197 protein-coding genes and 10 pseudogenes (2 of these 207 running past the window's edge) are annotated in these 227355 nt (G+C 74.4%); 98 read left to right on the plus strand and 109 right to left on the minus strand.

Annotation, left to right across the window (positions count from 1 at the left end; genetic code table 11):
- A protein-coding gene (locus J7W19_RS29465; protein WP_004937941.1) for an NUDIX domain-containing protein crosses the window boundary here: on the plus strand, nt 1-308 show its 3' portion. Its footprint begins 142 nt before the window's first position; the window shows 308 of its 450 coding nt (coding positions 143-450); its start codon lies off the left edge, out of view; its stop codon occupies nt 306-308.
- Between the two features lie 25 nt (nt 309-333).
- On the opposite strand, the gene J7W19_RS29470 is transcribed toward J7W19_RS29465, so the two are convergent.
- Nucleotides 334-1980 (minus strand): acyl-CoA dehydrogenase family protein, encoded by a 1647-nt coding sequence (locus tag J7W19_RS29470; protein WP_004937937.1) that lies wholly within the window; start codon nt 1978-1980, stop codon nt 334-336.
- 261 nt (nt 1981-2241) lie between these two features.
- On the opposite strand from J7W19_RS29470, the gene J7W19_RS29475 reads away from it, so the two are divergent.
- The 3 genes from J7W19_RS29475 to J7W19_RS29485 are packed head-to-tail and all read left to right on the plus strand — an operon-like array spanning nt 2242 to nt 4936.
- Nucleotides 2242-2937, plus strand: coding sequence for a response regulator transcription factor (locus tag J7W19_RS29475; protein WP_004937934.1), 696 nt, complete (start codon nt 2242-2244; stop codon nt 2935-2937).
- Nucleotides 2934-4439, plus strand: coding sequence for an ATP-binding protein (locus tag J7W19_RS29480; RefSeq protein WP_004937929.1), 1506 nt, complete (start codon nt 2934-2936; stop codon nt 4437-4439). Before J7W19_RS29475 ends, J7W19_RS29480 begins: the two co-directional genes overlap by 4 nt.
- On the plus strand, nt 4436-4936 hold the full coding sequence (locus tag J7W19_RS29485; protein ID WP_158688703.1) for a hypothetical protein: 501 nt from the start codon (nt 4436-4438) through the stop codon (nt 4934-4936). Before J7W19_RS29480 ends, J7W19_RS29485 begins: the two co-directional genes overlap by 4 nt.
- Nucleotides 4937-4962: 26 nt before the next feature.
- Here the strand turns inward: J7W19_RS29485 and J7W19_RS29490 are convergent, their stop codons facing one another.
- The 5 genes from J7W19_RS29490 to J7W19_RS29510 form a co-directional block, all read right to left on the minus strand.
- Nucleotides 4963-5220 carry a hypothetical protein gene (locus tag J7W19_RS29490; RefSeq protein ID WP_004937925.1) on the minus strand — a complete coding sequence of 86 codons (258 nt, stop codon included), beginning with the start codon at nt 5218-5220 and terminating at the stop codon, nt 4963-4965.
- A 182-nt stretch (nt 5221-5402) separates the two neighbouring features.
- Complete coding sequence (locus J7W19_RS29495) at nt 5403-7670, minus strand: heavy metal translocating P-type ATPase (RefSeq protein WP_004937924.1); 2268 nt, start codon at nt 7668-7670, stop codon at nt 5403-5405.
- A 66-nt stretch (nt 7671-7736) separates the two neighbouring features.
- Entirely contained in the window at nt 7737-7976 is a 240-nt protein-coding gene (locus tag J7W19_RS29500; RefSeq protein WP_004937919.1) for a cation transporter, read from the minus strand.
- Nucleotides 7977-8272: 296 nt separating this feature from the next.
- Nucleotides 8273-8953, minus strand: a complete 681-nt coding sequence (locus J7W19_RS29505) for an ABC transporter ATP-binding protein (protein ID WP_004937915.1) — start codon at nt 8951-8953, stop codon at nt 8273-8275.
- Nucleotides 8950-10038, minus strand: a complete 1089-nt coding sequence (locus J7W19_RS29510) for an ABC transporter permease (RefSeq protein WP_004937914.1) — start codon at nt 10036-10038, stop codon at nt 8950-8952. Before J7W19_RS29510 ends, J7W19_RS29505 begins: the two co-directional genes overlap by 4 nt.
- A 182-nt stretch (nt 10039-10220) precedes the next feature.
- Between J7W19_RS29510 and J7W19_RS29515 the strand changes: the two genes are divergently transcribed.
- Nucleotides 10221-11528: a sensor histidine kinase gene (locus J7W19_RS29515; RefSeq protein WP_004937911.1), complete on the plus strand. Its 1308-nt coding sequence runs from the start codon at nt 10221-10223 to the stop codon at nt 11526-11528.
- A complete protein-coding gene (locus J7W19_RS29520) occupies nt 11525-12181 on the plus strand; it encodes a response regulator (protein WP_004937909.1) in 657 nt (218 codons plus the stop codon). Before J7W19_RS29515 ends, J7W19_RS29520 begins: the two co-directional genes overlap by 4 nt.
- A 55-nt stretch (nt 12182-12236) precedes the next feature.
- Here the strand turns inward: J7W19_RS29520 and J7W19_RS29525 are convergent, their stop codons facing one another.
- The 4 genes from J7W19_RS29525 to J7W19_RS29540 all read right to left on the minus strand — a co-directional run bounded on the left by J7W19_RS29525 (nt 12237) and on the right by J7W19_RS29540 (nt 17364).
- Complete coding sequence (locus J7W19_RS29525; RefSeq protein WP_004937906.1) at nt 12237-12761, minus strand: nucleoside/nucleotide kinase family protein; 525 nt, start codon at nt 12759-12761, stop codon at nt 12237-12239.
- A gap of 61 nt (nt 12762-12822) precedes the next feature.
- Nucleotides 12823-13701: an SCO6745 family protein gene (locus J7W19_RS29530; RefSeq protein WP_004937902.1), complete on the minus strand. Its 879-nt coding sequence runs from the start codon at nt 13699-13701 to the stop codon at nt 12823-12825.
- A gap of 100 nt (nt 13702-13801) precedes the next feature.
- Nucleotides 13802-14665 (minus strand): ABC transporter permease, encoded by an 864-nt coding sequence (locus tag J7W19_RS29535; RefSeq protein ID WP_004937899.1) that lies wholly within the window; start codon nt 14663-14665, stop codon nt 13802-13804.
- Nucleotides 14662-17364: an alpha/beta fold hydrolase gene (locus J7W19_RS29540; protein WP_040887427.1), complete on the minus strand. Its 2703-nt coding sequence runs from the start codon at nt 17362-17364 to the stop codon at nt 14662-14664. Before J7W19_RS29540 ends, J7W19_RS29535 begins: the two co-directional genes overlap by 4 nt.
- Nucleotides 17365-17625: 261 nt before the next feature.
- On the opposite strand from J7W19_RS29540, the pseudogene thrS reads away from it, so the two are divergent.
- Nucleotides 17626-18861, plus strand: a pseudogene (gene thrS, locus J7W19_RS29545) (threonine--tRNA ligase); the annotation flags it as partial.
- Between the two features lie 3 nt (nt 18862-18864).
- Here thrS and J7W19_RS29550 read toward each other — a convergent pair.
- Nucleotides 18865-19251, minus strand: a complete 387-nt coding sequence (locus tag J7W19_RS29550; RefSeq protein WP_004937893.1) for a hypothetical protein — start codon at nt 19249-19251, stop codon at nt 18865-18867.
- Nucleotides 19252-19428: 177 nt separating this feature from the next.
- Here J7W19_RS29550 and J7W19_RS29555 point away from each other — a divergent pair, with 177 nt between their 5' ends.
- The 3 genes from J7W19_RS29555 (at nt 19429) to J7W19_RS29565 (ending at nt 22404) form a co-directional block, all read left to right on the plus strand.
- Nucleotides 19429-20001 (plus strand): hypothetical protein, encoded by a 573-nt coding sequence (locus J7W19_RS29555; RefSeq protein WP_004937890.1) that lies wholly within the window; start codon nt 19429-19431, stop codon nt 19999-20001.
- Nucleotides 20002-20165: 164 nt separating this feature from the next.
- Nucleotides 20166-21596, plus strand: coding sequence for a class-II fumarase/aspartase family protein (locus J7W19_RS29560; protein WP_004937887.1), 1431 nt, complete (start codon nt 20166-20168; stop codon nt 21594-21596).
- A gap of 16 nt (nt 21597-21612) precedes the next feature.
- Entirely contained in the window at nt 21613-22404 is a 792-nt protein-coding gene (locus tag J7W19_RS29565) for a methyltransferase domain-containing protein (protein ID WP_004937883.1), read from the plus strand.
- Between the two features lie 3 nt (nt 22405-22407).
- Here J7W19_RS29565 and serC read toward each other — a convergent pair whose 3' ends face one another.
- From serC to J7W19_RS29585, 4 genes are read right to left on the minus strand one after another with little or no spacing between them, the layout of a single operon-like run.
- A complete protein-coding gene (gene serC / locus J7W19_RS29570) occupies nt 22408-23520 on the minus strand; it encodes a 3-phosphoserine/phosphohydroxythreonine transaminase (protein WP_004937881.1) in 1113 nt (370 codons plus the stop codon).
- Between the two features lie 4 nt (nt 23521-23524).
- A complete protein-coding gene (locus J7W19_RS29575; protein WP_004937879.1) occupies nt 23525-24907 on the minus strand; it encodes a glutamate-cysteine ligase family protein in 1383 nt (460 codons plus the stop codon).
- Nucleotides 24904-25659 carry an O-methyltransferase gene (locus J7W19_RS29580; RefSeq protein ID WP_004937876.1) on the minus strand — a complete coding sequence of 252 codons (756 nt, stop codon included), beginning with the start codon at nt 25657-25659 and terminating at the stop codon, nt 24904-24906. The genes J7W19_RS29575 and J7W19_RS29580 overlap by 4 nt, the downstream gene beginning before the upstream one ends.
- A complete protein-coding gene (locus J7W19_RS29585; RefSeq protein WP_040887425.1) occupies nt 25656-26840 on the minus strand; it encodes an amidohydrolase family protein in 1185 nt (394 codons plus the stop codon). The genes J7W19_RS29580 and J7W19_RS29585 overlap by 4 nt, the downstream gene beginning before the upstream one ends.
- A gap of 209 nt (nt 26841-27049) precedes the next feature.
- Here J7W19_RS29585 and J7W19_RS29590 point away from each other — a divergent pair, with 209 nt between their 5' ends.
- From J7W19_RS29590 to J7W19_RS29600, 3 genes are all read left to right on the plus strand, one after another.
- Nucleotides 27050-27643 (plus strand): MPN domain-containing protein, encoded by a 594-nt coding sequence (locus J7W19_RS29590; protein ID WP_004937872.1) that lies wholly within the window; start codon nt 27050-27052, stop codon nt 27641-27643.
- Nucleotides 27644-27761: 118 nt separating this feature from the next.
- Nucleotides 27762-28508 carry an AzlC family ABC transporter permease gene (locus tag J7W19_RS29595; protein ID WP_004937868.1) on the plus strand — a complete coding sequence of 249 codons (747 nt, stop codon included), beginning with the start codon at nt 27762-27764 and terminating at the stop codon, nt 28506-28508.
- The gene (locus tag J7W19_RS29600) at nt 28505-28819 is read left to right on the plus strand and encodes an AzlD domain-containing protein (RefSeq protein ID WP_004937865.1); all 315 of its coding nucleotides are present in this window, start codon (nt 28505-28507) and stop codon (nt 28817-28819) included. The genes J7W19_RS29595 and J7W19_RS29600 overlap by 4 nt, the downstream gene beginning before the upstream one ends.
- Before the next feature lie 164 nt (nt 28820-28983).
- On the opposite strand, the gene J7W19_RS29605 is transcribed toward J7W19_RS29600, so the two are convergent.
- The 3 genes from J7W19_RS29605 to J7W19_RS33560 are packed head-to-tail and all read right to left on the minus strand — an operon-like array spanning nt 28984 to nt 29566.
- The gene (locus tag J7W19_RS29605) at nt 28984-29220 is read right to left on the minus strand and encodes a DUF7848 domain-containing protein (protein WP_004937863.1); all 237 of its coding nucleotides are present in this window, start codon (nt 29218-29220) and stop codon (nt 28984-28986) included.
- Nucleotides 29217-29435: a hypothetical protein gene (locus tag J7W19_RS29610; RefSeq protein ID WP_004937857.1), complete on the minus strand. Its 219-nt coding sequence runs from the start codon at nt 29433-29435 to the stop codon at nt 29217-29219. Before J7W19_RS29610 ends, J7W19_RS29605 begins: the two co-directional genes overlap by 4 nt.
- The gene (locus tag J7W19_RS33560; RefSeq protein ID WP_267939169.1) at nt 29432-29566 is read right to left on the minus strand and encodes a hypothetical protein; all 135 of its coding nucleotides are present in this window, start codon (nt 29564-29566) and stop codon (nt 29432-29434) included. Before J7W19_RS33560 ends, J7W19_RS29610 begins: the two co-directional genes overlap by 4 nt.
- A gap of 408 nt (nt 29567-29974) precedes the next feature.
- Here J7W19_RS33560 and J7W19_RS29615 point away from each other — a divergent pair, with 408 nt between their 5' ends.
- Nucleotides 29975-30817: a helix-turn-helix domain-containing protein gene (locus J7W19_RS29615; protein WP_040887451.1), complete on the plus strand. Its 843-nt coding sequence runs from the start codon at nt 29975-29977 to the stop codon at nt 30815-30817.
- Nucleotides 30814-31050, plus strand: a complete 237-nt coding sequence (locus J7W19_RS33565; protein WP_004937847.1) for a DUF397 domain-containing protein — start codon at nt 30814-30816, stop codon at nt 31048-31050. Before J7W19_RS29615 ends, J7W19_RS33565 begins: the two co-directional genes overlap by 4 nt.
- Nucleotides 31051-31067: 17 nt before the next feature.
- Here J7W19_RS33565 and J7W19_RS29625 read toward each other — a convergent pair.
- From J7W19_RS29625 to J7W19_RS29660, 8 genes and pseudogenes are all read right to left on the minus strand, one after another.
- Nucleotides 31068-32095 (minus strand): annotated as a pseudogene (locus tag J7W19_RS29625) (helix-turn-helix domain-containing protein).
- Between the two features lie 159 nt (nt 32096-32254).
- Nucleotides 32255-32494 (minus strand): DUF397 domain-containing protein, encoded by a 240-nt coding sequence (locus tag J7W19_RS29630; protein WP_325176102.1) that lies wholly within the window; start codon nt 32492-32494, stop codon nt 32255-32257.
- Between the two features lie 99 nt (nt 32495-32593).
- A complete protein-coding gene (locus J7W19_RS29635) occupies nt 32594-35641 on the minus strand; it encodes an alpha-mannosidase (RefSeq protein ID WP_210455404.1) in 3048 nt (1015 codons plus the stop codon).
- Nucleotides 35642-35719: 78 nt separating this feature from the next.
- A complete protein-coding gene (locus J7W19_RS29640) occupies nt 35720-38023 on the minus strand; it encodes an endo-beta-N-acetylglucosaminidase (protein WP_004953678.1) in 2304 nt (767 codons plus the stop codon).
- A 115-nt stretch (nt 38024-38138) separates the two neighbouring features.
- The gene (locus J7W19_RS29645; protein ID WP_004953680.1) at nt 38139-39413 is read right to left on the minus strand and encodes a glycoside hydrolase 5 family protein; all 1275 of its coding nucleotides are present in this window, start codon (nt 39411-39413) and stop codon (nt 38139-38141) included.
- Nucleotides 39414-39445: 32 nt separating this feature from the next.
- On the minus strand, nt 39446-40276 hold the full coding sequence (locus J7W19_RS29650) for a carbohydrate ABC transporter permease (RefSeq protein ID WP_004953683.1): 831 nt from the start codon (nt 40274-40276) through the stop codon (nt 39446-39448).
- Nucleotides 40273-41256, minus strand: a complete 984-nt coding sequence (locus J7W19_RS29655; RefSeq protein WP_004953685.1) for a carbohydrate ABC transporter permease — start codon at nt 41254-41256, stop codon at nt 40273-40275. Before J7W19_RS29655 ends, J7W19_RS29650 begins: the two co-directional genes overlap by 4 nt.
- A gap of 7 nt (nt 41257-41263) precedes the next feature.
- Entirely contained in the window at nt 41264-42574 is a 1311-nt protein-coding gene (locus J7W19_RS29660) for an ABC transporter substrate-binding protein (RefSeq protein WP_004953686.1), read from the minus strand.
- A gap of 153 nt (nt 42575-42727) precedes the next feature.
- Here J7W19_RS29660 and J7W19_RS29665 point away from each other — a divergent pair, with 153 nt between their 5' ends.
- The 8 genes from J7W19_RS29665 (at nt 42728) to J7W19_RS29700 (ending at nt 51247) form a co-directional block, all read left to right on the plus strand.
- Nucleotides 42728-43780 carry a LacI family DNA-binding transcriptional regulator gene (locus J7W19_RS29665; RefSeq protein ID WP_004953690.1) on the plus strand — a complete coding sequence of 351 codons (1053 nt, stop codon included), beginning with the start codon at nt 42728-42730 and terminating at the stop codon, nt 43778-43780.
- Nucleotides 43781-43877: 97 nt separating this feature from the next.
- On the plus strand, nt 43878-45482 hold the full coding sequence (locus J7W19_RS29670; RefSeq protein ID WP_040892366.1) for an ABC transporter substrate-binding protein: 1605 nt from the start codon (nt 43878-43880) through the stop codon (nt 45480-45482).
- 41 nt (nt 45483-45523) lie between these two features.
- On the plus strand, nt 45524-46489 hold the full coding sequence (locus J7W19_RS29675) for an ABC transporter permease (protein WP_040892368.1): 966 nt from the start codon (nt 45524-45526) through the stop codon (nt 46487-46489).
- On the plus strand, nt 46482-47327 hold the full coding sequence (locus J7W19_RS29680; protein ID WP_004953699.1) for an ABC transporter permease: 846 nt from the start codon (nt 46482-46484) through the stop codon (nt 47325-47327). The genes J7W19_RS29675 and J7W19_RS29680 overlap by 8 nt, the downstream gene beginning before the upstream one ends.
- A 410-nt stretch (nt 47328-47737) precedes the next feature.
- The gene (locus J7W19_RS29685; protein WP_210455406.1) at nt 47738-48745 is read left to right on the plus strand and encodes an ABC transporter ATP-binding protein; all 1008 of its coding nucleotides are present in this window, start codon (nt 47738-47740) and stop codon (nt 48743-48745) included.
- On the plus strand, nt 48738-49505 hold the full coding sequence (locus tag J7W19_RS29690) for an ABC transporter ATP-binding protein (protein ID WP_210455408.1): 768 nt from the start codon (nt 48738-48740) through the stop codon (nt 49503-49505). The genes J7W19_RS29685 and J7W19_RS29690 overlap by 8 nt, the downstream gene beginning before the upstream one ends.
- A complete protein-coding gene (locus tag J7W19_RS29695) occupies nt 49502-49921 on the plus strand; it encodes a hypothetical protein (RefSeq protein ID WP_004953706.1) in 420 nt (139 codons plus the stop codon). The genes J7W19_RS29690 and J7W19_RS29695 overlap by 4 nt, the downstream gene beginning before the upstream one ends.
- A 234-nt stretch (nt 49922-50155) precedes the next feature.
- Complete coding sequence (locus J7W19_RS29700; RefSeq protein ID WP_040892933.1) at nt 50156-51247, plus strand: IS110 family RNA-guided transposase; 1092 nt, start codon at nt 50156-50158, stop codon at nt 51245-51247.
- A gap of 36 nt (nt 51248-51283) precedes the next feature.
- Here J7W19_RS29700 and lysX read toward each other — a convergent pair whose 3' ends face one another.
- Nucleotides 51284-54649: a bifunctional lysylphosphatidylglycerol synthetase/lysine--tRNA ligase LysX gene (gene lysX / locus J7W19_RS29705; protein WP_078587730.1), complete on the minus strand. Its 3366-nt coding sequence runs from the start codon at nt 54647-54649 to the stop codon at nt 51284-51286.
- A gap of 210 nt (nt 54650-54859) precedes the next feature.
- On the opposite strand from lysX, the gene J7W19_RS29710 reads away from it, so the two are divergent.
- A complete protein-coding gene (locus tag J7W19_RS29710; protein ID WP_004940230.1) occupies nt 54860-55054 on the plus strand; it encodes a hypothetical protein in 195 nt (64 codons plus the stop codon).
- Nucleotides 55055-55140: 86 nt separating this feature from the next.
- Here the strand turns inward: J7W19_RS29710 and J7W19_RS29715 are convergent, their stop codons facing one another.
- Nucleotides 55141-56391: a phosphodiester glycosidase family protein gene (locus J7W19_RS29715; protein WP_233478194.1), complete on the minus strand. Its 1251-nt coding sequence runs from the start codon at nt 56389-56391 to the stop codon at nt 55141-55143.
- 229 nt (nt 56392-56620) lie between these two features.
- Here J7W19_RS29715 and J7W19_RS29720 point away from each other — a divergent pair, with 229 nt between their 5' ends.
- A complete protein-coding gene (locus tag J7W19_RS29720; protein ID WP_004940226.1) occupies nt 56621-57505 on the plus strand; it encodes a phosphatidylinositol-specific phospholipase C/glycerophosphodiester phosphodiesterase family protein in 885 nt (294 codons plus the stop codon).
- Here the strand turns inward: J7W19_RS29720 and J7W19_RS29725 are convergent.
- A complete protein-coding gene (locus J7W19_RS29725) occupies nt 57453-57947 on the minus strand; it encodes a hypothetical protein (RefSeq protein WP_152263671.1) in 495 nt (164 codons plus the stop codon). The two genes, J7W19_RS29720 and J7W19_RS29725, sit on opposite strands and share 53 nt — an antisense overlap.
- 154 nt (nt 57948-58101) lie before the next feature.
- Here J7W19_RS29725 and J7W19_RS29730 point away from each other — a divergent pair, with 154 nt between their 5' ends.
- Nucleotides 58102-58533: a hypothetical protein gene (locus J7W19_RS29730; protein ID WP_086025215.1), complete on the plus strand. Its 432-nt coding sequence runs from the start codon at nt 58102-58104 to the stop codon at nt 58531-58533.
- A gap of 123 nt (nt 58534-58656) precedes the next feature.
- Here J7W19_RS29730 and J7W19_RS29735 read toward each other — a convergent pair whose 3' ends face one another.
- On the minus strand, nt 58657-61467 hold the full coding sequence (locus J7W19_RS29735) for a DEAD/DEAH box helicase (RefSeq protein ID WP_004940221.1): 2811 nt from the start codon (nt 61465-61467) through the stop codon (nt 58657-58659).
- Nucleotides 61468-61745: 278 nt separating this feature from the next.
- On the opposite strand from J7W19_RS29735, the gene J7W19_RS29740 reads away from it, so the two are divergent.
- Nucleotides 61746-61928 carry a hypothetical protein gene (locus J7W19_RS29740; RefSeq protein WP_004940220.1) on the plus strand — a complete coding sequence of 61 codons (183 nt, stop codon included), beginning with the start codon at nt 61746-61748 and terminating at the stop codon, nt 61926-61928.
- A gap of 340 nt (nt 61929-62268) precedes the next feature.
- Here J7W19_RS29740 and J7W19_RS29745 read toward each other — a convergent pair whose 3' ends face one another.
- The gene (locus tag J7W19_RS29745; protein ID WP_004940218.1) at nt 62269-62961 is read right to left on the minus strand and encodes a hypothetical protein; all 693 of its coding nucleotides are present in this window, start codon (nt 62959-62961) and stop codon (nt 62269-62271) included.
- A gap of 134 nt (nt 62962-63095) precedes the next feature.
- Here J7W19_RS29745 and J7W19_RS29750 point away from each other — a divergent pair, with 134 nt between their 5' ends.
- From J7W19_RS29750 to J7W19_RS29760, 3 genes are all read left to right on the plus strand, one after another.
- Entirely contained in the window at nt 63096-63530 is a 435-nt protein-coding gene (locus J7W19_RS29750; RefSeq protein ID WP_004940216.1) for an Hsp20/alpha crystallin family protein, read from the plus strand.
- A 90-nt stretch (nt 63531-63620) separates the two neighbouring features.
- Nucleotides 63621-64010 carry a DUF2267 domain-containing protein gene (locus J7W19_RS29755; RefSeq protein WP_040888080.1) on the plus strand — a complete coding sequence of 130 codons (390 nt, stop codon included), beginning with the start codon at nt 63621-63623 and terminating at the stop codon, nt 64008-64010.
- A gap of 94 nt (nt 64011-64104) precedes the next feature.
- A complete protein-coding gene (locus J7W19_RS29760) occupies nt 64105-64500 on the plus strand; it encodes a DUF2267 domain-containing protein (RefSeq protein ID WP_004940212.1) in 396 nt (131 codons plus the stop codon).
- 144 nt (nt 64501-64644) lie between these two features.
- On the opposite strand, the gene J7W19_RS29765 is transcribed toward J7W19_RS29760, so the two are convergent.
- The 4 genes from J7W19_RS29765 to J7W19_RS29780 form a co-directional block, all read right to left on the minus strand.
- Nucleotides 64645-65673 (minus strand): TolB family protein, encoded by a 1029-nt coding sequence (locus J7W19_RS29765; RefSeq protein WP_004940210.1) that lies wholly within the window; start codon nt 65671-65673, stop codon nt 64645-64647.
- Complete coding sequence (locus J7W19_RS29770) at nt 65670-66980, minus strand: MFS transporter (protein WP_004940208.1); 1311 nt, start codon at nt 66978-66980, stop codon at nt 65670-65672. Before J7W19_RS29770 ends, J7W19_RS29765 begins: the two co-directional genes overlap by 4 nt.
- Nucleotides 66981-66982: 2 nt before the next feature.
- The gene (locus J7W19_RS29775; protein ID WP_004940207.1) at nt 66983-67864 is read right to left on the minus strand and encodes an alkaline phosphatase family protein; all 882 of its coding nucleotides are present in this window, start codon (nt 67862-67864) and stop codon (nt 66983-66985) included.
- 308 nt (nt 67865-68172) lie between these two features.
- Entirely contained in the window at nt 68173-68466 is a 294-nt protein-coding gene (locus J7W19_RS29780) for a hypothetical protein (protein ID WP_040888077.1), read from the minus strand.
- A gap of 251 nt (nt 68467-68717) precedes the next feature.
- Between J7W19_RS29780 and J7W19_RS29785 the strand changes: the two genes are divergently transcribed.
- From J7W19_RS29785 to J7W19_RS29795, 3 genes are all read left to right on the plus strand, one after another.
- Complete coding sequence (locus J7W19_RS29785) at nt 68718-69530, plus strand: alpha/beta fold hydrolase (RefSeq protein ID WP_051072480.1); 813 nt, start codon at nt 68718-68720, stop codon at nt 69528-69530.
- A 130-nt stretch (nt 69531-69660) separates the two neighbouring features.
- Nucleotides 69661-70122, plus strand: a complete 462-nt coding sequence (locus tag J7W19_RS29790; RefSeq protein ID WP_004940201.1) for a roadblock/LC7 domain-containing protein — start codon at nt 69661-69663, stop codon at nt 70120-70122.
- 144 nt (nt 70123-70266) lie between these two features.
- A complete protein-coding gene (locus J7W19_RS29795) occupies nt 70267-71577 on the plus strand; it encodes a DUF6397 family protein (protein ID WP_004940199.1) in 1311 nt (436 codons plus the stop codon).
- Here the strand turns inward: J7W19_RS29795 and J7W19_RS29800 are convergent.
- Both J7W19_RS29800 and J7W19_RS29805 read right to left on the minus strand, forming a co-directional pair.
- Nucleotides 71561-72274, minus strand: a complete 714-nt coding sequence (locus J7W19_RS29800; protein WP_004940197.1) for an NADPH-dependent F420 reductase — start codon at nt 72272-72274, stop codon at nt 71561-71563. The two genes, J7W19_RS29795 and J7W19_RS29800, sit on opposite strands and share 17 nt — an antisense overlap.
- Nucleotides 72275-72469: 195 nt before the next feature.
- The gene (locus J7W19_RS29805) at nt 72470-74983 is read right to left on the minus strand and encodes a DEAD/DEAH box helicase (RefSeq protein ID WP_004940196.1); all 2514 of its coding nucleotides are present in this window, start codon (nt 74981-74983) and stop codon (nt 72470-72472) included.
- A 133-nt stretch (nt 74984-75116) separates the two neighbouring features.
- On the opposite strand from J7W19_RS29805, the gene J7W19_RS29810 reads away from it, so the two are divergent.
- The 3 genes and pseudogenes from J7W19_RS29810 to J7W19_RS33260 all read left to right on the plus strand — a co-directional run.
- Nucleotides 75117-75902, plus strand: coding sequence for a metal-dependent hydrolase (locus J7W19_RS29810; protein WP_004940193.1), 786 nt, complete (start codon nt 75117-75119; stop codon nt 75900-75902).
- A gap of 117 nt (nt 75903-76019) precedes the next feature.
- Nucleotides 76020-77327, plus strand: coding sequence for a hypothetical protein (locus J7W19_RS29815; RefSeq protein ID WP_004940190.1), 1308 nt, complete (start codon nt 76020-76022; stop codon nt 77325-77327).
- 162 nt (nt 77328-77489) lie between these two features.
- Nucleotides 77490-78476: pseudogene (locus J7W19_RS33260) on the plus strand (FAD-dependent monooxygenase); the annotation flags it as partial.
- Nucleotides 78477-79093: 617 nt separating this feature from the next.
- Here J7W19_RS33260 and J7W19_RS29825 read toward each other — a convergent pair.
- Together J7W19_RS29825 and J7W19_RS29830 are read right to left on the minus strand one after the other, a co-directional pair.
- A complete protein-coding gene (locus J7W19_RS29825) occupies nt 79094-80872 on the minus strand; it encodes an ABC transporter ATP-binding protein (RefSeq protein WP_004940185.1) in 1779 nt (592 codons plus the stop codon).
- Nucleotides 80869-82704: an ABC transporter transmembrane domain-containing protein gene (locus tag J7W19_RS29830; RefSeq protein ID WP_040888020.1), complete on the minus strand. Its 1836-nt coding sequence runs from the start codon at nt 82702-82704 to the stop codon at nt 80869-80871. The genes J7W19_RS29825 and J7W19_RS29830 overlap by 4 nt, the downstream gene beginning before the upstream one ends.
- Before the next feature lie 171 nt (nt 82705-82875).
- On the opposite strand from J7W19_RS29830, the gene J7W19_RS29835 reads away from it, so the two are divergent.
- Complete coding sequence (locus tag J7W19_RS29835; protein WP_040888017.1) at nt 82876-84501, plus strand: peptide-N4-asparagine amidase; 1626 nt, start codon at nt 82876-82878, stop codon at nt 84499-84501.
- A gap of 13 nt (nt 84502-84514) precedes the next feature.
- On the opposite strand, the gene J7W19_RS29840 is transcribed toward J7W19_RS29835, so the two are convergent.
- A complete protein-coding gene (locus tag J7W19_RS29840) occupies nt 84515-84958 on the minus strand; it encodes a MarR family transcriptional regulator (protein ID WP_004940180.1) in 444 nt (147 codons plus the stop codon).
- Between the two features lie 126 nt (nt 84959-85084).
- Between J7W19_RS29840 and J7W19_RS29845 the strand changes: the two genes are divergently transcribed.
- Entirely contained in the window at nt 85085-86890 is a 1806-nt protein-coding gene (locus tag J7W19_RS29845; protein ID WP_004940178.1) for an ABC transporter ATP-binding protein, read from the plus strand.
- Between the two features lie 103 nt (nt 86891-86993).
- Here J7W19_RS29845 and J7W19_RS29850 read toward each other — a convergent pair whose 3' ends face one another.
- The 6 genes and pseudogenes from J7W19_RS29850 to J7W19_RS29875 all read right to left on the minus strand — a co-directional run bounded on the left by J7W19_RS29850 (nt 86994) and on the right by J7W19_RS29875 (nt 93451).
- Nucleotides 86994-88205, minus strand: a complete 1212-nt coding sequence (locus J7W19_RS29850; protein WP_004940175.1) for an SGNH/GDSL hydrolase family protein — start codon at nt 88203-88205, stop codon at nt 86994-86996.
- A gap of 114 nt (nt 88206-88319) precedes the next feature.
- A complete protein-coding gene (locus tag J7W19_RS29855; RefSeq protein WP_004940172.1) occupies nt 88320-89006 on the minus strand; it encodes a LutC/YkgG family protein in 687 nt (228 codons plus the stop codon).
- Nucleotides 89003-90493, minus strand: a complete 1491-nt coding sequence (locus J7W19_RS29860; protein ID WP_004940171.1) for a lactate utilization protein B — start codon at nt 90491-90493, stop codon at nt 89003-89005. The genes J7W19_RS29855 and J7W19_RS29860 overlap by 4 nt, the downstream gene beginning before the upstream one ends.
- Nucleotides 90494-90672: 179 nt before the next feature.
- A pseudogene (locus J7W19_RS29865) lies at nt 90673-91407 on the minus strand ((Fe-S)-binding protein); the annotation flags it as partial.
- Between the two features lie 191 nt (nt 91408-91598).
- Nucleotides 91599-92816, minus strand: a complete 1218-nt coding sequence (locus tag J7W19_RS29870) for an NAD(P)-binding domain-containing protein (protein WP_040888013.1) — start codon at nt 92814-92816, stop codon at nt 91599-91601.
- Nucleotides 92817-92860: 44 nt separating this feature from the next.
- A complete protein-coding gene (locus J7W19_RS29875) occupies nt 92861-93451 on the minus strand; it encodes a TetR/AcrR family transcriptional regulator (RefSeq protein ID WP_106429519.1) in 591 nt (196 codons plus the stop codon).
- Nucleotides 93452-93499: 48 nt separating this feature from the next.
- Here J7W19_RS29875 and J7W19_RS29880 point away from each other — a divergent pair, with 48 nt between their 5' ends.
- On the plus strand, nt 93500-94051 hold the full coding sequence (locus tag J7W19_RS29880; RefSeq protein ID WP_004940163.1) for a GNAT family N-acetyltransferase: 552 nt from the start codon (nt 93500-93502) through the stop codon (nt 94049-94051).
- 77 nt (nt 94052-94128) lie between these two features.
- Complete coding sequence (locus tag J7W19_RS29885) at nt 94129-94551, plus strand: YjbQ family protein (RefSeq protein WP_004940161.1); 423 nt, start codon at nt 94129-94131, stop codon at nt 94549-94551.
- A gap of 106 nt (nt 94552-94657) precedes the next feature.
- Here J7W19_RS29885 and J7W19_RS29890 read toward each other — a convergent pair whose 3' ends face one another.
- The 3 genes from J7W19_RS29890 to J7W19_RS29900 all read right to left on the minus strand — a co-directional run bounded on the left by J7W19_RS29890 (nt 94658) and on the right by J7W19_RS29900 (nt 98407).
- On the minus strand, nt 94658-95584 hold the full coding sequence (locus J7W19_RS29890; RefSeq protein WP_004940158.1) for a D-alanyl-D-alanine carboxypeptidase family protein: 927 nt from the start codon (nt 95582-95584) through the stop codon (nt 94658-94660).
- A gap of 188 nt (nt 95585-95772) precedes the next feature.
- Nucleotides 95773-96306 carry an Lrp/AsnC family transcriptional regulator gene (locus J7W19_RS29895; RefSeq protein ID WP_004940157.1) on the minus strand — a complete coding sequence of 178 codons (534 nt, stop codon included), beginning with the start codon at nt 96304-96306 and terminating at the stop codon, nt 95773-95775.
- A 598-nt stretch (nt 96307-96904) separates the two neighbouring features.
- Nucleotides 96905-98407: an FUSC family protein gene (locus tag J7W19_RS29900; protein ID WP_040888062.1), complete on the minus strand. Its 1503-nt coding sequence runs from the start codon at nt 98405-98407 to the stop codon at nt 96905-96907.
- Between the two features lie 333 nt (nt 98408-98740).
- Between J7W19_RS29900 and J7W19_RS29905 the strand changes: the two genes are divergently transcribed.
- Nucleotides 98741-99793 carry a lactonase family protein gene (locus J7W19_RS29905; RefSeq protein ID WP_004940154.1) on the plus strand — a complete coding sequence of 351 codons (1053 nt, stop codon included), beginning with the start codon at nt 98741-98743 and terminating at the stop codon, nt 99791-99793.
- A gap of 140 nt (nt 99794-99933) precedes the next feature.
- On the opposite strand, the gene J7W19_RS29910 is transcribed toward J7W19_RS29905, so the two are convergent.
- The 3 genes and pseudogenes from J7W19_RS29910 to J7W19_RS29920 form a co-directional block, all read right to left on the minus strand.
- Nucleotides 99934-100860 (minus strand): sirohydrochlorin chelatase, encoded by a 927-nt coding sequence (locus J7W19_RS29910; protein WP_078587721.1) that lies wholly within the window; start codon nt 100858-100860, stop codon nt 99934-99936.
- Nucleotides 100861-101773: 913 nt separating this feature from the next.
- Nucleotides 101774-102571: pseudogene (locus J7W19_RS29915) on the minus strand (BadF/BadG/BcrA/BcrD ATPase family protein); the annotation flags it as partial.
- 76 nt (nt 102572-102647) lie between these two features.
- Nucleotides 102648-103117, minus strand: a pseudogene (locus J7W19_RS29920) (uracil-DNA glycosylase); the annotation flags it as partial.
- Between the two features lie 144 nt (nt 103118-103261).
- On the opposite strand from J7W19_RS29920, the gene J7W19_RS29925 reads away from it, so the two are divergent.
- Nucleotides 103262-103939 carry a uracil-DNA glycosylase gene (locus J7W19_RS29925; protein ID WP_004940149.1) on the plus strand — a complete coding sequence of 226 codons (678 nt, stop codon included), beginning with the start codon at nt 103262-103264 and terminating at the stop codon, nt 103937-103939.
- 75 nt (nt 103940-104014) lie between these two features.
- Nucleotides 104015-104329, plus strand: a pseudogene (locus J7W19_RS33265) (hypothetical protein); the annotation flags it as partial.
- Here the strand turns inward: J7W19_RS33265 and J7W19_RS29930 are convergent.
- The 8 genes from J7W19_RS29930 to J7W19_RS29965 form a co-directional block, all read right to left on the minus strand.
- A complete protein-coding gene (locus J7W19_RS29930; RefSeq protein WP_004940146.1) occupies nt 104256-105452 on the minus strand; it encodes an acyltransferase family protein in 1197 nt (398 codons plus the stop codon). The pseudogene J7W19_RS33265 and the gene J7W19_RS29930 sit on opposite strands and share 74 nt — an antisense overlap.
- A gap of 151 nt (nt 105453-105603) precedes the next feature.
- Nucleotides 105604-106503 carry a hypothetical protein gene (locus J7W19_RS29935; RefSeq protein ID WP_004940144.1) on the minus strand — a complete coding sequence of 300 codons (900 nt, stop codon included), beginning with the start codon at nt 106501-106503 and terminating at the stop codon, nt 105604-105606.
- Nucleotides 106500-106838, minus strand: a complete 339-nt coding sequence (locus tag J7W19_RS29940; RefSeq protein ID WP_040888005.1) for a PadR family transcriptional regulator — start codon at nt 106836-106838, stop codon at nt 106500-106502. The genes J7W19_RS29935 and J7W19_RS29940 overlap by 4 nt, the downstream gene beginning before the upstream one ends.
- Before the next feature lie 115 nt (nt 106839-106953).
- Nucleotides 106954-107142 carry a hypothetical protein gene (locus tag J7W19_RS29945; RefSeq protein ID WP_004940141.1) on the minus strand — a complete coding sequence of 63 codons (189 nt, stop codon included), beginning with the start codon at nt 107140-107142 and terminating at the stop codon, nt 106954-106956.
- A 128-nt stretch (nt 107143-107270) separates the two neighbouring features.
- On the minus strand, nt 107271-108128 hold the full coding sequence (locus J7W19_RS29950) for an alpha/beta fold hydrolase (protein WP_004940139.1): 858 nt from the start codon (nt 108126-108128) through the stop codon (nt 107271-107273).
- 30 nt (nt 108129-108158) lie between these two features.
- Nucleotides 108159-109550: an FAD-dependent oxidoreductase gene (locus J7W19_RS29955; protein ID WP_004940136.1), complete on the minus strand. Its 1392-nt coding sequence runs from the start codon at nt 109548-109550 to the stop codon at nt 108159-108161.
- A gap of 115 nt (nt 109551-109665) precedes the next feature.
- On the minus strand, nt 109666-110283 hold the full coding sequence (locus tag J7W19_RS29960) for a TetR/AcrR family transcriptional regulator (RefSeq protein WP_004940134.1): 618 nt from the start codon (nt 110281-110283) through the stop codon (nt 109666-109668).
- A 645-nt stretch (nt 110284-110928) separates the two neighbouring features.
- Entirely contained in the window at nt 110929-116004 is a 5076-nt protein-coding gene (locus J7W19_RS29965) for a cation-translocating P-type ATPase (protein ID WP_210455410.1), read from the minus strand.
- Nucleotides 116005-116073: 69 nt separating this feature from the next.
- On the opposite strand from J7W19_RS29965, the gene J7W19_RS29970 reads away from it, so the two are divergent.
- Nucleotides 116074-116526, plus strand: a complete 453-nt coding sequence (locus J7W19_RS29970; RefSeq protein ID WP_004940129.1) for a hypothetical protein — start codon at nt 116074-116076, stop codon at nt 116524-116526.
- 68 nt (nt 116527-116594) lie between these two features.
- The gene (locus J7W19_RS29975; protein WP_004940128.1) at nt 116595-116738 is read left to right on the plus strand and encodes a hypothetical protein; all 144 of its coding nucleotides are present in this window, start codon (nt 116595-116597) and stop codon (nt 116736-116738) included.
- 26 nt (nt 116739-116764) lie between these two features.
- On the opposite strand, the gene J7W19_RS29980 is transcribed toward J7W19_RS29975, so the two are convergent.
- From J7W19_RS29980 to pabB, 3 genes are all read right to left on the minus strand, one after another.
- Nucleotides 116765-117487, minus strand: a complete 723-nt coding sequence (locus J7W19_RS29980) for a TVP38/TMEM64 family protein (protein ID WP_233478195.1) — start codon at nt 117485-117487, stop codon at nt 116765-116767.
- A gap of 334 nt (nt 117488-117821) precedes the next feature.
- Complete coding sequence (locus J7W19_RS29985) at nt 117822-119024, minus strand: 4-hydroxybenzoate 3-monooxygenase (protein WP_004940125.1); 1203 nt, start codon at nt 119022-119024, stop codon at nt 117822-117824.
- A gap of 31 nt (nt 119025-119055) precedes the next feature.
- The gene (gene pabB, locus J7W19_RS29990) at nt 119056-121179 is read right to left on the minus strand and encodes an aminodeoxychorismate synthase component I (protein WP_004940123.1); all 2124 of its coding nucleotides are present in this window, start codon (nt 121177-121179) and stop codon (nt 119056-119058) included.
- Nucleotides 121180-121813: 634 nt separating this feature from the next.
- On the opposite strand from pabB, the gene J7W19_RS29995 reads away from it, so the two are divergent.
- From J7W19_RS29995 to J7W19_RS30015, 6 genes and pseudogenes are all read left to right on the plus strand, one after another.
- Nucleotides 121814-122896, plus strand: coding sequence for an LLM class flavin-dependent oxidoreductase (locus tag J7W19_RS29995; RefSeq protein WP_004940120.1), 1083 nt, complete (start codon nt 121814-121816; stop codon nt 122894-122896).
- A complete protein-coding gene (locus J7W19_RS30000) occupies nt 122896-123687 on the plus strand; it encodes a methyltransferase domain-containing protein (RefSeq protein WP_004940118.1) in 792 nt (263 codons plus the stop codon). Before J7W19_RS29995 ends, J7W19_RS30000 begins: the two co-directional genes overlap by 1 nt.
- Nucleotides 123684-125186, plus strand: a complete 1503-nt coding sequence (locus J7W19_RS30005) for an MFS transporter (protein WP_004940116.1) — start codon at nt 123684-123686, stop codon at nt 125184-125186. Before J7W19_RS30000 ends, J7W19_RS30005 begins: the two co-directional genes overlap by 4 nt.
- A gap of 466 nt (nt 125187-125652) precedes the next feature.
- A pseudogene (locus J7W19_RS30010) lies at nt 125653-126672 on the plus strand (GTP-binding protein); the annotation flags it as partial.
- A gap of 138 nt (nt 126673-126810) precedes the next feature.
- Nucleotides 126811-126999: pseudogene (locus tag J7W19_RS33710) on the plus strand (EF-Tu C-terminal domain-related protein); the annotation flags it as partial.
- The gene (locus J7W19_RS30015) at nt 126992-127837 is read left to right on the plus strand and encodes a spermidine synthase (RefSeq protein WP_004940111.1); all 846 of its coding nucleotides are present in this window, start codon (nt 126992-126994) and stop codon (nt 127835-127837) included. The pseudogene J7W19_RS33710 and the gene J7W19_RS30015, both read left to right, overlap by 8 nt.
- A 24-nt stretch (nt 127838-127861) precedes the next feature.
- Here the strand turns inward: J7W19_RS30015 and J7W19_RS30020 are convergent, their stop codons facing one another.
- Complete coding sequence (locus J7W19_RS30020; RefSeq protein ID WP_040887997.1) at nt 127862-128971, minus strand: hypothetical protein; 1110 nt, start codon at nt 128969-128971, stop codon at nt 127862-127864.
- 83 nt (nt 128972-129054) lie between these two features.
- Here J7W19_RS30020 and J7W19_RS30025 point away from each other — a divergent pair, with 83 nt between their 5' ends.
- The 4 genes from J7W19_RS30025 (at nt 129055) to J7W19_RS30040 (ending at nt 131738) form a co-directional block, all read left to right on the plus strand.
- Nucleotides 129055-129513: a DUF4442 domain-containing protein gene (locus J7W19_RS30025; protein ID WP_004940107.1), complete on the plus strand. Its 459-nt coding sequence runs from the start codon at nt 129055-129057 to the stop codon at nt 129511-129513.
- A gap of 114 nt (nt 129514-129627) precedes the next feature.
- Nucleotides 129628-130290, plus strand: a complete 663-nt coding sequence (locus tag J7W19_RS30030) for a DedA family protein (protein ID WP_004940105.1) — start codon at nt 129628-129630, stop codon at nt 130288-130290.
- Between the two features lie 129 nt (nt 130291-130419).
- Nucleotides 130420-130953 (plus strand): gamma carbonic anhydrase family protein, encoded by a 534-nt coding sequence (locus J7W19_RS30035; RefSeq protein WP_004940103.1) that lies wholly within the window; start codon nt 130420-130422, stop codon nt 130951-130953.
- A gap of 83 nt (nt 130954-131036) precedes the next feature.
- On the plus strand, nt 131037-131738 hold the full coding sequence (locus J7W19_RS30040) for an acyltransferase (protein WP_004940101.1): 702 nt from the start codon (nt 131037-131039) through the stop codon (nt 131736-131738).
- A 368-nt stretch (nt 131739-132106) separates the two neighbouring features.
- On the opposite strand, the gene J7W19_RS30045 is transcribed toward J7W19_RS30040, so the two are convergent.
- Complete coding sequence (locus J7W19_RS30045; RefSeq protein WP_004940099.1) at nt 132107-132967, minus strand: EamA family transporter; 861 nt, start codon at nt 132965-132967, stop codon at nt 132107-132109.
- A 95-nt stretch (nt 132968-133062) separates the two neighbouring features.
- On the opposite strand from J7W19_RS30045, the gene J7W19_RS30050 reads away from it, so the two are divergent.
- Both J7W19_RS30050 and J7W19_RS30055 read left to right on the plus strand, forming a co-directional pair.
- Nucleotides 133063-133683 carry a helix-turn-helix domain-containing protein gene (locus J7W19_RS30050; protein ID WP_004940097.1) on the plus strand — a complete coding sequence of 207 codons (621 nt, stop codon included), beginning with the start codon at nt 133063-133065 and terminating at the stop codon, nt 133681-133683.
- A gap of 31 nt (nt 133684-133714) precedes the next feature.
- Entirely contained in the window at nt 133715-134263 is a 549-nt protein-coding gene (locus J7W19_RS30055; protein ID WP_004940096.1) for a YbaK/EbsC family protein, read from the plus strand.
- A 15-nt stretch (nt 134264-134278) separates the two neighbouring features.
- Here J7W19_RS30055 and J7W19_RS30060 read toward each other — a convergent pair whose 3' ends face one another.
- The 7 genes from J7W19_RS30060 to J7W19_RS30090 all read right to left on the minus strand — a co-directional run bounded on the left by J7W19_RS30060 (nt 134279) and on the right by J7W19_RS30090 (nt 141790).
- Nucleotides 134279-134791, minus strand: a complete 513-nt coding sequence (locus tag J7W19_RS30060) for a GNAT family N-acetyltransferase (RefSeq protein WP_040887994.1) — start codon at nt 134789-134791, stop codon at nt 134279-134281.
- Between the two features lie 9 nt (nt 134792-134800).
- On the minus strand, nt 134801-135226 hold the full coding sequence (locus J7W19_RS30065; protein WP_004940092.1) for a CoA-binding protein: 426 nt from the start codon (nt 135224-135226) through the stop codon (nt 134801-134803).
- A 64-nt stretch (nt 135227-135290) separates the two neighbouring features.
- On the minus strand, nt 135291-135485 hold the full coding sequence (locus J7W19_RS30070; RefSeq protein WP_004940090.1) for a hypothetical protein: 195 nt from the start codon (nt 135483-135485) through the stop codon (nt 135291-135293).
- Between the two features lie 35 nt (nt 135486-135520).
- Entirely contained in the window at nt 135521-135907 is a 387-nt protein-coding gene (locus tag J7W19_RS30075) for a hypothetical protein (RefSeq protein ID WP_040887991.1), read from the minus strand.
- Between the two features lie 64 nt (nt 135908-135971).
- On the minus strand, nt 135972-140702 hold the full coding sequence (locus tag J7W19_RS33570; protein WP_004940088.1) for a putative T7SS-secreted protein: 4731 nt from the start codon (nt 140700-140702) through the stop codon (nt 135972-135974).
- 3 nt (nt 140703-140705) lie between these two features.
- Nucleotides 140706-141350: a hypothetical protein gene (locus tag J7W19_RS30085; protein ID WP_004940086.1), complete on the minus strand. Its 645-nt coding sequence runs from the start codon at nt 141348-141350 to the stop codon at nt 140706-140708.
- A complete protein-coding gene (locus J7W19_RS30090; protein WP_004940083.1) occupies nt 141350-141790 on the minus strand; it encodes a hypothetical protein in 441 nt (146 codons plus the stop codon). The genes J7W19_RS30085 and J7W19_RS30090 overlap by 1 nt, the downstream gene beginning before the upstream one ends.
- Nucleotides 141791-142057: 267 nt before the next feature.
- On the opposite strand from J7W19_RS30090, the gene J7W19_RS30095 reads away from it, so the two are divergent.
- Nucleotides 142058-142684, plus strand: coding sequence for a YigZ family protein (locus tag J7W19_RS30095; protein WP_004940082.1), 627 nt, complete (start codon nt 142058-142060; stop codon nt 142682-142684).
- A gap of 94 nt (nt 142685-142778) precedes the next feature.
- On the opposite strand, the gene J7W19_RS30100 is transcribed toward J7W19_RS30095, so the two are convergent.
- Nucleotides 142779-143273: a Pycsar system effector family protein gene (locus tag J7W19_RS30100; protein ID WP_004940079.1), complete on the minus strand. Its 495-nt coding sequence runs from the start codon at nt 143271-143273 to the stop codon at nt 142779-142781.
- Between the two features lie 325 nt (nt 143274-143598).
- Between J7W19_RS30100 and J7W19_RS30105 the strand changes: the two genes are divergently transcribed.
- The gene (locus J7W19_RS30105; RefSeq protein WP_004940078.1) at nt 143599-144756 is read left to right on the plus strand and encodes an exonuclease SbcCD subunit D; all 1158 of its coding nucleotides are present in this window, start codon (nt 143599-143601) and stop codon (nt 144754-144756) included.
- A 70-nt stretch (nt 144757-144826) separates the two neighbouring features.
- Nucleotides 144827-147907 (plus strand): AAA family ATPase, encoded by a 3081-nt coding sequence (locus J7W19_RS30110; protein ID WP_004940075.1) that lies wholly within the window; start codon nt 144827-144829, stop codon nt 147905-147907.
- On the opposite strand, the gene J7W19_RS30115 is transcribed toward J7W19_RS30110, so the two are convergent.
- From J7W19_RS30115 to J7W19_RS30125, 3 genes are all read right to left on the minus strand, one after another.
- Entirely contained in the window at nt 147846-148343 is a 498-nt protein-coding gene (locus tag J7W19_RS30115) for an Lrp/AsnC family transcriptional regulator (RefSeq protein ID WP_004940072.1), read from the minus strand. The two genes, J7W19_RS30110 and J7W19_RS30115, sit on opposite strands and share 62 nt — an antisense overlap.
- Before the next feature lie 155 nt (nt 148344-148498).
- Nucleotides 148499-148795 carry a hypothetical protein gene (locus tag J7W19_RS30120; RefSeq protein ID WP_004940069.1) on the minus strand — a complete coding sequence of 99 codons (297 nt, stop codon included), beginning with the start codon at nt 148793-148795 and terminating at the stop codon, nt 148499-148501.
- A gap of 155 nt (nt 148796-148950) precedes the next feature.
- The gene (locus J7W19_RS30125) at nt 148951-149199 is read right to left on the minus strand and encodes a hypothetical protein (protein ID WP_004940068.1); all 249 of its coding nucleotides are present in this window, start codon (nt 149197-149199) and stop codon (nt 148951-148953) included.
- Nucleotides 149200-150118: 919 nt separating this feature from the next.
- Between J7W19_RS30125 and J7W19_RS30130 the strand changes: the two genes are divergently transcribed.
- Nucleotides 150119-150568 (plus strand): rhodanese-like domain-containing protein, encoded by a 450-nt coding sequence (locus tag J7W19_RS30130; protein WP_004940065.1) that lies wholly within the window; start codon nt 150119-150121, stop codon nt 150566-150568.
- Nucleotides 150569-150570: 2 nt separating this feature from the next.
- Here J7W19_RS30130 and J7W19_RS30135 read toward each other — a convergent pair whose 3' ends face one another.
- The 3 genes from J7W19_RS30135 to J7W19_RS30145 all read right to left on the minus strand — a co-directional run bounded on the left by J7W19_RS30135 (nt 150571) and on the right by J7W19_RS30145 (nt 154791).
- A complete protein-coding gene (locus J7W19_RS30135) occupies nt 150571-151437 on the minus strand; it encodes an ATP-grasp domain-containing protein (RefSeq protein ID WP_004940064.1) in 867 nt (288 codons plus the stop codon).
- Nucleotides 151438-151479: 42 nt separating this feature from the next.
- Nucleotides 151480-153168, minus strand: a complete 1689-nt coding sequence (locus J7W19_RS30140) for a DUF885 domain-containing protein (protein WP_004940062.1) — start codon at nt 153166-153168, stop codon at nt 151480-151482.
- Between the two features lie 270 nt (nt 153169-153438).
- Complete coding sequence (locus tag J7W19_RS30145; protein WP_051072477.1) at nt 153439-154791, minus strand: GNAT family N-acetyltransferase; 1353 nt, start codon at nt 154789-154791, stop codon at nt 153439-153441.
- Nucleotides 154792-154986: 195 nt separating this feature from the next.
- On the opposite strand from J7W19_RS30145, the gene J7W19_RS30150 reads away from it, so the two are divergent.
- Nucleotides 154987-155607, plus strand: a complete 621-nt coding sequence (locus J7W19_RS30150) for a flavin reductase family protein (RefSeq protein ID WP_004940058.1) — start codon at nt 154987-154989, stop codon at nt 155605-155607.
- Between the two features lie 146 nt (nt 155608-155753).
- On the opposite strand, the gene J7W19_RS30155 is transcribed toward J7W19_RS30150, so the two are convergent.
- Nucleotides 155754-157130, minus strand: a complete 1377-nt coding sequence (locus J7W19_RS30155) for a dihydrolipoyl dehydrogenase family protein (RefSeq protein WP_004940056.1) — start codon at nt 157128-157130, stop codon at nt 155754-155756.
- Between the two features lie 363 nt (nt 157131-157493).
- Between J7W19_RS30155 and J7W19_RS30160 the strand changes: the two genes are divergently transcribed.
- Complete coding sequence (locus tag J7W19_RS30160; protein WP_004940053.1) at nt 157494-158030, plus strand: hypothetical protein; 537 nt, start codon at nt 157494-157496, stop codon at nt 158028-158030.
- A 21-nt stretch (nt 158031-158051) separates the two neighbouring features.
- Here J7W19_RS30160 and J7W19_RS30165 read toward each other — a convergent pair whose 3' ends face one another.
- Nucleotides 158052-158702 carry a response regulator transcription factor gene (locus J7W19_RS30165; RefSeq protein ID WP_004940052.1) on the minus strand — a complete coding sequence of 217 codons (651 nt, stop codon included), beginning with the start codon at nt 158700-158702 and terminating at the stop codon, nt 158052-158054.
- Nucleotides 158703-158711: 9 nt separating this feature from the next.
- On the minus strand, nt 158712-159887 hold the full coding sequence (locus tag J7W19_RS30170) for a sensor histidine kinase (RefSeq protein WP_004940050.1): 1176 nt from the start codon (nt 159885-159887) through the stop codon (nt 158712-158714).
- Nucleotides 159888-159995: 108 nt separating this feature from the next.
- On the opposite strand from J7W19_RS30170, the gene J7W19_RS30175 reads away from it, so the two are divergent.
- Both J7W19_RS30175 and J7W19_RS30180 read left to right on the plus strand, forming a co-directional pair.
- Nucleotides 159996-160949 carry an ATP-binding cassette domain-containing protein gene (locus J7W19_RS30175; protein ID WP_004940049.1) on the plus strand — a complete coding sequence of 318 codons (954 nt, stop codon included), beginning with the start codon at nt 159996-159998 and terminating at the stop codon, nt 160947-160949.
- Nucleotides 160946-161707 carry an ABC transporter permease gene (locus J7W19_RS30180; RefSeq protein ID WP_004940047.1) on the plus strand — a complete coding sequence of 254 codons (762 nt, stop codon included), beginning with the start codon at nt 160946-160948 and terminating at the stop codon, nt 161705-161707. Before J7W19_RS30175 ends, J7W19_RS30180 begins: the two co-directional genes overlap by 4 nt.
- A gap of 137 nt (nt 161708-161844) precedes the next feature.
- Here J7W19_RS30180 and J7W19_RS30185 read toward each other — a convergent pair whose 3' ends face one another.
- Nucleotides 161845-163257 (minus strand): hypothetical protein, encoded by a 1413-nt coding sequence (locus tag J7W19_RS30185; RefSeq protein WP_004940046.1) that lies wholly within the window; start codon nt 163255-163257, stop codon nt 161845-161847.
- 99 nt (nt 163258-163356) lie between these two features.
- The gene (locus J7W19_RS30190) at nt 163357-164196 is read right to left on the minus strand and encodes an alpha/beta fold hydrolase (RefSeq protein ID WP_152263727.1); all 840 of its coding nucleotides are present in this window, start codon (nt 164194-164196) and stop codon (nt 163357-163359) included.
- A 390-nt stretch (nt 164197-164586) separates the two neighbouring features.
- On the opposite strand from J7W19_RS30190, the gene J7W19_RS30195 reads away from it, so the two are divergent.
- Nucleotides 164587-165330, plus strand: a complete 744-nt coding sequence (locus J7W19_RS30195; RefSeq protein WP_004946417.1) for a GntR family transcriptional regulator — start codon at nt 164587-164589, stop codon at nt 165328-165330.
- A gap of 319 nt (nt 165331-165649) precedes the next feature.
- Here J7W19_RS30195 and J7W19_RS30200 read toward each other — a convergent pair whose 3' ends face one another.
- Nucleotides 165650-166813, minus strand: coding sequence for an ROK family protein (locus tag J7W19_RS30200; protein WP_004946408.1), 1164 nt, complete (start codon nt 166811-166813; stop codon nt 165650-165652).
- A 286-nt stretch (nt 166814-167099) separates the two neighbouring features.
- On the opposite strand from J7W19_RS30200, the gene J7W19_RS30205 reads away from it, so the two are divergent.
- On the plus strand, nt 167100-167639 hold the full coding sequence (locus J7W19_RS30205; RefSeq protein ID WP_004946406.1) for an EF-hand domain-containing protein: 540 nt from the start codon (nt 167100-167102) through the stop codon (nt 167637-167639).
- 8 nt (nt 167640-167647) lie between these two features.
- Here J7W19_RS30205 and mug read toward each other — a convergent pair whose 3' ends face one another.
- The 6 genes from mug to J7W19_RS30235 all read right to left on the minus strand — a co-directional run bounded on the left by mug (nt 167648) and on the right by J7W19_RS30235 (nt 174472).
- Complete coding sequence (gene mug, locus J7W19_RS30210) at nt 167648-168202, minus strand: G/U mismatch-specific DNA glycosylase (protein WP_004946404.1); 555 nt, start codon at nt 168200-168202, stop codon at nt 167648-167650.
- 3 nt (nt 168203-168205) lie between these two features.
- On the minus strand, nt 168206-169660 hold the full coding sequence (purB, locus tag J7W19_RS30215; protein ID WP_040890244.1) for an adenylosuccinate lyase: 1455 nt from the start codon (nt 169658-169660) through the stop codon (nt 168206-168208).
- Nucleotides 169661-169719: 59 nt separating this feature from the next.
- Nucleotides 169720-170649: an SGNH/GDSL hydrolase family protein gene (locus J7W19_RS30220; protein WP_004946401.1), complete on the minus strand. Its 930-nt coding sequence runs from the start codon at nt 170647-170649 to the stop codon at nt 169720-169722.
- A gap of 78 nt (nt 170650-170727) precedes the next feature.
- Nucleotides 170728-171741, minus strand: a complete 1014-nt coding sequence (locus J7W19_RS30225; protein WP_004946398.1) for a hemolysin family protein — start codon at nt 171739-171741, stop codon at nt 170728-170730.
- The gene (locus J7W19_RS30230) at nt 171738-173102 is read right to left on the minus strand and encodes a hemolysin family protein (protein WP_004946397.1); all 1365 of its coding nucleotides are present in this window, start codon (nt 173100-173102) and stop codon (nt 171738-171740) included. Before J7W19_RS30230 ends, J7W19_RS30225 begins: the two co-directional genes overlap by 4 nt.
- Nucleotides 173103-173305: 203 nt before the next feature.
- Nucleotides 173306-174472 carry an FAD-dependent monooxygenase gene (locus tag J7W19_RS30235; protein WP_004946391.1) on the minus strand — a complete coding sequence of 389 codons (1167 nt, stop codon included), beginning with the start codon at nt 174470-174472 and terminating at the stop codon, nt 173306-173308.
- Nucleotides 174473-174578: 106 nt separating this feature from the next.
- On the opposite strand from J7W19_RS30235, the gene J7W19_RS30240 reads away from it, so the two are divergent.
- Nucleotides 174579-175151, plus strand: a complete 573-nt coding sequence (locus J7W19_RS30240; protein ID WP_004946388.1) for a TetR/AcrR family transcriptional regulator — start codon at nt 174579-174581, stop codon at nt 175149-175151.
- Between the two features lie 8 nt (nt 175152-175159).
- Here the strand turns inward: J7W19_RS30240 and J7W19_RS30245 are convergent, their stop codons facing one another.
- The 4 genes from J7W19_RS30245 to bioB form a co-directional block, all read right to left on the minus strand.
- Nucleotides 175160-175837, minus strand: a complete 678-nt coding sequence (locus J7W19_RS30245) for a class I SAM-dependent methyltransferase (protein WP_004946383.1) — start codon at nt 175835-175837, stop codon at nt 175160-175162.
- 224 nt (nt 175838-176061) lie between these two features.
- Nucleotides 176062-176763: a dethiobiotin synthase gene (bioD, locus tag J7W19_RS30250; RefSeq protein WP_004946381.1), complete on the minus strand. Its 702-nt coding sequence runs from the start codon at nt 176761-176763 to the stop codon at nt 176062-176064.
- The gene (locus J7W19_RS30255) at nt 176760-178112 is read right to left on the minus strand and encodes an adenosylmethionine--8-amino-7-oxononanoate transaminase (protein ID WP_004946377.1); all 1353 of its coding nucleotides are present in this window, start codon (nt 178110-178112) and stop codon (nt 176760-176762) included. The genes bioD and J7W19_RS30255 overlap by 4 nt, the downstream gene beginning before the upstream one ends.
- Complete coding sequence (gene bioB, locus J7W19_RS30260; protein ID WP_004946376.1) at nt 178105-179343, minus strand: biotin synthase BioB; 1239 nt, start codon at nt 179341-179343, stop codon at nt 178105-178107. Before bioB ends, J7W19_RS30255 begins: the two co-directional genes overlap by 8 nt.
- 263 nt (nt 179344-179606) lie before the next feature.
- Here bioB and J7W19_RS30265 point away from each other — a divergent pair, with 263 nt between their 5' ends.
- Nucleotides 179607-180830, plus strand: coding sequence for an 8-amino-7-oxononanoate synthase (locus J7W19_RS30265; protein WP_004946373.1), 1224 nt, complete (start codon nt 179607-179609; stop codon nt 180828-180830).
- On the opposite strand, the gene J7W19_RS30270 is transcribed toward J7W19_RS30265, so the two are convergent.
- Nucleotides 180827-181090 carry a DUF397 domain-containing protein gene (locus J7W19_RS30270; RefSeq protein WP_040890241.1) on the minus strand — a complete coding sequence of 88 codons (264 nt, stop codon included), beginning with the start codon at nt 181088-181090 and terminating at the stop codon, nt 180827-180829. The two genes, J7W19_RS30265 and J7W19_RS30270, sit on opposite strands and share 4 nt — an antisense overlap.
- Nucleotides 181091-181145: 55 nt before the next feature.
- Nucleotides 181146-182039: a helix-turn-helix domain-containing protein gene (locus J7W19_RS30275; RefSeq protein WP_004946365.1), complete on the minus strand. Its 894-nt coding sequence runs from the start codon at nt 182037-182039 to the stop codon at nt 181146-181148.
- A gap of 362 nt (nt 182040-182401) precedes the next feature.
- On the opposite strand from J7W19_RS30275, the gene J7W19_RS30280 reads away from it, so the two are divergent.
- Nucleotides 182402-182830, plus strand: coding sequence for an ATP-binding protein (locus tag J7W19_RS30280; RefSeq protein WP_004946364.1), 429 nt, complete (start codon nt 182402-182404; stop codon nt 182828-182830).
- 114 nt (nt 182831-182944) lie between these two features.
- Here J7W19_RS30280 and J7W19_RS30285 read toward each other — a convergent pair whose 3' ends face one another.
- The 3 genes from J7W19_RS30285 to J7W19_RS30295 all read right to left on the minus strand — a co-directional run bounded on the left by J7W19_RS30285 (nt 182945) and on the right by J7W19_RS30295 (nt 184909).
- The gene (locus J7W19_RS30285; protein WP_040890238.1) at nt 182945-183415 is read right to left on the minus strand and encodes a C40 family peptidase; all 471 of its coding nucleotides are present in this window, start codon (nt 183413-183415) and stop codon (nt 182945-182947) included.
- A 481-nt stretch (nt 183416-183896) separates the two neighbouring features.
- On the minus strand, nt 183897-184241 hold the full coding sequence (locus J7W19_RS30290; protein WP_004946359.1) for a hypothetical protein: 345 nt from the start codon (nt 184239-184241) through the stop codon (nt 183897-183899).
- 14 nt (nt 184242-184255) lie between these two features.
- The gene (locus J7W19_RS30295) at nt 184256-184909 is read right to left on the minus strand and encodes an ATP-dependent Clp protease proteolytic subunit (protein WP_004946358.1); all 654 of its coding nucleotides are present in this window, start codon (nt 184907-184909) and stop codon (nt 184256-184258) included.
- A gap of 115 nt (nt 184910-185024) precedes the next feature.
- On the opposite strand from J7W19_RS30295, the gene J7W19_RS30300 reads away from it, so the two are divergent.
- From J7W19_RS30300 to J7W19_RS30355, 12 genes are all read left to right on the plus strand, one after another.
- Nucleotides 185025-185333 carry a type II toxin-antitoxin system Phd/YefM family antitoxin gene (locus J7W19_RS30300; protein ID WP_004946357.1) on the plus strand — a complete coding sequence of 103 codons (309 nt, stop codon included), beginning with the start codon at nt 185025-185027 and terminating at the stop codon, nt 185331-185333.
- Nucleotides 185334-185773: 440 nt separating this feature from the next.
- Nucleotides 185774-193936 carry a type I polyketide synthase gene (locus tag J7W19_RS30305; protein WP_210455412.1) on the plus strand — a complete coding sequence of 2721 codons (8163 nt, stop codon included), beginning with the start codon at nt 185774-185776 and terminating at the stop codon, nt 193934-193936.
- Between the two features lie 46 nt (nt 193937-193982).
- Nucleotides 193983-195254, plus strand: coding sequence for a hypothetical protein (locus tag J7W19_RS30310; protein WP_004946355.1), 1272 nt, complete (start codon nt 193983-193985; stop codon nt 195252-195254).
- Nucleotides 195251-197167 (plus strand): FAD-dependent oxidoreductase, encoded by a 1917-nt coding sequence (locus J7W19_RS30315; protein WP_106429638.1) that lies wholly within the window; start codon nt 195251-195253, stop codon nt 197165-197167. The genes J7W19_RS30310 and J7W19_RS30315 overlap by 4 nt, the downstream gene beginning before the upstream one ends.
- Before the next feature lie 13 nt (nt 197168-197180).
- Complete coding sequence (locus J7W19_RS30320) at nt 197181-198161, plus strand: NAD(P)-binding domain-containing protein (RefSeq protein WP_004946348.1); 981 nt, start codon at nt 197181-197183, stop codon at nt 198159-198161.
- A 42-nt stretch (nt 198162-198203) separates the two neighbouring features.
- Nucleotides 198204-199601 carry an aminotransferase gene (locus J7W19_RS30325; RefSeq protein WP_004946347.1) on the plus strand — a complete coding sequence of 466 codons (1398 nt, stop codon included), beginning with the start codon at nt 198204-198206 and terminating at the stop codon, nt 199599-199601.
- Between the two features lie 72 nt (nt 199602-199673).
- Nucleotides 199674-201113, plus strand: a complete 1440-nt coding sequence (locus J7W19_RS30330) for a diaminopimelate decarboxylase (RefSeq protein ID WP_004946345.1) — start codon at nt 199674-199676, stop codon at nt 201111-201113.
- Nucleotides 201114-201231: 118 nt separating this feature from the next.
- Nucleotides 201232-202125 carry a methyltransferase domain-containing protein gene (locus J7W19_RS30335; RefSeq protein WP_201768228.1) on the plus strand — a complete coding sequence of 298 codons (894 nt, stop codon included), beginning with the start codon at nt 201232-201234 and terminating at the stop codon, nt 202123-202125.
- Complete coding sequence (locus J7W19_RS30340) at nt 202122-203165, plus strand: TauD/TfdA family dioxygenase (RefSeq protein WP_004946340.1); 1044 nt, start codon at nt 202122-202124, stop codon at nt 203163-203165. Before J7W19_RS30335 ends, J7W19_RS30340 begins: the two co-directional genes overlap by 4 nt.
- Nucleotides 203166-203242: 77 nt before the next feature.
- On the plus strand, nt 203243-204421 hold the full coding sequence (locus J7W19_RS30345) for a phosphoserine transaminase (RefSeq protein WP_004946338.1): 1179 nt from the start codon (nt 203243-203245) through the stop codon (nt 204419-204421).
- On the plus strand, nt 204418-205296 hold the full coding sequence (locus J7W19_RS30350) for an inositol monophosphatase family protein (protein ID WP_004946335.1): 879 nt from the start codon (nt 204418-204420) through the stop codon (nt 205294-205296). The genes J7W19_RS30345 and J7W19_RS30350 overlap by 4 nt, the downstream gene beginning before the upstream one ends.
- The gene (locus tag J7W19_RS30355; RefSeq protein WP_004946333.1) at nt 205266-205754 is read left to right on the plus strand and encodes a YbaK/EbsC family protein; all 489 of its coding nucleotides are present in this window, start codon (nt 205266-205268) and stop codon (nt 205752-205754) included. Before J7W19_RS30350 ends, J7W19_RS30355 begins: the two co-directional genes overlap by 31 nt.
- Nucleotides 205755-205827: 73 nt before the next feature.
- Here J7W19_RS30355 and J7W19_RS30360 read toward each other — a convergent pair whose 3' ends face one another.
- Together J7W19_RS30360 and J7W19_RS30365 are read right to left on the minus strand one after the other, a co-directional pair.
- Nucleotides 205828-206157, minus strand: a complete 330-nt coding sequence (locus tag J7W19_RS30360; RefSeq protein ID WP_004946329.1) for a branched-chain amino acid transporter permease — start codon at nt 206155-206157, stop codon at nt 205828-205830.
- On the minus strand, nt 206150-206947 hold the full coding sequence (locus J7W19_RS30365) for an AzlC family ABC transporter permease (RefSeq protein ID WP_004946327.1): 798 nt from the start codon (nt 206945-206947) through the stop codon (nt 206150-206152). Before J7W19_RS30365 ends, J7W19_RS30360 begins: the two co-directional genes overlap by 8 nt.
- A gap of 62 nt (nt 206948-207009) precedes the next feature.
- Between J7W19_RS30365 and J7W19_RS30370 the strand changes: the two genes are divergently transcribed.
- The 8 genes from J7W19_RS30370 (at nt 207010) to J7W19_RS30405 (ending at nt 214238) form a co-directional block, all read left to right on the plus strand.
- On the plus strand, nt 207010-207468 hold the full coding sequence (locus tag J7W19_RS30370) for an Lrp/AsnC family transcriptional regulator (RefSeq protein WP_078588065.1): 459 nt from the start codon (nt 207010-207012) through the stop codon (nt 207466-207468).
- A gap of 171 nt (nt 207469-207639) precedes the next feature.
- A complete protein-coding gene (locus J7W19_RS30375) occupies nt 207640-207942 on the plus strand; it encodes an urease subunit gamma (RefSeq protein ID WP_004946319.1) in 303 nt (100 codons plus the stop codon).
- 28 nt (nt 207943-207970) lie between these two features.
- Entirely contained in the window at nt 207971-208282 is a 312-nt protein-coding gene (locus tag J7W19_RS30380) for an urease subunit beta (protein ID WP_040890248.1), read from the plus strand.
- Nucleotides 208275-210032 carry an urease subunit alpha gene (locus J7W19_RS30385; protein ID WP_004946315.1) on the plus strand — a complete coding sequence of 586 codons (1758 nt, stop codon included), beginning with the start codon at nt 208275-208277 and terminating at the stop codon, nt 210030-210032. Before J7W19_RS30380 ends, J7W19_RS30385 begins: the two co-directional genes overlap by 8 nt.
- On the plus strand, nt 210032-210736 hold the full coding sequence (locus J7W19_RS30390) for an urease accessory protein UreF (protein WP_106429637.1): 705 nt from the start codon (nt 210032-210034) through the stop codon (nt 210734-210736). Before J7W19_RS30385 ends, J7W19_RS30390 begins: the two co-directional genes overlap by 1 nt.
- Before the next feature lie 259 nt (nt 210737-210995).
- Nucleotides 210996-211688 (plus strand): urease accessory protein UreG, encoded by a 693-nt coding sequence (ureG, locus tag J7W19_RS30395; RefSeq protein ID WP_004948718.1) that lies wholly within the window; start codon nt 210996-210998, stop codon nt 211686-211688.
- Nucleotides 211685-212512, plus strand: coding sequence for an urease accessory protein UreD (locus tag J7W19_RS30400; RefSeq protein ID WP_004948721.1), 828 nt, complete (start codon nt 211685-211687; stop codon nt 212510-212512). Before ureG ends, J7W19_RS30400 begins: the two co-directional genes overlap by 4 nt.
- Nucleotides 212513-212693: 181 nt before the next feature.
- Nucleotides 212694-214238 (plus strand): alpha/beta hydrolase, encoded by a 1545-nt coding sequence (locus J7W19_RS30405; RefSeq protein WP_004948723.1) that lies wholly within the window; start codon nt 212694-212696, stop codon nt 214236-214238.
- Between the two features lie 250 nt (nt 214239-214488).
- On the opposite strand, the gene J7W19_RS30410 is transcribed toward J7W19_RS30405, so the two are convergent.
- Nucleotides 214489-215841 carry a helix-turn-helix domain-containing protein gene (locus tag J7W19_RS30410; protein ID WP_078588124.1) on the minus strand — a complete coding sequence of 451 codons (1353 nt, stop codon included), beginning with the start codon at nt 215839-215841 and terminating at the stop codon, nt 214489-214491.
- Nucleotides 215842-216027: 186 nt separating this feature from the next.
- Between J7W19_RS30410 and J7W19_RS33575 the strand changes: the two genes are divergently transcribed.
- The 6 genes and pseudogenes from J7W19_RS33575 (at nt 216028) to J7W19_RS30435 (ending at nt 220541) form a co-directional block, all read left to right on the plus strand.
- Nucleotides 216028-216162: a hypothetical protein gene (locus tag J7W19_RS33575; protein WP_267939170.1), complete on the plus strand. Its 135-nt coding sequence runs from the start codon at nt 216028-216030 to the stop codon at nt 216160-216162.
- 17 nt (nt 216163-216179) lie between these two features.
- Nucleotides 216180-217355, plus strand: coding sequence for a cupin domain-containing protein (locus J7W19_RS30415; RefSeq protein ID WP_004948728.1), 1176 nt, complete (start codon nt 216180-216182; stop codon nt 217353-217355).
- A 29-nt stretch (nt 217356-217384) separates the two neighbouring features.
- Entirely contained in the window at nt 217385-218245 is an 861-nt protein-coding gene (locus J7W19_RS30420; RefSeq protein ID WP_004948731.1) for an aldo/keto reductase, read from the plus strand.
- The gene (locus tag J7W19_RS30425) at nt 218229-219128 is read left to right on the plus strand and encodes an aminoglycoside phosphotransferase family protein (protein WP_004948732.1); all 900 of its coding nucleotides are present in this window, start codon (nt 218229-218231) and stop codon (nt 219126-219128) included. Before J7W19_RS30420 ends, J7W19_RS30425 begins: the two co-directional genes overlap by 17 nt.
- A 326-nt stretch (nt 219129-219454) precedes the next feature.
- Nucleotides 219455-219586: pseudogene (locus J7W19_RS30430) on the plus strand (alpha/beta hydrolase); the annotation flags it as partial.
- 106 nt (nt 219587-219692) lie between these two features.
- Nucleotides 219693-220541, plus strand: coding sequence for an MOSC domain-containing protein (locus tag J7W19_RS30435; protein WP_004948737.1), 849 nt, complete (start codon nt 219693-219695; stop codon nt 220539-220541).
- Nucleotides 220542-220554: 13 nt separating this feature from the next.
- On the opposite strand, the gene bla is transcribed toward J7W19_RS30435, so the two are convergent.
- The 3 genes from bla to J7W19_RS30450 form a co-directional block, all read right to left on the minus strand.
- Entirely contained in the window at nt 220555-221481 is a 927-nt protein-coding gene (bla, locus tag J7W19_RS30440; RefSeq protein ID WP_063825807.1) for a class A beta-lactamase, read from the minus strand.
- Nucleotides 221482-221500: 19 nt separating this feature from the next.
- Nucleotides 221501-222328: a TIGR02452 family protein gene (locus J7W19_RS30445; RefSeq protein WP_004948742.1), complete on the minus strand. Its 828-nt coding sequence runs from the start codon at nt 222326-222328 to the stop codon at nt 221501-221503.
- A gap of 88 nt (nt 222329-222416) precedes the next feature.
- Nucleotides 222417-222959 carry an NADPH-dependent FMN reductase gene (locus J7W19_RS30450; RefSeq protein WP_004948744.1) on the minus strand — a complete coding sequence of 181 codons (543 nt, stop codon included), beginning with the start codon at nt 222957-222959 and terminating at the stop codon, nt 222417-222419.
- A gap of 238 nt (nt 222960-223197) precedes the next feature.
- On the opposite strand from J7W19_RS30450, the gene J7W19_RS30455 reads away from it, so the two are divergent.
- Nucleotides 223198-224592: an erythromycin esterase family protein gene (locus J7W19_RS30455; protein WP_004948746.1), complete on the plus strand. Its 1395-nt coding sequence runs from the start codon at nt 223198-223200 to the stop codon at nt 224590-224592.
- Between the two features lie 101 nt (nt 224593-224693).
- On the plus strand, nt 224694-225089 hold the full coding sequence (locus J7W19_RS30460) for an SSI family serine proteinase inhibitor (protein ID WP_004948749.1): 396 nt from the start codon (nt 224694-224696) through the stop codon (nt 225087-225089).
- A gap of 54 nt (nt 225090-225143) precedes the next feature.
- On the opposite strand, the gene J7W19_RS30465 is transcribed toward J7W19_RS30460, so the two are convergent.
- From J7W19_RS30465 to J7W19_RS30475, 3 genes are all read right to left on the minus strand, one after another.
- The gene (locus tag J7W19_RS30465) at nt 225144-225302 is read right to left on the minus strand and encodes a hypothetical protein (protein WP_004948753.1); all 159 of its coding nucleotides are present in this window, start codon (nt 225300-225302) and stop codon (nt 225144-225146) included.
- A 140-nt stretch (nt 225303-225442) separates the two neighbouring features.
- Entirely contained in the window at nt 225443-226396 is a 954-nt protein-coding gene (locus J7W19_RS30470; RefSeq protein WP_004948755.1) for a cytochrome c oxidase assembly protein, read from the minus strand.
- A 113-nt stretch (nt 226397-226509) separates the two neighbouring features.
- Nucleotides 226510-227355 carry the 3' portion of a 6-phosphofructokinase gene (locus tag J7W19_RS30475; RefSeq protein WP_004948759.1) on the minus strand. Its footprint extends 180 nt past the window's final position, so only the last 846 of its 1026 coding nucleotides appear in the window; its start codon lies off the right edge, out of view; it ends in the stop codon at nt 226510-226512.

Below are 227355 nucleotides of genomic sequence, written 5' to 3' on the forward strand. Positions count from 1 at the left end.
GCGAAGACGGTGAAAGCCCCGAAGAGTGCGCACGGCGTGAGCTTCGGGAGGAGGCTGGTGTCACCGCCCGGCGGTGGCGCGCCCTCGGCGCGTACGCCATCAGCCTGGAGTCCACCGCCCGCGTCTTCCTTTTCGAAGCCCGCGACCTGTCCCTCGGGCAGCAGCAACTCACCCCGGCCGAGCAGGACTTCAAACTCTCCTGGTGGCCCATGAGTGACGCCATCGCCGCCGCACGGGAAGGCAGGTTCCTGCTCCCGGCCGGGCCGCTCGCCCTGTTCCTGTCCGATCGGCTCGGCTTCGGAACCTGACAGGCGCGCCCGGCGGACCGGGGTCCTACCCCGCGTCCTTCACCACCGCCCGTTCCAGTACCCCGCCCAGGTCCGCGCCCGGGGGGAGGGTGCCGAAGGCGCCGCCCCAGTCGCCGGCCAGGCGGGAGGCGCAGAAGGCGTCGGCCATGGCGGGGGTGGAGTGGCGGACGAGGAGGCTGCCCTGGAGGACGAGGGTGAGGTGTTCCGCGAGGCGGCGGGCGGTGAGTTGGGCGCGGTGGGGGTCGTCGAGGGTGGTGAGCAGGGTGCGCAGGCGGGCGGTGGCGGCGTCGAGGCGGGAGTCCGCGCCGGCGGCGGCGTCGATTTCGGCGAAGTAGGCGTCCAGCGCCTGGGGTTCGCGGGTGAGCGCGCGCAGGACGTCCAGGGCGGCGACGTTGCCGGAGCCCTCCCAGATGGAGAGCAGCGGCGCCTCGCGGTAGAGGCGGGGCATGCCCGACTCCTCGACGTAGCCGTTGCCGCCGAGGCACTCCAGTGCCTCCGCCGCGTGTGCGCTGCCGCGTTTGCACACCCAGTACTTGCCGGCCGCCAGCGCGAGCCGGCGCAGGGCGCGTTCCGCCTCGTCCCCGGCCTCCGACCGGTCCAGGGCCGTCGCCAGGCGCATCGCCAGGGCCGTGGCCGCCTCCGACTCGACGGCGAGGTCCGCCAGGACGTTGCGCATCAGCGGCTGGCCGATCAGCTCGGCGCCGAAGGCCCGGCGGTACGTGGTGTGGTGCAGGGCCTGCCGCAGCCCGGCGCGCATGCCGGCGGCCGAGCCGATGACGCAGTCGAGCCGGGTCATGTTGACCATCTCGACGATCGTGCGGACGCCGCGCCCCGGCTCGCCCACGGGCCAGGCGACGGCCTGCTCGTACTCGATCTCGGAGGAGGCGTTGGAGCGGTTGCCGAGCTTGTCCTTCAGCCGTTGCAGACGCATCGCGTTGCGGGTGCCGTCGGGCAGGACGCGCGGCATGAGGAAGCAGGTCAGGCCCTGCTCGGCCTGGGCCAGGACCAGGAAGACGTCGCTCATCGGGGCGGAGGTGAACCACTTGTGCCCGGTGATCACGTACGTGCCGTCGCCCGCCGGGACGGCCGTGGTGGTGTTGGCCCGGACGTCCGAGCCGCCCTGCTTCTCGGTCATCGACATGCCGGCGATCAGGCCGCGCTTGCCCAGCGGCGGCCGCAGCCCGTAGTCGTACACCGGCGACGCCAGCAGCGGCTCGTACACGGCGGCCAGGTCGGGCTGGGCGCGCAGGGCGGGGACGGCGGCGTTGGTCATGGAGATCGGACAGCCGTGGCCGGGCTCGGCCTGCGCCCAGACGTAGAACTTGGCGGCGCGGATCAGGTGCGCCCCCGGGCGGCCGTCCGCCCAGGGCGCCGCGTGCTGGCCGCTCTCCACGGCCGCCGCCATCAGGTGGTGCCACGCCGGGTGGAACTCCACCTCGTCCACCCGGTGGCCGTACCGGTCGTGGGTGCGCAGCACCGGCGGGTACGCCTCGGCCTGCCGCGCCCACTCCTGCACCTCCTCCGAACCGGCCCGCACCCCCAGAGCGCGGACCTCCTCCTCGCCCCGGCCGCCGCCGTCCCGGCGGAGGGCCTCCAGCAGCGCGGGGTCGTCGGCGGTGGTGAAGCCGGTCAGGGGCGGGGCCTGGTTGAGAACCTCGTGCGTGCTGCTCATGGCGACCTCCGGATCGCTGGTGATCGTGCAGTCGAGGGCTGGAGGGGGCTCGGGTCGCGGGCTTGATCATGGGCTTGATGGCGTACGGACAATCGGCTGGTCATTATCCCGCCCAGGCCCGCACGGCGGGGCTTCTCCGGTGAAAAAGTCGAGGCAGGAGAGGCCACAGGGGCCTCAGGTGAATATGAGCAATCGGTGACAGTTCCCCGGACGGGGTCCCATCCGGCGCGTCGGTGTGATGATCGGATCGATACTGTCCCTATGTCACGCGTGCTTCTGATCGAGGACGACCGAGCGGTACGGGAAGGGGTCACCCTCACCCTGCGCCGTCGCGGCCACGAGGTCGAGGCCGCGGCGACCGGTGAGGCCGGGCTCGCCGCGCTCGGCGCCTTCCGGCCCGACCTGATCCTGCTCGACCTGATGCTCCCCGACGTCAGCGGCTTCGAGGTCTGCCGCCGGATACGCGCCACCCAGCAGCTCCCGATCATCATGCTCACCGCCCGCGGCGACGACATCGACGTCGTCCTCGGCCTGGAGGCGGGCGCCGACGACTACATCGTCAAGCCCGCCCGCGGCGAGGTCCTGGAGGCCCGCATCCGCGCGGTCCTCCGCCGCGCCGCTCCCGCCGACGGCGGTCCCGAGGCCGCCGCCCGGCCCGCCGAGGTCCACGGCGACCTGGTCGTCGACCGCGCCGGCCTGGTCGTCACCAAGCACGGCAAGGACCTCGCGCTCGCCCCCTCCGAGATGAAGCTGCTGCTCCACCTCTCCGCCACCCCCGGCCGCGTCCACAGCCGCCAGCAGCTCCTGGAGCACGTCTGGGAGCACAGCTACCACGGCGACGCCCGGCTGGTGGACGCCTGTGTGATGCGGCTGCGCACCAAGGTCGAGGACTCCACGCGCTCGCCCCGCTACATCCAGACCGTGCGCGGCTTCGGCTACCGGTTCGGCCCGTTGTGAGACGTTTCGGCGCGCGCCGGCCGGACGATCGGCGGCGCCCCGCCGGGGCGCGCAAGCCCGCCCTGCGCACCCTCGCCCGCGGCCTGCGCGCCCGGCTCGTGGTCGCGTTCCTGCTCGTCGCCGCGTTGAGCGCGCTGGCCACCGCGGCGCTCACCTTCCGCGAGGCGCGCACCGCGATCCTCCAGCGCACCCAGGACACCGCCGTCAACGCCCTGCGCGGCCAGGTCAACTCCCAGGCCCCCGACCTGTCGTACCCGCCCGGTACGGCGGGTCTCGCCAAGTTCGCGGCGAACCTCAACCGGGCCGGCGAGGCCGCCCAGCACTGGGTCGTGCACGTCCGCTACGGCGACGGGCCCATGGTCCCGTCCCTCCGCCCCGGCGAGGACGCCGCCATCGGCACCGGCGTGCGCAAGAAGGTCCAGGCCGGGATCGCCGCCGTGCAGCGCGTCGAGACCGAGGGACGCCCCTGGCTCGTCATCGGCCTCCCCGTCACCTTCAGCAACAACACGAAACCGTCCGGCGTGGAGGTCTTCGCCCGGGTTCCGCTGCGGGAGGACGAGGCCAACGTCCAGGCCCTCGTCGACGCCGCCCAGAGCGGCGCGCTGCCCGCCGTCGCCCTCGCCGTGGTGCCCGCGCTCATCGCCGCCGGCGGCGTCCTCCGGCCCGTACGCGAACTGCGCCGCGGCGCCCAGCGGATCACCGAGGGCGCGCTCGACACCCGTCTCAAGGTCACCGGCCGCGACGAACTCGCCGAACTCTCCCGGACGTTCAACGGCATGGCCGCCGCCCTGGAGGAGAACGTCGCCGAACTCCGCCGCATGGAGGCCAACGCGCGCCGCTTCGCCGCCGACGTCTCGCACGAGCTGCGCACGCCGCTGGCCGCCATGACGGCCGTCGTCGACGTGCTCGACGAGGACGCCGCCACCCTCGACCCGGACACCGCCCACGCCGTCCGGCTGATCAGCGAGGAGACCGGCAAGCTCGCCCGCATGGTCGAGGACCTGATGGAGATCTCCCGCTTCGACGCGGGCGCCGCCGCGCTCCACCTCGACGAGGTCGACGTCGCCGAGACCGTCCGCAAGACCCTCCAGGCCCGCAACTGGCAGGACGAGGTCGAGGCCGACCTGCCGGACGGCGTCCGCGCCCGGCTCGACACCCGGCGCATCGACGTCGTGGTGGCCAACCTCGTCGGCAACGCCCTGCGGCACGGCGGCGCCCCCGTCCACGTGGCGGTCCGTGCGGACCGTACGGCGGAACGGCTGCTCATCGAGGTCGCCGACCAGGGCCCGGGCATCGACCCCGAGGTGCTGCCGCACGTCTTCGACCGCTTCTACAAGGCCGACGCCGCCCGGGTCCGCTCCGAGGGCAGCGGCCTCGGCCTCGCCATCACGCTGGAGAACGTCCGGCTGCACCACGGAACCATCCGGGCCGCCAACCGGCCCGGCGGAGGCGCGGTGTTCACCGTCGACCTCCCCCTGCGCACAGGAGGTGACGAGGAGTGAGGGCACGACGCGTGTCGGCCGCGGTGCTCCTGCTGGGCACGCTCGCCGGCTGCGGCATCGAGCCGACGGAGGTCATCGAGTTCGGCCAGCCGGCCACCGGCGTCCGCCAGCCGGGCGCGCCCGGCTGGGAGGCGCGGCTGTACTTCGCCGTGGTGACCGGTGTCATCGGGACCTCGCGCCCGGCGGACGGTCCGGTGACCGCGGAGGACGCGGTACGGCTGATGCTGAAGGGGCCCAACGAGGCGGAGCGCACGCGCGGTCTCTACAGCGACATCGGCATCCGGCCCGAGGCGGGCGTGCGCGTCACGACGGAGTCCGGGCGCGTCGAGATCGTCCTGCCGCTCGACGTCAGCCGCCTCACGCGGACCGCCCGCACCCAGCTGGTGTGCACCGCGGCCCACAACCAGGTGCCCGGCGGGCTGCCGTGGAACCGGGTGCGGGTGGAGCTGTCCGGCGGCGGGAAGCGGCTGGGCCCGCTGGAGTGCGATCGCGCGTAGGACGCGGGACCGGGCTCGGGGCGCGCTCAGGGGTGGGGACGGGCCTGGGACGTCCCGCCGTGGACGACGACGACGGTCCGCGCGGCGTCGCCGTCCGCCGGGCGGTCGCCCTGGGCCCGGCCGGCCGGGCCGGTGCCCGCGCCGGTCTCCGCCGGCAGGCCCGCCGCGGCACTGCGGCCGACCGCCTCGGCGGTGACCGCCGCGGTCAGGGTGCCCGCGAAGCCGAAGACCGTGACGGCGACCAGCGCCGTGATCCTGTTCCTGTACAGCTGGGGCAGCGCCATGGCGTCGCACCCTCCCTGTGCTCGTGCGTGTCCGTACTCGTCCGTTCTCACCAGGGGAGACGCGCCGGGCGGTGCGGGGGATCCCGTTGTTACGGATTCATCACGAGGACGACACCGAGCGGTCGCCGAACGGACGGTGATCGTCCGCCCGGCGACCGCTCGGTGTCGCGCGGGGCGCGGCCTCACTCGGCGGCGCGGAAGGTCCGGAGCCGCAGGCTGTTGCCGACGACGAAGACCGAGGAGAAGGCCATCGCCGCGCCGGCGATCATCGGGTTGAGGAGGCCGGCCGCGGCCAGCGGAAGGGCGGCCACGTTGTAGGCGAAGGCCCAGAACAGGTTGGTCTTGATGGTGCCCAGCGTCTTCCGCGAGAGCCGGATCGCGTCCGCCGCCGCCCGCAGGTCGCCCCGGACGAGGGTGAGGTCGCCGGCCTCGATGGCCGCGTCGGTGCCCGTGCCCATCGCCAGCCCGAGGTCCGCCTGGGCCAGCGCCGCCGCGTCGTTGACGCCGTCGCCGACCATGGCCACCGACCGGCCCTCGGCCTGCAGCCGCTTGACGACGGCCACCTTGTCCTCGGGCAGCACCTCGGCGATCACCTCGTCGATGCCCACCTCGGCGGCCACGGCCTCGGCCACCGCCCGGTTGTCACCGGTCAGCAGGATCGGGGTCAGGCCCAGCTCGCGCAGCCGGCGCACGGCCTCCGGGCTGGTCTCCTTCACCGCGTCGGCGACCTCCAGCACCGCGCGCGGCGCGCCGTCCCAGGCCACCAGGACCGCCGTCCGGCCGGCCGCCTCGGCGGCGTCCCGCGCCGCCGCCAGCTCCTGCGGCAGCGACATGGCCCACTCGGCGAGCAACTTCTCCCGGCCCACGAGCACCGCGTGCCCGTCCACCACGCCCTGCACCCCGAGCCCGGGGACGTTGGCGAAGTCCTCCGGCACCGGCAGCGTGCCGACCCGCTCGGTCGCGCCCGCCGCCACGGCCCGGGCGATCGGGTGCTCGGAGGCGTGCTCCAGCGCCCCGGCCAGCCGCAGCGCCTCGTCCTCCGCCGTGCCCGCCGCCGCGGTGACGGCCAGCAGGGTCATCCGGCCGGTGGTGACGGTGCCCGTCTTGTCCAGCACGATCGTGTCCACGCCACGGGTGGTCTCCAGCACCTCCGGGCCCTTGATCAGGATGCCGAGCTGGGCGCCGCGCCCGGTGCCGACCATCAGCGCGGTCGGGGTCGCGAGCCCGAGGGCGCACGGGCAGGCGATGATCAGGACGGCCACGGCGGCGGTGAACGCGGCGGTCAGCCCGGCGCCGCTCAGCAGCCAGAAGGCCAGCGTGCCCAGGGCGAGCGCGATGACGACGGGGACGAAGACGGCGGAGATCCGGTCGGCGAGCCGCTGCGCCGCGGCCTTGCCGTTCTGGGCGTCCTCCACCAGCCGGGCCATCCGCGCCAGTTGGGTGTCGGCGCCGACCCGGGTGGCCTCGACCACCAGTCGGCCGCCCGCGTTGATCGTGGCGCCGGTGACCGCGTCGCCCACGCCCACCTCGACCGGCACCGACTCACCGGTGAGCATCGAGGCGTCCACGGCCGAACCGCCCTCGACCACCGTGCCGTCCGTCGCGATCTTCTCGCCGGGCCGGACGACGAAGCGGTCGCCCACGGCCAGCTCCTCGGTGCGGATCAGCACCTCCCGGCCGTTCCGGAGGACGGTGACCTCCTTGGCGCCCAGCTCCAGCAGCGCCCGGAGCGCCGCGCCCGCCCGGCGCTTGGACCGGGCCTCGAAGTAGCGGCCGGCCAGGATGAAGGCGGTCACGCCCGCCGCCGCCTCCAGGTAGATGTTCTCGGCGCCGTCGCCCCGCGCGATCGTCAGCTCGAAGGAGTGCGTCATGCCGGGCATGCCCGCGTGCCCGAGGAACAGCGCCCACAGCGACCACAGGAACGCCGCCGACGTGCCGAGCGAGATCAGCGTGTCCATGGTGGCCGCGCCGTGCCGGGCGTTGGTGAACGCGGCCCGGTGGAACGGCCAGGCCGCGTAGGTGACGACCGGCGCGGTCAGGGTGAGGCACAGCCACTGCCAGTACTCGAACTGCAGCGCCGGGACCATCGACAGCACCACCACCGGCACCGCCAGCACCACGGCGGTGATCAGCCGCTCGCGGAGCGGGCGCAACTCGCCGTCGGCCGCCCGGCCGGCCGTGTCCTCGTCGCCCCCGTCGGCGGGGCGGGCCGGCGCGGGCGGCGCCGCCGTGTACCCCGTCGCCTCGACCGTGGCGACCAGGTCGGCCACCGTGACGCCGGCGTCATAGGTGACCTGCGCCTTCTCGGTGGCGTAGTTGACGGTGGCCACCACCCCGTCCATGCGGTTGAGCTTCTTCTCGACGCGGGCCGCGCACGACGCGCACGTCATGCCGCCGATGGCGAGTTCGACGCGGTCCGTACCGGATGTCCCGGTGGTGGTGCTGGGCATCGCTGCTCCTGTGACTGGAGGTGTGGCCGGGGCGGGCCCCGGCGAGGCTGGGGACTCGGGGGACGGTCAGACGCGGCCGGCGAGCTCGTACCCGGCGTCGTCCACGGCCTCGGCCACCGCCGCGTCGTCCGGCTCACCGGCCGTGGTGACGGTGACCCGCCCGGCGGCCACGTCGACCTTCACGGCCCGCACGGCGCCGAGCGCTCCGACCGCCTCGGTGACGGCGGACTCGCAGTGGCCGCAGCTCATGCCCGTGACCGCGTAGGTGGTGGTGACGGTGGGGGCGGTGGCGTTCGGCGTCGACATGGGGTGCCTCCTGGTGCGCGGCTTGGACTCTGTGGGGATCTTATACCCCTGGGGGGTATCCCTCGAACGTCTCTATGTATACCCCCAGGGTGTATGACGGGCAAGGGTTCGGGAGCGCTTTCGTGCTACCCCCGGGGGGTATGTCGGACAAATCCGTGAACGGATCCGTGAAAGACCCCCATCGGTGGCCGCCCAAGGCACGCGTCGCTTCGCCCGCGGCCCGGAAGACGGCGAAGGCTCCGGTGCCGCCCCATGAGCGGGGGCGGCACCGGAGCCGGAACCCGGGCCTCGGGCCCTCAGGGCGCGCCGGGGAAGCGCAGCCGTCCGTCGCGCACCTCCGCGACCCGGTCGGCCGCGGCGAGGTGGGTGCGGTCGTGGGTCACCAGGACGGTGGCGGTCGCGCGCCGACGGGTGAGGGCGGCGAGCAGGTCGATGACGGCGGCGCCGCGCTCGTGGTCGAGGGCGCTGGTGGGCTCGTCGACCAGGAGGACGGTGGGGTCGTTCATCAGGGCGCGGGCGATGTTGACGCGCTGGCGCTGCCCGCCGGAGAGCCGGTTCGGACGGCGGTGCGCGACGTCGGCGAGGCCGACGGCGTCGAGCAGCTCCATGGCCCGGCCGCGCGCCTTGGCGGGGGAGCGGCCGTCGAGATGGGCCATGACCTGGAGCTGTTCGACGGCGGTCAGGGAGGGCAGCAGGTTGGGCTGCTGGAAGGCGATGCCGATCCCGCGGCGGCGCAGCGCGCCGAGCTCGCCGCGGCTCAGGCCGGCGGTGACGGTGCCGTCGACGGTGACGGTGCCCGCGTCGGGGGTGACGAGGGTGGCGGCGACGGCCAGCAGGCTGGACTTCCCGGAGCCCGAGGGGCCCACCACGGCGGTCAGGCTGCCCCGGGGCACGTCGAGCGTCACCGCGTCCAGGGCGGTCAGCCGGCCCTGGCCGTCGGGGTAGGTGAGGGTGACATCGGTCAGCGTGAGGCTCATCGGGCGCTCCCCAGGGCGATCAGCGGGTCGACGGAGGTGAGACGGCGGACGGACAGGGCGGCCCCCAGCGCGCCGAGCGCGACCAGCACCCCGGCCGGCGGCAGCAGCGTGGACGGCGTGAGGACGAACGGCACGTCCGAGCCCGCGACGACGGCGCCGACCGCAGCCGCGATCCCGGTGCCGATCAGGGTGCCGACGGTCAGCAGGGCGAGCGCCTGCCCCAGCGCGTCCCGGAGCAGACCGGCGGTGGAGGCGCCCAGCGCCTTCAGGACGGCGACGTCGCCGCCGCGCTGGATGGTCCACACCGTGAAGAAGGCCCCGACGACCAGGGCGGAGATCGCGAAGAGGAAGCCGCGCATCAGTTGCAGCGAGCCGTTCTCGGAGGTGTACGAGCCGATCGCGGACAGCGAGTCGTCCTTGGAGACCGTCCTGGTGCCCGCGGCCTCGTCGGCGGCGGCGAGGCGGGCGCCGGGGGCGGTGCGCAGGGCGACGACGGTGGCGGTCGCCCCGTCGGCGGTCCCCGAGGGAGGCGCGGCCTTCCGCCAGACGTCGAGGGAGGCCCAGACGACCGGCGTGTGACTGAAGGAGGCGTCACCGCTGACGGCGGCGACCGTGACCGCCTGCCCCGCCAGGCTGACCGTGCCGCCCGCGGCGACGCCCAGGTCGTGCGCGGCGGAAGCGGACAGGACCACGGCGCGCCCGTCGATCCTGCGGCCCTCCGGGGCCAGCGCGGAACCGGGCCGGACGCCGAACACGGACACCGCGGCGCTCCGCTTCCCGGCCCGCGCCTTGGTGGTGGCGATGCCCAGGGGCTCGGCGCTGCGCACCCCCGGCGCCCCGGCCAGCGTCCGCCACTGCCGGGCCGTGACGGTGGAGTCGGAGTACGACGGGCCCGACCCGTCGCCGGGCGCGCCGAAGGCGATCCGGTCGGCGGGCAGCGAGGTGATCGCGGAGGTGTTCTCCCGGCCCAGACCGGCGGTCAGCCCCGACAGCAGCCCGATCAGCAGGGTGATCAGCACGATGACGGTGCCCATCAGGGCGAAGCGCCCTTTGGCGTACTTGAGATCTCTCCACGCGACGAACACGGCTGCGGCCTGCCTTCAGGGGGTACGGAGGGGCTGGGGACGGGGTACGCACCACTGTCGCCGCCGGTCCCGTGCGCGGACATCCGGCGGGGGAACACACTCCGCGGGCCGAAAGACGGCCCCCGTCTTGCACCTTTCGACAGAGGCGGGCCGGGGGCGGGGTTCCTTAGGCTGGGAGGACTGTGAACACCGTCGCCCCCGCTCCCACCCCCGTCACCCGGACCCTGACCTGGTGCCTGCACCTGCTGGTCGTCGGCCTGCTCCTGCTGGCCGGCGGCCGGGCCGTGGCCGACGGCGGGCCGCACGCCGGATGGACCGTCGCCGTCGCGGCGGCCTGCGCCCTCGTGTACGCGGCCGGTCCGGTGCTGTGGGGGACGGCGCTGCGGGGGAACCGCCCCTCGCGACGGGCCGCCGCACTGTGGCCGGCCGCCCTGGGCGCCGTCTGGCTGGTGCTGCTGGCGCTGTCCGCCGACGCGGTGTGGGTGGCGTTCCCGCTCTACTTCCTCCAGCTCCACCTGCTGCCCCGCCGCGCCGCCCTGGCGGCCGTGGCGGCCACCGCGGCGGCGGCCGCCGCCGGTTTCGCGGCGCACCGGGGCTCGTTCGGCGCGGCGATGGCCATCGGGCCCGCCCTCGGCGCCGCGGTGGCCGTGGCGGTGGTGTGGGGCTACCAGGCCCTCTACCGGGAGAGCGAACAGCGCAGGCGCCTGATCGAGGAACTCACCGCCACCCGCGCCGACCTGGACCGGGCCCAGCACACCGCCGGCGTCCTGGCCGAGCGGGAACGCCTGGCCCGCGAGATCCACGACACCCTCGCCCAGGGCTTCTCCAGCATCCAACTGCTGCTGCGCGCCGCCGAACGCGCCCTGCCCGACGCGCCGGAGACCGCCGCCCGCCACGTCGACCAGGCGCGCCAGGCCGCCGTCGACAACCTCGCCGAGGCCCGCCGCCTCGTCGCCGCCCTCGCCCCGCCCGCCCTGGAGGGCACGACGCTGGCCGACGCCCTGGACCGCCTGTGCGCCGCCACCGGCGCCCGGCACCGGCTCGCCGTGCGCTTCCGGCGCACCGGCGGACCCGCCCCGCTGCCCACCGCGTACGAGGTGGCCCTGCTGCGCGTCGCCCAGTCCGCCCTCGCCAACACCGTCCGCCACGCGGGGGCCACGACCGCCGAGGTCACCCTCGACCGCCCGCGCGACCACGTCGTCCTCCGCGTCGCCGACGACGGGCGGGGGTTCGACCCCGGGCTGCTGCCCGCCCCCGATCCGGAGAACGGCGGGTTCGGCCTCGCGGCCATGCGCGCCCGCATCGACGAGCTCGGTGGTGACCTGACCGTCGCGTCCACGCCCGGTCAGGGCACCGTGCTGACCGCCAGGCTCCCCCTCACCCCGCCCACCGGGCACGGAACCGAGCCCGTGGCCGCGGCACGGACCGAACCCGAGACCGAGTACAAGCCCGAACCCGAGACCGTGACCGACCCCGAGGCCCGTCCATGACCGACACCCCCATCCGCCTGCTGCTGGCCGACGACCACCCGGTGGTACGGGCCGGGCTGCGCGCCGTGCTGGAGACCGAGCCCGGCCTCGTCGTCGCGGCCGAGGCGGCCACCGCCGAGGAGGCCGTCGCCCGCGCCGCCCTGGGCGGCATCGACGTCGTCCTGATGGACCTCCGGTTCGGCAAGGGCATGAACGGTGCCGAGGCCACCGCCCGGATCACCGCCCGTCCCGACGCCCCCCGCGTACTGCCCGACGCCCCCCGCGTACTGATCGTCACCACGTACGACTCCGACGCCGACACCCTCCCGGCCATCGAGGCCGGCGCCACCGGCTACCTCCTCAAGGACGCACCGCCGGAGGACCTGGCCGCCGCCGTACGCACCGCCGCCACCGGCCGCGGCACCCTGGCCCCCGCGGTCGCCGACCGCCTGATGAACCGGTTGCGAGCCCCCGGCACGGCCCTGACCCGCCGCGAGACCGAGGTCCTGGCACTGGTCGCGGAGGGCTTCTCCAACCAGGCCGTCGGCGCCCGGCTGCACCTCACCGAAGGGACGGTGAAGTCCCACCTGGCCCGCGTCTACACCAAGCTGGGCGTGGACTCGCGCACGGCGGCGGTCGCGGCGGCGACCGACCTCGGCCTGATCCGCCGCTAGGCGGCGGGCGCCACCGGGCAATTCGGTAGGCACCACCAGAGCACCCCCCGACCCCTCACCACCCCACGACCTTCACCACCTCCCGGGCGATCTCCCGCACCCGCCGCCCGTCCGTGGCCACCCGGACCGTGTCGGCCGGGGCCTCGGCGTCCAAGCGCCGGGCGGCGGCGTGGCCGCGGCGGATGTGGGCGGTGAGCCCGCCGCCGGATTCGCGGCGGGCCAGGCGGGCGGCGGCGGTCTCGTCCGAGGCGGTGAGGAGCACGCGGACGAGGCGGAGCGAACCGCCGCCCAGGGCGCGGCGGAACAGGCCGTCCTCCAGCACGCTCGCCGTGTTGGTGTAGATCAGCCGGCGGTGGCCCAGCGCCGCGAAGTTCGCCCACACCGCCGCCAGGTTGCGCTCGGTGAGGGCCGCGCGGTGCGGGTCGTCCGGCGGGGCCGGGCTCACATGGCCCAGGTAGTCGCCGTCCACGACGCAGTGCGGAACGCCCGCCTCCTCCAGCAGCCCCGAAACCTCCCACCCCACCGTCGACTTGCCGACGCCGGAGCGCCCTCCGATCAGCAGTGCCTCGTAGTCCGTCATGGCGTGATCGTGACGTCGCCGGCCGGCCCGGCGCACATAAATTCTCCGTCGGCGCGCTCGCTCAGCGCGCCGCGGCTTCCGGCACCGGCAGGCCGATCGGGTTCGGGTAGCGCAGCACCTCCGCGCAGGCGCGGGACAGCGGGGTGAGGGCGTCCGTCAACTCCCGGAGTTCCCCGGGGTCCACGGCCTGCCACGGGCGGGCCGCCGCCCGGTCCGTCGCCGCCTCGACGGACGCGTACAGCAGGCGGCCCTCGTCCGTGGCGGTGCCGTCCGGGGCGAGGAGACCGCGGGCGGCCAGGCGGCGGGCGGCGGCGTCCCACTCCTCGTCCGTCCAGCCGCGGTACGGCTGGAGTTCGGAGCGCGGGGTGTCGAGGCCGGCCCGCAGGACCAGGGACTCGCAGCCGTCCAGGCCCGCCGCGACCAGCGCCGCCACATGGCCGTCGCCGCGGTGCTCGCGCAGCAGGGTCGCCGCGTGCCACAACCGGTCGAGGGGATCCACCGGGAAGCCCAGCGCCATGTTGGCGGCGCTGAGCACCCGCCCGCCGCAGTCGAGCGCGCGGACGCGCTCTGCGAGCAGGCCGGCGGCTCTGCCCACCTCCTCGTCCCGGCCGGCGAGCAGCCGGCGCAGCGCGTTCCGGGCGCCCGCGCGCCGCAGTTCGAGGGCGCGGCCGGGGGAGACGATCTCCCAGACGGACGGCAGCGCGCCGGCGACCGTCGCCGGGGCGAAGCCGAAGAAGGAGGCCGCCACCGGCTCGGGGCCCACCGGGCCGAACGGGGCGGCGCGGCCCGCGAAGTAGCCGCGCCGCCAGCCCCGCAGCCCCGCGTCCTCGTAGGCCGCCCGCGCCTCGGGCGTGAAGTAGGTGACGGCGTGCACCGGTTCGGCCAGCCGCCACAGGGCGCGGGCCGTGCTCTCCGGCGCAGTGGCCGCTGCGTCGTTCATGGAAAACCTCCGTACAAGGGGGAGATGTCACGCGGGGCGGGCCGGCCTGGCGGAACGCCCGGCCGGCCCGCCGCCAGGGCCCCCTACCCCGATCGGTCCGTCAGGAGACCACGTCCTTCGCCCGGAAGTGCCGGAACGCCAGCGCGAACAGGACCAGCGCGTACGCCACCGACACCGCCGTCCCCTTGATCATGCCGCCCCACTCGGCGTGCGGCTGGAGGACGTCCGCCCAGGCGTACTGCCAGTGCGCGGGCAGCAGGTCGCGCCAGTGGCCGAGCGCGGTCACCGCGTCCAGGACGTTGCCGAGCACGGTCAGGCCCATCGCCCCGCCGACCGCGCCCAGCGGCGCGTCCGTCACCGTCGACAGCCAGAACGCCAGGGCCGCCGTGACCAGTTGACTGACGAAGACGTACAGGACGACGGCCGCCAGCCGGGCCACGGCCGTGTCCGCCGGGAGCGTCCCGCCGGTGGGGAGCCGCAGCGGCCCCCAGCCGTACGCGGCCGAGCCCGCCGCCAGCGCCACCAGCGGCAGCAGCAGGATCGCCGCCGCGCTGAACCCCAGCGCCACCGCCAGCTTGCTCGCCAGCAGCCGCGTCCGGGGCACGGGCGCCGCCAGCAGATAGCGCAGCGACGACCAGCCCGCCTCCGACGCCACCGTGTCGCCGCAGAACAGCGCCACCGGCACCACCAGCAGGAACCCGGCCGAGACGAACAGCGCCGTGGCCGCGAAGTTCACCCCCGAGGCGGTGGCGGTGTCCATCAGCGTCACCCGCCCGTCCCGGCCGCCCGGCCGTCCGCCGATCGCGAACGCCGCGATCAGGACGAACGGCAGGACCGCCAGCACACCCCCGACCACCAGCGTGCGCCGCCGCCGCGCCTGCCGCGCCGCCTCGACCCGCAGCGGCAGGGTGCGCCCTGCGCGGTACCCGGGCGCGGCCGGGGACGTCCTCGTGCCCGCACTCATGCCTGGCCTCCGATCAGGGTCAGGAACGCGTCCTCCAGCCGCCGGTGCGGGCCCACACCCGTCACCGGAATCTCCAGCCGGACCAGTTCCACCAGCAGTTCAGGGGTGCTCGCGCCGTCGAGCCGGACCAGCAGCCCGCTCTCCGCGCGGACGGCCGACGCCACGCCGGGCAGCGCGCCGACCTTCTCGGTGACGGCCTCGGACACCTCGCCCGCCACCCCGACCAGCAGCGTCTCGCCCGAGCCGGTGATCTCCGCGACCGGGCCCGCCGTCACCAGCCGCCCCCGGTCCATCACCACGAGGTGGGTGCAGCTCTGCTCGACCTCGGCCAGCAGATGGCTGGACACGATCACCGTGCGCCCGGCCGCCGCGTAACGGATCATCACCTCGCGCATCTCGCGGATCTGCGGCGGGTCGAGCCCGTTCGTCGGCTCGTCCAGGATCAGCAGGTCCGGCAGGCCCAGCATGGCCTGGGCGATGGCCAGCCGCTGCCGCATGCCCTGCGAGTACGTGCGGACGGCCCGGTCCAGCGCCGAACCCAGCCCGGCGATCTCCAGGGCCTCGTCGACGTGCGCGTCCTCCGCCGGGCGGCCGGTGGCCCGCCAGTACAGGTCCAGGTTGGCCCGGCCCGACAGGTGCGGCAGGAAGCCCGCGCCCTCCACGAACGCCCCGACCCGCGACAGCACGGGCGCGCCGGGCCGGATCGCGTGCCCGAAGACGCGCACCTCGCCGCCGTCCGGCCGGATCAGGCCCATCAGCATCCGCAGCGTCGTCGTCTTGCCCGCGCCGTTCGGCCCGAGCAGGCCGAGCACCTGGCCGCGTTCCACCCGGAACGACAGGTCGCGGACGGCGTACCGGTCCGCCGACTTGGCGTACCGCTTGCTCAGCCCGTCGATGACCAGCGGGACGTCCGCGAGCGCGGGATCCGGCGCGGGGACGGGACCGCGTCGGCGGCCGGTGAGCAGCAGCGCGAACGCGATGACCAGCCCGCCGGCCGGCAAACCCCACGTCCACCAGGGCAGCGCGGACGAACCGGTGCGCACGCCGGGCGCGGTGGGCACGCTCAGCTCGCGGTCCGCGAGGGAGACGGTGTACGCGGCCGGGGCCGCCGGCGAGGCGTAGCCGAGGTCGGTCGAGGAGAGGACCAGCCGCATCCGGTGGCCGGCCTCGAAGACGTGGTCGACCGCGGGCAGCCGCACCTCCACCGTCCGGCCGCCCTTGGCGTCCGTCACCCGCAGCGGGGTGACCAGCTGGCCGGGCAGTTGCCGCCGCCCGTCCGGGCCCACGTCGTACACCTTCGCGAACAGCACGGCCTCGCCGCTGTCCGAGGCCACCCGCACCCGCGCGGTCGGCGTGCCGGTGACGCGGACGCTCTCGGTGAGCTTCGGGGAGTCGAAACGGGCGTACTGGCCCGGGAAGTCGAGCGACACCCCGACACCCAGGCCGGAGAGGCGGGAGAGGCCCCCGAGCCCCGGCACGGCGGACACCGCGGGCGGCGAACCGCCCGCCGGGTTGCCGAAGCGCTGCTCGCGGCCGGTCAGCGGCACCGGCCGGGTGTCGCCGCGCAGGCCGGGGTAGCGGTCGGCGGTCGCGCCGCGCAGCCGGGCGCTGCCGTCGGTGGTGTCCAGGCCGCCGGTCCTGCTGATCCGGAACGCCGGTCCGGTGCCGGCGCCCTCGTCCTCCTTGAGGTACCGGTCGAACCAGGCGCGGGTACGGTCGGCGACGCGGCCCTCCTCGTCGGAGCCACCGGTGTCGTGGCCGCCCGCGATCCAGTCGACGGCCACGGGCGCGCCGTTGCGGGCCAGCGCCTCGGCGGCCCGGTCCGACTCCGTGAGCGGGAAGAGCGAGTCGCTCTGGCCCTGGATCAGCAGGGCCGGCGTTCTGATCCGCCCGGCCACGGCCGCCGGGCTGCGGCGCTCCAGCAGCGCGCGGGCGCTCGCGTCCGGCCGCCCGGCGACGGCGACCCGCTCGTACATCGCGCACAGCTCCGGCTCGAACCGGCCGCAGCCGCCGCCGGAGCCCTTCGCTCCGGAGGTGGTGGAGGTCGAGCCGGTGGTGAAGAAGACGCCCGTCCACAGCTTCTTGAACACGTCGTTCGGGAAGAGGGCGCTGTTCAGGTCCCAGTACGTGATCTGCGGGGCGATGGCGTCGACGCGCTTGTCGTACCCGGCCGCGAGCAGGGCGACGGCGCCGCCGTACGAGGCGCCCGCGATGCCGACCCTGGGATCGCCCTCGCGGTCGAGCCGCACCTCCGGGCGCTTGGCCAGCCAGTCGATCAGGCGGCTGACGTCGGCGACCTCGCGGTCGGGGTCGTTGAGGCCGATGCGGCCGGTGGAGTCGCCGAAGCCGCGGGCGGACCAGGTGAGGACGGCGTAGCCCCGGCGGGCCAGCTCCTCGGCCTGGCCGCGCACGTCGTCCTTGTCGCCGCCGAAGCCGTGGGCCAGGAGGACGGCGGGTCTGCGGGCGTCGCCGCCCGCGGTGAAGAACGACGTGTCGATGCGGACGGCGGCCTCGGCGCCGCCCGTTGACTCCGGCATCGTCAGGAACCGGTCCTCGCGGTGCACCGGGGAGTCGCCGCCGGTGGCCTCCGCCGCTGTCCAGGTGCCGGCGCCGGCGAGGACGGCCAGCGCGGCCAGGGCGGCGGTCAGACGGCCGCGGCCGCGGCTGGGGAGCCGGGGGCGGGGCAAACGCAGCTTCATGTCGCGAATGGTATGCGGGGCGCTGCGCCTGCCGGGCGGATGGGGGTTTGCCCCGGTCCCTCCTCCAGAGGGACATCCTTAACGGACTGACACACGGCTCGCCCCTCTGTTAGCTTGATCCGCATGCAGCGCGCCCATCACCACCTGACGACGACGCCGGATCCGTCCCGGCGCGCTGACAGCTGACATTGTCCGAAGCCCCGGGGCGAGTGCCCCGGGGCTTCGCACTGCCGCGGTCACTCGCCTCACCACCCCGAGGAGACCGCCGTGCACGACCACCGCCGACTCGGCCGTGAGCTCGACCTGTTCGACACCGATCCGCTGATGGGCGCGGGCCTCCCGTACTGGCTGCCCGACGGGGCCGCCGTGCGGCACGCGCTGGAGGAGTACATCCGGGAGGTCGAACGCCGGGCGGGGTACCGGCACGTGTACTCCCCGGTGCTGGGCAAACGCGAACTCTACGAGATCTCCGGCCACTGGGCGCACTACGACGACGACATGTTCCCCCCGATGGACCTCGGCGGCGAACAGGTCGTGCTGCGGCCCAGCATGTGCCCGCACCACGCGCTCATCTACCGCTCCCGCTCGCACAGTTACCGCGAACTGCCGCTGCGCGTCGCCGAGCTGGGCGGCATGTACCGGTCCGAACTCTCAGGCGTCCTCGGCGGACTCACCCGGGTCCGGGCGATCCAGCTCAACGACGGGCACATCTTCTGCACCCTCGACCAGGTCGCCGACGAGGCCGCCGGAGCCCTGGAACTGATCCGCCGGGCGTACGAGGCGATGGGCGTCGTCCCCGTCCGCTACCGGCTGTCCCTGCCCGGGCCGGGCGGCAAGTACGTGGCCGCGCCCGAGCTGTGGGAGCGGTCCGTCGCCCTGCTCACCGACGTCCTGGACCGGTCCGGGCTGCCGTACGAGGCGGCCGAGGGGGAGGCCGCGTTCTACGGGCCGAAGATCGATGTGCAGATCGCCGACGCGGCGGGCCGGGAGTCGACCCTGTCCACCGTCCAGATCGACTTCCACCAGCCGGAGCGGTTCGACCTGCACTACATCGGCGCGGACGGCGCCCGGCACCGCCCGGTGATGGTCCACCGCGCGGTCATCGGCAGCGTCGAACGGGCGGTGGCCCACCTCATCGAGGCGCACGGCGGCGCCTTCCCCGCCTGGCTCGCCCCCGTGCAGCTGGTCCTCCTCCCCGTCTCCGAGGCGGAGCTGCCCGCCGCCGAGGCGATCGTCCGGCGCTGTCCGGAACTCGGCCTCCGCGCCGAGGCCGTCGCACCCGACCGCGGCACCCTCGGGGCACGTATCCGAGAGGCCCGGCTCGTCCCGTACCAGGCCGTCCTCGGCCCCCGGGAGGCCGCCGCCGGGCAGCTCGCCGTCCGGCTGCGCGACGGCCGCAGGCTCGCGCCGCTGCCCGCCGACGCGTTCCTGTCCCGGGTCCGGGACCTGGTCCGGGCACACCGCACCGACCTGTGGGACGAGCCGGCGGCCGGGTGACGGTCAGAGGGCGTACGGGTACAGGGCCACCCGCGCGGCCGGGCACCGCAGTTCCACCCACTGCCCGTCGGCGCCGTCCGGCAGCGGCCCGGTGACGTCGAGGAGGACGGTCGCCGGGCCCCAGGCGAGCCACGCCGTGCCGTCCCCGTCGGCGTGGAGGCGTCCGCGCAGCACCACCCGGTCGCCCTCCGGCCACAGGCCCGGCGCGGACACGGCGGCCGGGCGGGCGTTCCGGCCCCAGACGACGTCCTCGTCGACCGTCCACTCCACGGTGTGGACGCCGTCGGCCGCGCCGGGCGGGCCGCACCAGCGCACGACGGCCCGCCCCCAGGCCGTGCGGACGCGCGCCCGGGGAGGGCCGTCGCGGAGGAGTCGGACGGCGGCGCGCACGCCCCGATCATGCCGGACGCCGCCGGCACCCGCCGCGCGGGGGAGCCGCGTTCCGCCGCGCGGCGGAGGAGCATCGGCTCCGGGGACGAGGTGCCGCCCGGGCGGGCGGCGGCAGAGTGGTGTCCGGCCGGGGTAGCCCCCCGGCGGACCGCCTCACCACCCGTCAGGAGAACCGACATGCCCCGCGCCCGCCGCCCCTTCACCGCCGTCGCCACCGCCCTCGCGGGCGTCGCTGCGGTGGCCCTCACCACCGGCGCCGCGAGCCCGGCCGCGGCCGACGGCTCCGGGCGGCCCGCCGCCGCCCGGACCGCCGACGAGCCGTCGCTCACCGGCACCGGCAAGCTCGCGCGGAAGCCCGGCGACGACGTCCACTTCACCTTCGACGCGCACGGCTTCCTCGACAAGGCGCACGGCACCTTCCGGGTGAGCCACCGCTACGGCCCGAAGTGGAGCGTCTCCTTCAACGGCCGTATCGACTGCCTGATCACCGGCGGCAAGGCCGCCGTCGCCACGGGCGTCGTCACCGACTCGCACGTCGTCGACGCGCCGGGAATGCCGAAGGTCCGGAACCTCAAGGGCAAGCGGTTCGGCTTCACCGTCCTCGACGAGGGCCGCGAGGACCGGCTCGGCTACAGCTGGGCCCTGGACGGCCTGCCCACCAAGAGCGTGCCCAAGTGCCTGGGCAGCGCGCCCTTCGAGACCGTGGAGAAGGGGGACTACAAGGTCCACCACTGGCTCCCCCGGCGCTGACCCCGGACCGGCGTCCGGGCGCGGTCCCCACCGCGGGGGAGCGGGGACCGCACCCGGGCGCCCCACGCCCTTGTCACCCCGGCACCGAAGTGCTGGCATGGAAGCCGGCCGCGCGCCTCCGCGGCAACCTGCGGGTACCCCCTCACGGACCACGGCGAGGTTCCATGGACACTCCGTCAGCCCCGCCCGCGGCGGCGCACTGCGCCCACGACCGCGGACACGTCGTCGACTCCCTGTTCCACGGCAACGCGTACGGCACCCCGGCCAGCCGCCGGATCTTCTGCGACCGCTGCCGGCTGCAGCGGTGGCTGTACGTGGAGGCGGTGCTGGCCGCCAGTCAGGCCGAGGTGGGGATGCTGCCCGCCGCGACGGCCGAGGAGATCGTCCGGGCCTGCGCGCCGGGCCGGGTCGACCTCGACGCGCTCGCGCCCGAGTTCCGGCGCACCGGGCACTCGCTGGTACCGCTGCTGCGCGGTGTGGAGGCCGTCTGTACCGGGGGCCGGGGCGAGATGGTGCACCTGGGGGCCACCACCCAGGACATCCAGGACACCGCCCAGGCCCTGGAGATGCGCGACGTCCTGGACGAGGCCGACCGTGAACTGGCCGCCATGGTGGCACGGCTCGCCGACCTCGCGGAGGAGCACCGCGACAGCCTGATGACCGGGCGCAGCTACGGGCAGCCCGCCGTCCCCATCACGTTCGGGCTGAAGGCGGCGGGCTGGCTCGACGAACTGCTGCGGCACGCCGGGCGGCTGGCGCGGCTGCGCGAGGAGGCGCTGGTGGCGCAGCTGTTCGGCGGGGCCGGCACCATGGCGGGGTTCGGTCCGTACGGCGGGGCGCTCCTCGGCGTGTTCGCGCGGCGGCTCGGTCTCGGCGTGCCCGCCGTCAGCTGGCACACCGCGCGCGACCGGCCGGCCGAGTTCGGCACCGTCCTGGCCCTGCTCGCGGCCGGTCTGGCCCGGGTCGCCAACGAGGTGCACGAGCTGTCCCGGCCGGAGATCGGGGAGCTCGCCGAGGGCTGGGAGCACGGGCGGGTCGGCAGCAGCACGATGCCGCACAAGCGGAACCCGGAGCGCTCCGCGCAGGTCGTCGTCCTCGCCCGGCTGGCCCGGGCCAACGCGGCGCTCGGCATCGAGGGCATGCTCCAGGAGCACGAGCGCGACGCCCGGGGCCTGCGCGTGGAGTGGGCCGCCCTCGCCGACGTCTCCCACCACACCCTCGCCGCCCTCGCCGCGCTCAACGCCGTCCTCGCCGGCCTGCGGGTGGACCGCGAGCGGATGGCCGGGAACGCCCGGCGGACGGGCGAGCAGCTCTGCAGCGAGACCCTGATGCTCGCCCTCGGCCGCGCGATCGGCAAACAGAGCGCCCACGCCCTCGTCTACGAGGCGAGCCAGCACGCCCAGGACGACGGCGGTTCCCTGCGGGCCGCCCTCGCGAAGCACGACGTCGTCGGCCGGTACGTCGACGCCGCCGCCCTGGAGGAGTACCTCGACCCCGCCCGCTACCTGGGCGCCTCCGGTGAACTCACCGACCGGACCGTCGAACGGGCGCGGCGCTGGCTGACCGCCGCCGCCCCGGCCCCCGCCCACCGCTGACGACCCGGAGGCCCGTATGACCGGCTACCTGCGCTTCGACGGCGAACGCGCCACCGAGGCCGACGCCGAGGCCCACACCCCCGAACTCACCGGCCAGCGCGCCCACCTGCGCTCGCTGCTCGCCCTCCGTCCCGGGGAACGCGTCCTCGACGCCGGCTGCGGGCCCGGCTACCTGCTGGAGGAGATGGCCCGCGAGATCGGCCCGGACGGCGTCCTCCGGGGCGTCGACGTCAGCCCGTCGATGCTGGACCTGGCCCGGCGGCGGTGCGGCGGCGACGGCCGCGTCGGCCTGGAGGAAGGGCGGTGCGAGGAACTGCCGTTCCCGGACGGCTCGTTCGACGCGGTCGTCTCGTCGCAGGTGCTGGAGTACGTGGAGGACGTCGAGGGCGCCCTCGCCGAGTTCGCGCGCGTGCTGCGGCCCGGCGGCCGGGCGGTGGTCCTCGACACCGACTGGGACTCGCTGGTGTGGCACTCCCGCGACCGCGCGCGGATGCGGCACGTGCTGCGGCTGTGGGACGACCACGTGGCCGACCCCCGGCTCCCCGAGCGGCTGGGCCCGCTGCTGGCGGGGGCGGGGCTGCGGGAGGAGCGGCTGACCACCCTGACGTTCGTCAACCGCGACTGCCACCCCGGCGTCTACAGCCACTGGCAGCTGGGCTTCGTCGAGGCGTTCCTCGCCGGGCACCCCGAGGCCGACCCGGGGACCACCCGCGCCTGGGGCGACGAACAGCGCGAACTGGCGCGCACCGGACGGTTCTTCTACAGCCTCGGCCGCTACGCCTTCACCGCCGTCCGGCCCGCCGGCTGACCCTCATCCGCGGGTGCGCTCGTACTCGCGGAGGAAGCCGGCCAGGGCCCGGACGCCGGCCGGGGGCATCCCGTTGTAGACCGAGGCGCGGACGCCGCCGACGCTGCGGTGGCCGGCGAGCCCCCGCAGCCCCTCCGCGTCCGCCCGGCGCAGGAAGTCGGCCGTCGCCCGGGCGTCCGGCAGCCGGAAGGTGATGTTGGTGACGGACCGGTGGGCGGGGTGCGCGGTCGGGCGGTAGAACGCCGACCGGTCCAGCTCCCGGTAGAGCACGTCCGCCTTGTCCCGGTCGGCGCGCTCGACGGCGTCCAGGCCGCCCTGCTCCCCGACCCAGTCCAGGACGAGGGAGAGGACGAACAGGGCGAAGGTGTTGGGTGTGTTGTGCAGCGACCGGCTCTCGGCGTACACCGCGTAGTCCAGCAGGAGCGGCGTCCCGGGCAGGGCGTGGCCGAGCAGGTCGTCGCGGACGACGACCAGGGCCAGGCTCGACGGCCCGAGGTTCTTCTGGAAGCCCGCGTAGACGACGCCGAAGCGGGAGAAGTCCAGCCGCCGGGAGAGGACGTCGGACGTGGCGTCGGCCACCAGCGGGGCCGGGAGGCCGTGCGGGAAGGAGTGCCAGCGCGTCCCGTACACCGTGTTGTTGCTCGTCAGGTGGACGTACGCGGCGTCCGGCGGGCAGTCGTCCGGGTGCACGGCCGGTATCCGGTCGAAGCCGGTGTCCGCGCTGCTCGCGACCACGGCGGCCGTGCCGTAGCGGGCTCCCTCCGCCCGGGCCTGCCGGGCGAAGAAGCCGGTCTCCACGTAGCCGGACGTACGGCTCGGCGAGCGGGAGACGAGGTTGAGGGGCACGGCGGAGCACTGCATGCGCGCCCCGCCGTGCACGAACAGCACGTGGTGGCCGTCGGGCACCCCGCACAGCTCCCGGAACCGGGTGACGGCCGACTCCAGCAGCGCGGTGAACCGGGGGCTCTTGTGGCTGATCTCGACGATCGAGGCGCCGTCGTCCGCGTGCGCCGCGAATTCCTCGCGGACCCGGCGCATCACGGACCGGGGCAGCGTCGCCGGCCCCGCGCAGAAGTTGTACGCGTACCCGCCACCGGTGTCCCCGCCCCCGGCCATCGCGTCACAACCGCAGCCGGTCGACGAGCGCCTCGACGCCGTGCCGCTCCAGGCAGGTGACGGTGTCGGCCGACGGGCTGGTGCGCTCCGCCAACCGGCGTGCCAGCGGCGCCAGTTCGACCGACGGCGCCACCGGGTCGCGCCGCAGCGAGCGCTCCGCCAGGTCGAACGCCGCCGCCCCCCACTCGGGGAGCGGCCGACCGCGCAGCCGGGCCGACCAGCCGTGCGCCAGGACGTCCTCCGTCGCCGACCGGACGTCGTCCAGCGTCCACTCCGCGGTCAGGTCGCGGCAGCCGTCCGGGTCGCCCAGCCAGCCCAGGAACATCGCCAGCCAGGCGAACGTCTCGGCGCGGCCCATCGTCGGCAGGTGCCGGATCTCGACGAAGCAGCCGCGCCCGCCGTCCGCCAGCACCTCCTCGGCCCGCCCGGCCGCCACCGCCGCGACGATGTCCGGCACGTCGAGCGACTCGTCCAGGCGCACCCGGATCCGGACGGCCGGCCAGTAGTGGACCAGTCCGGTGGCGAGGTCCGCGGACGTGCAGCGCAGCGTCCGCTTCACGCCCCGCTGGTCCACGAAGTCCGCCCGGCCCGCCGTGGCGAACTCCGCCGTGGTCAGCCCGGGATCGACCGGGGCGTGGACCGCGCCCTCCCGCTCGACCTGGAAGACCGGCCGCGCCCACGCCTCCCGCACGTAGTCGGACAGGTCGCGGTAGAGGTGGTGGGGGAGGAGCAGGCGGTGGGCGAAGAACGGGTTCGACGCGGCGAGTTCGGTGTAGCCGCGCAGCCGGAGGGAGTGCCACGGCCGGACGGACCCGCCGAAGACCGCGTCGTTGGAGCCCCAGGCGAAGACCAGCGGGGTGAGCTTGATCAGGGTGTCGCAGGCGGTGACGGCCGCGTCGAGAGGGACGTCGACGTTGAACTGGACGGCCGCGAAGCCGGGCCACGCGTCGGCCGCGTAGTGGCCCGGGTACCGCTCGGCCCGCTCCAGCCAGAGCCGGTAGTGGGCCTTGTCGGCGAGCCAGGGGGCGCCCAGGGTCTCCGTCCGCGGCTGGCAGCCGTGGCCCAGCGCCGACAGCCCCTCCGCGGCGAGCGCCGGCAGCAGCACGTCGTCCAGGCAGGCGTGCCACGCCGCCTTGGCCCGGGCGAAGTCCTCCTCCGGCGGCAGGGCCGCCTCGACGGTGCAGAACCCGTAGTCGGTGCCGATGTCGAGCGTCCCGCCGGGGAGCGCCGCCCGGACGCCCAGGGTCTCCCCGCCCGGCCGGTCGGCATACGAGCGGAAGCCGTCCTGCCCGGCGAGGCGGCGGAACACGGCCCGTACCGCCTCCCGCCCGGCCGCGAAGCCGTGCCGGTCGACCACGGGCAGTTCCGACTCGATACCGATCTTCATCTGGGCGGGCCTCCGTCGCGAGGAGTGGCGGGGGTGACGGGGGACACGCTAGGTGCGGCGGGAGTGGAGCGCTCGTCGATGAGCCGGTCTTCACACTTGACGGTGACCTCCAGGCCGGCGCCGACGGACACCACTTGACTCCGGGCGTCGGACAGCCCGGCGAGGTGCCGCCGGTACCCGGCGATCACCGCCGCGTTCTTCTTCGGGGTCAGGATGTTGTCGGCCACGACCAGCCCGCCCGGCGCCACGGCCGGCCAGCACGCCTCGAAGTCGCGCACGTACAGCTCCTTCCAGTGGTCCAGCAGCACCAGATCGAGCGGTGCGGGCAGGGCGGGGACCAGCTCGGGCGCCTCGCACGCCGTCAGCTCGACGACGTCCTCCAGCCCGGCCGCCCGCAGGTTCGCCCGCTGCTCGGCCCGCTTCCCGTCGACCGGCTCGATGGAGTACACCCGGCCGCCGGTCGCCCGGACCGCCTCGGCCAGCCACAGCGTCGAGTAGCCCACCGATCCGCCGACCTCCAGCACGGTCCGCGCCCGGGCGGACCGCACCAGGGTGTTCAGGAACAGGCCCGACTCGGGGCCGACGTCCAGCATGAACTCCGCCGCCCGCCCGCGCAGCGCGCCGACCGCCCGCAGCGCCTCCATCTCCGCCCGCTCCTTGTCCGACCGCTCCTCCAGGGCGCGGAGCACCGAGGCGACGCGCGGGTCGAGGCCGGACGTGACGGCGGCCGTCTCCGCCGGATCGCCGGTCACGGGACGGCCGGGTCTTCGGCGGCGGCACCGTAGAAGCGGCGGGCGTTCTCGTACAGGATCTTGCGCTTCTGCTCCTCGCCGACGTCCTTGCGGTCCGTCAGCCCGGTGACCGCACCCGGGAACGTGGCGTCGAAGTGCGGGAAGTCGCTGGCGAACAGCAGGTTGTCCTCCAGCCCCTGGTCGATCAGCATCGGCAGCAGCGGGTCCTCCGGCTCGATGCCGAGGTAGCACTGGCGCTTGAAGTACGCGCTCGGCGGCTCCGGCAGCGGCGGCCGGTCCTTGGCGAACTGCAGTACGTGGTCGTCCATCCGGTGCAGCCAGAACGGCGCCCAGCCGGCACCGCTCTCCATGAAGGCGAGCCGCAGCCCCGGGAAGCGCTCCAGCACCCCGCCGGTGATCAGCAGCATCACGGCCGTCATGTGCTCGAAGGTGTGGCTGACCAGATGGCCTTGCATCGTGTCATGCGTGCGCTCCGTCCCGATCCGCGGGATCTTCGCGACCCCGAACCCCTCGTGGAACGCCACCGCCGTGCCGTGCCGCTCGCACTCCTCCCACAGCAGGTCGTAGACCTCGTCGTCGACGTTCGTGCCCGCGACCGTGTTGGGGCGCAGGATGACGGCCCGTACGCCCTTGGCGCGCACCCGCCGCAACTCCTCGACGGCGAGCACCACGTCGTGCTGCGGCAGCACGGCCACCGGGACCAGCCGCTCGGGAGCGGCGGCGCAGTAGGAGACCGCGTAGTCGTTGTACGCCGCGGCGAGCGCGGCGGCGAAGGCCGCGCTGCGCAGCGCGGGCAGCAGGCCGAGGACCTTGGACGGGAAGACGAACGCCTTGTCGATGCCCTCGTGGTCCATCGCGGCGATCCGGTCGCGCGGATCGAGCCCCCCGCGTTTGAGCGCGCTCAGCACCTCCACCACGGCCGGCTCCTCCAGCGCCCAGCTGCCCGGCGTGTAGGTGGCCCCCTGGGTGGTGCCGAACCAGGCCGCCTGGGTGGGACGGCCGTGGAAGGTGGGCGACGGTGTCTCGATGATCCGGCCCTCGGCGACGAGCACGTCGTCCTCGTAGCGGGGCATCCACGGCGCGTACTTCTCCGGAAGGCTGTCCCGCCACCAGGCGTCGGAGTCGGGGAGCACGATGTGGCAGTCGGCGTCGAGCACAGGATGATCAGGGCGTGCGGTCATGGCACCACTCCAGGAGGTCTCTGCGCTGATCCCGGGACTCTCTACCCGGTCTACCCGGGTAGACCACCCGGAACGCGGGGATCCGTCCGGGGTTCCGCGACGTTGGCGCGAACACGTGGGGCGGCGGCCACCGCCCCTTCTCCAGCGGAGTCCATCGCCCTACCTTCTCGGTGACACGACTGTGCGAGCCCCCGTCAGGCGGACGCCTCATGACCGTCACCCCGCACGGCAGCAGCCCTTCCCCGTGGTCCCCCTGGGACGTCGCCGCGGCGCGGACCGTCGTCCTGCCGCCCGGACCGCGTGACCGGCTGGTGGAGCACGCCCGGCGCAAGGTGACCGGACGCCACCTCCCCGGCGAGCCCCCGCAGCCGAGGGCGTTCGGCCTGCTCGCCGGCGACTGGCCGGAACCCGGCGTCCTCGCCGTGTCCGCCGTCTACCCGCTGACCCACAGCGTCCGGACCGACCCCGTCTACGCCGACACCGTCGACGAGATCTACCGCGAGCACGCCCGCCCCACCGCGACGCCCCGGGAACAGCGCGGCTGGGTGGCCCGCCCCGGCGATGTCCTGCGGGCCGAGGAGGACGCCGACGCGCACGGGTGGATCCTCTTCGGCAACTACCACACCCACCGGATCGCCTGGCCCGAGGACCCCGTACGCGACTCCTGCACCGCCTTCGACACGGCCCTGGCGCGCGGCAGCGGCATGTGGGTCCTCATCGTCTCCATGGTGGACCCGGACGTGCCCCGGATCCGCGCGTTCTACGAGGGGGACCCGACGCGGGAAGCCGTCCTCACCTGGTGACCCACGGCGCTCCGCCGGGCGTTGGGCCGAACGGGCGGTGTGCCGCGAACGCCGCCCGGCGCGTCGCGCGGCCTGCCTAGGGTGGGAGACGGCCGTCCCCTCCCCGCCTGGAGGCCCAGTGCCCGTCGAGCGGATCATCCCCCTGCGTTCGGCCCGCGATACGCGGGTGTCCGGTGGCGGACCGTTTCTCCAGGGCGCGGCGCACGCGCTCGGGGCCGCCGTCGGCTACCTGCCCGTCGCCGCCGCCTTCGGCGCCATCGCCACCCGCGCGGGCCTGCCGCTCTGGCTGTCGGTCCTGATGTCCGGATGGGTCTACGCGGGCGCGGCGCAGATGGCCGGGCTGCAGGCGCTGACGTTCGGGCAGCATCCGCTGCTCGTGGCGGCGGGCATGCTCGTCGTCAACCTGCGGCACATCCCGATGAGTCTGGCGGCCGGGCCGCTGCTGCGCCGGGCGCGGCCGGTGGGCCGGCTGGCGCTGGCGCACACCCTCACCGACGAGTCGTTCGCGCTGGACCTGGGCCGGCCGGACCGGCCCACCGGCTTCCGCTACGGCGTCCACGCCGCTTGCTGGACGGCGTGGGTCGGCGGGACGGCGGTCGGGGCGGCGCTGGGCCCGGTCGTGCCCCAGGACGCCACCGCCTTCGCGCTGCCCGCGCTGTTCGTCGCCCTGGCGGTGGACGCGCTGCGGGGGGTGGACGGGTGGGGGCGGGTGTGGGTGCCGGTCATGGGGATCGCGGTGGTGCTCGGCTGCCGTCCGGCGGGGGGCTTCGCCGAGCTGGTGGCGATGGTCGTCATGACGGTGCTCTTGGCGGTGGCGGACCGGCTCCGGGTGTCCGTACGGACCGGGGGCGGTGAGGCGGTGTGAGTTCCGCCGCCGCTCTGCTGGCCTCCGCCGTCGCCGGTGGCGGGACGCTTCTCATGCGGCTCGCGGGTGCGACGCACCTCGGCCGCCGTTTCGCGGACACCGCGTGGATGCGGCAGGTGCCGTTGGCCGTGCTGTTGGTGCTGGCGGTGTCCGCCGTGGCGGGGGGTGAGGTGGGGGTGCCGTCGCCCGCCGTTGTCGCGGGTACCGCTGGGGTGGTGGGTGCGGCGGCTTGGCGGGCGCCGTTGTTGGTGAGCGTGGTGGTGGGGTGCGGGGTGTACGCGGGGGTGGGGGCGTGGTGGACGGGGTGGTGAGGCGGGGCTTCACCCCGCGGGGGTTCGCCCCGGACCCTTCCCCGGAGGGGGCACCCCGACTGCGAAAAGGCCCCCGCCTGAGCTTGGCGGGGGCCGGGTGCCGGCCTTGACCGCGGACCGTTCCCACGTGGGTGCGGTCGAGGCCGGGGCTTGCGGGGGCTTGCTCACCTCACGAGGGTTGCCCTCCAAGAGCGGTGGATGATCTCTCGGTAGCCGATGTGGGAGGGGTTGCGCCCGGCGTGCCGAAAGGCCCAGTCTCGTGTCTTTTCGAAGTCCTCGCTGGTTCCGGAGAGGTCTCCACAGGTGGTGCATGCCATTTCGTGGAGGAGAGGCGGAGCCTCTGCCGTTGTGTCCGGGGTGATGGCCCAGTCGGCGTACCGGATCACGGTGTGTGCGCTCACTGGCCCCACCTCGGTCGGTTGTTCGCGGCTTTCACCTTGGCGCTCAGGACTTCTTCGAGGGTTGCCGGGCGCACGGTGTTCGGTTTGGCGTCCCATTCCAATCCGCCGTCGACCGGCCGGAGTTGGAGGAGGTCTCGGTCGTTGGCCATGACTTGGCCGATCTTGTTTCGTTCGGTGTCGGCGACGTACGAGCCGATCGCGGGGGGTTTGGTCATCGGTCCGTCTCCCCGGCCTGGGGCTGCCGGACGATGTTGATTCCGTGGACGGAGGGTACGAGGACGTAACCGTCGCGGGTCGGGGTGGGGACGAGTTGCCCGCAGCCGCAGCGGAGCTGGGGGGTGCGCACGGGGGGCTCTTGGACGGTCGGTGGGGTCAGTGCGGCCGGGGGGCTAACGGGAACCTCCGGGCCGATGTCGAGGAAGACGGCGTCCCTGAGCCATCGGAGCCCTCGGAAGATAGAGTTGAGCATGTCAGCGCTCCTATCCAGCGTTGGCCACGCCCCCGGACCGGTCGCACGGTCGCGGGGGTCCACTGCGTTCCTGTGTCCTACCGACGGGTGTAGCGGCGGGAGGAGTCCAGTAACGAGCTGTGGCTGATGCGTAGTTGAACCACAAGCAGCGTGACCTACGTGACAGCTAGTTGGCAAGCGAGACGGTGAAACTGGCAATTTTGCCAACCCAGCGAGTGATCCCTCTGTGCGAGCATGCTCGGGCAGCACGGCCTGAACAGCGGTAGCGACGGGAGGTGGCGCGGGATGGCAGTACCAACCGTGCGGCGTCGGCGACTTGGCACCGAATTGCGACGCTTGCGTGAAGGGTCCGGCTTGACCCTGGATGAGGTTGAGGCCCGCTCAGGGATCAGCACCTCAAAAGTGTCCAGGATCGAGAGTGCAACGCGGGGCGCCAAGCCAGGCGACGTGGAGCGGCTCCTTGACGTCTACGGGCTCACCGATGACGGCGCTCGGGATCTATTGCTCAAGATGGCGCGGGACGGAGGTCGGCGGGGATGGTGGCAGACGTACGACCTGTCTCCTGCGTACTCAGATCTGATCAGCATGGAGTCGGACGCCTCATCGGTGCGCACCTACGAGCCGTTGGTGATTCCTGGCCTCTTTCAAACCTCCGCATATGCACGTGCGGTGATCACCGCACACAGCATGACAGTCTCAGCCGAAGATGTGGACGCGCTTGTCGAGGTGCGAGTGGCGCGGCAGGCCGTACTGACGAAGCCGGACCCATTGCGGCTTCGAGCGATCATCCACGAGGCGGCATTGCTGGCGAGTGTTCCGGGAACGGGAGTCATGCGGGACCAACTCCAGCGCTTGCTGGATGTCGCCGCATACCCGCATGTAACCATCCAGGTTCTCCCCCTGGATGCGGAGCTACATCCGGGCGGAACCGGCGGGTTCACAGCCCTCGGGTTCAACCAGCCTGGCATGGAGGTGGTCCTGTTGGAGAACCTGGAAAGCAGTCTCTACGTAGAGGAACCCGCGAACGTGGCACGCTACACGGAAGCGTTCGAGCGGCTTACAGCCGCAGCGCTTCCATTCGAGAGATCACTTTCCCTCATCACCCGATTGAAGGAAAAGGAAAAGTGAGCAAGCCTATCTATACACCCCCCAATGCGGACGCTGGATGGTTTAAGTCCAGCTATAGCGCAAGCAACAGTAATTGCGTCGAAATGAGTATGCTCATGCCGAACATAGACATAGCGATACGTGATAGCAAAGAGCCGCGACGCCCCTTCCTGCGTGTCACGGAGAGGGCATGGAGTCGGTTCATATCGGAACTAAAGAGGAACCCTTCGCTATCTAGTGCCGTGACTGCATAGGTTGGCCGGTTTCGTGGTCAGGCTTCGGGTCGTAGTGGCCTGCCACCCCAGCGGATTCCCTTCTCGCTGCGGACGCGTGCGCGTTCGCGTTGTTGGGCGGTCAGGACGTCGGGATGCCGCGCGTTCTGATTGCGCCAGTGGAGGTAGGCGTGCAGGGCCCGGGTCTGGGCGGTGTGGTTGGGGGTGGTGGGAGTTAGCGAGGGTGAACTGCCGCAAGGGTCCGAAGTGGGCTTCGATGGGGTTGGCTCAGGACGCGTAGGTCGGGGCGCCGTCCGGGCGGGCCGCGCGGGCCGACCGCTGGGCAGCCCAGGTATGGCCGGTGCCCTTGTGCCGCCGGACCACGCCCCAGAGCCGGTCGTCACCGACCGAGTGACAGCCGTGGGAATAGGTGACGCCCTGAGTGCGGCGGTAGATGGCGGGCAGCCGGTCCGGGGGCCGGCCGGTGCCCAGTACGAGCCGTCGGTCGGGCGGATGCCGAGTGAGCCGAACTCGTCGAAGGCGAACGTGCGGTCCGGGCGTTCGGTGATGGCGTACTCGATCCGGTCCAGCTTGGCGTCGAAGGATGGTCCGGGGACTCCTCCCAGGTCTTGGTCCGCTGGAAGGAGATCCCGCGGCGGACCGGCAGGCCGCGAAGGGCTTCACGGCCGATCCGGACAGGACGGGCGATGTTGCCGTGCAGGTGCTCGACGAGCTTGCGGAGCGACCAGCGCGTGAACGGTTTGTCCAGCGTGGTTGGGCGGGTGGTGGCCGTCTGGGCGACGAAGTCCTCGTCGTCACGGGTGAGCAGGCGGGGACGGCCTCCTGCCCACCGAGGGTCCAGACAGGCCAGCCCGATCTCGTTGAACCGGTGGATCACGTCGCGCACGGTGTCCTCGTCCGCCTGGACCAGACGCGCGAAGACGGGGACGGTGTTCTCGCCGGCCGAGGCGAGCAGCATCATCGCCCGCCGGAACCGCACCGCGCTGGTGGTGCCTCGCCGGACGATCCGCTGGAGCTTCCGGCCTTCCTGCTCGGTCAGCCTGCGGACCCTGACTGGTGGTGCCATCCCCGCCCCTCGTCGGTCGTTGCTTCCGGCCAGTCAACGAGCAACCCGGCCAACCAATGCGGTCACAGCACGAGTTCCGAAAATGAGAGCACCCTCAGCCGGAATGTCTGGCCGGGGGATGTGCGCTGAAACCCTCAAGGCTATAGCGGGCAGCGGCAGTTACGGGGTATTCGCCCGGATCAAGGAGGCTGTTTTTACCCCCGATATGAACTCATCCCATGCCTCCGTCTGAATGCGCAAACGGATACCGATCGGCTCTTTACTGTCGCGGACGACAGCAATTTCCCGTGCGTCTGCGTTCACCTCAACACATTGACCGTTCCCGCTACTGTGAGAACTCTTGCGCCATGTGATCTCGTGGCGATCCGCTTTACTCACCTCTGATACCTCTTCTCTCACTGCATTCCTTGGGCCAATTCGGAAATCAGGTTCAAATTTCCCTCATTTCTTGCTGGGGCTGCGCGCCCGCACCCCCAGCAGCGGCTTCGGCGCGCGTCCTCAGACGTCGGACGGGCTGTCGCGGCGCGCCCGCAGTGTCACGATCTCGAAGGGCCGGAGTTCCAGGGACACCCCGTGCTCTGTCGACTCCACCTCCCCCAACGGCCGTTCCAGCAGGTCGCAGCGGTGCACGGTCGTCGTCGGGAAGTCGAACGCGACAGCCGTCCGGGCCCGGCCGCCCAGGGACTCGTACAGGCGGACCACGACGTCACCGCTCCCGTCGTCCGACAGCTTCACCGCCGACACCACCACCGCCTCGTCGTCCACGCGCACCAGGGACGGCGTCCCGCGGTCGCCCGGGACGCGGCGTTCCGGGATGCCGACGCGGTGGCCCTCGCACACGGCGTCGTCGATGCGGGCGCCCGGCACCAGGGCGTAGCCGAAGCGGTGCGCGCCCTGGTCGGTCCGGGGGTCGGGGAAGCGGGGGGCGCGGAGGAGGGAGAGGCGGAGGGTGGTGGTCGCGCCCGGGGCGGACGAGTCCGGGGTGCGGGCCGTGCGCGTCACGTCGTAGCCGTACGTCGAGTCGTTCACCAGGGCCACGCCCCAGCCGTGCTCCTCCACGTGGACGAAGCGGTGGGCGCACGCCTCGAACTTGGCCGCCTCCCAGCTCGTGTTGGTGTGCGCGGGCCGGTACAGGTGGCCGAACTGGGTCTCGGCGGCCACCCGGTCGGCGTGCACGTCCAGCGGGAAGGCGGCCTTGAGGAACTTCTCTGTCTCGTGCCAGTCGACCTCCGTCGTGAAGTCGACCCGCCGCAGTCCGTCGGGCAGCGCGATCCGCTGCTCGGCCCGGGACGCGCCGAACGCGCGGACCACCCGGACCGCGCCGTCGTCCGTGAGCTCCATCGACTGCACGTCCGTGAGGTCGGTGACGGTGTTGCGGTAGAACCGGTCGACGTCCCAGGCGTCCCACATGTTCGGGAAGTCCTGGTGCAGTTGGAGGAGGTTGGCCGCCGCGCCCGGGGGGATCGTCTCCCGGCGCGTCTCCTTGTCGATGACGGAGACGACGAGACCGCGCGCGTCGACCTCCACCCTCAGCAGGCCGTTCTCCAGGACGTACCCGCCGCTCTCGCGGGCCGTGGCCGTCGTCGGCGCCGGGCGCGGCAGCTCGTCCGCCGGCCGGGCGGACCGGGCCGCGACGCAGGCGCGTCCGTGCGGCGCGGCGTTGAAGACGACCGTGCCGCCGGCCGAGCCGTCCCCGGCGAGCGCCGCCAGCGCGTCCGCGACCAGCGACTCCAGCTCGGCGGCGACCGCCGCGTAGGTGGCCGCCGCCTCCCGGTGCACCCAGGCGATCGACGTGCCGGGCAGGATGTCGTGGAACTGGTGCAGAAGCACGGTCTTCCACAGCCGGTCCAGCCGCTCGTACGGGTACGGGAAGCCGGTGCGCACCGCCGCCGTCGCCGACCACAGCTCCGCCTCGTACAGCAGCCGTTCCGCCCGGCGGTTGCCCTGTTTGGTGCGGGCCTGGCTGGTGAGGGTGGCGCGGTGCAGCTCCAGGTACAGCTCGCCGGCCCAGACCGGCGCGTCCGCCGCGTACTCGGCGTGTGCCTTCTCGAAGAACGCCGACGGCCGTTCGAACACCACCCGGGCCGACCCCTCCAGGTCCGCGAGCCGCCGGGCCCGCGCCAGCATCTCGCGCGTGGTGCCACCACCCCCGTCGCCCCAGCCGGTCGGGGCGAGGGAGCGGGTGGCGCCGCCCTTCTCCCGGAAGTTGCGCACGGCGTGGGCCAGTTCCTCGCCGGAGAGCTGGGCGTTGTAGGTGTCGATGGGCGGGAAGTGGGTGAAGACGCGGGTGCCGTCCAGGCCCTCCCACCAGAACGTGTGGTGGGGGAATGTGTTCGTTTTACTCCAGGAGATCTTCTGGGTCAGGAACCACTTCGATCCCGACAGCCGCACGAGTTGCGGAAGCGCGGCCGAGTAGCCGAACGAGTCCGGCAGCCACACCTCCTCCGTCTCGATCCCGAACTCCTCCAGGAAGAACCGCTTCCCGTGCGTGAACTGCCGGGCCAGCGCCTCCGACCCGGGCATGTTGGTGTCCGACTCCACCCACATCCCGCCGACCGGCACGAACCGCCCGTCCGCCACCGCCTTCTTCACCCGCGCCCAGACCTCCGGCCGGTGCTCCTTCACCCACGCGAACTGCTGCGCCTGCGACATCGCGTAGACGAAGTCCGGCTCCTCATCCAGCAGGGCCGTCATGTTGGACGTGGTCCGGGCCACCTTGCGGACCGTCTCGCGGAGCGGCCACAGCCACGCCGAGTCGATGTGCGCGTGGCCGACGGCGCTGATCCGGTGCGCCGACGCCTGCGCCGGGGCCGACAAGGCGTCGGCGAGCAGTTCGCGGGCGCGGGCGGCCGTGCCGCCGACGTCCTGGAGGTCCACGGCGTCCAGCGCCCGTTCCACCGCCCGCAGCACCTCCCAGCGGCGCGGCGACTCCTCGGGCAGACCGGTCATCAGCCCGTCCAGCACCTCCAGGTCGTGCACCAGCTCCCACACCACGGCGTCGAACACGGCCAGGTCCATACGGCCCAGCCGGTAGCGGGGGCGGCGGTCGGCCGTCGCGAGGTCACCCAGCTCGGTCGGGCGGAACGGCTCGTAGTCGAGGATCACCGGATTGGCGGCGGCCTCGACGTGCAGCCGCACCTCCTCGCCCCCGGCCACCGGGGCGCCGATCCGCACCCACTGGTTGCGCGGGTTGAGGCCCTTCACGGGCGAGCCGTCCGCCCGGTAGACCAGGCCCTCGCACTGGAATCCGGTCAGGTTGGGGTCGAAGCCGAGGTCCAGCAGGGCCTCGACGGTCCGCCCCGCCCACGCGGCGGGCACCGTGCCCGTCACCGTGAACCAGCTCGTCCCCCAGGCCGGGCCCCAGGCGTCGCCGGGCCCGATCGGCTCGCGTGGCGCCGCCAGGCCCTCCGCGACGGGCACGGGTTCGCCCGGGGCGTGCCACACGCCGACGGTCAGCGGCACCGACTCGGGGTACACGGCCGGACGGATGCGCTCGTCCAGCACCCGCCGCAGGCGGTCTTCGGTGGTCGTGCGGTCGTTGTGCATCAGGTGTCCTTACCGATCGGGGTCACCGGGAGTTCGTTGCCGGGCGTTCCTTACGGGGTGTTCCTTACGGGGCCTTCCCTACCGGGAGTGCGGGTCCGGCCGGCGGAACCGGACGACGGCGGGGGCCGAGGAGGCGTACAGCTCGTCCACCGCGCGCACCTCGACGCGCGTGACCGCGTCGCCGGCCGTACGGCGCAGCTCCGGAACGTAGAAGGCATGCCCACAGGTGCCGCCGAGGAAGCGGACGCCGCCGTCCGGCAGCCGCTGGTGGAGGAGGTAGTGGCGTACGGCCGAGGGCGACGGGTGCCAGGCCAGGCGGAGGGCGGCGGTGCCGTCGGGGCGGACGTCCGCCGCCGTGACCGTCGGGCGACCCGGAGGGGCCGGCGGCTTCGTCACGCCGTCCCGGACGGCCAGCCGGCCCAGCCGCCAGCGCACCGGCCCGCCGTCGGGCGCGCTGAGGCGTACGCCCAGGGTGCGGAGCGTGCCCCGGGCGCGGCCCCGCAGTAGAGCGCCCGCCCGGACGGTCACCGTGCTCCACGCCGGGCCGGCCCGCCCGGCGGCCAGGACGCCGGTGTGCCCGTCCCCCGCGTCCGCGGTGAACTCCACCCGCACCGGCGCGCTCCCCGCGTCCGTGCGGTACGTCAGCTCGACGACCGTGGACGGCGACAGCGGCAGCCGGGCGGCGTACAGCTCCACCGTCGCGGGCTCCGGGAGCGGGCCGGCCACCAGCAGGCTGCCGCCGCCGTGCCAGGCGTCGGCGAAGTCGTAGCCGACGGACGGGGCCGGGTCCGGGCCGGCGGTCACCCGGCGGCGGCCGGGCAGCAGGTCCTGGAGGCCCAGGTGGTGCCAGGGGCCGGACGGGACGGGCCGCCCCCGCTCGTACCAGCCGAGCCCGTGGCCGGTGTTGAACACGGTCGCGAAGGGGAGGGCGGTGAGCGTGGAGCGGTCGGCGACGGACGCGGCGGGGGCGCGCCAGGTGCCTCCCGCGCCGCCCGTGCCGGTCCAGAAGCGGTCGTCGCGGGCGTGGAAGGCGGCGGGGGAGCGGTCGGCCGCCTGCTTCCAGGTCCACTCCGGGTGGTACAGGCCCAGGGAGGTCACGTGCGGGCGGTCGGCCGGGAGGACGGCGTCCCAGTCGACGGGCGTGTCCCAGCCGCGCGCCTCCACGTCGACGCCGGCCCACAGCTCGTACCGGTCCCGGCCCATGGCCTCGGCCCGCTCCCCGGACGACCGCAGGCCGCCGCGCGTCCAGCCGAAGTTGACGAACATCGTGCCGGCCGCGCGGAAGAAGGCGTCATTGTGCTCGTTCAGCTCGTTCTGCCACGCGACGTCCCCGGAGATCGCCAGCGCGTCGTACCAGGTGACGCGGAGTCCGGTGGCCCTGAGGTGCGCCACGAAGTCGCGCATGTCCGCGCCGAGCCGGGCGTCGCCGCCCTCCGTCTCGGCGTTGAGGAACCAGCCGTCGAAGCCGTACGCGCGGGCCACCGCGGCCAGCCGGCCGGCCAGCGGGAAGCCGCCGTCCGGCGCCCGGCGCAGCAGGTCCCGCGTCCACTCCAGCCGGCCGCCGAAGGCCGCCGGGGGCAGGAACACCGTGCCCAGGACGGGGACGCCGTGGCGGTGGGCGGCGTCCACGACGGGCGCGGTGGGCGCGAGGACCAGGCCCTCGCCCGAGGAGCCGCCCCAGAACACCAGCTCGTCGAGGTGGGACCAGTGGGTGAAGGCGTAGTGGTCGGCGGTCGGGCCGCCCTGGGAGGGGTGTCCGGAGGTGGGGGCGAAGGAGACCAGGGCGCTGATCCGGGCCTGCCCGGCCCGGGCGCCGCCGCGCGGTGGGGGAGTGAACCGCGGGGCGAGCGGGACGGACGCGCGGTTGAAGGGGAGATCGGGGTCGTCCTCCGGTCTCCACCGGGCGAGGCTCCGCCAGACGACACCGGGCGGGGGCGTGCCCGGGGGCGGGGTGTCGGGGAACCAGTAGGCGGCGTACGGCCGGAGGTCCGGGGCCGCGTTCCCCGCGGCGCCGCCCGCCGGGGCGTCCGCCCGACCGGCGGCCCGCGCCGCCGACGGCCGGGCGAGCGGCGTGGCGAACGCGGTCGCGAAACCGGCGGCGAGGACGGTACGGCGTGCGAGCCCGGCGGCAGGCGCGCGGCGGGTGGTCCCGGCGGGAACGGACCGGTGGGTGGATCCGGCGGGTACGAGGGTGCGGGCGGGCGTAGGCGGGACGGATCTGTCGGCGGCTCCGGCGGCTCCGGCAGCTCCGGCGGCTCCGGTAGCTCCGGCAGTCCCGGCGACATCGGTGGCCCCGGCGGCCGCGGCGCGACCAGTGGTATTGGCGCGATCGCCCGGCCGGGCGGATCCGGCGGTCCCGGATCCGTGGGTGGGTCCGTGCATGACGCTCCTCCGAGGGGATATGCGGAGGGACAGCCCCGGCCCCGGGGATCGCGCCCTCCTCGTTCGGCTCCGGGGTCCGCGGGCGGACCGGGCCCGCGGCGGTGTCCGGCGGTGGTCAGGGAAGCCGGTCGGCGGCGATCGTCTCCTCGATGCCCCGGGCCGCCAAGTGGCCCGGTTCGGTGATGCGTTGGGCGAGCACCACGGCCGGACGGACCCCGTCCGCGGCGTTCCGCATCCACGCCTCGAAGAAGGCGCCGCCCGGTGCGCACAGCGGTCGCAGCGGCGCGCTCTCCACGTCGCCCGCGTCGAGGATCAGCGCCGTGCGCCGGGGCGCGGGCCCGTCGTACGCGCCCGCCCGGCCCGCCGCGCTCTCCTCGAACTCCCTGTACTCCCGTACCACCCGGGCCAGCGCCTCGCCCGCCGGTTTGAGCCGGCGGTCGTTGGTGAACAGCCCCAGGTCGTACTCCAGCGCCGGGAAGTCGGCCAGGGCCCGGTCCACGTCGTGCGAGCACCACCAGGTGACCCCCCACAGCCCGGGGCAGTCCAGTGCGTTGCGGAGGGTCGTGCGGGTGAACTCGGCCGCCCGCGCGGGCGGTATGTGCGGCGCGGGCGCCCCGACCTCCTGGAGCCACACCGGGCGCGCCGGATCGTCGGCCCACGCCTTGGACAGTTCGATCAGGTACGCGGCGTGCAGCCCGGTCGCCGCGCCGTCCGGGCCGTGCCGCTGGGCGGTGCCGTTGAACACCCACGAGTGCACGGCGGTCATGGCGCCGATCCGGGCCGCGTGCGCGGGTGTGAAGGGGTGCGTGCCGTCGTACCAGGCGGCGTCGTACGCGGCGTGCAGATGCGTCCGGCCGGGCGCGGCCCGTTCGCACGCCTCCGTCATCCGGCGCAGCCAGCGGCCCGCCTCGGCGGTGGTGACCCGGTCCGGGGCGGGGTGCGGGTCGCCGGCGAACTGGTTGGTCTCGTTGCCGACGGTCATGCCGAGGAAGTTGGCCCGCCCGGCGAGCGCCCCCGCCAGCGCCGCGAGGTAGCGGGCCTGGGCGTCCACGACGTCCGGGTCGGTGAACAGGTTGCGGCGGTGCCAGGTGGTCACCCACGAGGGCAGGAAGTCGAAGCTCGACAGGTGCCCCTGCAGCCCGTCCACGGCGACGTCCAGGCCGCGTTCGCCTGCCGCGTCCACCAGCCGGACCAGCTGCTCGACGGCGCGCGGCCGGATCAGCGTCCGGTTGGGCTGGAACAGCGGCCAGAGCGGGAAGACCCGGATGTGGTCCAGGCCGAGGGACGCCACGCCGTCCAGATCGGCGCGGACGTCGTCGAGGTCGAAGTCCAGCCAGTGGTGGAACCAGCCCCGGCTGGGGGTGTAGTTGACGCCGAAACGCACGCTCATGGAGCTCCTCTCCGGAACGGGGTCCAGGACGTTCAGCCCTTGACGGCGCCCTCGCCGGCCCCGCGGAAGAAGTACCGCTGGAGGCAGGCGAACAGCACCACGAGCGGGGCCACCGCGATGACGGTCCCGGCGGCGACGAGCCGCGGGTCCTGCTGGAACGTGCCGTGCAGGAAGTTCAGGCCGACGGTCAGCGTGTAGCGCTCGGAGTCCGACAGGACGATCAGCGGCCAGAGGAAGTCGTCCCAGGCGCCCATGAACGCGAAGATCGCGACGACGGCGAGCGTCCCGCGCACCGACGGCAGCGCGATCCGGGTGAACCGCTGCCAGGTGTTCGCGCCGTCGACGACCGCCGCCTCCTCGATCTCGCGCGGGACACCGGCGAACGCGTTCCGCATGAGCAGCACGTTCAGCGCGCCGACGGCCCCGGGCAGCACCACGGCGGTGAGGGTGTTGTTCAGGTGGAGGTCGCGCATCATGGTGAACTGCGCGATCACCAGCGACTCCGCGGGCACCAGCAGCGCCGCCACGAAGGCCAGCCCCGCGAGCCCGCGGCCCCGGAAGCGCAGCCGGGCCAGCGCGTAGCCCGCCGTCGACGCCCCCGCCAGGTTGGTGAGCACGCTCGCCACCGCCACCGTCAGCGAGTTGAGGGCGTAGTCCCAGACCGGGACGATGTCGGCCACCTCGGCGTAGTTGTGCGCGGTGGGGTGCGCGGGCAGGAAGCGGGGCGGCGAGGTGTAGACGTCCTCGGTCGTGCTCTTGAACGAGGTGGACAGCTGCCAGAGGAACGGGCCGACGGTCAGCGCCAGCACCACGAGCAGCAGCACGTAGCGGAACACCTTCTCCGCCCACGACGTCCTGGTCACCGGTGCCCCTCCCGGTCCGCCGCGTTCCCGCCCCGGCCGGCGCGCAGCACCAGCAGCATCAGCAGCAGCGCGATCACGAAGACGACGAGGGACAGGGCGGAGGCGTAGCCGACGCGCCCGTCGAGACCGGTGCCCGTCCGCTGCACCAGCATGACGAGCGTGGTGTCCTCCCCGGCCGGCCCGCCGGTGGGCCCCGCCAGCAGGAACACCTCTGAGAAGACCTTGCACGCGGAGACCGACGACAGGGCGCCGACCAGCACCATCGTCGAGCGGACGGCCGGCACGGTGACGCTGGCGAAGCGGCGCAGCGGGCCGGCGCCGTCGACCGCCGCGGCCTCGTGCAGCTCGCGCGGGACGTTGGCCAGCGCGGCCAGGTAGATCACCATGTAGTAGCCGAGGCCCTTCCACACCGTCAGCGCCATCGCGCTGAACAGGAGCAGCCAGGAGTCGCCGAGGAACGACACCGGCCCGGCGCCCAGCGCCTTGAGGATGCCGTTGACCAGCCCCCGGTCGTCCAGCATCCAGGACCAGATCAGCGCCACCGCCACCACCGAGGCCACCACCGGGGTGTAGAACGCGGCCCGGAAGAAGCCCATCCCCGGAAGCCTCTTGTGCACCAGCAGCGCCAGCAGCAGCGGCAGCAGCACGGTGAACGGGACGACGAGGACGACGTACAGCGCGCTGTTCCGCAGGGCCACCCAGAACTGCTCGTCACGCAGCATGTCCCGGAAGTTCCGCAGCCCGACCCAGTGCCCGGGGACGAGCGTCCGGGCGTCGGTGAACGCGTCGCGGACGGTCGTCAGGAACGGGAACAGGCTGAACGCGGCGAGGACGGCGAGCCCGGGGAGCAGGAGCAGCCAGGGGGTCACGGGGTGGTGGAGGCGGACGCCTCTGCGGGCCAGGTCTCCGCGGGCGATGTCTCGGCGGCGGGCGATGTCTCCGCGGGCCACGTCTCTGCGGGCCACGTCTCTGCGGGCCATGGCCGGATCACTTCCGCCGCAGCAGCCGGTCGCTCTGCTCCACCGCGTCGTCGAGTGCCTCCTTCGGCGACTTCTTTCCCTGGAGGGCCTTGGCGACCTCGTTCCGCAGAATCGTCTTCATCTCGTCGCTCATCACCACGGGCGTGTAATTCACGGCGCCTTTCAGCGCTTTCGCCGAGGCGACCCGCACCCGGCCCTCGTCCGTCCCGTCGTCCTTCGTCCAGTACGGGTCGTCGAGCGAACCCTTCGTGCTCGGGAAGACGGCGACCCGGTGCGCGAACGCCTCCTGGTTCCTCCGGTCGGTCACGAAATGGGCGAAGGCGATGGCCGCGGCCTTGTGGTTGCTGTTCTTGTTGACCGCGAGGCCCATGACGTACATGTTCGGCTTCCCGGTGTTGTTCGGGGCGTCGGTGATTCCGAGGTTCCGGTACAGACTCGGCGCGTTCTTCCGGAAGTTCGCCAGGTCGTTCGCGCCGCCCGGATTCATGGCGACCTTCTGCTCCAGGAATTTCCGGCCCGCCTGTTCCGGAGTGCTCGTGAGCGCCTGCGGATCCAGGCCGCCGTCGTCGTGCAGCCGCTTGTAGCGGGTCAGTAGCTCGACGCCCTTGGACTCGTTGTAGGTGAACCGGGTGGCGTCGTCGTTCATCAGCCGGACCCCGTACCGGCCGAAGTCCTCGATCGCCGGGGTGCCCGCCAGAGTGGCCGTCCGGCCGCCCGACCGGCGGGACATCTCCGCGGCGGCGGTGAACAGCTCGTCGTAGGTCCGCGGCGGCTTCTCCGGATCCAGACCGGACGCGCGGAACAGGGACTTGTTGTAGAACAGCGGGCCCGTGGTGAGGTACCAGGGGAACGCGTACGCCCCGTCCAGCCCCGGCAGGGTGTTCCCCCGCCACGCCTCCGCCGTGTACTCGTCCCGGAACTTCGCGGCCACCGGCTCCTTGTCGAGGTTCAGCAGCACGCCCGCCTTGGCCAGCGGATAGGAGAGGTCCGGGGAGACGTTGACGACGTCGGGCAGCGTGCCGGCGGCGGCGTCCGCCCCGAGTTTGTCCGCGTAGTGCTCGGCGGGCTGGTCCAGCCATTTCACCGTGACATCGGGATGCCGTTTCTCGAATTCCTTCGCCAGCGACTCGAAGTAGTCCTTGTAACCGGCCCGGAGATTCCAGGTCTGGAACGATATCCGGCCCTCGATCCGCCCGTCCGCCGCCGACCCGCCACCCCCTCCGCCGTCCGAACCGCAGGCGCTCAGCGCCAGCGCGAGGGCGAGCAGCGGAACGGCCGGCCGGACGGTTCTCCGGACGACTCCACGGGACGGGTGCATGGCCGGGCTCCTTCGGTCGGGCCGGAAGGTGGCGGTCCAAAAGGTGCACCCGGCAAGGGAGTCACGTCAATACTTCCGTCAACGACTAATGCGCTTTAGTGTGTTGGGGCCCGGGCCGGTGCCGGGCCCGCTCCGGACGCCCGAGGAGACCCCATGCGCCGCCTGCCGGCCCGCCGCCCGACCATCCGCGACATCGCCCGCCGCGCCGGGGTGTCGGAGAGCGCGGTGTCCTTCGCGCTCAACGGCCGCCCGGGCGTCTCGGAGGGCACCCGCGAGCGGGTCCGGCGCGTCGCCGAGCAGTTGGGCTGGCAGCCCAGCACGGCGGCCCGCGCGCTGTCCGGCGAGGGCTCCGCCACCGTCGGCCTGGTCCTCGCCCGGCCCGCCAGGACCCTCGGCGTCGAGTCGTTCTTCCTCCGGCTCGTCTCCGGCGTCCAGGAGGCCCTCGCCGCGCGCGGCCTCGGCCTGCTCTTCCAGGTGGTCGAGGACGTGGCCGCCGAGTGCGCCGTGCACCGCCGCTGGTGGGCCGAGCACCGCGTCGACGGCCTCCTCGTCGTCGACCCGCGCGCCGACGACCCCCGGCCCGCCCTGCTCGCCGGGCTCGGCCTGCCCACCGTGGTGATCGGCGCGATGGACGACCCCGCCTGGGAACCGGCCCCCGACGGCGCGCTCTCCAACCTCTGGGCCGACGACGCCGAGGCCATGGACTCCGTCGTCGCCCGGCTCGACGCCCTCGGCCACCGCCGCGTCGCCCACGTCGCGGGCCTCGGGGAACTCGCCCACACCCTGCGCCGCGCCGCCGCCCTGCGCCGGGCCGCCGAGCGCCACGGCCTGCACGTCACCTCCGTGACCACGGACTACTCCGACGCCCAGGGCGCCGAGGCCACCCACCGGCTGCTCGCCGCCCCCCGGCCGCCCACCGCCGTCGTCTACGACAACGACGTGATGGCCGTCGCCGGCCTCGCCGCCGCCGCCCGCCGCGGCCTGGCCGTCCCCGCCGACCTCTCCATCGTCGCCTGGGACGACTCCGTCCTCTGCCGCAGCACCCACCCACCCCTCACCGCCCTCGCCCGCGACACCGCCGCCTTCGGCCGCCGCGCCGCCGAGGAACTCGTCGCCCTCCTGGACGGCGCCCCGGCCCGCCGCACCCGCGACGCGACGCCGCTGCTGGTGGAACGGGGGTCGACGGGGCGGGCGGCGGCCACCTGACACACAGCTCCCACCTCGATCATGACCACTCCGCGCCGTGCGATTTAATTGCGAGGTATTCGCAACAGCAACCGAGAAGTGAACTGGGGTGGAGGGCATGACGGCCCGGTCCATACGGGTGACGGCCGCCATGGTCGCGGCGGGCGTGCTGGCCACGGGCGCCGCCGCCTGCGGCAAGCCCGGCGGCGGGAACGGCGGGAACGGTTCCGGCGGGGTCAGGGACTCGCTCGTCGTCGGCATCGCGAACGAGCCGGAGACCCTCAGCCCCCTGCTCGGCTACGGCAAGGACGGCAACTCCAAGATCTTCGACGGCCTGCTGCGCCGCGGCGCGGACATGAAGCTCCGCCCCGCCCTCGCCGCGTCCTTCCCGAAGGTCACCGACGACGGCCGCACCTACACCTTCCCGCTCCGGCACGGGGTGACGTTCAGCGACGGCAAGCCCTTCACCGCCGAGGACGTCGTCTTCACCTACCGGACGATCCTCGACGAGAAGACCAACAACGCCGACAAGGGCGAGCTCGCCGCCGTCGACAAGGTCACCGCCCGCGGCGACGACACCGTCGTCTTCTCCCTGAAGTACCCCTACGCGCCCTTCGCCGAGCGCACCGTCCTGCCGATCGTCCCCGAGCACGCCGCCAAGGGACAGGACGTCAACACCGGCCCGTTCAACACCAAGCCCATCGGCACCGGCCCCTACGTCCTCACCGGCTGGAGCAAGGGCGAGAAGCTGACCTTCAAGGCCAACCCCGACTACTGGGGCGGCGAACCGAAGGTCAAGAAGCTCACTATGGCCATCATCAAGGACGACGACGTCCGGGCCACCCGGCTGCGCAGCGGCGACCTCGACGGCGCCATCCTGCCGCCCAACCTCGTCAAGGGCTTCCAGGGCGACGACTCCAAGACGACGATCACCGCGAAGACCACCGACTTCCGCGGCGTGACCCTGCCCACCGGCAACAAGGTCACCGGCGACACCGCCGTCCGCCGCGCCCTCGACCTCGCCGTCGACCGCGACGCCATGGTCAAGAGCCTGCTGGAGGGCGCGGGCCGGGCCGGCTACGGGCCCGTCCCCACCGACAGCGAGTGGTTCGCCAAGGGCACCGAGCGCCCGCACGACCCCGAGAAGGCGAAGAAGCTGCTGGATGACGCGGGCTGGAAGCCCGGTGCCGACGGCATCCGGGAGAAGGACGGCGAGCGCGCCGAGTTCACCCTCTGGTTCCCCGCCGGTGACAAGCTCCGCCAGGAGCACGCCCTCGCCTTCGCCTCCGACGCCAAGAAGATCGGCATCCGGGCCAAGGTGCAGAGCGGCACCTGGGAGGTCATCGAGCCGCGCCTGAAGGACGACGCGGTCCTCGCCGGCGGCGGCAACCCGGCCGACCCCGACTTCGACCTCTACAACCTGCTGCACTCCTCCCTCGCCCTCGACGGCTTCAACAACATGGCCGCCTACAAGAACCCCGAGGTCGACAAGGCCCTGGAGGAGGGCCGGCGCAGCGGCGACAAGGCCGTCCGCAAGGCCGCGTACGACAAGGTCCAGCACGCCCTCGCCGACGACCCCGGCTACGTCTTCCTCACCCACGTCGACCACCTCTACGTGATGAGGGACAACTGGAAGGACCTCACCACCCAGGTCGAGCCGCACGACCACGGCCTCGGCGCCGGCCCCTGGTGGAACGTCGAGGACTGGCAGCCGAAGCGGTGAGCACCCGCGGTACCCGCGGGACGGCCCTGCCCTGGGGGCCGATGGCCCGCATGGCGGGACGGCGGCTGCTCGCCGCCGTCCCCGTCCTGCTCGTCGTGACCTTCGCCGTCTTCGCCGTCGCCGCCGCCTCCCCGTTCGACCCCGCCCGGGTCTACGCGGGCGGCGGCGCGCCCGGCACCGGCCAGGACGTCCTGGACCAGCTCCGGCACAACCTCGGCGCCGACCGGCCGTTCGCCGCCCGCTGGTGGGACTGGCTGACCGCCGCCCTCACCGGCGACCTCGGCGTCTCCACCACCCTGCGGCAGCCCGTCGCCCAGGCCATCGGCGAACGCATCGGCTGGTCCGTGCTGCTCTGCGGCACCGCCTTCGCCGCCGCCGTCCTCGTCGGCACCGCGCTCGGCGTACTCGCCGCCCGGCGCCGCGGCGGGCTCCTCGACCGGGCCGTCACCTCCCTGGCGTACGTCCTGGAGGCGGCGCCGCCGTTCTGGCTCGGCCTGCTGGCCGTCTGGTTCTTCGCCCTCAAGACCGGCGCGCTGCCCGCCGGCGGCCTCACCGACACCGGCAGCGACACCGTCACCGCCGGACAGGTCGCCTCCCACCTGGTGCTGCCCGCGGCCGTGCTCGCCGTCACCCAGCTGCCGTGGTTCGTGCTGTACGTGCGCCAGGGCGTCGGCGACGCGCTCGACGAGGACCCGGTACGCGGCGCCCGCGCCCGCGGCCTCTCCGAACGCACCGTCCTGCTCGGCCACGCCCTCCGCTCGGGACTGCTGCCGGTCCTCACCCTGATCGGCTCCCGCGTCCCCGAACTGATCACCGGAGCCCTGCTCGTGGAGACCGTCTTCAGCTGGCCGGGCATCGCCTCCGCCACCGTCGACGCCGCGACCGGCGTCGACTTCCCGCTGCTCGCCGCGCTCACCGTGCTGGCCACGGCGGCCGTGCTGGTCGGCAATCTGCTGTCGGACCTGCTGTACGGGCTGGCCGACCCGAGGGTGGGCTTCGATGGCTGAGCTCGCGATATCCGCCCGGCGCCTCCCCAAGGGCGCGGTGAGCGCCGCGCTCGTCGCCGTCACCGTGCTGACCGTCGTCCTGGTGCCGCTGTTCGTCCCCCTGGACGAGCAGGCCGTCGACCTGGCCGCCAAGCTCCAGGCGCCGAGCGCGGCCCACCCCTTCGGCACCGACGAGGTCGGCCGCGACCTGCTGCTGCGCTCCGTCTACGGGCTGCGGGTCTCGCTGCTCGTCGGCGCGGTCGCCGCCCTCGTCGCCACCGTCGTCGGCACGGCGGTGGGCGCCCTGGCCGGGGCGCTCGGCGGCTGGGCCGACCGTGTCGTCATGCGCGTCGTCGACCTCTTCTCGTCCGTGCCGCACCTGCTGCTCGGCATCTTCGTGGTGGCGATGTTCCGCCCCGGCGTCGGCCCGGTCATCGCGTCCATCGCCGTCACCCACTGGCTGTCCACCGCCCGGATCGTCCGCGCCGAGGTGCTGTCGCTGCGCTCCCGCCCGTTTGTCGACGCGGCCGTCTCCGGCGGCTCGTCGCGGCTGCGGATCGCCGTACGGCACCTGCTGCCGGGCGTCCTGCCGCAGGCCGGGCTGGCCGCCGTGCTGATGATCCCGCACGCGATCTGGCACGAGTCGGCCCTGTCGTTCCTGGGCCTGGGCCTGCCCACCCACCAGGCCAGCCTGGGCAACATGGTGCAGGCGGCACGCGGTTCCCTGCTGGCCGGCGACTGGTGGCCGACCCTGTTCCCCGGCCTGTTCATCATCGTCCCCACCCTGGCCGTCGCGGGTCTGGCGGCCGCGTGGCGCGAACGCCTCTCGCCTCGGCGGCGATCGGAGCTGACGCTGTGATGGTCCCCACCCCGCCCCGACCCGATTCTCGCGGGGCGGAGCCCCCGCGCGCCCCCCAGGCGACCGGGGGCTCCGCCCCCCGACCCCCGCAACCGCGCTCCGCGCGGACGTCCTCAAACGCCGGACGGGCTGGATCGGCCGAGCGGCGCAGCCGCGACGAAGCGGGGGCTTGCGGGGGCGCGGCCCTTGCGGAAGACGGGGAGGGGCGGGGCAGGAGCGCGGTTCCGCGGGAGGTCTCCCTCGCGGAGTCGGCCCGGCCGGCGTTGGAGCCCGAGCGGCGCAGCCGCGACGAGGCGGGGGTGCGTGGGGGCGCATCCCCCGCGAGAAACGGGAAGGGGCGGGTCCGGGGCACAGCTCCGCAGGACGCCACCCCCCTCCTGGACGTCCAGAACCTTTCCGTCCGCTTCCGTATGCGCGGCGGCCGCGACATCGCCGCCGTCACCGACGCCACCTTCCGCCTCCACCGAGGCGAATGCCTCGCCCTCATCGGCGAGAGCGGCTGCGGAAAGTCCGTCCTCGCCTCAGCCCTCCTCGGCCTCCTGCCGGGCAACGCCCGCACGGAAGGCCACGCCTGGCTGAGCGGCGACGACGACCGGCTGGACCTCCTGACCGCCGACGAGCGGACGCTCGCCCGCACGGTCAGAGGCCGCCGCATCGGCCTCGTCCCCCAAAGCCCCGCCGCCCACCTCACCCCCGTCCGCACCGTCCGCTCCCAGCTCCGCGAGACGATCCGCGAGCTGACCGGCCGGCGCGACGGCGAGGAAGCCGCCGCCGCGCGCGCCGCGTTCCCCGCCGACCACCTCACCCCCGTCCGCACCGTCCGCTCCCAGCTCCGCGAGACGATCCGCGAGCTGACCGGCCGGCGCGACGGCGAGGAAGCCGCCGCCGCGCGCGCCGCGTTCCCCGCCGACCACCTCGACCGGCACCCGCACCAGCTCTCCGGCGGCCTCGCCCAGCGGGCCGCCACCGCCCTCGCCCTCGTCGGCGACGCCCCGCTGCTGCTCGCCGACGAGCCGACGACGGGACTGGACCGCGCGCTCGTGGACCGTACGGTCGACGAACTGCGCGCCCAGGTCGACCGCGGCCACACTCTCCTCGTGATCACGCACGACCTGGCGGCGGCCGAGCGGATCGCCGACCGCGTCGCCGTGATGTACGCCGGCCGCATCGTCGAACTCGCCGACGCCGAAGCCTTCTTCGGCGCCCCGGGCCCCCGCCACCCCTACGCCCGCGGCCTGCTCGACGCCCTGCCCGAACGCGCCTTCACCCCCATCCCCGGTATGCCCCCGGAACTCGGCGACCTCCCCGCCGGCTGCGCCTTCGCCCCCCGCTGCCCCCGCGCCGCGGACGCCTGCGCCGCTGTCCCGCCGCTCACGGACGGCGTCGCCTGCCACCACCCGAGGAGCGCCCGTGCTTGAGCTGCGCCACGTGACCGCCGGCTACGAACCGCGCCGGCCCGTCGTCCGCGACGCCTCCCTGACCGTGGCCGCGGGCGAGGCCGTCGGACTGCTCGGCCCCAGCGGCTGCGGCAAGTCCACCCTGGCCCGGGTCGCGGCGCTGCTGCACCGCCCCGACGCCGGCACGGTGACCCTGGACGGCGAACCCGCGCGCGGCTGGCGCCACCGCGCCCCCCGCGCGCAACGCACCGCGTTCGGCGTCGTCTTCCAGCAGCCGCGCATGTCCGCCGACCCCCGGCTGCGGCTCCACGACCTGATCGCCGAACCGCTCCGCGCGACCGGCCGCCGCGCCGAGGCCGCCGACCGTGTCCGCGAACTCGCCGCCGCCACCGGCCTCACCCCCGACCTGCTCACCCGCCGCCCGCACGAGGTCAGCGACGGCCAGCTGCAGCGCGCCTGCCTGGCCCGCGCCCTGGCCCTCCGGCCGCGCTGGCTGGTCTGCGACGAGATGACGGCCATGCTCGACGCCTCGACGACGGCCGCCCTGGTCGCCGTCGTCGAGGACTACCGCCGGGAGACCGGCGCCGGCCTGCTGGCGGTGGGCCACGACCCCGCCCTCCTGAACCGCTGGTGCGACCGGACGGTCCACTGGGAGGCCGTGGCGGCCGCCCCGGCCGACACGGCCCCGGCCGACACGGCCCCGGCCGACACGGCCCCGGCCGACACGGCCCCGGCCGACGGCCGCCCCTGCCCACCTCCCGACCACCGAGGACACCGATGAGCGCCCCCGCCAGGAAACGCACCCGCCGCGCCGACGCCGCCGCGCCCGCGGCGGACCGCTGCACGGTCACCGTCTGCCGCGGCTGCTGCTGCGGTACGCCCAAAGTCCCCGGCGTCGACCACGCGGCCCAACTGCGCGCGCTGCGCCAGGCCCTGGACGGTACGGCCGCCGTGCGCGTCACCGACTGCCTGGACGCCTGCGAGCAGGCGAACGTCATCGTCGTGCAGCCGTCCCGGGCCGGCCGGGAGGCCGGTGGACGGCCCGTCTGGCTGGGGTTGTGCAACGACCCCGACGTCCCGGCCGACGTCGCCGCCTGGACGGAGGCGGGCGGTCCGGGGCTCGCCGACCCGCCGGGCGTCCTCGACCTCTACGTCTTCACGCCCTCCCGGCGCGTGCGCGAGAACGTCAAGGACTGACAGTGAGGATGTGACGTGGCTTCTCCGACGGGTCTGACTCACGGACTGACCGACGTCTCGACTGTCTTGTTTGGGATTTGTCGATCCGCTCGGAGGAGCCGCCTCGCACGCGACCGGACGGGCGACCGTGACCTTATAGGAGCTTGGTCAAGAAGCCCCGCCACTGTCTTGTCCGCCCGCCCGGCCGGCGCGTGCCGCCCTACCGGGATCAGCGAGAGGACGGCAGTGACCAGCATGACGGACCAGGCCCTGGAAGTCACAGGCGGCATCGACACCCACGGCGAGACCCACCACGCCGCCGTGGTCGACCGCCTCGGCCGCCACCTGGCCGACCAGGAGTTCGAGGCCACCGGCCCCGGATATCGCAAGCTCCTGGCCTGGCTGCTCGCCCAGGGCACCGTGACGGCCGTCGGCGTGGAAGGCACCGGCGCCTACGGCGCCGAACTCGCCCGCGTTCTGCGCGAAGCGGGACTGAAGGTCGTCGAGGTCGACCGGCCGGACCGCAAAACCCGCAGGCTGAAGGGCAAGTCCGACCCGATCGACGCCTACGCCGCCGCCGTGGCGGTGGCCTCCGGCAGGGCGAGCGGGACCCCCAAGACCCGCACCGGTGTCGTGGAAGCCGTGCGGGCTCTGCGGGTGCCGCGCCGTTCGGCGGTCAAGTCCCGTACCCAGGCAGTCAACCAGGCACGGCAACTGCTGGTCACCGCGCCCGAGAGCCTGCGCGCCCCGCTGCGCGGGCTGACCGCCGCCCGGCTGGCGAAGGCGTGCGCGCGGCTGCGGCCGGGTGACGATCTCGCCGACCCGCTGCACGCGGCCAAGGCGGCCCTGCGCCGGCTGGGCCGGCGGATCCTGGCCCTGACCGAGGAGATCGACGAGCTGGAGGCGGAGCTGAAGACGCTCACCGCCCAGGCCGCCCCCGAGCTCCTGGCCCTGCAAGGAGTCGGCGCGGACGTGGCCGGGCAGCTGCTGGCCACCGCCGGTGACAACCCCGACCGGCTGCACTCCGAAGCAGCCTTCGCCCACCTGTGCGGCGTCGCTCCCATACCGGCCTCCTCGGGCCGCCGGGACCGCCACCGGCTCAACCGCGGCGGAGACCGGGCCGCCAACCACGCCCTGCACACCATCGTGCTCTGCCGCCTGCGCTGGGACGAACGCACCCGCATCTACATGGAACGGCGCACCCAGCAGGGCCTGTCGAAGAAGGACATCATGCGCTGCCTCAAACGCCACGTCGCACGCGAGGTCTACCGCGTCCTCATGCGATCCCTCGACCACCGATCCACCAGCCGACAAACGACTCAAGGCGACCTCACTGAAGCCGCTTGACATCCATAGGAGCATCCCGCCGGCGGGCGGGCGCCCTCACCGGTGCCGCACCAGCGGGAACGGCAGCGTCTCCCGGATCGACAGGCCCGTCAGGAACATCACCAGCCGGTCCACCCCGATCCCCAGCCCGCCCGTCGGCGGCATCGCGTACTCCAGGGCGCGCAGGAAGTCCTCGTCGAGCTCCATCGCCTCCGGGTCGCCGCCCGCCGCCAGCAGCGACTGCGCGGTCAGCCGGTTGCGCTGCTCGACCGGGTCCGTCAACTCCGAGTATGCGGTGCCGAGTTCGGTGCCGAACGCGACCAGGTCCCAGCGCTCGGCGAGCCGCGGGTCCGCGCGGTGCGGGCGGGTGAGGGGCGAGACGTCGGTGGGGAAGTCCTTGTAGAACACCGGCAGCGTCGTCCGCTCCTCGACCAGCCGCTCGTACATCTCCAGGACGACGTCCCCGCGCCCCTGTTCCGGCCGGACCGGCACCCTCGCCGCCGCGCAGTGCCGCCGCAGCTCCGCCTCCGGGGTGTCCGCCGACACCTCCTCGCCGAGCGCCTCCGAGAGCGCGCCGTACACCGTCCGCACCGGCCACACCCCGGAGATGTCGTGCTCGACGGTCTTCCCGGACGCCTCCGTGCGCACGGCCACCGCCGCGCCGTGCGCCGCGACCGCCGCACCCTGGATCAGCTCCCGCGTCAGGTCGAGCATCACGTCGTAGTCGGCGAACGCCTGGTACGCCTCCAGCATGGTGAACTCGGGGTTGTGCTTGTAGGAGACGCCTTCGTTGCGGAAGATGCGGCCCAGCTCGAAGACCTTCTCCAGGCCGCCCACGCACAGCCGCTTCAGGTACAGCTCGGGGGCGATGCGCAGGTACATATCGAGGTCGTAGGCGTTGATGTGGGTGGTGAACGGGCGGGCGTTCGCGCCGCCGTGCACCTGCTGGAGCACGGGCGTCTCCACCTCCAGGTAGCCCCGCTCCAGCAGCCCCGCGCGCAGCGCCTGCACGGCCGCGCTCCGCGCCCGTACCGTCCGCCGGGCGTCCGGCGAGACGGCGAGGTCCACGTAGCGCATCCGCACCCGGGCCTCGGGGTCGCTGAGGCCGCGCCGCTTGTCCGGCAGGGGGCGCAGGCACTTGGCGATCAGCCGGGCCCGGGTGACGAAGAGGGTGAGCTCGCCGCGGTCGGTGGTGCCGATCTCGCCCTCCGCCTCGATGTGGTCGCCGAGGTCGAGCCGGGCGAAGCGGCGCAGCAGCTCGGGACCCGAGCCGTCCCGGGTGATGGTGAGCTGGAGGTCGCCGGACCAGTCGCGCAGCACGGCGAAGGCGATCCCGCCGTGGTGGCGCAGCAGCAGCACCCGGCCCGCCACGGCCGCCCGCTCCCCGGTGCGCGCCCCGGGCGCGAGCCCCGCGTGCGCCGCGCGGACGGCGCCGGCCGTGTGCGTCCGGTGGGCGTCCGGCGGGTACGGGTCGATGCCCTCCCTGCGGAGCCGCTCCAGCTTGCGGCGGCGCACCCGCACCTGCTCGGGCAGCCGCTCCAGCTCGTCCCTGACCAGGTCGCCGCCGGCCTCCGGGCCGAGGCCCAGTTCGGACAGCGGCGGCAGACCGGCCGTCGACGCCGGGCGGGCGATGCCCCGCGCCCGCCCCCGGCCCCACAGCTTGCCCAGGCTGGGCACGGAGACGAAGCCCTCGGCGATGCCCGAGGCCAGCCCGATCCGGGCGAGGGCGCCGGCGTCCGCGTAGCAGAGGAAGCGCGGGTGCCACTCGGGGTTGTACTTCACGTTCGACCGGTAGAGCGCTTCGAGCTGCCACCACTTGGAGAAGAACAGCAGCAGCTTGCGCCACAGCCGCAGCACCGGGCCCGCGCCGATCCGGGCGCCCTCCTCGAACGCCGAGCGGAACACGGCGAAGTTGAGGGAGATCCGCTTGATCCCGAACCGGCCGGCCTGCGCGCACAGCCGCGCCACCATGAACTCCATGACGCCGTTGGGCGCCGCCCGGTCGCGCCGCATCACGTCGAGGGAGACCCCGTCCCGCCCCCAGGGCACGAAGGACAGCAGGGCGATCATCCGTCCCTCGCTGTCGAACGCCTCGACCAGCAGGCAGTCCCCGTCGGCCGGGTCGCCCAGCCGCCCCAGGGCCATCGAGAAGCCGCGCTCGGTCTCGGTGTCCCGCCAGGCGTCGGCGCGCCGGATGACCTCGCGCATCTCCTCGTCGGAGAGTTCGGCGTGCCGCCGGATCCGGACGGACGCGCCGGTGCGCTCCACCCGGTTGACGGCCTGCCGGGTCACCCGCATCTCGCGGCCCTCCAGGTCGAACGAGGCCACCTGGAGGATCGCCTCGTCGCCGAGCTGGAGCGCGCCCAGGCCCGAGCGGGCGTACGCGCGGGCGCCCTCCTCCCCGGCGCCCATCACCGCCGGCTGCCACCCGTACCGCCCGGCCAGCTCCAGCCAGGCGTCGATGGCCGGGGTCCACGCCTCCGGGTCGCCCAGCGGGTCGCCGGAGGCCAGGCAGACGCCCGCCTCCACCCGGTAGGTGACGGCGGCCTTGCCGCTGGGGGAGAAGACGACGGCCTTGTCCCGGCGCGTCGCGAAGTAGCCGAGTGAGTCCCGGCCGCCGTACCGGGCGAGCAGGGCGCGGATGCGCGGCTCCTCGTCGCCGTGCAGCGCGGCCTCCAGCCGCTGCGAACGGAACAGCGTCATCGTCGCGTTGAGCAGCGCCAGCGCGCCGAACAGGCCGAGCAGGAAGTACACCGGGTGCGGCGGGTGCCCGGTGAAGTGCCGGCCGCTGACCAGCCCGCCGCACACCTTGTTGGCCACGAACAGCAGCCGGTTCCCGCCGCCGCGCTCCAGCGTGCCGGGGAACAGCTCCACCAGCCCCCAGCCCACCAGCGTGCCCGCCGCGAGACCGGCCACCAGCACCAGCAGCGCCCGGGCGAACGCGCCCCGGCGCACCTGCGCGTAGAACTCGCGGCGCGCCAGGACCAGCAGGACCATCGCGGCCAGGGACAGGACCAGCGACGGGATCGTGTCCCAGTAGCCGACGGCGAGCAGCAGCGCGTCCGCCAGCACCAGCAGCGTCAGGTAGGCGAGGACGAACCAGAGCGCCGGCCGTTTGCGGGCGGCCGTCGCGGTGGCGAGCAGCAGCAGGAAGACCGCGTACGCCAGGTTGGGCGCCGTGGGCACGGTGAGCGTGTCCAGGGCGTTCGTCAGCGGGTGCGCCGCGCGCCGCAGCGGGGGGATCAGCGAGGTGAGCGCGCAGAACACGCCGAGCAGGCCGAAGAAGAGGGCGAAGCCGCCCGGCACCCGGCGCAGCGGGCGGCCGGGGGCCGGTCCGGCCTCCTCGGTGCCCCGGCCGCCGGTGTCGTGCGTGGTCCCCTGCTCCACCGCGGTGCGCCCGCGCTCCCGGCCTGTGCGGCTCATTCCGTCAGCCTAGGCAGGCCCGGAGCCGCACGCCCGTCGAACACCCCTGGAACGTAGACACGGGACGTCACCCGTCCCGTGGCGTGGCTCGGCCCGCCCACTGACCCGATCGGTAGTTTGTCACCCGAAGGGAGGACATGTGCCATGCCGGGGCACTTGGCGCGATACGCGAGACTTGCGAACGACCGAAGCTCCGCCGAGGAGGCAACCATGGCCGTTTCCATCTCCGTGATCCTGCTTCTCGTGATTCTGGCCGTGGTGTTCCTGCGCAACGGGGGCCTGCGGGCCTCCCACGCGCTGGTCTGCGTCCTGCTGGGGTTCATGCTGGCGAGCACCAGCATCGCCCCGACGATCTCGCACGGCATCACGGCGACCGCCGATCTGGTCGCCAGCGTGCGGCCCTGACCCGGGGCGGGACAGCGTCGCATCGACGCGGCACCGCGGTACCGAGGCGCCGTCCGCTCCGGACGGCGCCTCGCCGCTGCCCGGGTCTACTTGACGAAGACCCCGATCCCGTTGGGCACCGCCCGCTCCGCGCCGCCCGACGGGTGGTTGCGCACCGCCGCGCGCCCCCCGGAGCCCCGGGTGACCAGCGTGCTCGACCCGCCGCCGTCCAGGTTGAACGCGTCGACCGCGCCCAGCTTCCGCATGGCCGCCGCCAGCTCGGCCAGGGTCAGCCCGGCGCGGTACTCGGCCCGGCCGTCCAGCGCCAGCAGGTAGAGGCGCCGGCCGTGGTCGGCCACCCCCGCCGCGGTGCGCACCGCGGCCGTCGCGGCGTCCAGCCCGCCGAGCGCGCGGCCGTCCCGCAGGATCGGGAAGCCGCCCAGCGCGAAGCTCACCGCCCCCTCCCGCGAGCGCAGCCGCTTCGACACCTCCACCCGGTCGCCGACCTCCAGCCGGCTCAGGTCCCGGGCCCCGCCGTCCCGGCCCAGCAGCACCACGGAACCCCGGGGGATCGCCCCCTTGCCGGGCCGGCGCGACACCGCCGCCACCCGGCCGTCGCGGACCGTGACCTCCAGCGTCGTCCGGCTGCACGGCGCGCCGCGGTCGGTGTCTGTACCGCAGGTGGCACGCAGCCGGGACGCCGCACCCCAGTCCGGGGTGTACGCCCCGACACCGCCGACCGGCAGCGCGTACTGGTTGAAGCCGCTCAGCTCCAGCTCGTCGTCCCCGGACCGGACCACCCCCTCGAACCGCAGCCGGTCCAGGCGCGCCACCCGGTCGGTGCCCACCGCGAGGACGTCCTCGGTGGTGACGCCGCGCGGCATCGCCGGGCCGAAGCGCTGGCCGTCCGGGACCGCGGACTTCAGCGCCCGGCCGCCGGCGACGGCGGGACCCACCGGGGCGCCGGTCGCCTCGACCCCCGGATGCTGCTCCTCCGCGATGTTGAAGAAGTCCCCGTTCACCCCGCCGACCGCGCCCCGCCGGTCCGCCAGCCGGGAGACGCTCTCCCGCGCCCCGACCACGCCCGGGTACAGCAGGTCCACGGAGACCCGCTTCTCCCGCAGATCCACGGTCAGCAGATGCCCGTGCGCGGGCCCGTGACCGCCCTTCAGCGAGAACTCCCGGTAGCCCACCCCGGGCGCCACCGCCGCCGGAGCGCCCAGCGACAGGGCGTCCGGCGCACCGCTCCCGGCGTCCGGCCCGGCCCACGCGGTGGCCCCGCAGGACCCCGCGACCAGGGACGCCCACGCCACCAGTCCCGTCAGCACCGCGCGCACGCGGTATCCGCGTCTACTCACCGTCACCCCTGAAGACCCGTCGACTGCACCACACCACAAGGGGCCCTATCCCTGCCCCGGAAGAACGGCGGCGAAAGCACCGGCGTCGAACCCGGCAACTCTCGGCACGTCCCTGCCGAACAGCCCTTCGGGCACCGATACTTCACTGACAGCAACACGCGCAGCACAGGCGTATCGCGCACGCGAAGAGCGTGCGCGTCCCCCGAACACCCGCTCCCCTGGAGGGACCGTGACCCCGTCCGTCTCCGACCGCCCCGGGCCGTCGCGCCACACCCGCCGCGCCGTCGTCGTCACCCTGGGCGCCGCCCTGGCGGGCACCGTCGCCCCGCCCGCCCTCGCCGGCACCGCGCGCGGCCGGCACACCCCGCCGCCCCTGCGCCGCGCGCACGCCCACAACGACTACGAGCACCCGCACCCGCTCACCGACGCCCTCTCCCACGGCTTCGGCAGCGTCGAGGCCGACATCTGGCTCGTCGGCGACCAGCTCCTCGTCGCCCACGACCCCGCCGGTCTCGACCCGCGGCGCACCCTCGCCGCGCTCTACCTCGACCCGCTGCTGCGCCGCGTCCGCGCCAACGGCGGGCATGTGTACCGGGGTTACGGCAGCTCGCTGCAACTGCTGATCGACATCAAGTCCGCGGGCGACGCCACGTACCGCGTCCTGTCGCGGGAACTGCGCCGCTACCGGGAGATCCTCACCGGCTGCGCGGACGGCCGGGTCAGACCGGGCGCGGTGACGGCCGTGGTCTCCGGCGACCGCGCGGCCCGCGGGCCGATGGAGGCGGAACGGGTGCGGTTCGCCTTCTACGACGGGCGGTTGACGGACCTCGGTACCGCGGCACCCGCCTCGTTCCTCCCGCTCGTCAGCGACAACTGGGGGCAGAACTTCCGCTGGCAGGGCGTGGGGCCGATGCCCGCCGGGGAACGCGCGGCGCTGCGGCGGATCGTCCGGCGGGCGCACGCCGAGCACCGGCGGGTGCGGTTCTGGGCGACGCCCGACCTGCCCGGTCCGGCGCGGGAAGCGGTGTGGCGGGAGCTGCTGGCGGCCGGTGTCGACCACCTCAACACGGACGATCTGGCAGGTCTGGAGGCGTTCCTCCGCGCAGCTCGCTGAGCACCCGGCGGAACGCGTCCTCCGGCACCCGGGGCAGCAGCAGGGACACGGCGTGGAGGAGCTTGCCGAGCAGGAAGGTGGTGTCGGGCGTGGACCGGACCAGTTCCCGGACCGCGTCCGGGTCCTCCCGCCACACCGATTCCAGCAGCAACGCGACATCGGGAGCCGCCTCCTCGTCCGTCCGGACCCAGCCGGGCTCGTCCGGCGACCGGCCGGCGAGGTGCCGCAGCACCCGGTCGGCGACGCCGGGCCGGTACACCTTGCGGACCGCCTCGTTGGCGATCCAGACGAGGGCCGCGACGAGGTACCGGGCCTCGTCCGCCGCCATGTCGCCGGGCAGGCCGTCGTCGAAGGCGCGCTGGTTGCCGTGCCGGAAGGCCAGCAGGAGGCAGGCGGCCCGCGCCTTCGCCGCGGTGACATTCTGGTGCATATCGACCGTCATCCGGAAAATCGTACGGTCGCATCGTCGGTACGCCGGGCTCCGCCACGCGGGCCCGCGGCGCCGCGGCTGACGGAATGTCATGCTCCCGCGCGGACCGTGTGACGGTCCTGTCGGCCCCGGGTGGCGGTGGCGCCTGGGGGAGGACGCTGGACGCATGGCCACCCCGCCCCAGCCACCCCGCGACCGCCCGCCTCCCGGTGCGTTCGGCCCCGCGCCCCCGGGCTGGCCGCCACCGCCGTCCGGGGATGGTGAAGGCGGCGGCGGCCGACGCCGACGGTGGCTCGTCGGCGGGGTGCTCGTCGGGCTGCTGGTGGGCGGCGTCGGCCTCGCGGTCGCGCTGGTCTCGAAGGACGACCGCGACCGCCCCGCACCGGACGCCACCCGGACGGCCCGCGCGACTCCCTCCCCGCCCGGCGGCCTGCCGACCGCCCTCCCCAGCGGGCTCCCCACGTCCCTCCCGTCCCACCTGCTGCCGTCGGGCTTTCCCACGGAACTGCCGACCCGGCTCCCACGGTTCCCGACCGCGCTTCCGACGGCCCTGCCGACCGGGCTGCCCGGCGGGGTGTCGGCGGTGGGGACGCGCTGAGCGGGTGGAACGGGAGGGCACGGCCCGGGGGTGACGTGCCGGGATGGGTGGGCAGGCTCGCCGACCGGTCACCTGCGGGGCGGAGGCGTCAGAGGAGGGAGCGTCAAGGAGCCTCAGGGGCCGTCAGGGGCATGGCGACCGGAGGGTCACCAGCTCGGCCAGTTCGGCGTCGGTCAGTTCCGTCAGCGGGGTCGCCGCGTCGTCCCCGGCCGTCAGCACCGCGTCGGCCAGCGCCTGTTTGCGGCGCAGCAGTTCCGCGATCCGGTCCTCGACGGTGCCCTCGGTGACCAGCCGGTGCACGCGTACGGGCCGGGTCTGCCCGATGCGGTGGGCGCGGTCGGTGGCCTGGGCCTCGACGGCGGGGTTCCACCAGCGGTCGAAGTGCACGACGTGCTCGGCGCGGGTGAGGTTCAGGCCCGTGCCGGCGGCTCGCAACGACAGCAGGAGGACCGGCAGTTCACCGCCCTGGAAGCGCCGGACCAGCTCCTCCCGGCCGGCCACGGGAGTGCCGCCGTGCAGGAGGCGCGCGGGCACGCCGCGGTCGGCGAGATGCCGTTCGAGGAGCCGGGCCATCCGTACGTACTGGGTGAAGACGAGCACGCTCGCGTCCTCGGCGAGGGCGGTGTCGAGCAGCCCGTCCAGCAGCTCCAGCTTGCCCGAGCGGCCCGCGAGGCGCGGCGCTGCGTCCGCTGCGTCCTCCTTGAGGTACTGGGCCGGGTGGTTGCAGATCTGCTTCAGGCTCGTCAGGAGTCCGACGACCAGCCCGCGCCGCCGGGGCCCGTCGGCCTCCGTGATCTCGGCGAGCCGTTCGCGCACCACCGCCTCGTAGAGTCCGGCCTGTTCGGCCGTGAGCGCGGCGACGCGGTCGGTCTCCGCCTTGGGCGGGAGCTCGGGCGCGATGCCCGGGTCGGACTTACGGCGGCGCAGCAGGAACGGGCGGACGAGCGCGGCGAGGCGGCGGGCCGCGTCCGGGTCGGTGCCGGACTCGACGGCCCGGGCGTGGCGGCGGCGGAACGCGTCCAGCGGGCCGAGGAGGCCGGGCGTCGTCCAGTCGAGGATGGCCCAGAGCTCGGTGAGGTCGTTCTCCACGGGGGTGCCGGTGAGCGCGACACGGGCCCGCCCGGGGATCGCGCGCAGCCGACGGGCGGTGGCGGAGTGCGGATTCTTGACATGCTGGGCCTCGTCGGCGACCACCAGGCCCCACTCGGTGTCCTTGAGGTCGTCGGCGGCGCGCCGCATCGTGCCATAGGTCGTGAGGACGAACTCGTCGGCCGACAGACCGGTCAGGGAGCGGGACGTGCCGTGGAAGCGGCGGACGGGAACGCCGGGGGCGAAGCGCTCGATCTCCCGCTGCCAGGTGCCCAGGACGGAGGCGGGGCAGACGACGAGCGCCGGGCCCGCCGCGTCCGGCCGGGTGCGGCGGCGCAGGTGCAGGGCGATGAGGGTGACGGTCTTGCCGAGCCCCATGTCGTCGGCCAGGCAGCAGCCGAGCCCGAGCGAGGTCATGCGGTCCAGCCAGGCGAGGCCGTGGAGCTGGTGGTCGCGCAGGGTGGCGGCGAGGCCGGCGGGGTGGGGCACCGGCTCCCGGGCGGCACCGGGGTCGGCGATCAGGTCCCGGAGGCCGGCCAGCCGGCCGGTCGGGCGGGCCGCCACCGTCTCGTCGCGGCCCGTTCCGGTGGCGGCCCGGCCGGTGAGGGCGATGCCCAGGGCCTCGACCGGGGCGACCGGGCGGGGGCGCCGCTCCCGGGCGCGGCGGACGGCGGCCGGGTCGACCAGCACCCACCTGTCCCGCAGCCGTACCACCGGGCGGCGCGCCTCGGCGAGCCGGTCGAGGTCGGCGCGGCTCAGCTCCGTCCCGCCGAGGGCGTGCCCCCAGCGGAACTCCATCAGCGAGGCGGCGGAGAAGGCGGGCGGCCCGGACGGGCGGCGGTCCGGGCGCGCCGGCCCGTCGTCGCCCTCCGGCGGACCGACGACGGCGTGCGCCGTGAGGGTACGGGCCAACTCGCGCGGCCAGTGCACCTCGACGCCGGTCGCGTCCAGGGCCGTGGCGGCGGGGCCGAGCAGCTCGACGGTCTCCGCGTCGGTCAGCTCGAGCGCGTCCGGGGCGGCTGCCGGCAACAGCCGCTCCAGGACGGGCCAGGCGCGGGCGGCGCGGCGCAGGGCGAGCCGGACGCCGGCCCGGACGCCCGGGCCGTGGAGGGACGCGGCCGGAGAGGTGCCTGACCACACCTCTGCGGCGTCGGCGACCAGCGCCGGGTCGGCGAGGTCGTGCACCTGGACGACGGCCCGGAGACGGGGTCCGGTGTCGTGGTCGCCGGTCGCCGTCAGGCCGTGGGCCTCGACGCGGAGGGAGAGCCGGACGGCCGTGGGGGCGGTCTGCGGCGGGGGTTCCGGGGCCGCGGGGCCGGGGGCCGGCCGGTGCCGTGGTGCGGGTACGGCGGCGGGGGAGCGGGGGAGGCCGTCGGCTACGGCGTCGAGGAAGGCGAGGACCAGCCGCTCCGGAGCGGGTGAGGGGTGCGGGCCCGCCGCGGGCGGCATGGTGGCGGCCAGTTCGCCGACGCGTCGGAGGTCCTCGGGGGCGAGGGGCGCGGCGTCGCCCGCCCCCGGGAACAGCCTTCCGCGCGCGGCCAGTTGCAGGGCCAGAACGGCGGCGGTTCCCCAGAAGGCGGCGGTCTCGCCGGCGCCCGACGCGCGGGCGCGGGTGAGGGCGGGCAGGGCGGCGCGTACGGGCAGGACCAGGGCGCTCACCTCCGTCGGGGCCGCGCCGGAACCGACCGTCACCTCCTCCACGGGGCCGCGCGCGTCGGGAGCCGTACCGTCCGGTCGCCAGAAGGCCACGCGGCCCGCGCCGGGCGGCTCGGCCGGCAGGAAGGCGGCGGAGCAGCGGGCGAGCAGGGCGGCCTCGACGGCGGTCGGGGTGGGGGGAAAGGTCACGGGGCGGTGCGTTCCTCGGGGCGGTGTGGTGCGGGGCGGGCGGCGGTGGTGCGGCCGGGGGCCGCCGAGGGTACAGGGCGGGCGGCCGGGACGGTCGGCGAGGGCGCCCGATCACCGCCGCGGGGGCACACTGGAGGCGGGAACCGGGTGCGGACGCCGGGCGTTGTCCGGGCGTGGGGCCCGGTCGGAGCGCGACGCGAGCCGAGCACGGGTCGAGCGCCCGTCGAGCAGGCGTCGGGCACGCGTGGAGCCCGAGTCGAGCGCGAGGAGGCACGGAGATGAGCCGCAGGGCGAAGGTCGCCGCCGGTGGTGTGGCGGTGGGAGCGCTCCTCCTGCTGGTGCTGCCCTTCTGGTTGGCGGTGCTGGTGATGGTGGGCGTGCCCGTCGGCGCGTACCTCCTGCTCGACCCCGCGCAGCGCAGGCGGCTGCGCCGGGTGTCGCGGAAGGAACTGGGGCGTTAGATCCCGGCCGGGTCGCCGGGTCGCCGGGTCGCCGGGTCGCCGGGTCGCCGGGTTGCCGGGTTGCCGGGCTGCTCGTTCGCGGGTTGCCGGTCCGTCGGCCTGCGGGGTCCGTTGGTGTGCCGGTCCGAGGGCCTGCCGGTCCGCAGGTCCGTCGGATGCTCCCCGGTTCGCCGGCTGTCCGGTCTGCTTCGCCGGCTGTCCGGTCTGCCGAGTCTCCCGGGTGCCGGGTGGTGGCGCGCGTGCTGCCCTGCGGGCGCCGGCCGTCGTCGGTGCGCTCCCAGCCCGTTTCAGTGGTCGCGTTCAGCGGTCCCGTTCGGCGGCGGCCCTGCCCAGTGGTCCGTCAGCCCGCCTGCTGCCGGCGCACGTCGCTGTCCTGACGCAGCCGGTCCGTGTGCCGGGTGACCTCGTCCACGCGCGCGGCGAGCTCCGGGTGGTCCGCGCGCAGATGCGGACGGGTGTCGGCCAGAGGGCCGACGAGGTGGGCCGCGTCGTCCTGGGCCAGGGCACGGGACAGATGGCCGATAGGGGCCGCCGCCTCGGCGGGAAGGCCGGGCAGGGACGTGATCTGACCCGCGAGCCGCCGCAGGTCGGCCGCGTTGTCGCGGGCCCAGGCGATGACGCTGCGCTCGGCCGCGCGGCGGTCGCGGGTGGCCTTCACCCGCTCCTCGCCGGTGGCGCCCGTGACGTCGGGGCGGAGCCGCAGGTAACGGCGCTCGGCCGCCTGGCGGCTGGTCACGCCCAGCGGGCGGGCGAGTTCGGCCCAGCTGGCGCCCGCCTCCCGGGCCGCCTCGATGAGGCCGGGTTCCCACTCGGCGAGCTGGTGGCGTACCTCGCGCAGCAGCAGAAGTGTGGCCAGGGCCTGTTCGACACGGGTCGCCCCGGCGCTCGGATCGTCCGCGCCCCCGTCCTCCCGCGCCGCCGTACCGGCGCCGCGCACGGCCCGGTCGATGGTGCTGAGGGCCGCGGCGGCGGCCAGGAGTGAGGCCGGCCCGGGGGCCGGGGACGCTTCGGGGCGGTCGGCTGGTTCGGACACTGGGTCTCCCTCGGTCTCCCTCTCGGATGTCACCCTTTCGACGACATCTGGGTTGTCATCGTTCCGATGACATGCTACAACAGGAACAGGTGAAGCGCATTGGCAAGTGCCCGAACCAGTGGAGGTGTTTCCCGATGTTGATGCGCACCGACCCGTTCCGCGAGCTCGACCGGCTCACCCAGCAGCTCCTGGGGACGACCGGTACGTGGTCGAGGCCGTCCCCGATGCCGATGGACGCCTACCGCGAGGGCGACGAGTACGTCATCGCGCTGGACCTCCCGGGTGTCTCCACGGACGCCATCGACATCGACGTCGAGCGGAACATGCTGACCGTCAAGGCCGAGCGGCGGCCCGCCGTGAAGGCGGACTCCGTGCAGATGGAGCTCTCCGAGCGGCCGCTGGGCGTCTTCTCCCGCCAGGTGATGCTCGCCGACACCCTCGACACCGAGCACATCAAGGCCGACTACGAGGCGGGGGTGCTGACCCTGCGCATCCCGATCGCCGAGCGCGCCAAGCCCCGCAAGATCACCATCTCCGGCGGGGAGCAGCCCAAGCAGATCAGCGGCTGAACCGGAAGCACCGCGTACAGCGCGCGGCGGGCGGGGCCCGACCCGCCCGCCCGCCGGGCGCGCGCACCCGAGGAGGCGGCGGTGACGCACATGAGGAACGACGCGTTCCTGGAGGCGGTCCGGGAACGGGGCGCGTACGCGTCGCGGCAGGAGGCGGACCGGGCGGCCCGGGTCGTCCTCGCGCTGCTCGGCGCGCACCTCGTGGGGGAGGAACGGAACAGGCTGGCCGCGCGGCTGCCCGAGACCTACGCCCTGATCCTCCTCAATCCACTGCCGGCCGCCGAGCCGCTGAGCGCGGAACGGTTCGTCCGCGCGGCGGCGGCCTGGATCGAGGGGGCGACCGAGGAGACGGCCCTGTGGGACACGGGCGCCGTGCTCAGCGTGGTGGCCGAGGCCGTCGACGCCGACCTGATGCGGCGGATCCTGCTACAGCTCCCGCCGGGCTACGACCTCCTCTTCGGCCGCCCCGGGGAGGCGTGACCACCCGGCCGCCCCGCCCGGCGCCGCCCCCGCCCGAGCCCCGACCCCGAACAGGACCGTGAACAGGACCGTGAACTGGAAGGAATCGGAACGCATGACCTGGCACGACCTCGTGCGGCGGATACGCGCCGCGGGCCGGTACACCACCGACGGGGAGGCGGAGGACGTCCTGCGGGCCGTCCTGGCCGTCCTGGGTGGACACGTCACCGGTGAGGAACGCTGTGAACTGACGGCGCTCCTGCCCCCCGAGGCCGGTGCGGTCCTGGCGGGCAGCATCCCGCTCACCCAGCCGCTGACCGCCCCCCAGTTCGTCGAGGCCGTCGCCACCGCCCTGGACACCGCCCCGCCGTCCGCCCGGTGGGCCACCGGCACCGTCCTCACCGAACTCGCCCAGACGGCCGGGGAGGAGCTCACGGGCCGGATCCTCGCCCAGCTGCCCCGGGGCTACGCCCTCCTTTTCGGCCGCGTCGAACTGGCGCCCGCGGCTTGAGCGTTGCCGTCCGGGCGCTGCCGCCTGAGGGCCGCGGCTTGGAGCGCTGCCGCCTGAGCGCTGCGGCCTGGGCGTCGCCGCCCGAGCCCTACCGCCCGGGCGTCGCCGCCTCGGAGCCGCCGGACCGGCGCGCCCTCGTCGGCGTCACCCCCGCCGCACCGGCGTGAACGCCGGAGCCAGGGCCGCCTCCATCAGCGTCCGCGGCCGTCCCGACCCGTCGGCCGGCACCGTCCACAGGTCGGAGCCGTAGTCGCCCGGCAGGGAGTACACGAGGGTGTGCCCGTCCCGCCAGACGGCCTGATCGTCGATGTTCCGCCGCTCCGCCGTCGCGGTCTCCCGCAGGGTGCGCAGATCGAGTACGTACAGCCGCCAGGGTGCGTCCGACGACGCACCCGCGACACGCTTCTTGTAGGCGACGCGGGTGCCGTCGGGGGAGAGCGACGGGCACTCCACGTTGGTGTGCAGCGCGCGCAGGGTGCCGGCGGCGCGGTCGCCCCGGACGAGGTGGGTCCGGCCGCCGGTGGCGACCGTGGCGTAGAAGTGGTCGTCGTCGGCGAAGGTGACGCCCCAGACGTTGAGGTCGGCCGCCCGGTGCTCCTTGCCGTCCAGGAAGAAGCGGTACGTCTCCAGACTGCGGTCCAGCCTTCCCGACCGGAGGTCCAGGATCGACGTGCGGGTGGAGAAGGAGCCGCCGGCGTACGAGTCGCCGCTGACGAAGACCGTCCACGCCACGACCCGCCCGCCGGGCGCCACCCGGGCCCGGCTCGGGATGCCCGCCAGCGCGTACCGCCGGAGCTCCCGCAGGTGCGCGTCCAGGACGACGGCGCGGTAGCCGTCCCGGAGAGCTCCGTGCACCGCCTGGAGGCAGACGCCGGTGCCCGCGTCGGAGTGGAACCGCAGGCACCGCACGCCCGAGGCGGTGCGCGGACCGGACGGGTCCGCCTCCGGCACGGAGGTGAGTTCGTCCCGGTGCGGCCCCCAGGCCATGTTGCGGAAGACCGCGCGGCCCGGTGTCCCGAGCACCACGTCGCCGGAGCGCACCTCCGGGCCGCCGGCCTGGACGCGGTCCTTCTCCGCCGCGCGGTCCGCCGCGTGCAGGGTCGCGCCGAGGGCCACACCGCCCAGGACGAGGACCGCGACGAGCAGTACGACGATCCGGTGCGCGCGCCTCACCGGACCGTCCCCCTCGCCCCGTCGGCGTCGCCCGGCGCGCCGGGCCGCAGCAGGCCCGCGCTCGCCAGCGCCGACACGGCCAGCCCGACGGCCGCCAGGCCCAGCGCCGTACGGTCGCCCCAGGCGGTCCAGGCCGCGCCGAACGCGATCGAGCAGACGAACCGGGCCCCCGCCTGGCCGGTCTGCACCACGGCCAGGCCGCTGCCGCGCACCGCCTCGGGCACGGCGTCGGCCGTCGCCGCGGCGAGGACGCCGTCCGTGGCCGCGTAGAAGGAGCCGTGCAGCAGGAGCACCACTCCGGCGAGCGCGGAGGAGTCCCCGAGCGGCGTGACCAGCAGCACGTACGCCCCCAGCAGTGCCAGATGACCGCACAGGAAGCACAGCCGGCGGCCGAACCGGTCGGCCAGGATGCCGACCGGCACCGCCAGCAGCAGGAAGGACGCCGCCGTGCCCAGCGGCAGCAGCGGGAACCAGGACTCCGACAGGTCCAGTCGGCGTTGCAGCGTCAGATAGAGGAACGAGTCGCTGACCGTTGTCAGCCCCAACAGCGCCGCGCACAGGGCAAGTCGGCGGACCGCGGACCGTTGCAGCAGCGCGCGCACCGGCGCGCGTGGCGCCCTCCGCGCCGCATGGTCGGACGCCCGCTCCGGCGTACCGGAGCGTCCGGGGACGAACAGGAGCAGGACGAGTACCCCGAGCGCCGCCACGCACCCGCTCACGGTGAACACCGCGTCGTAACCACCGGCCGCGACCCGGAGGATGAGGAACGCCGCCACCGGGCCGAGCAGCGCGCCGGCCGTGTCCATCGCCCGGTGCGCCCCGAACGCCCGCCCCCGCTCGGCCGGTTGGCAGGCCAGCGAGATCATGGCGTCGCGCGGCGCCGTGCGCAGCCCCTTGCCCGTGCGGTCGGCGGCCAGGACCGCGCCGATCAGCGGCACGGTGTGGACCGCGAGCAGCAGGGGCTTGCAGAGCGCCGACAGGCCGTAGCCGGCGGCGGCCACGGCCTTGGGCCCCGCGCCGCGGTCGGCGAGCCCGCCGCCGAGGAGCCGGACGAGGGCGCTGACCCCGTTGTAGACGCCGTCCAGGAGACCGAAGCCGAGCGGGGAGAGCCCAAGACCGGCCACGAGGTAGAGCGGCAGGACGGCGGTGACCATCTCCGAGGAGACGTCGGTGATCAGGCTGACGGTCCCCAGGACGAGCACCGTGCCGGGAACGGCCGCGTACCGCCGCCCCGGCCGGCCGGGGCGGTCGGCCGGGACGGCGGACGCGGGGCTCGCCGGGGACGTACGGCTGTCCGCGAGGTACACGGTCAGCTGTTCCAGACGCCGGTGATGTCCTGGCCGCTCGCCGCGTTCCCGGCGTGCGCGGTTCCGTACATGTCCTCGATCGTGCGCAGCACGTCGTAGTGGTTGTACGTGGTCGCGGACGTGGAACCGGCCTTGACCGGCTGGCCGTAGAGGACGGTCGGGATCCGGTTGCCGCTCAGCCGGTTGTCCTCGTCGAAGGTGACCAGCAGCAGGCTGTTGTGGGTCTTCGCCCAGTCCGCGTAGCCCTTGAGGTTCTTCTTCAGCCAGGTGTCACCGGTGGACACCGAGCAGTCGTGCATGTCGCTGCACATGTTCGGGACCACGAAGGACACCGTCGGCAGCTTGGTGTAGTCCGTCGGGAAGGCGTCGAAGGTGTGCGCCGTGCTGGTGGGCACGTTGCCGAAGCCGAACCACGGGTTGTGCTTCTGCCGGTACCGGCCGCTCGAACAGGTGGTGGAGCCCTCGGCGGGCAGGGACTCGTTGTAGCTGGCCCAGGTCCTGCCCTTGTCGGCCAGTTCGGTGGCCAGGTTGGGCGCGTCGCTGAAGCCGATGTCCACGCAGCTGTCGTCGGTGACGCCCTGGGTGTCCCCGGAGAAGAGGGCGTAGTAGTTGGGCTGGCTGGGGTGGGTCTCGGCGTAGGACGCGGTGAGACTGGCGCCGCCCGTGGCCAGGGAGTTGAGGTAGGGGGCGGAGGAGGAGCCGATGACCTGGTCGTACGCGTGGTTCTCGAACACCACGACCACGACGTGGTCCGGCGTCGGGACCGCCGCCGCGGTGGACGCGGAGGAGTTGGCCGACCAGAGGCCGAGGGACCCGGCGGCCAGCCCGAGGGCGGCGGCGAGGGCACCGAGGTGACGTCTGCGGGGGAGCGCGGCGAGGGGCACGGGAGCCTCCGGTGTGGGGGTGTGGGGCGCTGCGGTGACGTGGTGCGGTGGTACGGAAGCGGGGTGCGTCGGCAGCGTAGAGCCGCGCCGTGGCATGAACACGACTTCGCGGTGACGCTCCGGGGAACGGTCGCCGGGGTGGGGGTGGACCGGGTGGGGGTGGACGACGTGCGGGCCGCGCGGTGGCACGGTCCGGCGGGGCTCCGGCGGGGCTGCCGGGCCGAGGCCCGCCTTCGGCTGTCAGGCGCTGTCCGGGCCGACGGGGCGGGTCGCCGATGGATCGCCGGTGGGCCGCCGGGTACCGGGGATCAGGCGGCCGGGAGGCCGAGCAGGCTCCGCGCGACATGCTGCGGCGACGTGCCGCGCTCCCGCGCGAGCGCGACGAGGGCGCGGCAGGCGAGCTCGTTCACCCCGAAGCTGAGCGCCTCCGGGGAGACCCAGCGCGCGGCCTCGGCGCTCCGGTCGGGATCGTTCTCGGCGCAGGCCGCTACGTAGACGGCCGCGGCCTCGAACAGGTTGTGCTGCCGGTCCGGTGGGCGCCGCGCGGGCGCGTTCCCGTCCCGTCCTGCCGGCCGTATGTGCCTGCGAAACCTTTCGAGCACGCGGATCACCTGCCCCCATGAGCGGCTCTTCCTGCGGTTGTGCAAGTGTGCCCGGTTCACGGGGTGTTGAACCCGTGGGCAGGGGAGGAGGGTCCGTCGCGGCGGCGCGCACGCGCGGGCCGGCCGTCGTCCTTCCGTCTCGCTCGCAGGGAATAAGGCGGATGCGAGATATGTCGAATCGATCTATCCTCTCGGTCGTCGCCACCGAACGGTGGCCTCGGGCGACCCAGGGGAAGGGGACAGTGATGGCGATGCGGGAGACGGAGTTCACCGCCGGCGGGGCGCGGATCCGGTGGACGGAGGCGCGGGGCGAGGGTGCGCCGGTGGTCTACGTCCACGGGCTCGGCGCCGCCTCCGCCGTGTACCACGCCCACATCGCCGCGCACCCGGCCCTCGGCGGCCGGCGCTCCCTCTTCGTCGACCTGCCCGGCCACGGGACGAGCGACCGGCCCGCCGACTTCGGCTACACCCTGGAGGAGCACGCCGACGCGCTCGGGGCCGTCCTCGACGCGGCGGGGGCCGGCGGTGCCGAACTCGTCGCGCACAGCATGGGCGGAGCGGTCGCCGTCGTCCTCGCGCACCGCCGGCCCGGCCTCGTCTCCCGACTCGTCCTCGCCGAGGCCAACCTCGACCCGGACCCGCCCGTGACCGCGGGGAGCAGTGGCATAGCGCGCTACACCGAGGAAACGTTTGTGCGGGGCGGCGGTTTCGAGGAGACGCTGGACCGGGTCGGGGGCGCGTGGGCGGCGACGATGCGTCTGGCCGACCCGACGGCGCTGCACCGCAGCGCCACCTGGCTGGTGCGCGGCACACGGCCGACGATGCGGAGGATGCTGATGGGTCTGCGGATCCCACGGACATATCTGCAGGGGGAGTTGAGTGGTGAACTCGCGGGGCGGGAGGGGCTGGAGGCGGCCGGTGTGGTGGTCCGGACCGTTCCGGGGGCCGGTCACGTGATGATGTTCGACAATCCGGACGCCTTCGCGGCGGCGGTCGCCGGGGCTCCGGAGGATGGAGGCGAGGAGGGCGTCCGGATTGCCGATGGCGCCCGCGCGGGCCGCTGACCGCCGCTCCGGCCGCGCGGACGCGGCCTCCGGTCGCCAGGGTCCGCCCGGGATCGCGTGCTTGCCGACCGTCGACGGGTGAGCGAGGCTTGCACGACACTGCCGGGGAAGGCGGAGCGGGAGGCGGCGCATGGGGCTCGGCAAGGGGTTCGAAGCGATACTCGACGACCTGACGCGGCGGACCGAGGGCATACGGCATGCCCTGGTGCTGTCCAACGACGGCCTGGTGACGGGCGCCAGCGAAGGGCTGACCAGGGAGGACGCCGAGCATCTGGCCGCCGTCGCCTCGGGGTTGCACAGCCTGGCCCAGGGCACCGGCCGGCAGTTCCGGGCGGGCCGGGTGCGGCAGACCATGATCGAGTTCGATGGCGGCGTCCTCTTCGTGACGGCCGCCGGGGACGAGAACTGCCTGTGTGTGCTGGGCAGTGCGGCGGCGGACGTCGGGGACATCGCCTACGAGATGACCGTGCTGGCCGAACGGGTGGCGGCGCGGGCCGCGGAGCCGGGTGTGACATCCGAGGGGCCGGGTTCGCAGCACGGTCCGGGCGACCCGTGGCAGGACCCGGGGGAGCGCTGCGACCGGCCAGGGTGACGGGGGTGCGGGCCGGGTGGTACGGCCGGTGTGCCGACCTGGCGTGAGAGCGCGATGCCGTGACGGGAGCGACGCCTGAGGCGTTGTCCGACCCCTCCTCTACAGTTGTCACTGAGAGTAGTCGACGAGTGGCGGGAGAGTGTCATGGCGGATCGGTACGGGGCCGGAAGCGCGACGGAGAGCGGCGTCCCCTTCGGGCGCGCGGCGCGGGAACTGGGCTTGAAGATCGGCGAGTTGGATCTTGCCGTGCAGATGGGCCAGGTGCGGACGGTCACGTCCGGGCCGGAGCGTACGGCGGGGTCGACGGGGCCGATGGGGCTGATGGGGCCGCGGCGGATCCGTGGGGAGGACATCGAGCGGCACCGGTCGGCCGAAGGGTTTCCCGACACCCTGCGGGCGCGGCTGCGGACGGTCGGCATGAAGGAGGGCGCCGAGCTGGCGGGCGTCGCGCCGGCCCGCTTCGTCCGGCTGGCCCGGGGCGGCCTCCTCGTCCCGGTGCGGTTCTGGATCAACCGCTATGGGGCGGTCGTCTGGCAGTACCTCGCGTCGGACGTCGTCGAGTTCGCCGAACGCAGGCCGGACCTGCTGACGGGCAGACTCCCGGCCGACCTCCGCGCGGCATCGGACGACGGCACGGACCGGCGGGGCACGCGCTGGCGCGCTCTGCGCGTGGAACAGCTGGAGACCCAGGCCGGGGACCCCTGGCAGCGGGCGGCGGCCGCCGCGGCCGTCCTCGCTCCGGCCCAACTGGTCCCCGCCGTCCCCGACCCGGCCGAACGCGCCTGGATCGGCGCCCTCCGCCCGGCGCTGACCTCCGCACGACCGTCGGCCCCCGCCGGACGCGCGGCGGTGGAGGGGCTGGTGTTCGCCGACGGGTCCGACGAGGTCGCGCACTACCAGGCGCGCGTGGCGGCGTTGACCGCCGTGGCCCGGGGAAGCGGGACGCCGCCCGGGCCGGAGGGTGCCGGGGCGGGAGGCGCCGAAGGCGGGGTGGTGACGGCAGTAGGTGGCGGGGCCCGTCCGCCGGTGCCGTCATCGGGCCTGCCCCTGAGCACGGAGGAGGCGGACAGGGACACCATCGGTGCCGCTGCGGGAGATCGGCCGCCGACGGCGGGCGAGCCGGGCGCGGTCGCAGGGCAACGGGCGACCGTGTCCTCGGCGGCCGGCGGCGCGGCCTCGGATCCACCCCCGCCCCCGAGCGATCCAGGTGACCTGTCGGCGGAACGCGACGCGCTGGGCGTCGGCGCCCCCGCTCAACCGCCCGCTCCCGGTGGCCTGCGCGCTGTACGGCGGGCTCTCGACCGGCTCCTCGCACGAGGCGGACGGCCGGGCGCGGTGGGCCGCCGGGAGCGTTCCGCCGGGTGGCCGCGCACCGTGCCGGGGCGCCGACGGCACCCCGTGGACGCGGGCACGTGGAGGAAGCTTCCGTCCGACCGGATCAGCGGACGACCTTGATGCCGAAGGGGGCGCCGAAGCCGAGGGCGAAGCCGATGGCGGAATGCATATGGGCGTACATCTCCATGCCGCGGGCGGAGACCAGCGGGCCCAGGTCGAGGATGTCGGTCCAGCCATAGGCCCGCAGCAGGTCGATGACGGCCGCCTTCGCGTCGGCGTGGTCCCCCGCGACGAACATGGTGTGGTCACCCCCGTTGACGGCCCGCGGGTCGACGACGGTGTCCTGCTCCTGCGTGACGAACGCCTTGACGACCTTCGTCCGCGGCAGGGCGCGCTGGATCCGCTCGGCGAGGCTGTCGGTGTCGCACGGGTCGAGTCTCGGCATCGTGCCCCAAGGCGTGGGCCATGGGTGTTCGACGTCGGGGTTGTAGAGGTACGGGACGGCGTAGTCGGCGAGCGTCTTCCCCGCCAGTTGCTTCTCGGCGGCGGACAGGGCGGCGACCGCGTTGCGGCCGTCGATGCCGTTGACGACCAGATCGGGTGCCCGCGCGGCGGCCTCCGCGAAGGTGTGCAGCTCGACGCCCGGGTGGACGGCGAGCCAGGTGCCGAACGGCGGGTTGCCCATCATGTCGGGCTCCGTGCGGGCGAGCGTGGCCTCCGGGTCGCGCGTGCCGACGTGCACGTCGTGCCCGAGCCCGGCGAGCCGGGCGATATGGGCCCGGGCACCGCCACCGGTACCCAGAACAGCGATCTCCACTGGGGAATCCTCCCGTTTTGTTCCTTTGGGTGATTCCCACGGTAGGAAGGAAGTAGGACAGTGGATGTCCTTCGCGGCAAGCGGAGTAAAGATCATCGCGAGCGGCGCGATCGCCCGCCCCCTGCCCGGGCGCGCCACCGACGCCCGGATCCGGCCCCTCTCAGGCCGGCATCCGGGCAGCGGGGGCGGCGGGTGTCAGAGCTGGCCCACGTCCATGACGCGGATCACCGCGCGGCCCTCCTCGTCCGACGCCGCCAGGTCCACCTCGGCCGAGATGCCCCAGTCGTGGTCGCCGTTCGGATCGGCGAAGGTCTGGCGGACGCGCCAGAGGCCGTCCTCCGGCTTCTCCTCGATACGCAGCAGCTTGGGGCCGCGCGCGTCGGGGCCGGTGCCCAGTTCGTCGTACTCGTCCCAGTAGGCGTCCATCGCGGCGCCCCAGCGCTCCTCGTCCCAGCCGGACTCGGCGTCCATCTCGCCGAGTTCGCCGACCCGGTCGAGCGCGGCCAGCTCGACGCGGCGGAACAGGGCGTTGCGGACCAGCACCCGGAAGGCGCGGGCGTTGGCCGTGACCGGCTTGACCTGGTCGGCGCGGTCCTGGGCCTCCTCGGCCGTCTCCTCCTCCGGGTTGGCGAGCTGCTCCCACTCGTCCAGCAGGCTGGAGTCGACCTGCCGCACCATCTCGCCCAGCCAGGCGATCAGGTCCTCGAAGTCGTCCGACTTCAGGTCGTCCGGCACGGTGTGGTCCAGCGCCTTGTACGCGCTCGCCAGGTAGCGCAGCACGATGCCCTCGGTGCGGGCCAGGTCGTAGTAGGAGGTGAACTCCGTGAAGGTCATGGCCCGCTCGTACATGTCGCGGATGACCGACTTGGGCGACAGCGGGTGGTCGCCCACCCACGGGTGGCTCTTGCGGTAGACGTCGTAGGCGTGCGTCAGCAGCTCTTCGAGCGGCTTGGGGTAGCTGACGTCCATCAGCCGCTCCATGCGCTCCTCGTACTCGACGCCCTCGGCCTTCATCTCGGCGACCGCCTCGCCGCGCGCCTTGTTCTGCTGCGCGGCGAGGATCTGCCGCGGGTCGTCCAGCGTCGACTCCACGACCGAGACCATGTCCAGCGCGTAGGACGGCGACTCCGGGTCCAGCAGCTCGAACGAGGCGAGGGCGAAGGTGGACAGCGGCTGGTTGAGGGCGAAGTCCGACTGGAGGTCCACCGTCAGCCGGACGATGCGGCCCTCGGCGTCGGGCTCGTCGAGCCGCTCCACCACACCGCCGTCCAGCAGCGAGCGGTAGATGGCGATGGCCCGGCGGATGTGCCGGAGCTGGTTCTTCCGCGGCTCGTGGTTGTCCTCCAGGAGCCGACGCATCGCCTCGAAGGCGTTGCCCGGCCGGGCGATGACCGCCAGCAGCATCGCGTGCGTGACCCGGAACCGGGAGGTGAGCTGCTCGGGCTCGGAGGCGATCAGCTTCTCGAAGGTGTTCTCGGTCCAGCCGACGAAGCCCTCCGGGGCCTTCTTGCGGACCACCTTGCGGCGCTTCTTCGGGTCGTCACCCGCCTTGGCCAGTGCCTTCTCGTTCTCGATCACATGGTCCGGGGCCTGGGCCACGACGAAGCCCGCCGTGTCGAAGCCGGCCCGCCCGGCGCGGCCCGCGATCTGGTGGAACTCGCGCGCCCGCAGCGTGCGCACCCGCTGTCCGTCGTACTTGGTGAGCGCGGTGAACAGCACCGTGCGGATGGGCACGTTGACGCCCACGCCCAGGGTGTCCGTACCGCAGATCACCTTCAGCAGCCCGGCCTGCGCCAGCCGCTCCACCAGCCGCCGGTACTTCGGCAGCATGCCCGCGTGGTGCACGCCGATGCCGTGCTTGACGAACCGGGACAGGTTCCGGCCGAACTTGGTCGTGAACCGGAAATTGCCGATCAGCTTGGCGATCTCGTCCTTCTCCTCGCGCGAGCACATGTTGATGCTCATCAGCGCCTGCGCCCGTTCGACGGCCGCCGCCTGCGTGAAGTGGACGATGTAGACCGGTGCCTGCCGGGTCTGGAGGAGTTCGGTCAGCGTCTCCGTCAGCGGCGTCGTGCGGTACTCGTACGACAGGGGGACGGGCCGGGTCGCCGAGCGCACCACCGCGGTGGGCCGGCCGGTGCGCCGGGTCAGGTCCTCCTCGAACCGGGAGACGTCACCCAGCGTCGCCGACATCAGGACGAACTGGGCCTGGGGGAGCTCCAGCAGCGGGATCTGCCACGCCCAGCCGCGGTCCGGCTCCGCGTAGAAGTGGAACTCGTCCATCACGACCTGGCCGATGTCGGCGTCCTTGCCGTCCCGCAGGGCGATGGAGGCCAGCACCTCGGCCGTGCAGCAGATCACCGGGGCGTCGGCGTTCACCGAGGCGTCGCCGGTGAGCATGCCGACGTTCTCGGTACCGAAGATCTTGCACAGGTCGAAGAACTTCTCCGACACCAGCGCCTTGATCGGCGCGGTGTAGAAGGTCACCTGGTCGTTGGCGAGCGCCGTGAAGTGCGCTCCGGCCGCCACCAGGCTCTTCCCCGAGCCGGTCGGTGTGGAAAGGATCACGTTCGCCCCGGAGACCACCTCGATCAGCGCCTCTTCCTGGGCGGGGTACAGCGTGATGCCCCGCTCCTCGGCCCAGGTCGAGAAGGCCTCGAAGAGGGCATCGGGGTCGGCATGGCTCGGCATCTGATCGATAAGGGTCACACCCCCATACTGCCTGGCCCCCGCCCGGATCAGGGAACCGGCCGGTCGAACGATGATCATCCGGGCATTACGCTGAGTCGCCGACACGGCGTCAGGAAGGGAAAGGCGCCGGCGGTGAAGGGGCGGAACGACCATGATGGGACCGGCGCACTCGCTCTCCGGGGCCGCGGCCTGGCTGGGGGTGGGAGCCGCCGCCGCGGGCGCCGGGCACCCGATGCCCTGGCCGGTGCTCGCCGTCGGCGCCCTGATCTGTGCCGGAGCCGCCCTCGCCCCGGACCTCGATCACAAGTCGGCCACGATATCCCGTTCCTTCGGCCCGATATCGCGCGCCCTCTGCGGGGTCATCGACGCCCTCTCCCACAGCGTCTACAAAGCCACCCGCGGCAAGGGCGACCCCCGACGCAACGGAGGTCACCGCACCCTCACCCATACCGCGGTCTGGGCGGTGCTCATCGGTGTCGGCACCTCTCTGCTGGCCGTGGAGGGCGGTCGCTGGGCCGTGCTCGGCATCCTCTTCGTCCACCTGGTGCTGGCCGTCGAGGGGCTGCTCTGGCGGATGGCCCGGACCTCCAGCGACGTCCTGGTCTGGCTGCTCGGGGCCACCAGCGCCTGGATCCTCGCCGGAGTGCTCGACCGGCCCGGCAACGGATCCCATTGGCTCTTCACCGACCACCCCTACCTCTGGCTGGGCCTGCCCATCGTGCTGGGCGCCCTCGTGCACGACATCGGGGACGCCCTGACCGTCTCCGGCTGCCCGATCCTCTGGCCGCTGCCCATCGCCCGCAAGCGCTGGTACCCGGTCGGACCGCCGAAGTCGATGCGGTTCCGGGCCGGCAGCCGGGTGGAGGTCAAGGTGCTGATGCCGCTCTTCATGGTGCTCGGCGGAATAGGCGGAGTCAGCGCGCTGAACCTCTTCTGAGGCCCCGGTGGAAGAGGCCCCGGTGGAAGAGGCCCCGGCGGAACGGCCGCCGGGCCGTCGCCCGGCACCGCGCACGGAACTTGACGCCCTGTCGGACGGTCCCCCTACGGTGGCCGCATGCCTGCCGCCGCACCGATCCCCTCCCTGCTGTACTACGCGGACTCCTACGACCTGGTGAAGGAAGTCGCCACCCGGCTGCGCCTGATCACCGGCCCCCGCGACCCGCTCCCCAAGGGGTTGTGGGAGAAGAGCCGCGCGATACGCCGGCACGCCCGGGAGGCGGCCGAGGAGGAGAAGCGGACCGAGCGGCACCGCGCGTCGTTCGAGGGGCTGATGCACGACCCCGCCCAGGAGTGGGCGCGCGCGTCGACGAGCTTCCGCCCCGGTTCCCTCGCGGGGTTCTTCGCCGGGGCCGGAGCCGATCTTCCGCCGTTCCTGGCCGCCTGGCGCGACGGCGAGGCCGCCTGGCCCTTCGCCGGCGCCCCCTTCCCCCGCGACTTCCTCCACTCCACCCACCCGCTGCTGCGGCTGCGCGCCCTCCTGCCCGACTGGCCCGAGCCGGGCTACGGACGCGACCGCGTCCACCTGGACGCCGAGGAACAGGCGGCGGCCGGGCTGCTGCTGGCCCGCGCCGACCGGTACGACCTGCTGGAGCAGGCCGTGGCAGCGGGCGGCCGGGCGCTCCTCGCCCCGGTCCGCCCGGCCTTCGAGGCATCCCTGCGCGAGCGGAGCGTACGGGCGCTGCGCACGGCCCTGGCCGCCGAGCGCCGCCGCGACCGCCTCTTCCGCCGTTTCGCCGCGGAGGACGACCCGGAGCCCGACGAGCGGTGGATCGCGATCGACTGGGACGCCGTCCGGCGGGCGGCGGACGCCGAGGGCCCGCTCCTGCGCGAGCAGGCCCCCGAGATCGCGGCCCACCCCGCCTGCCCGATGGATCTCCGCGTCCTGGTGGCCACGCGAGGAGCGGACCAGTTCGTGTGGTCCCGGCTGCTGTCCGACCGCCCCACGGGCCTGCACCTGCTGCGCACCCTGCCGATGCGGCCGGACCGTTCCCTGGCGGTGCCCTTGTCGTACGCGGGCGAGACCGGCGTCGGCGTCGGCGACCTCCTCGACCTCGCGCACCCCGCCGACCTCCTGCTGCGGGACGCGGCGGGGCTGCCCGGGATCGTACGGTGGCACCCGATGAAGTGCGTGATCACGGAGGACGACGAGCGGGGGCCGCGGCGCCTGGCCCGGGGCATCACGGAGGCGGCCGACCGCCGGCTCGGCGACGATCCCGGCGCCTGGACCATCGGCTGCCGCCTCGTGGCGGGCAGCCGCTTCACCGGCTCCGTGAACGACCTGTTCGCGAGGGCGACCGCGTACCGGCCCCGCCCGAGGACCGGCCGCGACGACGACCGCGTACCGATGACGGGAGGCGCCTGACCCCGGGCGGAGCCCGGCACCGCGAGAGAGCCGGGCACCGGACGGCGCACCGCCGCCGCGCGGACCTTGCGACCGGCCACCAAGGGCGGATCATGGACCTCATGGCGGGTGCGGGCCACGGCCGGCGCCCCGCCGGCCCTACCCGAGCGGAAGGACCGCGGCATGCCCGTACCGGACGACGCCGGGACCGAGACGGACGTGCTGATCGTCGGGGCCGGACCGGTCGGGCTCACCGCCCGCGCCCTCCTGGAACGCTGGGGCGTACGGACGCTGCTCGTCGAGAGGCACCGCGCGCTGTCGCCCTTCCCGCGCTCCCGGCTGGTCAACGTGCGTTCGATAGAGATCTTCCGCGGGCTCGGGACGGCCGCCGGGATCACCGACGTCGCGTTCCCGCCGGAGTACGGCCGGATCCGCTTCCGCGACACCCTGGACGGCCCGGATTTCGCGTCCGCGGCGATGGCCGGGATCGACGCGCGGGTTCCGGAGAGCCCCGTACGAGGGGTGGTCAGCTCGCAGGACCGCCTGGAGCCCCTCCTGCTCGGCGCGGCCGGCTCCCCCGTCCGGTTCGGGACGGAGCTGACCGCCCTGACCGAGGACGACGAGGGCGTCGAGGCGCTCCTCGCCGACCGCGGCGGCGGTGCCGGGACGCGCGTCCGTGCCCGTCACGTCCTCGCCGCCGACGGCGCGCACTCCACCGTCCGGCGCCTGCTGGGCATCGGCACCACGGGCCCGGGAGCCCTGGGGGACATCACCACCGTCGTCTTCGACGCCGACCTCGGCCGCTGGTGCGCCGACCGGCCCGCCGGGGTCTACTTCACCGCGCACGGCTCCTTCCTCCCGCTCTACCCGGAAGGCGGCTGGTCGTGGTTCGCCCCCACCCCCGACGACCCCGAGCACGCCGACTGGGCCGCGATCGTCGCCCGTGCCCTCGGCCCCGGCGTCCAAGCGGGGGTCGAGGTGCTGCGGGTGCAGCAGTGGGTGATGCGGGCGTTCGTCGCCGAGGAGTTCCGGCACGGCCGCGTCCTACTGGCCGGCGACGCCGCGCACGCGATGCCCATCATCGGCGGCCTGGGCATGAACACCGGCGTGGCCGACGCGCACAACCTGTGTTGGAAGCTCGCCGGGGTCATCCAAGGATGGGCCTGCCCCTCCCTGTTGGACACCTACGCGGCCGAACGCCGGCCCGTCGCCCAGCGGACCCTCCGCCAGACGGTCGCCAACACGCGGCTCCTCCAACAGGTGCAGCAGCACCGCCGAGAGCGGATCACAAGCGGCGAAACGACCCCGAAAGAGGCCGAAGTGCCCTGGTCGGAGCAGTACTTCGCACAGCTCGGCCTCGTCCTCGGCGCCGCCTACCGCTCCGCCGCCGTCCTCACCGGCCACGCCACCCATCCGAACCGCCCGATAGCGGCACGGATTACGTTCCCACGGCGGAGCCGGGCCACCGCCTGCCGCACCGCCGGCTCGCCCCCGGACGCTCCACCCTCGACACGCTCGGCGAGTGGTTCACCGTCCTCACCCCGGACCCCGCCCGCTGGGCGCCGCGGACCGCGGCCGCCGCGCCCTGGCCGCTGCGTGTCGAGCCCCTTCCGCACGAGCACCTCGGGCCGTACGGCCTCGGCCCGCACGGCGCCCTGCTCGTCCGGCCCGACGGCCACATCGGCGCCCGATGGAACGACGCGCCGCCCGACGGCGACACCCTCCGCCGCGCCCTCGCCGCGATCACCGGCATGGCACCCGGCTGACGGGCCCGGCACGGGCCGCGCCTACCGCTGCCAGGACCGCCACAGCCGCGCGTACGTCCCGTCCGCCGCCACCAGCTCGTCGTGGCTGCCCAGTTCGCTGATCCGCCCGTCCTCCGCGACCGCGATCACATCGGCGTCGTGGGCCGTGTGCAGCCGGTGGGCGATGGCCACGACCGTCCGGCCGTCCAGCACCCTGGCCAGGGAACTCTCCAGGCGCCGCGCCGCCCGCGGGTCCAGCAGGGACGTCGCCTCGTCCAGCACCAGGGTGTGCGGGTCGGCCAGGACCAGCCGCGCCAGCGCGATCTGCTGGGCCTGGGCCGGGGTGAGGGCGAGGCCGCCGGAGCCCACCTCGGTGTCCAGCCCGTTCTCCAGCGCCCGCGCCCACTCCTCGGCGTCCACCACCTTCAGCGCCGCCCACAGCTCCTCGTCGCCGGCGCCGGACCGGGCCAGCAGCAGGTTGTCGCGCAGCGAGCCGACGAAGACGTGGTGCTCCTGGTTGACCAGCGCCACATGCCGCCGCACCCGCTCCGTCGGCATCCGGGACAGCTCGGCGCCGCCCAGGGTCACGGTGCCGGAGCCGGGCGCGTAGATCCCCGCCAGCAGCCGGCCCAGCGTCGACTTGCCCGCGCCGGACGGGCCGACCAGCGCCACCCGCGTACCGGGCGGCACGTCCAGGGACACGCCGTGCAGCACGTCGTCGCCGGGGGCGTAGCCGAAGCGGACGGCGTCCGCCCGCACGGCCCGGCCCTCGGGCCGGACCGCCTCGTCGCCCTCGGCGGGCTCGATCTCGCGGACGCCCACCAGACGGGCCAGTGACACCTGGGCGGACTGGAGCTCGTCGTACCAGCGCAGCACGATGCCGACCGGCTCGGTCAGCATCTGGGCGAACAGCGCGCCGGTCGTCAACTGCCCGACCGAGATCCACCCTTGGAGGACGAAGACCCCGCCCAGGAGCAGCACCGAGCCGATCACCAGCGTGTGCGTCATGTTGACCACGGGATAGAACACCGTGCGCAGCCAGAGCGTGTAGCGCTCCCAGCGCGTCCACTCCAGGATCCGCCGGTCCGACAGCGCCACCCGGCGCTCGCCCAGCCGGTGCGCCTCGATCGTGCGCCCGGCGTCCACCGTCTCGGCCAGGGACGCGGAGACCGCGGCGTATCCCGCCGCCTCCGAGCGGTAGGCGCGCGGGGCGCGCGGGAAGTACCAGCGGCAGCCGACGATCAGCAGCGGCAGCGCCACCAGTACGGCCAGGGCCAGCGGCGGCGCCGTCACCGTCAGCGCGCCCAGCAGCAGCGCGCCCCACACGACGCCGATGGCCAGCTCGGGGACCGCCTCGCGCATGGCTTCCGCCAGCCGGTCGACGTCGGTGGTGATCCGGGACAGCAGGTCGCCGGTGCCCGCGCGTTCCAGGACGCCCGGCGGCAGCCGTACCGCGCGGACGAGGAAGTCCTCGCGCAGGTCGGCGAGCATCTCCTCGCCGAGCATCGCGCCGCGCACCCGCGTCATGCGGGTGAACAGCGTCTGCACGGCCAGGGCCACCGCGAACAGGGAGATCACCGGTCCCAGATGGACGGCCGCGCCCTCCGAGAGGTCCTCGACCAGGTCGCCGAGCAGGTACGGGCCCACCATCGAGGCCGTCACCGCGACGGCGTTGACCGCCACCAGCAGGACGAGCGCCGACCGGTGCCGCCGCGCCAGCTCCCGTACGCAGCGGCGGACGGTCGCCGGGCCGCCGACCGGCAGGGTGGTGACCGACTCCGGCGCCGCCGGGTCGTAGGAGGGTGGTGCCACACCGATCATGCCGAGTCCTCGATCCGTCCGTTCGCCGAAGCGCTTTCCGCGCGACGCCGCCCCGCCTCGGTGAGCACCGGGTCCGGGGCGCCGGCCCCTTCATCCGCGGCGCGGGTGACCGTGGCCCGGTAAGCCCGGTCGGTGCGCAGGAGTTCGTCGTGCCGTCCCACGGCCACCACCTGTCCGTCCCGCACCATCACCACGCGGTCCGCACGGTCGAGCAGCAGCGGACTGGTGGTGAACACCACCGTCGTGCGCCCCTCGCGCAGGGCGCGCACGCCCTCGCCGACCCGGGCCTCGGTGTGCGCGTCCACGGCAGACGTCGGCTCGTCCAGCACCAGCACCTCCGGGTCCGCGAGCAGCGACCGGGCGAGCGCCAGCCGCTGCCGCTGGCCGCCCGACAACGACCGGCCGCGCTCGGTGATGTAGCCGGCCATGGCGCCGGCCGATCGGTCGGCTGACGAGCGCTCCAAGGAGTCGAGGACGTCGCCGCAGCACGCCGCCGCCAGCGCGGCCTCCGGTGACACCCGCCCCGACGACGGCACGTCCAGCAGCTCCGCCAGGGTGCCGGAGAGCAGTACCGGGTCCTTGTCCTGCACCAGGACCGCCTCCCGGGCGGCGGCCTGCGGCACCTCGTCCAGCGCCACCCCGCCGAGCAGCACCGACGGCGTCCCCGCCGCGGCCTCCGGCGCGTGGCCGCCGAGCCGGTCGGCGAGCAGACCGGCGGCGTCCGGATCCCCGCACACCACCGCCGTCAACTCCCCGGCCCGGGCCCGCAGTCCCGTCACCGGGTCGCGCAGGTCACCGACGGGCACGCGCCCGGCGCCCGCGCCGGCCGGTTCCACCGTGCGCCGCAGCGCCAACAGCCGGGCCGCCCGATCGGCCGACGGCCGCGAGAACGAGTAGGCCATGGCCGCCTCCTCGAACTGCCGCAGCGGGAAGAGGAGGAACGTGACCACCCCGTAGACGGTCACCAACTCGCCGACGCCGACCTGTCCGTCGCGTACCAGCCCCACCCCGATCCACACCACCGCGATCATCAGCAGCCCCGGCAGCAACACCTGTGCCGCCGCGATCAGTGCCCACATCCGCGCGCTGCGCACGGCGGCCCCCCGCACCCCCTGCGACGCCCGGCGGTACCGGGCGAGGAACAGCTCCTCGCCACCGATGCCGCGCAGCACCCGCAGCCCCGCCACGGTGTCCGACGCCAGCTCCGCGGCGTGGCCCGCCAACTCCCGCTGCTCGTCCGCGCGACGCGTCGCCGGCGGCAGCAACGGCAGGACGGCCAGCACCAGCAGGGGCACTCCGACCGCCACCACCGTGCCGAGGACCGGCTGGTAGAACACCAGGCTCGCGCAGACGGCGAGCGTGGTGACCGCCGCGGAGAGGAACCGCGACTGGGTCTCCACGAACCAGCCGATGTGCTCCACGTCCGCCGTCGAGACCGTGACGATCTCCCCGGCGGCGACCCGCCGCGTCAGGGCGGAGCCCAACTCCGCCGCCTTCCGGGCCAGCAACTGCTGCAGCCGGGCGGCGGAGGTGATCCAGTTGGCGACGGACACCCGGTGGAGCATCGTGTCGCCGAGCGCCGTGAGCCCGCCCAGCAGCAGCATCAGGCCGCCCGCCAGCGCCAGCCGGGACCCCGACCGGTCGACCACGGCCTGCACCGCCATGCCCAGCGGCAAGGGGAACAGCGCCACGGCGGCCATGTGCAGCACCCCCCACCCCAGGGCCGCCGACTGCCCGCCCAACTGGCGGCGGCTCAGCCACAGCAGCAGGCGGGGGCCGGACCGGGTGTCCGGCACACCGGGGTCGGCATAGGGGAGATCGCGAATACGCATGACGTCCCAAGGGCGCGAAGGGGGAGGGGAGAAGGGGATCCGGAACAGCGTCGCCTTCCCGGCGCGCCGAGTTCAACCGATTTTCCGGCGCCCCGGCCTCGCCACACCACGCGAGCATCAGGCCAAAGCCCTACTGGTGCGCCGTGCGACGACGCGCTTCACTCCTGCCGCATGAGACAACTGTTGCGCGCACTGTGCGCCGGGGCCGCCGCCCTGGCGTTGGGCGCCGGCCCCGCCCTGGCCGCGGGTTCGCCGGAACCGCCCGCCGAGTTCGGCACCGACTGGCACGACCCGGTCACCGCCGCGCCCCCGGTGTCCGTACCGGACACCACCTCCTGCACCGTCACCCTCGCGGACACCGAATTCCGCGATTACACGCCCTACAAGAGCACCTATACGCCCCCCAAGGGCTGCGGAACCCGCTGGAACAAGGTCGTCCTGCGCCTCGACGGCTCCGTCGCCGGACGCCAGTACGACCGCCTCGGCTATCTGCGCGTCGGCGGCGTCGAGGTGCTGCGCACCTCCACCCCCGAGCCGTCCCCGGACGGCATAGCGTGGAAGGTCGAGAAGGACGTCACGCGGTACGCCGCCACCCTCCGCTCCCCGCAGCCCGTCGAGATGCTGATCGGCAACCTGGTCAACGAGACGTACACCGGCGTCATCAAGGTCAAGGCGACGCTGACCTTCTACACCGCCGAGGGCCGGGCGCGCCCGGCCGCCGTCCCCGACCGGGTGCTGACGCTGGACGGCGCCCACGAGGCGGGCACGGCGTACGAGGGCACGGTGATCACGCCCCGCAACAGCGAACGGATCGTCGCCGAGGTCTACGCGACCGGATCCGGCGGCGGCTGCGAGGAGTTCTGGTACCTCACGGTGCCGGACGCGGCGCCCTATTCCTGCAAGGCCGCCGACGGCCCGTACCGCGAGGTCCGGGTGGCCGTCGACGGCAGGCTCGCGGGGATCGCCGCACCTCACCCGACCATCTGGACCGGCGGCTGGTCCAACCCCTTCCTCTGGTACGTGATCCCGGCCCCGCGCGCCTTCGACGTGCGCCCGCTGGAGTACGACCTCACCCCGTTCGCCGGACTGCTGAACGACGGCCGGCCGCACCGGATCACCGTCTCCGTCGCCGGAGTCCCCGCCGGGCAGAGCGGCTGGAGTACCCCCACCAACATCCTCGTCTGGCAGGACGCCAAGGCGTCCCGCGTCACCGGCGCGCTCACCGGGCACACCGAGAGCACGCCGGAGAACTCCACGGCGTACACGCCCGGCGCGACCCACCGGTTCACCGCGGAGGGCGGCCACTCCCTGACCGTCTCCGGATACCTCGACACCTCGCACGGCAGGGTGGCGACCACCGTGCGCCGCACGGTCGCCGCCTCCTCCGCGCACCACTGGACCGGGGGCGAGGCGACGGACGGGCTGCGCGCCCGGTGGACCGACGACGAGACGGTCACCGTGCGCGGCCGCGGCCCCGCCACGACCACCCGCACCCAGCGCGCGTACACCCTGGACGGCGAGATCACCGGAGCCACCGGACCGCGCCTGCGGACGGTGCTGACGACGGGCGACCGCGCGGAGAGCGTCACCCTGCGCGGCGGGGTACGCACCGGCTGGTCGCGGCTGGACGACACGTACACCGGCGACGCCGCGTACAACCAGAACGTGCCGCGCGACCAGCGGCACGCCACCGGCGTCTCGCGCGAGCGCTACCGCCTGACCGGGCCCGGCCTCTGCCACGACCGGACGATCGCCACCGCCCAGGGCACGCTCACGGAGGACCGGAACCGCTGCTGAACGCGGGCCGGCACTACGGGTGACGGGGGAGCTGCCCCCGCATGAGCTCGCCCAGCAGGCCGCCGAGCAGATCGCGCTGCTCGGCGGTCAGCGGGGAGAGGATCTCCTCCACCGCCGCGCGCCGCGCCTCGCGCATCGCGCGCAGCGTCTCCCGGCCCTGCTCGGTGAGCTCGATCCTTATCACCCTGCGGTTGGACGGGTCGGGGACGCGGCGCACCGCGCCGTTCGCCTCCAGGGCGTCGACGAGGGTGGTGACCGCCCGGGGCACCACCTCCAGCCGCTCGGCCAGGTCGGCCATGCGCGGCGGCTCCTCGCAGTGCGCGACGGACCGCAGCAGACGGGACTGGGCGGGCGTGATGCCGACCGGGTCCAGATAGCGCTTCTGGGCGCGGTTGAGCCTTCGGGTCAGCCGCAGGAGCTGCTCGGCGAGCTGTCCGGACGTGTCGGGGACGGTCATCGGGCCACATTATCAAGAGCAAGTGCATTGTGAGCATAGGTAACAGTGAGCTATGCTCTCTTCGAGGGTGGGCGACCGCCCTCGCGGGACCGCCCTCACCGGATCGCCATGCGTCGAAGGAGCCCTTTGCGTCCCCACGAACCCGAATGGACCCCACCACCCCCCGACCCCGAACGCCCCGCCCAAGTCCGGCGCATCCTGCGCCTGTTCCGCCCCTACCGCGGCCGCCTCGTCTTCGTGGGGCTGCTCGTCGCCGCGTCCTCCCTGGTCACCGTGGCCTCGCCCTTCCTGCTGCGGGAGATCCTGGACGTCGCCATCCCGCGGGGCCGCACCGGACTGCTCACCCTGCTCGCCCTCGGCATGATCGCCGCCGCGGTCGTCACCAGCGTCTTCGGCGTGCTCCAGACCCTGGTCTCCACCACGGTGGGCCAACGGGTCATGCACGACCTGCGGACGGCCGTCTACGCCCGGCTGCAGAGCATGCCCCTCGCCTTCTTCACCCGGACCCGCACCGGAGAGGTGCAGTCCCGGATCGCCAACGACATCGGCGGCATGCAGGCCACGGTGACCTCCACCGCCACCTCACTGGTCTCCAACCTCACCAGCGTGGTCGCCTCGGTCGCCGCCATGCTGGCCCTCGACTGGCGGCTGACCGTCGTCTCGCTGCTCCTGCTGCCCGTGTTCGTCTGGATCAGCCACCGCGTCGGCCGGGAGCGCAAGAGGGTCACCTCGCAGCGGCAGAAGCAGATGGCCGCCATGGCCGCCATGGTCACCGAGTCGCTCTCCGTCAGCGGCATCCTCCTGGGCCGGACCATGGGCCGGGCCGACTCGCTCACCGCCGCCTTCTCCAAGGAGTCCGAGCGACTGGTCGACCTGGAGGTCAAGGCCAACATGGCCGGCCGCTGGCGGATGTCCACCATCGGCATCGTCATGGCCGCCATGCCCGCACTCCTCTACTGGGCGGCCGGCATATCCCTGGAAACCGGCGGCCCCGCCCTGTCGATCGGCACGCTCGTCGCCTTCGTCTCCCTCCAGCAGGGCCTGCTGCGCCCGACCGTCTCCCTGCTGTCCACGGGCGTCCAGGTGCAGACCTCGCTCGCCCTCTTCCAGCGCATCTTCGAGTACCTCGACCTCCCGGTGGAGATCACCGAACCCGAGCACCCGGTACGCCTGGAGAAGATCCGCGGAGAGGTCCGCTTCGAGGACGTCGGCTTCTCCTACGACGGGCCGGACGCCGCGCGCTCCACCCTCACCGGCATCGACCTCGTCGTCCCCGCGGGCGGCAGCCTGGCCGTCGTCGGTCCGACCGGCTCCGGCAAGAGCACCCTCGGCCATCTGGTGCCCCGGCTCTACGACGTCACCGGCGGCCGGGTGCTCATCGACGGGGTGGACGTCCGCGACCTCGACTTCGACACCCTCAGCCGCGCGGTGGGCATCGTCTCCCAGGAGACGTACCTGTTCCACGCCTCCGTCGCCGACAACCTGCGCTTCGCCAAACCGGACGCCGACGACGACGAGATCCGCGCCGCCGCCGAGGCCGCCCAGATCCACGACCACATCGCCTCCCTGCCCGACGGCTACGACACCCTCGTCGGCGAACGCGGACACCGCTTCTCCGGCGGCGAGCAACAGCGGCTGGCCATCGCCCGCACCATCCTGCGCGACCCTCCCGTCCTCATCCTGGACGAGGCCACGTCCGCCCTGGACACCCGCACCGAACAGGCCGTGCAGAAGGCCATCGACGCGCTGTCCGAAGGCCGTACCACCATCACCATCGCGCACCGCCTGTCCACCGTCCGCGACGCGGACCAGATCGTGGTCCTCGACGGCGGACGCATAGCCGAGCGGGGGACGCACCGCCAACTCCTCGCCGCCGACGGCCGGTACGCGGCGCTGATCCGCGGCGACGCCCGGCTCGCGGTGCCGGTCTGAGCGGACCGGGCCGAACGGCCGCAGACGCCGAACGGCCGCGGGCCGCGAGGCCGTTCGACAGGCCCCGCCCGCCGAGGCGGTCCCGAGGACGGCCCCGCCGCCGTCAGAGCGCGGCCAGGTCCACCGCCTCCGCCATCACCCGGTACCCCGCGTCGCCCGGGTGCTTGCGGTCGCCCGAGTCATAGGCGGGTGACAGGACTTCGGGGTCCTCGGCCGAGGCCAGGACGGCATCGAAGTCCGCCACAGCGTCGAACTCGCCCGAGCCGCGCATCCACTCGTTGACCGCCAACCGCTTCGCCTCCGCCCGGGGCGTGTGGTACTCGGAGCCCTTGAAGGGAAGGATGGTCCCACCGATCACTTTCAGGCCGCGCTCGCGAGCCCGTCGGATCAGCTCCCGGTACCCGGCGATCAGTTCCTCGGCCGACACCTCGACCGACGGCTTGTACATCGGCAGATCGACCTCGCTGAAACCGATGTCGTTGAGACCGACGTGCACGATCACCGCGCGGACCCCCGGCTTGTCGAGCACGTCCCGCTCCAGCCGCGCGGAAGGCCGCTCGCCGAACCACGGGGAGTCGTGGAGCAGCAGATTGCCGCCGATCCCCGCGTTGAGGACGGCCCACGACCGGCCCGCCGCCGCCAGCCGCTCGGCGAGGGCGTCCGGGTAGCGCCCGTTCGCCCCCACGGACGACCCGAAGCCGTCCGTGATCGAGTCGCCCAGGGCCACGACCGCCCCCTCCGCGGCGCCCTCCCCGGACAGCTCGACGTCGGACAGCAGGTACCAGGAGTGCGTGACCTCGTCGAAGTCCGCACCGGAAGCGTCCTCCGTCCGGTTGCCCGCAGCGCGGTAGCTGTCGGCCCACGCCTGCGAGTGGAAGGTCACGGGACCCGTCGGACCGTCGAAGTACAGCGTCAGGGCCAGGGAGTCGAACACCGCCACCCGCAGCTCCACGGGATCGCTCACCACCTCGCCGCCCGCCGGTATCCGCACCGACGGCGCGCCGCCGAAGGTGAGCGCCCGCCGCGACTCCGGCCGGACCGCGGCCCCGCCCGCGCTCAGAGCCAGGGCGGCGCCGTCGACGGTCAGTGGCCCGGTGCCGTAGCGGTGGGACAGCCGGATCCGGACCGACGTACCACCGCCCGTCACCCGGACGACCTGGCGCACGGACTGCCGGGTGAACCCCGACTCGGACCAGTTCTCCCCGAAGCCGGCGCTCGGCCGCTGCACCGCGGCCGACCACCCGGCAGCCCACGCCGTCCGCGTCTCCCCGCCGGCGGAAGCCGTTCCCGTGTGCTCCGCTTCCCGAACCGTCATGGCCTTGCTCCTCGTTCGCGTGATCTCCGCTGACGAGGAAGAGCCTGCCGGTCCGGCGGCGGGCCACCCAGACCCCGCCGCTTCGTACGCGGGCCGTGCGTACCACCGCCAGGGTCACCCTCGCGGCGGCTCCCCGGGAATACCGTGGTCCCCTGCGACCAGCACGACGTCCAGCACGCGCGGCCCGTGGACGCCCTCCACCCGGTCCAGCTCGATGTCGCTCGTCGCCGACGGGCCCGAGATCCACGTCAACGGCCGTACCGGGTCGAGACGTTCGAGGGCCTGCGGGACGGAGTCCACGAGCTGGTCCGCCGTCCGCACCACGCACACGTGGTGGTCGGGGACCAGCGTGACGCGCCGCCGCCCCTGCCCTGGGCCCCCGTCGAGAACGACCGTCCCGGTCTCCGCGATCGCCAGCGCGCACCCCGTGACCACGCTGTCCACGGCGTCCAGCGCACGGACCGTCAGCTCGGGGGAGTCGACGACCACCTCCACGTCCGCCCCGGCCAGCCAGTCCTCCGGCAGCCCGGCGGGAACGACCACCCGACGGGCGCCCCGGCGGGCCAGCACCTCCCGGAGCAGGGCCGGCAGCCCGTCCGCGCCGGTGCGGTGCACCGTGGCGCGGTAGTCGGTCAGATGCGCGGCCAGCAGCGCCGCCGCCTCGGCGGGCGTCCGTCGCCCGTGGACGCGCAGGTAGTCGCGGGGGACGGGGTGGTCACGCGGCCGCTCGTACGCCGGGACGTCGGCGAGGGCGCGCCGTACGCGCCCGAGGATCCGCGCCCGGCTCGCGTCGCCGTTCATCGGCCGCCTCCGTTCGGGGACTCCTGTGCTCGCGTCCGCGCCCACCAGTCGCGGAACGACTCCTCGGGAATCTCGGGCAGGTCCCGGCCGTCCGTCCACGCCCGGCCCGGGCCAGGGAGCCGCCGTGGCGCGTACCGGGCCGCCCGGCCCACCAGCCGCCGGCCGCGGCGGAGCAGTTCCGGCCGGTCCAGGGCCCAGGCCGCGCCCGCCACCACCTGCCGTTCCAGGGCTCGCCGCCGGGCCGGACGCACCACGGCCCGCGTGCCCCGGACGGTCGCCTCGCCGCCCTCGGCCACCCGTTCCCGCAGGTGGACCAGGACCTCGGGGATGTCGATGGCCACCGGGCACACCTCGTAGCAGGCCCCGCACAGCGAGGACGCGAAGGGCAGCGACTCCTCCAGCGGGGCGGCGGTGCCGCGCAGTTGCGGGGCGAGGATCGCCCCGATGGGGCCGGAGTAGGGGGAGCCGTACGCGTGCCCGCCGGCCCGTTCGTACACCGGGCAGACGTTGAGACACGCCGAGCAGCGGATGCACCGCAGCGCCTGGCGGCCGACGGTGTCGGCGAGCGTGTCGGTCCGGCCGTTGTCGAGCAGCACCAGGTGGAAGGCGCGCGGTCCGTCGCCGTCCGTGGTGCCCGTCCACATCGAGGTGTAGGGATTCATCCGCTCGGCGGTGGAGGAGCGGGGGAGCAGCTGGAGGTAGATCTCCAGATCCCGCCAGGTGGGCACCACCTTCTCCAGGCCCACGACGGAGATCAGCGTCTCCGGCAGCGTCAGGCACATCCGTCCGTTGCCCTCGGACTCGACGACCACCATCGTCCCGGTCTCCGCGACCATGAAGTTGGCGCCGCTCACGGCCACCTTGGCGCGCAGGAACTTCTCCCGCAGGTGCAGCCGGGCCGCCTCGGCGAGGTCGGCCGGGCGGTCCGTCAGCCCCTCGGGCGCCGGCCGCCCCCAGTCGCCCATCCGCTCGCGGAAGATCTCCCGGATCTCGTCCCGGTTCCGGTGGATGGCCGGGACGAGGAGGTGGGACGGCAGGTCGTCCCCCAACTGCACGATGAGTTCCGCGAGATCGGTCTCGTACGCCCGGATGCCGGCCGTCGCGAGGGCCTCGTTGAGGCCGATCTCCTGCGTGACCATGGATTTGACCTTGACGACCTCCCGTTCGCCGGTGGCCCGTACGAGCTCGGTGACGATCCGGTTGGCCTCCGCCGCGTCGGCCGCCCAGTGCACCGTCCCGCCCGCCGCGGTGACGCGCTCCTCCAGGCGGACGAGGTAGTGGTCGAGGTGGCGGAGGGTGCGGTCCTTGACGGCCGCGGCGGCGGCGCGCAACTGCCGCCAGTCGTCGAGCTCGGCCACGGCCGCCGCCCGCCGGGCCCGGATGGTGCCGGTGGCGTGCTTCAGGTTGGCGCGCAGCCGCGCGTCACGTGTGGAGACGGCGGCGGCGCGGGGGAAGGAGGGCATGCCGAGGGGGACCGGTCGGCTCATGAGGCGGCTCCCTCCGGCCCGATGGCCGTCCCTGGCCCGGTGTCTTCCCCCGGTCCGGTGGCTTTCCCCGGACCGGTGGCTTTCCCCAGCCCGGGCGCGGTCCTCGGCCCGGGGGCGGTCCCCGGCCCGGACGCCGTCCCCGAGCCGGCCACCGCCCCTGGCCCGACCGCCGCCTCCGGCTCCGTCGACGCCAGGATCTCCGCGATGTGCACCGGCCGTACCGCCGCTCCCCGCCGGGTGAGGATGCCGCCGATGTGCGCCAGGCACGAGTTGTCCGCCGCGCAGAGGGCCCGTGCGCCCGTCGCGACGACGGCGCGGGCCTTGTCGGTGCCCATCGCGACCGAGACGGCGGCGTTCTTGACCGCGAACGTCCCACCGAAGCCGCAGCACTCCTCCGCGCCCGCCAACTCCCGCAGTTCCAGCCCCTTCACCCGTTCCAGCAGCCGCCGCGGCCGGTCGCCCAGGCCGAGCGCGCGCAGCCCGTGGCAGGTGGGGTGGTAGGTGACGGTGTGGGGATAGTAGGCGCCGACGTCCGTCACGCCGAGGACGTCCACCAGGTACTCCGTCAGTTCGTAGGTACGGGGCACGACCTCGGTCACCGCCGCCGCCAGCCCGTCGTCGCGGCCCTCGGCCGCCGCCCGGGCCGCGATCCGCGGGTACTGCTCCCGGACCATGGCCGCGCAGGAGGCGGACGGCGTGACGATGTGGTCGTACCCGCGGAAGGCGGCGGCGTAGCGGCGGACCAGCGGTACCGTCGGCCGCCGGTAGCCGGTGTTGTAGAACGGCTGGCCGCAGCAGCTCTGTGCCATCGGGAAGTCGACGCGGACTCCCAGCCGTTCCAGCAGGGTGACCACCGCCCGGCCGGTGTCCGGATACACCATGTCGTTGACGCAGGTCAGGAAGAGGCCGACCACCGGCACCCCCGGGTCTCCGGGAGGCCCCGGCGCACGGCGGGGAGCGTGGGAGCCATGAGAACCACGAGAACCACGGGAGCGTCGCAGCATGAGACGCATGCTACGGACCGGACCGCGAAACGGGCACGGCCCGTGGCCTTGACGGCCTTTACGCTCCGGCGCGCGAGGCGCCGGCAATGGATTCCCCCGCCTCACCCCACCGGGGCGACCACCCGCGCGGACACCGCGTCCGCCCCGGTAAGCAGCTCCCGTATCTCCCGCACCGCGCTCCGGCCCGCCCGGTTGGCACCGATGGTGCTCGCCGACGGTCCGTACCCGACGAGGTGGATCCGCGGATCGCGGACCACCCGCGTGCCGTCGAGGCGGATGCCGCCACCGGGCTCCCGCAGCCGCAGCGGCGCCAGGTGGTCGAGCGCGGCCCGGAACCCGGTGGCCCACAGGATGACGTCGGCGGAAACGGTCCTGCCGTCCGCCCAGGCGACGCCGTCGGGTGTGACGCGGTCGAACATCGGCAGCCGGTCGAGGACGCCCGCCGCCCGCGCCCGTTCCATGGCGGCCGTCATCGGCAGCCCGGTGACCGACACCACGCTGCGCGGCGGCAGCCCCCGGCGGACGCGGTCCTCCACCAGCGCCACGGCGTCCCGGCCGCGCCTCTCGTCGAACGGCCCCTCCCTGAACAGCGGCGGGCGCCGCGTGACCCACGTCGTGGCGGACGCCGCCTCGGCGATCTCCAGCAGGTGCTGGACGGCCGACGTGCCGCCCCCGACGACCACCACCCGCAGGCCCGCGAACGCCTCGGGGCCCGGATAGCGGGCGGTGTGCAACTGGCGGCCCCGGAACAGCTCCTGCCCGGGATAGCGCGGCAGGAACGGCCGGTCCCAGGTGCCGGTGGCGTTGACCAGCGCCCGCGCCGACCACACCCGCTCCGACGTCCCGACACCCTCCGACGTCTCGCCCCCCTCCGACGTCTCGCCCCCCTCCGACGTCCCGACCCCCTCCGACGTCTCGCCCCCCTCGGGCGTCCCGGCCCTCTCCGACGTCTCGACGAGCAACCGCCCCGCACCGTCGTCGCGCACGGCGCGCACGGAGACGGGCCGCCGCACCCGCAGGCCGAACTCCGCCTCGTACGCCGCGAAGTAGCCGCCGATCACCTCGGACGACGGCCGGGCCTCGTCCGCGTCCGTCAGCGGCATCCCGGGCAGCGCGTGCATCCCGTGGACCTTGCCGTACGTCAGCGTCGGCCACCGGTACTGCCAGGCGCCCCCGGGCCGCGGCGCGTGGTCCAGTACGACGAAGTCCCGGTCCGGCTCGTAGCCGGCGCGGCGCAGGTGGTAGGCGGCGGACAGGCCCGCCTGCCCGGCGCCCACGACCACGACGTCCACCGCCCGCACCACCGCTATGTCGTTCATGTTTCTACTAACGGCACGCCCGGTGGATCTCTTCCCCCGGGGCGTCAGCACCGGGAGGCCAGCGCGGCCAGGTAGTCGTCCAGCAGCTCGGTCTGGCGCTCGGGTGGGAACGCCGTCGCATCGAACAGGGCCTGCACCACCAGGCCGAGCGCGAAGCCTTGGGCGCCGGCCGCGATCCGGTCGGGATCCCCGGGAGGCAGCTCGCCCAGTTCCTGGGCCGCGGCGACCAGCTCGCTCAGCCTGGCGCGTCCGCGCGCGTACCGCTCGGCGTGGCCGGCGCTCAGCTCGGGGTCGGCGAGCGCGGTGTCCCACGAGGACACCCAGACGCGGTTGCCGGCCGTGGCGGCCGGGGTGAGCGGCAGGATGTCGAGCAGCGCGGCCCGCACGGCGGGCAGGCCGCGCGGTGCGACGCGCCGCGGCCGGGCGGCGCTCCGCCGGTCGAGCAGGTCGAGGGCGTACGCCAGCAGATCCCGCTTGGCGGGGAAGTAGTGGGTGAGCAGGCCGGTGGTCGCGCCCAGTTCAGCGGCGACCGCGCGCAGGGTCAGCCCGTCGAAGCCGTGCGCGGCCAGCACCCGCCAGACCGCTTCGGAGACCTCGCGGCGCCGGGCTTCATGATCACCCTTGGTTCGTGGCATGCTGCCACCGTACATAGCCATAACGCTTGTTGTGTGAATGGGGTCATCATGTTCTCCCTCCCGCTGCGGAACGACGCCGTCCTGCGCCCGCTGGAGATCTGGCACGCCGAGGAGTTCGCCGCCCACCTGGACCGGGCCCGCGAGCACATCAGGCCGTGGGTCGGGCCGGCGTTCGTCACCGACGACCTCGACGGCGCGCGCGCCACCCTGCGCCGCTACGCCGAGCGCCGGGCCGGGGACCAGGCCGGCCTCTTCGGCATCTGGCGGGACGGCACCCTGGTCGGCGGGGTGATGTTCGTCGACTTCAACACCGCTCTGGGCTCCTGCGAGATCGGCTGCTGGCTGGAGCCGGCGGGTGAGGGGCACGGCCTGATCACGGCGGCCTGCTCCATCCTGCTCGACTGGGCCCTCACCACCCGCGGTCTGCACCGCGCCGAGTGGCGCTGCCGCGCCGACAACGCCCGCAGCTCGGCGGTGGCCGAGCGGCTCGGCATGACCCTGGAGGGCGTCCAGCGCGAGTACTGGCCCTACGGCGGCGCGCGCTACGACAAGCAGTACTGGGCGATCCTCGCGCCCGAATGGCAGGCCCGCCGCGCCTGATCCCGGGGTCCCGGGGCACGGCCTACGACGGCGCCTCGGTTTGCCGATCTCCGGCCGCTGCGGGTAAGGGGTGGTGCATGACCAACACCTTCACCACCCGCACGGTGGACATCACGACCGGCTCGACCGAGACCGTGTACGACCTCACCGACCACTGCGCCCACTTCTTGCGGGAGGTGGCGGCAGGCCGGGACGGACTGCTCAACGTCTTCACGCCGCACGCCACCGCCGGCCTCGCGGTGATCGAGACGGGTGCGGGCAGCGACGACGACCTGCTGGCCGCGCTCCGCGACCTGCTGCCCAAGGACGACCGCTGGCGGCACCGGCACGGCAGCCCGGGCCACGGCCGCGACCACGTGCTGCCCGCCTTCGTCCCGCCGCACGCCACGCTGCCGGTGGTGGGCGGGGAACTGGAGCTGGGGACGTGGCAGAGCGTCGTCCTCGTCGACACGAATGTCGACAACCCGCACCGCAAGGTGCGGCTCTCGTTCCTCGGCTGAGCCGAAAGGACCGGCGAACCGAGCGCCGGGCCCCCGGCCGGGACGGCTCGCGGTGGCGGTCCGTCGTGGACCGCCGTACGCGAACCGGCCGGCCGGGGGCGGTGGCTCAGTCCTGCTGGGCCAGGCTGGGCAGCTGACGCAGCTTCACCTTCGAGGTCGTGTCGAACGACCAGTCCAGCATCTTCACGGCGTCGGGGTAGCGCTTGGTCGGGTCGTTGAGGATCACGCCCACGACCGTCCGCTTGCCGCGCTGCGCGGCGAACACCAGGCACGGACCGGCGGCCGTGCCGGTGCCGGTCTTGATGCCGACGGCGCCCTTGTAGGACCCCAGCAGCTTGTTGGTGTTGTACCAGGTGTACGTGCGGTTGACGTTCGTCGCCTTCTGGCGGGTGCTGGCCGCCTTGACGACCGTGGTGAACGTGCTGTTGCCCATCGCGTGCCGGGCGAGCTTGGCGATGTCGCGCGGGGTGGAGTGGTTCGTCCCCGCCTGCGATATGCCGTCGAAGGAGTCGTACTTGGTGTTCTTCATGCCGAGCGCCGCGGCCTTCTTGTTCATCTGGGCGACGAACGACTTGGTGCGCGCGGCCTCGGTCTTGCCGGTGCCGAAGTTGTCGGCGAGCGCGTACGCCGCGTCGCACCCGGAGGGCAGCATCAGGCCGTAGAGGAGCTGTCGGACCGTCAGCTTGTCACCGACGCGCAGGTCGGCGGTGCTCGCGCCGTTCTTCGCGACGTAGTCGCGGTACGACTTCTTTATGGTGATCTGCTTGTTCAGGTTGACGCCCCGGGTGTCCAGGACCACCGCGGCCGTCATGATCTTGGTGGTGCTGGCCATCTGGCGCGGGGTGTCGGCGTCCTTCGCCCACAGCTGCTTGTTGGGGCCGCTGTCGAGAAGGAACGCGCCCTTGGCGGCGATGCCCGCCGGGCCGGTCGCCGCCTCGGCCGTGGCCGCGGGCACGGCGACCGCGAACGCGGCGGTCGACGCGGTGACCGCGGCTCCCCACCGGCGGGCCCGTCTTCCCCCAGTCTGCTGCATATTACGTCTCATTCCTCACGAGTTGTCCCGGATATCTCATGGCCGGGTGGAACCACCAGATCCTCCCACCCTCCCACGGCCCGTACGAAACCCGGGCGGCATATGCGCGGCGGCCGACGGCGGGGACGGGACGCGGTGCCCGCGGCGGGACATGAGGGACGGTCAGGCGGCCGGAGGCGGTACGACCCTCAGACGCCCGCGTCGGCCGCCGGGGCGGTGGAACGGCCTCGGGAACGGCCCTTGTCCTTCCGCCGGACGTCCTGCTCCACCGCGCGCAGCAGCCCCGTCATCCGGTAGGGGACGCGCTCCCGCAGCGCCATCTCGGTGCGGGTGCGCACCACTCCCGGGAACTGCACCAGCCGCTGGATGACGTCCTCCAGGTGAGCGGCGTCGCGGGCGACGACCCGCGCCATCAGGTCGCCGCCGCCGGTGATGGAGAACGCCTCTATGATCTCCGGCACTTCCGCCAGCGCGTCCGCCACCGGATCCAGGTGGCCCTGGGTGACCTCGATGTGCACGAAGGCCAGGACGGGGTGGCCGAGCGCGGCGGGGGAGAGCCGGGGGCCGGTCCCGGTGATCACACCGTCCCGTTCCAGCCGGTCGAGACGGGCCTGGAGGGTGCCGCGCGCGATGCCCAGCAGGCGCGCGTACTCCCGCGCACTGGTCCGCGGCTGCTCCAGCAGGAGGCGCAGGATCCTGGTGTCCAGGGCGTCTACAGCCATCGGCTGACGCTCCCTCGTTCTCGGGGGCCGGGCCGTCACTGTACCAATGGCCCAGTCCGCGACCGATGGCTGGGCGCGGACCGGTACGCGGAGTGGTCAGTCGGTCCGGTGGGACGTGCTGGGGGCGTCTGCGCGGCGGATTGCACGCGGCGGGAGGCAGCGGGTGGCCAAGCGGTACACGGCGGAAGGTGGCGGGCGGTGCGCGACCGGCATGGGGCACGCGGTCAGGCGGTACGCGGCGGCGGTAGGCGATCGGGTCGCGGCGCGCGTCAGGCGGCGGTGGTACACGGCGGGTGGTACGCGGCCGGGACGCGGCGGCATCCGCGGACGCCGCGTCCGCCAGGGCCGGCGGGTTGCCGGCCGCCGGCCGACCGACGCCCGCGTCATTCGACTGCCGGGCGTCGGCGGATCGCAGGGGCCGGCGGACCGTCGGGCGTCCGGGGTCGCCGGGGCCGGCGGACTGCCCGGTGTCAGGGAGCGTCGGGCGTCCGGGGATCGCCGGGATCGGCGGATCGTCGGGCATCAGGGGGATCGCCGGGGCCGGTGGTCCGCCGGGCGCCGGGCGTCGGCGGACCGCCGAGGCGGCCGGCCGTCGGGCTCAGCCCTCCGGCAGGGGTGAGCGCGGGCTGCTCAGGACCGGGCCGGCGAGGCCGGCGACCGCCCGTTCCAGGTCGTGCAGGTGCGCGAGGGCCCGTTCCGCGCCCGGGTGGTGCTGCGGGGCCGCGAGGCCCAGGCCGGTGGCCGACGCGGGCGCCTCCGCCGCGGGCAGCAGGGCGCGCAGGGCCGTCTCGACGCGCTGGCAGGCGGCGGTCAGCCGGGCGTCGTGCGAGGCGTCCGGGTCGGCGGCCACCTCGGCCAGGCCACGGGCCTGCCGTACGCAGTCGTCCAGGTGCGCCGTCACCTGCCGGGCGCGCTCCTTGCGTGCCCGCAGCGGGCTGAGCGGGTGCAGCAGCGGGGCGAGCGAGACCCGCACCCGGGCGAGGAGGAGTTCCAGCTCGGCGACGTACGGCGCCGGGTCGGCGGACGCCTCCCCGGCCAGCCGCCGCGCCGACTCGGCGGTGCAGTGCCGGACGGCCAGCATCGCGCGGCGTATCCAGGCGTCGGTGGCGGCGTGCGTCGTGACGGGCAGCACCAGCGCGACCGCGAGCGCCGAGGCCGCCGCGCCCACCAGCGTCTGCTCGAAGCGCAGGAGCAGCAGCCCCGGGTGGAGCACGCCCAGCAGCCCGTACAGCAGGGACGCCATGACGGTCACGAAGAACATCATCCAGCTGTAGGAAGGAGCGGCCGTGTAGAAGATGCCGAAGACGCAGAGCGCGACGAGGGCGGCGGTCGGCGCGGGCGCGCCGTGCAGCGGCACCGCGACGACCAGGCCGGCGGCGATGCCCGCCACCGTGCCCACCACCCGCCGGAAGCCCCGGACCAGGGTCTCCCCGCGCGAGGCGGTGTTCACGAAGATCCACCACGCGGTGCCGACGGCCCAGTACCAGCGCTGGTCCGAGACCAGGTGGCCGACGCCCAGGGCCAGGGCGCACGCGAAGGTGTTCTGGAACGCCTGCCGGGTGGTCGGACGCTCCAGGCCGCGGGCCGCGAAGGGCGCGGGGGCGAGGACCTGCGGCAGCCGCCGCTCCCAGCACCAGAGCCCGAAGCGGACCAGGGACGACGCGGCGAGGGCGAGCGCCATGGCCGCGTACAGCTCCGCCAGCCCCTCCGGCACGGCGTGCAGGAACTGCGCCATGAAGAACATCATGAAACCGAAGATGCCCAGGGCCTGGCCCCGGGGGCCCCAGCGCCGCGCGTACACCCCGGCGAAGACGACGCCGAGGAACGCCGCGTCCCGCGCCAGGGGAAGGCCGTGCAGCGCCGTCGCCAGCGCGAGCACCGGGACGCCCACGACGGGCAGCCACGCCGTCGTGACCGCCTGGTCGCGGACCCGGGCGTCGGTGACGGTGAAGAGGGCCAGCAGCGCGGTGAGGCCACCGGCGATCGTGGCGCCGATCGAACCGGTCGCCAGGTGCGAGACCGCCACCGCGAGCCCCACGCCCAGGACCGCCCGGGCCGCGTTCCGCAGCCGGACGCGCCCCGGATCCGGAGCCGCGAACATCTTCTTCAGCTTCACCGACCCTCTTTCCGATCGCGCGCACAAAAGAGGCGCCGCGGGTTCCCGCAGCGCCATTGACTGGTTCATCAAAACATCCGGAGGCCAGATGGCTCAAGAGAAGCCCGAAAAGATGAGCCAACGGCCCGGTTTTACCGCACGGTAACCCATGGTGAGCAGGGCCAACGGATCAGCGTGAGGCCGTCTCGCCCGGGGTGCGCGCCGGGCGTTGTCAGTGGCGGGCTGTAGCGTCTGGACCATCGACGTGATGTCGGCGTGATGGCCGATGTCGGCCTGATGACATATGTCGGATGGGGACGTGATGGGGAGGAGAACGCGATGACGACCAGCGGACGGCGTGAACGGCGCGCCTACATCGGCTCGTTCACCCGGGCGGGAGGCCCGGGGATCACCGTGGCGCACGTGGACGGCGAGACGGGCGCGCTGACCCCCGTCCACTCCACCGCCGTCGCGGCGGACCCCTCGTTCCTGGCCCTCTCGGACGACGGGAACACGCTGTACGCGGTGGGGGAGACGGAGCCGGGCACGGCCACGGCGTTCTCGCTCGCCGACCCGGACCGGCCGGAACCGCTCGGCCCGGCCGTGCCCGTCGAGGGGGACGCGCCCACCCACCTCGCCCTCGCCGGGTCCTGGCTGTTCACCGCCAACTACCGCTCCGGGAGCGTCAGCGCCCTGCCCGTCGCCGGTGACGGCGGCCTCGGCAAGTCCCCGGTGGTGCTGCGCCACCAGGGCGGCGGTCCGGTGAGCACGCGGCAGGCGGGCCCGCACGCCCACGCCGTGGCGCCCGACCCCACGGGCCGCTGGCTGCTCGCCGCGGACCTCGGCACCGATTCCGTGTACGTCTCGGCGCTCGACCCGGAGACGGGCGAACCGACGCCCCACGGCGAGACGCGCCTCCGGCCCGGCAGCGGCCCCCGGATGATCGTCTTCCACCCGGACGGCCAGCGGGCGTACGTCCTCAACGAACTCGACGCCACGGTGACCGTCTGCCGCTGGGACGCCGGCCCGGGCGTGCTGGAGCCGCTGGAGACGGCGACCGTCGTGACCGCCGGAGCGGTCGACCCTACCTACCCCTCGACGCCCGTGCTCTCCCCGGACGGCCGGTTCCTGTGGGCGGCCAACCGTGGCGACGACACCCTCGCCACCCTCGCCCTCGACCCCTCCGGGGACGCGCCCCGGCTGCGCTCCACCGTGAGCTGCGGCGGGCACTGGCCGCGCCACCTCGCCGCGCATCCGGACGGGGGGCTGCTGTACGCGGCGAACGAGCGGTCGGGCGATGTCACGTGGTTCACGGTCGATCCCGATACGGGCATACCCGTCCGGGCCGGGTCGGTCGCGGCCCCGGCCGCCTCGTGCGTGGTCTTCCGCTGAGCCCGGCCGGCGTACTCCGGGGGTCCCGCACGCGCGGGCTGGACCCCCGGGGATGAAACGCGGGAAGGGCCTCATCAAGAGGCCCTTCCCGGCGGTCACGCGGTCGTGCGGTGCTGCGGCGGTACGCCGTGCGGTGGTCCTCAGCGCATCGGCACGGGCTGGGCGGCGATGCCCAGCAGCTCCGTGTACTTGGCGAGGACGAGCTTGCCGATCGCCGGGTAGGCGCCCAGCGGCTCCGCCGCCGCGCAGCCCGCCTCCTTCGCCGCCATGGAGGGCAGCGCCTCGTCGGCCTCCGGGCCGATCAGGCACGGTGCCAGGGCCAGGTTGCGCGAGCCGGAGGAGCGGAGCTCGTCGGCGGCGCGGGCGACGGCGCCCTCCTCGTCCAGGCCGGCGGCCAGCACCGGCACGGCCAGGCGCGCGGACAGCAGCATGCCGGTGATACCGGCCGCCTGCACCGCCTCGGGGCCGCCGACCGTGGCCAGGACGATCCCGTCGGCGGCGGTTGCGACGGTGAACAGCCGGGCGCGGTCGGCACGGGCCAGACCCGCCTCCGAGAGACGCACGTGCAGGGCCTCGGCGAGCAGCGGGTGCGGACCGAGCGTGTCCGTCAGCTCGAAGGCCGAGCCGCTGCTGACGACCGACTGGCGTATGCGGCGCAGCACGGCCGTGTCGGGACCCGCCAGCAGCGGCACCACGACGGCGACGGGGCCCTGGGCCCAGGCGGCGGCCTCCTCGTCCGAGGCGCCCTGTGCTTCGCTCGTGCGAGCGGTGTGCTGGGCGGCGGCGTAGCCGAGGACGGAGTCCAGGGCGGGGTACCCGCCGGCGTCGCCCTCGGCGTCCACGTAGCCGATGCGCGCGTCGAGACCGGGAAGCTCGGAACGGGCGATGCTCAGGGTCTCCTCGGCCAGGCGGCGCGCGGCCGGACCCGGGGCGCCGGGCACCGCGAGCACCAGCGGGGGCGCGGCCGTCGGCGCGGTCACGGGCTCCGGCCTCCGGTGCCGTCCGGACTGGCGGGGTCGTGGCATTCGTACAGGCAGGCCGGACGTGGGCCCTGTGGGGGAGCTCATGGCGCCGCATGTTATCCGGTCGGGAACGGGCCTGTTTGGGTGGGGGGCGTTTGAGCTGGCTCTGTCCTGATTTATTCGGTGGCTGATCGGATCACCCGAAGGTGTGTCCGGGTGACGCGGCGGACGGCGCGCCGGACACGACGTCCAGCAGCGATCCGTCCACGGGCAGCAGCAGACGGTCCGTCACCAGGGCCGCGGCGATACGGGACGCGCCGTCCAGCGGCGACCCGGCCGCGGTCATCTGACGGACTGCCGGAAGTTGCTTTCGCAACTCCTGACGGAGCGGCAGCAGCAGCGGGGGACCGATTCCCGCCAACCCTCCGGTGAGCGCCATGACGGGGGCACGCCGCCATGCCTCGCCCACCCGTTCGCCTTGGCTGCCCGGGCCGTGACAGGTGTCCGCCTCGGCCGTTCTGGCGCCGTCCCGGTTGCCGGGACCGTGGGGGCCGTCCGCCTCCACAGCCCCGCAACCGCCCCGGGCGTTCGCGCGAGAGCCGTCCGCCTCGGCCGTCCCGGCGTCGCCCCGGCTGCCCGGGCCGCGGGAGCCGTCCGCCTCAACGGTCCTGGCGTCGCCCCGACTGCCCGGGCCGCGGAGGCCGTCCGCCTCGACGGTCCCGGTGTCGCCCCAGTTGTCCGTGTTGTGGGGGCCGTCCGCCCCGCCCGTCCCGGCGCCGCCCCTGCGGTCCGGACGGTGGCGGCCGTCCGCCTCCACGGCCCGGGCGTCGCCCCTGCGATCCGAGCCGCGGGGACCGCCCGTCTCGCTCGTCCCGGCCTCGCCCAGGCTGTCCGGCCCGTGAGGACCGCCCCTCTCGCCTGTCCCGGTCTCGTCACGGATGTCCGGGCCATGGGAGGCGTCCGCCTCGCCCCTTTCGGCGCTCTCGACTCTCCCGGCGCTCCCGGAGCCCGTGCGCCCGCCCCCGTCGGCCGGAGGGCAGGCCGCGGCGGCGGCCTCGGCGATGTGCCGGGCGGCCCTCCGCAGGATGTCCGCCGCCACGGGGCACACCGCCGCGCACCGGCCGACCTCCGGGGCGAACGAGGCCAGCACGGCCGCCCGGTCCGGCCGGGGGTACAGCATCCCCGGCAGATCCGGCGCCGGCCCGAACACGGCCTCCAGCCGGCCGAGCAGCGCCGCCGAACCGCCCGCCCGCCCGTCGTACGCCCGCAGCGCCGCCTCCAGCCCGGCCCGGCCGATCCAGGCGCCGCCCCCGCAGTCGCCCAGCAGATGCCCCCAGCCGTCCGCACGCCGCCAGCCGCCGCCCGGAGTCAGTCCGGTGCCGAGCGCGACCAGCCCCGTCCCGGCGGCGACGACCACGCCCGGACGCTGGCCGAGGGCCCCGGCGTACGCCGTCACGGAGTCGGAGGCCAGCGCGAGCCGCCGTATGCCGAGTTCGGCGCGGAGCGCGCCCGGCAGGACGGCCCGCAGGTCGGCACCGAGCGTCACCATGCCCGCCGCGCCCACGCAACAGGCCGCGAAGCGCTCGGCCCCGGCCCGGCACAGCAGCCGCCGGGCGGCCGGAAGGATCCGGTCGAGCAGGACCCGCGCGTCGATCCCCCGATCGCCGACGGGCACCGGTTCCGGGGAGGACCAGGTGAGCACCGGTCCGTCGCCGTACGCGGGGGAGACGGCGATCCGGACGCCCGAGCCCCCGGAGTCGACCGCCAGGACAGGGGCGGGGCTCCGCATCGGGCGCCGACGCGACGTCAGTTCCATGTCAGTTGCCCGGCGCCGCCCGGACGAACGCGTGAACCGTCATGGCCGGCACCCTACTCCGGGGAAGCACCCCCGGTCAGGGTGGCCGCCAGTCCACCGGCGCCGAACCCTGCCCGGCCGGCGGGTCGTTGGCCCTGCTGAAGGGCCGCGAACCGAAGAAGCCCCGGTCCGCGGACATGGGCGACGGATGCGCCGGCTCCACGCACGACACACACCGTCGGGCAGCGGGCGCGGATTGCGCGCGTCCCGCCCCCGGAGGATCGCCACCAGGGGTCGGCCACGCGCGACGAGCGCGCGGCATCGCCTGCTCCGTGACCTTCTCCCAGCCCTCAGCCCCGGTGGGCGGCGGGCTTCCGCGGGGCGGTCGTCAGAGCCTCCTGTCGAGCAGCCGGACGCCCTGCCGCGTCCACGGCGTCAGGTCGCCATTGGACGACCTGAGCAGCCGAGGCCCTGGTGGAACTCGCGGTACATGTTCTCCAGGCGGCCGGGCGGCGGACGCCTGGAGGGCGCGACGGAGAAGCCGAGGCCCACGGCGTGCGGATGCGGTCTCCCGACCGAGGGGCCTGACCTGCTCGAGGCCGGTACGACCGGCCGTCCCGGGGCCGGTGGGCACGCTGTCCGGTCGGTGGGCGTGGTGCGCCGACGGTCGGATTGGTGGGCGCACGGTACATGCCGATAAGGTAACGCGCTGTGGCAGCACGACCGTTGAGTGAACTTGTCGAGTCCGGGTGGGCGCATGCGCTGGAGCCGGTGGCCGGGCGTATCGCCGCGATGGGCGATTTCCTGCGCGCGGAGATCGCGGCAGGGCGCACCTATCTGCCCGCCGGGGCGCATGTTCTGCGCGCCTTCCAGCAGCCCTTTGACGAGGTGCGCGTCCTGATCGTGGGCCAGGACCCCTACCCGACCCCGGGAATGGCCATCGGGCACAGTTTCGCGGTGGCGCCTGAGGTGCGCCGGTTGCCCGGCAGCCTGGAGAACATCTACCGCGAGCTGCAATCCGACCTGGGGCTGCCCCGGCCGTCCAACGGCGATCTGACGCCGTGGACCAGGCAAGGGGTGCTCCTGCTCAACAGGGCGCTCACCACGGCCCCGGGCAAGCCGGCCGCGCACCGCGGCAAGGGGTGGGAGGAGGTGACGGAGCAGGCCATCCGTGCCCTGGTGGCGCGGGGCAAGCCCATGGTGTCGATCTTGTGGGGGCGTGACGCCCGTAACCTGCGGCCGTTCCTCGGAGGCTTCCCGGCGATCGAGTCCGCGCACCCCTCGCCCATGTCGGCGGACCGCGGGTTCTTCGGTTCACGGCCCTTCAGCCGTACCAATGACCTGCTCGTCCGGCAGGGAGCCCAGCCGGTCGACTGGCGACTGCCGTAGTTCGGCTGCCGAGGTCGCCGGGGGCGTGATCCCCACGGGGGCTGCCAGGCGGGCCGGGCTGCCGGCGGGGGCCGCTGGGACCGCCTGGTCAGAATCATCCCCAGCCTGCTCGGCGTGCTGGAGGCCATCGAGGACAGCTCACCACTGGGTGCCTGGGCCCTGGACCGTCTCGGCCACCTCACCACCCTCCTCGAGCTGTCCTCTCTCACCCGCGGCCGCGTCATGCACTACGCCATCCCCGAACAGCTGAAGAAGGACTTCGGTGTCAGCGGCAAGGTGCCCGCCACCCAACGCTGGACTCCCCCCGCACCCACCTTCAGCCTTCTTCCGGAGACGGGCGGGGAGCGATCGGCCGCGCCGGCCGGTTCGGGTGGGTGTGGCGGGGATTGAGGGCGGTGGTGAGGTGCCGGCGCAGGAGGCGGCCGAGGGGGCGGTCGACGAGGCGGTTCAGCGCGGCGGCCAACAGCAGCGAGAGGACGAGCCCGAGGCCGATCGAAGGGAGCAGGCCGAGGCCGGGGACCGTTGAGAGGATGCCGCGGGTGAGGGGTATGCCCAGGCTCTGGTGGACCAGGTAGAAGGGGTAGGTCAGGGCGCCGGCGTAGATCAGGGGGCGCCACCGGAGGTGCCGCAGCGGTCCGGGGCCGGCCAGGGCGAGCAGGGCGAGGAAGCCGGTGAGGGCGGCCGCGCTGACCGTCCAACTGGTGCCGGGGTGTGTGCTGACGCGGTCGTCCAGGACGGTCAGGGTGTAACACCAGGCGAAGCCGGCCAGGAGCCACAGGAGCAGGTTGGGCCCGAAGCGGTGCATCAGGTAGAGCGCGATGCCGGCCACGAAGAGCCCGGCGTACCGGCCGAGCAGGAGTTCGTCGAGGACGGTGGAATGCAGTTCGCGGCCGAAGGACGCCAGGACGAGCCAGAGGAAACCGAAGGCTATGGCGCGCCGGTAGGTCAGGCCGATGAGCAGCAGCGCTCCCATGAGGAGGTAGAAGCGGGCTTCCACCCACAGCGTCCAGGCGACGCCGGCGGTGAGATCCAGGCCGAGCGGGCTGGGGATCATGGTCAGGTTGCCCAGGGTGGTGCGCAGGTCCGTGGGCGCTCCTGACCGCTGTCCGGCGAGCACGGTGACCGTACCGGCGGCGACGATGATCAGGACGACGGCCCAGTACAGCGGGAAGAGCCGGGCGATACGGGAGACGGCGAACTGCGCCGGGGTGCGGCCCCAGCAGCTCATGCAGACGACGAAGCCGCTGATCAGGAAGAACGCCTCGACGCCGAGCCAGCCGTAGCCGCTGATCGCGTGCAGCAGGGGTGCTTCACGCGGGAGGTCGTGGGCCTCGCCCCAGAAGCGGGGTGTCGGGGTGCCGAGGTAGTGGTAGGCGGCCACGGCCGCGGCGGCGAGCAGTCGCAGCCCGTCGACCGCGGCCAGGCGCCCGCCACCGGCCGATGCGGGGGATGTTCGCTGCCCGGCGGCCCGGAACAGGCCGCGGGCAGCTCGGGTGGGTACGGAGAGGGGCATGGAAAGTCCTGTGGCCGGGCGGCCGATCGACGAAGGCCGGCTGTAGGGGAAGAGAGAGGGGGCTTCCTGATGGCCGGGCGACAGCGGAAGGCGGGGCGGCCGGTTCGTCACGGCCCGCCCCATCGCGTCCCGGCGGTTCGGCGCCCTGTGCTCAGGTGGGGGTCACCGTGCCGGAACCCCCGCCACGCCATAGCCGCAGGGCCGGGGCGGCGACGGCGAGGGCACCGAGGAGCGCCAGGATCTCCTCGCTGTCCACCCATCCGGTGAAGTGCATCGTCAAGACGAACGGCGCTGCCGAGCAGGCGAGTTGCGGGGTGGTGCGGATGGCGGCGAAGGCCCGGCGCCCCGCCAGGGACAGGGCCGCGGCCATCGGAACGCCGAACAGCCAGGGGAAACGGCCGACTCCGGGCGGGTTGATGACGGCGACCGCGGCCACGAGGAGAACGGCCCACGCCGTCAGCGCGAGCATGCCCGCCAGGCCGCGCACCCGCCGGGCCGGGCGCAGGTCGGGTGGGCAGGCCAGCGGCAGCGCGGCGACCAGGACCGGCGTGAGCAGGAACCCCGCGAGGTCCCACCGTGTTCCGGGCGGCAGGGGCCAGATCCAGAAGAGGAAGGTCGCAGAGCTGCCCACCGCCCCGGCGACCGCGCACAGCAGCCCGGGGAGGTGCCGTCCCGCGAGCGCGACCACCGCTCCGATCAAGGTCAGCAGGTGACAGCCGTTCGTGAGCGTCGGGAACGTCCCGAAGTCGTCGGCGGTGCCCGCGGTGTGCATGGCGTACCAGTCGGCGGCGGACACGATGAGGTTGAAGGCGGCGTAGGTGGCCGTCGCGGCCAGGGCGAAGGGGGCGGTGACGGCGGCGAGCCGTCCGCCCGGGTGCGCGGAGCCGAGGCCGAGGCGCAGTCGCACGGCGTGCGCGGCGATGTCGGCGGCCTCACGCAGACGGGCCCGTCGGCCCGCTCCCTCGGTCGCTTCCCGGTAGGACTCGGCTATCTCGTCGCCGAAGGCGCGGCGGAAGCCGGCCGGATACAGGCGCAGCAGCACGGGGTTCACGCGGTGGCCGCCTTGCCGGTGACACCCAGGCGCCGAGTGGCCTCGCGCGCGGTGGCCGCGATCCGCTCGGCCTCGGTGGCCAGGGCCGCACGGCCGGGATCGGTCAAGGTGTAGGTGCGCCGCAGCCGGCTGTCGACGACCTCCTCCTTGTGCACCTGGACCAGCCCCTGCTGCAGCAGGCGCTCCAGCGCCCCGTACAGCGTGCCGGTCCGCATCTTCACCCGTCCGCCGGAGATCGACTCCACCTCGCGCGCGATCGCGTAGCCGTGCCGGGGCTCGTCGGCGAGGGCGGTGAGGAGGAGCAGGGTCGGTTCCTGCATCGCACGGTCAGTCATGCCGCCACCATATGTCACTCACCGGCATATGATGAAAACCGTCCGGCTCAAGAAGGACAAGAGGGGCGAAGTCGGCGATCTGGTCGATATCGCGATCCGGACCGGGCCAATGGACTCAGACGACGCAGATGAGCCTGAAGAGGGTGAGGAGGCATGGGTGCCGGCCGGGCCCGGACGAGGTGGCGGCGGGCCGGGCGTGTGCGCGCAGCCCGCCGAGACCGGGCACACCGGCGGCCCGCACGGGTGTGGCGAGCAGGGCGGCGGTCGCGGCGATCCCGAGCAGGACGGCGACGGCGCCGCGCATGAACAGCCCCCTCACAGCGGGCGGTTGCGGATACGCCGAACGTTCCCGGGCCGGTCCTCGCCATGCGCTTCTTCACCCGTACGGGAGGGAGGGGAACGCGCGTCCGGTGGCGCGTTCCCCGGGAGCGGCTAGTCGGCGGGTTTGCGCACCGGCTCGGCCCCGGTCTCCATGAGGAAGTCGACGAGCAGGCGGGCGAGTCGCTCCGGCTGGTCCTCGGGGATCAGGGTGGACGAGTCCTCGATCTCCACCAGCCGCCCCCGCGGGTAGAGTTCCGCCAGCCGAGGGCCGTGTTCGCGGGGCATCAGCCGGTCCTCGGTGGCCCAGACGACCAGCACCGGGCGGTCGAACGCGCGGAGCCGCTCGCTCCAGCGGAGCAGGGTGCCGCGGTCGGGCGCCGACGTGGCGAACTTGGCGAAGTCCCGGCGGATCTCCTTGCTCCGGGACGCGGGCCCGAACCAGTCGGCGACGAGTTCCGGCGGGAGCCCGCGCCGGCTCATCCCGCCGTAGCCCCTGGGGTGGTCGCGGAAGGCCGGGACGCTCATCAGCCGGGTCAGCAGCCGGACGCCCCCGGGCAGGCGGCATACCGTCGACAGCGCCTTGGCCGGTCCCGGCGGGAAGTTGTCGAACGCCTCGCACGCCACCAGCACCAGACGCCCCAGGCGTCCGGCCCGTCCCTCCGTGATCATGAACTGGCCGCCACCCCAGTCGTTGAGCACCAGCGTCACGTCGTCCAGGTCCAGCCGCTCCATGAACTCGTCGAGCAGCCGAGCGATGCCGGTGTGCGAGAGGTCGGCGTTCGGGCGCATCGGTCTGCGGTGGCCCCCGAGGGGCAGGGTGGGAAGGACGCAGCGGTAGCCGTCCAGCAGCGGCACCACCTTGCGCCACTGCCTGCCGTCCATCGGCAGCCCGTGGGTCAGTACCAGTACCGGCCCGTCGCCACCGGTGTCCTCGTACTCGATCGTTCCGGAAGAGAGTTCGATCAGCAACGTCCCACCCCCACACGGTGATTGGCGTCCTCAGTCAAGCACGTGCCGTTCGCGCGCCGACGGGCGGCCGGTGGCTCCTCCGCGCGCCGCCACCAGCAGCCCCTCCCAGTCCGGGATCTTCACCGGGCCCCGGCCCAGGTCCCGGCCGAGCGCGGTCTCCGCCGCCTCGATGCCCAGCCAGCCGGGCCACTCCACCGGTTCGGCACCCGCCGCGCGCAGCGCCGCACGCGGGTCACCGGCCGGCTCCCGGGACGCGAGCAGCGCCGGGGCGTCGGCGAGCAGGGAGGCCACGGTCTCCTTCGCGCAGGGGCGGTTGGTGCCGATCACCCCGGTCGGGCCGCGCTTGATCCACCCCGCCACGTACTCCCCGGGCGACGGGACGCCGTCCCGCAGCACGCGGCCCGCCTCGTGCGGCACGGTGCCGTTCTCGTCGTCGAACGGCAGCCCGCCGACGGGCACCCCCCGGTACCCCACCGACCGCAGCACCAACTGCGCCTCGATGTCCTCGAACTCGCCCGTCCCCGCCACCCCGCCGGAACCGTCGGGAGCGGTCCGCTCGAAGCGCACCGCCCGTACCGCGTCGTCGCCGAGCAGGGCGACGGGCCGCAGGAAGAAGCGCACATGGATGCGGCGGCCGGCCTCCGGGACCGGCCGCCTCGACCACTCCCGCAGCACCTCCACATTGCGCCGGCCCACCGCCGGCAGCCCGGACGGGTCCTCCCACGCCGGGTCCAGCGCCGCCTCGTCGGCCCGCACCAGCGTCCGCACCCCGTTCAGGCCGCCGAGCTCGCGCAGCTCCTTGGTGGTGAACTTGGCCTGCGCCGGGCCGCGTCGGCCCACCATGTGGACGTCCCGCACCCGGCTCGCGGCCAGCGCCGCCAGCGCGGCGTGCGGCACGTCGGTCGTCCGGAACTCGTCCGCGCCCCGCGCCAGCACCCGGGCCACGTCCACGGCCACGTTGCCGACCCCGATGACCACGGCGGACCGGGCGGGCAGCGCGAACCCGTCCGGCGGCGCGTCCGGGTGGGCGCTGTACCAGGAGACGAACTCGGTGGCCGACCAGCTCCCCGGCAGGTCCTCGCCGGGGATCCCCAGCCGGCGGGCGGACGCGGCGCCCACGCAGTACACCACCGCGTGGTAGAGCTCCCGCAGCCGCCGCGGCGGGACCTCGCCCGGCCCCTCGCCGGCCCGGACGTTGCCCAGGAAGGAGATCCGCGGATGCTCCAGGGCCGCGCGGAGGGTGTGCTGGAGCGACTTGATCTTCTCGTGGTCCGGGGCGACCCCGTAGCGCACCAGCCCGTACGGGCAGGGCAGCCGGTCCAGTACGTCGACCGTCACCCCCGGCACGGCCTCCTGCTGCACCAGGGCCTGGGCGGTGAAGACCCCGCTCGGCCCGGAACCGACGACTGCGACGCGAAGCACGGAGGTTCTCTCCTTCCGGCGGCTGCGTCCAGCATCCCACCGGTGCCCGCGCGCGGCAGCCCCTTGAGCGCCGCTCGTGCACCGCAGGGCGCTCCCGGCGCCGGTCGCGCCCCTGTCACACGCCGGGCGGGGGCGGCTGCGCGCCGGGCGGGCGGCCGAGCCGCCAGTCCAGCCCGTACCGCTGGAACAGCTCCGACCTGAGCCGCTCCGCCGGCATCGGCGCCCCCGGCAGCAGGATCGCCACCACCGCGCCCATCATCAGCGCCCGCAGCAGCCGGTAGTCCGTCTCCGGGTCGGCGGACCCGTACCGCTCGACCGTGTCGCGGAGCAGGGCCGCGAGCCGCTGCTGCTCCGGGCACTGGATGAAGCCCTCCGACTGGAGGATGCCCGCCATGTGCGTACGCATCAGCCGCGGCCGGTCCCGGGCCAGGCCCAGCACCGCGTCGATGGCGCGCGCCAGTCGCTCCCGCCCGTCCTGGCTCACCGGCTCGCGCTCCAGCGCCGCCGCGAGCTCCATGTGCATCAGCCGGTGCACCGCCGACTGCAGCAACTGCCGTTTACCGGGGAAGTAATACGAGACGAGCCCCCGCGCGGCGCCGGCCCGGCAGGCGATGTCCGCGAGGGTCGTCGCCTCGTAACCGCGTTCGTCTATCAGCTCGACGGTTGCCTGGAGGAGCCGCTCGCGCGACCTGCGGCGCAACTCCTCATTGACCGACGCACTGCGGGGCGACATGCTGTAACTCCTGCGTTGACTGGCTCCGAGCCAATATACTCAGGAGCATACCGGTCGATTGCCCCGCTGAGCAGGGAGAACCCGGTATGACCGCTGATTCGGGCGACGCGGGGGATCGCCCGAATCAGCGGCTTCCGCGTGCACGGCCGCGCTGCCGCGCGGGGCGCGCGCACGGCGGTGAGCGGCCCGGCAAGGGCGCCGCACCGGCCGGGCCCCCGCCGCCGCCAGGCCGTTTCCCACTCCGGTGCCCGCCACGGGTCGCCGCGGCGAACGGCCGGCCGCGTACCTGGTGGGGCGGCCCGTCCGGCGGCACGCTCCGTTCCAGCGGGTACGAGCCGGAGGCCCCGGAGGGCTGCGACGGCGACTCCGACGACGGATACGAGGACGGGGAAGAGCCGTCCGCCCGCCGGCCGGAAACACCGGCCTGCCCCGGCTGCGGCCGGCCGTGCGAACCCCGCCCGACGGACACCGGGCACTGGATCCTGCTGCTCGAACCGGGGACGGAAACGGTCGCCCAAGTGACCGGGGCACGGCGCCGGTTCGACGCGGACGACGGCAGGGCGGTCGCCCACGGACGCGGCGTGCGGGCACGGCCGGGCGCATGCGGGGTCGCCCCCCCGGCCCGTCCGCGCCGCCCGGGAGTTCTCACCCCACGGGAGACCACCGCGCACCGCGCTCTGGTGCCGCACCGGACGACGGTCGGCCCGGGTGCGGTGGGTGGTCGTCCGTCGGGGGCGGCGGCGGGGTGCCGGTCGCCCGGTCACCGTCCCCGTCCTCGCCGAGCAGTCGTGGCGCGAGTGCGGCGGCGAAGGTCGCGGCGGCCGAGGTGCCGAGGACGGTGCCCCAGGCCACCGGGCCCAGCGGGCAGCAGCCGAAGAAGTGGCTGACGCCCGGGGTCTGCACCACGCCGACCAGGGCCAGCGCGGACAGCCCGGCCGTGGTCAGGACGAGCGGACTGCGCCAGTCCGTCGTCAGGGTCTGGCCGAGCTGGGTCAGGACCAGGGCGGCCAGCCCCATGGTGCTCGCGCGCCCGGCCCGGCCGGTGGCGCGCCCGCACTGCCACGCCGCGGCGGCGCCGAGCGCGGTGGCCGTGCCCCGGACGGCCAGGGCGCGTGCCAGCTCGCGGCCCAGCGGCGCGGGCACCGGGCCCGCGGCCAGGTCGTCGTCCTCCGCCGCGCCGGTGCGGGCGACCGCGATGGCCAGCGCGGGCAGCATGTCGGTGAGCAGGTTGACCAGCAGGAACTGCCGGGTGCCCAGAGGCGCCCGGCCCGAGAGGGCCGTGCCGAGCACGGTGAACGCGACCTCGCCCGCGTTGCCCCCGACCAGCACGGCGACCGCGTCCCGGACGCTCCGCCAGAGCGCCCGCCCCTCCAGCAGGGCGGCCACGATGCGGCGCGGATCGGGTTCGGCGAGGACGAGGTCCGCGGCGGCCCGGGCGGACGTCGACCCGTGCGCGGACAGGCCGATGCCCACGTCCGCGAGCCGGATGGCGGCGGCGTCGTTGATCCCGTCCCCGGCCATGGCGACCACGCGACCGGCCGACCGCAGGGCGTGCACGATGCCGGCCTTCTGCTCGGGAGAGACGCGCGCGAACACGGTGGCCCCGGCGACCCGGGCCGTGCGCGCGGGCTCGGGGAGGGTGTCGAGCTGCGGGCCGGTGACCACCTCCCCGGCGGGCACGCCGAGTTCGCGGGCCACGGCGGCGGCCGTGGCCGGATGGTCACCGGTGATCATGACGACGCGCGTACCGGCCTCCGTCAGCCGCCGGACGGCCTCGGCGGCGCCTGGACGCGGGGTGTCGGCGAGCGCCAGGAAGCCGAGCAGGGTCAGGTCCCGGACGAGCTCCGTGAGTTCGGGCTCCGCGCCGCCGCCATCGGCGCCGCCGGGTTCGGCCGCGTCGCCCGGGCCGGTGGCGGCGGTCCGCGCGTCGTCGCCGTCCGGGTCGGTTCCGGCGCGCCCGGCCCCGCCGCCCGGACCGGCGGCGGCCCGGCTCGCTTGGCCCCTGGCCATGACGGTGGGCCGGGTCTCGGCGCATCGGGGGGTGGCGAGCTGTGCCCCGCCCTCCGCGCCGGCGGTGGCGGCGTGCCGGCTGCCCACGCCCGCCGCGTCGGCGGACCGGCCACCGCCGGGCACAGCCGTGCCCGCGAGCCTCGCACCGTCACCCCGCCCCCGCCCCGCCGACGGACCCCGGCCGTCCCCGGCGCCCGCCGGCCGGGCTTCCGCGACGGCGAGTACCCGGAGCCCGTCCCGGGCGAGCTCCTGCACGGACTCCTGGGCGGCCCGCAGCCGTTCCGCGTCGAGTGGGGCCGTGGTGCCGTCGCCGGTCGTCACCGTCGCGCAGCGGGCGAGCACCGTCTCGGGGGCGCCCTTGACGACGAGGAGCGGCGTGCCGTCGTCGGTGCCGAGGGAGGCGGAGTAGCCGCGGGCGGTCTCGAAGGGGAGCTCGGCGGTCAGGCGCCAGGCGGCGTCGGGGGTGCCGTGCGCGGTGGCGGCGTCCAGGACGGCCCGGTCGGTGGCGTGCGGCGGCGGGCGGTCGGGTACGGGCGGCGGGCAGGCGCGGGCCGCCGTCCGCAGGAGGCGCCGGGCGGCCGGGTTGTCGAGGGGTGGCGGGTCCTGGCCCGGGAGGGCCACGCGGGTGACGGACAGCCGGCCGCGGGTGAGGGTGCCGGTCTTGTCGAAGCACACCGTGTCCACGCGCCCCAGCGCCTCCAGGGCCCGCGCCGAGCGGGTGAGGACGCCGTGCCGCGACAGTCGCCGGGCGGCGGCCGACTGGGCGACGGTCGCGACGAGCGGCAGCCCCTCCGGCACCGCGGCCACCGCGATGGCAACGCCGGAGGCGACCGCCTGCCGCAGCGGCACGCCGCGCACCAGCCCCAGGAGCGTCACCGCGCCGCCGCCGACGCCGACGGCGGGCAGCGCGGCCCGGGTCAGGGCGGCGAGGTGGGCCTCGATGCCGGGGGCGGCGGTGGCCTCCCCGACGAGGTCGGCGGCCCGGCCCGCCTCCGTCTGCGCGCCGGTGGCCGTCACCACCGCGTATCCGGAACCGGCCAGCACCGTGCAGCCCTGGTAGACCATGCAGGACCGGTCGGCGAGGTCGGCGCCGGGGGTGGCCCGGGTGTCCTTGGGGACGGGCGCGGACTCGCCGGTGAGCGGGGACTCGTCGAGTTCCAGCCGGTCGGCGGCGAGCAGCCGGGCGTCGGCGGGTACGACGTCGGTGGGCCCCAGTGCGACGACGTCCCCGGCGCGCAGTTCGTCGGCCGGGACCGTCCGGACGGGCGCCGCGGCCATCGAACGGAGGAGTGCGTCCGGCGCGGCGCCGGACGGCCCGGGGGACCAGGACAGCCGGTGGGCCGTGGGGCGTTCGGCGAGCAGCAGCCCGCTCAGCGCCCGTTCGGCGCGCAGCCGCTGCACCCCGCTGATCAGGGCGTTGCCGGTCATCACCCCGCCGACGAGCGCGGAGTCCACCGTCGAGCCGACGGCGACGGAGGCGGCGGCGCCGAGGGTGAGGACGGGCGTCAGCGGGTCGCGGAGCTCCTCCCGGACCGCGCCCAGCAGCCGGCCGGGCCCCCGGGCGGCCGCGGTGAGCGGCACGGGACGGCGGGCGGGACGCGGCGGGGCGGGCCGGTCGAGACCGTCCGACGCCCGCAGCATGGACAGCGTCTCCCAGGCCCCGAGCGCGTGCCAGGTCCCCCGGACCCGGCCGGGCGGCAGCGGCCGGCCGGCCACCCGGCGGGCGGCCAGCACGCCGCCCGCCATGGCCAGCAGGGCGGCGCCGTGCACCGGCGAGGTGGCGAGCCCGGTCCGTCCGCCCCGCGCCCCGCCGGTGGCGATCAGCGCCCCGAGCAGCGACCCGCCCAGGGACAGCCGGGCGGAGGCGGCGCTGACCTCGCGGGCCGGTTCCAGCGCCGCCAGGGTCCGCCAGACCAGCGCGGTCCCGGGCCCGCAGACGAGGTCGGCGGACCAGCACGGCCCGCCCGGGGCGCCGGCGCGCGGCGGCACGGTGACGGTCACGTCGGCGGCGGCCGCGTCCTCGTCCCGGCAGGCGTCGCCCCGGGCGACGAGCAGCACCACCTCCCCGTCGCGCTGGAGCCGCCGCACCTCCTCGCACAACGGGACCCTGGCGGGGACCGTGCGGTGGGCGCGCGGCAGCAGTTCGGCGGCGCTGACGTGTTCGGTGAGCAGGACCCGGCGGGTGGGGCCGCGGGCGACGGCGAGGAGGGCGTCGGCCAGCGGGTCCAGCGCGCAGCCGACCAGGACCCGGCCCGCCCGCGTCCCGTCCGGGCCCCACAGGTCCAGGGCCAGGCCCCCGGCTGCGTCCGGGCGTCCCGCCGGGGCGTCCCGGGCGCGTACCAGCCGCCAGTCGCCGGCCGCCCAGGGGCCGGGCCCGCACAGCTCGGCCACCGCGAACCGGGCCAGGACGCGGTGGGCGGCGCTCCACAGAGCCGCCTCGTCGAGTTCCCCGGTGGCGACCGCCGACAGCAGGCGGGGCCGTGGGGCGCACAGCACCGGCGCGTCGAACAGGACCGTCGTGACCCGGTCGAGCCGGCGCAGCGCGCCCGGGTCCAGGGGCAGCGCTCCCGCCCGGGCCAGGTCACGGCCCAGCCGGGCGGCGAACGCCTCGCGGCCGGCCTCGGCGGCCTTGGGCGCGGTGGACACGACGGTCCGGGCGGCCCGCTCCGGGTCGCGGGTCCAGGCGAGCAGCCCGCCCGCGCCGAGCAGGGCGGTCAGCGCCGTGCGCCGGCCGCAGGACTCGACCGGGCCCTCCGGCAGCGGCACCGGCCGGCCGGTCCGCTCGGGCGCCCGCCGGGGCAGGTCACCGCCGTCGCCCACCAGTTCGGGCTCCCGCAGTGCCCAGACGTCCTGCCGGGCCCGGATCTCGGCGAGCCGCCAGACCCGGTGCACCAGGTCCAGGCCCAGCGGGCCGACCCCGCGGGTCAGCGCGTGCGCCGCGGCGTTGGAGGCGGCGAGCAGGACGTCGGCGTGCTCGCGGCCGAGCCGGTCCTCCAGGAGGCGGCGCAGCCGTGGCTGGGTCTCGGCCAGCACCACGGGCAGCCGCAGGGCGGGCGGCAGGGCCGGGAGCGGCGACAGCCGGCGGGCGGTCGCGCACACCAGCCCCACGCAGTCGGCGGCGAGCGCCACCTTCGTCAGCGTCGCGGGCACCGTGTCGAACGGAGGACGGGGACGGTCGGCGTCGAACGCCCCGGCGGCGAGGTGCTCCTCCTCCAGCCCCTCCACCAGCTCCAGCACATCCGCCGGGTCGAGGCGGTCCTCGTCGGCGTCGATCACCAGGTGCCCCAGGACGGCGTTGACCTCGGCCCAGTTCACCCCCTCCAGGCGCTGCAGCGCCTCGCACAGGGTGGCGGCGAGCCGGTCGTGCCGCTCCCCGCGGCCCAGGCCCCGTACCTCCAGGTGGATACGGCCGCCGCCGGTCCACATCCGGCGCCGGGTGCGGTCCCGGCCGCCCTCCGCGAGCGCGGCGCCGGCTTCCGTGAGACCGGCGGCCACGGCGGTGGTCAGCGAGGAGAGCGCTTCACCGGCCGTCCGCCGCCCCCAGTCGAGGGCGCCCGCCGCGGTGTCCCATGCCCGTACCGGGCCCGCCCGCAGCGCCGTGCCGACGAGGGCGGGCACCAGCGCGCTCCACGACCCCACCGGTACCTCCTGCACCTCGGAGTGGACTTCCGGGCCGCGCCCGTCGGCCGGGGAGGCGAGAGGCGCGCACACTGAAAATGAACATAATGAGAAAAGTGCATGAATGCCGGTATTTCCGGCAGGGCCATTGGAGGGACGTCCGTGAGCCACCACACCAAGCACGCCCACAAGCACTCCACCCGGCAGCGGCACGCCGCGGAGCACCGCGAGTCCGCCGCCCACGAGCAGCCGCCGGACGACCGCCCCGAAGGCGGCGCGGACGAGCGCAGGCCCACCGCGGGCGTCGTCCACCGGGACGGCGGGCGGACGGTGACCGTCACCATCCCGGTCGACACCATCGCCGGGGTCGCCGTCGAGGCCGTCAAGCTGCCGATCACCGCGGCGCAGCGGATCCTCCCGGCCAAGGGCGGGCTGCCCCTCTACCTCGGCGTGGGCGCCCTGGGCGTGGCGGGCGTCCTGGACTGGCCGGTGGCCGCAGGCATCGGCATCGGCTACGCCGTCCTCCGCAAGGGCGGCGACCTCAGGCCGCCGCCGTCGCACCGGGAGGACACCGCCCACGGCCGCCCGGCGGGCCGGGCCGTGACCGGCGGCTGACCGGCATGCGGTGTGGCGGCCCGGGTACTCGGGTGGTCCACGCACAGCGCCGCGGAAGGGACAGCAGCATGAGCGACACCACACCGTCGCAGGCCGAGGGGGAACGGGACGACGAGCCCCCGGAGCGGGTGCATCCCGACACGCCGCACACCACGCCGTCCCAGGCGGAGGGCGAACGGGATGACGACGACGAGGAACCCCGGAACGGCTGACGGCCGGACGGCCCGAGCCGTCGGGGTCAGGAAGGCCGCTGCCGGCCCGCCGCGAACGCCCGGCCCCGGCGACGCCAGGCCACCAGTACCGCCGCCAGGCCGGTGATCGCGATGAACGCCACGGCGGCGACGAATGCGGGGGACCCGGGCGACGCGGCATGGCTGCCGGCGATCACGTACGCGGTGGTGCTCGGCGCGCTGCCCAGCGCGGTCGCCAGCAGGAACGGCCCCCAGCCGACGCGCGAGACCGCCGCACAGTAGTTCGCGGCGGCGAAGGGCACTCCCGGGAAGAGGCGCACCGCCAGCATCGAGCGGAAGCCGTGGCGGCTGAGCTGCCGGTCGGCCGACCGGAGCCAGCGGGCGCGCAGCAGCGGGCGCAGCGCGCGCTGTCCGAGCAGCCGGGCGAGGCCGAACGAGGCCGCCGAGCCGAGGACCGTCCCCAGCAGCGCCGCCACCGCGCCGGCCTGGGTGCCGAAGAGGGTGCCGGCCGCGACGCTCAGCACCGGCCGGGGGACGAACGCCGCCGTGCACAGCCCGTACGCACCCGCGAAGAGGACGAACGCGAGACCGTACGGCATCCCCGCCGGGAGGCCCTCGCTCAACAGCCGTTCGGGATGGCAGGCCAGGACGGTGGCCACCGCGCCGGCGACGATCAGCACCAGCAGGGTCAGCCGGGACCAGGGGGAGGCGAGGGCGCGCACGAGGCGCCGCTCGGCGGGGCCGGGGGCAGGCGCGGCGGATTCGTGCACCGAAGGAGCGTAACCGACACGGCGGCACGCGCGGTGTGATCGGCGGATGAAGTGAGGGGCGCGTCGGGGCACACAACGACCGACACGGCCGGCGGGGCCGGGCGGGAAGGGGCGGGGGAGACGGAGCGCCGGAGGGCCGCTGGGCAGGCTGTCGCCGGATGCTTCAGGTGCCGGCGGGTCGTGGGGTCGGACGGCCGCGTTGGTGGGACGCGAGGTGATCGCTGGGACGCGAGGTGATCGGGTGTCGGCGAGGATCTCGGGCACTGCGGGCGGGGCGTCGCCGGGCGACTCAGGCGTCAGCGGGCCCCCGGGGCGTCACGCGCCGGAGGCGGTTTCAGGCGCCCCCGCGAGCCGTAACCCGGCCGCGCGCCCGGCCCGTGTAGTGCTCGGCGAAGTCCGTCGCCGCGGCACGGGAGGTGACCAGGTGTCGCAGGCGGGCCCGGCGCAGTCGTGCCTCCATCGCGTCCTCGCCCGGATGCGGGTGGAACAGCCGGGTCAGCCATGCCGAGAACTCCTGGGCCTGCCAGACGTGCGCCAGGCAGGTCCGCGTGTACGCGTCCAGCGGCTCGCGGTCGCCCCGGCCGTACCAGGCGGCCAGCGCCCGGGCGAGTACGACGGCGTCCGCCACCGCCAGGTTGAGGCCCTTGGCGGCGGTCGGCGGGACGATGTGGGCGGCGTCGCCGGCGAGGAACAGCCGACCGTACTGCATCGGTTCGACGACGAAGCCGCGCATGGACGTGATCCCGTGCCGGCTGAGCGGCCCCTCGTGCAGCGGCTCGCCGGCCGGGCACAGCCGGGTGCGCAGCTCGGCCCGGATGCGGTCGTCCGGCCATCGGGCCAGGTCCTCGTCGGGCGCCACCTGGAGGTAGAGCCGGCTGACCGTGGGGGAGCGCATGCTGTGCAGGGCGAAGCCGCGGTCGTGGACGGCGTAGATCAGCTCCTCGCCGGCCGGCGGCGCGGCGGAGAGCACGCCCAGCCACGCGAACGGGTACGTCCGCTCGTACTGGACCGGCCGGCCGGCGGGCAGGCCGCGGCGGGTCACGCCGTGGAAGCCGTCGCAGCCGGCGACGAAGTCGGCGCGGACGACGGTGGGTTCGCCGTCGAGGGTGCACCGCAGGGTGGCGGCGACCCCGGTGAGGTCGCCCAGCGCGATGTCGTCCACGCCGAAGTACGGGGGCTCGCCCGCCTCCGTACGGGCGCGGATGAGGTCCTTCACCACCTCCTGCTGCCCGTACATCGTCACCGTCCGGCCGCACAGCTCCGCGGTGGACAGCCGGTGCCGCTCCGCGTCGAAGCGGAGCTCGAACCCCTCGTGCACCTGGCCCTCGCGGTCCATGCGCCCGCCCACCCCGCTGTCGCGCAGCAGGTCCGCCGTCCCCTGTTCCAGCAGCCCGGCCCGTACCCGGCCCTCGACGTACCGCCGGTCGCGCCGCTCCAGGACGACCGAGCGGACGCCGTCGAGGTGCAGCAGGTGGGCCAGGACGAGGCCGGCCGGGCCCGCGCCGACGATCGCGACCGGGGTGCGCAGCGTGCGCATCGCGTTCCCTTCCTCTGGTCGTGATGGGGTGTCAGCCGGTGACGGCGGGCCGGCGGCCGGGGAACCCGGCGCCCAGCAAGCGCAGCAGCGGGGTGGCCTTGACGGCGGTCTCCTCGAACTCGGCGGCGGGGTCCGAGAGTGCCACGATCGCCCCGCCGACGCCGTACGTCACCCGGCCGGGGGCGGCGACGGCCGTGCGGATGACGATGCTGAGGTCGGCGGCGCCGGACAGGGACAGGTAGCCGATGGCGCCGGAGTACACGCCGCGTGGCCCGCCCTCCAGTTCGTCGATGAGGCGCATGGTGCGGATCTTCGGCGCCCCGGTCATCGAGCCGCCGGGGAACGCGGCCCGGACGCAGTCCACCGCCGAGCGGCCGGGGCGCAGCCGGGCCCGGACGGTGGAGACCAGTTGGTGGACGGTGGCGTAGGTCTCGACGGCGAACAGCTCGGGTACGTGGACCGAGCCGACCTCCGCGCACCGGCCGAGGTCGTTGCGGACCAGGTCGACGATCATCAGGTTCTCCGCCCGGTCCTTCTCGCTGGTGCGCAGGTCCTCGCGGAGCAGCGCGTCCTCGGCGGCGGTGCCGCCGCGCGGCCGGGTGCCCTTGATGGGCTTGGACTCCATCAGTCCGCTCGCGGAGACCCGGAGGAAGCGTTCCGGGGAGGTGCTGAGCACCGAGAGGGAGTCCAGGAGGAGCAGCGCGCCGAAGGGCGCGGGGCTGGTGCGGCGCAGGAAGCGGTAGGCGTCCCAGGGGACGAGGGTGCCGTCGGCGCGCATCATGTTCGTCAGGCAGACCTCGTACGTCTCGCCGCGGCCGATCGCGTCCTGGCAGGTGTCGATGGCGGTGAGGTAGGCGTCGCGGTCGTGCCGCAGCCGTGGTGCGGAGAGGCGGCGCTGCGGCGCGGGGGCCGGGTCGGGGCGGCGGCCGGCGAGGCGGGCCAGTTCGGCCCGGGTGCGGTCCAGCCAGGCGCGGGCCGGGCGTTCGTCGCCGGGTGCGGCGAGGGCGAGGAGGTGGGTGGTCGAGGTGAGGTGGTCGAAGACCACGGCCCGGTCCGCGTAGATCATGACCGCGTCCGGCTCGGTGGAGCGGTGGGCGCGGTCGCCGCCGCACTCGGCCTTGAGCTCGTACCCCAGGTAGCCGACCCAGCCCAGCGTGAACTCGAACGGCAGCTCGGGGACGTCGACTCGGCGGGCGGCCAGGTCGCGGTCGAGCCAGTCGAAGAACGGGCCGCCGACGATCTCCACCCCGTTCGCGGAGGTCACCGTGACCGTGCCGTGCCAGACGTCGGCCGAGACCACGCGGGCCAGCGGCCCCTCGGCGTCGCCCATGGCGGAGAACCGGCCGAGGGAGGTGTCCGTGGCGCTGCTGTCCAGCCAGAACGCGTGCCGGGAGGAGCGGAAGAGGCGGTCGAAGACCACCTCGTCGGGGACGCGGGTCGGTATTCGCTCGGCGAGCACGCGCCAGCGGGGGCCGGGGGCGGCCGTGGCGGGAGTGTTCGCGGAGGCGGACGGTGAAGGCGCGGCCGGGGTGGTGAGCGCGCGCCAGGGCGCCGGGCGTGGGCGGCCCGTGCGCCGGTGCCAGTCCGCCGTCAGATCGCGGAAGTTGCCCAGCAGCCGGTGGCCGTGCTCGGTGCACACCGACTCCGGGTGGAACTGCACGCCCCACAGCGGCCGGTCCCGGTGGCGTACGCCCATCAGCACGCCGTCCGGCGTCGCCGCGAGGGCCTCCAGGTCGGGCGGGAGGTCGGTGACGGCCAGGGAGTGGTAGCGGACGGCGTCGAACGGGGACGGCAGCCCGGCGAACACGTCCGTCCCGGAGTGCAGGACGGGCGAGACCCGGCCGTGGCGGACCTCCGGGGCGCGGCGCACGGTGGCTCCGGCCAGATGGCAGATCCCCTGGTGGCCGAGGCAGACGCCGAGCAGCGGCAGCCGGCCGTGCTCGACGAGCTCGCGGCATATGCCGAAGTCGGCGGGGCGCTCCGGAGTTCCCGGGCCCGGGGAGATCACCACGTTGTCGAAATTCCGCAGTTCCCCGGCCGACGGGCAGGGATCGTCATTGCGGAGCACCACCGGCTCCATGCCGTTCACTTCCGCCAGGTAGTGGAAGAGGTTGTAGGTGAACGAGTCGTAGTTGTCGACGAGTAGCGTACGCACCGTTGTTTCCCCCGTAATTCCGGCGGGCCGCGGCATGCGCCCCCGGTGAAAGCGGCGTGCGCGGCCCGGCGCCTCGCGCTCCACGGATTCCCGCGGTATTTCCCGGCATTCGCGCCGCCCGGTTCCTCGGTGGATTCCCCGGCGGCGAACAGGAACGCGCGGGCCGCTGCCGTGCCGATGATCGCGCGTGGAAAGTGTGCAGGTTCAGCGTTCCGCGGCGCGCGGCGCGAACGGGCCGGGGCGGCGCGGCCGGCCGCCGGCCCGGGCCGCGGCCCGGACATCCCTCATGGCAGTCCCCCCGTGGGCCGCTGCTCGGGGCGGGCTCCGCACCACGCGCCCTCGGATGCTCAGCGGCCTGTCAAATGACAGGATGTGGGCGCCAATGACCCGATGTCAAGGGCGTTCCGGAAGCCTTATCCGTATTTCCTTTCGAAAGCGGCCGGCCGGGAAGCTGATCGATTTCAGGGGCGCGCGACGCCGATGGCGACGGGTGCGCGTCCGGGTAAGGCGTACGCAGTCGAACAGCCTTGACGCCGCGTGGGCGCTGCTGCTCTGCTGAAGACGGCCGGCTCGCGCGGACCGGCTTTTGTGGCACTTTCTGATGCCACATCAGACGAACGGGGGAGCGCCGCCGATGGAGGCCGGAATCAATTTCTTCCCGGATGTACACCACCGCGACAAGGCGGCGGACCGGTATTTCGCCGAGTGCCTCGAGCTGGTGGAGCTCGCGGACGGGCTCGGCTACCACCACATACGCATCGTGGAGCACTACTTCCACCAGTACGGCGGCTACTCCCCGAACCCGATCGTGTTCCTCGCCGCCGCCGCGGCCCGCAGCCGTAACCTGAGGCTGATCACCGGCGCGGTGCTGCCGGCGTTCAACCACCCACTGAAACTCGCCGGGGAGATCGGAATGCTCGACGCCATCTCCGGGGGACGGCTGGAGGTGGGCTTCGCCCGGGCGTTCCTCCCGCACGAGTTCCAGCGGTTCGGGGTGGACATGGACACCAGCCGGGCCCGGTTCGACGAGGGCGTGGACGCGGTGCGGCGGCTGCTGACCGAGGAGGACGCGGCCTTCGACGGCCGCTTCCACTCCTTCCCGTCCACCACCTCCCTCCCCAGGCCGACACAGCGACCGCACCCGCCGCTCTGGGTGGCCGCCCTCTCCAGCGAACAGAGCTTCCGGCGGGCCGGCGAACTCGGCTGCGGCGTCATGGCCAACCCGCTGGCCGCCGACACTCTGCGGACGTACCTGGAGATCTACCGCACGGCCTGGCAGGCGGCCGGACACCCGGGACGCGGGCGGGTGATGCTCGCCTTCCACATGCACTGCGCCCCCGACCGGCGGACCGCCGAGGCCCGCGCCGAGGAGCCGGTCAACGCCTATCTGCGCAGCCTGGCCGCCGCCGCCTCGGACTGGACCAGCGGGGCGTCGAGCGCCGACTACCCCGGCTACCGGCAGATGATCGAGAAGTTGGCGGCCGACGACTTCCACTCCGTACGCGCCCGCTCGGCGGCCCTCGTCGGCACGCCGGACGACGTCGTGGACCGGCTGTGGGAGGTCCACGACCGCTGCGGTGGCTTCGAAGTGGCCAGTCTCCAGGTCAACTTCTCCACCCTGGACCCGGTCCTGGCCGCGGAGTCGGTCGCCCTGTTCGGCGAGCGGGCGCTGCCCCGGCTCCGGGCGGAGCGCGGGCCCGGCCCGCGGGCGGCGTGATGGCGGAGCACCCCGCACCGCGTGCGTCCCTGGACGGACCTGCCCCCGCCTCCCCGGTCACCGACTACCGGAACTCGCTGCGCCGCAGCCGCGAAAGCCGCGACCGCCGTGACCGGCCGGCGGAGTTCCGGCTCGCGGGCCGCGACTGGACGCTGCTCGACGACGTCTTCCCGCCGGTCTACTCACCGTCCACCGGCACGTTCCTCGACCTCCTCACCCGCCTCGGCCCCCGGGGCTTCCCGCGCGGCGGCACGGTGCTGGAGGTCGGCTGCGGCGCCGGCGTGATCGCCGTCAGCGCCGCCCTCGCCGGCTGCGCGCACGTGGTCGCGACGGACGTCAACCCGCACGCCGTACGCAACACCGCGCTCAACGCGGCCCGGCACGGGGTGGCGGCCCGGCTGCGGTGCCGGGAGAGCGACATGTTCGCCGCGCTGGCCCCGGACGAGACCTTCGACCTCGTCTTCTGGCACGCCAACTTCGTCCTCGCCCCCGAAGACCCCGAGGACCTGCCCCCGCTGAGCCTCCACGACCTCGCCTACGTCGATCCTGGCTACCGGGCCCACCGGGCGTTCCTGCGGGAGGCCCCGGACCGGGTGCGCCCCGGCGGCGCCGCGCTCCTGGGGTTCGGCAGCCGGGGCGACGCGGAGGCGCTGCGCCGGCTCGCCGACGCGGCGGGCGTCACGCTGACGGCCGTGGCCGCGCGGGAGGTACGGGAGCGGGACGACGTGGTGGAGTACCGGCTGCTGAGGCTGGACCGGGGCGGCCCGGCGGCGGGAGGAGCGGCCGGGTGAGCGGACCGGAGCGGGAGCCGCGCGCCGGCGGGGGAGCGGTGCTCGCGGTGTGCGTCCTGCTGGTCGGGGAGTTCCTGGCCATCTTCGACGTCTCCGTCGTCAACGTGCTGCTGCCCGTGGTCCAACGGGACCTGGGCGCGGGCGACGCGCAGACGTACCTGGTCGTCGCCTGCTACGGAATGGCCTACGCCAGCCTGCTGGTGACGGGCGGCCGGCTGGGCGACCGGTACGGGATCCGGCCCCTCTTCCTCGCCGGTACGGGCCTGTTCGGCCTGGCCTCCGTGGGCTGCGGACTGGCTCCCTCGATCGAGGTGCTGGTCGCGGCGCGGGCGGCCCAGGGCGTCGGGGCGGCGCTGCTGTTCCCGCAGGTCCTCGCCGGCATCCAGACCGTCCTGCCGCCCGCCCGCCGGGGCGCGGCGGTCGGGGCGTTCGGCGCGGTCCTGGGCGCGGGCTCGACGCTCGGCCAGCTCGGCGGCGGCGTGCTGACCCGGCTCGACCTCGCCGGCAGCGGCTGGCGGTCGGCGTTCCTGGTGAACGTGCCGGTCTGCGCGGCCGTGCTCGTCGCCGGCCGCGCGCTGCTGCCCGGCCACCGGCCGCGGGCCGGCACCGGACGGCCGGACCTGCCGGGGGCCGCGCTGCTGGCCGTCACCGTGGCCGCGGCGGTGCTTCCCTGGTCGCTGCCGGGGAGCGGGCCGGGCCGCAGCGTCCCCGCGCTCCTGGTGGTCGCCGTCGCGGGCACCGCGTTCGTCCGCTGGGAGCGCCGCCTCACCCGGGCCGGCGGCGCTCCGCTGCTGCACACGGCGCTGTTCCGGCGGTGGACGTTCGGCGTGGGGCTGGTGCTGTGCCTGGTGTTCTTCGGTACGCAAGTGCCGTTCTATGTGGTGCTGTCGCAGACGGCCCAGGACGGCGCCGGGCTGAGCCCCCTGGCGTCGGCCGGGCTCTACGCGGGGCTGGGCACGGCGTTCCTCGCGGCCTCGGTCGCCGCGGGGCGGGCGGACCCGCGCCGGGCGGTCCTGCTGACCACCTGCGGCCCGGCCCTGATGGCCGCCGGCTACCTGGGCCTGTCCACCCTGCGGGCCGACCAGCTCCACCCCGCCGACGTACCGGCCACGGTGTTCCTGGTCCTCAACGGCCTCGGCGCGGGCGTCGTGGCGCCCACCCTGATCCGCTTCGTCCTCACCGGCGTCGACGCCCCCCTGTCCGGCGTCGCCTCCGGACTCCTCGCCACCGCACAGCAGATCGCCAACTCCGTGGGCGTGATGATCGCCGGTGCCCTCTTCCGCGCCACCCGCGGTTCCGGCGGCTCCGGCGGCTCCGGCGGCTCCGGTGTTCTGTCCGGCTTCCACGGCGCGCTCTGGTACTTCACGGCCCTGGCGGCCGTGACGGTGGCGCTGGCCGTGGTGGTGGCCCGGGGGCAGGAGGGGGAACGGGCGCGTCGTGAGGCGGTGGAGACGGCGCAGGCGGTGGGGGACGCGCGGGCGGCGGGCCGGGAGCGCTGAACACGGGCGGATGCGGCGCGCCGTGGGTTCGAACGGGCGGCAGGCGGCCCGTACCGCGGCCTCGGGGCCGTGCCCGGGGACGGGCGCGGAACGGCCCGTCGTGAACGCCCCGTCAGGTGTCCGATCGTCGGCGCCCGCCGTGCGCCCCACCCCGGCGAAAACCATTCGACGCCTCCCACGGCGTGAGCGAGCATCAGAAGCATGTTCCGGCCCGCCCCTCGCGTGAAGACGCCCGCTCCCGCGGGCGCGCTCGGGGCCGGCCTGTCCGGTGACCCGGCCCCCGCGTCCATGCCCTCCGGCATGCCCGTGCCTCCCGGCGCGCCCGTCGGCGCGCCCACGCGGACGCGACGCTGACCCTTCCCGGATCGTCCCCGGCGGCCCCGTACGGGGAGGGTCGGCCAGGCCGCGGGGCCCACGACGATCCAGTCCGGCACAGCACCGGAGAACCGGAGTCCGCAGCATGTCCCTGTCCCAGCAGGCGTCCACCCGTACCAAGCCGCACCTCAACATCGGCACCATCGGCCACCTCGGCCACGGCAAGACCACTCTCACCTCGGCCATCACCAAGGTGCTCGCGGCCCGCGGCACCGGGACGTTCGTCCCCGTCACCGGGCTCGACCGCGCGCCCGAGGAACTCGCGCGCGGCGGCACCGTACGCGCCGCGCACCTGGAGTACGAGACCGACGTCCGGCACTACGCCCACACGGACCTGCCCGGGCACGCGGAACGCGTCACCCGGGTGGTCGCCGGGCTGGCCCGGCTGGACGGGGCCGTCCTGGTCGTCTCGGCGGTCGACGGCGTGGAGCCGCAGACCGTCGAACACGTCCTGCTGGCCCGGCGGATGGGCGTCGAGCACCTCGTCGTGGCGCTGAGCAAGACCGACGCCGCGCAGCCGGAGCTGACCGAACTCGTCGAACTCCGGGTCCGCGAGCTGCTCTCCGCGCACGGCTACCCCGGGGAGCTCACTCCGGTCGCCCGGGTCTCCGCCCTGGGCGCCCTGTCCGGCGACCCGCGCGCGACCGCCGGTATCGAGGCGCTGCTCGACGCCGTCGACACCTACCTCCCCGACCCGGCGCGGTGCGACGACGCGCCCTTCCTGCTGCCGGTGGAACGGATGCTGGTGCTGCGCGGGGTCGGCGCCGCCGTCACGGGCACCGTCGAACGCGGCAGCGTACGCCTCCGGGACCTGGTCGAGGTGCCGGAGGCGCTGGACCTCACGGTCGTGACCGGCCTGGAGAGCTTCGGCCGCCCGCTGGAGACCGCCCGGGCCGGCGACCGGGTCGCCCTGCTGCTCCGCGGGGCGCAGGGGCACGAAGTCCGGCGCGGGGACGTGGTGGTCGCGCCGGGTAGCGTCACCGTCCACCGGCGCTTCACGGCGCGCCTGCGGGTGCTCACCCCGGCGGAGGGCGGCCGCCGTACCCCGCTCACCACCGGCTGCCGCGCCACGTTCCACTTCCGCACGGCCGCCCTGACCGGCCGGCTCGACTTCGACACCCGCGGCCTCGAACCGGTCGGCCTCGAACCGGCCGGCATCGAACCGGTCGGCATCGAACCGGTCGGTCTCGAACCGGTCGGCATCGGCTCGCACGGTCTCGACCCACACGGCCTCGCCCCGGACGTCCCCGGCTCACACGGCCTCGCCCGCCCCGGCGAGACGGTGGGCCTCACCGCCGTCCTCGACCGCGGGACCCCGCTCGAACCGGGGCTCGCCTTCGCCCTCCGCGAGGGCGGACGCACCGTCGGCACCGGCACGGTGACCGCCGTGGCGGACCGGCCGGCCCACGGCGCCCGGCAGAATGGGGCACGTGGATGAACGGATACCCGTGACCCGGGACGTGGCCGGTGGCACCGCCAAACTGCTGCCTGACGTCGACCGCGAGCGCGCCTGGCTGCTGACGGTCGACGGCGCGCCCCAGTCGTACGTCGACCTCGGTGACCCCGAGCACCTGGAGTTCGAGTACGCGCGGCGGATCGGGCACGTCCTCGACACCGCGGCCGACCCGGGCCGCCCGCTCGACGTACTGCACCTCGGCGGCGGCGCCCTCACCCTGCCGCGCTACACCGCGGCCACCCGGCCCGGCTCCCGGCAGCGGGTGGTGGAGGCCGACCGCGGGATCGTCGACCTCGTCGCCGAACACCTGCCGCTGCCCGCCGGTTCGGGCGTCACCGTCCGCGCCGAGGACGCCCGGGCCGCCCTGGAGAACGCCCCGGACGCCTCGGCGGACGTGATCGTCGCCGATGTCTTCGGCGGCTCGCGGGTGCCCGCGCACCTCACCTCCGTCGAGTACGCCGGCTCGGCCGCCCGGGTGCTCCGCCCCGGCGGCCGGTACGCGGCCAACCTGGCCGACGGGGCGCCGTTCGACTTCCTGCGCTCGCAGGTCGCGACGTTCGCGGCGGTCTTCCCCCGGCTGTGCCTGATCGCGGAGGCGCCGGTGCTGCGGGGCCGCCGGTTCGGCAACGCGATCCTCGTCGCCTCCACCGCGGAGCTGCCGCTGGACGCCCTGGCCCGGCGCGCCGCCGCCGACGCCTTCCCGGCGCGGGTCACCCACGGGGACGCCCTGGCCCGCTTCGCGGCGGGGGCGGTCCCGGTGGGCGACCGGGAGGCGGTCGGGTCGCCGGAACCGCCGGGCGGGGCGTTCGGGATCGGGTGACGCGGCCGGTTCCCCGGAGGTCGCTCAGGAAGCGGACGGCAGCGGGCGCATCGAACTCATGATCTTCTTGATGACGTCGTCCGGCACCTCGTCCTTGACGCCCTTGGCGGAGTACAGCACCCATGTGACCAGGTCGTTCTCCTTGTTCTTGAACGTCAGGGTGAACGCCTTGCCGTCCGTCGCGCAGGCGTCGGACTTCGCGACCCCCGTCACCGTGGCCGACGAGGTGTAGCCGCTGACGCCGTGGTCACTGGTGAACGGCTTGGCCTTGGCGCCCGCGAAACGGCCGGTCTTCTTCTGGTCGAAGGCGGCCCAGACCCAGCTCAGCGCCTCGGTCTCGGCGGCGTCGGCCTCGCTCTTCGCGCCCTGCGCGCCCTTGGTCCCGGTGCCGCCCAGGCTGTTGTCGGCCTTGCACGCGCCGTCCTTGTAGCTGGCGACGGAACTCATGCTGATGACCGACTTGCCCTTGTCGTCCAGGAAGCCGGACGACATCCCGGGCTCGACCTTCCAGTCCGGCGGGACGTCGAAGACCGCCAGCCGCTTGGTGCTGATGACGGGCTTCCAGCCGTTGATCACCGGCTTGACCCCGTCGTCGTCCCCCCGGCCGCCGCCCGACGGGTCCGGGGTCGACGAGCCGCTGGTGGACGGACTCGGCGACGCCGAGCCGGACGCGGGCGCCGAGGCCGGCGGCTTGGGGTCGTCCTGCGCGGAGGTCTTCTCGCCGTCGTCCTTCAGGACGACGAAGCCGGTGACCACCGCGGCCGCCACCACGGCCAGGGCCGCCGTGACCGCGATGACGGTGGTGCGCCGGCCGCCCCCGCCCGTGCCTCCGCCTCCGCCCGACGGCGGCATCGGGGGACCCGGCGGGGCCTGGGGAGGCTGAGGCGTCTGGAGGGTGGGAGGTACCTGGGGTGCCTGAGGCGTTTGATGTGCCTGAGGCGTCTGCCACTGCGGCCCGCCGGGCTGCCCGGCTCCGGATCCGCCTCCGACCGGCTGGGCGTAGGGGTTCTGCTGGGGGGAGCCCGGCCCCGGCTGCTGGTACGGATTGGGCTGCGGGTACCCCGGCTGCTGGTACGGGTTCGGCTGCTGCGGGTTCTGCTCGCCCCCGTTGGCGGGCTGCTGTCCTGGCCACATGGCCGACAACGATAAGGGGCCCAGGTGACAGGTATCGCCGCCGACCCTTTCCGCCCACCCCTACCGGCTGGTAACTTCGCCGCATGTCTGACACGACCCAGCCCTCGATCGGCGATCTGCTCGCGGCCACCGTTCCGATGGTCCGCACCCTCAACCTCGTCTACGAGGTGACGACCCCCGAGCGGGCGGTGCTGCGCCTGCCGGACCAGCCGGAGTACCGCAACCACGTGGGCGGCCCGCACGCCGGCGCCATGTTCACCCTGGCCGAGTCGGCGAGCGGGGCGATCGTCCTGGCGGCCTTCGGTGACCACCTGTCGCGGATGACGCCGCTGCCCGTCCGGGCCGAGGTCGCCTACAAGAAGATCGCCAGGGGCGAGGTCACCGCCACCGCCGTGCTCGGCCGGCCGGCGGACGAGGTGCTCGCCGAACTCGACGCCGGCGGGCGCCCCGAGTTCCCGGTGCGGATCTCCCTCACCCGTGAGGAGGACGGAGCGGAAACGGGCGAGATGTCCGTTGTGTGGACACTGCGTCCGAACAAATAGCCGTTCCCCTCAACCGCTCGCCCCGGAGTTGAGTCCTTACCTCCAGTAGGCTTCCCGGCGTGCGCCGTCTCGGCGCACGCCGGGAACAGGTCGTCAACCGGGGAGGAACCGGCGTTGCACATCCAGGAGTGGCTCGAATCCGTACCGGCGGTCGCCGTCTACCTGCTGGTGGGCGGGGTCATCGGGCTGGAGAGCCTGGGCATCCCGCTTCCCGGCGAGATCGTCCTCGTGAGCGCCACGCTGATGGCCGCCACCCAGGACCACATCAACCCCTACATCCTCGGGGCCTGCGCCGTCGCGGGCGCCATCATCGGCGACTCGATCGGCTACCTGATCGGCCGCAAGGGCGGCAAGCCGCTGCTCGACTGGCTCGGCCGCAAGTTCCCCAAGCACTTCGGCCCGCACCACGTCGCCACCGCCGAGCGCTCCTTCCAGAAGTGGGGCATGTGGGCCGTCTTCGTCGGCCGCTTCATCGCCCTGCTGCGCATCTTCGCCGGCCCGCTCGCGGGCGTGCTGCACATGCCGTACTGGAAGTTCCTCATCGCCAACGTCCTCGGCGGCATCGTCTGGGCCGGCGGCACCGTCGCCCTCATCTACACGGTGGGCAAGGCGGCCGAGGAGTGGATCGGCAAGTTCTCCTGGGTGGGCCTGCTGGCCGCCGTGCTCTTCGGGGTGGGCTCCTTCGTCGTCATGCGGATCAAGGCGAAGAAGGCCAAGGCCGAGAGCGAGGCCGCACCGGCTACCGAGCAGCCGGAGGCGGTCCCGGCGGGCGACTGACCCGCTCCGCCCCCGTCGCTTCTGTGATCTTCACCCCATCCGGCCCCGACGCCTCCGCGCGTCGGGGCCGTCGGTCTACCGTGCCGGGGACGACGGCGACTCCCTGACGACGGCGAAGAGGAGCGGATCATGGCGACGGAACGGGCGCTGATCACCGGTGTGGGCGGCAAGGAGCCGGTGGTGGACCCGGCGGCGTTCACCGCCCCCACCTCCGTCGTCCTCGGCGACGTCACCCTCGCCCCCGGCTCCGGCGTCTGGTACCACGCCGTCCTGCGCGCCGACTGCGGCCCGATCACGCTGGGCGCCGACAGCAACATCCAGGACAACTGCACCGTCCACGTGGACCCCGGCTTCCCCGTCGCCATCGGCGAGCGCGTGACCGTGGGGCACAACGCCGTCCTGCACGGCTGCACCGTCGAGGACGACGTCCTCATCGGCATGGGCGCCACCGTCCTCAACGGCGCCCACATCGGCGCCGGTTCCCTCGTCGCCGCCCAGGCCCTCGTCCCCCAGGGCATGCGCGTCCCCCCGGGCTCCCTGGTGGCCGGCGTCCCGGCGAAGGTCCGACGCGAACTGACCGCCGAGGAGCGCGAACACGTCCGGATCAACGCCGTCATCTACGTGGAACTGGCGAAGACCCACCGCGAGGCGCTGGGCGGTTGACGGCCCGTCGGCCGGCCGCCGGTGGGGGCAAGATCACAGGGTGGGCCCAGGTCGGCGTGGGGTCGGCTGAGTACGGTGGGCGGGTGCCGACGTATCGAAACACGTTCTCGTCCGGCGCCGCTGCGGCCTTCGGGGCCTGGCGGCGCCGCGCCGTCTCACGGGCGGTCCACCGCGGCTGGCGCTGGGTGCAGGACCGCGGCGCGGTGACGGCCGAGCGCCCGGGGCCGTACCGCTTCGGGAGGATCGGGGCGCACACGCGTCTCGCGTTCCCCTTGGGCACCGTGTTCGGGGAGCGGTGGATCGAGATCGGGGACCACTGCATCATCGGTGAACAGGTCACGCTGACCGTCGGCATGGTGCCCGGCATGGACCTCGGGCCCGACCCGCTGCTGCGGCTGGGCAACGGGGTGGTGCTCGGCCGGGGCAGCCATGTGATCGCCTCGTGCGAGGTGACCATCGGGGACGACGTCTTCTGCGGCCCGTACGTCTATGTGACGAGCGACAATCACTCGTACGAGGACCCCACGCAGCCCATAGGCCGGCAGTGGCCGCGCAGCGCGCCCGTCGAGATCGGCTCCGGCAGCTGGCTGGGCGCGGGGGCGGTGATCCTGCCCGGGGCGCGGCTGGGGCGGAACGTCGTGGTGGCGGCCGGGGCGGTGGTCCGGGGCGAGGTCCCGGACCACGCGGTGGTCGCCGGCGTGCCGGCCAAGGTCGTGCGGCGGTGGGACGAGGAACGGGGCTGGACACCGCCGATGCGGGGGGCGCCGAAGGCGCCGGAGGTTTGAGGGGGGGTGGTGCGGCGTGCGAGAGGTGGGGCGGGCGCCCGGCCGTGGTGGGGCGCCGGGCCACCGACGGGCGGAGCTGTGAGGCGCCGCCGTCCGGGGTGGGGCGTCCGGTGTGGCCCCCGGCCTCCATCGGTGCGTGGGCCTCTCGCCTCCACCGGTGCGGGCCTCCCGCCTCTACCGGTGTGGCCCTTCCGGCCTCCGTCGGCAAGGGGCTCCGGCGTCCTCCGCGTGGTCCGGCGCCGTCGGCCCCCAGTGCCGTCGGCCCCCCCAGCGCTGTCGGCCCCCGCGTTCCCGGCGCCGTCGTCCCCGCGCCCCCGTCGCCGTCGCGTCGCGCCCCCCGCGCCGTCGTCCCCGCGTCTGCGGCGTCGTCAGCCCGTCGCGAGCAATACCGTGCCGATGAGGGCCAGTCCGGCGCCCGACGCCTGCACCGAGCGGAGCCGTTCGTTGAGCACGCCCCGCGCGGTCAGCGCCGTCACCACCGGGTAGAGCGAGGCGAGGACGGCGGCGACGGTGACCGGGCCGCTGTGGGCGGCCAGGTTGTAGGTGCCGTTGGCGGCCACGTCGGCCAGTCCGACGAAGGCCAGCGCGGGCAGGGCGGGCAGGAGGGCGCTCCGGCCGCCCTCCGGAAGCACCGCGCCGCCGCGCCGCGCGGAGACCAGCAGGGCGCCGCCGCCGACGAGCACATTGCACAGCCGCTGCACGAACAGCGCCAGGAACAGGCCGGTCAGGGTGTGGGACGCTTCGGCGATCAGGGCCATCACCGTGCCGAAGCCGAGCGCCGCGACGAGCGTCAGCAGCAGGGTCTGCCGGCGCACCGCGCCGCCGCCCGGTCCGCTCGCGAGGACGACGCCGGCCACGGCGACCACGATGCCCGCCACCTGCAGCACCCCGGGCCGTTCGCCGGCCGCGAGGCCGACGCCGAGCGGGACGAGGACGCTGCCGAGCGCGGCGACCGGGGCGACGACGCCCATCGGGCCCTGGGCCAGCGCCCGGTAGAAGAAGAGCACCGCCACCGGACCGATCACGCCCGCGGCCACCGCGAACCACAGCCGGGGCGTGGCCTCCGACCAGCCGCCGGTGGCCACGACGATCGTGCCCAGCGCGGTCAGGGCCAGTATCTGCGAGACCACGACCACCGTCAGGGCCGGGATGCGACGGGTGAGCAGGCCGCCGCCGAAGTCGGCCAGCCCCCACAGGAGGCTGGTGGCCAGGGCGAAGATCGGTGTCATGGGGTGAACCTCGCAGTGCAGTACAGTGAATGGCGCGAACGGGCACACTGTAGTTCACTCCACTGAACCGCGTCATCGAAGATATTGGATGGAACGTGACGGACCTCGACCAGCTCACGCAGTCGCTCGCCCGGAACCTCAAACACTGGCGCGCCGAGCGGAACTTCACGCTCGACGCCCTCGCCGCCCGCTCCGGTGTGAGCCGCGGCATGATCATCCAGATCGAACAGGCGCGGACCAACCCCAGCGTCGGCACCACCGTCAAGCTCGCCGACGCCCTCGGCATCAGCATCACCACGCTGCTCGACTACGAGCACGGTCCGCGCGTCCGGCTCGTCCCGGAGGGCGAGGCCGTGCAGATGTGGTCCACCGGGGCCGGCAGCCACACCTCCCTGCTGATCGGCGCCGAGAGCCCGGGGCCGCTGGAACTGTGGGACTGGCGGGTCGAGCCCGGCGACGAGAGCGCCTCCGACCCGCACCCCGCAGGCACCGTCGAACTGCTGCGGGTGACCGCCGGGGTGCTCACGCTCGTCGTCGACGGGGAGGAGCACACCGTCCCCGCCGGAACGGCGGCGGCGTTCGAGGCCGACGTCCGGCACACGTACCGCAACGACGGGACGGTGCCCGTCAGGATGACGATGGTGGTGGCGGTGCCGCCGGTGGCCCGGAAGGAAGCGCGCCCGGACTCCGGTCACCGTGCCGGGGGCGGCTGTTAACGTGCCCCGCATGATCGCCCAACGAACCCCCATGGAAGCGTTCGACGACGTCCGCCCCGCGCCGGAACGGATGGACCTGCTGGTGCCGCCCGTCGCCGCCGCCCTCGGCGCCTGGCCCGGCCCCGGCACCGCCGACCAGGTGCTGCACGTGGACACGGCGCCCGAAGTCGCCGATACGGCCGTACTGGTGGAGCACTACGGGCCCTGGCTGCTGGAGCAGTCCGCCAACTGCGTCGTCGTCGCGGCCCGACGCGGCGGGGTGAGCAGCCTGGCCGCCTGCGTCGTCCTCGGCCACACGCGCGTGGACGTCAACGGCACCGTCCGGCGGCACCTCGGGGCGCGCAAGGCGTCCTTCGCCTCCATGGACACCGCTCTGGAGGCCACGGGCATGGAGTACGGCGGCATCACCCCGATCGGACTGCCCGCCGACTGGCCGCTGTTGATCGACGCGGCGGTCGTCGCGAGCCCGTACGTCCTCATCGGCAGCGGCAGCCGGCGCGGCAAGCTCATCGCCCCCGGCGCGGCCCTCGCCGGGCTGCCGGGGGCGACGGTGCTGGAGGGGCTGGCGGTGGCCGGCTGAGCCGCTCGGCGGCCTTCAGCGGCCGGACTGGGGGAGCGGCGAGCGCGAGACGTCGAGGGACAGCGCCATCGAGTGTTCGGCGAACCCCAGGGAGCGGTACAGCCGTTCGGCGTCCGGCGTCGCGTGCAGATCCACGCGCGTGACGCCCTGCGCGGCGAACCAGCCGAGCAGCGCCTCCGTCGTCGCCCGCCCGAAGCCGCGCCCCTGGTACCGGTCGTCCGTGCAGACCGTGAAGACGAAGCCGAACCGCCCGGTGGGATGCCCGGGCGCCGGCAGCCGCTGCTCGACCGTCCCGACGGCGCATGCGGCGAGATGCGGCGCGCCGCTCTCCCCGGCCGGGGCCCCGTCCACGACGAACGCCCCCATCCGCGGCGACGGGACCGACAACTGCTCCCGCACGATCCCCTCGGCGGCGGCCTCCCACGCGCCGGGGGAGTCGTGCCCGTCCATGGCGGCGAACATCCGGCGGCGCAGCCGCACTATCTCGGCCGCGTCCTCGGGGCGGGCCGCACGTGTCGTCTGGATCATGGAAGGACGTTAGCGGAGGCCCCCGCCGGCGGACAGCCGGGGGATCTCGATCGCCGGGCAGCGATCCATGACCATGTCCAGCCCCGCCGCTCGCGTCCGCTCGTACGCCGCCTCGTCGACGACGCCGAGCTGGAACCAGACCGCCTTGGCGCCGACGCTCACTGCCTCGTCCGCGACGGCGCCCGCGAGCTCCGACCGTACGAACACGTCCACGACGTCCACGGGAAACGGCACATCGGCAAGCGTCGCGTACCCCTGCTCCCCGTGCACCTCCTCCGCCTTGGGATGCACGGGCACGACCCGCTTCCCATACCGCCGCAACACCTCGGCCACGCCGTAAGCGGCACGCTGCCTGTTGTTCGAGAGCCCGACCACCGCCCAGGTATCGCCGGTCTCTCGGAGGATCTTCTCGATGATGCCCGGTTCCGCGTACATGCCCGGACAACGGCGGCGGGGGCACGGGCATTCCCGCCGGCTTCGAGGGGATTCGCGTGGCGGTTCAGTCCGAGAGGACGACATCTGGCGAAACGTCGAACCGGTTGAAAATCATCCACGCGCCGCTGTCGCCTCCCGAAGAAAGCCCGGACTCGAAGGCACCCCGATCCAGTCGACCGAAGTCGTACTCGGCGATCTCTGACAGCGCGACGAGGAACCCCTTGAGGTTCTCGCGCTTCAGCCATCCGTCCAGCTCCACGGTTCCCCTCCGGATCCGGCGGTGGGTCCGGCATGTCAGAGAAAGCTCAGCTCGACGTCCTTTGTCACGCAGACCCGCAGGACCGCGATGAGATCGCGAGCTTCGGCGATGTGCTCTCCGAGTTCGGGGTCCTGTGGTTCCTCTTCGAGCCATTCGGACAGTACGGCCTCAAGTCGTGGGAGGATCGCCCGGCATTCCTCGGGCGTGAGTGATCTTCCATGGTCGTCCGGGTGATTGAGCAGCGGTTCGAAGGCCGTGACGGTGTCAGCCCACGGCCGGTCTCCTCCGAACCCTTGCATCTCTTCGAGGCGGATCTTTTCGGCAAGGGCGAGCCGTCGACGGAACTGAGCGAACCCTCCGTATGAGAAGCACGCCTCCGGACCGTCGATCTCCCCGTCGGCCGGAAACAGGCACAGCCCCATGGCGACTCCCTCCTCGCTGCGATCCTTTGATAGCCGGCTGTCTGTCAGCCGTTCTGCGCGGACTCTATGGCGTGTGTGGTCGAGATCTCGGGATGACTTGCCACGGGATCCCCTTCTTCTCGAACCACGAGGTGAATTCCGGGGGGATGGGATTTTCGGAGATGATCCGGTAGTCGATCCCCCGCTCACGAGCCAGGGCGACCTTCTCGCCCTCGACTCCCTTGAACTTCTCCAAGCGTTTGGGGTCGGCCAGCGTGTCCTCCCAGAACCTTCCGGACTTCGCCTCGTACCACGTGCCGCGGCCGGTGGCGCTGTCGACGAAAGCGCCGTCGAATTGCCGCTTCCCCTCCTTGAAGCCTCCACCGCCCCCGAGTTGCTGTTGGAGGTCCGCTTCGTAGGCGTCGCCGGACTCCTGCGCCAGGCGGCCACCGCCGACCCTGTCCTTGCGATCGTAGGGCATCAACCCGAGCGGATCGGCGCAGATGTGCGGGTTGTGGACGTACGTCGCCGGGTTGGGGGCCGGGGTGAGGCCGAGGGGGTCCGGGGTGAGGTAGCGGGCTGTTTCCGGGTCGTAGTGGCGGTGGAGGTTGTAGTGGAGGCCGGTTTCCGGGTCGTGGTACTGGCCTGGGAAGCGGAGGGGGGTGTAGGTGGTGCTGGTGGTGGGCCAGGTGGTGGTGCCCCAGAGGGTGGTGCGGCTGTGCCAGGCCAGGGTGCCGGAGGCGTCGACGAGTTCGGTCGGGGTGCCCAGCAGGTCGGTGGTGATGGCGAAGAAGCGCTCGTCCACCGCCTGTTGGTCGTCGAGGAGGCGTTCGGTCTGGGCGAGGGGGTGGAGGCCCCGGTGGTCCCAGGTGAGGGCTACCGGGTGGGGGAGGGCGGGGGACGTGGCCGTCTGTTCGCAGAGGGTCGTGCCGTCCCAGGTGAAGCGGGTCTCCTCTCGCACAGTGTGGCCGTCCTCGGCCAGGCGCTGTTTCGCCGTGCGGCGTCCCAGCGGGTCGTAGCGGTAGCGCCAGCGGGTGCCGTCGGGGGTGGTGACGGCGGTGAGGCGGTCCTCCGGGTCCCACTCGTAGCGCCAGGTGTCCGGTTTCCTCGACAGGCGGTGCTTGCGGCGCAGCACCATGCGGCCGGCCGCGTCGTGGTCGTAGCGGACGCGGCCCGCGCGGGTGACGGTGGTGCCGGTGTACGTGCGCGGGCCGGTGGCCGTGGTGTCGGGGTGGCGGGCGGGCCAGGTGGCCCGGGTCTGGTTGCCCGCCGCGTCGTAGGCGTACCGCTCGTGCCAGTTCTCGGCGGTGACGTCGGTGACCCTGCCGGTCGCGTCGAGGGTGAAGCGGGTGGAGCCGCGCAGGGCGTCTTCGAGGGCGGTGAGGCAGCCGTCCGGGCGGTAGGTGTACGCGCGGTGGTTGAGGGTGCGGCCGCCGGCCGCGAGGTGCTGGGTGGTCAGGCGGCCCGTGGCGTCCCAGGTCGAGGTCACGGTCAGGGTGTCGGCCACGGCGCGGTGGGTCTCGCGGCCCGCGGCGTCGTGGGCGAAGGTGATCCGCCGGCCGCCGGCGGACAGTTCGCGGGCGCGGCCGGCCGCGTCGTGGGCGTACGTCGTGACGTGACCGGCCGGTGTGGTGCGCCGGGTGCGGCGGCCGGCGGCGTCGTACGCGTAGGTGGTGGCACGGCCGTCGGACAGTTCGGTCTTCAGGCGGCCGCAGCGGTCGTACCGGCGCAGGAGTTCGCCGTCCGGGCCGGTGGCCCGTACCAGCCGGTCGGCCGCGTCGTAGGCGTAGGTGGTCAGCCGGCCTTCGGCGTCCTTGCGGACCGGTCGGCCCAGCACGTCGTAGGCGTAGCGGACCGACTCGCCGAGCGGGGTGACGCGTGCGGTGAGCTGCCCGGCCGCGTCGTGCGCGTAGCCGGTGGTGCGGCCGTCGAAGTCGGTCTCGGCGATGAGGCGGTCGGCCTCGTCATAGGTGTAGGTCCAAGTCAGGCCCTGGGGGTTGGTCACGCGCGTCAGGCGTAACCGCGCGTCGTGGGTGAACGCGTAGCGGGCGCCGTCCGGGTCCGTGCGGGCCGCGAGGAGGTCGAAGTGGGTGTACTCGAAGCGTGTGGTGTGGCCGGCGGCGTCGGTGTGGCTGGTGCGGTTGCCCTCGCCGTCGTACGTCCACGACTCGCTCGTGCCGTCCGGCGCGGTGCGGCGGGCGAGGTCGCCGTCCACGGTCCAGGTCAAGGTCGTGACCGCCCCGAGCGGGTCGGTGATGCGCACCGGGCGGCCCCAGGCGTCGCGGTCGTAGCGTGTGGTGCCGCCGAGCGGATCCGTCACCACGAGCGGCAGCCCGGAAGCGTCGCACCGGACCGTGGTGACCGCGCCCAGGGGGTCCGTGACGCTCGTCAGCCGGCCCGACGCGTCGTAGGTGTAGCGGGTGGTGTGGCCGGCGGGGTCGGTGAGGGCGGTGCGATTGCCGCGGGCGTCGTGTTCCTGGTGCCAGGTGGCGCCGTCGGGTTCGGTGAGGCGGGTGATGCGGCCCGCCTCGTCGCGTTCGACGTGTGAAGCGCTGCCGTCGGGGCGGGTGACGGTGGTGAGGCGGCCGTGGTCGTCGTAGGTGTAGGTGGCGGTGCGGTCGAGGGGATCGGTGTGGGTGAGGAGGTTGCCGCGGGGGTCGTAGGTGAAGCGGGTGGTGTGGCCCAGGGGGTCGGTGGTGGCCAGGACGCGGCAGCCGGCGCCGATGAGATGGCGGGTGGTGTGGCCGTCGGCCGTGGTCAGGGTGGTGACGCGGTGGCCGGTGGCGGGATCCGGGTCGCCGTAGGCGAGGGTGAGGGTGAGGTGACCCGCCTCGCCGCCTTCCGCCACCGTCCGGTCCCACGCGTCGTAGGCGTAGCGGTAGCGGCTGCCGTTGGAGTCGGTCCAGGACGTGACGCGGTGACGTTCGTCGTAGGTGAAGGTGAGGGTGGCGCCGGAGGGTTTGGTGACGGTCGTCAGGTCGCCGGCGTGGTAGCCGTAGGACATCAGCGTGCGGTCCGTGCCGTTCTCGCCCGCCCCGGCCAGGGCCAGGGCCGTGATCCGGCCCGCTGCGACGCCGACGGTGAGGCGGTGGCCCGCCGAGTGCACCAGCGCCAGCGGGGTGCCGTCGGCCGCGCGGTCGACGGTGATCCTGTTGCCGTTGAGGTCCGCGGTCTCGGCCAGCCACGCCACACCGTCCCCACCGGGCCGCGTGCCGGCCGGGCCGGGGAAGTGCCGTACGAGGCCGGTGTCCGGGTCGGTGACCGCGTAGTCCCCGGCCGCGTCCCGCGCGAGCGTACGACGGCAGGTTCCGGTCAGCGGCAGCGTCGGGAGCCCCGGGACCGGGTGCGGGTAAGCGAGCAGCAGGCCGTCGGTGGTGACGTGGACGACCCCGGCCGCGTCGATCTCCAGACGCTCGTCGACCGTGGACGACCACGAGGGGCCGAAGAAGCGGCCGGCCGTGTACCCGGACTCCACCCGCCGGGTGAACACCAGCGGAAGATCCCCGTCCAGCGCCACATCCGTCTGCGGCAGGAACATCCGCCCCGAGGCCAGGTCGACGGGGTCGGTGCCCTTGGTGACGCGCTCGCGGCCGGGCCGGTCGTACGTGCCCTCCGGCGCCCTGTCCAGCAGGCCGCGGGCGCGCCTGGCGTCGGCGGCCAGTTCCGTGCCCTCCTTCGCGACCCGCGCCGCCTTCACACCGGCCCCCGCACCGCCCGTGGCCGCCGTCAGCAGCACGTCCGGGGCGAGGCGTCCCAGCCCCTCCGAGGGGTCCTTCGCGAAGTCGGAGATCATCCGCCCGCCCGCGCCCCAGGGGTCGTTGGCCACGCGCAGCAGACCGGTCGCGGTGCTGTTGAGACTGGTGAGGTACTCGGCCGGGTGCGTGATGTTGTACGGATCGGTGGGATTGACGCTGCGGACGAAGTTCAACAGCCCCGCCGTGCCCTTGAGGGCGCCACCCTCGAAGTGGTCGACCATCACCGGCACTTCCCGCACCCCGTCCATGGCCTGCTCACCGTAGGACGGCTTCGGCGGCGCCGCGTCCCGCGCCGCCCGCACCGCGGCCCGGGCCGTCTCCGCCGCCGCTTTGCGCTGCCGCCGCGCCTCAGCCAGGATCTCCTGCGCCTCCTTCATCCGCGCCGCACCCGGATCCGTGAACTCCCCCGGTTTCGGGGGCAGCGAGGAGGGGTCACGCCGGTCGGCGGGCTGGGCGTTGTAGTGCTCGGCGGCCTTGTTGTATGCCTCCACCTTCTCCCGATGCGCCTCCCGGGCCTCCTGCGACGCCTTCAGACCCGCCTTCCACTTCTCCACCGCCGCCTGCGCCTGCCCCTGCGCCCACTCCACCGTCCCGGCGAACGAGTCCAGCGCACCGGCCGCCTTCTCGAAGGCGTCCGCGCCCTTGAACCACTTCGGCGGCTCCACCGACACCGACTCCCGGAACGCGTCCGCCGTCCTGCCCCGCAGGTGCGCGGAGTCGAGACCCTGCAGCCCCTTGCCCACGTCGTCGAACGCCGTGTGCATGTGCCGCAGCCGGGAGGCGGTGGCCCGGATCTTCGACGGGCTGCCGTAGACGAGCTTGGTCTTGTCCTCGGTCTGGCCGAGGTCCATCTCGTCGGTCTCCGCGCCCATCCGGTTCGCCAGCGAACGCGACTGTTCCCGCACCCAGTCCGCGCCCGAGTCCCACCCCGCGTCCTCCAGCCGGTCCGCGGTCCAGTTACCGGCGTCCTCGACCCGGTCACCCAGCCACTCGGTCCCCTCCTCGACCGCGTCCTCGACACAGTCGGGGGTGATGTCCTTGATGAAGTCCTTGAAGCCCATGGCTCAGCCGCCGCCGTTCCCACCGCCCTGGTGCCGGGCCCGTTCCTCGGCAGACGGGCCGAACGCCTCGTCCACCGCGTGGTCGAAGCTCTTCCGGTCGACGCCGAGCGCCTCGTCCAGCACTCGGGAACGCAGGCCGCCGGTCCCTTCCGTCACCAGCGCCCGTCCGGTGTCCTTCCAGTCCTGCGCGATGTCCTCACGGGCCTTGCCGAACGACGCGGCGCTGTAGTCCGGGTGCAGGTAGCCCGGCGTGGCCACCTCCCCCCAGCTCTTTTCGGTGATCTCCGCTTCCGAGGCGTGGGGGTTGCCCACCACCGCGTTCACCCCGACCTTCAACGCGCCCTTGATGTACCGGTCCTCTTCCCAGTGCTTGCCGGCCGCCAGACCCAGCCGCTGCGCGATGGCGTTGGCGTCCTGGACCAGCGCCCGTACACCCCAGTCCCACCGCTCGCAGAAGTCCTCGAAGTCCTTGGAGAGGCCGTGGTGCCCGGCCTCCATCCCGGTCATCGACAGATCGGCCAGCCCCTTGCCGAGCACGGCCCCCGTGCCACCGCCGGCCCCCTTCAGCTCGCTCACCGCCGACCGCAGGCCCCGGGTGATGCGCCGGACGTCCTCCGGATCGATCCGCAGGTCCCCGCCCCCGCCCATCAGCCGCCGCCCTCCGCTCCCGCGCCGCGCCGGCCGCCCGGACCGGCGTCCGACCCCGGCGCGGTTTTGCCCTCGACGTGCATCCGCGTGTCGACGGCGACCGCCTCGGGAACGATGCCCTTCACCGGCGGGAAGAACATCGCGCCGTCCGGATCGGCGATGTCGACGGCCACCCCCGCCGGGCACCCCATCGACGGGACGATCTCGTCCAGCAGCCGGGCGCCGCGCAGCGCCGCGTACTCCCACGGCCGGGTCCCGGCGAGTCCGGCCCGCGCGTCCTGTACCCGGGTCGCCTCCGAATCCCGTACGCGGGCGAATCGGGCCAGGGCCGCCTCGTCCGTGAAACCGATGATCCACCGCACTCCGCCGAACGTCTGGGTCCACAGCCCTCCGGCCGTCAGGGGGACCAGCACCACCGACCGCCGGAACTCGCCCACCATGGCCTGTGGATCACCCGTCCCGGCCCGGCGTCCGGCGATCCGATCCGCCAGAGCGTTCCCTTCCGACACCCTCAACACCCCCGTTCCTACGGCACGTTGGCATATGGCGTCTACCGTAGAACAGGACGCTCCCCGCGGACCGGTGGTTTCGGCGGACCCGCGGGCCACTCCCGGCCCTTACGGTCCGGCCCTCTCGCCGCAGCGGCCGGCAGGGTGCTCGTATAGCCTGTTTCGGCAGGTCGGAGCCGACGGCCGGGAAAGGGCAGGATGCAGGACGCGTACCGGACCGTGGCCCGCGAAGGGGTGCACGAGATCGAGATCAGCAGGTCGCGCTTCATCTGCGCGCTCGCGCCCGCCGCCACGGAGGAGGAGGCGCAGGCGTTCATCGCCCGCGTCCGCAAGGAGCATCCGACGGCGCGGCACAACTGCTTCGCGTACGTCCTCGGGGCCGACGGGTCGGTGCAGAAGGCCAGTGACGACGGGGAGCCCGGCGGCACCGCCGGGGTGCCGATGCTGCAGATGCTGGTGCGCCGGGAGATGCGGTACGTCGTCGCGGTCGTCACGCGGTACTTCGGCGGGATCAAGCTCGGGGCCGGCGGGCTGATCCGCGCCTACGGGGGAGTGGTCGGCGAGGCGCTCGACGCGCTGGGGACGGTGACGCGCCGGCGGTACCGGCTCGCCACCGTCACCGTCGACCACCAGCGCGCCGGCAAGCTGGAGAACGAACTGCGGGCGTCGGGGCGTACGGTGCGTGAGGTGTCGTACGGGGCCGGCGTGACCATCGGGATCGGGCTGCCCGACTCCGAGGTGGACGCCTTCCGGGCCTGGCTCGCCGACGCCACGGCCGGGACGGCGGTGCTGGAGCTCGGGGACGAGGCGTACGGGGAGGCGTAACCCCGACGGCGGCGGGGAACCTCGGGCCGCCGCCCCCGTCAAGGCCCGCTGTCGCGTCGGGCCCGTCCCCGTCGCGTCGTCGAGGCCCTCCCCGTCACGTCAAGGCCGCCGCCGCGCCCACTCCCGCCGTGCCGGCCGCCGCGCACACGAGGGACCAGCGCACGTACACGTGCTTGCGCCAGGCGATCCGGCTCATGACGACCAGCTCGCGGCTCAGCGCGGGCAGCGGGTCCGCCTCCCGGAGGCGGTACTCCAGCGCGCCGGGCTCCCAGTGGCGCAGGTGGCCGAAGTAGACGAAGCGGTCCTCCGCCCGGCCCGGCACGTCCGCCCGCAGGCTCGGTGCGACCGCGAGGACAGCGCAGGCCAGGCCCACGACGAGGGCCGCGACCCCGGCCCACAGCAGCACCGCCGCCACCCCTCCCGCATGGCCGAAACCCCGGCCCGCCCCCGCCGCCAGCCCCAGCACCAGCAGGACCGTCGACTGCACGGTGAGCGCGAACGCCGCCTTCGCGTCCGCCTTGCCCGTCCAGTCGGACAGCGCGGCGTGCAGTCTCCAGGCGGTGTCCTGGGGGGATTCCGGCGCGGCCACCTCGCTCCTCTCACGTCCGGACGAGCGTCCCCCGGCACCGGGTGTTCCACGGGAGCCCCACGGGAAGCTGACCGAAAGGCCGCGGAGATCGGCAACTTTTCGCCTGTGGGCCTGTGGGCGCCCGCCCGCCTGTGCGGTCACCGGCGTCCGTACGGTCGCCCTCAGACGAAGCCGCGATCACGAGGTCCGAGGCCCGGGGTCCGGCCCCCGCGGCCGCCGCCGGATGCGACACTGTGGGGCGGCCCGGACCCCCGTGGCGGCCGGGGCCACGACAAGCAGCAGGAGCAAGGGGAGCCGAGGAGAACATGGGGACGGGAGCCGACGCGTGAGACTGCTGCATACGTCCGACTGGCACCTCGGCCGCTCCTTCCACCGGGTCGGCCTCCTCGACGCCCAGCGCGCGTTCCTCGCGCACCTCGTCGACACCGTGCGTGAACACGCCGTGGACGCCGTGCTCGTCGCCGGCGACGTCTACGACCGGGCCGTGCCACCGCTCGCCGCCGTCGAGCTGTTCGACGAGGCCCTGCACCGGCTGGCCGACACCGGCGTGCCGGTCGTCATGATCTCCGGCAACCACGACTCCGCCCGCCGGCTCGGCGTCGGCGCCGGGCTCCTCGGCCGGGCCGGCGTCCACCTCCGTACCGACCCCGCCGGCTGCGGCACCCCCGTCGTCCTCTCCGACGCCCACGGCGACGTCGCCCTCTACGGCCTGCCCTACCTCGAACCCGCGCTCGTCCGCACCACCCTCGACGCCCGCGGCGCCGGGCACGCCGCCGTGCTGGAGGCGGCGATGGACCGGGTGCGCGCCGACCTCGCCGGCCGGCCGGCCGGGACGCGGTCCGTCGTCCTCGCGCACGCCTTCGTCGCGGGCGGCGCGGCCAGCGACAGCGAACGCGACATCACCGTCGGCGGGGTCGCCGCCGTACCGCCGGAGATCTTCCACGGCGTGGACTACGCCGCGCTCGGCCACCTCCACGGCTGCCAGACGATCACCGACCGCGTCCGCTACTCCGGCTCCCCGCTCGCCTACTCCTTCTCCGAGGCGACCCACCGCAAGACCATGTGGCTGATCGACCTCGCCGCCGACGGCACGGTGACCGGCGAGCGGATCGACTGCCCGGTGCCCCGCCCGCTCGCCCGGATCCGCGGCCGGCTGGACGAGCTGCTGGACGACCCCGCCCTCGACCGGCACGAGGACGCCTGGGTCGAGGCCACCCTCACCGACCCCGTCCGCCCCAAGGACCCCATGACCCGGCTGGCCGCCCGCTTCCCGCACGTCCTCAGCCTCGTCCTGGACCCCGACCGCGCCCCGGAGGACCCCCTCGCCTCGTACGCCCTCCGGCTGCGCGGCCGGACCGACCGGCAGATCGCCGAGGACTTCGTCGCCCACGTCCGGGGCGAGGGCCCCGACGCCGCCGAGCGCGCCCTGCTGACCGACGCCCTCGACACCGTCCGGGTCGCCGCCGCCGAGGGGGAGCGATGAGCCCGCGCCTCCGGGAGACCGCCACCGGCCGGTACGCCGTCTCCGGTGAACCCGCCGCCGAGGGGGAGCGATGAGACTGCACCGCCTGGAGATCACTGCCTTCGGCCCGTTCGCCGACAGACAGCACGTCGACTTCGACGAACTCTCCGCCGCCGGACTCTTCCTGCTCCACGGCCCCACCGGCGCCGGCAAGACCTCCGTCCTCGACGCCGTCTGCTACGCCCTCTACAACGGCGTTCCCGGCGCCCGCCAGAACAGCGGCCCCGGACTGCGCAGCGACCACGCCGCGCCGGACACCCTCACCGAGGTCGTCCTCGAACTCACCGTCGGCGGGCGCCGGTTGGAGCTCACCCGGCGGCCCGAGCAGCCGCGCCCCAAGAAGCGGGGGAGCGGCTTCACCCGCGAGAAGGCGTACAGCGCCCTGCGCGAGTTCCGCGACGGGCGGTGGCACGGCCTCAGCCGCTCCCACCAGGAGATCGGTGAGGAGATCAAGCAGCTGCTCGGGCTGGACAAGGAGCAGTTCTGCCAGGTCGTGCTGCTCCCGCAGGGCGACTTCGCCCGCTTCCTGCGCGCCGACGACACCACCCGCGCCGGGCTGCTCGGCCGGCTCTTCGACACCGGCCGGTTCGGCGCCGCCACGAAGCGCCTCGCCGACCTGCGCGCCGCCGCCGAGACCCGGGTGCGGACGGGCGACGAGCGGCTGCTCGCGCTCGGCCACCGGATGCGGCAGGCCGCCGACGACCCGGCGCTGCCCGAGGTCGGCACCCCCTCGCCCGCCACCGCCGCCCCGGCCCGCGGCCGCGCCGGTGTCCCCGCCCCGCGAGCGGCCGAGCCGCCGCTGCCCGCCGGCGCCCCCGGGCTCGCCGCCGCCGTCCTGGAGTGGGCGGCACTCGCCCGTACCACCGCCCGCGAGCGCCGCGCCGTCACCGCGTCCGCCGTCCGGGCCGCCGAGGACCTGCACACCCGCGCGGCCGAACGCGCCGCCGAGGTCCGCGAACGGGCCCGGCTCCAGCGGCGGTTCGCCGACGCCCGCCGCCGCGCCGACGAACTGGCGGAGCGGCGCCCCGAACGCGACGCGCTCCGCGACCGGCTGGACCGGGCCCGCGAGGCCGCCGCCGTCGCCCCGGCCCTGGAACTCCGCGCCGAGGCCGAACGCCGGCACCGCGCGGCGGCCGAAGCCGAACGCCGGGCCCGCGCCCGGCTGCCCGAGGAGCACCGGGAGGCCGGCGCCGACCGGCTCGCCGCCCTCGACCACGCCCACCGCGAGGAGCTCGGCTCGCTCGCCGCCGCCCGCCGGGCCGAGACCCGCGCCGCCGAGGTCACCGCCGAGATCGCCGCCCTCGAACGGCAGGCGCGCGCCGACGAGGACGCCCTCACCGACGACGCCGACTGGCTGGCCGGCTGGCCCGCCCTGCGCGAGCGGCACCAGCGTCGCCTCGACGCCGCCCACGAGGCCACCGCCCGCGCCGAACAGCTCGGCGCGCGCGTCACCCCCGCCGAGGAACGCCTCGCCGCCGCCCGCCGCCGCGACGAACTCGCCGTCCGGGCCGCGACGGCGGAACAGGCGGAAGCCGACGCCCGCGACGAGGCCGCCCGCGCCCGCGAGCACTGGCTCGACACCAAGGAACGCCGACTGCGCGGCATCGCAGCGGAGTTGGCCGCCGGGCTCTTCCCCGGCGACCCCTGCACCGTCTGCGGCGCCACCGAGCACCCCGCCCCCGCCCGCGCCGCCGCCGGACACGTGGACCGCGCCGCCGAGCAGACCGCCGAGGCCGCCTACCGGCGCGCCGAGGCCGCCCGCGAGGAGGCCGCCCGCCGCCACGGCCCGCTCCGCGAGGCCCTCGCCGCCGCCCGCGCCGCCGCGGGTGAAGCGGCCACCGCCGAACTCGCCGAACTCGCCGACGCCGCCCGGCGCGCGTACGCCGAGGCGCGCGTGGCCGCCGCCGACGCGCCCGCCGCCCGGGCCGCGCTCGCCGAGGCCGAGCGCGAGTACGAGCGCCGCCGCGACGCCCAGCAGGCCGCCCGGCTGCGGATCGCCGCCCGAACCTCCCACCGCGACGACCTCGAACGCGAAGTGGCGGGTCTACGTGAGGAGTTGACACGCGCGCGAGGTGGTGAGGCATCCGTCGCGCGCCGCGCGGCGGCGCTGGAGGAGCGGGCCGGCCTGCTCGCCGCCGCCGCCGGGGCCGCGCGCGCCGCCGAGGAGGCGGCGACCGCCCTCAAGGCGGCCGACGACCGGCTCGCCGACGCCGCGTACCGCGCCGGCTTCGCCACCCCCGCCCAGGCGGCCGAGGCCCTCCTCGGCGCCGCCGAACTCCGCGCCGCACAGGCCAGGTTGGACGCCTGGCGGCAGGAGGAGGCCGCCGTCGCGGCGGCCCTGGCCGACGAGGAGACGCTTGCCGCCGCCGACCTGCCGCCCGCGGACCCGGAAGCCGCGGACGCCGAACTCGCCGCAGCCGTAGGGCGATTGCGGGCCGCGTCCGACCGCGATGCCGAGGCCCGGCGCCGCTGCGACGCCCTCGACCGGCTCTCCGCCGAGGCCGCGCACGACGTCCGGCGGCTCGCCCCGCTGCGCGAGGAGTACCACCGCATCGCCGGACTCGCCACGCTCGCCGCCGGCACGAGTGCCGACAACGAGCTGAAGATGAGCCTGGAGTCGTACGTCCTCGCCGCTCGCCTGGAACAGGTCGCCGCCGCGGCCACCGTCCGCCTGCACCGGATGTCCGCCGGCCGCTACACCCTCGTCCACTCCGACGCCCGGGGCACCGGACGCGGCCGTTCCGGCCTGGGGCTGCACGTTGTCGACGCCTGGACCGGCAACGAACGCGACACCGCCACCCTCTCCGGCGGCGAGACCTTCTTCGCCTCCCTCGCCCTGGCCCTCGGCCTCGCGGATGTCGTGACGGAGGAAGCGGGCGGCACCCGCCTCGACACCCTCTTCATCGACGAGGGCTTCGGCAGCCTGGACGAGCAGACCCTCGACGAGGTCCTCGACGTCCTCGACTCGCTCCGCGAACGCGACCGCGCGGTGGGCATCGTCAGCCACGTCGCCGACCTGCGGCAGCGTGTCCCGGCGCAGCTCCGGGTCGTCAAGGAGCGGTCGGGCTCGGCGGTACGGCACCGGACGGCCGGGGAGCGTCGGGCCGGCTGAACGCCCGCCGTTCCAGCGGCGACGAGTACACGACGCTCGTCGTCACCGACCCCAGCGCCCCGATCCGTCCCGCCACCTCCTCCAGGTGCCGCATGGACCGGGCGGCGACCTTGATGACGAAGCAGTCGTCCCCGGTGACGTGGTGCGCCTCCAGCGCCTCGGGGGTGGTGTCGAGGAGGTCGTGGAACGGCTTGTAGTTGCCGTTCGGATACCGCAGCCGGACGAACGCGAGCACCGGCATCCCCAGCCGCTCAGGCCGGACGACGGCCGTGTACCCCTCGATCACCCCCGCCTCCTCCAGCCGCCGGACGCGCTCGGTCACCGCGCTGGAGGACATGTTGACGATCCGCGCCAGCTCGGCGTACCCGACGCGTCCGTTCCGCTGGAGGGCGTCGAGTATGCGCCAGTCGGTGGCGTCCGGGGAATGCTCGGTCATGTGCGGTGTCTAGCAGGGAAACGCCCGGAAGATCAAGGGTTTCGCCGTGGAAGCGGAGACCGTGCTGTGCGTCCTCCGCGAGGCACGCGGGGTTCCGGCATGGGCGTGGGGCGCTGTGGGCAACAGCGTGGTGCTCACAGCGCCGTCGCGCGGTGTCAGCCGGCGGCCTGCTTGCAGGCGGTGGCGGTCCTGGCCGGGCCGACCTGGTCGACCTTGCTCATCAAGGTCTCGCACAACACCTTGCCGACGGCCGGGTTCGGGAGCCCGAGGGCGCCGACCCCGCAGGCGACGTCGGTGCCGAGGGTGCTGCGGGCGGGGTTGCCGCCCGCGAGGTAGTTGGCGCAGCCGGGGCCGTCGGCGTGGGCGGCGGGTGCTGCGATGACGGCGCCTCCGGCGGCCAGGGCGAGGGTGCCCAGGGCCGCGGCGAGACGGGTGCGGATGCTTCCGGTCATGGAGTGTCCTCACGGGGGGTAGTGGGGGCAGAAGCCGAAGCAGGTAACCGGATTATCCGAGTCCGGCCGCTTCGGACTGATCAACGGACCGGAGGGCTGCCGGTCACGCCCCCTTGGAGGGACGGGAAGTCGACTGTCGTTGCCCTGGGTGGCGGTCAGTCTGGCAACACGAACTTCACCGCCCGGAAGGTGACGTCGTCCGGCTCCGGGTTGCTGCCCGGCTTGAGTACGACCTTGGGGGTACCCGCGCAGTCGTCAGGCGCGAAGATCTGGGCATTGGCACTGGTGCTGGTGTTCTGAGGCGCGAATGCGTCCGCGTGCGGCGCTCCCGGCTCGAGTTCGGCGACTTGCTGGATGAGGAGGCATTCGTTCAAGGGGGGCTGTTCCGGCAGGCTCGCGCTCACCGTGTCCCCGGTGCTGGTGCTCGTGTACTTGAAGTTGAGTCCGAGATTTTCCTGCGCGTGCGCGGACGTGGCGGACGAGAGGGTCAGGACGAGGGCGCTCGCGAGGCGAACAGCGCAGGAGGGAGGCGCATGGCGGATTCCCTTCGATGGGTGCCGCGGGGCTGGTCGGCACCCATGATGCTCTGGTACCCGGGACGGGAATACGCCGATAGTGCCGTTCGTGACCTCCATCCACCCGCTGGGGTGAACTCGCTTTTGTCCAGGGGAGTTTGGAAGGACGAAGCATTGGCCAAGGTGTGTCAGTCTCCCCACGCGGACGGCAGGCAAGCCCCCGCTGCCCGCTACGAGTGCCGCCGGATGAACGGCGTCTCACCCGCCATCACATGCCGGAGGGATATCCGCGAAGAGGGCACGTGGTGCCTGGACGAGCCTTGGGAGGCGGAGTGCGGGAGTACGCGCGTCCCCGAACACCGAAAGCCGGATGCGTACGCCCGCGCCCCGCGCCCACGCCAGGAATTCCCGTCCGAATGGCCGTGGGGAGGGCGAATTCCGCCGCCCGGACGCCACTTCCCCCGATGCCGCGCCCTCGCCGTCGCCCGGGCCGGGGACCGGCACCGACCGGCGCCCGGACTGCCGACCGGACCGTGTTTTCGCTCGTTCAAGGGGATGAAACGGTGAACGGCGGGATTCCGTGCCACCGCGTTTCGCGGAGGGGCAGGCGCTCGGCGCCGGGCGGGCCACTCGTCCCCGTCGACGGCGGCCACCGAGCGGGCACCTTGGCGACACTCCGCGCCTGTGTCGTCACGATCGCGGATCCGGCGGCGGTGTGCCGAAGGAGCAGGGGAATCGGCGGCAGAGGGCGTGATGCGCCGGGGATCGGGCGTTCTCTGGCGGGTGGAGCCCGCATAGATTTCCCCGCATGACGATCACCGCCTTCTCCCCGCCCGCCGACTCCGCCGCCTACTTCGCCGCCCGCCTCGCCTTCCACACCGACGTCGCCGACGTGCACGCCGCGCTCGCCGCCGGGGCCGCGGACTTCACCGTCGTCGACTCGCGCTCCACGGCGGCCTGGGACCAGGGGCACGTACCTGGAGCCGTCCACCTGCCGACGTCCCACATTCCCCGGCTGGCGGGCGAGTTCCTCGATCCGGCGCGGCCCGTCGTCGTGTACTGCTGGGGGCCCGGCTGCGACGGGGCCGCCCGGGCGGCGCTGGCGCTCGCGACGCTCGGGTACCGGGTGAAGGAGATGCTCGGCGGGATCGAGTACTGGATCCGCGAGGGGTACGAGGTCGAGACGTGGGAAGGGAAGCGCCGGCTGCCGGCGGATCCGCTGACCGCGCCCGTGGACGGCGGGGACTGCGGCTGCTGAGGTCAGCCCCGCGCGAGGGCCGCGAGCAGCGGCCCGGGGTCGACGTCCCGCGGCAGGCCGCTCACCTGGCCGTCGCCGACCTCCACCACGCGCCACACCCCGTCCTCGCGCAGCGCCAAGTCCGTGGTGACGAAACGGCAGTCCAAGTCGGCGACGCACGGCGCCACCGCGTCCAGCGCCGGGGCCGGGAGGCGGTCCGGGGTGTCCGGGTGGGCGGTCGTCAGGACCGGGCGGCCGTCCAGCCACCACACCCGGGCCTCGCCCGCCGCCGTGAAGCGCTCGAAGGAGCGGAGGACGACGCCGCCCGCCAGGAACTCCCCCTGGAGTTCGGCGAACCGGCCGACGACCGCCGCCAGCCGGTCCGTGTCGGCGCGGTCGGGCACGTAACACGCCTCGTCCCACTCGTGCTTGCGGGACTTCACATAGTCCTTGACCACCACCGGACCACCGCCGCCCAGCAGGGCCGCCCCCGCCGCCAGCCGCTCCCGGTCCGGCGCCCGCCCGGCCTCCGCCGGGAACCACACGCTGCGCGGTGTCACCGGAGCGAACGTCCCGTACCAGCCCGGCAGTTCGTGCGCCCGCCGGTAGGAGGCGGGCGGGGTCAGCAGCGTCACCCCGCGCCCGGCCAGGGCCTCCGCCAGCTCCGCGTACCGCCCCGCGGGGATCATCCAGCCCCGGTACCACGCCGCGCCCGCGTCCCGCGGCACCCCCGCGACCGCCCCCGCCGCGTCCCCGGCGAGCAGCGCGTCGTGGTCGATCCGCGCGACCCGCAGCCCCCGTTCGCCCGCCGCCCGCGCCTCGGCGGCGAAGTGCGGGTCCGTACGGCGGGGGGAGAGCGGGTCGCGGCAGACGAGGAGCAGCGGGGTCATGCCCGGAACCCTACGCGAGGGCTCCGGGCCGCCCGTCCGCCGTCAGAGCGCCGACAGCTCCGCCACCAGGTCGTCCAGGCCCAGCGAACCCTGCGACAGCGCCGCCATGTGCCACGCCTTCGCGTCGAACGCGGCGCCGTGCCGCTTCCGGGCCGCCTCGCGGCCCAGCAGCCAGGCGCGCTCGCCGAGCTTGTAGCCGATCGCCTGGCCAGGCATGCCCAGGTAGCGGACGAGTTCGCTCTCCACGAAGTCCGCCGGGCGGCTGCTGTGCAGCCCGAAGAACTCCTGGGCCAGCTCCGGCGTCCAGCGCTCGCCCGGGTGGTACGGGGAGTCGGCCGGGATCTCCAGCTCCAGGTGCATGCCGATGTCGACGATGACGCGGGCGGCGCGCATCATCTGGGCGTCGAGGTAGCCCAGCCGCCGCTCGGCGTCGGTGAGGAAGCCCAGTTCGTCCATCAGCCGCTCCGCGTACAGCGCCCAGCCCTCGGCGTTGGCGCTGACCTGGCCGAGGGTGACCTGGTAGCGGGAGAGCCGGTCGGCCACGTGCGTCCACTGGGCGAGCTGGAGGTGGTGGCCCGGCACGCCCTCGTGGTACCAGGTGGACACCAGGTCGTACACCGGGAAGCGGGTCAGGCCCATGGTCGGCAGCCAGGTCCGGCCCGGGCGGGTGAAGTCCTCGGACGGCGCCGTGTAGTACGGGGCCGCCGCGCCGCCGGGCGGGGCGATCCGCGACTCGACGCGCTTGACCCGCTCGGCCAGGTCGAAGTGGGTGCCGTCCAGCGCCTCGATGGCCTCGTCCATCAGGCCCTGGAGCCACTCCCTGGTCTCCTCCACGCCCTCGATGTGGGTGCCGTGCTCGTCGAGGTGGGCCAGCGCCTCCCAGGGCGTCCGCGCGCCCGGCAGGATCTTCTCGGCCTCCGTCCGCATCTCCGCCAGCAGGCGGTGGAACTCGGACCAGCCGTAGGCGTACGCCTCCTCCAGGTCCAGGTCGGTGCCGTTCCAGTAGCGGGCCCACCGGGCGTAGCGCTCGCGGCCCACGACCTCCGGGGCGCCCTCGACGGCGGGGGCGTAGACGTCCCGCAGCCAGTCGCGGATCCCGGCGAGGGCGCCCGTCGCGGCCTCCGCCGCGCCGTCCAGCTCCGCCCGCAGCTCCTCGGGGGCGGGGGCCGTGAAGTCGCCGAACCAGCCCTTCCCGTCCGTGCCGATCCACTCGGCGAGCTGCTCCAGCACCGTGGCCACCTGCCGCGGGCCGCCCGGCAGTCCGCGCTTCAACCCCTCGGCCAGCGACGCCCGGTAGCCCTCCAGCGAGGCCGGCACGGCCCGCAGCCGGGCCGCGACCGCCGACCAGTCCTCGGCACTGTCCACCGGCATCAGCGTGAAGACCTCGCGCACCGAGTGCAGCGGCGAGTGGATGTTGCTGACGGCGCGGAGCGGCTCGCCCGCGTCGTGCACCGCGAGTTCGGCCGTCAGCCGCTCGCGCAGCAGCCGGGCGCAGCGCCGCTCGGCGTCGTCCTCCGCGCCGGGCAGCCGCTCGGCCTCCGCCAGCCGGGCCAGTGTCTCCCGCGCCAGGCCGGCCACCGCCTCCTGCCCCTCGGGCGAGAAGTCGGGCAGCCGGCGGGCGCTGGACGCGACGCCGAGGTAGGTACCGGTGATCGGGTCGAGCTCGATGTACGCGTCGACGTAGGCGTCGGCGACCTGGCGGGGCAGCTGAGTGCTGGTGGTGTTCGGCATGCGCCCATCCTCGTACGGTGGAGGGCGCCGCGTCACGCGGGATTCGCCGTGACCGGGACGCACGGGCGGCGGCCCGGAGTCACGGCCGGCGGGCGGGGGCCGCGGCGGCCGGGTTTCGCGGTCGTCGGCCGGGGTTCGTGGGCCGCTTGCCCGGTTCCGCGGTGTCGGCCCGGGCCCGGGGCCGGCCGCCGGGGTGCGCGGCGGCCGGACTCATGGGCCGCGGACCCGGATCCACGCCGTCGCCCGGGGCCCACGGCCGGCAGCCGGGTGTCACGGCCGGCCGGCCGCCAGGCGTGGGACGGCGGCCGGTGTGACGCGGGCGGTGATCACCAGCGTGCCCTCCTCGACCTGGTAGTCCAGCGGCAGGCCCAGCCCGCGCATCGCCGCCACCATGCCGGTGTTGGACGCCCGGGTGACCGCGTAGACGCTGTCGCAGCCCGCCTCGGCCGCCATCACCACCAGCCGGCGCAGCAGTTCGGCGCCGACGCCGCGCCGCTGCCACGCGTCCTCGACGAGCAGCGCCACCTCCGTCTCCTCGCCGTCCCACAGCAGGTGGCCGAGGGCGACCAGCCGGCCGGACGGCGCGTACGCGGCGAGCGTCCGGCCGAACCGCGGGCCGAGCAGGTGGACGAGGTAGCGGTCGGCGGCGGTGACGTCCCGGACCGGACCGTGGTAGCGCAGGGCGAGCGTGGCGGGGGAGCAGCGCTCGTGCATCGCCTTGGCCGCCGCGAGGTCGCCGGTGTCCGCCCGACGGACCGTCACCTCGTCCCCGGCGGGCAGCGTCAGCACGTCGTCGCGGCGCGGGAACCGCGGGCCCAGCCGCGCGTCCAGCTCGACGAGCGCCCGGGCGCGGGCGAACTCCGCCGGCGTGAACGGTAGATGGGGCCGCTCGATGGTGATCGTGCCGCCGGACGGGTCGCGCAGCCGCAGGACGGTCTCCCGCCACTCGCCCTCGGCCGGGACCTCCGCCGTGCCCGCCGCGCCCGCCGGCGCCGAGCGGATCGCGCACCGGCCGAGCAGCCGGCGCAGGGCGAGCGGCAGTTCGGCGGAGTCCAGGGCGGTGCGGGTGGCGAGGTCCAGCACCCGGGTGGGGGCGTCCACCAGGTCGTGGGCGTCGGCCCGCTCCAGCCAGGTCTCCCGGCCCCCGCCCGCCTCGGCGGCCCGGGCCAGCGCGTCGGCCGTGAGCCCGTCCGGCGCCCGCAGCAACAGCTCGTCGACCGTCCCCTCGGCCAGCGGGTGCGTCTGGAGGGCGAGGATGTCGACGCCCCGGCCGGCCAGGGCCAGGCAGAGGGCCGCGAGGCTGCCCGGTTCGTCGCGGACGGTGGTGCGCATCCGCCACAGCGTGCTGCCGGTGGCCGCCCCCGGCGCCGCGGCCGTCGGCGCCGGGGCGGTGGACCGTGCCCGCCGCCGCCGGTGCCACCAGGTGTGGAACCCGGCCGTGGCCAGCAGCCCGGCGGCGGACCCGGCGAGCAGGACCGGCCCGTCGGGACCGTGCACCACGGTGTCGGCCACGCAGTCGGCGGCGGCCACGGCGGTGAACAGGGCGGCGAGTTCCGCCAGGTCACGCCGCCAGTGGTGCGCGCGGCCGGGGGCGCCCGCGGGGGTCGCGTCGGTGTCGGTCATGGTGTCCACCCTGACGAAGCGGTGTTGCCCGATCACGAACACCTCGTGTCCTCCGGGTAAAAGACACCTGCGGCACGTTACGGACGGCTTCGCTCGGTTGGTCCCCGGCGGCGGCTCCCACCTGCGGCGACGGCGGCCGCCCGACGGGCCGTCCCAGGTCGGCGGCCGGGCGCCGGGGCGTGGATACTGGCGGGCATGCGCGTTGACATCGACATCGAATCCGCCGGCCGGGCCGCCGTCTACCGGCTCCTCACCTCCGTGGTCGTACCCCGGCCGATCGCCTGGGTGTCCACGGTCTCCGAGGACGGGACGACGGCCAACCTCGCCCCCCACTCGTTCTTCACCATCGCCTGCGTGGAGCCCCCGATCGTCCAGTTCACCTCGGTCGGGCGCAAGGACACCCTGCGCAACGTCGAGGCGACCGGGGAGTTCGTCGTCAACCTGGCCCCCGAGGGGCTCGAACGGCAGATCAACGAGACCGGCGCCGACTTCCCGCCCGGCGTCGACGAGTTCGACGCCGTCGGCCTCGCCAAGGAGCCGTCGCTCCTGGTGAAGGCGCCCCGGGTCGCGGACTCGCCCGTCGCCCTCGAATGCCGGCTGCACGGCACGCTCCGTCTGGGCGACTCCACCGTCGTCCTCGGCCGGGTGGTGCACGCCGTGGTCGGCGAGTCCGTCCTGGACGGCGACCACCCGGACATCGCCCGCCTGCGCCCGCTCAGCCGGCTCGGGAGGGACGAGTGGGGAACGGTCGACGGCGTCCGGTCCATCCCGCGCGTCGCGTACGCGGACTGGCAGAAGACCGCCGACGCGAACTGACGCGCGGGGGCGCCCCGCGCGCGGCGGCCGAACCGGCCGCCCGGGCTTTCGCGCCCCGGCCGGGGACCCACCCGAGGCACCCGGCCGGCGCCTTCCGCCGGGCCCGTCGGCAGTCGCGGTTCGCGCGCTGCGCCCGCCCCCGCCCCCTACCCTCCCTTGACCAGATCCCGCAGCGCGTCCTCCACCCCCCGGTGGAAGGTCGGGTACGCGTAGATCATGTGCCGCAGCGTCTCCACCGGCACCTCCGCCTGGACCGCCACCGCGAGGCCGTACAGCATCTCGCCGCCCGCGGGGCCGGCCGTCGTGGCTCCGACCAGGATGCCGCGGTCCACGTCCTCGACCAGCTTGATCACGCCCTGGTTGCCGGCCTTGTGGATCCAGCCGCGGGCCGAGGACGGCACCTTGGCCAGTCCGGTGCGCACCCGGAGGCCGCGGTCGCGGGCCTGGCCCTCCGTCAGGCCGACGGCGCCGATCTCCGGATCGGTGAAGGTGACGCGCGGCAGGGCCCGGTAGTCCGCCCCGGGCCCCGGTTCGCCCAGGATCTCGCGGGCGACGATCTCCGCCTCGTACATGGCCACGTGCGTGAACGCGCCGTGGCCCGTCACGTCCCCCGCCGCCCAGAGCCCGTCCGCGGCCCGCATCCGGCCGTCGGTGCGCACCCATCGGGCCGTCGGATCGAGGCCGACCGTCTCCAGGCCGAGGTCGCGCAGGTCCGCCCGGCGGCCGGTCGCCACCAGCAGCCGGTCGGCGGTCAGTTCCTCGCCGCTCTCCAGGACGAGGACGAACGCGTCGCCGTCGTGGCGGGCGGCGGCCGCCCGGGCGTCCGTGCGGATGGTGATCCCCTCCGCCGCCAGCACCTCGGTCAGCAGGGCGGCGGCCTCCGGCTCGTCCGCCGGGACGAGGCTGCCCATCGCCTCCACCACGGTGACGCGGGTCCCGAACCGGCCGTAGACCTGGGCGAGTTCGACGCCGATCGAGCCGCCGCCCAGCACCAGCAGCGAGCCCGGGGGCTCGGTCGCGGCGATGGCGTCCCGGTTCGTCCAGTACGGGACGGCGTCCAGTCCGGGCACCGGCGGGATCTGCGGCTTGGTCCCGGTGGCGAGGACCACGCCGCGCGCGGCCTCGAAGACGCCGCCCCCCGGACCGTCCACGGTCACCGTCCGGGGACCGGTGAGCCGGCCCCGGCCGCGGGCCAGCCGGCCGCCCTTGTCGCGGAACCGGTCGGCGGCCACCTGGTCGTTCCAGTCGTCGGTGGCCTCGTCGCGGATCCGCGACGCGACCGGCGACCAGTCCGGCTCCACCCGCGCCGCGCCGGCCATCCCGGGGATCCGGCGGGCCTCGGCCAGCAGACCGCCGGCCCGGATCATCATCTTGCTGGGCACACAGCCCCAGTACGGGCACTCGCCGCCGACGAGCTCCACCTCCACCCCCACCACCCGCAGCCCGGCCTCCGCCAGCCGCCCCGCGACGTGCTCGCCGCCCGGGCCCATTCCGATGACGACGACGTCCACTTCTTCGGCCATGCCACCGCACTCCGCTTCCTTGTGGGATTCCGACGCGGGATCCGACGGGATTCCGACGCGTCCGCCCACCCTGCCAGTGCCGGGGGCGCCCGTCACGGGTGACGCGCGCCGGGCGTACGGTCGGGTGGCGGACGCCTGGGCGAAGGAGGTAAAGGCACGTGGGACAGGACCGTTTCATCGTGGTGGAACCGCCCCGGGCGTCCGTGGGGGAGCGGGTCCGGTTCGTCACCGGGCGGGTCCGGGAGGGGGCCGGGAACGTGTGACCGGTTCTGCCCTTGGGGGTTTTGTGAAGGACGTGCAGAATTCCCCACCGTACCGCCATGCGTCTCGCGTCACGTCGGTTCACACCTGTGAGGAGAAGTCATGCGCTCGGTGAAAACGGTGCTCGCCCTCGGCGCCGCGGCCCTCGCCGCGGCCGGTGCGCTCACGACCCCCGCGGCGGCGGCCCCGCCCGCCCCCGACGCCAACGGCAAGGCCATGACCTGGACCCTGCTCGCCGACGGGCCCAGCGGCACGGTCCAGGTCGGCGGCGGCCCCCTGAGCAACCCCTACCAGGGCGACACCGCCACGACCACCGCGCTGCCGCTGCTCTGCCTCAAGGTCGACGGCCGTCCCGTCCCCGCGGGCATCACCCCCGGCTTCTACGCCGGCTGGGCGCGCGGCACGGTCGCGGCCACCGCCCCGATCCGCGGCAACCGCCTGACCGGCCGGGCCGTCGCCGACGGCGTCTGCGCCAACAACTTCGGCGCCGGCTGGCGCATGGCCGAGTTCCACGACGGCAGATACGGCACCAACCTGGAGAGTTCCGGCGGCTGGAGCTTCTGGGCCGACGGCGACGTACCCGCCGGCACCCGCTTCTGGACGGCGATCAACGACCAGCCGGCCAACCCCTGGAACTGATCCGCTCCAGGACGGCCGCGGTCACCCCGGGGTGACGAACCCCGACTCGTACGCCGCGATCACGGCCTGGGTGCGGTCCCGCGCCCCCAACTTGGCGAGCACCGCGCTGACATGGGTCTTCACCGTCTCCGTGCCCAGCACCAGGTGCTCGGCTATCTCGGAGTTCGACAGCCCGCGGGCCATCAGCCGCAGCACGTCCGTCTCCCGGCCGGTCAGCGCGGCCCGCTCCAGGGCCGCGCGGGCGCCGGGGTTGCCGTGCTCGGCGGCCAGCCGCCGCAGGGCGGCGGGGAACAGGAGGGAGGAACCCGAGGCGACCAGCCGTACCGCGTGCACGATCTCGGCCGGGTGCGCCCGCTTGAGCAGGAACCCGTCGGCGCCCGCGCGCAGCGCCTCGTACACGTACTCGTCGTTCTCGAACGTCGTGACCACCAGGATCTTCGGCGGCTCGGGGAACGCGGCCAGCACCGCGCGGGTGGCCTCGATGCCGTCCATCAGCGGCATCCGGACGTCCATCGCCACCACGTCCGGGCGGAGTTGCCGCACCAGCGGCAGGACGGCGGCGCCGTCGGCGGCCTCGCCGGTCACCTCGATGTCGGGCTGCGCGTCGAGGATGGCGCGCAACCCGGCGCGGACCAGGGGTTCGTCGTCGACCAGGAGGACGGAGAGCGGCATGGCGGCAGCCTAAGCCGTCGGCAGCCGGGCGCTGACCCGCCAGCCGCCCTCGTACGGTCCGGTCTCCGCCCGGCCGCCGAGCAGGGCGGCGCGCTCGCGGATGCCGCGCAGCCCGCTGCCCCGGCGCGGGGCGGCGGCCGGCCGCGGGCCGGGCAGCGGATTGCGGACGTCCAGTTCGACGGCGTCCCCGGTGACGGCGATCCGGACGGCGACGGGCACCGGCCCGGCGTGCCGCAGCACGTTGGTGAGCGCTTCCTGCACGATGCGGTAGCCCTCCCGGGAGACCGGCCCCGGCACGGCCTCCAGCGGGCCGGTCAGCTCGGCGGTGACCTCGGCGCCGGAGCCGTCGGCCGCGTCCAGCAGCCGCCGCGCGTCGGCCAGGGTGGGGCGGCCCGCCGGGTCCTGGGCGCCCTCGCGCAGCACCTTCAGGACCCGTTCCAGATCCTCCAGGGCGTGCCGTCCCGTCTCCTCGATCGCGCCCAGCGCGCGTTCGGTGAACTCCGGTGACCCCGCCGCCCGGGCCGCGCCCGCCTGCACCACCGCCGTGGTGAGCGCGTGGCCGATCGAGTCGTGCAGTTCGCGGGCCAGCCGGTTGTGCTCCAACAGCCGTTCCGTGCGCTCCTCCAGGGCCGCGATCCGCTCGGCGGCCGACGGTGCGAGCAGCCACCGGGCCGCCGCGGCGGTCAGCTCGCCAGCCCCCACGACCAGGGCCGCGAGGGCGGCCAGCGGCAGCGGCGCCAGCAGGGCGTACGCCCACTGCCGGTGGACGGCCAGGTCCACCGCCGCCGTCGGCAGCCACACCGAGGCGGCCAGCGTCACGGTCCCCAACTGCACCCGCAGCACCAGCCAGCCGACGGTCCGCCACCGGTCCGCCCATGACGCGGCGGGAGCGGTGGCGATGGCCGCGGCCTCCGACCGGTCCGGCCCGCGCGACCGCAGGCCGGGGACGAGCATCAGCCGCGCCTGCACGCCCTCGGCCACCCGCACCGCCGGCACCAGCCCGAGCACGACGAGCGGCGGGACGGTCGCGAGGGACCCCAGCAGCAGCGCGGACCGCCCGCCGCCCTCCCCGGGGTAGACGAACATGCACACCATCGCGAACAGACCGCCCACCACGAGGTGCAGCCAGCGGGTACAGGTGACGGTGCGGGTCAGAGGGCGGAACAGCCGGTGAAGCGGGTGCATGGGGAGCATCCTGGCAGCGGACCGGAGGGGCGGCCTCCCCCGGGCGGGGGAGATCGTTTCCCCTGGCGGGGGAAGCGCCGCCCCCGGCCCGTCGGCGAGCGTGGAGCCATGACCTCGATCGACATCAGGGACCTCGTCAAGGAGTACGGCACCACCCGGGCCCTCGCCGGGCTCACCATGACCGTCCGGCCCGGCCGCGTCACCGGCTTCCTCGGCCCCAACGGCGCGGGCAAGTCCACCACCCTGCGCATCCTCCTCGGCCTCGACCGGGCGACGTCCGGCACGGCGACCGTCGGCGGTCGGCCGTACGCCCTGTGGGACCGTCCGCTGCGGCACGTCGGCGCCCTGCTGGACGCGGCCGCCGCCCACCCCGCCCGCACCGCGCGCGGCCACCTGCTGGCCCTCGCCCACAGCAACCGCATCCCCCGCGGGCGCGTCACCGCCGTCCTGGAGGAGACCGGCCTCGCGGCGGTGGCGCGGCGGCGCGTCCGCACCTTCTCGCTCGGCATGCGGCAGCGGCTCGGGATCGCCGCCGCACTGCTCGGCGACCCGCCGGTGCTGATCCTGGACGAGCCCACCAACGGCCTCGACCCGGAGGGCATCGTCTGGCTGCGCGACCTGGCCCGCCGACTGGCCGGCGAGGGCCGGACCGTCCTGATCTCCAGCCATCTGATGGGCGAGGTCGCCGCCACCGCCGACCAGGTGGTCGTGCTCGGCCGGGGCCGGCTGCTCGCCGACAGCCCGATGGACGCCTTCCTCGCCGAACACACCCCGGCCCGGGTACGGGTCCGCACCACCGAGGGCGAACGGCTGCGCGCGGCGCTCGCGGACGGCGGGCTGCTCGCGGTGCCGGACGGCGACGGCCGGTGGACGGTCGAGGGTACGGAGGCCGCCCACGTGGGCGCCCTCGCCGCCCGGTCCGGCGTGCCGATCCTCGAACTCGCCGACGAACGCGCCTCCCTGGAGGACGCCTACCTCCGACTCACCGCCGGAGACGCCGAGTTCGCCGCCACGGCGACCCCCACGACGACCCTCACGACGACCCGAGGAGCCCGGGCATGAACGCCTCTCCTTCCGTGCGGTCCGCCCTCACCGCCGCCGCCCGAGCCGAGTGGGCCAAGACCGCCTCCGTCCGGGGCCTGGTCGCCGCGCTCGCCGCCACCGTCGTCACCACGATCGCCTTCGGCGCGGTGGCCTGCGCGGTCGCCGGGGACGCCACCGGCGAGAGCGACTTCGACCCGATCCGCTTCTCGTTCTTCGGCGTCGGCTTCGGGCAGATCACCGCGATCTGCTTCGGCGCCCTGGCGATGGCGGGGGAGTACACCCACGGCTCCATCCGCGTCTCGCTCGCCGCGGTGCCGCGCTGCGGCGTCTTCTACACCGCCAAGCTCGGCGTCGTCACCGGTCTGACGCTGGCGGCGGGGCTCGTCGCCGGGTTCGGCGCGCTCGTCGTCGGACAGCCGCTGCTCGGGGACGCCGGGGTGGGCGCCGGGGCGCCGGGCGCCCTGCGGGCGGCCGTCGGCTGCGGCCTCCACCTCGCCCTGCTCGCCCTGCTGGCCGCGGGCACGGCGGCCGTCCTGCGCAGCCCGGTGGGGACGCTGGGGCTGCTGGTTCCGCTGGTCTGCCTGCTCTCCCCGGTCCTGGGCCCCGACGCGCTGGGCGGCGCGGGGCAGTTCCTGCCCGACCGGGCGGGGCAGCAGATGATGGCCACCGATCCGGAGGGTGCGCTCGGTCCGTGGAGCGGGCTCGGCGTCGCGGCGCTGTGGGCCGTCGCCGCCGCGGCGACGGGCTGGTGGGCGCTGCGGCGCCGGGACGCGTGAGCGGGAGATGTGTGACCGGAGGCGTGTGAGCAGAGGGGGCGCACGGGGGGCGCGGGTCAACGGACCCGCGCCCCCGGCGCGTTCGGGCAGCCGACACGTTCGGCGAGCCGGTGCGGTCAGGCGGCGAGCCGGTGCGGTCAGGCCGCCGGGAAGACGAAGACGCCCTGGTCCACGGAGACCGCGCCGTGCCCGTCGGCGCTGAAGGCCGGCACCCGGTCGTTGTCGAGCTTCTTCGCCAGCACCTTCTTCGTCTTCACGTCGACGGCGATCGGGTCCCAGTACCCCTGCGTCCCGCGGTTGGTGTAGCCGTAGACCACACCGTTGCCGGCGGTCAGCGGCGAGAAGTCGTTCTCGTCCGGTCCCTGTGCCCAGAGCCGCTTGCCGCTCTTGAGGTCCCACGCGGTGGCCAGCCAGGGCTTGCCCATGCCGGGCTGCCCCGAGGTGACGACGGCGCCGGCCGCCGCGTCGTACGCGACCTCGAAGGTGGGGTCGGTGAGCGGGTTCCCGAAGTCGGTCCGGGAGCCGGGCGCCTCCGCCTCGACGACCGGGCCGGTGGCCAGCAGCCGGCCGGACTTGACGTCGTTCACGGACATCACCCAGGGCTCGGTCCCGGTGTGCTCGTCCCCCTTGGTCTGCCAGGCCAGGACGATCCGGTCGCCGACCACCGTCACCGGCACGACGTTCACGGCGTGGGACTTGTCCTCCGGAAGGGCCTGCGACGGCCGGCCGGCCTCGCTGGTCGTCCACGCCTTCCTGCCGGTCGCCAGGTCGGTGACCACGAGGTGCTTGGGGTGGTTGAACATGCCGCGCTCCACCTCCTCGTACGAGAAGGCGTGGTCCCCCGCGAACGTCCGCTGCTCCGGCGCGTACCGGTACAGGTCCTGGGAGCGGACGGGGCCGTGGATCCCCTGGAGGTCGCCGGACTTCTCCAGCTTGTTCGCCGTTCCGCCCTCGCCCCGCGCGACGGTCCCGTCCTTGGCGAGCCAGCCGTCCGAGAAGGAGGCCCCGTCCGCCTGCGGGGCGCTGCCGAGCTTGCCGCCGCGGCCGTCGTAGACCTCTTCGACGGTGGTGCTCTTGTCGGAGGTCATGCCGTCGGACGGGGTCTTGCTCGTCACGCGCACCCGCAGCGCCGGGGCGCCGTGCCAGGTGTCGGCCGTCACCCTGGCGTCGCCGAACCTCAGCGTCCTGCGGACGGCGCCGTCGCGCGCGTCCCGGAACTCGACGGTCTTGGGGCCCTCGCGCAGCGCGGGCCCCTTGTCGTTCGACAGTTTCTCCGCGCCGGGCGCGGAGACCAGGGCGAAGGCGTCACCGACCGCGAACACCGCCGTGCCGCCGGGCGCCGCCGGCGCGGTCCAGGCCGGCTTCGCCGCCAGCCCCGGAAGCGCGGCGTCCCGCCAGGCGAGACGGGCCGTCTTCTTCGCCGGGCCGTCGTCCTTCCCCGAACCCGAGCCGGAGCCCGAACCGGAGTCCGAGCCGCAGGCGGTGAGCCCGGCGAGGAGCGCCACGGCCACGGCGGCCGGGACGAGGACGGTGCGCGCGGTGGAAGCCACTGCGAATCCCCCAAGATCGTGCTGTCTGATCGGGAGATCCTATGACGGATGGATCACGCGCCTCTTCCGTCACACCGGTAACTCCTGTCTCGCTTCGGCTCAGCGCGCGGTGTCCAGTACCACCCGGGCGACGAGGGCCGGATCGTCGTTCATCGGAACGTGCCCGCAGCCCGGCAGCCGGACCAGCCGCGCGCCGGGGATCACCTGCGCGGCGCGGACCCCCTGCCGGCGCACCAGCACCCGGTCGCGGGTGCCCCAGGCGATGGTGACCGGCAGGTCCGGGAGTTCGTGCGCGAACAGCACCGAGCGCCCGGCGGCGAGGGTGGCCTCGAAGCCCACGGCGTCCCGCAGCGCGATCGCCTCCGCGACCACCGCGTCGACCGGGCGCCGGCCGGGACGGGCGTAGACGAGGCTGACCAGCGCGGCCCGGCCGGCGGACGTGGCGGCCAGCCGGGCCAGCCGCTCGGGCGGCAGCCGGCGGGCGCCGTTGCGCAGCCCGCGGAGGACGGTGAAGGCGTAGCGGCGCTCGGACTCCGTCCAGAACCCGGCGGGGGAGAGGGCGGTGACCGTCCGTACGAGCTTCTCGTGGCCCAGTTGCAGGGCGATCAGACCGCCCAGCGAGTTGCCGGCCACGTGCGGCCGGTCCAGGCCGAGCGCCTCGAAGAAGGCGCGGAGGACGGCGGCCGTGCTCGGCAGGTCGTACGGCACCGCGTCGGGCAGGGCGGGGGAGCGGCCGAAGCCGGGCAGGTCCACGGCGACGACGTCGTGTTCCGCGGCGAGTATGTCGAACACCGGGTCCCACGCCTGGAGATGGTGGCCGATGCCGTGCAGCAGGACGAGCGGGTCGCCTTCGCCGGCCCGCCGGTAGACCACCTCGGCCGGGTGCGGCCCGGAAGGGGTGTCGAGGGAGAACGTCGCGGTCTGCAAGGTGTCACCCATGAGTCGGCTCCTGCTGGTCCTCGGGGGGTCTTGTAGACAGGATGTCAGCAACGGTTACCGCCGGGTAGACCTGTGACGTGACCCTTTGCGCGGCGATTTCCCTGTCTCCCCCCACGGCGGGCTGCCCGGCGCTCGGGCGTCCCGGTGCGCGCCTCCGTGCGCCGCTCACCCCGCTTCTCCGGGGGCGCCGGCGACGGTTGGTGACGATGCTCCACGCGCAACGAGGGAGGAGGTTCGTCGGCGGTCACCGAGGGTGCCGGAAGGTCCGTACCACCTCGACGGATGCCGCGCATTGGTCTTGACCAAGTGCGCACACCGTCCTATGGTCACAGGCATACTGCAACAACCTTTAATAAAGAAGCGCGCGAAAAGCCTTTGCGGAGGATGAGGGTGGGGACGACGCAGCTGGAGACGGCGCCCGAGCCGAAGTACTGGCACCTGAAAACGGTGTTGAGCGATGCGCTCGACTCGGAGTTCGCGGTGGGGGAGATCCTGCCCAACGAGCGTGAACTCGCCGCCCGTTTCGGGGTAGCGCGCGCCACGCTCCGCCAGGCACTCGAACAACTGGAGCTGGAGGGCCGCCTCCAGCGCCGCCGCGGCGTCGGCACCACGGTCGCCCCGCCGCGCGTGGGCGTCGCCGTCGCCGACGCCGAACACGCCTGGCCCGGCACCACCGAGGACGACTGGCAGCCGGTCGACAGCGCCGAGGCCGCCCCGCCCGCCGCCGTCGCGCTGCTCCTGGGCACCGGACGCGACGAGACCACCCACACCGTCCGCCGCACCCGCAGCAGCCACGGCCGGCCCGTCGCCACCGAACTCCTCTACGTGCCGGCGTCCGCCCTCGCCGGCCTCGACATTCCCGAGACCGCCCCCGGGCCGGCCCGCGCCCGCGCCGTCCTCCGCGCCCTCCACCGGCTCCCGCTGGAAGGCCAGGACCGTGCCGTGGAGCTCGGCTCCGCCCGCGCTGACGACGCCAAACAGCTCGACCGACTGCCCGGCGCGCCCGTCCTCCTGGTCACCACCCGCTACTTCGCGGAGGGCCGCACGGCGGCCGTGGCCGTCGCCACGTACCGGGCCGACACCTGCCGCCTCACGTTCGGGGACGGGGATCCGGTAGGACTGCTCGCGAGTTGAGCGCTTTTGGGGTGCCCCGGCCCCTCCCCCGAGGGGGCACCCCCATGTCACCGTTTCTCGCGGGAGTGAGCCCCCGCACCCCCGGACGGGCCGGTCAGCGCAAGCGAGAGCCCCGCCCGGCCGTCTCGGGGAGACGATCGGACGGGGGCCGTCTGACCAGGGCGCCTGTGTCCTCGGCGGGCCCTCGTCGCTGCGCCTCGTGACTCCGGGCGTGCTCCGCCCGCGTCCCGGTGTACCGCTCCCGCTCCACTCGAGCGCTGCGGCGCGTCCATGGGTCCGGAGCTGCGGCGCCCCGCTCCGTGGGCCGGACCGGGGCGCCTCACCGCGCGGTAACCGGCCGCTCCACCGCGAACAGCTCGCCCTCCACATGATCCAGCGCCAAGCGCAACGCACCCGTCGCCACCGCCGAGTCCCCCAGGAGCGAGAGGGCGACGCGGGGCGGTCGGAGGCAGTAGCGGGCCAGTTCGGTACGGAGGGGGTCCAGGACGCCGCCGATGCCGGCGGCCCAGCCGCCTACCACGACCAGTTCCGGGTCGAGAGCCAGGACGAGCGCGGCCACGTCGTGGACCAGGCGGCGCAGATAGCGGTCGACGGCGGCCCGTGCGCGTTCGTCGCCCTCTCTGGCCAGGGCGAACACCCGCACCACCTGGGCCTCGTCCAGCGGGTGGAGCGGCTCGTCCGTCGGGGACAGGACCTCTTCCGGGGTCGCCTCGCGGCCGAGCAGGTGCAGTGCGCCGATCTCACCGGCCGCGCCGCCGAAGCCGCGGTGCAGCCGGCCGCCGATCAGTGAGCCGGCGCCGGGACTCAGGCCCGCCAGGACGAAGACGACGTCGTCGACGCCGCGTGCCGCGCCCTTCCAGTGCTCGGCGACCGCCGCGGCGTTGGCGTCGTTCTCGACGAGCACCGGGCAGCGGAACGACCGGCGCAGCCGCTCCCCCAGGGGCAGGCCCGTCCATTCCGGCAGTGCCGTGCCCAGCCGGACCGTTCCGTCGGCCTCCACGATGCCCGGGCTGGCCACGCCCACCGCCCGGAGCGCGCCGCGCGGTACGTCCGCGCGGCGCAGCAGGTCGGCGACGGTCGCCCGGAGCCGTTCCAGCCGTTCGTCCGCCGACGCGGTCTCGGTCACCTCGGCCGCCGCCGAGCCGGTCACCCGGCCGCTCAGGTCGGACAGCAGGGCCGCCACCCGGTGCGGCCCGATCTCGACGCCGAGCAGGTGCCCGGCCTCCGCCCGGAAGCGGAACCTCCGCGCGGGCCGCCCCTGGCGGCGCGCCACGCCCTCCTCGGCGGACGCCTCCGCGACGAGGCCGGTGTCGATCAGCCCCTCGACCACGCCCTCCACGGTCGGCCTGGAGAGGCCGGTGGCCTTGACCAGGTCGGTGAGGGTGGGGGGCGAGGACGGCGCGGCGGCCCGGAGCGCGTGCAGGACCACGGCCGAATTGATCCGCCGCAGCAGGGACGGGTCCCCACCGGTGAGCCGCCCCAACGTCGCCGCCTCCCTGCCCTCGAACTCTTCCGCGTCCGCGCCGATCGCGTCCGCGTCTTTTGCGTCCCCTTTGCCGCCACCGGATCGTAGCCGGTGCGCCCGGGGGCGGCGAGGGCCGGTGCGCCCGGCCGTGCTCCACCCGGGCAGCTTTGACGGCGGTTCACGGGTGCGTGCGCCCGGCGGCCCCGGACCGCGCCCGCACAGTGGAGGCACCTTCGGGACCTTCGGCACCTCAAGGACCCTCGGGACCCCCAGGACCAGCGACCCGGCACAGGAGGACGAGCGCGTGAGCGATGTGCTGCGAGAGAAGTACGAACACCGGTTCCGCCAGCTCGACGTGGACGGCGACGGTTTCGTCAGCCAGGACGACGTCCGGGGCCGGGCCCGGCAGCTGGCCGACGCGCTCGGCGTCCCGCCGCACGATCCGCTGACCAGGGCCGCCGAGGACGCGGCCGACGTCTACTGGAAGGGCGTCGTCTCGCACACCCCCGACGGCGGCGCCCGCCGGGTGGACCTCCCGGCGTTCGTCGCCGCCCTGGAGGCCGCGCGGGAGGACGGGACGCTGCGCTCGATGGTGAAGCCGACGGTCCGCGCCCACCTGGCCGTCGCCGACCAGGACGGCGACGGCGTCGTCGACGCCGGCGAGTTCGCCGCCGCCCAGCAGGCGCTGGGCATCCCCGAGGACCGGGCGCGGGACGCGTTCACCGCGCTGGACGTGGACGGCGACGGCCGGCTGACCCTGGCCGAGTGGGAGAACGCCGTCTGGGACTTCTACACGGGGACCGACCCGGACGGCCCCGGCGGGCGGGTCCTCGGGCACCCCTGAGAGCCCGGTCAGCGGCTCCCGTCGGAGGCCGCCTCCCGCAGCCGTCCGAACTCCTCCGCCATCGTCGCGAGCGACCAGTGGGCGTTGAGGCCGCTGGGGTTCGGCAGCGCCCAGATACGGGTGGTGCCTATGGTGCGCTCCTGCGGGCCTATCCGGGCCTTCTTGTCGCCGAACGCCGTCCGGTAGGCCGTCACTCCGGCGACCGCCAGCCAGCGCGGCCGCAGCCGCTCGACCTTCTCGACGAGCAGCCGGCCGCCCTCGCGGAACTCCTCGTCGGTGAGCTCGTCCGCCCGGGCCGTGGCCCGCGCCACCACGTTGGTGATGCCCAGCCCGTACTGCGGCAGCAGGTGCTGCTCGGACGGGTGGAGGCGGCGCGGGGTGAAGCCGGAGGCGTACAGCACCGGCCAGAACCGGTTGCCGGGGCGGGCGAAGTGGTGGCCGGTGGCGGCGGACATCAGCCCGGGGTTGATGCCGCAGAACAGCACGTCGAGGCCGTCCGCGAGCACGTCGGGGACGAGCAGGTCGCGGGCGGCTTCGAGTTCCTCAGGAGTCGGTCGGGCCATGCGTCACAGGATGGCACCCGGCGCGTACGCCGCGGCCTCCGGGCGGGCCTTGACGATCTCCTCGACGCGGGCGGCCACGGAGGCGACCTGGTCGGCGGCGGCGCCGGAGAAGGACAGCTTGTCCGCCATCAGCGCGTCCAGCGCGGCCCGGTCCAGCGGGATCCGCTCGTCGGCCGCCAGCTTGTCCAGCAACTCGTTGCGCTCGGCGCCCTGCTCGCGCATGGCCAGGGCGGAGGCGACGGCGTGCTCCTTGATGGCCTCGTGCGCGACCTCGCGCCCGACGCCGGCCCGGACCGCGCCCATCAGCACCTTGGTGGTGGCCAGGAACGGCAGGTAGCGGTCGAGTTCGCGGGCGACGACGGCCGGGAACGCGCCGAACTCGTCGAGGACGGTGAGGAAGGTCTCCAGCAGGCCGTCGAGCGCGAAGAACGCGTCCGGCAGCGCGACGCGGCGCACGACCGAGCAGGAGACGTCGCCCTCGTTCCACTGGTCGCCCGCCAGCTCGCCGGTCATCGAGGCGTAGCCGCGCAGGATGACCATCAGGCCGTTGACGCGCTCGCAGGAGCGGGTGTTCATCTTGTGCGGCATGGCGGACGAGCCGACCTGGCCGGGCTTGAAGCCCTCGGTGACCAGCTCGTGCCCGGCCATCAGCCGGATGGTCTTGGCGAGCGAGGACGGCGCGGCGGCGAGCTGCACCAGCGCGGTGACCACGTCGTAGTCCAGCGACCGCGGGTAGACCTGGCCGACGGAGGTGAAGGCGGTGCCGAAGCCGAGGTGCGCGGCGATCCGGCGCTCCAGCTCGGCGAGCTTGCCGGCGTCGCCGCCGAGCAGGTCCAGCATGTCCTGGGCGGTGCCGACCGGGCCCTTGATCCCGCGCAGCGGGTAGCGGGCCAGCAGGTCCTCGACCCGGCCGTACGCGACGAGCAGCTCGTCGGCCGCGGTCGCGAAGCGCTTGCCGAGGGTGGTGGCCTGGGCGGCGACGTTGTGCGAGCGGCCGGCCATGACCAGCTCGGCGTGGTCGGCGGCCAGCTTGGCCAGCCGGGCCAGGACGGCGACCGTGCGGTCGCGGACCAGCTCCAGCGAGAGCCGGATCTGCAGCTGCTCGACGTTCTCGGTGAGGTCGCGCGAGGTCATGCCCTTGTGGACGTGCTCGTGGCCGGCGAGGGCGTTGAACTCCTCGATGCGGGCCTTGACGTCGTGCCGGGTGACTTTCTCGCGCTCGGCGATCGACGCGAGGTCGACCTGCTCCAGCACCCGCTCGTAGTCGGCGAGCGCGGCGTCGGGCACCTCGATCCCCAGGTCCTTCTGGGCGCGGAGCACGGCGAGCCACAGCCGGCGCTCCAGGGTCACCTTGTACTCGGGGGACCACAGGACGGCGAGCTCGGCGGAGGCGTAGCGGCCGGCCAGCACGTTGGGGATGCGGGGCTTGGAGGATGCGGAAGATGCGGGAGCAGTCACGTGACGTAAGTCTACTGGCGGAACGCGCAGACCCGTGCGGCGGCCCGGATGGTGCGTTCCTACGAGGAGCGGCCGGAATCGGAGGTTCCGTCCGCCGCCGGGGCCGCCGCCCAGCGCTGCCAGCCGGTGACGCAGCCCGGCGGGTCGGCCGCCGGCGTCACGAAGTACGCCTCCCCGAGCGCGGTGCTGAAGTGCGCGCCCGCCCGGCCGTCGCCCGAGGACCGCCCGGTGAGCCGGCGGCCTATCCATGGGCCGAGGTGCTCACGGGCGAAGCGGAGGTCGGAACTCCGCCGGGTGGCCCAGCCCGGGCGGACGGCGGGCGGCAGCGGGCGCCGCCAGTCGGACTCCGCGGGCAGGCCGAGCGCCTGCCAGACCGCCTCGGCGACCCGCCGGTGCCCCTCGGCGTTCAGGTGCAGCCGGTCCTCGGCCCACAGCCGGGAGTCGCCCAGCACCTCGGCGCCGAACAGGTCGACGACCAGGGCGCCGTGCCGCTCGGCGAGCTCGTCGACGAAGCCGAACAGCCGCTCCATCCGGGGGCGGAAGCGCTCCAGGACCGGGCCGCGCCGGCCCGGGCTGCGCATCAGCACCAGCTGCCGGCAGCTCGGCGCCAGCCGCTCCGCGGTCTCGGCCAGCCGGTCGCAGACCAGGCCGACGTCGCACTTGGGCCGCAGCACGTCGTTGAGCCCGCCGACCAGCGTCACCAGGTCGGCGCCCAGCGCGGCGGCGGGCGCCGCCTGCTCGTCGGCGATCTGCCCGATGAGCTTGCCGCGCACCGCCAGGTTGGCGTACCGGAAGCCGGGGGTCCGGGCGGCGAGGCGGGCGGCGAGCAGATCGGCCCAGCCGCGGTAGGAGCCGTCCGGCAGCAGGTCGGACATGCCTTCCGTGAAGGAGTCGCCGACCGCGACGAAGCTGGTGAACACGGGCGCTTCGGCGGGCCGGTCCGGCGCGGTGTGCTCGGGGTTCTCGGGGTGCGTGGCGTTCATCGGCATGGCGCGGCGATCCTACTCCCGTCGCTCGCCGCGCCCCTGCGGTCCCTCCCGTCCCGCGCCTGGCTCACCCCCGGCCGCTCACACCTTCCGTCCCACCAGCTGCCGGAGTACGTCCTCCAGCGTGACCATCCCGGCCAGCCGGTCGTCGGTGCCGAGCACCGCCGCGAGGTGGGCGCCGGTGCCGCTCATCGCGGTGATGACGTCGTCCAGCGGGGTGTCGGCCCGTACCTGCGCGATGGTGCGTATCCGGCGCAGCGGGAACGGGACGTCGCGCGGCGTCGCGTCCAGGGCGTCCTTGACGTGCAGGTAGCCCAGGATCCGGCCCTGGTCGTCGATCACCGGGAAGCGGGAGTAGCCGGACCGGGCGGACAGCGCCTCCAACTGCTCGGGGGTGACCCCGAAGCGGGCCGCGACCACCCGCTCGACCGGCAGCACGACATCGGCCACCGGGCGTTTGCCCAGCTCCAGGGCGTCCCGCAGCCGTGCCGTCGACCGCTCGTCCAGCAGCCCCGCGGCGCGGGCGTCCGCCACCATGCGGGCCAGCTGGTCGTCCGAGAAGACCGCCGCCACCTCGTCCTTGGGCTCCACCCGCAGCAGCTTCAGGGCACCGTTGGCGAGCTGGTTGATGGCGAACACCACCGGGCGCAGCGTGCGCGACAGGGCCACCAGGGGCGGGCCGAGGAACAGGGCGGTGCGCACCGGCTCGGCGAGCGCGATGTTCTTGGGCACCATCTCGCCGAAGAGCATGTGGAGGTAGGTCGAGACGGCCAGGGCGATGGCGAACGACACCGCGTGGATGCCGCCGGGCGACAGCCCCGCCGCGTGCAGCACCGGCTCCAGCAGGGTGGCGATGGCCGGTTCGGCGACCACGCCGAGCACCAGGGTGCAGAGCGTGATGCCGAGCTGCGCCGCCGCCATCAGGGCCGAGATGTGCTCCAGGCCCCACAGCACCCGGCGCGCCCGCCGGTCGCCCTGGTCGGCGTACGGTTCGACCTGGCTGCGGCGCACGGAGATCAGGGCGAACTCGGCGCCGACGAAGAAGGCGTTGGCGACCAGCGTCGCCAGTCCGATCAGCAGTTGCACGGCGGTCATCGGCCGGCCTCCCCGAGGCCGTCCGCCGCGTCCCCGTCGCCGTCACCGTCGGGGCCGCGGTCCGGGGCCGTGAGGCGTACGCGGGCGGCGCGCCGCCCCGAGGCGTCCGTCACCTCGATCCGCCAGCCGGCCACCTCCAGGGTGTCCCCGGCGGCCGGGATCCGGCCGAGGTCGGTGGCGATCAGGCCGGCCAGCGTCTCGTACGGGCCCTCGGGCACCCGCAGGCCGATGGCGTCGAGCTGGTCGGTGCGGGTGGCGCCGTCGGCGTCGTAGCGCTGCCGGCCCTCGGGGCCGGTGCCGGCCGGTGCCAGGTCGGGGCGTTCGACGGGGTCGTGCTCGTCGCGGACCTCGCCCACGACCTCCTCGACGATGTCCTCCAGCGTCGCGACGCCGGCCGTGCCGCCGTACTCGTCGATGACGACGGCCATGCTGCGCTTGGCGGAGAGCCGGTCGAGCAGCCGGTCGACGGTGAGGGACGCGGGGACGAGCAGCGGCTCGCGGAGCAGCGTGGTCACCGGGCGCTGGGGGCGCTGGTCGGCGGGGACGGCGAGGACGTCCTTGATGTGGGCGATGCCGACGACGGAGTCGAGGCTGCCCCGGTAGACGGGGAAGCGGGACAGGCCGGTCGCGCGGGTGGCGTTGGCCACGTCCTCGACGGTGGCCCGCTCGTCCAGCGCGGTGACCTGCACCCGGGGTGTCATCACGTTCTCCGCCGTCAGGTCGGCGAGGTTGAGGGTGCGGACGAACAGCTCGGCGGTGTCCGGCTCCAGCGCGCCCTCGCGGGCCGAGTGCCGGGCGAGGGCGGCCAGTTCGCGGGGGCCGCGGGCGGTGGCCAGTTCCTCGGCGGGCTCCACGCCCATCCGGTGCAGGACGCGGTTGGCGGAGTTGTTGAGGTGCCGGATCAGCGGCCGGAAGAGGGCGGAGAAGGCACGCTGCGGGCCGGCCACGGTCCTGGCCACCGGCAGCGGGCGGGAGATCGCCCAGTTCTTGGGGATCAGCTCGCCGACGACCATCAGCACCACGGTCGACAGCACGGTCCCCAGCGCCAGCGCCACCGACGACGCCACCGACCGGGACAGCCCGAGTGCCTGCACCGGGCCGGTCAGCAGGGTGGCCAGGGACGGCTTGGAGAGCATGCCGATGACCAGGCCGGTGACGGTGATGCCGAGCTGCGCGCCGGAGAGCTGGAAGGTGAGGCCGCGGACGGCCCGCAGCGCGCCCTGCGCCCGGCGGTCGCCGGACTCGGCGGCCCGCTCCAGTTCGCCGCGCTCCACCGTGGTGAGCGAGAACTCGGCGGCGACGAAGAGGGCGCACGCGAGCGTCAGCACCAGGGTGAGCACCAGCAGGAGCACTTCGGTCATCGGGTCACCTCCGTCCCATGATCGGGCACGGGCCGGAGGGGCGCGCGATGTCGGACGCCGGTACTGCCGGGAGGTTCGCCCATGGGGGGACGCTCACACCTTTCGTTCGCACGGAGGACGGTTCGCGGGGACTCACAAGGAGACGGATGCCCCGGGAACCGTGACCACCCATGGTAAAGGAAAGGCAAAGCGAGCGTTCCGGCTCACTTCAGGCGGGGCGGCGTCCACGTGGCGTGCCGCAGGACCGCGCGGACCGCGGTGCCGGACGGGGCCAGCCGGAACGCCGTGTTCCGGAGGGCGATGGCGAGCGGCCGGTCCAGCTGCGGGCCCATGCGCCCGGCCTGCCGGGCGGCGCGGGCGACGGCCTGGCTCCTGGGTCGACGCTCGGCGTCGTAGCGGGCCAGCCCGGACGCGACCGACGGCTCGGCGGCCAGGGCGGCGGCCAGGGTGACCGCGTCCTCCAGCGCCTGGCAGGCGCCCTGGCCCAGGAACGGGGTCATCGCGTGGGCCGCGTCGCCGAGGACGGCCACCCGGCCGGCGACGAAGGAGGGCAGCGGAGTCGCCAGCTCGTGGATGTCGTGGTGCAGGACGTCCTCCGGGCGGGTGGCGGCCAGCAGCTCCGGGATCGGGGCATGCCAGTCGCCGAAGCGGCGGCGGAGCGCGGCCAACGGGTCGGCGGGGCGGAGTCCGAGCGGCGCGTTGAGGACCGCGTGCCACTCGGCCCGGCCGTCGGCGAACGCGATGTGCCCGAACTCCGCGCCCCGTCCCCAGGTCAGTTCGAAGTCGGTCCGGAGGTCCACCGGGCGCTCGGTGACGGCCCGCAGCACCGTCGAGCCGCTGTACGCGGGGCCGGGATGCGTGGGGAACAGCGCGCGGCGCAGCCGGCTGCCGACGCCGTCGGCGGCCACGACCACGTCCGCCGTCCGCACCTCGTCGCCCCAGCGGACCCGGGCGCCGGACGGGTCCGTGTGGTCGATGCGGTCCACCTCCGTCACCTCCGCCCCGGTCACCAGCGCCCCCGGCGGGAGCGCGGCGCGCAGGATGCCGTGCAGCGTGGACCGGGGGATGCCGACGATCGGCGTGCCCAGCTTCCGCTCCAGGGCCGCGCCGTCCATCCGGGCCAGCCAGCGGCCGTCGGGGGTGCGCGTCCCGCCCGTGTACTGGAAGCGGGAGGCGGCGCGGAGCGCCTCGCCGACGCCGAGTTCGTCGAGGGCGCGGACGCCGTTGGCCCCCAGGGAGATGCCCGCGCCCGCGTCGCCCAGGACGGGGGCGCGTTCGACGACCGTCACCTCCCAGCCGATCCGGCGCAGCCCCAGGGCGGCCGCCAGCCCCCCGATGCCACCGCCGACGATCACCGCGCTGCTGCCCATGCCAGGCCCCTTCCCACGTCGCGCTCACACCGGACCTTCTACACCTGTAGAAGAACCTTGTGCCGGGATCATAGGCCAGAGGATCACCTGCGATAGAAAGGGGGGTGTGGCCACCGAACGACGCACCCTCATCGCCGACGCCGCCCTCGACGTCCTGGCCGACGAGGGCATGCGCGGGCTCACCCACCGCGCCGTCGACCGGGCGGCGGACCTGCCGCCCGGCACCACCTCCGCGTACTTCCGCACCCGCCGGTCCCTGCTCGACGCCCTGGTCCGGCGGCTGGTCGAGATCGACCAGACCGAGCTGCGGACGCTCGGCGCGGCCTTCCCGGTACCCCGGGACGCCGACGAACTGACCTCCGGCCTGGCCGCGTTCACCGAACTCCGCCTCACCGGCCCCGGCCGCCGGCGCACCCTGGCCCGCTACGCCTGCGCCGTCGAGAGCGTGCGCGACCCCGCGCTGCGGGAAGTCCTCGCGCCACGGGAGAACCCGGCCCGGACCGCCGTCCGGGACTTCCTCGCGGCCCGCGGCGTCCCGGACCCCGAGGAACGCACCGTCACCCTGCTCGCCTGCGTCGACGGCCTGGTCTTCGACCGCCTGGTGGCGGGCGGCGCGGTGCCGCGCGAGCACGTCAGGGGCCTGGTGGAGGCCGCGCTGCGCGGGCCCGACGGAGGCTGACGGCCGGCTCAGCCCGAACGGACCGCCACCCCGAGGACGCACGGGGACGACGGCAGTCGCAGGCCCGTCGCGGGCACCCGCACCCGGCGGACGGTACGGACGGTGAACCCGGCCGCGGCGAGGGCCCGCAGCGGATCCCGGCTCGTCCGGCAGCCGCCGAACAGCCGCGGCCAGAGGGTGCGGTCGGCCACGCGCTGGACTGCGGCGAACGTCCGCTCCTCGGCGCGGCCGTGCTCGAGGAAGCGGACCTCGGCGCCCGGGCGCAGCACCCGCCGCAGCTCACCGAGTGCCCTCGGCACGTCCCGCACCGAGCACAGCACCAGGCAGACCACGGCCGCGTCGAACGCCTCGCTCTTCACCGGCAGCGCCTCCGCCGCCGCCGGGACGACGTCCACCGGCACCCCGGCCCGTACCGCCGCTTCCACCGCCGCCCGCCGCAACCGCTGCTCCGGCTCGACCGCCACCACCTCCGACACGGCGTCCGGGTAGTAAGGGAAGTTCAGCCCCGGCCCGGCCCCGATCTCGATCACCCGCCCGGCCAGCCCGGCCGCCAACTCCCGCCGGTGCGCGGCCAGTCCACTCCGCGCGTCCAGGGCGGGGGCCGTGCGCGCGTAGAAGCGGGCGAAGAGGGGGTGGTGGACGGGGCCGGGGTCACGTGGTGGCCTGGAACGGTGAAGCGGCGGCATGGCACACCCCTTTCCGGGGACACGTCGGCTACCGCGATTGTTCCCCGTGCGGGGGGAGGTGAGCCCCGGTCCCTCCCCCGGAGGGGCACCCCCAACGGGCTGAAATCAGCCCGTCCGGCGCTTGAGGACTGGGGGCACCCCGTCTGGGGAAGCCCGAAGGGTGCTTCGGGGGTGCGGGGGCGGAGCCCCCGCAAGAAACGGTGAAAGGGAGGGACCGGGGCCTCTCAAACCAGATCAGCCGGCGACCACGTCCCGGAAAACTCCGGCCCCAGCCAACCCCCCGCACGGGCGCGGAAAACGCCCGGCGCCAAAGCACCCGCCCCAGCGGGCAGTGCGCCGACCAGCGGAACCCCCGCCGACTCCGGAAAGTCGGACACATTGCACCGCGCCGCCAGATCCGGCTCGGCAGGCCAACTGCCGACAACCACCCCCGCACAGACCAGCCCGCGCGAGCGCAACGCCTCCGCCGTGAGCGCGGTCACGTTCAGCGTGCCGAGCCCGGCCGCCGCCACCACCAGCACGGGAGCCCCGAGCAGCCGTGCCGCGTCCGCGAGCGTGCCCCCCTCGTCGTCCAGGCGGACAAGCAACCCGCCCGCCCCCTCGACAAGCACCAGATCATGCGAGGCGGCCAGCCGTTCCGCCGCCGCGGCGACGTCCGCCGGGCGGACGGGAGGCAGGCCGGAGCGCCGGGCCGCCGTCGCGGGGGCCAACGGCTCGGGGTAGCGGGCCAGTTCGAGGCCGGTGACCGGGCCGGCGAGGCGCCGGACCTCGGCCACGTCCCCCGGCTCGTCCGCCGCGACGCCCGTCTGGGCCGGCTTGAGGACGGCCACCGAGCGGCCCTCCGCCAGCGCGACCGCGGCGATCGCCGCCGTCGTCATCGTCTTGCCGAGCTCGGTGCCCGTGCCCGAGACGATCAGTACCGTCATGCCCGCTTCCCTCCCGCCGCCTCCGCGGCCGCGCGTACCGCCCGGCAGATCAGCGCCAGATCCTCGTCGTCGGTGACGAACGGCGGCATCGTGTAGACGAGGTCGCCGAACGGCCGCAGCCAGACGCCCTCGCGCACCGCCGCCTCCGTCGCCGCCGCCATCCCCGCCGCGTCGAGCGGCGCGTCCAGCTGGACGACGCCGATGGCGCCCAGGACGCGGACGTCCCGTACCCCCGGCACCCCGGCCGCCTCGGCCAGACCGTTCCGCAGGCCGGTCTCGATCCGTTTGACCTCCGCCTGCCAGTCCTGGCCCAGCAGCAGGTCCACCGACGCGCAGGCGACGGCCGCCGCCAGCGGGTTGCCCATGAACGTGGGGCCGTGCGCGAGCACCGGCACCTCGCCCCGCGAGATCCCGTCGGCCACCCGCGGGGTGCACAGCGCCGCCGCCATCGTCAGATAGCCGCCCGTCAGGGCCTTGCCCAGGCAGAGCACGTCGGGGGTGACGTCCGCGTGGTCCGCCGCGAACAGCGCGCCCGTGCGGCCGAAACCGGTGGCGATCTCGTCGAAGACCAGCAGCACGTCGTGCTCGTCGCAGAGCCGGCGCAGCAGCCGCAGGTAGCCGGGGGAGTGGAAGCGCATCCCGCCCGCGTTCTGCACCACCGGCTCGACGATCACCGCGGCCACCTCGTGCGCGTGCCGCTCCACCAGCTCCCGCAGGTGCGCCTCGTACGCCGGGTCGGGCTCGGCGTCGAAGCCGGGCGGCGGCGCGTCCGCGAACACCTGCTCCGGCAGCACGCCCGACCAGAGGCTGTGCATCCCGCCGTCCGGGTCGCAGACGGACATCGGCGTCCAGGTGTCGCCGTGGTAGCCGCCGCGCCAGGTGAGCAGCCGCCGCTTCTCCGGCCGGCCGGACGAACGCCAGTACTGGAGGCACATCTTGACGGCCACCTCGACCGAGACCGAACCGGAGTCGGCGAGGAACACGTGCTCCAGGCCCTCCGGCGTGATCTCCACCAGCCGGGCGGCCAGCCGGACGGCCGGCTCGTGGGTGAGCCCGCCGAACATCACGTGGCTCATCCGGTCCAGCTGGGCCCGCGCGGCCTCGTTGAGCACCGGGTGGTTGTAGCCGTGCAGCGCCGCCCACCAGGACGACATGCCGTCCACCAGCTCGGACGTGCCGTGCGCCGGCTCCGCCAGCCGCAGCCGGACGCCCGACGCCGACGCGACGACCAGCGGGTCGCGGCGGCCGGGCATCGGGGCGTACGGGTGCCAGACGTGCTGCCGGTCCAGTTCCAGGAGGCGGCGGGGGGTGAGGGGTTCCGCCCCTGGGCGGAGGAGAGGTTCAGGCATTGGGCGGCAGGTCCGTTCCCGCGCCCCGGCGGCGTACCGCGACCAGGTCCGTACGGGCCGCGCCCGGCTCGTCGGCTGCGGCCCCGGCCGGCTCGGCGGCGGCCTTCGCGGATCCGGCGATCTCCGCGGATCCGGCGATCTCCGCGGATCCGGCGGCCTCCGTCGGCCCGGCGGCGTCCGCGTCCCCACAGGGCCCGCAACTCCCGCCGCCGCACGCCTCCTTCCGCGCCCGGTGCGCGGGCAGCGTCGTCGTGCCCATGCCCTCCACCTCGAAGCCCGCGTCCGCGATCATGTCGAGGTCGGCCTTGCCCTCCTGGCCCTCACTCGTCAGGTAGTCGCCCAGGAAGATGGAGTTGACCAGGTGCAGGGCCAGCGGCTGGAGGCTGCGCAGGTGGATCTCGCGGCCGCCGGCCAGCCGTACCTCCGCGTCCGGGTGGACGAAGCGCACCATCGCCAGGATGCGCAGCGCCCGCTGCGGCGTGAGGTTCCACTCCTCGGCCAGCGGGGTGCCCTCGAACGGGATGAGGAAGTTGACCGGCACCGAGTCCACGTCCATCGCGCGCAGCGCGAACACGACGTCCACCAGGTCCGCGTCGCTCTCGCCCATACCCGCGATCAGCCCCGAGCAGGCCGACAGGCCGGCGCCCTGCGCCAGCCGCACGGTCTCCTCGCGGTCCGCGTAGGTGTGGGTGGTGGTGATGTCGCCGTAGGTGGCCTCGGAGGTGTTGAGGTTGTGGTTGTAGGCGTTGACGCCCGCCGCGCGGAGCCGCTCCGCCTGGCCCTCGGAGAGCAGCCCGAGGCAGGCGCACACCTCGACCTGCTCGTTCTCCTCCTTGATCGCCTCGATGGTCCGCGAGACCCGGTCGATGTCCCGGTCCGTCGGACCGCGCCCGCTGGCCACCAGGCAGACGCGCTTGGCGCCGCCCGCCACGCCCGCCGACGCCGCCTTCGACGCCTCCTCGGGCTTCAGCCAGGTGTACTTGAGGATCCCGGCCTCCGAGCCCAGCCGCTGGGAGCAGTACGAGCAGTCCTCGGGGCACAGGCCGGACTTCAGGTTGACGAGGTAGTTGAGCTTCACCCGCCGCCCGAACCACTTCCGGCGCACCCGGCCCGCCCCGGCCACCACGTCCAGCAACTCGTCGTCGGAGGTCGCCAGTACGGCCAGCGCCTCGTCGCGGGTCGGCGACTCGCGCCGCAGCCCCTTCTCCACCAAGGTGTCGATCAGGTCCATGGCCAGAGATCCTGTCCCACCGGAGCGCTCCGGGCCAAGGTAGGGATCTCACAACACCGCGTGTCCAAGCTGGGTGGATCACGACATGCTGATCATGCGCGGGAAAGGCTAGTTTGAGGGTCGGCCGTACTCGGCCCGGTGAAACGACCTCGCGGCGATTTATGTGAATCCCACAGATGAGCCCGGGGACGCACCCGGACCGGCACGGTACGCACACCCGAAGCACGTACCCCACAGGGACCGCACAGGAGCCGGGACGGCCGATGCCCCACGACAGCGCCCACAGTCTCGACAGCGTCTTCGACTGGATCGACGCGCAGCACCGGGCGCGCCGCGACGCCGGCCTCGCCCGCACCCTGCGCCCCCGCCCCGCCCGCCCCTCGGGCGACACCTCCACCACCGACCTCGCCGGCAACGACTACCTGGGCCTGTGCCGCCACCCGCGCGTCACCCGGGCCGCCGCCGCGGCGGCCCACCGCTGGGGCGCCGGCGCCACGGGCTCCCGCCTGGTCAGCGGCAGCACCGAGCTGCACGCCGAACTCGAACGGAGCCTCGCCGAGTTCTGCGGCTTCGAGGCCGCCCTCGTCCTCTCCTCCGGCTACGCCGCCAACCTGGCCGCAGTCACCGCGCTCGCCGCGCCCCCGGACCCGGCGGGCACCCCGTCGCTGCTGGTCTCCGACGAGGGCAACCACGCCTCGCTGATCGACGGCTGCCGGCTCGCCCGCGCCCGGAAGGCCGTCGTCCCGCACGCCGACCCGGCCGCCGTCCGCAAGGCCCTGACCGCCCACCCGGGCCGGGCCCTGGTCGTCACCGACTCGGTGTTCTCCGTGGACGGCGACGCCGCGCCGCTCGCCGACCTGGCACGGGTGTGCCGGGAGCGCGGCGCGGGACTGCTGGTGGACGACGCGCACGGGCTCGGCGTCCTGGGGGAGGGGGGCCGCGGCGCGCCGCACGCCGCCGGGCTGGCCGGGGCCGCGGACGTGGTGGCCACCGTCACCCTCTCCAAGTCGCTGGGTTCCCAGGGCGGCGCGGTGCTCGGCCCCGCGCGCGTCATCACCCACCTCGTCAACACCGCCCGCACCTTCGTCTTCGACACCGGCCTCGCGCCCGCCGCCGCCGGGGCGGCCCTGGCGGCCCTGGACGTCCTGCGCCGGGAGCCGGACCGGGTCACCCGCGTCCGCGCGGTGGCCGGCGGGCTGCACCGGCGGCTGACGGCCGCCGGGTTCACCGCCGTACGCCCCGACGCGGCCGTCGTCTCCGTCCGCGCCCCCACGCCGGAGGCGGCCGTACGCTGGCAGGCCGCCTGCCGGGCGGAGGGCCTCGCGGTGGGCTGCTTCCGCCCGCCGTCCGTGCCGGACGGCGTCTCCCGGCTGCGCCTGACCGCCCGCGCCGACCTCTCGGACCGCGAGGTCGAACAGGCGGTCGCGACGATCGTCCGGACTGCCCCGGCGGGCGCCCGGGGGCTCCGGCCGGAGCGGCGTCTCTAACGGGAGGGGCACCGGAGGGACGGGGCGTACCGCACGTCACCCGCCGCCGACCGGAGCAGGCTGACGAACGGCTTCCAGGCGGCGGATCCCACCACCACCCACGGGCCCGCCGGCCGCTTGGAGTCGCGCACGGCGAGGCCGCCGCCGGCCAGGGGAGCGGCCTCGACGCAGTTGTTCATGCCGGTGCTGTGGCTGCTGCGCCGCCACTCGGCCGCGCGCAGAACCGAACGAGAAGGTACGTACCGCGGTGGTGCGGACATGGCGCCTCCCTGCGCGTCCTCGTGTGGTCGGGCATCCCCGCGGGTCCGGGGCGGATCACCGGGTGCGGTCGCGGTCCGCCGCGACCTCGGCGATGTACTCCAGGGACTCTTCGTGCGAGAGGGCGTGCGCCCGGAGCGTGGTGAACGCGGCGCCGTACGCCCTGAGGTCTTCTTTCCGCTCCAGATAGAGGCTACTCGTCAAATGGTCGAGAACCACCACGTCCAGATCGGCGATGCGCGGAAAGGAGAAGATGACGAAAGGGCCGGTGATACCGATGTGGTTGCCCCGGGTGAACGGGAGGACGTGCAGCCGCACATGAGGCAGGCGTCCTGTGTCCAACAGGTGCCCCAACTGCCCCGCCATCACCTCGGGTCCGCCCACCTCGTGCCGCAGCACCGCCTCGTCCAGGATCGCGCACAGCTCCAGCGGCCGGGGCCGGCGCAGCACCGACTGCCGTGCCATGCGCACCCGGACGAGCTCCTCGACCTGCCGCTCCGGCGGGTCGCCCAGCGCGGCCCGGGTCACCGCCCGGGCGTACGCCGGGGTCTGCAGCAGGCCGGGCACCACCGTGGTCTCCAGCGTGCGCGAGCGCGACGCCTCCGACTCCAGGCTGATGAAGTCCAGGTAGGCGGAGGGCAGCAGGTCGCGGTACGCGTACCACCAGCCGCGCCGCGAGCCGGACCGGCCGTCGCCCGGACCCGTGGAGTCCGCGCCGCACAAGGCCCCGAGCAGGGCCCGGAGTTCGGGGTCGGAGACCCGGTAGGCGTCCAGCAGCCGGGTGACGTCGGCGGGCTTGGCGCCGCTGCTGCCGGTCTCGATGCGGCTCACCTTCGACTGGTGCCAGCCGACCGCATCCGCGGCCTGCCGGCTGGTCATCCCGGTCAGTTCGCGCTGGCGGCGCAGTTCGGCACCGAGTTTGCGACGGCGTACCGCCGGTCCGTACCGCAACGGCGGTCCCTCCCTCGTGCGTTGCACGTCCCGCCGCCCTCCCGAGGGCCGGCCGGGCGGGCGTGCGTACGTCCTCACACGCGTCTCCTGAGTCGATGCGTACCCCTGAGTCAATAGACCATCGATCCGCTCACATACGGTCTGCCGTCGCAGAGTTCACCGCTTCGAGCGACAGATATATGCACATCTCGGTGGATCGCACCCATCACGGGCGTTATCAGTGGCACTCTGACGTGAAGAGCCGCCCGTGGGCCTCTCCCGACCGGTCCTGTCACCCCGCGTGCCCGCACGCACCGCTCAGGGAGCCCGCCCTGGTGGGATCTGGTGGAACCGGATGGAACCCGGCGGAAAGGGTCAGTGACATGGCAGATCTCCAGGAAGCGTCCGTCACTCTGCCGAGCGCCCCCGCCTCGGTGTCCACGGCCCGCCGCTATGTCGCGTCCGTGCTGGCGGGGTGGGGTCTGCCGGACGGCACGGAGATCGCCGAGGCGGTGCGGCTGATCGTCTCCGAACTGGCCACCAACGCCGTGCAGCACACCCGCGGCCAGTCCCCCACCTTCACCGTGGATGTGCTGCTCGAACGGGACGAGGAGCTGCGTATCGGGGTCACCGACAGCCATCCCCGCCACCCCCGCCGGCTGCCCGCCGCGGTCCAGCAGGACAACGGGCGGGGGTTGGTGATCGTTCGCTGGCTCGCCGCCGAGCGCGGCGGCCGGTTCTGTGTCACACCGACCGCCGAGGGCGGCAAGACGGTGTGGATCCGCCTGCCGTGGACCGTGCCGGTGCGGTGACGGCGGGGGTCCCCCGCCCGACCGGCGGCCTCGGGTCGCTCGGCTCGGACCGTCCGGGTGGGACCGCCCGGCTGAGGTCATCCGGCTGAGGTCATCCGGCTCAGGTCACCCGGCTCAGGTCACCCGGCCGTACCAGACGCTGGTCGTCCAGATCCGCTCCAGGCGGACGACGGAACCGGTCTTGGGGGCGTGCCACATCTTGTCGCCCCCTGCGTATATCCCGACGTGGTAGACGCCCCGCCCGGAGTGGAAGAAGACCAGGTCGCCCTCTTCACGGGCGGACCGAGGGATGTGGCGGGTGCGGTTGTACTGGGCCGCGGCGGTGCGGGGCAGCTGCTTGCCGGCCCGCTTGAAGGAGTAGAGAGTCAGCCCCGAGCAGTCGAAGCGGTACGGGCCCGTGGCGCCCCACTGGTAGGGCGAGCCCTGCTTGGATGCGGCGATCTGCAGTGCCCTGACCGAGACGGATGCCGCCTCCGCCTTGGTGGTGCCGCCCGGCGTCAGCACCGTGACGCCGACGGCGGCGAGGGTCAGGGCCGATGCGGCCTTGGCTTTGGACAGCCTTGCGGGACGTTTGTGCGCGCCCATGCGCATACCCTTCGTCAGCCGCCTGTGAAGGATTGCCTGTCGGGTTCGGGCAGGCGAAGAATGCCCGGCCGCCTGGGCGGCTTCACCCCAAGGGGCGGCTCCGTGGGGCCGCCCCGCCGTGCTCGGGTCCTCCATCCCTGCCGATGCACTCCTCGTCGACCCGCCCCGGCGGCGGCAGGGTTCGGCGTCCGCCGGGACCGCCCCGCCGTGTGGCGGGGGCTTGTCGTCCCGAGGATCTTGACGCAGTCGCGGCCGGCTTTCCGAGCGGAACCCCGGTTATGTGAGCCTCGTCACCTGTGGGCAATTCAGGTGGACGCAGGGCGGTTTGACCCTCATGGGAAGGCCGTGCTGAGGCCGTCACCTGCGCCGGTTACGGATCACTCAAGCGCGGAGTGCGCGCGCCGCTGAGAGTGATCACCGCAGCGCGTCTACGATCGCGTCCGCTGTCTGGAGGAATCCTGTTGAAAAGCGTTTCCGCTTCTCAACTCGCGGATGGCGGCGGCAACATCACCCGGCGCGCACGGCGCTCTCCGCCGAGGGCGCGCAACGCGCGTGCCATTGTCCCCGTGTACACCTCCCGTTCACCCCGTTCGAACATGACCGTCAGGGCGTCCCGCAGTCCCGTGCTCGCGACCACCAGGGCCTGCGCGGCTCGTAGCCCTCCGTACGTGCCCTGTATCCGGGCGGGATTGATCCTGCCGAGAAGATCCAGTACTTCGAGGTACCGGTCCACCAGCTCGCCCTCGGCGCGGGTCAGGGCGGGCAGCGGGGGCGGGTCGGGGAAGAGGCCGCGCGCCCCGTTCGTCCCGCCTGTTCCGTCCGACACTCCTGACACCCCCGTCACCGCCCGGCCGTCGGCGCCGGCCAGGCGGCGCGGTTCTCGACGACCCGGTCGGCCAGGCCGTAGGCCACCGCCGCCGGGGCGTCGAAGACCGTGTCCCGGTCGGTGTCGGCCAGGATCCGCTCGACGTCCCGCCCGGTGTACCGGGCCAGCAGCTCCGCCTGCGCCAACCGCCGGCGCAGCAGTTCCTCGGCGTGGATCACCAGGTCGGAGGGGGTGCCGCGGACCGGCTCCGGCAGGGCCGGCGGTCCGATGAGCACCCGGGCGTGCGGCAGCACCGCCCGTTTGCCGGGGGTGCCGGCGGCGAGCAGCAGGGCGGCGGCCGGCCCGGCCTGGCCCAGGCAGACGGTCTCGATGTCGCACGCGATGTAGCGCAGGGTGTCGTGCACGGCGCACAGGGCGGCGAAGGAGCCGCCGGGGGAGTTGATGTAGAGCGAGACGTCCCGGTCGGGCGCCGCGTGCTCCAGGTGCATCAACTGGGCGATCACATCCGTGGCGGCGGTGTCGTCGACCTCCGTCCCCAGCATGACGATCCGCTCCGACAGGAGCTTGGAGTAGGGGTCGAGCGTGCGGCGGCCGTCGGCGGTGCGCTCGGTGAACTCCGGCAGGACGTGGCGGGACGTGTGCGGGGTCGCGGACGCGTACGGGATCACGGCTGGCCTCCAGGTGCGACGGGTGCGGGCGTACTGCGGTGGACGGCCCGCCGGTCATGATCGCGGAGCCGTCTGTAAAAAATGTACAGGATGTACGTACCGATAGAATGGGGTCATGGCCTACGAGATCCCTGTGACGCAAGCCCGAGCCGAGCTGGCGGAGCTGATCAACCGCGTCGTCTACGGCGGCGAGCGGGTCGTCGTGACGCGCCACGGGAAGCCCCTGGTCGCCCTGGTCTCCGCGGCCGACCTGGAACGACTCGAACAGCGCGCGGCGGAGGCGGAGGCGGGGGAGCGGCCCGCGGGCGAGCCGGTGATCAGCACCGTCTCGACGGTGCGGCACCTCCCGTCCGCTCCCGGCGAACCCGGCCGCTTCGGCATCGCCGCCGAGTACCGCGACCCGGGGAGCGAACCCCGACGCTGACGGGGGCGCGCGGAACGAGGGCGCGTGACAGGGTGGACCGCGCGCCCGTGCCCGAAAGAGGTTCCTCCGAAACGTCTTCCGGCACATGTGACGGGCATACTCATGCCCTCGAACTCGTGCTTGACGCCCGATCATCCACACTGCGAGACTGGTTGGGTCACTCACGCTCCACTGCAAGCTCCAGCATCAGAAGTGCACAACATGCACAGGGCGCATCGTGCGGAGAGAGACGAACCAGGCCCTCGCCACGGCCGGTTGGTCGACGGAAGACCGCACCGCAGCCCCGGCCGCCGCCGCCTTTCCGATGCTGTGACGGACTGCCGTGACCGTGACAATCGCTCACATGGTCACGCACGTTCCGCCAGTTCCGCGTAGTTCCGTGTACGGGTAATCCCAGGGTCGAGTTGGTCGGCAACAACTGACTGAGGCAGGGGTGCTGCTTGTTACGCTCCACGGAAAGGCCGGGTCCGGCGCCCGCCGTCGAACCCTTCGTCCTCGCCCGGCGTGAGGACGTCGCCTTGCGCCTGTTCGTCTTCCCGCACGCGGGCGGTGGCCCGCAGACCTTCCGCACTTGGCCGGCCGGGTTGCCGGACGACGTCGAGACGGTCTCCTACACCCTTCCAGGGCGTGGCAGGCGCCAGGACGAACCGCCCTACCAGGACTGGCCGTCGCTCGTCGCCGACCTCGTGCGCTGGGTCGAACTGCACGACGACGGCGCCCCGTTCGCCTTGTTCGGCCACAGCTTCGGGGCCCTCCTCGCCTTCGACGTCTGCCGGGAGCTGATCCGGGCGGACGGACGCCGGCCGAGCGCCCTCCTCCTCTCGGCCCACCGCGCCCCGCACCTCCCACCGGACACGGTCAAGCACTCCCTCCCCGAGGACGTCTTCACCGGCCACGTCCGCGACTGGGGCCTCGTCCCCGAGGACCTGCTCGCCGACGAGGAGGTGCTCCGGCTGCTGCTGCCCCCGCTCCGGGCGGACCTGCGGCTCGACGAGACATACCCCTGCCGCACCGGCGACGGGACCGGCGTCCGGCTCGATGTCCCCTGCGCGGTCTATGGCGGCACCGCCGACCCCACCGTCGACGCCGCGGAACTCCACGCCTGGCGCGCGCACTTCACCGACGACACGCCCTTCGACGTGGAACTCCTGCCCGGCGGCCACTTCTACCTCCGCGACTCCGAGGCCGCCCTGCTTGCCGGCGTCACCCGTCGCCTCGACCGGGTACGGGCCGCCGCCGGCCCCTCCGTCGCCCTCACCCCCCGCGCGTACCCCGCACCGGACCGCTCCCTGTGGGCCCGCTTCCGCGACCGGGCCGCCGAGCACCCGGACGCCCCGGCGCTGATCGACGGCGACCGGCGGTGGACGTACGGCCGACTCGCCGACGACACGGCCGCGTTCGCCGCCGACCTGACCGCCCTCGGGGTCGCCAAGGGCGACGTCGTCGGCCTGTTCCTCCCGCACTCCGCCGAGTACTGCCTCGCCCTGCTCGGCTGCTTCGGTCTCGGCGCCCCCGCCTGTCTGCTGGAGAAGAACTGGCCGGCCTCGCTGCTCGCCCGGTTCCTCGACAGCGCGCGCGTCCGCACCGTCGTCACCACCCCCGAACTCGCCGGCCTCCTGCCGCCCGCGTACCGCGCACCGGAGCGCCTCCTCGTGCTCGACGGGGAGCGGCGCCCCGGCGGACGATGTCCGGACGACCGATGTCCGGACGACCGATGTCCGGACGGCCGATGTCCCGGCGGACGATGTCCGGACGACCGATGTCCGGACGACCGATGTCCGGACGGCCGATGTCCCGGCGGACGATGTCCGGACGCCGTCGCACCTCCCGCCCTCCCGGACGTCGCCCCCTCCGACACCGCCCTGATCTCGATGACGAGCGGCACCTCCGGCACCCCCAAAGCCGTGCTCAACTCGCATCTCGGCTGCCTCTACTGCTTCGACGCCCGCCAGGAGCTCTACCCCTACGAGGAGACCTCCCGCGACGGCCTGAACGTCTTCTTCGCCTGGGAGTGCCTGCGCCCGCTCCTCCACGGCCGGCCGGCGGTGATCGTCCCCGACGACCACATCGTCGACCCCGTCCGGCTGGTCGACACCCTGCGGCGGCAGCGGATCACCCGGATCGTGGTCCCGCCCTCCCTCTTCGAGAGCGTCCTCGACCACCCCACCACCGGCCCCCGGCTGGCCGCCGAACTCGCCCATATGGAGATCGTCTTCCTGATGGGCGAGGTCGTGCCGGCCCGCGTCGTCGAGAAGGCGGTGGCCCTCCTCCCGCCGCACGTCCGGCTCGTCAACGCCTACAGCACCTGGGAGAGCCTGGACGTCTCCTACGCCGACCTCCTGCCCCGCCCGCCCGCCGCAGGTACCGCGCGCACACCCGCCTTCGCGCCGGTCGGCCGGCTCCTCGACGGCACCGCCGCCGTCCTCCTCGACGACCGGGGCGAGCCCGTCCCGCGCGGCGGTGTCGGCGAACTGCTCGTCGCCGGGCCCGGAGTCGCCGACGGCTACCTGGACGACCCCGCCAAGACCGCCGAACGCTTCGTCCCCTGCCCGCCCGCCCTCGCCGGTACCTCCTTCACCGAAGCGACGTTCTACCGCACCGGCGACCGCGCCCGGTTCCTGCCCGACGGCGGCCTGGAGGTCCTCGGCCGCGCCGGTGACGTCGTCAAACTCCGCGGCTTCAAGGTGTCGCTGCGCGCGGTCGAGAGCGTCCTGGAGGATCAGCCGGACGTCTCCCGGGTGATCGTCCGGCCCGTCCCGGACGAGCGCACCGGGCAGCCCGCCGCCCTCGTCGCGTACGTCCTGGGGGAGCGGGGCCGGCCCTCGGACACCGTCCTCGCCCGCACCCGCCGCAAGGCCGCGCGCGACCTCCCCGAGTACGCCCGCCCCCGGCACGTCCTCGCCCTCGACGCCCTGCCCCTCAGCGGCGGCGGCTCCCGCAAGCTCGACCTCGCGGCCCTCCCCGCGCCCCCCGGGGAACCGGGGTCCGCCACGGCCGGCGAGGCGCTCACGACGACGGAACAGCGCGTTGCCCGCGCCTGGTCGGAGGTGCTCGGCGTCCGTTCCGCCGGCCCCGACGACGACTTCTTCGCCCTCGGCGGCGACTCGCTCGCCGCCGCCCGCCTCTCCGGCCTGCTCGCCGAGCGGTACGGGGTCTCCCTCCCCGTCGTCGACGTCTTCCAGTACCCCGTGCTCCGGGACCTCGCCGCCCACTGCGCGGGCGGCCGGCGGGAGCGCGAACCCGCCCCGGAGCCCCGGCGCCGGACACCCCGGCCGCCGACCACCCGGCTCGCGATCGTCGGCATGGCCGGCCGCTTCCCCGGGGCACCCGACCTGGACGCCTTCTGGGACAACCTGCGCCACGGCACCGACTCCCTCACCACCTTCACACCGGAGTACCTACGGCGGAAAGGCGTCCCGGAGGACGTTGTGACCCACCCGCGGTGGGTCCCCGCCGCCCAACTCGTCGACGATGCGGACAAGTTCGACGCGGAGTTCTGGGGGATCGGTCGGCGCGAGGCCGTCACCATGGACCCCCAGCACCGCGTCTTCGTGGAAACCGCCTGGCACGCCCTCGAACAGGCCGGCTACGCCCGGCGGAACAACCCCTACCGCCGGCGCACCGGCGTCTTCGCGGCCTGTGGCATCGACGGCTACCTGGTCCACCACCTCAAGGGCGGCGGACTGACTCAACCCCTGGATCCGGCAGGGCTGTTCCTCACCGAGATCGGCAACGAGAAGGACTACATCGCCACCCGCGTCGCCTACCTGCTGGACCTCGGCGGCCCCGCCGTCACCGTCACCTCCGCGTGCAGCAGCGCCCTCGTCGCCGTCGCCCAGGCCGCCCAGTCCATCGTCTCCGGCCAGTGCGACATGGCCGTCGCCGGCGCCTCCGCCCTCACTTTCCCCAACTTCGGCTACCGCTACGAGGAGGGGCTGGTGGGCAGCGCGGACGGCCGCGTCCGCCCGTTCGACGCCGACGCGAGCGGCACCCTCTTCGGCGACGCCGTCGGAGCCGTCGTCCTCAAGCGCCTCGACGACGCCCTCGCCGACGGGGACCACGTCTGGGCCGTCCTGACCGGCTTCGGCGTCTCCAACGACGGCCGGATGAAGGCCGGTTACACCGCGCCCAGCGCACGGGCGCAGACCCAGTGCGTCTCCGACGCCCTCACCATGGCCGGGATCGACTCCGGACGCCTCTCCTACGTCGAATGTCACGCCACCGCCACCCACGTGGGCGACGCCATCGAACTCAAGGGCCTCCACGACGCGTTCGAACGCCACCGGGACGACGAGCGGCCGCCGCGCACCGGCGGCTGCGCCCTCGGCAGTGTCAAGGGCAACATCGGGCACGCCAACTGCGCCGCCGGCATCACCGGCCTCATCAAGACCGTGCTCTGCCTGCACCACCGGGAACTCGTGCCCACCGTCCACCACGACACGCTCAACCCCAAACTGGTCGACTTGGTGGACTGCGACGGCTCGCCGTTCACCGTCCGGCGCACCCACGGGCCGTGGACCGTCGCCGACCCGGACACCCAGCTCCCGCGCCGCGCCGGGGTGTCCAGCTTCGGCATCGGCGGCACCAACGCCCACGTCATCCTGGAGGAGGCGCCGCGGCCCGCGCCGGACGAGGAGCCGGAGCCCGCCGCGCCCGGCACCCCGCACCTGCTGACGGTCTCGGCCCGGAGCGCGTCCGCCCTCCGGCGCAACGCGGACGCCCTGGCCCGGCACGTCGAGGGGCTGCCCGACGGGGAACTCGCCCCCGCCGTCCGCGCCCTGCACCTGACCCGGGAGTCCCACCCGCTCCGCGCGACCGCCGTGATCACCGAGGGCGCTGCCGACGGGCTCCGCCGGCTGTCCGCCGAACCGCCCGCCACCGCCCGCCGGGGCCGCGCCGCCACCGTGGCGTTCTGCTTCTCCGGACAGGGCTCGCAGACCGCCGGCATGGCCCGCGGCCTGTACCGGGGGCACGCGGACGGCGGCCGGTTCCGCCGCCACTTCGACGCGGCCTGCGCGAGCCTGGCCCGGCACCTGCCCGAGGACCCGGCCGCCCTCGTCCTCGGCGCCGACGACACCTCCGTGACCCGGCCGGTCACCACCCAGTGCGGGCTGTTCGCCGTGGAGTACGCCCTCGCCACCACGCTGACGGAACTCGGCGTCCGGCCCGTGGCCGTCGCCGGCCACAGCATCGGCGAGTACGCGGCGGCGGCGCTGACCGGGCTCCTCACACTGGACGAGGCGGCGGAACTCGTGGCCGTCCGCGCCAGGGCGACCGAGGAACTGCTGCCCGGCGAACCCGGCGGCATGCTCGGCGTCGTCGGCGACGAGGAACGGCTCGCCCGCTGGCTGGAGGGCCGCACCGGCCTCTGGCCGGCCGCCGAGAACGCGCCCGGCCGCGTGGTGCTGTCCGGCACGCCGGACGCCCTGCGCCAAGCGCGTGAGGAACTGCCCGCCCTCGGCCTCACCTGCCGCCCGCTCCCCGTCTCCCACCCCTTCCACAGCCCGCTCATGGCCCCGGTCGCCGCCCGGCTCGACGCCGCCGCGGCCGGCCTCCCGGCCCGGGTCCCGGCCGTGCCGACGGCGAGCAACCTCACCGGCACCTGGCTCGACGCGGGCCACCGGCCCGACACCTACTGGGGCGCCCACCTCACCTCCACGGTCCGGTGGCGGGACGCCGTCGGCACGCTGCTCCGCTGGGAGCCGGACCTCGTCCTGGAGATCGGCCCGGGCCGCGTCCTGACCACCCTCACCCACAAGTGCCTGGACGCCCGTGCCGAGCCGGGCCCGGTGCCGCTCGCCACCATGCCGTACGCCGCCGACCCCGGCCGGGACGACGGCACGGCCTTCCTCGAGGCGCTCGGCGACCTCTGGCGGCACGGCGCCGACGTCGACCTCGCCGCCCTCCACGAGGGCGAACGCCCCCGGCACCGCGTCCTGCCCGCCTACGGCTTCGACCGCGTCAGCCACTGGACGGACCCCGACGCCTCGCCGTACGTCGACGGCACCCCCGAGCCGGAGCCCGCCCAGGACGGCCCGCTGGTGCGCTTCGCCGCCAAGCCGGACGCGCGGCTGCGGCTGTACTGCCTGCCGTACGCGGGCGGCGGCGCCGACGCGTTCCGCTCCTGGGCGTGTACCGCGCCCCCGTGGCTGGACGTCGTCGCCGTCGAACTCCCGGGCCGCGCGGGCGACACGGCACAGCCGCTGCCGGACGACGCCTTCCTGGCCCGGCTCGCCGACGCCGTCCGCGCGGACGCCGGCCCGGCCCCGGTCGCCTTCTGCGGCCTGAGCCTCGGCGCGTCGCTCGTCGTCGACCTGCTCGGCGGCCCGCTCGCCGACTGGGCCCGCGACGGCCGCGTCACCGCCGTCTCCGTGGTCGGCCGCGCCCCGCTCGCGCCGGACGCCCCGGCGGACGCCGCACCGCCGGAGAGCTACCTGATGGCCCCCGACGAACTGCGGGACGACCCCCGGTGGCGCCGTGAGGTGCTGCCGCTCCTCCAGGCGGACCTCGCCCTCGACGCCCGCGCCGAACGCCGCGCCGCCGGGCGGCGGGAGACCGGGGGAGCGCCGCTCGACTGCCCGCTCCAGGTACAGGCCGGCACCGACGACCCGTCCTTCCCCGCCGCGGCGGCGGTCGGCTGGGCCGCGTACACCACCAGTCCGATCGTCGAGACGCAACTCCACGAGGGCGCCCACGACTTCATGCTCCGGCACCGAGCGGACGTCCTCACCCGACTCACCGCCTTCCTCGACCGCCTCCTCCCCCACGACACCCCGGGCACGAGCCGGCTGCACGAGGTCCGCTGGGTGCCGCTCCCACGGCCGGCGCCCACCGGGGCGGCCCTCGCCGCCCCCGGGCCGGCGCCCGAGGCCGCCGTCGGCGGCATGGCTCCGGCCGTGCCGTCCGCTCGCTCGGCGCGGGACGGACAGTCCCCGCGCACCGGCCTCGCCGAGGGCGGGTCCGCCGAAGGCGGCCCGGCCGGGCTCCCGGTGGACGCCGTCGGGGCCGCGCGCACCGAACTCGACGCGGGCTGGGCCGCCGAAGCGGTGCGGCCAGGGGGCTCCTCCCCGGCGGGAGTGGCGGCCCAGACCGCCGCAGACCGTCCGGCCGGGCCGCCCCGGCCGCCCCGGCCCCCCGTGGAGCCCGGCGCGATCCCGTGGACCGTGCTCGACGCCGACGGGCCCGCCGCCGCGGCGCGGTTCCTGCGGGCCGCGCTCGTCGGGGCGGAGGCCGAGGCCGCCCTCGTCTGCCGGGCCGGGGAAGAGGACGACGCCGCCCGGCACTGCGCCGAGCTCCGGGACGTGCTCCTCTCCCTCGCGGACGCCGGGGCGCGCGGGCGGCTGACGGTCGTCCTGCCCGCGCGGGCCGCCTCCGGCCTGGCGGCGGGGATGACCCGGGCGTTCGCCCTGGAGGAGCCCGGGCTCGCGGTGCGCCGGATCCACGTCCACGCGTGGCCCGACGACACGTCGTCGTGGCCGGACGGGCTGCTCCGGCGGGCGCGGGCGCACCTCGAGGAGACCGACCTGCTCCACCGGCGCGGCCATCTGCTCGGCCGGCGGCTCGTCCCCCTCGACCTGCCGGAGCTGCCTCCCGGCACCCTGGGCGCCGCCGACGGGAGCTACCTCCTCACCGGCGGCACCGGCGGCCTCGGGAGGGCCGTCGCCGACTGGCTGATCCACCACCAGCGGGTCGCCCCGGAGCGGGTGGTCGTCACCGGGCGGACGGACCCCGGCGACCTCCGTCCGGGTGTCCGGTTCCTGGCGGCGGACCTCGCCCGGCCGTTCGACGCGGCGGCGCTCGCCGCCCGTACCGGGCCGCTCGCGGGCGTCCTGCACCTCGCCGGCGCCCTCGACGACGGGATCCTGCGCAACCTGGACCCCTCCCGCTTCCCGGCCGTGCTCGCGCCCAAGCTCGCCCTGGCCCCGCTGACCGAACTCGCCCGGCACGCCGGCGCGCCCTGGATCGTCGCCTTCTCCTCCACCAGCGGCCTGCTGGGCGCCCCCGGCCAGGCCAACTACGCCGCCGCCAACGCCTGGATGGACGCCCACGCCACCTGGCGGACGCCCGGCGGCGGGCCGGCGGTCGTCTCCGTCGGCTGGGGTACCTGGGGCGACACGGGCATGGCGGCGCGCGACGCGAAGGCGCTGGAAGGGGCGCGGGCGGCCGCGGAGACGCCGCTGTCCACCGGGACCGGGCTCGCCCTGCTCGGGAAGGCCGTCGCCGCCCTGCTCTCCGGGGACACCGGGCCGCGCCACCTCGCGGCCTGCGAGGTGGACTGGGCACGGTCCCCGTGGGCCGGGACCCCGCTCGTCCGGGGGCTCCTGCCAACCGAACCACCAGAGCCCGCCGCTCCGGATCCGGCGAGGCCGTCGGACACCGGCCCGCGACCGGAGGACGAGGACGGCGTCCGCGCCTTCCTCAGCGGCTACGTCCACCGCTGGGACGCCTCCGAGCGCCTCGCGGACCTCGGCCTGGACTCCCTCGACTTCGCCCGTATGCGCGGCGACTTCGCACGCCGGTTCGGCAAGGACGTGCCGCTGGCCGACATCGCCCGGCCCGACCAGCGCCTCGGCGAGCTCCACGCGTACCTGTCGCAGCGCTGACCGAGCCGAGCCCACACCGTACACACGCACAGGGGGACACGAGCACGTGACGCCGACCGCCGCCCGGACCCACGACGACGTCGTACAGGAGATCCGCGACTGGAGCACCCGCCCGCCCGGGGCCGGCATCGGGGCCGCCCTCGCCTTCCTCCTCTCCGACCGAGCGCAGACCGCCCTGCACGCCCTCCGCACGCTGGGCGACGAGCGGTTCGACGCGGTCGCGGCCCACCACCGGGAGGCCGTCGACGCGCACCTCGGACCGGTCCTGCTGCGGATCGCCGAAGGCCGGCCCGTGGGGGAGGAGGCGTTCCGCGCGCTCGCCGCCGCGACCCGCGACGACCCCCTCCAGGCGGTGTTCGCACCGGCCCGGAACCCGGTCCCGCCGGAGGCCGTCGCCCTGGAGCGGATCCGCCTGCTGCGCCGTGTCTGGGAACCGTTCGCCGCTTGGTGGAACGGCTACTTCACCGACGCCGAGCCGCCGGTCGCCGACCTGTGGCGGCTGTACCTCCCGTTCGCCCGGTGGATCGTCCGCGAGAAGCGGATCCGCCGGTCCGGCGAGCTGTTCGTCGTCGGTTTCAACGGCAGCCCCGGCGCCGGCAAGACGGTCCTGACCAACGCCCTCGCCGTCGTCCTCGACCACCTGCTCGACCGGGGGTCCGAGGGCCGGGCCGTCGCCCGCAGCGGCGACGACTGGTACCTCGGCCGGGCGGCCCGCGAACCCCTCCGCCGGCTCGGCTACGACCCCGGCGTGCCCGGCGTCCCCAACCGGTCGCTGCCCGGCACCCACGACCTCGGCCGGCTGCTGGCCGACCTGCGCGCCATGGAGCGGAGCACCGAGCACGGCACCCTCCGGCTCCGCGGCTTCGACAAGCGGAACGACGACCGGTCCACGGACCCGGACCGCTGCCTCGAAGTCCGCGGGCGGGTCGGGGTGTTCCTGTTCGACCTGTGGTTCGCAGGCGCCGAGACCGACGTGGACCCGGCCGCCCTCCCCGACGGCCTGCCCCGCCGCGTCGCCGAGCACTTGCGCGGCTGGCGGCCGGTGTTCGACCGCATGGACGCCCTCTGGGCCTTCGAATGGCCGTCCTTCGAGCAGATGGTGCGGGAGCGCGAGGCCCAGGAGCGGCTGGCCGAACGGCGGGACGGCGGACGCGGCATGGACGGCGAGCAGATCAGGGCGTTCATGCGCTACATGACCGAGCGGAGCTGGGACCGGCGGACCACCTCGCCGGTGCCACCGGACGCGGCGATCACCTTCCGCGCCTGGCGCGATACGCGCCACCGGGTGATCGCCGTGCGAAGAGGAGGACGAGCATGAGGCGGACACCGTGGCGGCGGGCCCGGAGGACGGCACCCCCCGGCCCCCCGGTCGCGCGGACCTTCGCGATGACGGACGTCGTCCGCTGGTTCCGGGAGCTGGCAGCCGAGCAGGACGAGGACCCCGGCCTCGTCCACGACACCCTGATCATCGGCGGTGGCGCGGCCGGTGCCGGCGTCCTCCGGGACCTGGCCTCCCGCGGCGACGCGAGCGCCCTGCTGGTCGACCGCGGCCCCTTCGGCGGCGAGACGTCCAGCAAGACCGGCAAGGCCGTCCACCCCGGCATCCGCTACCTGAGGATGGCCTTCCACCGCGGCCTGCTCGCCTTCCGGCTGCGCGAGGACCCCAAGATCCGGCAGACGTTCGCCCAGAACCTGCGCGGGGCCTGGCTCGACCTCCAACTGGTCTGGTACGGCACCCGGGAGCGCAAGCTGCTGATCGAGACGGGCGGCGGCACGGTCGAGGAGATCCCCAACATCGTCTTCGTCCTGCCCGACAGCCCCGAGAAGAAGTGGGCCGTCTTCTTCGGCATCTCGCTCTACGACCTGTTCACCACCCTGTGGGCCTGGTGCGGCCTGTCCCCCCGCTTCAGCCGCGTCCGGCTGTTCCGCGACCGCGAGGCGCTCCGCCGCGAACTGCCCCACCTGGACTCCGACGACGTCCTCGGCGGCATCCTCTACTGGGACGGACGCGCCAACAACGACAAGATCCTGGTCCTGAAGGCGATCCGCGACGCCTGCCTCCGCGGCTCCGAGACCTTTCCCGTCCGCGCCCTGAGCCACGTCGAGGCCGTGCGCTACGAGTGGGTGGAGGACGGCGGCGGGCACTTCCTGGTGACCCTGGCCCGCCGCTTCGAGGCCGACGACCTCCCGGAGACGGTCACCGTCAAGGCCCACACGCTCACCAACGCGGCCGGCCCCTGGATCGACGAGGCGCGCAACCGCACCCCGCGCCCCGACGGACGCACGTCCGTGGTCTACAGCCGGGGCTCCCATCTGGAGGCGACCAACGAGCGCATCCACCGGCGGCTCTCCGCGGACCCCCGGCTCCAGGTCGGCCTGGTCCCGCTGAACGCCGAACGCCAGCACTACCTGCGCCCCTTCCACCAGCACGGCCTGTGGTACATCCAGTGCACCACCACCGACCGCGCCCACACCGACCCCGACCTCGTCGTCCCGGAGGAGGACGAGATCGAGGAGCTGCTGCACTCCTACAACGCGCTCGTCGGCGAGGAGTGGCGGATCGGGCGCGAGGACGTCTTCAACGTCTTCTGCGGCATCCGGCCGCTCGCCGCCGACGACGGCGGGAGGATCGCCGTCCAGGACATCTCCCGGATGTTCCGCGTCAACGAGCGCCCCTGCGGCGGCGGAACCGTCTACGACATGGTCAACGTCAAGCTCACCGAGTTCCGCTGGGCCGGGCGGGAGGTGGCCGGGCGGATCGCCCGGGAGGTCCGCCGGAAGACGGGCCGCCGGCTCGGCCCGTCCACCACCCGCAGGCTGCCGTTCCTGCCCGTCCGCGACGAGGAGCTGTTCGCGGTCCACCGGGCCGACGCGCCGCGCCGGGACCCGGAGTTCCTCCGCGAGAAGGTCCGGCACCACGTCCGCCACCAGATGGCGAGCGCCTACGCCGACTACCTCCTCAACACCGGCGGCATCAGGGACGCCGTCGTCTTCGACGCCACCGGCCGCTGCGACGTCGACACGGACGTCCTCGACCTCGTCCTGGACGAGATGGCGGCCCTGCTCGGCTGGGACGACTCCCGGCGCCGCGCCGAGTGGGACGCCTTCGCCGAGGTCTACTGCCGGAACATGACCTTCACCGAACTCGGCGACCGGGTGCGCAAACACGCCCCGGCGCCGGTTCCGCCCCCTGCCCGGAGCACACCGCACGTCCGACCGCATTCCGCCTGAGAGGGGCCGCCGCGTGTACTTCGACAAGGACGCCAGTCCGGACGACATCGAGGGCGAGACCGTCGCCGTCGTCGGCTACGGGATCCAGGGCAAGGCGTTCGCCGCCAACCTCCGCGACAGCGGCGTCCGCGTCGTCGTGGGCAATCGCGACGACGCCTACCGGGACGCCGCCGTCGCCGACGGCTTCGACACCCGGCCGATCGCCGACGCGGTCGCCGAGGCGTCGATCGTCCTGCTCCTCATCCCCGACGAGGCCCACCAGGAGGTCTACACCGCGCACATCGCCCCGCACCTGGCCGACGGCGACCTGTTCGTGCTGGCCCACGGCTTCTCCGTCCGCTACGGACGGATCGACCTCCCGCCGGGCGCGGACGTGGCCCTCCTGGCCCCCAAGATGTTCGGCAAACCGATCCGGCAGCGGTACCTGGACGGATCCGGGGTGCTCGCCTTCGTCGACGTCGTCCAGGACGCCACCGGGCGGACGCTGCGCCGCATCCTCGCCGTCGCCCGCGCCGTCGGTTTCACCCGGTACGGCGTGCTGCCCGTGCCGCACGCCACCGAGACGGAACTCGACCTGTTCCAGGAGCAGTTCCTCACCCCGCTGCTGCTCGACGCGTTCCGGACGGCGTTCGAGGTGCTGGTCGAGGGCGGCTACGACCCGGTGCCCGCGCTGCTCGACATGCACGCCTCCGGGGAGATGGCGGAGATGCTCGTCGAGGCGGCCGACACCGGACTGTACGAGGTGGTCGAGCAACAGGGCTCGCCCACCTGCCGGTTCGGAGTCCAGCGCTACCTGGGGAAGCTCCTCGGCGACGAGGTCCGGGACAAGGGCCGGGCGATCCTGGACGACATCAGGAACGGCGGCTTCGTCGAGGCGCTGTCCAAGGAGGCCGAGGCCGACTACCCGAGCCTCGCCGACTACACGGCCGCCTACCGCGCGGGCGCCCTCACCCGCGCCCACGACCGCTACCGGGCCGTCCTCGAAGGCCGCTGAGCCGGGCCGCCGGAAAACGAACCGAACGGAAGGAGCGGACCAGTGCAGCACGAGATCAGGCAGGACGACGGCGAGGCGCTCGTCGCCAAGGACGCGCGGCACGTCCTGCACCCCTGGGCGGACCTCTCCGCCCTCGGCACGGGCACGTCCCTCGTCGTCACCGAGGCGAGCGGCGTCGAGGTCGTGGACGCCGCGGGCCGCAAGTACCTGGACGCCATCGGCGGCATGTGGTGCGTGACCGTCGGCTACGGGCGGCAGGAGCTCGTCGACGCGATGAGCGCCCAGGCGTCGCGCATGCCGTACTTCACCCCGTTCGCCGACGTCTCCAACGAGCCGGCCGCCGAACTGGCCGCCACGCTGGCCGAGCTGTCGCCGGGCGACCTGAACCGCGTCCACTTCACCACCTGCGGCTCCACCGCCGTGGACTCCGCCGTCCGGATCGCCCACCTTTACTTCGCCGCCCAGGGCCGCCCCGAGAAGCGCCACGTCCTCTCCCGGACCGACGCCTACCACGGCAGCACCTACCTGGGCGCCTCGCTGTCCGGCAAGGAGGCGGACCGGACGCGCTTCCACTACGAGAACGAGTGGGTGCACCACCTCGAGAGCCCGGGGTACGACCCAGACACCTCGCCGGTCACCGCGGCCGAGCGGCTGGCCGGGCTGCTCGAGGGAATGGAGGCGGCCATCGCCGCCCTCGGGGCCGACACCATCGCCTGCTTCGTCGCGGAACCGGTCCTGGCCTCCGGCGGCGTCCTCGTCCCGCCGCCCGGCTATCACGAGGCCACCCGGGAGCTCTGCCGGCGCCACGACATCCTCTACATCTCGGACGAGGTCGTCACCGGCTTCGGCCGGCTCGGCCACTTCTTCGCCTCCGAGGCCCGCTTCGGGATCGTCCCCGACCTGCTGGTCACCGCGAAGGGGCTGACCTCCGGCTACCAGCCGCTGGGCGCCGTCCTGATCTCCGACCGGATCGCCGACGCCCTCGCCCGCACCGCCGACCCGGCCAAACCGGTCTTTTCCAACGGCTTCACCTACTCCGGCCACCCGGTCGCCTGCGCCACCGCCCTCGCCAACATCGAGGTGATGCGGCGCGAGGACGTCTGCGGCCACGTCCGGGACGTCGGCCCGTACTTCGTCGGCCGGCTCCGCGAACTGCGTGCGTCGCCGATCGTCGCCGCCGTGCGCGGCGACCACCTGATGGCCTGCGTCGAGTGCCACGTGCCCGGCGAGTCCGGGCCCACCCTGCGCAACCAGGCCCTCGCCGCCCGCGTCGACCGGCACTGCGAGACCTCCGGGCTCCTCGTCCGGCCCTTCGAGAACCTCTGCATCATGTCGCCGCCCCTCGTCGTCACCAAGGGCGAGATCGACCGGATCGTCGACATCATGGCCGACGCGCTCGCCCGCGCGGAGCGCGACCTGCGGGACGAGGGGATCGGCTAGCGGCGGAGGCGACGGCGACCACGTGCCACGACCCCCGCCCGGCACCGAAAGGTGACAGCGAAAGTGACAGCAATGGAAGCACCCCCCGTCGTCCTGGACTGCCGCGGCCTGCCGCCCGCGCTCACCGTCCTCCGCGTCAAACAGGCCGTCTGCGCCGGACCGGCCCCCGACGCCCCGCTCGGCGTCGTCCTCGACCCGGAGTGCGGCCGGGACCGCCTGGCCGACGCCCTCGGCGCGGCGGCCGCGCGACGGCTGCGTTACCTGCCGCCGAGCGCCGTCGACGGACCGGACCCGGCCGCCGCCCCACCGCCGGCCGCCTGGTGGCAGCGGCCCGACCTCCGGCACACCGACGGCCGGCTGCACCTAGGCCGTACCGACCTGGAGGCGCTGGCCGCCCGCACCGGCACCCCGGTCCACGTCCTCAGCGCCGACCGGGTACGGGAGAACGTCCGCCGGCTGGCCGCCGCGCTGGACGCGGCCGGCGTCGACCACCGCATCCACTACGCGATCAAGGCGAACCGGTCCACCGCCCTCCTGACGTACCTGCGGACCCTCGGCCTCTGCGGCGTCGACGTCTGCTCGGCGGGGGAGTTGCGGCACGCCGCGGCCTGCGGGTTCCCGGCCGACGCGATCTCCTTCACCGGCACCTCGCTCTCCGCCCAGGACATCGACGTCCTCGCCCGCTTCGACGGCCTGCGGATCAACCTCGACTCGCGCTCCTCCCTGGACGCCCTGGGCCGCGCCCGCCCCGGCCGCGAGGTGGGCCTGCGCGTCAACCCGGCCGCCGGCGCGGGCTACCAGGGCGATCCCCGGCTGAGCTACAGCGGCGCCCCCACCACCAAGTTCGGCGTCTACCGCGAGCACCTGGACGACGCCAGGGCCATCGCCGCACGCCACGGCCTGAAGATCGTCCGGCTCCACTTCCACGTGGGCTGCGGCTGGCTCGACCCCCAGCTCGGCGAGCTGGAGGACGCCCTCGACGCCGCCGACGCGTTCACCGCGCACTTCCCCGACCTGCGCGAGGTCAACATCGGCGGCGGGCTGGGCGTCCCCCACACCCCGGCCGACGCGCCCCTCGACCTGGACCGCTGGGCCGCCGCCGTCGCCCGGCGGTTCGCCGGCCGCGGCCTGACCGTCGCCGTCGAACCGGGCGACTACCTCGTCAAGGACGCCGGGCTGCTCCTCACCACCGTCACGTACGTGGAGCGGCGCCGGGACGTGCTGTTCGCCGGGCTCGACGCCGGCTTCAACCTGGCCATGGAGCCCGTCTTCTACGGCCTGCCCTGCGAACCCGTCGCGGTCACGCCCCGATGGGACGAGGGCACCGAGACGTACACCGTCGTCGGCAACATCAACGAGGCCCTCGACCAGTGGGCCGTCGACCACCCCATGCCCCGGCTGCGCGAGGGCGACCGGGTGGCGCTGATCAACGCCGGCGGCTACGCCGCGTCCATGCGCTCCGACCACTGCCTCCGGGAAGCGGCCGGGGACGTCCTGCTGATCGACCAGTAACCGGGCGGGCGGCGCCCCGCCCGCCATCACCGGGAGGTTTGATGACATGCCGTCCGAGCACACGATGTTAGCCCCGGCGCCCGCCCCGGCCTCGGTACCGGACCCGGCCCCGGCCTCCGTGCCGAGCTTCACCTTCGACCCGTCCGACCCCTGGACGGTCACCTTCCAGGCCGGTCTGGAACGCGCCGGACTGCGCGGCCGGCGCGTCTACGAGGTCGGCGTCGGCAGCGGCGCCAACGTCCTGCACCTGCTGCGGCGGTGCGGCGCCGCGCACGTCACCGCCAGCGACCTGGATCCCCGACTGCCGCCCCTCGCCCGGCGGTTCGTCATGGACGCCGCCCCCGGCCTCGCCGGCCGCTGCCGGTTCATCGAGGGATCCGTCAGCCTCGTCGACGGGCCCGCGGCCACGGAGGCGGTCGTCGCCGCGGACACCGTCGTGGCCTGCCTGCCGCAGGTGCCGGACCCCGGGGACGCGATGTACACCCGGTTCCGCGCCGCCCATCTGCGGACCGGCCCCGAGACCGGCGGCCCGCTCCGGATCACGGACCACGCGGCCCACTACTACCCGTGGTCCGCCTTCGACGACCACCCGTTCAACGCCGTGGGCCTCGGCCTGATCGAGGCGCTGCTCCGCCGCGTCCGCGCCCGCGCGCCCCGGGCCGAGGTGGTGCTCAACCTCGGCTGCCGGATCGGCAAGGACGTCCTGACGCGGCTGTTCCGCGCGCACGGCTACCGCCCCGAGGAGCTGGCCTCCCGCGTCGTCCCGCAGGACGGCCGCACCGACATCACCTTCTTCGCCGCCCTGGAGGCGGCGCTGCGCGGCACCGGCCACGAGAAGGACTTCACCTGCTCCTTCTCCGCCGACCCCGAGGGCCGCCGGCCGCTCTCGGCCACCGAGGCCGCCGACCGGCTCGCCGCCGACCCCGGGACCCCGGTCTTCCACGAGATCTGCGTGCTGCGCGGCCGGCCCACCGCTTTTGACGACGTCCCCGACGAGGAGGACCGGCGATGACGACCGAGGCGACCGCTCCCGCCTTCCAGCGCGTCGGACTCGGCGCGTCCTTCCGGCTGCCGGTCCGCGGGCGGAGGTTCCTCGCCGGGTCCGCCCACGAGAGCTTCCCGGACAGCGTGCCCGACGCCAACGGGATGATCCCGGCCTTCGCCGTCGCCGACCCGGCGTCCTCCGGGCTCACGGCGGCGGTCCGGGAGCTGATCGACGCGACGCTGCCCGCGTCCGGCGGCCTCCTGCTGCGCGGCCTGCCGCTGACCGGCAAGCCCGGCTTCGAGCGGCTGGTCGCGGATCTGGGATACCCGCCCATGGGCTACCGCGGCGGCATCGCCGTCCGCCGCAACGACACCGGGGCCGCGCTCGCCACCAGCGACGAGGACCCCCGCATCACCCTCTCGCCGCACAACGAGATGGCCTACCTGTCCGACCATCCGCGCAAGGTCTTCTTCTACTGCGAGACCGCGGCGGGCGAGGGCGGCGAGGTCCCCGTCAACGACATCCGCGAGACCGGCCGGATCCTCCCCGAGGGCCTCCGCGCGGAGTTCGCCGAGCGGGGCGTGCGCTACCACCGGAGACTGGCACGCACGGCGACCGCGGGCGCCATGGGCTGGACCGAGACCTTCGGCACCGAGAACAAGGACGACGTCGCGGAGCACCTGGCCGCGTCCGGCCACGTCTTCCGGTGGGGCCCCGGCGACGAACTGCACTACCACTACCGCCGCGACGCCTTCACCACCCACCCCGAGACCGGCGAACGGCTCTGGTTCAACCAGATCACCGAACTCCACAGCTCCTACTGGCGCGCACACCCCGACTTCCCCACCGACCTCCCTGACCACGCCTACCCCGCGACCACCAGCTACGGCGACGGCGAGCCCATCGACGAGGACACCATCGCGTTCCTCCGCGGCCTCCTCTGGCGCACCACACACGCCGTACGAATGCGGCCGGGGGACGTCCTGGTCCTCGACAACCAGGTGCTCCAGCACGGGCGGTTCGCCTTCACCGGGCCGCGCCGCCACTTCGTCAGCCTCACCCGCTGACCCCGCCCCTCGTGCCGCCGTCCGTCGGGCCCCGCGCCCGGCGGACCCGCCCTCGTGTACCGGAAGGACGAACGCCCGTGCGGGTGTCGAACCCCCTGTCCAAACCCGCCCTCAAGCCCGAACGGCCGTGGTTCTCCTCCGGCCCCTGCGCCAAGCCGCCCGGCTGGGACCCCGGCGATCTCAAGGGCGCCTTCGTCGGCAGGTCCCACCGCCACCCCGAGGGTCGCGCGCGGCTCCGCGAGGTCATCGAGACCTCCCGCCGGCTGCTCGGCCTGCCGCCCGACCACCGGCTCGCCATCATCCCCGGCTCCGACACCGGCGCCGTCGAGACCGCCCTCTGGAACCTTCTCGGGCACACCGGCGTCGAGGTGTGCGCCTGGGAGAACTTCGGCCTCACCTGGCTCCACGACATCGTCGAGCAGCTGCGCGTGCCCGACGTCACCGTCCACTGCGCCGCCTCCTACGGCGGCCTGCCGGACCTGAGCGCCGTCGACTTCTCCCGCGATGTCGTCTTCACCTGGAACGGGACGACGTCCGGCGTCCGCGTCCCCGACGCCGACTGGATCCCCGCCGACCGCGACGGACTCACCATCTGCGACGCCACCTCCGCCGTCTTCGGCATGGACGTCGACTTCGCCAAGCTCGACGTCGTCACCTGGTCGTGGCAGAAGGCGCTGGGCGGCGAGGGCGCGCACGGCATGCTCGCCCTGTCCCCGGCCGCCGTCGAGCGGCTGGCGGTCTTCCGGCCGGACCGGCCGATTCCCAAGGTGTTCCGGATCGCCCGCGACGGCGCGCTCCTCGACGAGGTGTTCGACGGCTTCTTCGTCAACTCGCCGTCCATGCTGGCCGTCGAGGACGTCCTCACCGCCCTCGACTGGGTGGAGCGGATCGGCGGGACGCCCGCCACCGTCGCCCGGTCGCGCGCCAACCTGGACGCCGTCGCCCGCTGGGTGCGCGCCACCCCCTACGTGGAGTTCCTGGCCGAGGACCCGAGGACCGTCTCGCCCACCAGCATCTGCCTCCGCTTCACCCACCCCCGCTTCACCGCCCTCCCGGCCCCGGAACAGGCCGCGTTCGCCCGCCGGGTGTGCGCCCGGATCGAGGAGAACGGCGCCGGGTACGACATCGGCGCCCATCGCGAGGCGCCCCCCGGCCTGCGGATCTGGGGCGGGCCCACCGTCGACACCGCCGACGTCGAGGCCCTGCTGCCGTGGATCGACTGGGCGTTCGCCCAGACCCTGGGGGAGTACGCGTGAACCCGGCACCCGACGCTCACGCGGCCGAACTCCTCCGCTTCGCCGAACGCCTCGCCGACGAGAGCCGCGCCGTCCTCGCCGCGGCGGCGGCCGAGGTGACGCGGGTCGACGTCAAGGCGGACAACAGCTTCGTCACCGCCACCGACCGCGCCATCGAGGCCCGGCTGCGTGCCCGCATCGCCGACGCCTACCCCCACCACGGCGTCCTGGGCGAGGAGTTCGGGTCGCACGGCCTCGACGCGGACGTGGTCTGGGTCCTGGACCCGGTCGACGGCACCGCGCCGTTCATCGCCGGGATCCCGGTGTACGGCACGCTCATCGGGGTGGCCCGGGGCGGCCGGCCCTGGCTGGGCGTCCTCGACTACCCCGCGACCGGGGACCGCTGGGTGGGCGTGGACGGCGTCCTCGCCGAACGCAACCGGGTCCCCGTCCGCACCCGCCCCTGCCCCCAACCCGCCGCCGCGCTCGCCACCTGCTCCAACCCCGACTTCTTCGGCCCGGACGAGCGGCCGGCGCTGGCCCGGGTCCGGGACCAGGTGCGGTACACGCTGTACGGCGCCAGCTCGTTCGCGTACGGGCTGCTCGCCGCGGGCCGGACGGACCTGGCCGTCGACAGCGGCCTGAAGCCCTACGACGTCTTCGCGCCCGCCGCCGTCGTCGGGGGCGCGGGCGGGGTGCTGACGGAGTGGTCGGGCGCCCCGCTCGGCCTGGACACCCACGGCCGGGTCGTCGCGGCGGGCGACCCGGAACTGCACCAGGCGGCCCTGGGCCTGCTGGGCGGGGAGGGCCCCGGGGTCTGGCATGATGCCCCCGCCGGACTGCCGACGGGAGAGACAGGCGATCGATGGCCTCCGAGGACATGTACCGCAAGTTGATCGCCCTGCTGGACGAGCGGGGCGCCACCTACCGGGTGATCGAACACGAGCCGGAGGGGGTGACCGAGGCGGTCAGCCGGCTGCGCGGCCACGACCCCGGGCAGGCCGCCAAGTGCATGGTCGTGATGGTCAAGGTGGGCAAGAAGGTGACCCGTTACGCGGCGGCCGTCATCCCGGGCGACAAGCGCGTCGACTTCGCCAGGATGAAGGCCCTGTACGGCGGGACCTACGCCGGGTTCGCGCCCAAGGAGGTGGCCGAGGAACTGGCCGGGACGCCGGTGGGGACCATCCCGCCGTTCTCCTTCGACGAGCGGCTGCCCCTCTTCGTCGACCCCGAACTCTTCCGGCACGACGAGCTGTTCTTCAACGCGGCCCGCTTCGACCGGACCATCGCGCTGGCGACCGAGGACTACCGGTCCATCGCCCGGCCCCGTGCCGAGCGGATCGCCCAGCCCTGAGGACGGGACGGGCCCGCCGTCCGCGTGACGGCGGGCCCGTCCGGGTCCCGGAACCGGCCGCCGTGGGATGGGATCAGCCGAAGACCGCGCTGGCGAGCAGCACGTGGACGACGGTGCCGGCGAGGACGGACAGCAGGAGGTTGCGCCGCCACAGGTGCAGCGCCACGGTGAAGGCCAGCGCGATGACGGTCGGCCAGGCGCGGTCGGGGACGTGCGGATCGAAGTCGCGCAGGGTGTAGACGGCGAGGACGACCATCACCCCGACCGGCATCGCCTTCCTGAGGTAGACGACCAGCGGGCTCGACCGCAGGGGGGCCAGGGCCGCGAAGGGGAGGGCGCGCAGCGCCCAGGTGACGGCGACGGCGGTGGCGACCGCCGCGATCAGGTATCCGGTGTCAGGCACGGGCCCGCTCCTTCCGGTCCTGCGGATTCTGCCGGTCTTTCCGGTCCCGCCGCTCCTTCTTCGAACAGGCGTAGCGGGCCAGCAGCCCCGTGGTGAACAGCGCGAACCCGACGAGCAGCATCTGCCCGGGGAACAGGAACCGGGCCACGAGCGCGCAGGCCAGGGCCAGCAGCGGGGTGGGGATGTCGCGGCGGGCGCGGAAGGCGTCGATGGCCAGCACGGTGAACAGGGCGGTCACCGCGAAGTCCAGCCCCTTGACCCCCTCGGGTATCACCGAACCCAGCAGGGCACCGGTCGTCGCCCCGCCGGCCCAGTAGCAGTGGATGAACACCTGGAGCCAGAGGATCCGCCGGCTGGGGTAGTGCTGGGCGGCCTCGCCGGCGGTGACCGCGTACGCCTCGTCGGACAGCGCGAAGGTGCTGTACACCTTCCCGAGCCGCCCCCGGACCCGGTGCAGCGGGAAGGACAGGGCGTAGAAGACGTGCCGGAAGTTGACCAGGAACGCCGTCACCGCGATCGACGCGAGCGGCGCGGTCGACAGCACCAGGCCGAGGAAGAGGAACTCCAGGGAACCGGCGTAGATGAAGCCGGAGAAGACGCTCGCCCACCACCACTGGAGCCCGGAGTGGGCGACCAGGACGCCGAAGGCCACGCCCATCGGATAGGCGCCCAGGCCCACCGAACCGGAGTCCTTGAGCGCGCGTCGCAGGTCCGTCCGCAGCCCTTCGCGGGGGGCCGGAGGGGAGGGGGCAGTGCCGGTGCCGACGTGTTCGGCCGGGAGGGTCGCCATACGGCAATCCTAGGATGTATGCCGACTTATATGGTTTCGAAATATGACCGTAGGGTGGGCGTATGAGTAACAAAAGTAAAGTCGACCAGGTTGATCGTGACATCTTGTATCACCTGCAGCAAGACGGGCGGCTGACCAACGTCGAACTGGCCCGGCGGGTCGGCCTGACGCCCCCGCCCTGCTTGCGCCGGGTGAAGCGGCTGGAGGAGGCCGGGATCATCACCGGCTACCGGGCCAGGGTCAACCACGAGGCGGCCGGGCGGGGGCTGGAGGTGCTGGTCTCCATCGAGGTCTCGGTCAGCGACCTGAAGACACTGGAGGGGCTGGAGTCGACCATCGCGGCGTACGAGGAGGTCGTCGAGTTCCGGCGCGCGTTCGGTACGCCCGACTACCACCTGCGGGTGCTGGTCGCCGACTACGCCGCCTACGAGGCGTTCCAGACCAACAAGATCATCGGTATCCCCGGCGTCGCCCGGGTCATCTCGCAGCCGACCATGAAGAAGATCAAAGTGATCGACTGACCGTTCCCGGCACGTCCGTTCGCCATGGTGACGCAAAGCGGCGGTTAACACGGTGGAAAAGGTTGCGCAGTAACTTGCAATCACCGGCCCCCGGGCGGGTCCGAGCCCGTCGGCACCGTGCTGAACTGGGGTAACGTCCCGCTGCGTTCGGACGACAGTGAGGTGGGACCTGTGCGACTGACCCCGCACGAGCAGGAGCGGCTGCTGATCCATGTGGCCGCCGACGTCGCCGAGAAGCGCCGGGCCCGCGGGCTGCTCCTCAACCACCCCGAGGCCGTGGCCCTGATCACCGCGCATGTCCTGGAGGGCGCCCGCGACGGACGGACGGTGGCCGAACTCATGGCGTCCGGACGGAAGGTGCTCACCCGCGACGAGGTCATGCCCGGCATCCCCGAGATGATCCCCGACGTCCAGGTCGAGGCCACCTTCCCGGACGGGACCAAGCTCGTCACCGTCCACGAGCCCATAGCCTGACGAGGGGGAACCCATGACCGTCGACGCCCTGATCCCGGGTCAGGTCTTCCACGCGGACGAGCCCGTCCGCCTCAACGAGAACCTGCACCGCACCCGGGTCACCGTGCTCAACGCCGCCGACCGGCCCGTCCAGGTGGGCTCGCACTACCACTTCGCCGAGGCCAACCCGGGGCTGGACTTCGACCGGGCCGCCGCCCACGGCAAGCGGCTCGACATCCCGGCCGGCACCGCCGTCCGCTTCGAACCGGGTATCCCGGTAGAGGTGGACCTCGTCCCACTGGCCGGCAAGCGGATCGTTCCGGGGCTGCGGGGAGCCTGCGGGGGCCAGCTCGATGGCTGACTCCCCGGCCGGCGGGCCGCTCCCCGGGCCGCCCCGGCTCGACCGGGCCGCGTACGCCGCCCTCTACGGCCCCACCACCGGCGACCGCATCCGCCTCGCCGACACCAGCCTGCTGATCGAGGTGGAGGAGGACCGCTGCGGCGGGCCCGGACGCGCGGGCGACGAAGCGGTGTTCGGCGGCGGCAAGGTCATCCGCGAGTCCATGGGCCAGTCCCGGGCCACCCGGGCCGAGGGTGCCCCCGACACCGTCATCACGGGTGCGGTGGTCCTCGACCACTGGGGCGTCGTCAAGGCCGACGTGGGGATCCGCGACGGCCGGATCACCGGCGTCGGCAAGGCCGGCAACCCCGACACCATGGACGGCGTCCACCCCGACCTGGTGATCGGGCCCGAGACCGAGATCATCTCCGGCAACGGGCGCATCCTCACCGCCGGAGCCGTCGACGCCCACGTCCACTTCATCTGCCCGCAGGCCGCCGAGACCGCCCTCGCCACCGGGATCACCACCCTCGTCGGCGGCGGCACCGGCCCCGCGGAGGGCAGCAAGGCCACCACCGTCACCCCCGGCGCCTGGCACCTCGCCCGGATGTTCGAGGCAATGGAGGCGTACCCCGTCAACATCGGGCTGCTCGGCAAGGGCAACACCGTCTCGTACGACGCGATGCGCGCCCAACTGCGCGCCGGCGCCGTCGGATTCAAGATCCACGAGGACTGGGGGGCGACCCCCGCCGTCATCGACGCCTGCCTCTCCGTCTGCGAGGAGAGCGGCGCCCAGCTCGCCATCCACACCGACACCCTCAACGAGGCCGGGTTCGTCGGCGACACCCTCGCCGCCATCGCCGGGCGCTCCATCCACGCGTACCACACCGAGGGCGCGGGCGGCGGGCACGCACCGGACATCATCACCGTCGTCTCCGAACCCAACGTCCTCCCCAGCTCCACCAACCCCACCCGGCCGCACACCGTCAACACCGTCGAGGAACACCTCGACATGCTGATGGTCTGCCACCACCTCAACCCCGCCGTCCCCGAGGACCTGGCCTTCGCCGAGTCCCGCATCCGCCCCGGCACCATCGCCGCCGAGGACGTCCTCCACGACCTCGGCGCCATCTCCATCGTCTCCTCCGACTCCCAGGCCATGGGCCGCATCGGGGAGACCGTGCTGCGCACCTGGCAGACCGCGCACGTGATGAAGGCCCGGCGCGGCCCGCTGCCCGGCGACGGCCCGGCCGACAACCGGCGGGCCCGCCGCTACGTCGCCAAGTACACGATCAACCCGGCCGTGGCCCAGGGGCTCGACCACGAGATCGGCTCGGTCGAGGAGGGCAAACTCGCCGATCTGGTGCTGTGGGAACCGGCGTTCTTCGGCGTCCGGCCGCTGCTCGTGCTCAAGGGCGGGCAGATCGCCTGGGCGCAGATGGGCGACGCCAACGCCTCCATCCCCACCCCGCAACCGGTGCTGCCCCGGCCGATGTTCGGCGCGGTGGGCCGCGCCCCCGCCGCCACCTCCCTCAACTTCGTCACCCAGTGGGCCCTCGACGACGGCCTCCCCGAACGCCTCGGCCTCGGCAAGCGCTTCCTCCCCATCCGCGACACCCGGGGCGTCACCAAGGCCGACATGCGCGAGAACGACGCCCGGCCGCGCGTCGAGGTCGACCCGGACACCTTCACGGTCACCGTCGACGGCGATCCGGTGGAACCGAGCCCGGTGGCGGAACTCCCGATGGCCCAGCGCTACTTCCTCTTCTGATGGCTCCTCCGATGACGGCCGTCGACACCACTGCCCTCGGGGCCCTGCTCGTCCTCGCCGACGGCCGGTTCCCCGCCGGCGGCCACGCGCACTCCGGCGGCGCGGAGGCGGCCGTCGCGGCGGGCCGTATCCGGGACGCCGCCGACCTGGAGGAGTTCTGCCGCGGCCGGCTGCACACCGCCGGGCTGACCGCCGCCGCGCTCGCCGCGGCCGCCGCCGCCGGCGCGGACCCGCTCCTCCTCGACGAGGCCGCCGACGCGCGGACGCCGTCCCAGGCCCTGCGCGCCACCGCCCGCCGCCTCGGCCGGCAACTGACGCGCGCCGCGCGGGCGGCCTGGCCCTCACCCGCCCTCGACGCCCTCGCCGCGGCCCGCCCGCGCGGCGCCCACCAGCCCGTCGTCCTCGGCCTCACCGCCCGCGCGGCGGGCCTCGGACCGGCCGCCGCCGCGTACGCCGCCTGTTACGAGACGGTCGGCGGGCCCGCCACGGCCGTCGTCCGGCTCCTCGGCCTGGACCCGTTCGACGCGACGGCCGTCCTGGCGCGGCTCGCCCCGGAGCTCGACGCGGTCGCGGCGGCGGCCGCGGCGGTGGGGGCGCGGGTCCTGGACGAGGGGACGGAGGTGTTGCCGGCCGCTTCGGCGCCGCTGCTGGATGTGATGGCGGAGGTGCATGCGGGGTGGCCGGTGCGGCTGTTCGCTTCGTAGAGGGTGCCCCGGTCCCGCCCCTTCGCCGTTTCCTGGGGCTGCCGCCCCAGACCCCGCTTGTCGCGGCTTCGCCGCTCGTCCTCAAGCTCCCCCAGAGGGGGCACCCCCAACGGGCTGATTCCAGCCCGTTCGGCGCTTGAGGACAGCGCGCGCAGCGCGCTTCGGGGGTGCGGGGGCGGAGCCCCCGCAAGAAACGGTGAAAGGGCGGGGCCGGGGCACCCCAAAAGACCGCAACCACCCACCCAAGGGAGACCCGACCATGCACCTCGACCACCCGAACACCCCCTACCCCCACCGCCACACCTACTCCGCCCAACCCGCCCTCCGGGCGAACGGCACGCGCCGAGCGCTCCGCATCGGCCTGGGCGGCCCGGTAGGCACCGGCAAGACGGCGACGGTCGCCGCCCTCTGCCGAGCCCTCCGCGACGACCTCTCGATCGCGGTCGTGACCAACGACATCTACACCCGCGAGGACGCCGAGTTCCTGCTCCGCAACGCCGTCCTGCCGCCGGAGCGCATCACGGCGGTGGAGACGGGCGCCTGCCCCCACACCGCGATCCGGGACGACATCTCGGCCAACCTGGAAGCCATCGAGGACCTGGAGGAGGCCATCGAGGCCCTCGACCTGATCCTCGTCGAGTCGGGCGGCGACAACCTCACCGCCACCTTCTCCAAGGGCCTCGTCGACGCCCAGATCTTCGTGATCGACGTGGCGGGCGGCGACGACATCCCCCGCAAGGGCGGCCCGGGCATCACCGGCGCGGACCTGCTGGTCGTCAACAAGACGGACCTCGCCCCGTACGTCGGCGTCGACCTCGACGGCATGGCCCGCGACGCCAAGGCCCAACGCGGCGACCTGCCGGTGGTGTTCACCTCCCTCGCCACCGAGGGCGGCGTCGCGCCGGTACGGGACTGGGTGCGCGAGCGGCTCACCGCCTGGAAGCGGGCGTGACCGTCGGCGTCGCCGCGCGCACGGAGACGGCCGCCGTCCGGGCCGCCGCCCGCCTCGTCGCGGCCCCGGACGGCCGCGGCGGCACGGCGCTCCCCGTCCTGGCCGGCGAGGCGCCGTTCGCGCTCCGCAGGACCGGCCCCCGCGGCGCGGTGGCGCACGTCGCGCTGGTCGGCGCGATGAGCGCGCCGCTCGGCGGCGACCGGCTGACGCTGGCCGCGACCGTCGAACCCGGCGCCGCGCTCCGCTTCACCACCACGGCCGCCACCCTCGCCCTGCCCGGCCGGACGGGCGCCCCGGCCGCGTACGACATCCGGATCACCGTCGGGGACGGCGCGACGCTCCACTGGCTCCCCGAACCGCTGATCTCCGCCGCGGGCAGCGACCTGCGCACCACCACCCGCGTCGAACTCGCCCCCACGGCCCGGCTGCTGTTCCGCGAGGAGCAGGTGCTCGGCCGCGCGGGCGAGCCGCCCGGGCGGCTGACCGCCCGGCTGACCGTCCACCGCGCCGGCCGCCCGCTCTACGACCAGGAGCTGGCCTACGGGCCGGGGGCGCCCGGCTGGGACGGCGGCGCGGTCCTCGGCGGCCACCGGGCCGTGGGGCAGCTCCTCGCCGTCGATCCGGACTTCGGCGACGCGCCGCCGGTGCCGCCGCCGCACACGGCCGAGGGGGCGGTGGCCGCCGCCATGCCGCTCACCGGCCCCGCCGTCGCCGTGAGCGCCGTGGCCTCCGACGCGCTCCGGCTGCGCGCGCTCCTGCGCACGGCGGAAAGGGCGCTGACGCACGGGAGTGATGAAGGACGCCTCAGGAGGCATCCGGCATGACGTCATCCTTACGGATTAGTAAAGATTCACCCGAACAACCTGTCCATCTTGGTACGGGAGACGGAATCATCCCTGGTGCAGCTCTGTGATCATCGCCGTCCCGATCCGAGGACGGCGTTCCCAGCAGGGGGATTCCCACGTGAGACCTAAAGCGATACTCGGCGCGGCCACCGGCACCGTGATGACCGGCGCCCTCGTCGCGGGCTTCCTGGCCGCTCCGTCGGCCGGCGCCACCGAGCGCGTGCCCGGCGGCGCCGCCGAGGCCAAGGGCGTGCAGGCCGCTGCCGCGAAGGCGGCCAAGACGGGCATCAAGTGGCAGGACTGCCCCGCCACCTGGGGCCTGGAGAAGCCCATCCAGTGCGGTTGGGTGACCGTCCCGGTCGACTACGCCAAGCCGAACGGCCCGACGATCAAGATCGCCGTGGACCGTGTCCGCTCCACCGGCACCGCCAAGGAGCGCCAGGGCTCGCTGGTCTACAACCCGGGCGGCCCGGGCGGCTCCGGCCTGAAGTTCCCGCGCAAGGTCACGACGAAGAACCCCATCTACACCAAGGTCGCCAAGGCCTACGACTTCGTCGGCTTCGACCCGCGCGGTGTGGGCAAGTCCGCCCCCATCTCCTGCGTCGACCCCAAGGAGTTCGTCGCGGCCCCCAAGGCCGACCCGGTGCCGGGGAACGAGGCGGACAAGCTGGCCCAGCGCAAGCTCGCCAAGCAGTACGCGGACGGCTGCGCCAAGCGCAGCGGCAAGATGCTGCCGTACATGACGACGATGAACACCGCCCGCGACCTCGACGTCGTGCGCGCGGCCCTGGGCGAGAAGAAGCTCAACTACCTGGGCGTCTCCTACGGCACCTACCTCGGCGCCGTCTACGGCACGCTGTTCCCGGGCCACGTCCGCCGCATGATCGTGGACAGCGTCGTCAACCCGGCCACCAGCAACATCTGGTACGACGCCAACCTCGAGCAGGACATCGCCTTCGAGGGCCGCTTCAAGGACTGGGAGCAGTGGGTCGCCAAGTACGACTCGGTCTTCCACATCGGCAACAGCCAGGCCAAGGTGCACGCCCAGTGGCTGAAGCTGCGCGCCGAGGCGAAGAAGAAGCCGATCGGCGGCGTCGTCGGCCCGGCCGAGCTCGTCAACTTCTTCCAGAGCGCCGCGTACTACGACTCCTCCTGGATCCCGGTCGCCGAGACCTGGGCCAAGTACCGCTCCGGTGACAAGAAGGCCCTCGTCGAGGCCGCCGGTCCGGACCTCGCCGGTGCCGTCTCCGCCGAGAACGGCAACGCCGTCTACACGGCCGTCGAGTGCGCCGACGCCAAGTGGCCCACCAGCTGGAAGAAGTGGGACCGCGACAACACCCGCATCCACCGCCAGGCCCCCTTCATGACCTGGGCCAACGCCTGGATGAACCTCCCCTGCGCCACCTGGAAGGGCCCGCAGGGCACGCCCCTCGAGGTCAAGACCTACAAGGGCCTGCCGCAGACCCTCATCGTGCAGTCCACCCGCGACGCCGCCACCCCCTACGCCGGCGCGGTCGAGCTGCACAAGCGCTTCCAGGGCTCCCGCCTGATCACGGAGAAGGGCGCCGGCTCGCACGGCGTCACCGGCCTGGTCAACCCCTGCATCAACGACCGGGTCGACACCTACCTGCTCACCGGCAAGGTCGACGCCAAGGACGTCACGTGCACCCCGCACGCCGTCCCGGCGCCGAAGGCCGCCAAGTAGGCGCGTAAAAGCACTGGTACCGCAGGTCAGCGCCCTGGAGCGAACGCTCCAGGGCGCTGCTGTGTGCAGGCCGCGAGAGTCGGCGGGGTGGGTGGGCCGCAGACCATAGGGTCACGCTGGGTTCGCCCAGGTCGGGGCTTCAACTTTCGGCGCTGAGGATGGCGACTAAGCCCCGGCCGTCTCGGGCCACCACGGCGGTGGCATCGCGAGCCGGACGTCGGCGGTGCTCGACATGGGGCACAGCAGAGTCCTAGCCGGGGACCGCGCCGGTGCGCGCGGCGAATTCGCGGACGCCGGGGAGGCGGACGGGGGTGTAGACGAGGTCGGCGGTCAGGGCGCGCACGGACGGGCGCCGTGCTTCCTCGGGCGCCTCACGTTCGATGGAGCGCAGGGCGGCGTAGGTCCGCTGGTGGTTGCCAAGCTGGTGCCACATGCGGGCGGTGTCGGTGTAGTACCGGGCACGGCGCTCGGCGGTGGGGAACGCGGCGGGGTTGATGCGCTGCATGGGGGCGATGCCGTCGTCGGGCCGGCCGAGGGCGTTGAAGATGGAGATGCGCATGCCGTCGCATTGCTCGGGGGTGTCCTGGAGGGTGAGCCGGTGCCCGGCCCCGTGACGGCGACCGATGTCTTCGGCCTGGTCGACGAGGTCAAGCGCCAGGGCGCGGTCTCCGGTGTGCGCGGCCGTGTAGCCGCCCGTCAGCAGAAGGGACGCCCGGACGCCCTGGGCATCGGCATCGGAGGCGTCGTCGAGTTGCGCGCAGGTGCGGGTGAGCAGGTCGAGGGCTGCGTGGTGGCGGCCGGCGTGGCGCATGGCGACTGACAGCATGCGGGCGGCCTCGCCGATCGCGGGTGCGTGGCCGGAGGCGCGAGCGGCGGTGAGGGCGCGGTCGGCGGCCACCCAAGAGGTCTCCGAACGCGATTTGATGGCGAGTTCGCAGGCCAGGGAGTAGGCGCGCGCCGCGACGGCGTGGGCCTCTTCGCGGGCGTGGCCGGTCAGAGTATTGCGGGTGGTGTCGACGGTGGCCAGCAGCGCGGGCAGGCGGGCGGCGAGGTGCCGGTATTCGGCGCGGCGGAAGTCCTCGCGGGCGCCGTGGAGGGCCATGGTGAGTCGTGCGACGGTGGAGGGCGCGGCCGGCGGCGGCTGGAACAGCGCGGTTTCCAGGGCGGTGCCCGGATCGGCGGCTCGTCGGGGGCCGGCGGCGGCCGTTCCGGCCAGTGCGGCGGAGCCGATTCCGACCGCGCCGGTGAGAAAGTACCTGCGGCGCACAGCGTCCTCCTGCTCGCCCTCGACATCGTCTCTCGCCACCGTAGCCGCCCGGGAGGGGGTTGTACGGGGGCTCGCGAGATCCGTGCCGATGACTCGCCGAGGAGGGTGAGCCGCGGCGAGCAGCTCATCGGTTGGGATGCCCAGCGCGGCGGCGATGCGCAACAGGACGGGCACCGGCGGGACGAGTTCACCGGATTCGACACGGCAGACCCAGGACGCGGAATAGCCGAGCACCGCACCCAACTGGGCCTGGGTCATGCGGGGCCGCAGTGCGTGGCGGCGGCTGCGTACGAGTGCACCGATATCGCGTGCGGGCGGGGCGGTGGTGGTCTGCATGAGCACCTGCCTCCTGAGGGCCCGAGGGCGCCCATCACCGTACTCGGGACCGCCCGCGCCGGTAGGCCGATTCGGAAAACTTGCGGATTCCTCAACGCAGTTGCGTACCCGACGGCGGGCCGTACTCGGCGGCCGGTCGCGGGGGGACTCTGGCGTGGTCGGACTCCCACCACAACGGAGGTCAACATGGCGAACACCGACAGCACCACCAGCGCGGCGGCCGGGCTGCTGCGGTCGAAAAACCTGATCAGCGCGGCCCGGGGCCGCAACGTCGTCCCGTCGGACGGCGGTGGCACCGGCAAGAGCGACAGCAACGACTGACCGGGGGAATCGTCGCGATGACGTCTGTGCGCATCGCGGAGCGCCTGGGCGAGGACTTCCTCGCCCAGGCGTTGCACCGCGAATTCCGCCACGTGCCCGCCGCGATCGACCCGTCCGGGCTGCTGACATGGGACGACCTGAACCACATCCTGGCCGGCCACCGCCTGGACCCCCCGCGGCTGAGGCTGTCGCAGGACGGCGAGACGCTGCCGCAGCGCTCCTACTGCGAGTCGGTCACCACCCGCCGGCACACCGTGTGGCACCGCCTCCACCCGGCCCTGCTGCACGCCAGGCTCGCCGAGGGCGCGTCCCTCGCACTGGATCAGGCCGACGAACTGCACCGTCCGGTCGCTGCCCTGGCGGAGGAGTGCGAACAGCTCTTCCGCACCCGGTTCCAGGCCAACGCCTACGCCTCCTGGACAGCCACAGAGGGGTTCGGCACCCACTGGGACGACCACGACGTTCTCGTCGTGCAACTCGAAGGGGCCAAGCACTGGAAGATTTACGGCCCCACCCGTCCGCACCCGCTCTACCGTGACACCACCGAACCGCAAGCGCCCCCGGCGGATCCGATCGCCGACCTCGTGCTGCAACCCGGGGACCTGCTGTACCTGCCCCGGGGCTGGTGGCACGCGGTGACCGCCGACCAGGGAGTGTGTTCCCTCCACCTGACCTACGGGTTCCAGACGCACACCCCCTCGGACCTCCTCACCTTCGTGAGCGATCAGCTCCTCGGCCACGCCGAGTTCCGCGCCGACCTGCCGCTCCTGGCCGGCCGGGAAGCCCAAGCCGCCTTCGTCACTCGGATCGGCAGGCTGGTGCGGGAACAGCTCGCGGATCCGGCGTTGCTGACGAGGTACGCGGAGTCGATGGACGGCAGGGACACGGGCCGGATGACGCCGAGCCTGCCGCACCTGACGGCGGTGCCCGCCGACCCGGACATCCGGGTACGGCTGACCACCGCGCGCGCCCTTCTCACCACCACCGAGGACGGGGTGCACCTGGCGGCGGCCGGCCACAGCTACGAGTTCGCCCCGGCCGCCGGGCCCGTGCTCGCCAGGCTCGTCTCCGGCGGTGAGCACCGTGTCGGGGACCTCGCACGGGCGGCCGGCATCACCCCGGCCGAGACGGCCGACCTGGTCCAGGTACTCGTAGATGGGCAGGCGGCCACACTCACCCGGGCGACACGGTGAGCGCCGTCCTGGGACTGGGGACGTATCGCGTGCGCGCCGCCGACCAGGCGGCGCGCACTGCCGTCGAAGGCGGCGCCATTTGGGTGGACGCCGCCCCGAACTACGGCGACGGCCACACCCATGCCGCTCTCGCCCCGGTGCTCGCCGACCACCCGAAGACCCACCTCGCGACGAAGACGGGTTTCGTGGCCCCGGGGCAGCGGTGGGCGGCGGTGGCTCAGGGCGTTCTCAGCGAGGGCCAGGCCGCCGCCGGACACAGCCTCGACGGCGGCTTCGTGCGGTGGCAAACCCGTCAGTCGGTGGCCGACCTCGGCCGAGTCGATCTTGTGTTCGTCCACAACCCGGAGAGCACTGCACGCCACCGTCCGTGGGTCCATGCCCGCGTCCGCGGGGCGTTCGCGGCCCTGGAGGAGTGCGTCGACGCCGGGCTGATCAGCGGCTACGGCGTAGCGACGTGGACCGGGTTCGGCGCTGGGATCTTCACCGTGCCCGAGCTGCTGGGCCTCGCAGCGCAGGCCGCCGGCGGCGACCATCACCTCGCCGCCGTGCAATTGCCGGTGAGCCTGGTCATGGATGCTCCGATTCGGCAGGCACTGAACGGTGGGGGCCCCTTGGTCGAAGCCCGCGACGCCGGCCTGCTCACCTTCGCCTCCGCACCGCTGCACGGCGGTGAACTCCCGGAACTCGTGACGCCGGAATTGGCCGCGCTGATCCGGCCCGGCCTCTCCTCGGCCGCAGCCTGCCTGTTGGCGGTCGCGTCAACCCCATGCCTGGACGTCGTCCTGCTGTCCGCCAGCACTTCCGAACACTGGGCCTCAGCGCGCGATGCCGTGGCCCTACCGTTGGAGGGCCGCCGACTTCAGGAGATCATCGATGTACTCGCCGCCTGACTCCTCGACCGCCGAGCGCATGCGGGCCGCACACCGTGATGCCGCCGGAGCCCTGGGCATCGACGGTGAGGGCGAGGAATTTTGGGGGTGGGCCGGACGCACCCTCGGCCGGCCCGGGACCGCCGCCGGTGGTCGCAGGGTCTGGCTGCGGCTGGTCACCGCGCCCGCCGAGAAGGCGGAGGGGAAGCTGTGGGAGGGCGCAGAAGCGGCGCAGCGGGCGTTCGCCGACCTCGGTGGGCGCCGCCCGCAGCTCCTCGCCCTCCACGAGAGAGTCGCGGACGGCGTCGCCTACCGGGCCGAGTTGAGCGAGTACGTCGACGGCGCCGTCATCTCTGCCGACCCGATCCTGCAAGGTCCCGTCCACGTGCCGGCCGGCTGGTGGAGCGATCTCCGGGATGTTCTGCTCACGATCACCGGGGCGGACACGGACCGCGTCGCCGTCCGACGTGCGTACCTCGAGCGCGCTGTGCCCCAATACCTCGACACCGAACTCCCCGAGCACATCCGGTGGACGACAGCCCACGGCGACCTGCACTGGGCGAACCTCACAGCCCCCAGCCTGCGCCTCCTGGACTGGGAAGGGTGGGGCCGGGCTCCGTACGGATACGACGCGGCCACGCTCTACGCCTACAGCCTGACGGACCCAGGTACCGCCGCCCGCGTCCGTGACGCATTCCCCGAACTCGGCACACCCGATACGTGGGCGGGCGAGGCCGCGATCGTCGTCGAACTCCTGCAGACCACGGCCCGGGGAGACAACCAGGCTCTGATCGGCCCCTTGGAGACCTGGGCCCGGCGCCTGCGAGCGACCGCTCAGCACGTCAGCCCGTCCCCCCGGGCGCACTGGACCGCCTGCGGCGTCAGGCGGCACTTCGGGCGGTGATCGGCAGTCGCCGAAGCTCCTGGAATCCCATCTGAGCACCGCAGGAGGCGCAGTGGCGGCCGGGGTGGAAAGGGCGCCGCAAAGGAGCGGCTCCAGGAGGACGGGCACCCGGAGGCCGCCATCGAGGCCAGGATGGGGCACGAGATCGCGGGAGTGCGCGGCCTGTACGGCAACGTCACATCCTCGATGGAAGTGGCCATCGCCCAGTCGCTGCAGGAACGTAGGGAGAAATTCGCCGGGCAGGAGGGTGGTGTGTGGATGCCACCTATTCCCAGTCCTCTCCCAGTTGATCACCGAGAAGGGGTAGAACCGCAGGTCGATAGGTGTATAGCCTGACCGGGGTGGTCAACCCCTGCATCAACGACCGGGTCGACACCTATCTGCTCACCGGCAAGGTCGACGCCAAGGACGTCACGTGCACCCCGCACGCCGTCCCGGCGCCGAAGGCCGCCAAGTAACAGGCCGACGGACACACCACCTCCGCACCCCGGGCCGGACCACGGCCCGGGGTGCGGTCTTTTCCGGCTTTTCCGAGCCCGCCCCTGAAACGTAGGACAGGCACTCATGACAGCCTCCACGGCACCCACCGCCAGAGTCGTCGCACTGGCGTCCTATCCGGTCAAGGGCTGTGCGGGGACCGCCCCCGGGCAGGCGGTCCTGACGCCCGCCGGGCTCGCGCACGACCGGTCGTTCTTGGTCGTCGACGACGAGGGGGTGTTCCGCAGCCAGCGCACGGACCCGCTCCTCGCGACCGTCAGCCCCGAGGTCGGCGCGGACGGCGCGCTGCTCACCCTGCGGGCGCCCGGCACCGGCGAGGTCGTCGTCGAGGTGGACACGGCCGGGCCCCGGCGCGGCGTCGAGATGTTCGGCCGGCGCTACCGGGCCGTCGACCAGGGGCCGGAGGCCGCCGCCTGGCTGAGCGAGGTGCTCGGCGCGCCCAGCCGGCTGGTCAGGGTGCCGCCGGAGCACGGCCGCGTCACCGACGGCCTCACCCCCGGTACCGCGGGCTGGGCCGACGGCGCCGCCCTCCACCTGCTCTCCCGCTCCAGCCTCGCCCTGCTGGACCGCAGGCTGGCCGAACGCGGCGCGGAGCCGCTCCCCGTGAACCGCTTCCGCCCCAACGTCGTCGTCGACGGCTGGGACGAGCCGCACACCGAGGACCGGCTGCGCCGGTTCGCCGTCGGCGACGCCGAACTGGCCTACGCCAAGCTCGCCGTGCGCTGCGCGGTCACCATGGTCGCCCAGGAGAGCGGGACGAAGGCCGGCCCGGAACCGCTCCGCACCCTCGCCTCCTACCGGCGGGCGGCGGCGGGCGGCGTCGTGTTCGGCGCCAAGTTCTCCGTCCTGCGGCCCGGCAAGCTGTCCGTCGGTGACGAGCTGGGCGTGGCGGAGTGGGGCGAACCGGAGGGCTGAGGGCCCGACCGCGTCACGCGGTCCGGCAGGCGCAGCCCGCGCCCGCGCAGGACGACGGGACCAGGGCGCAGCGCGCCATCCCCGCGGCCCGCGCGATGATCTCGCTGTCGCCGGTCTCCGTACCGCCGACGCGCGTCGTGTAGACCGCGACGACCAGCGGGGCGCGGCCGGGCGGCCGGACGACCGCGATGTCGTTGGCGGCCCCGCGTTCGCCCGTGCCGGTCTTGTCCCCGACCAGCCAGCCGGCCGGCATGGCCTTGCGGATACGGGCGTCACCCGTACGGCACCCCTCCAGCCAGCGGTTCAACTGCTCCCGGTCGGGCGCCGCGAGGGCCGTCCCGACGGTGAGGGCGTACACGTCACGGGCCATGGCCGCGGGCGTCGTGGTGTCCCGGGGGTCGCCGGGGAGGTTGGTGTTGAGCGTGGGCTCGGTGCGGTCCAGCCGGGTGCGGCGGTCGCCGAGCGTCCGGGCGAACGCGCCGATCGCCCGCGGTCCGCCCAGCTGCTCCAGCAGCAGGTTGCCCGCCGTGTTGTCGCTCACGGCGATGGTGGCGTCGCAGAGTTCGCGGACGGTCATGAAGCCCCGGGACAGGTTGTCCTTCGTCACCGGGGAACCGTCGATGACCTCGGAGTAGCGCACGGGACGGTCCAGCAGGCCCGGGGCGTCCCGGCGCGCCTTGTCCAGGATCGCGGCGGCGGCCAGGAACTTGAACGTCGAGCAGAGCGCGAAGCGTTCGTGCGCCCGGTACGTCACCGACCGCCCGGAGCCGGTGTCGAACGCCGCCAGGCCGATACGGCCGTGGTACGCCTCCTCCAGGGCGCGCAGCCGTTCCGCCACCCCGCTCCCGGCGGCGTGCGCGGCCGGGGCGGCCAGGGCCGTCGCCAGCGGTACGGCGGCTGTCGCGGTCAGCAGTCTTCTGCGGGTTATCCCTGTGATCATGGTGGGCAGACTAGCCCGGTCACCCGAACACGGCGGTGAAGGCGGCCCGCGTCGGCGAGTCCGCCCTCCGGTCCAGCACCGCGAAGACGACGCGCCCGAAGTGCCCGGTGAACCGGCCCGTACCGGTCAGGTGGGCGGCGAACGCGGCGGCCACGTGCGCCGGTTCGTTGCGGAAGACACCGCATCCCCAGGCGCCGAGCACCAGTTGCCCGTAGCCGTGCGCCGCCGCGACCTCCAGCACCCGCCCGGCGCGCGAGACCAGCGCGGCGGGGATCCGGCCGGTGCGCTCCGGCGTACGCTGCGCGATCACGCCCGCGTTGGGGGCCGCCGAGGTCAGGAAGCCCGCCCGGAACGGGGTGTCGAGCAGTGCGGAGCGGTCGTCGCGGAAGACCGGCACGCCGGGGGAGTGGATCACGCGGTCGCTGTAGAACGGGCTGGGGTCGGCCCGGTGTTCCGCGTAGAACTCCGGCACCTCGCGCAGGCAGGCGTAGAGCGCCGAGCCGCGGCACACCGCTTCCTCCTGCGCCTGCGCGCCGTTGAGGTAACCGCCGCCCGGGTTGCGGGCGGAGGCGAAGTTCAGCACCGCGACCTCGCCGGCGGTCGCGTCCGCCGCCAGCCGGCGGGCCGCCGCCAGGCTGTCCTCCCCGGTCACCTCGAACTCCGTGGCCACCCCTGTGGTGCCGTGTCCGGGGGCGGCCACCGGCCCCGGCCCGTACAGCCGCGTCCCCGCGCGGGCCGCCGCGACCGCGTCGCCGATGTCCACCACCCGCCCGCCGGGTGCCGTGTACCGGCCCTCGGCGACGATCCGTTCCGTCTCCCGCGCGATCTCGCGCAGCCGTGCGCTCATAGGTCACTCCTTGTCATGCCGGTGACCCTATGTGCGCAAACGCCCGAGTGACCACGGGTTTTCCGTCCGTCCGGGCCACCCGGGCACGTCAGGCGCCGGCCGCGGCGGTCAGCGTTCCCAGCACCTCCCGCAGCCGGTCCCGCACCTCCGGATCGTCGACGAGACCGTCCGCCCCGATCGTCTCCCGCCCCACCGGCACGCGGACACAGGCCGCCTCGACGATGTGCGCCCCGGTGTACCCCAGCACCGTCCGCAAGGTGGCCTCCGCGCCCCGCCCCCGCCCGGGGGCCGCCGCGTTCACCCAGGCCGTGGGCTTGTCGCAGATCTCGGTCCCGCCCACCGTCCAGTCGAGGAGGTTCTTGAAGGAACCCGGCAGCGTCCCCGCGTACTCCGGCGCGCAGATCAGCACCGCGGAAGCGGCGTCGATCGCCGCGCGCAGCTCCACCACCGGAGCGGGCGGCGAGTCGGTGTCGTCGTCGGGGTTGAAGTGCGGCAGCGCCGCCAACCCCGGGTAACGCACGGTGCGTACGCCCTCGGGCGCGACGGCGTGGGCGGTACGCAGCACGGCCTCGTTCGAGGAGTCGCCCCGCAGGCTCCCGGACAGGAGCAGGACGGTCGGTATCAGTGGCATCCGCACAACCTACCGCCGCCGGACGGAAATCCCGGTGCGCGCCCACCCGCCCCTTGGTACCGTCGCCGGCATGTGCTTCCCCGCCGTCCAGGGCTGGTTCGTCAGGCCCCGCAGCGCCGCCTAGCGGCAGGCTGCGACCAGCGTTCCGTCAGCTTCGCCGCACTCCGGTTCCCCGCCGGTGCGGTGCCTCACGCTGCCCGGCTCCGACGAAGACGACCCACATCGCGGAGCATTTCCCATGAACGACCGCCATCACGACCAGCGCCACGACATCGACGATCTGCGCGATCTCCTTCCCGCCGCCGGGCCGACGCTGCCCGCCGCCCCGGCCGGGCTGGTGCGCTGGGTGACCGACAACGCCGCCCGGCCGGCGCCGCTCGGCCCGAGCGCGGATCCGGACGGCCCGCTCGACGACCTGGAGCCGCTGCGCGACCTCGTCGGCGGCGCCCGCGTCGTCGCGCTCGGCGAGAACTCCCACCAGATACGCGAGTTCGGCCTGCTGCGCCACCGCCTCCTCCGGTTCCTCGTCGAGGAACTCGGCTTCACCGCGCACGCGATGGAGTACGGCGCCGCCGAGGGGCGGGCCGTGGACGCCTGGGTGCAGGGCGGGCCCGGCGACCTCGACGGCCTCCTGGCCCCCGGCGGCACGGCGGGCGGCGTCCACCGCCTGGGGCTGCCGGCCGAGGTCAGGGACACCCTGCGGTGGCAGCGCCGCCACAACGCCGGTGCCGGGCGCCCGGTTCGCTTCCTCGGCTGCGACATCCCCGCGGCGGGCGGCTCGCTCGCGCCCGTCCTCGACCCCGTCGCCGCCTACCTGGCCGACGTCGACCCCGGCGCGCTGCGTTTCCTGGAGGCCGCCCGGGAGATCGCCGAGCCGATCGCCGGCGGGACGGTGATGGTTCCCGCCTACGCCCGCCTCGATCTGGCGGCGGCGGAACAGGACCGCCTCACCACCGCCCTCTCCCGGCTGCTCGGCCGCCTCACCGACCTGCGCGAGGTGCACACCGAGCGCTCAGGCCGCGCGGCGTACGAGACGGCGCTGTCCGACGTCCGCGCGGCGGTCGCCACCGACCGGGCCCAGCGGGCGATGGCCGAGGCGCTCGCGGGCGCGCCCGACGCCGCCGGGTTCGCCGCCCGGGAACGGTATCTGGCCGACACCCTGCTGGAGTTCCTGGACCGGTCCGGGCCCGGCACCCGCGTCGTCCTCATCGGGCACAACGCCCACATCCAGCGCTCCGCCGCCGGGATCGGCGGACCGATGGAGGTGACCACCATGGGCAGCCTGCTCGCCCGGGCGCTCGGCGCGGACTACGTGCCCGTCGCCCTCACCGGCAACGGGGGCGAGACGGTCGAGAACGTGCCCGACCGCGACCACCCGGCCGGGATGCGGTGGGGACGGGCCGCCGTGCCGGACGCCGCCCCGGACAGCGTCGAGGCGCTGTTCGCGGACGTCCGCGACCGGCTCGCCCTGGTGGACGCGCGGGCGCTGCGCGCGTACGCCCGCCGGCGCGGGCTGCCCGAGCCGGTCCGTACCCGGCTGGACACCGCCTTCGTCGAGGTTCCCGTCCTGGACGCCTTCGACGGGGTCGTCTGCGTACCGGACACCCGCGTCGGCGCCGACCTCCTGGAGTGACCTGTAGTCGAACGCCGTGCCCCGAAAGAGGGGCGAAAGTGGCGATACGGACCATGGCTGTGCGAGCATCCGGGGCCCCAGGCTCCTCGGAAGGCACAGCGATGTCCGCACCCCGCACCCTCACCGCCGCGGCGGCCGTCCTCGCGCTCGCCCTGCCCGCCGCGCCCGCGGCGGCCGTCGCGGAACCCGGGCCCGGGCGGGGCGAGTTGCTGCTCACCCTCTCCGGCGCCGACCACACCTGGATCCGCGGCGTCCGGCTCACCTGCCCGGACGCCGGCGGCCGGCACCCGCACGCGGCCGAGGCGTGCGCGCGCCTCGCCGAGGCGCACGGCCGGCCGGACGCCCTCCGGCGCCAGGACCGGCCGTGCGGCGCCGAACGGGAGCCGGTCACCGCGACGGCCGACGGCCGCTGGGGAACGGCCGACCTGCACTGGAAGGGCGCCTACTCCGGCCCGTGCGCCCTCGAAGCGGCGACCGGGCCGGTGTTCCGCTTCTGAGGCGGCGGGGGCGGGTACCGGGATGCCGGGCCCCCGCCGCTGCCCGGCGGCCCCTCACGTCCCCCGCGCCACCAGCGCCCCTATCGTCGTCAGCCCCAGCACGACCCAGGCGAACCAGAGCCAGCCGTTGCCCCCCAACGTCACCGTGTAAGCGGTCACGGCCACCAGGCCGCCCACGGTGAGCCAAGCCATCGTCTTCGTCGATCCGGGCACCCCGCACCTCCTCACGGCGGCCCCGCGCACATATGAGGCGCACATATGCGCGAGCCGCGGCCGGAGACCATCGTCTCCGGCCGCGGCCGTCAATGCCACAGCGCTGAAGGTGCTCGCCGTTCAGCGGCGTCCGAGCCGGTTCACCTGCCGCGCGCCTGGAGCGAGGCGAGGTACGCGTTGTAGGCCGCCAGCTCCTGGTCGCCGTCCCGGTCCGCCTGCCGGTCGCTGCGCCGCGCCTGCCGCTGCTCGGAGCGGTACCACTGGAAGGCCAGCGCCAGCAGCACCACCACGGACGGGATCTCGCTGAAGGCCCAGGCGATGCCGCCGCCCGCGTGCTGGTCGTCCAGGGCGTCGATGCCCAGCGACGCCATCGGGTGCTCGTACGTCCCGATCATGGGCTCGGACGACATCATCAGCGCGATGCCGAAGAACGCGTGGAACGGCATGCCCGCGAACAGCTCCAGCATCCGCATCACATAGCCCGGCCGGTGCGGGCCCGGGTCCACGCCCATGATCGGCCAGAAGAACACCAGGCCGACCGCCAGGAAGTGGATCATCATGGCGATATGGCCGGTCCGGCTCTCCATGAGGAAGTCGAAGAGCGGGGTGAAGTAGAGGCCGTAGAGGCTCGCGATGAACATGGGGATCGTGAACGCCGGGTGCGTGATGATCCGCATATAGCGGCTGTGCAGCAGCATCACGAGCCACTCGCGCGGGCCCTTGCGCCCCCGGCCCGCCGGGGGCAGCGCGCGCAGCGTGAGGGAGACCGGCGCGCCCAGCAGGATCAGGATGGGGGAGAGCATGCTGATCACCATGTGCTGGACCATGTGCACGCTGAACATGACCATGCCGTAGTCGTTCAGCTTGGTGCACATCACCAGCGCCACGGAGAGGACGCCGAGGGTGAACCACACCACCCGGTTCACCGGCCACTTGTCACCCCGGCGCCACAGCCGCACCACGGCCCAGCCGTAGAGGGCCAGCGCCACGGCGCAGCCGACGGTGAAGAACGGATCACCGCTCCACTCCAGACCCCGTCCGAGGGTGAACGGTGGCATGTCCATCATGTCCATGCCGTGCCCGCTGTGATCCATCCGCTCTCTCCCGATTAGGACCGATGCGCCGGATCCAGAGTAGAGGCGGCCCCCGTGTGACCTGCGCCCGGGGGCGTCCCCCGAGCGGCGGGTCAGAGCACGGCAGCGGCGGTTCAGAGCACGGCGTCGGCCTCGCCGTACCGGTCCTCCGGCACGGTCTTCAGCGACTCCACGGCCTCCGCCAGCGGCACCAGCGTGATCTCCGTGCCGCGCAGCGCGGTCATCATCCCGAAGTCGCCGCGGTGCGCGGCCTCGACCGCGTGCCAGCCGAAGCGGGTGGCGAGGACCCGGTCGTACGCGGTCGGGGTGCCGCCGCGCTGGACGTGGCCGAGGATCACCGGCCGCGCCTCCTTGCCGAGCCGCCGCTCCAGCTCGACGGCCAGCTGCCGGGCCACCCCGGCGAACCGCTCGTGCCCGTACACGTCCGTGCCGCCGGTCTCGAACGCCATCGAGCCCTCGCGCGGCTTGGCGCCCTCCGCGACGACCACGATCGCGAACCGCTTGCCGGCCTCGAAGCGCTTGCCGACCACCGCCGTGAGCTCGTCGATGTCGAACGGCCGCTCCGGCACCACGATCGCGTGGGCGCCGGCGGCCATGCCCGAGTGCAGGGCGATCCAGCCGGTGTGCCGGCCCATCACCTCGACGATCAGCACCCGCTGGTGCGACTCGGCGGTCGTCTTCAGCCGGTCCAGCGCCTCCGTGGCGACGCCCACGGCCGTGTCGAAGCCGAACGTCACGTCGGTGACGGCGATGTCGTTGTCGATCGTCTTGGGGACGCCGACGATCGGGATCCCGCCGTCCGACAGCAGCCGCGCCGCCTTGAGCGTGCCCTCGCCGCCGATCGGGATCACCGCGTCCAGACCCAGCGCGGCGACGTGCTCGCGGGCCCGCTCCACGCCGTCCCGCAACTGCTCGGGACGGACCCGGGAGGAGCCCAGGATGGTGCCGCCGGCGGCCAG

The organism is Streptomyces mobaraensis NBRC 13819 = DSM 40847, assembly GCF_017916255.1.
Classification (GTDB): domain Bacteria; phylum Actinomycetota; class Actinomycetes; order Streptomycetales; family Streptomycetaceae; genus Streptomyces; species Streptomyces mobaraensis.

What these genes read in the sequence shown, in the direction of transcription:
- J7W19_RS29470 (WP_004937937.1), bottom strand. Translation starts at nt 1,980, where the DNA reads ATGAGCAGCACGCACGAGGTTCTCAACCAGGCCCCGCCCCTGACCGGC.
- J7W19_RS29475 (WP_004937934.1), top strand. Translation starts at nt 2,242, where the DNA reads ATGTCACGCGTGCTTCTGATCGAGGACGACCGAGCGGTACGGGAAGGG.
- J7W19_RS29490 (WP_004937925.1), bottom strand. Translation starts at nt 5,220, where the DNA reads ATGGCGCTGCCCCAGCTGTACAGGAACAGGATCACGGCGCTGGTCGCC.
- J7W19_RS29495 (WP_004937924.1), bottom strand. Translation starts at nt 7,670, where the DNA reads ATGCCCAGCACCACCACCGGGACATCCGGTACGGACCGCGTCGAACTC.
- J7W19_RS29500 (WP_004937919.1), bottom strand. Translation starts at nt 7,976, where the DNA reads ATGTCGACGCCGAACGCCACCGCCCCCACCGTCACCACCACCTACGCG.
- J7W19_RS29505 (WP_004937915.1), bottom strand. Translation starts at nt 8,953, where the DNA reads ATGAGCCTCACGCTGACCGATGTCACCCTCACCTACCCCGACGGCCAG.
- J7W19_RS29520 (WP_004937909.1), top strand. Translation starts at nt 11,525, where the DNA reads ATGACCGACACCCCCATCCGCCTGCTGCTGGCCGACGACCACCCGGTG.
- J7W19_RS29525 (WP_004937906.1), bottom strand. Translation starts at nt 12,761, where the DNA reads ATGACGGACTACGAGGCACTGCTGATCGGAGGGCGCTCCGGCGTCGGC.
- J7W19_RS29530 (WP_004937902.1), bottom strand. Translation starts at nt 13,701, where the DNA reads ATGAACGACGCAGCGGCCACTGCGCCGGAGAGCACGGCCCGCGCCCTG.
- J7W19_RS29535 (WP_004937899.1), bottom strand. Translation starts at nt 14,665, where the DNA reads ATGAGTGCGGGCACGAGGACGTCCCCGGCCGCGCCCGGGTACCGCGCA.
- J7W19_RS29540 (WP_040887427.1), bottom strand. Translation starts at nt 17,364, where the DNA reads ATGAAGCTGCGTTTGCCCCGCCCCCGGCTCCCCAGCCGCGGCCGCGGC.
- J7W19_RS29555 (WP_004937890.1), top strand. Translation starts at nt 19,429, where the DNA reads ATGCCCCGCGCCCGCCGCCCCTTCACCGCCGTCGCCACCGCCCTCGCG.
- J7W19_RS29560 (WP_004937887.1), top strand. Translation starts at nt 20,166, where the DNA reads ATGGACACTCCGTCAGCCCCGCCCGCGGCGGCGCACTGCGCCCACGAC.
- J7W19_RS29565 (WP_004937883.1), top strand. Translation starts at nt 21,613, where the DNA reads ATGACCGGCTACCTGCGCTTCGACGGCGAACGCGCCACCGAGGCCGAC.
- serC (WP_004937881.1), bottom strand. Translation starts at nt 23,520, where the DNA reads ATGGCCGGGGGCGGGGACACCGGTGGCGGGTACGCGTACAACTTCTGC.
- J7W19_RS29575 (WP_004937879.1), bottom strand. Translation starts at nt 24,907, where the DNA reads ATGAAGATCGGTATCGAGTCGGAACTGCCCGTGGTCGACCGGCACGGC.
- J7W19_RS29585 (WP_040887425.1), bottom strand. Translation starts at nt 26,840, where the DNA reads ATGACCGCACGCCCTGATCATCCTGTGCTCGACGCCGACTGCCACATC.
- J7W19_RS29590 (WP_004937872.1), top strand. Translation starts at nt 27,050, where the DNA reads ATGACCGTCACCCCGCACGGCAGCAGCCCTTCCCCGTGGTCCCCCTGG.
- J7W19_RS29610 (WP_004937857.1), bottom strand. Translation starts at nt 29,435, where the DNA reads ATGACCAAACCCCCCGCGATCGGCTCGTACGTCGCCGACACCGAACGA.
- J7W19_RS29615 (WP_040887451.1), top strand. Translation starts at nt 29,975, where the DNA reads ATGGCAGTACCAACCGTGCGGCGTCGGCGACTTGGCACCGAATTGCGA.
- J7W19_RS29635 (WP_210455404.1), bottom strand. Translation starts at nt 35,641, where the DNA reads ATGCACAACGACCGCACGACCACCGAAGACCGCCTGCGGCGGGTGCTG.
- J7W19_RS29640 (WP_004953678.1), bottom strand. Translation starts at nt 38,023, where the DNA reads ATGCACGGACCCACCCACGGATCCGGGACCGCCGGATCCGCCCGGCCG.
- J7W19_RS29645 (WP_004953680.1), bottom strand. Translation starts at nt 39,413, where the DNA reads ATGAGCGTGCGTTTCGGCGTCAACTACACCCCCAGCCGGGGCTGGTTC.
- J7W19_RS29655 (WP_004953685.1), bottom strand. Translation starts at nt 41,256, where the DNA reads ATGGCCCGCAGAGACGTGGCCCGCAGAGACGTGGCCCGCGGAGACATC.
- J7W19_RS29660 (WP_004953686.1), bottom strand. Translation starts at nt 42,574, where the DNA reads ATGCACCCGTCCCGTGGAGTCGTCCGGAGAACCGTCCGGCCGGCCGTT.
- J7W19_RS29665 (WP_004953690.1), top strand. Translation starts at nt 42,728, where the DNA reads ATGCGCCGCCTGCCGGCCCGCCGCCCGACCATCCGCGACATCGCCCGC.
- J7W19_RS29670 (WP_040892366.1), top strand. Translation starts at nt 43,878, where the DNA reads ATGACGGCCCGGTCCATACGGGTGACGGCCGCCATGGTCGCGGCGGGC.
- J7W19_RS29675 (WP_040892368.1), top strand. Translation starts at nt 45,524, where the DNA reads ATGGCCCGCATGGCGGGACGGCGGCTGCTCGCCGCCGTCCCCGTCCTG.
- J7W19_RS29680 (WP_004953699.1), top strand. Translation starts at nt 46,482, where the DNA reads ATGGCTGAGCTCGCGATATCCGCCCGGCGCCTCCCCAAGGGCGCGGTG.
- J7W19_RS29685 (WP_210455406.1), top strand. Translation starts at nt 47,738, where the DNA reads ATGCGCGGCGGCCGCGACATCGCCGCCGTCACCGACGCCACCTTCCGC.
- J7W19_RS29695 (WP_004953706.1), top strand. Translation starts at nt 49,502, where the DNA reads ATGAGCGCCCCCGCCAGGAAACGCACCCGCCGCGCCGACGCCGCCGCG.
- J7W19_RS29700 (WP_040892933.1), top strand. Translation starts at nt 50,156, where the DNA reads ATGACGGACCAGGCCCTGGAAGTCACAGGCGGCATCGACACCCACGGC.
- lysX (WP_078587730.1), bottom strand. Translation starts at nt 54,649, where the DNA reads ATGAGCCGCACAGGCCGGGAGCGCGGGCGCACCGCGGTGGAGCAGGGG.
- J7W19_RS29710 (WP_004940230.1), top strand. Translation starts at nt 54,860, where the DNA reads ATGGCCGTTTCCATCTCCGTGATCCTGCTTCTCGTGATTCTGGCCGTG.
- J7W19_RS29725 (WP_152263671.1), bottom strand. Translation starts at nt 57,947, where the DNA reads ATGACGGTCGATATGCACCAGAATGTCACCGCGGCGAAGGCGCGGGCC.
- J7W19_RS29730 (WP_086025215.1), top strand. Translation starts at nt 58,102, where the DNA reads ATGGCCACCCCGCCCCAGCCACCCCGCGACCGCCCGCCTCCCGGTGCG.
- J7W19_RS29740 (WP_004940220.1), top strand. Translation starts at nt 61,746, where the DNA reads ATGAGCCGCAGGGCGAAGGTCGCCGCCGGTGGTGTGGCGGTGGGAGCG.
- J7W19_RS29750 (WP_004940216.1), top strand. Translation starts at nt 63,096, where the DNA reads ATGTTGATGCGCACCGACCCGTTCCGCGAGCTCGACCGGCTCACCCAG.
- J7W19_RS29755 (WP_040888080.1), top strand. Translation starts at nt 63,621, where the DNA reads ATGAGGAACGACGCGTTCCTGGAGGCGGTCCGGGAACGGGGCGCGTAC.
- J7W19_RS29760 (WP_004940212.1), top strand. Translation starts at nt 64,105, where the DNA reads ATGACCTGGCACGACCTCGTGCGGCGGATACGCGCCGCGGGCCGGTAC.
- J7W19_RS29785 (WP_051072480.1), top strand. Translation starts at nt 68,718, where the DNA reads ATGCGGGAGACGGAGTTCACCGCCGGCGGGGCGCGGATCCGGTGGACG.
- J7W19_RS29790 (WP_004940201.1), top strand. Translation starts at nt 69,661, where the DNA reads ATGGGGCTCGGCAAGGGGTTCGAAGCGATACTCGACGACCTGACGCGG.
- J7W19_RS29795 (WP_004940199.1), top strand. Translation starts at nt 70,267, where the DNA reads ATGGCGGATCGGTACGGGGCCGGAAGCGCGACGGAGAGCGGCGTCCCC.
- J7W19_RS29810 (WP_004940193.1), top strand. Translation starts at nt 75,117, where the DNA reads ATGATGGGACCGGCGCACTCGCTCTCCGGGGCCGCGGCCTGGCTGGGG.
- J7W19_RS29815 (WP_004940190.1), top strand. Translation starts at nt 76,020, where the DNA reads ATGCCTGCCGCCGCACCGATCCCCTCCCTGCTGTACTACGCGGACTCC.
- J7W19_RS29825 (WP_004940185.1), bottom strand. Translation starts at nt 80,872, where the DNA reads ATGATCGGTGTGGCACCACCCTCCTACGACCCGGCGGCGCCGGAGTCG.
- J7W19_RS29830 (WP_040888020.1), bottom strand. Translation starts at nt 82,704, where the DNA reads ATGCGTATTCGCGATCTCCCCTATGCCGACCCCGGTGTGCCGGACACC.
- J7W19_RS29835 (WP_040888017.1), top strand. Translation starts at nt 82,876, where the DNA reads ATGAGACAACTGTTGCGCGCACTGTGCGCCGGGGCCGCCGCCCTGGCG.
- J7W19_RS29840 (WP_004940180.1), bottom strand. Translation starts at nt 84,958, where the DNA reads ATGACCGTCCCCGACACGTCCGGACAGCTCGCCGAGCAGCTCCTGCGG.
- J7W19_RS29850 (WP_004940175.1), bottom strand. Translation starts at nt 88,205, where the DNA reads ATGACGGTTCGGGAAGCGGAGCACACGGGAACGGCTTCCGCCGGCGGG.
- J7W19_RS29855 (WP_004940172.1), bottom strand. Translation starts at nt 89,006, where the DNA reads ATGAACGGCGACGCGAGCCGGGCGCGGATCCTCGGGCGCGTACGGCGC.
- J7W19_RS29860 (WP_004940171.1), bottom strand. Translation starts at nt 90,493, where the DNA reads ATGAGCCGACCGGTCCCCCTCGGCATGCCCTCCTTCCCCCGCGCCGCC.
- J7W19_RS29870 (WP_040888013.1), bottom strand. Translation starts at nt 92,816, where the DNA reads ATGAACGACATAGCGGTGGTGCGGGCGGTGGACGTCGTGGTCGTGGGC.
- J7W19_RS29875 (WP_106429519.1), bottom strand. Translation starts at nt 93,451, where the DNA reads ATGCCACGAACCAAGGGTGATCATGAAGCCCGGCGCCGCGAGGTCTCC.
- J7W19_RS29880 (WP_004940163.1), top strand. Translation starts at nt 93,500, where the DNA reads ATGTTCTCCCTCCCGCTGCGGAACGACGCCGTCCTGCGCCCGCTGGAG.
- J7W19_RS29885 (WP_004940161.1), top strand. Translation starts at nt 94,129, where the DNA reads ATGACCAACACCTTCACCACCCGCACGGTGGACATCACGACCGGCTCG.
- J7W19_RS29890 (WP_004940158.1), bottom strand. Translation starts at nt 95,584, where the DNA reads ATGCAGCAGACTGGGGGAAGACGGGCCCGCCGGTGGGGAGCCGCGGTC.
- J7W19_RS29895 (WP_004940157.1), bottom strand. Translation starts at nt 96,306, where the DNA reads ATGGCTGTAGACGCCCTGGACACCAGGATCCTGCGCCTCCTGCTGGAG.
- J7W19_RS29900 (WP_040888062.1), bottom strand. Translation starts at nt 98,407, where the DNA reads ATGTTCGCGGCTCCGGATCCGGGGCGCGTCCGGCTGCGGAACGCGGCC.
- J7W19_RS29905 (WP_004940154.1), top strand. Translation starts at nt 98,741, where the DNA reads ATGACGACCAGCGGACGGCGTGAACGGCGCGCCTACATCGGCTCGTTC.
- J7W19_RS29910 (WP_078587721.1), bottom strand. Translation starts at nt 100,860, where the DNA reads ATGAGCTCCCCCACAGGGCCCACGTCCGGCCTGCCTGTACGAATGCCA.
- J7W19_RS29930 (WP_004940146.1), bottom strand. Translation starts at nt 105,452, where the DNA reads ATGCCCCTCTCCGTACCCACCCGAGCTGCCCGCGGCCTGTTCCGGGCC.
- J7W19_RS29940 (WP_040888005.1), bottom strand. Translation starts at nt 106,838, where the DNA reads ATGACTGACCGTGCGATGCAGGAACCGACCCTGCTCCTCCTCACCGCC.
- J7W19_RS29945 (WP_004940141.1), bottom strand. Translation starts at nt 107,142, where the DNA reads ATGCGCGGCGCCGTCGCCGTCCTGCTCGGGATCGCCGCGACCGCCGCC.
- J7W19_RS29960 (WP_004940134.1), bottom strand. Translation starts at nt 110,283, where the DNA reads ATGTCGCCCCGCAGTGCGTCGGTCAATGAGGAGTTGCGCCGCAGGTCG.
- J7W19_RS29975 (WP_004940128.1), top strand. Translation starts at nt 116,595, where the DNA reads ATGAGCGACACCACACCGTCGCAGGCCGAGGGGGAACGGGACGACGAG.
- J7W19_RS29985 (WP_004940125.1), bottom strand. Translation starts at nt 119,024, where the DNA reads ATGCGCACGCTGCGCACCCCGGTCGCGATCGTCGGCGCGGGCCCGGCC.
- J7W19_RS29995 (WP_004940120.1), top strand. Translation starts at nt 121,814, where the DNA reads ATGGAGGCCGGAATCAATTTCTTCCCGGATGTACACCACCGCGACAAG.
- J7W19_RS30000 (WP_004940118.1), top strand. Translation starts at nt 122,896, where the DNA reads ATGGCGGAGCACCCCGCACCGCGTGCGTCCCTGGACGGACCTGCCCCC.
- J7W19_RS30020 (WP_040887997.1), bottom strand. Translation starts at nt 128,971, where the DNA reads ATGTGGCCAGGACAGCAGCCCGCCAACGGGGGCGAGCAGAACCCGCAG.
- J7W19_RS30025 (WP_004940107.1), top strand. Translation starts at nt 129,055, where the DNA reads ATGTCTGACACGACCCAGCCCTCGATCGGCGATCTGCTCGCGGCCACC.
- J7W19_RS30035 (WP_004940103.1), top strand. Translation starts at nt 130,420, where the DNA reads ATGGCGACGGAACGGGCGCTGATCACCGGTGTGGGCGGCAAGGAGCCG.
- J7W19_RS30045 (WP_004940099.1), bottom strand. Translation starts at nt 132,967, where the DNA reads ATGACACCGATCTTCGCCCTGGCCACCAGCCTCCTGTGGGGGCTGGCC.
- J7W19_RS30055 (WP_004940096.1), top strand. Translation starts at nt 133,715, where the DNA reads ATGGAAGCGTTCGACGACGTCCGCCCCGCGCCGGAACGGATGGACCTG.
- J7W19_RS30060 (WP_040887994.1), bottom strand. Translation starts at nt 134,791, where the DNA reads ATGATCCAGACGACACGTGCGGCCCGCCCCGAGGACGCGGCCGAGATA.
- J7W19_RS30065 (WP_004940092.1), bottom strand. Translation starts at nt 135,226, where the DNA reads ATGTACGCGGAACCGGGCATCATCGAGAAGATCCTCCGAGAGACCGGC.
- J7W19_RS30075 (WP_040887991.1), bottom strand. Translation starts at nt 135,907, where the DNA reads ATGGGGCTGTGCCTGTTTCCGGCCGACGGGGAGATCGACGGTCCGGAG.
- J7W19_RS33570 (WP_004940088.1), bottom strand. Translation starts at nt 140,702, where the DNA reads ATGGGCTTCAAGGACTTCATCAAGGACATCACCCCCGACTGTGTCGAG.
- J7W19_RS30085 (WP_004940086.1), bottom strand. Translation starts at nt 141,350, where the DNA reads ATGGGCGGGGGCGGGGACCTGCGGATCGATCCGGAGGACGTCCGGCGC.
- J7W19_RS30090 (WP_004940083.1), bottom strand. Translation starts at nt 141,790, where the DNA reads ATGGTGGGCGAGTTCCGGCGGTCGGTGGTGCTGGTCCCCCTGACGGCC.
- J7W19_RS30095 (WP_004940082.1), top strand. Translation starts at nt 142,058, where the DNA reads ATGCAGGACGCGTACCGGACCGTGGCCCGCGAAGGGGTGCACGAGATC.
- J7W19_RS30110 (WP_004940075.1), top strand. Translation starts at nt 144,827, where the DNA reads ATGAGACTGCACCGCCTGGAGATCACTGCCTTCGGCCCGTTCGCCGAC.
- J7W19_RS30115 (WP_004940072.1), bottom strand. Translation starts at nt 148,343, where the DNA reads ATGACCGAGCATTCCCCGGACGCCACCGACTGGCGCATACTCGACGCC.
- J7W19_RS30120 (WP_004940069.1), bottom strand. Translation starts at nt 148,795, where the DNA reads ATGACCGGAAGCATCCGCACCCGTCTCGCCGCGGCCCTGGGCACCCTC.
- J7W19_RS30130 (WP_004940065.1), top strand. Translation starts at nt 150,119, where the DNA reads ATGACGATCACCGCCTTCTCCCCGCCCGCCGACTCCGCCGCCTACTTC.
- J7W19_RS30135 (WP_004940064.1), bottom strand. Translation starts at nt 151,437, where the DNA reads ATGACCCCGCTGCTCCTCGTCTGCCGCGACCCGCTCTCCCCCCGCCGT.
- J7W19_RS30140 (WP_004940062.1), bottom strand. Translation starts at nt 153,168, where the DNA reads ATGCCGAACACCACCAGCACTCAGCTGCCCCGCCAGGTCGCCGACGCC.
- J7W19_RS30145 (WP_051072477.1), bottom strand. Translation starts at nt 154,791, where the DNA reads ATGACCGACACCGACGCGACCCCCGCGGGCGCCCCCGGCCGCGCGCAC.
- J7W19_RS30150 (WP_004940058.1), top strand. Translation starts at nt 154,987, where the DNA reads ATGCGCGTTGACATCGACATCGAATCCGCCGGCCGGGCCGCCGTCTAC.
- J7W19_RS30155 (WP_004940056.1), bottom strand. Translation starts at nt 157,130, where the DNA reads ATGGCCGAAGAAGTGGACGTCGTCGTCATCGGAATGGGCCCGGGCGGC.
- J7W19_RS30160 (WP_004940053.1), top strand. Translation starts at nt 157,494, where the DNA reads ATGCGCTCGGTGAAAACGGTGCTCGCCCTCGGCGCCGCGGCCCTCGCC.
- J7W19_RS30165 (WP_004940052.1), bottom strand. Translation starts at nt 158,702, where the DNA reads ATGCCGCTCTCCGTCCTCCTGGTCGACGACGAACCCCTGGTCCGCGCC.
- J7W19_RS30170 (WP_004940050.1), bottom strand. Translation starts at nt 159,887, where the DNA reads ATGCACCCGCTTCACCGGCTGTTCCGCCCTCTGACCCGCACCGTCACC.
- J7W19_RS30175 (WP_004940049.1), top strand. Translation starts at nt 159,996, where the DNA reads ATGACCTCGATCGACATCAGGGACCTCGTCAAGGAGTACGGCACCACC.
- J7W19_RS30180 (WP_004940047.1), top strand. Translation starts at nt 160,946, where the DNA reads ATGAACGCCTCTCCTTCCGTGCGGTCCGCCCTCACCGCCGCCGCCCGA.
- J7W19_RS30190 (WP_152263727.1), bottom strand. Translation starts at nt 164,196, where the DNA reads ATGGGTGACACCTTGCAGACCGCGACGTTCTCCCTCGACACCCCTTCC.
- mug (WP_004946404.1), bottom strand. Translation starts at nt 168,202, where the DNA reads ATGGCCCGACCGACTCCTGAGGAACTCGAAGCCGCCCGCGACCTGCTC.
- J7W19_RS30220 (WP_004946401.1), bottom strand. Translation starts at nt 170,649, where the DNA reads ATGCCGATGAACGCCACGCACCCCGAGAACCCCGAGCACACCGCGCCG.
- J7W19_RS30225 (WP_004946398.1), bottom strand. Translation starts at nt 171,741, where the DNA reads ATGACCGCCGTGCAACTGCTGATCGGACTGGCGACGCTGGTCGCCAAC.
- J7W19_RS30230 (WP_004946397.1), bottom strand. Translation starts at nt 173,102, where the DNA reads ATGACCGAAGTGCTCCTGCTGGTGCTCACCCTGGTGCTGACGCTCGCG.
- J7W19_RS30235 (WP_004946391.1), bottom strand. Translation starts at nt 174,472, where the DNA reads ATGGGCAGCAGCGCGGTGATCGTCGGCGGTGGCATCGGGGGGCTGGCG.
- J7W19_RS30245 (WP_004946383.1), bottom strand. Translation starts at nt 175,837, where the DNA reads ATGCCGCCGCTTCACCGTTCCAGGCCACCACGTGACCCCGGCCCCGTC.
- bioD (WP_004946381.1), bottom strand. Translation starts at nt 176,763, where the DNA reads ATGACGGTACTGATCGTCTCGGGCACGGGCACCGAGCTCGGCAAGACG.
- J7W19_RS30255 (WP_004946377.1), bottom strand. Translation starts at nt 178,112, where the DNA reads ATGCCTGAACCTCTCCTCCGCCCAGGGGCGGAACCCCTCACCCCCCGC.
- bioB (WP_004946376.1), bottom strand. Translation starts at nt 179,343, where the DNA reads ATGGACCTGATCGACACCTTGGTGGAGAAGGGGCTGCGGCGCGAGTCG.
- J7W19_RS30265 (WP_004946373.1), top strand. Translation starts at nt 179,607, where the DNA reads ATGCCCCACGACAGCGCCCACAGTCTCGACAGCGTCTTCGACTGGATC.
- J7W19_RS30270 (WP_040890241.1), bottom strand. Translation starts at nt 181,090, where the DNA reads ATGTCCGCACCACCGCGGTACGTACCTTCTCGTTCGGTTCTGCGCGCG.
- J7W19_RS30280 (WP_004946364.1), top strand. Translation starts at nt 182,402, where the DNA reads ATGGCAGATCTCCAGGAAGCGTCCGTCACTCTGCCGAGCGCCCCCGCC.
- J7W19_RS30285 (WP_040890238.1), bottom strand. Translation starts at nt 183,415, where the DNA reads ATGGGCGCGCACAAACGTCCCGCAAGGCTGTCCAAAGCCAAGGCCGCA.
- J7W19_RS30300 (WP_004946357.1), top strand. Translation starts at nt 185,025, where the DNA reads ATGGCCTACGAGATCCCTGTGACGCAAGCCCGAGCCGAGCTGGCGGAG.
- J7W19_RS30315 (WP_106429638.1), top strand. Translation starts at nt 195,251, where the DNA reads ATGAGGCGGACACCGTGGCGGCGGGCCCGGAGGACGGCACCCCCCGGC.
- J7W19_RS30330 (WP_004946345.1), top strand. Translation starts at nt 199,674, where the DNA reads ATGGAAGCACCCCCCGTCGTCCTGGACTGCCGCGGCCTGCCGCCCGCG.
- J7W19_RS30340 (WP_004946340.1), top strand. Translation starts at nt 202,122, where the DNA reads ATGACGACCGAGGCGACCGCTCCCGCCTTCCAGCGCGTCGGACTCGGC.
- J7W19_RS30355 (WP_004946333.1), top strand. Translation starts at nt 205,266, where the DNA reads ATGGCCTCCGAGGACATGTACCGCAAGTTGATCGCCCTGCTGGACGAG.
- J7W19_RS30365 (WP_004946327.1), bottom strand. Translation starts at nt 206,947, where the DNA reads ATGGCGACCCTCCCGGCCGAACACGTCGGCACCGGCACTGCCCCCTCC.
- J7W19_RS30370 (WP_078588065.1), top strand. Translation starts at nt 207,010, where the DNA reads ATGAGTAACAAAAGTAAAGTCGACCAGGTTGATCGTGACATCTTGTAT.
- J7W19_RS30385 (WP_004946315.1), top strand. Translation starts at nt 208,275, where the DNA reads ATGGCTGACTCCCCGGCCGGCGGGCCGCTCCCCGGGCCGCCCCGGCTC.
- J7W19_RS30390 (WP_106429637.1), top strand. Translation starts at nt 210,032, where the DNA reads ATGGCTCCTCCGATGACGGCCGTCGACACCACTGCCCTCGGGGCCCTG.
- ureG (WP_004948718.1), top strand. Translation starts at nt 210,996, where the DNA reads ATGCACCTCGACCACCCGAACACCCCCTACCCCCACCGCCACACCTAC.
- J7W19_RS30405 (WP_004948723.1), top strand. Translation starts at nt 212,694, where the DNA reads ATGACCGGCGCCCTCGTCGCGGGCTTCCTGGCCGCTCCGTCGGCCGGC.
- J7W19_RS30410 (WP_078588124.1), bottom strand. Translation starts at nt 215,841, where the DNA reads ATGCAGACCACCACCGCCCCGCCCGCACGCGATATCGGTGCACTCGTA.
- J7W19_RS33575 (WP_267939170.1), top strand. Translation starts at nt 216,028, where the DNA reads ATGGCGAACACCGACAGCACCACCAGCGCGGCGGCCGGGCTGCTGCGG.
- J7W19_RS30415 (WP_004948728.1), top strand. Translation starts at nt 216,180, where the DNA reads ATGACGTCTGTGCGCATCGCGGAGCGCCTGGGCGAGGACTTCCTCGCC.
- J7W19_RS30425 (WP_004948732.1), top strand. Translation starts at nt 218,229, where the DNA reads ATGTACTCGCCGCCTGACTCCTCGACCGCCGAGCGCATGCGGGCCGCA.
- J7W19_RS30435 (WP_004948737.1), top strand. Translation starts at nt 219,693, where the DNA reads ATGACAGCCTCCACGGCACCCACCGCCAGAGTCGTCGCACTGGCGTCC.
- bla (WP_063825807.1), bottom strand. Translation starts at nt 221,481, where the DNA reads ATGATCACAGGGATAACCCGCAGAAGACTGCTGACCGCGACAGCCGCC.
- J7W19_RS30445 (WP_004948742.1), bottom strand. Translation starts at nt 222,328, where the DNA reads ATGAGCGCACGGCTGCGCGAGATCGCGCGGGAGACGGAACGGATCGTC.
- J7W19_RS30450 (WP_004948744.1), bottom strand. Translation starts at nt 222,959, where the DNA reads ATGCCACTGATACCGACCGTCCTGCTCCTGTCCGGGAGCCTGCGGGGC.
- J7W19_RS30455 (WP_004948746.1), top strand. Translation starts at nt 223,198, where the DNA reads ATGAACGACCGCCATCACGACCAGCGCCACGACATCGACGATCTGCGC.
- J7W19_RS30460 (WP_004948749.1), top strand. Translation starts at nt 224,694, where the DNA reads ATGTCCGCACCCCGCACCCTCACCGCCGCGGCGGCCGTCCTCGCGCTC.
- J7W19_RS30470 (WP_004948755.1), bottom strand. Translation starts at nt 226,396, where the DNA reads ATGGATCACAGCGGGCACGGCATGGACATGATGGACATGCCACCGTTC.